This window comes from Streptomyces sp. NPDC053426 (genome assembly GCF_055585405.1).
Window position 1 is genome coordinate 1 of the sequence record NZ_JBVJKE010000001.1, and the last position, 230,686, is coordinate 230,686.

Annotated in this window: 169 protein-coding genes and 11 pseudogenes (1 of these 180 cut by a window edge); 79 read left to right on the plus strand and 101 right to left on the minus strand. The window is 71.0% G+C overall.

Features of this window, described 5'->3' with window-relative positions:
* Positions 1 to 378 precede the first annotated feature (378 nt).
* Both ACZ62B_RS00005 and ACZ62B_RS00010 read right to left on the minus strand, forming a co-directional pair.
* Positions 379 to 855 (minus strand): hemerythrin domain-containing protein, encoded by a 477-nt coding sequence (locus ACZ62B_RS00005; protein ID WP_469688910.1) that lies wholly within the window; start codon positions 853 to 855, stop codon positions 379 to 381.
* A 61-nt stretch (positions 856 to 916) separates the two neighbouring features.
* On the minus strand, positions 917 to 2,104 hold the full coding sequence (locus ACZ62B_RS00010) for an MFS transporter (protein WP_469688912.1): 1,188 nt from the start codon (positions 2,102 to 2,104) through the stop codon (positions 917 to 919).
* A 387-nt stretch (positions 2,105 to 2,491) separates the two neighbouring features.
* Here ACZ62B_RS00010 and ACZ62B_RS00015 point away from each other — a divergent pair, with 387 nt between their 5' ends.
* Positions 2,492 to 2,914: a pyridoxamine 5'-phosphate oxidase family protein gene (locus ACZ62B_RS00015; protein ID WP_469688914.1), complete on the plus strand. Its 423-nt coding sequence runs from the start codon at positions 2,492 to 2,494 to the stop codon at positions 2,912 to 2,914.
* A 533-nt stretch (positions 2,915 to 3,447) separates the two neighbouring features.
* On the opposite strand, the gene ACZ62B_RS00020 is transcribed toward ACZ62B_RS00015, so the two are convergent.
* The 5 genes from ACZ62B_RS00020 to ACZ62B_RS00040 form a co-directional block, all read right to left on the minus strand.
* Entirely contained in the window at positions 3,448 to 3,894 is a 447-nt protein-coding gene (locus ACZ62B_RS00020; protein ID WP_469688916.1) for a hypothetical protein, read from the minus strand.
* Positions 3,894 to 6,518, minus strand: a complete 2,625-nt coding sequence (locus ACZ62B_RS00025) for a multicopper oxidase domain-containing protein (RefSeq protein WP_469688918.1) — start codon at positions 6,516 to 6,518, stop codon at positions 3,894 to 3,896. Before ACZ62B_RS00025 ends, ACZ62B_RS00020 begins: the two co-directional genes overlap by 1 nt.
* Positions 6,515 to 7,450, minus strand: a complete 936-nt coding sequence (locus tag ACZ62B_RS00030) for a radical SAM protein (protein WP_468890882.1) — start codon at positions 7,448 to 7,450, stop codon at positions 6,515 to 6,517. Before ACZ62B_RS00030 ends, ACZ62B_RS00025 begins: the two co-directional genes overlap by 4 nt.
* 280 nt (positions 7,451 to 7,730) lie before the next feature.
* Positions 7,731 to 8,231 (minus strand): hypothetical protein, encoded by a 501-nt coding sequence (locus tag ACZ62B_RS00035; protein WP_344560245.1) that lies wholly within the window; start codon positions 8,229 to 8,231, stop codon positions 7,731 to 7,733.
* Between the two features lie 40 nt (positions 8,232 to 8,271).
* A complete protein-coding gene (locus ACZ62B_RS00040) occupies positions 8,272 to 9,096 on the minus strand; it encodes a DUF2249 domain-containing protein (protein ID WP_344560244.1) in 825 nt (274 codons plus the stop codon).
* A gap of 414 nt (positions 9,097 to 9,510) precedes the next feature.
* Between ACZ62B_RS00040 and ACZ62B_RS00045 the strand changes: the two genes are divergently transcribed.
* From ACZ62B_RS00045 to ACZ62B_RS00065, 5 genes are read left to right on the plus strand one after another with little or no spacing between them, the layout of a single operon-like run.
* A complete protein-coding gene (locus tag ACZ62B_RS00045; protein WP_469688921.1) occupies positions 9,511 to 13,212 on the plus strand; it encodes a nitrate reductase subunit alpha in 3,702 nt (1,233 codons plus the stop codon).
* Positions 13,213 to 13,214: 2 nt separating this feature from the next.
* Positions 13,215 to 14,759, plus strand: coding sequence for a nitrate reductase subunit beta (gene narH, locus ACZ62B_RS00050; RefSeq protein ID WP_469688923.1), 1,545 nt, complete (start codon positions 13,215 to 13,217; stop codon positions 14,757 to 14,759).
* 47 nt (positions 14,760 to 14,806) lie between these two features.
* On the plus strand, positions 14,807 to 15,502 hold the full coding sequence (narJ, locus tag ACZ62B_RS00055; RefSeq protein ID WP_469689211.1) for a nitrate reductase molybdenum cofactor assembly chaperone: 696 nt from the start codon (positions 14,807 to 14,809) through the stop codon (positions 15,500 to 15,502).
* On the plus strand, positions 15,499 to 16,248 hold the full coding sequence (gene narI, locus ACZ62B_RS00060) for a respiratory nitrate reductase subunit gamma (protein ID WP_469688925.1): 750 nt from the start codon (positions 15,499 to 15,501) through the stop codon (positions 16,246 to 16,248). The genes narJ and narI overlap by 4 nt, the downstream gene beginning before the upstream one ends.
* The gene (locus ACZ62B_RS00065; RefSeq protein ID WP_468890902.1) at positions 16,245 to 16,880 is read left to right on the plus strand and encodes a vitamin K epoxide reductase family protein; all 636 of its coding nucleotides are present in this window, start codon (positions 16,245 to 16,247) and stop codon (positions 16,878 to 16,880) included. The genes narI and ACZ62B_RS00065 overlap by 4 nt, the downstream gene beginning before the upstream one ends.
* Positions 16,881 to 16,899: 19 nt before the next feature.
* Here ACZ62B_RS00065 and ACZ62B_RS00070 read toward each other — a convergent pair whose 3' ends face one another.
* From ACZ62B_RS00070 to ACZ62B_RS00080, 3 genes are read right to left on the minus strand one after another with little or no spacing between them, the layout of a single operon-like run.
* Entirely contained in the window at positions 16,900 to 17,427 is a 528-nt protein-coding gene (locus ACZ62B_RS00070; RefSeq protein WP_344562324.1) for a NifU family protein, read from the minus strand.
* An 8-nt stretch (positions 17,428 to 17,435) separates the two neighbouring features.
* Entirely contained in the window at positions 17,436 to 19,385 is a 1,950-nt protein-coding gene (feoB, locus tag ACZ62B_RS00075) for a ferrous iron transporter B (RefSeq protein ID WP_344562322.1), read from the minus strand.
* Positions 19,382 to 19,690 (minus strand): FeoA family protein, encoded by a 309-nt coding sequence (locus ACZ62B_RS00080; protein ID WP_469688928.1) that lies wholly within the window; start codon positions 19,688 to 19,690, stop codon positions 19,382 to 19,384. The genes feoB and ACZ62B_RS00080 overlap by 4 nt, the downstream gene beginning before the upstream one ends.
* Positions 19,691 to 20,380: 690 nt before the next feature.
* Between ACZ62B_RS00080 and epsC the strand changes: the two genes are divergently transcribed.
* From epsC to ACZ62B_RS00100, 4 genes are all read left to right on the plus strand, one after another.
* Complete coding sequence (gene epsC, locus ACZ62B_RS00085) at positions 20,381 to 20,968, plus strand: serine O-acetyltransferase EpsC (protein WP_469688930.1); 588 nt, start codon at positions 20,381 to 20,383, stop codon at positions 20,966 to 20,968.
* Positions 20,965 to 21,927 carry a cysteine synthase A gene (gene cysK, locus ACZ62B_RS00090; RefSeq protein ID WP_468890912.1) on the plus strand — a complete coding sequence of 321 codons (963 nt, stop codon included), beginning with the start codon at positions 20,965 to 20,967 and terminating at the stop codon, positions 21,925 to 21,927. The genes epsC and cysK overlap by 4 nt, the downstream gene beginning before the upstream one ends.
* Before the next feature lie 117 nt (positions 21,928 to 22,044).
* Positions 22,045 to 22,890: a methyltransferase domain-containing protein gene (locus ACZ62B_RS00095; protein ID WP_468890914.1), complete on the plus strand. Its 846-nt coding sequence runs from the start codon at positions 22,045 to 22,047 to the stop codon at positions 22,888 to 22,890.
* Positions 22,891 to 22,902: 12 nt separating this feature from the next.
* Entirely contained in the window at positions 22,903 to 23,253 is a 351-nt protein-coding gene (locus ACZ62B_RS00100; protein ID WP_468890916.1) for a cupin domain-containing protein, read from the plus strand.
* Positions 23,254 to 23,434: 181 nt separating this feature from the next.
* Here ACZ62B_RS00100 and ACZ62B_RS00105 read toward each other — a convergent pair whose 3' ends face one another.
* On the minus strand, positions 23,435 to 24,127 hold the full coding sequence (locus ACZ62B_RS00105; protein ID WP_344562308.1) for a response regulator transcription factor: 693 nt from the start codon (positions 24,125 to 24,127) through the stop codon (positions 23,435 to 23,437).
* Positions 24,128 to 24,368: 241 nt separating this feature from the next.
* On the opposite strand from ACZ62B_RS00105, the gene adhP reads away from it, so the two are divergent.
* From adhP to adhE, 4 genes are all read left to right on the plus strand, one after another.
* Positions 24,369 to 25,379, plus strand: a complete 1,011-nt coding sequence (gene adhP, locus ACZ62B_RS00110) for an alcohol dehydrogenase AdhP (protein ID WP_468890817.1) — start codon at positions 24,369 to 24,371, stop codon at positions 25,377 to 25,379.
* Between the two features lie 31 nt (positions 25,380 to 25,410).
* Positions 25,411 to 28,095: a pyruvate, phosphate dikinase gene (ppdK, locus tag ACZ62B_RS00115; RefSeq protein WP_469688933.1), complete on the plus strand. Its 2,685-nt coding sequence runs from the start codon at positions 25,411 to 25,413 to the stop codon at positions 28,093 to 28,095.
* A 64-nt stretch (positions 28,096 to 28,159) separates the two neighbouring features.
* On the plus strand, positions 28,160 to 28,840 hold the full coding sequence (locus ACZ62B_RS00120; RefSeq protein ID WP_469688935.1) for a CBS domain-containing protein: 681 nt from the start codon (positions 28,160 to 28,162) through the stop codon (positions 28,838 to 28,840).
* 155 nt (positions 28,841 to 28,995) lie between these two features.
* Positions 28,996 to 31,641, plus strand: a complete 2,646-nt coding sequence (gene adhE / locus ACZ62B_RS00125; RefSeq protein ID WP_468890811.1) for a bifunctional acetaldehyde-CoA/alcohol dehydrogenase — start codon at positions 28,996 to 28,998, stop codon at positions 31,639 to 31,641.
* 43 nt (positions 31,642 to 31,684) lie between these two features.
* On the opposite strand, the gene ACZ62B_RS00130 is transcribed toward adhE, so the two are convergent.
* Positions 31,685 to 32,104, minus strand: coding sequence for a SpoIIE family protein phosphatase (locus ACZ62B_RS00130; protein ID WP_468890809.1), 420 nt, complete (start codon positions 32,102 to 32,104; stop codon positions 31,685 to 31,687).
* A gap of 21 nt (positions 32,105 to 32,125) precedes the next feature.
* Here ACZ62B_RS00130 and ACZ62B_RS00135 point away from each other — a divergent pair, with 21 nt between their 5' ends.
* Positions 32,126 to 32,875, plus strand: coding sequence for a transposase (locus ACZ62B_RS00135; RefSeq protein ID WP_468890807.1), 750 nt, complete (start codon positions 32,126 to 32,128; stop codon positions 32,873 to 32,875).
* Positions 32,812 to 33,621: a hypothetical protein gene (locus tag ACZ62B_RS00140; RefSeq protein WP_468890805.1), complete on the plus strand. Its 810-nt coding sequence runs from the start codon at positions 32,812 to 32,814 to the stop codon at positions 33,619 to 33,621. Before ACZ62B_RS00135 ends, ACZ62B_RS00140 begins: the two co-directional genes overlap by 64 nt.
* A 963-nt stretch (positions 33,622 to 34,584) precedes the next feature.
* Here ACZ62B_RS00140 and ACZ62B_RS00145 read toward each other — a convergent pair.
* The 6 genes and pseudogenes from ACZ62B_RS00145 to ACZ62B_RS00170 form a co-directional block, all read right to left on the minus strand.
* Positions 34,585 to 35,535: pseudogene (locus ACZ62B_RS00145) on the minus strand (PP2C family protein-serine/threonine phosphatase); the annotation flags it as partial.
* 222 nt (positions 35,536 to 35,757) lie between these two features.
* On the minus strand, positions 35,758 to 36,504 hold the full coding sequence (gene pflA / locus ACZ62B_RS00150; protein WP_468890801.1) for a pyruvate formate-lyase-activating protein: 747 nt from the start codon (positions 36,502 to 36,504) through the stop codon (positions 35,758 to 35,760).
* Positions 36,501 to 38,762: a formate C-acetyltransferase gene (pflB, locus tag ACZ62B_RS00155; RefSeq protein WP_468890799.1), complete on the minus strand. Its 2,262-nt coding sequence runs from the start codon at positions 38,760 to 38,762 to the stop codon at positions 36,501 to 36,503. Before pflB ends, pflA begins: the two co-directional genes overlap by 4 nt.
* A 243-nt stretch (positions 38,763 to 39,005) precedes the next feature.
* Positions 39,006 to 39,629: a hypothetical protein gene (locus ACZ62B_RS00160; RefSeq protein WP_468890797.1), complete on the minus strand. Its 624-nt coding sequence runs from the start codon at positions 39,627 to 39,629 to the stop codon at positions 39,006 to 39,008.
* 211 nt (positions 39,630 to 39,840) lie between these two features.
* Positions 39,841 to 40,281: a pyridoxamine 5'-phosphate oxidase family protein gene (locus tag ACZ62B_RS00165; RefSeq protein ID WP_344562285.1), complete on the minus strand. Its 441-nt coding sequence runs from the start codon at positions 40,279 to 40,281 to the stop codon at positions 39,841 to 39,843.
* Positions 40,282 to 40,395: 114 nt separating this feature from the next.
* Complete coding sequence (locus tag ACZ62B_RS00170) at positions 40,396 to 41,388, minus strand: Acg family FMN-binding oxidoreductase (RefSeq protein ID WP_469688939.1); 993 nt, start codon at positions 41,386 to 41,388, stop codon at positions 40,396 to 40,398.
* A 237-nt stretch (positions 41,389 to 41,625) separates the two neighbouring features.
* On the opposite strand from ACZ62B_RS00170, the gene ACZ62B_RS00175 reads away from it, so the two are divergent.
* Positions 41,626 to 42,210 carry an Rv1733c family protein gene (locus tag ACZ62B_RS00175; RefSeq protein ID WP_469688941.1) on the plus strand — a complete coding sequence of 195 codons (585 nt, stop codon included), beginning with the start codon at positions 41,626 to 41,628 and terminating at the stop codon, positions 42,208 to 42,210.
* A gap of 75 nt (positions 42,211 to 42,285) precedes the next feature.
* On the opposite strand, the gene ACZ62B_RS00180 is transcribed toward ACZ62B_RS00175, so the two are convergent.
* The 6 genes from ACZ62B_RS00180 to ACZ62B_RS00205 form a co-directional block, all read right to left on the minus strand.
* On the minus strand, positions 42,286 to 42,783 hold the full coding sequence (locus tag ACZ62B_RS00180; RefSeq protein WP_469688943.1) for a flavodoxin domain-containing protein: 498 nt from the start codon (positions 42,781 to 42,783) through the stop codon (positions 42,286 to 42,288).
* 15 nt (positions 42,784 to 42,798) lie between these two features.
* A complete protein-coding gene (locus tag ACZ62B_RS00185) occupies positions 42,799 to 43,536 on the minus strand; it encodes a CBS domain-containing protein (RefSeq protein ID WP_469688945.1) in 738 nt (245 codons plus the stop codon).
* Between the two features lie 20 nt (positions 43,537 to 43,556).
* A complete protein-coding gene (locus ACZ62B_RS00190) occupies positions 43,557 to 46,253 on the minus strand; it encodes a bifunctional acetate--CoA ligase family protein/GNAT family N-acetyltransferase (protein ID WP_469688947.1) in 2,697 nt (898 codons plus the stop codon).
* Positions 46,254 to 46,491: 238 nt separating this feature from the next.
* On the minus strand, positions 46,492 to 47,397 hold the full coding sequence (locus ACZ62B_RS00195) for a universal stress protein (protein WP_469688949.1): 906 nt from the start codon (positions 47,395 to 47,397) through the stop codon (positions 46,492 to 46,494).
* 24 nt (positions 47,398 to 47,421) lie between these two features.
* Positions 47,422 to 48,324 (minus strand): universal stress protein, encoded by a 903-nt coding sequence (locus ACZ62B_RS00200; protein ID WP_469688951.1) that lies wholly within the window; start codon positions 48,322 to 48,324, stop codon positions 47,422 to 47,424.
* Positions 48,325 to 48,489: 165 nt separating this feature from the next.
* Positions 48,490 to 48,648 carry a hypothetical protein gene (locus tag ACZ62B_RS00205; RefSeq protein ID WP_469688953.1) on the minus strand — a complete coding sequence of 53 codons (159 nt, stop codon included), beginning with the start codon at positions 48,646 to 48,648 and terminating at the stop codon, positions 48,490 to 48,492.
* Between the two features lie 234 nt (positions 48,649 to 48,882).
* Here ACZ62B_RS00205 and ACZ62B_RS00210 point away from each other — a divergent pair, with 234 nt between their 5' ends.
* Positions 48,883 to 49,863: an L-threonylcarbamoyladenylate synthase gene (locus ACZ62B_RS00210; protein ID WP_469688955.1), complete on the plus strand. Its 981-nt coding sequence runs from the start codon at positions 48,883 to 48,885 to the stop codon at positions 49,861 to 49,863.
* A 164-nt stretch (positions 49,864 to 50,027) separates the two neighbouring features.
* Here ACZ62B_RS00210 and ACZ62B_RS00215 read toward each other — a convergent pair whose 3' ends face one another.
* The gene (locus ACZ62B_RS00215; protein ID WP_468890780.1) at positions 50,028 to 50,672 is read right to left on the minus strand and encodes a carbonic anhydrase; all 645 of its coding nucleotides are present in this window, start codon (positions 50,670 to 50,672) and stop codon (positions 50,028 to 50,030) included.
* A gap of 176 nt (positions 50,673 to 50,848) precedes the next feature.
* Here ACZ62B_RS00215 and ACZ62B_RS00220 point away from each other — a divergent pair, with 176 nt between their 5' ends.
* Positions 50,849 to 51,109 (plus strand): hypothetical protein, encoded by a 261-nt coding sequence (locus tag ACZ62B_RS00220; protein ID WP_469688957.1) that lies wholly within the window; start codon positions 50,849 to 50,851, stop codon positions 51,107 to 51,109.
* Between the two features lie 178 nt (positions 51,110 to 51,287).
* Here the strand turns inward: ACZ62B_RS00220 and ACZ62B_RS00225 are convergent, their stop codons facing one another.
* Positions 51,288 to 51,890 carry a hypothetical protein gene (locus ACZ62B_RS00225; protein WP_469688959.1) on the minus strand — a complete coding sequence of 201 codons (603 nt, stop codon included), beginning with the start codon at positions 51,888 to 51,890 and terminating at the stop codon, positions 51,288 to 51,290.
* A gap of 773 nt (positions 51,891 to 52,663) precedes the next feature.
* On the opposite strand from ACZ62B_RS00225, the gene ACZ62B_RS00230 reads away from it, so the two are divergent.
* A complete protein-coding gene (locus tag ACZ62B_RS00230; RefSeq protein ID WP_344562259.1) occupies positions 52,664 to 52,810 on the plus strand; it encodes a hypothetical protein in 147 nt (48 codons plus the stop codon).
* 233 nt (positions 52,811 to 53,043) lie between these two features.
* Here ACZ62B_RS00230 and ACZ62B_RS00235 read toward each other — a convergent pair whose 3' ends face one another.
* The 5 genes and pseudogenes from ACZ62B_RS00235 to ACZ62B_RS00255 form a co-directional block, all read right to left on the minus strand.
* Positions 53,044 to 54,441 carry a UDP-N-acetylmuramoyl-tripeptide--D-alanyl-D-alanine ligase gene (locus tag ACZ62B_RS00235; RefSeq protein WP_469688961.1) on the minus strand — a complete coding sequence of 466 codons (1,398 nt, stop codon included), beginning with the start codon at positions 54,439 to 54,441 and terminating at the stop codon, positions 53,044 to 53,046.
* Between the two features lie 799 nt (positions 54,442 to 55,240).
* Positions 55,241 to 56,654, minus strand: a pseudogene (locus ACZ62B_RS00240) (IS701 family transposase).
* Positions 56,655 to 56,856: 202 nt separating this feature from the next.
* A protein-coding gene (locus ACZ62B_RS00245; protein ID WP_469688963.1) for an IS5 family transposase occupies positions 56,857 to 57,665 on the minus strand; the annotation gives its coding sequence in 2 pieces (ribosomal slippage) (positions 56,857 to 57,330 and positions 57,333 to 57,665; 807 coding nt in all).
* Positions 57,666 to 57,716: 51 nt separating this feature from the next.
* Positions 57,717 to 58,475 (minus strand): SMI1/KNR4 family protein, encoded by a 759-nt coding sequence (locus tag ACZ62B_RS00250; protein WP_403301273.1) that lies wholly within the window; start codon positions 58,473 to 58,475, stop codon positions 57,717 to 57,719.
* Between the two features lie 114 nt (positions 58,476 to 58,589).
* Positions 58,590 to 59,702 (minus strand): tyrosine-type recombinase/integrase, encoded by a 1,113-nt coding sequence (locus ACZ62B_RS00255; protein WP_469688965.1) that lies wholly within the window; start codon positions 59,700 to 59,702, stop codon positions 58,590 to 58,592.
* Between the two features lie 628 nt (positions 59,703 to 60,330).
* On the opposite strand from ACZ62B_RS00255, the gene ACZ62B_RS00260 reads away from it, so the two are divergent.
* The 3 genes and pseudogenes from ACZ62B_RS00260 to ACZ62B_RS00270 all read left to right on the plus strand — a co-directional run bounded on the left by ACZ62B_RS00260 (position 60,331) and on the right by ACZ62B_RS00270 (position 61,999).
* Complete coding sequence (locus ACZ62B_RS00260) at positions 60,331 to 60,546, plus strand: reverse transcriptase N-terminal domain-containing protein (RefSeq protein WP_344556810.1); 216 nt, start codon at positions 60,331 to 60,333, stop codon at positions 60,544 to 60,546.
* Positions 60,547 to 60,684: 138 nt separating this feature from the next.
* A pseudogene (locus ACZ62B_RS00265) lies at positions 60,685 to 60,849 on the plus strand (fic family toxin-antitoxin system, toxin component); the annotation flags it as partial.
* 58 nt (positions 60,850 to 60,907) lie between these two features.
* On the plus strand, positions 60,908 to 61,999 hold the full coding sequence (locus ACZ62B_RS00270; protein WP_344556808.1) for a hypothetical protein: 1,092 nt from the start codon (positions 60,908 to 60,910) through the stop codon (positions 61,997 to 61,999).
* A gap of 98 nt (positions 62,000 to 62,097) precedes the next feature.
* Here ACZ62B_RS00270 and ACZ62B_RS00275 read toward each other — a convergent pair whose 3' ends face one another.
* Positions 62,098 to 71,130, minus strand: coding sequence for a golvesin C-terminal-like domain-containing protein (locus ACZ62B_RS00275; RefSeq protein ID WP_469688968.1), 9,033 nt, complete (start codon positions 71,128 to 71,130; stop codon positions 62,098 to 62,100).
* A 369-nt stretch (positions 71,131 to 71,499) separates the two neighbouring features.
* On the opposite strand from ACZ62B_RS00275, the gene ACZ62B_RS00280 reads away from it, so the two are divergent.
* On the plus strand, positions 71,500 to 72,078 hold the full coding sequence (locus ACZ62B_RS00280; protein WP_469688970.1) for a hypothetical protein: 579 nt from the start codon (positions 71,500 to 71,502) through the stop codon (positions 72,076 to 72,078).
* A gap of 354 nt (positions 72,079 to 72,432) precedes the next feature.
* Here the strand turns inward: ACZ62B_RS00280 and ACZ62B_RS00285 are convergent, their stop codons facing one another.
* Positions 72,433 to 72,807 carry a transposase gene (locus ACZ62B_RS00285; protein WP_469688972.1) on the minus strand — a complete coding sequence of 125 codons (375 nt, stop codon included), beginning with the start codon at positions 72,805 to 72,807 and terminating at the stop codon, positions 72,433 to 72,435.
* 6 nt (positions 72,808 to 72,813) lie between these two features.
* Here ACZ62B_RS00285 and ACZ62B_RS00290 point away from each other — a divergent pair.
* Positions 72,814 to 73,348 (plus strand): annotated as a pseudogene (locus tag ACZ62B_RS00290) (transposase); the annotation flags it as partial.
* A gap of 87 nt (positions 73,349 to 73,435) precedes the next feature.
* On the opposite strand, the gene ACZ62B_RS00295 reads toward ACZ62B_RS00290, so the two are convergent.
* Together ACZ62B_RS00295 and ACZ62B_RS00300 are read right to left on the minus strand one after the other, a co-directional pair.
* Positions 73,436 to 74,161 carry a DUF4241 domain-containing protein gene (locus ACZ62B_RS00295; RefSeq protein WP_469688974.1) on the minus strand — a complete coding sequence of 242 codons (726 nt, stop codon included), beginning with the start codon at positions 74,159 to 74,161 and terminating at the stop codon, positions 73,436 to 73,438.
* A gap of 1,037 nt (positions 74,162 to 75,198) precedes the next feature.
* Positions 75,199 to 75,762: a glycoside hydrolase family 3 C-terminal domain-containing protein gene (locus ACZ62B_RS00300; RefSeq protein WP_469688976.1), complete on the minus strand. Its 564-nt coding sequence runs from the start codon at positions 75,760 to 75,762 to the stop codon at positions 75,199 to 75,201.
* Between ACZ62B_RS00300 and ACZ62B_RS00305 the strand changes: the two genes are divergently transcribed.
* Positions 75,740 to 76,888, plus strand: coding sequence for an MFS transporter (locus ACZ62B_RS00305; protein WP_469688978.1), 1,149 nt, complete (start codon positions 75,740 to 75,742; stop codon positions 76,886 to 76,888). The two genes, ACZ62B_RS00300 and ACZ62B_RS00305, sit on opposite strands and share 23 nt — an antisense overlap.
* 322 nt (positions 76,889 to 77,210) lie before the next feature.
* Here the strand turns inward: ACZ62B_RS00305 and ACZ62B_RS00310 are convergent, their stop codons facing one another.
* Positions 77,211 to 78,230, minus strand: a complete 1,020-nt coding sequence (locus ACZ62B_RS00310; protein ID WP_344556796.1) for a LacI family DNA-binding transcriptional regulator — start codon at positions 78,228 to 78,230, stop codon at positions 77,211 to 77,213.
* Between the two features lie 297 nt (positions 78,231 to 78,527).
* On the opposite strand from ACZ62B_RS00310, the gene ACZ62B_RS00315 reads away from it, so the two are divergent.
* The 6 genes from ACZ62B_RS00315 (at position 78,528) to ACZ62B_RS00340 (ending at position 86,989) form a co-directional block, all read left to right on the plus strand.
* Positions 78,528 to 80,504, plus strand: coding sequence for a glycoside hydrolase family 127 protein (locus tag ACZ62B_RS00315; protein ID WP_469688980.1), 1,977 nt, complete (start codon positions 78,528 to 78,530; stop codon positions 80,502 to 80,504).
* Positions 80,505 to 80,602: 98 nt separating this feature from the next.
* Positions 80,603 to 81,862, plus strand: a complete 1,260-nt coding sequence (locus ACZ62B_RS00320; RefSeq protein WP_469688982.1) for a sugar ABC transporter substrate-binding protein — start codon at positions 80,603 to 80,605, stop codon at positions 81,860 to 81,862.
* Positions 81,863 to 81,947: 85 nt separating this feature from the next.
* Complete coding sequence (locus tag ACZ62B_RS00325; RefSeq protein WP_469688984.1) at positions 81,948 to 82,925, plus strand: carbohydrate ABC transporter permease; 978 nt, start codon at positions 81,948 to 81,950, stop codon at positions 82,923 to 82,925.
* On the plus strand, positions 82,922 to 83,740 hold the full coding sequence (locus ACZ62B_RS00330) for a carbohydrate ABC transporter permease (protein WP_344556788.1): 819 nt from the start codon (positions 82,922 to 82,924) through the stop codon (positions 83,738 to 83,740). Before ACZ62B_RS00325 ends, ACZ62B_RS00330 begins: the two co-directional genes overlap by 4 nt.
* A 174-nt stretch (positions 83,741 to 83,914) precedes the next feature.
* A complete protein-coding gene (locus ACZ62B_RS00335; protein ID WP_344556787.1) occupies positions 83,915 to 84,940 on the plus strand; it encodes a LacI family DNA-binding transcriptional regulator in 1,026 nt (341 codons plus the stop codon).
* 255 nt (positions 84,941 to 85,195) lie between these two features.
* Positions 85,196 to 86,989, plus strand: a complete 1,794-nt coding sequence (locus ACZ62B_RS00340) for an RICIN domain-containing protein (RefSeq protein WP_469688986.1) — start codon at positions 85,196 to 85,198, stop codon at positions 86,987 to 86,989.
* A gap of 396 nt (positions 86,990 to 87,385) precedes the next feature.
* Here the strand turns inward: ACZ62B_RS00340 and ACZ62B_RS00345 are convergent, their stop codons facing one another.
* Both ACZ62B_RS00345 and ACZ62B_RS00350 read right to left on the minus strand, forming a co-directional pair.
* The gene (locus ACZ62B_RS00345) at positions 87,386 to 87,619 is read right to left on the minus strand and encodes a hypothetical protein (protein ID WP_469688988.1); all 234 of its coding nucleotides are present in this window, start codon (positions 87,617 to 87,619) and stop codon (positions 87,386 to 87,388) included.
* Positions 87,620 to 87,941: 322 nt separating this feature from the next.
* Positions 87,942 to 88,091, minus strand: coding sequence for a hypothetical protein (locus tag ACZ62B_RS00350; RefSeq protein ID WP_469688990.1), 150 nt, complete (start codon positions 88,089 to 88,091; stop codon positions 87,942 to 87,944).
* A 384-nt stretch (positions 88,092 to 88,475) separates the two neighbouring features.
* Between ACZ62B_RS00350 and ACZ62B_RS00355 the strand changes: the two genes are divergently transcribed.
* Positions 88,476 to 89,222 carry a phosphotransferase family protein gene (locus tag ACZ62B_RS00355; RefSeq protein WP_469688992.1) on the plus strand — a complete coding sequence of 249 codons (747 nt, stop codon included), beginning with the start codon at positions 88,476 to 88,478 and terminating at the stop codon, positions 89,220 to 89,222.
* Here the strand turns inward: ACZ62B_RS00355 and ACZ62B_RS00360 are convergent.
* The 4 genes and pseudogenes from ACZ62B_RS00360 to ACZ62B_RS00375 form a co-directional block, all read right to left on the minus strand.
* A pseudogene (locus tag ACZ62B_RS00360) lies at positions 89,221 to 89,409 on the minus strand (aldehyde dehydrogenase family protein); the annotation flags it as partial. The gene ACZ62B_RS00355 and the pseudogene ACZ62B_RS00360 overlap by 2 nt on opposite strands.
* Before the next feature lie 157 nt (positions 89,410 to 89,566).
* On the minus strand, positions 89,567 to 90,298 hold the full coding sequence (locus ACZ62B_RS00365) for a DJ-1/PfpI family protein (RefSeq protein WP_469688994.1): 732 nt from the start codon (positions 90,296 to 90,298) through the stop codon (positions 89,567 to 89,569).
* A 28-nt stretch (positions 90,299 to 90,326) separates the two neighbouring features.
* Positions 90,327 to 90,938 (minus strand): DJ-1/PfpI family protein, encoded by a 612-nt coding sequence (locus tag ACZ62B_RS00370; protein WP_469688996.1) that lies wholly within the window; start codon positions 90,936 to 90,938, stop codon positions 90,327 to 90,329.
* A 2-nt stretch (positions 90,939 to 90,940) separates the two neighbouring features.
* Positions 90,941 to 91,594 (minus strand): HD domain-containing protein, encoded by a 654-nt coding sequence (locus ACZ62B_RS00375; protein ID WP_469688998.1) that lies wholly within the window; start codon positions 91,592 to 91,594, stop codon positions 90,941 to 90,943.
* 53 nt (positions 91,595 to 91,647) lie between these two features.
* On the opposite strand from ACZ62B_RS00375, the gene ACZ62B_RS00380 reads away from it, so the two are divergent.
* The 4 genes from ACZ62B_RS00380 to ACZ62B_RS00395 all read left to right on the plus strand — a co-directional run bounded on the left by ACZ62B_RS00380 (position 91,648) and on the right by ACZ62B_RS00395 (position 95,733).
* Positions 91,648 to 92,784, plus strand: a complete 1,137-nt coding sequence (locus ACZ62B_RS00380; protein WP_468723716.1) for a GlxA family transcriptional regulator — start codon at positions 91,648 to 91,650, stop codon at positions 92,782 to 92,784.
* A 935-nt stretch (positions 92,785 to 93,719) separates the two neighbouring features.
* Positions 93,720 to 94,331, plus strand: coding sequence for a TetR/AcrR family transcriptional regulator (locus ACZ62B_RS00385; protein WP_344559905.1), 612 nt, complete (start codon positions 93,720 to 93,722; stop codon positions 94,329 to 94,331).
* A 54-nt stretch (positions 94,332 to 94,385) separates the two neighbouring features.
* Complete coding sequence (locus ACZ62B_RS00390; protein ID WP_344559906.1) at positions 94,386 to 95,057, plus strand: enoyl-CoA hydratase-related protein; 672 nt, start codon at positions 94,386 to 94,388, stop codon at positions 95,055 to 95,057.
* Positions 95,058 to 95,289: 232 nt separating this feature from the next.
* Positions 95,290 to 95,733 carry a PaaI family thioesterase gene (locus tag ACZ62B_RS00395; RefSeq protein WP_344559907.1) on the plus strand — a complete coding sequence of 148 codons (444 nt, stop codon included), beginning with the start codon at positions 95,290 to 95,292 and terminating at the stop codon, positions 95,731 to 95,733.
* Positions 95,734 to 95,763: 30 nt separating this feature from the next.
* Here the strand turns inward: ACZ62B_RS00395 and ACZ62B_RS00400 are convergent, their stop codons facing one another.
* The 3 genes from ACZ62B_RS00400 to ACZ62B_RS00410 form a co-directional block, all read right to left on the minus strand.
* Positions 95,764 to 96,042 (minus strand): hypothetical protein, encoded by a 279-nt coding sequence (locus tag ACZ62B_RS00400; RefSeq protein ID WP_344559908.1) that lies wholly within the window; start codon positions 96,040 to 96,042, stop codon positions 95,764 to 95,766.
* 494 nt (positions 96,043 to 96,536) lie between these two features.
* Positions 96,537 to 96,779 (minus strand): DUF5302 domain-containing protein, encoded by a 243-nt coding sequence (locus ACZ62B_RS00405; RefSeq protein WP_468723712.1) that lies wholly within the window; start codon positions 96,777 to 96,779, stop codon positions 96,537 to 96,539.
* Positions 96,780 to 97,734: 955 nt separating this feature from the next.
* Entirely contained in the window at positions 97,735 to 98,706 is a 972-nt protein-coding gene (locus ACZ62B_RS00410; RefSeq protein WP_469689001.1) for a fructosamine kinase family protein, read from the minus strand.
* A gap of 165 nt (positions 98,707 to 98,871) precedes the next feature.
* Here ACZ62B_RS00410 and ACZ62B_RS00415 point away from each other — a divergent pair, with 165 nt between their 5' ends.
* From ACZ62B_RS00415 to ACZ62B_RS00435, 5 genes are all read left to right on the plus strand, one after another.
* Entirely contained in the window at positions 98,872 to 100,158 is a 1,287-nt protein-coding gene (locus tag ACZ62B_RS00415) for an ABC transporter substrate-binding protein (protein WP_344559911.1), read from the plus strand.
* A gap of 10 nt (positions 100,159 to 100,168) precedes the next feature.
* The gene (locus ACZ62B_RS00420) at positions 100,169 to 101,191 is read left to right on the plus strand and encodes a carbohydrate ABC transporter permease (RefSeq protein ID WP_344559912.1); all 1,023 of its coding nucleotides are present in this window, start codon (positions 100,169 to 100,171) and stop codon (positions 101,189 to 101,191) included.
* Positions 101,191 to 102,084: a carbohydrate ABC transporter permease gene (locus tag ACZ62B_RS00425; protein WP_344559913.1), complete on the plus strand. Its 894-nt coding sequence runs from the start codon at positions 101,191 to 101,193 to the stop codon at positions 102,082 to 102,084. Before ACZ62B_RS00420 ends, ACZ62B_RS00425 begins: the two co-directional genes overlap by 1 nt.
* Before the next feature lie 129 nt (positions 102,085 to 102,213).
* Positions 102,214 to 103,713, plus strand: a complete 1,500-nt coding sequence (gene arfA, locus ACZ62B_RS00430) for an arabinosylfuranosidase ArfA (protein WP_468723706.1) — start codon at positions 102,214 to 102,216, stop codon at positions 103,711 to 103,713.
* Positions 103,710 to 105,467: a CocE/NonD family hydrolase gene (locus ACZ62B_RS00435; RefSeq protein ID WP_468882321.1), complete on the plus strand. Its 1,758-nt coding sequence runs from the start codon at positions 103,710 to 103,712 to the stop codon at positions 105,465 to 105,467. The genes arfA and ACZ62B_RS00435 overlap by 4 nt, the downstream gene beginning before the upstream one ends.
* Before the next feature lie 26 nt (positions 105,468 to 105,493).
* On the opposite strand, the gene ACZ62B_RS00440 is transcribed toward ACZ62B_RS00435, so the two are convergent.
* Positions 105,494 to 106,513, minus strand: a complete 1,020-nt coding sequence (locus ACZ62B_RS00440; RefSeq protein WP_469689005.1) for a LacI family DNA-binding transcriptional regulator — start codon at positions 106,511 to 106,513, stop codon at positions 105,494 to 105,496.
* A gap of 166 nt (positions 106,514 to 106,679) precedes the next feature.
* Positions 106,680 to 108,209, minus strand: a complete 1,530-nt coding sequence (locus ACZ62B_RS00445) for a glycoside hydrolase family 43 protein (RefSeq protein ID WP_344560069.1) — start codon at positions 108,207 to 108,209, stop codon at positions 106,680 to 106,682.
* A 97-nt stretch (positions 108,210 to 108,306) separates the two neighbouring features.
* Here ACZ62B_RS00445 and ACZ62B_RS00450 point away from each other — a divergent pair.
* The 3 genes and pseudogenes from ACZ62B_RS00450 to ACZ62B_RS00460 form a co-directional block, all read left to right on the plus strand.
* A pseudogene (locus tag ACZ62B_RS00450) lies at positions 108,307 to 108,540 on the plus strand (helix-turn-helix domain-containing protein); the annotation flags it as partial.
* Between the two features lie 422 nt (positions 108,541 to 108,962).
* Complete coding sequence (locus tag ACZ62B_RS00455) at positions 108,963 to 109,904, plus strand: oxygenase MpaB family protein (protein WP_468882315.1); 942 nt, start codon at positions 108,963 to 108,965, stop codon at positions 109,902 to 109,904.
* Positions 109,901 to 111,419: pseudogene (locus ACZ62B_RS00460) on the plus strand (aldehyde dehydrogenase family protein). Before ACZ62B_RS00455 ends, ACZ62B_RS00460 begins: the two are co-directional and overlap by 4 nt.
* 55 nt (positions 111,420 to 111,474) lie before the next feature.
* Here ACZ62B_RS00460 and ACZ62B_RS00465 read toward each other — a convergent pair.
* Positions 111,475 to 112,101 carry a TetR/AcrR family transcriptional regulator gene (locus ACZ62B_RS00465; protein ID WP_344559918.1) on the minus strand — a complete coding sequence of 209 codons (627 nt, stop codon included), beginning with the start codon at positions 112,099 to 112,101 and terminating at the stop codon, positions 111,475 to 111,477.
* A 128-nt stretch (positions 112,102 to 112,229) separates the two neighbouring features.
* On the opposite strand from ACZ62B_RS00465, the pseudogene ACZ62B_RS00470 reads away from it, so the two are divergent.
* Positions 112,230 to 112,460, plus strand: a pseudogene (locus tag ACZ62B_RS00470) (acyl-CoA dehydrogenase family protein); the annotation flags it as partial.
* On the opposite strand, the pseudogene ACZ62B_RS00475 reads toward ACZ62B_RS00470, so the two are convergent.
* Together ACZ62B_RS00475 and ACZ62B_RS00480 are read right to left on the minus strand one after the other, a co-directional pair.
* A pseudogene (locus ACZ62B_RS00475) lies at positions 112,461 to 113,224 on the minus strand (AMP-binding protein); the annotation flags it as partial.
* A pseudogene (locus tag ACZ62B_RS00480) lies at positions 113,212 to 113,611 on the minus strand (thiolase family protein); the annotation flags it as partial. The pseudogenes ACZ62B_RS00480 and ACZ62B_RS00475, both read right to left, overlap by 13 nt.
* Positions 113,612 to 113,838: 227 nt before the next feature.
* Between ACZ62B_RS00480 and ACZ62B_RS00485 the strand changes: the two are divergent.
* On the plus strand, positions 113,839 to 116,079 hold the full coding sequence (locus tag ACZ62B_RS00485; protein ID WP_344559919.1) for an MMPL family transporter: 2,241 nt from the start codon (positions 113,839 to 113,841) through the stop codon (positions 116,077 to 116,079).
* Between the two features lie 65 nt (positions 116,080 to 116,144).
* Positions 116,145 to 116,603, plus strand: coding sequence for a protein-tyrosine phosphatase family protein (locus ACZ62B_RS00490; RefSeq protein WP_344559920.1), 459 nt, complete (start codon positions 116,145 to 116,147; stop codon positions 116,601 to 116,603).
* Between the two features lie 125 nt (positions 116,604 to 116,728).
* Here the strand turns inward: ACZ62B_RS00490 and aztD are convergent, their stop codons facing one another.
* The 4 genes from aztD to aztB form a co-directional block, all read right to left on the minus strand.
* A complete protein-coding gene (aztD, locus tag ACZ62B_RS00495) occupies positions 116,729 to 117,934 on the minus strand; it encodes a zinc metallochaperone AztD (RefSeq protein WP_469689009.1) in 1,206 nt (401 codons plus the stop codon).
* Positions 117,935 to 118,042: 108 nt separating this feature from the next.
* Complete coding sequence (gene aztC / locus ACZ62B_RS00500) at positions 118,043 to 119,002, minus strand: zinc ABC transporter substrate-binding protein AztC (RefSeq protein ID WP_468882307.1); 960 nt, start codon at positions 119,000 to 119,002, stop codon at positions 118,043 to 118,045.
* A complete protein-coding gene (locus tag ACZ62B_RS00505; RefSeq protein ID WP_469689011.1) occupies positions 118,999 to 120,246 on the minus strand; it encodes a hypothetical protein in 1,248 nt (415 codons plus the stop codon). The genes aztC and ACZ62B_RS00505 overlap by 4 nt, the downstream gene beginning before the upstream one ends.
* Before the next feature lie 17 nt (positions 120,247 to 120,263).
* On the minus strand, positions 120,264 to 121,118 hold the full coding sequence (gene aztB, locus ACZ62B_RS00510; RefSeq protein WP_469689013.1) for a zinc ABC transporter permease AztB: 855 nt from the start codon (positions 121,116 to 121,118) through the stop codon (positions 120,264 to 120,266).
* 14 nt (positions 121,119 to 121,132) lie between these two features.
* Here aztB and aztA point away from each other — a divergent pair, with 14 nt between their 5' ends.
* A complete protein-coding gene (gene aztA, locus ACZ62B_RS00515; RefSeq protein ID WP_469689015.1) occupies positions 121,133 to 121,876 on the plus strand; it encodes a zinc ABC transporter ATP-binding protein AztA in 744 nt (247 codons plus the stop codon).
* Between the two features lie 202 nt (positions 121,877 to 122,078).
* Positions 122,079 to 122,573 carry a VOC family protein gene (locus tag ACZ62B_RS00520; RefSeq protein WP_469689017.1) on the plus strand — a complete coding sequence of 165 codons (495 nt, stop codon included), beginning with the start codon at positions 122,079 to 122,081 and terminating at the stop codon, positions 122,571 to 122,573.
* A 13-nt stretch (positions 122,574 to 122,586) separates the two neighbouring features.
* Here the strand turns inward: ACZ62B_RS00520 and ACZ62B_RS00525 are convergent, their stop codons facing one another.
* From ACZ62B_RS00525 to ACZ62B_RS00545, 5 genes are read right to left on the minus strand one after another with little or no spacing between them, the layout of a single operon-like run.
* Positions 122,587 to 123,486, minus strand: coding sequence for an alpha/beta hydrolase (locus ACZ62B_RS00525; RefSeq protein ID WP_344559927.1), 900 nt, complete (start codon positions 123,484 to 123,486; stop codon positions 122,587 to 122,589).
* 15 nt (positions 123,487 to 123,501) lie between these two features.
* On the minus strand, positions 123,502 to 124,467 hold the full coding sequence (locus ACZ62B_RS00530; protein WP_469689019.1) for an amidohydrolase family protein: 966 nt from the start codon (positions 124,465 to 124,467) through the stop codon (positions 123,502 to 123,504).
* Positions 124,457 to 124,726: a DUF1427 family protein gene (locus ACZ62B_RS00535; protein WP_344559929.1), complete on the minus strand. Its 270-nt coding sequence runs from the start codon at positions 124,724 to 124,726 to the stop codon at positions 124,457 to 124,459. The genes ACZ62B_RS00530 and ACZ62B_RS00535 overlap by 11 nt, the downstream gene beginning before the upstream one ends.
* Positions 124,723 to 124,869 (minus strand): DUF1427 family protein, encoded by a 147-nt coding sequence (locus ACZ62B_RS00540; RefSeq protein WP_073937942.1) that lies wholly within the window; start codon positions 124,867 to 124,869, stop codon positions 124,723 to 124,725. The genes ACZ62B_RS00535 and ACZ62B_RS00540 overlap by 4 nt, the downstream gene beginning before the upstream one ends.
* A gap of 7 nt (positions 124,870 to 124,876) precedes the next feature.
* Positions 124,877 to 125,437 (minus strand): quercetin 2,3-dioxygenase, encoded by a 561-nt coding sequence (locus ACZ62B_RS00545; protein WP_344559930.1) that lies wholly within the window; start codon positions 125,435 to 125,437, stop codon positions 124,877 to 124,879.
* Positions 125,438 to 125,591: 154 nt separating this feature from the next.
* Between ACZ62B_RS00545 and ACZ62B_RS00550 the strand changes: the two genes are divergently transcribed.
* A complete protein-coding gene (locus tag ACZ62B_RS00550; protein WP_468723683.1) occupies positions 125,592 to 126,497 on the plus strand; it encodes a helix-turn-helix domain-containing protein in 906 nt (301 codons plus the stop codon).
* A 10-nt stretch (positions 126,498 to 126,507) separates the two neighbouring features.
* On the opposite strand, the gene ACZ62B_RS00555 is transcribed toward ACZ62B_RS00550, so the two are convergent.
* Positions 126,508 to 127,974: an MFS transporter gene (locus ACZ62B_RS00555; RefSeq protein ID WP_344559932.1), complete on the minus strand. Its 1,467-nt coding sequence runs from the start codon at positions 127,972 to 127,974 to the stop codon at positions 126,508 to 126,510.
* A gap of 245 nt (positions 127,975 to 128,219) precedes the next feature.
* Between ACZ62B_RS00555 and ACZ62B_RS00560 the strand changes: the two genes are divergently transcribed.
* The 4 genes from ACZ62B_RS00560 to nhaA all read left to right on the plus strand — a co-directional run bounded on the left by ACZ62B_RS00560 (position 128,220) and on the right by nhaA (position 134,834).
* Entirely contained in the window at positions 128,220 to 128,843 is a 624-nt protein-coding gene (locus ACZ62B_RS00560; protein WP_073937938.1) for a TetR/AcrR family transcriptional regulator, read from the plus strand.
* A gap of 176 nt (positions 128,844 to 129,019) precedes the next feature.
* Positions 129,020 to 131,311 carry a family 78 glycoside hydrolase catalytic domain gene (locus ACZ62B_RS00565; RefSeq protein ID WP_469689023.1) on the plus strand — a complete coding sequence of 764 codons (2,292 nt, stop codon included), beginning with the start codon at positions 129,020 to 129,022 and terminating at the stop codon, positions 131,309 to 131,311.
* 51 nt (positions 131,312 to 131,362) lie between these two features.
* Entirely contained in the window at positions 131,363 to 132,622 is a 1,260-nt protein-coding gene (locus ACZ62B_RS00570; RefSeq protein ID WP_468882292.1) for a family 1 glycosylhydrolase, read from the plus strand.
* A 334-nt stretch (positions 132,623 to 132,956) separates the two neighbouring features.
* Positions 132,957 to 134,834, plus strand: coding sequence for a Na+/H+ antiporter NhaA (gene nhaA / locus ACZ62B_RS00575; protein WP_468723675.1), 1,878 nt, complete (start codon positions 132,957 to 132,959; stop codon positions 134,832 to 134,834).
* Positions 134,835 to 134,870: 36 nt separating this feature from the next.
* Here nhaA and ACZ62B_RS00580 read toward each other — a convergent pair whose 3' ends face one another.
* The 3 genes from ACZ62B_RS00580 to ACZ62B_RS00590 form a co-directional block, all read right to left on the minus strand.
* On the minus strand, positions 134,871 to 135,821 hold the full coding sequence (locus tag ACZ62B_RS00580; RefSeq protein WP_344559936.1) for an RNA polymerase sigma-70 factor: 951 nt from the start codon (positions 135,819 to 135,821) through the stop codon (positions 134,871 to 134,873).
* A gap of 144 nt (positions 135,822 to 135,965) precedes the next feature.
* The gene (locus ACZ62B_RS00585) at positions 135,966 to 137,135 is read right to left on the minus strand and encodes a cellulose-binding domain-containing protein (protein ID WP_469689026.1); all 1,170 of its coding nucleotides are present in this window, start codon (positions 137,133 to 137,135) and stop codon (positions 135,966 to 135,968) included.
* Between the two features lie 165 nt (positions 137,136 to 137,300).
* A complete protein-coding gene (locus tag ACZ62B_RS00590; RefSeq protein ID WP_469689028.1) occupies positions 137,301 to 138,671 on the minus strand; it encodes a cellulase family glycosylhydrolase in 1,371 nt (456 codons plus the stop codon).
* A 313-nt stretch (positions 138,672 to 138,984) separates the two neighbouring features.
* On the opposite strand from ACZ62B_RS00590, the gene ACZ62B_RS00595 reads away from it, so the two are divergent.
* Positions 138,985 to 139,473, plus strand: coding sequence for a carboxymuconolactone decarboxylase family protein (locus ACZ62B_RS00595; RefSeq protein ID WP_468723671.1), 489 nt, complete (start codon positions 138,985 to 138,987; stop codon positions 139,471 to 139,473).
* A gap of 132 nt (positions 139,474 to 139,605) precedes the next feature.
* Here ACZ62B_RS00595 and ACZ62B_RS00600 read toward each other — a convergent pair.
* The 3 genes and pseudogenes from ACZ62B_RS00600 to ACZ62B_RS00610 all read right to left on the minus strand — a co-directional run.
* Positions 139,606 to 139,776, minus strand: a pseudogene (locus ACZ62B_RS00600) (deoxyxylulose-5-phosphate synthase); the annotation flags it as partial.
* 67 nt (positions 139,777 to 139,843) lie between these two features.
* Positions 139,844 to 141,313, minus strand: a complete 1,470-nt coding sequence (locus ACZ62B_RS00605; protein ID WP_469689030.1) for an aldehyde dehydrogenase family protein — start codon at positions 141,311 to 141,313, stop codon at positions 139,844 to 139,846.
* Between the two features lie 29 nt (positions 141,314 to 141,342).
* Complete coding sequence (locus ACZ62B_RS00610; protein ID WP_344559942.1) at positions 141,343 to 142,089, minus strand: aquaporin; 747 nt, start codon at positions 142,087 to 142,089, stop codon at positions 141,343 to 141,345.
* Positions 142,090 to 142,301: 212 nt separating this feature from the next.
* Between ACZ62B_RS00610 and ACZ62B_RS00615 the strand changes: the two genes are divergently transcribed.
* The 3 genes from ACZ62B_RS00615 to ACZ62B_RS00625 all read left to right on the plus strand — a co-directional run bounded on the left by ACZ62B_RS00615 (position 142,302) and on the right by ACZ62B_RS00625 (position 145,193).
* Positions 142,302 to 143,996 (plus strand): IclR family transcriptional regulator domain-containing protein, encoded by a 1,695-nt coding sequence (locus ACZ62B_RS00615; protein ID WP_468882281.1) that lies wholly within the window; start codon positions 142,302 to 142,304, stop codon positions 143,994 to 143,996.
* 256 nt (positions 143,997 to 144,252) lie between these two features.
* Complete coding sequence (locus tag ACZ62B_RS00620; protein ID WP_468723663.1) at positions 144,253 to 144,831, plus strand: RNA polymerase sigma factor; 579 nt, start codon at positions 144,253 to 144,255, stop codon at positions 144,829 to 144,831.
* A complete protein-coding gene (locus ACZ62B_RS00625) occupies positions 144,828 to 145,193 on the plus strand; it encodes a hypothetical protein (protein ID WP_468882277.1) in 366 nt (121 codons plus the stop codon). Before ACZ62B_RS00620 ends, ACZ62B_RS00625 begins: the two co-directional genes overlap by 4 nt.
* 75 nt (positions 145,194 to 145,268) lie before the next feature.
* Here the strand turns inward: ACZ62B_RS00625 and drmC are convergent, their stop codons facing one another.
* The 3 genes from drmC to drmA are packed head-to-tail and all read right to left on the minus strand — an operon-like array spanning position 145,269 to position 151,749.
* Positions 145,269 to 146,033, minus strand: coding sequence for a DISARM system phospholipase D-like protein DrmC (gene drmC / locus ACZ62B_RS00630; protein WP_468882274.1), 765 nt, complete (start codon positions 146,031 to 146,033; stop codon positions 145,269 to 145,271).
* Complete coding sequence (gene drmB / locus ACZ62B_RS00635; protein ID WP_468723656.1) at positions 146,030 to 147,922, minus strand: DrmB family protein; 1,893 nt, start codon at positions 147,920 to 147,922, stop codon at positions 146,030 to 146,032. The genes drmC and drmB overlap by 4 nt, the downstream gene beginning before the upstream one ends.
* Positions 147,919 to 151,749: a DISARM system helicase DrmA gene (gene drmA, locus ACZ62B_RS00640; RefSeq protein ID WP_469689034.1), complete on the minus strand. Its 3,831-nt coding sequence runs from the start codon at positions 151,747 to 151,749 to the stop codon at positions 147,919 to 147,921. The genes drmB and drmA overlap by 4 nt, the downstream gene beginning before the upstream one ends.
* A 179-nt stretch (positions 151,750 to 151,928) precedes the next feature.
* Here drmA and ACZ62B_RS00645 point away from each other — a divergent pair, with 179 nt between their 5' ends.
* Positions 151,929 to 154,100, plus strand: coding sequence for a UvrD-helicase domain-containing protein (locus ACZ62B_RS00645; protein WP_469689036.1), 2,172 nt, complete (start codon positions 151,929 to 151,931; stop codon positions 154,098 to 154,100).
* 100 nt (positions 154,101 to 154,200) lie between these two features.
* On the opposite strand, the gene ACZ62B_RS00650 is transcribed toward ACZ62B_RS00645, so the two are convergent.
* Positions 154,201 to 160,023, minus strand: a complete 5,823-nt coding sequence (locus ACZ62B_RS00650; protein ID WP_469689038.1) for an AAA domain-containing protein — start codon at positions 160,021 to 160,023, stop codon at positions 154,201 to 154,203.
* Between the two features lie 285 nt (positions 160,024 to 160,308).
* Here ACZ62B_RS00650 and ACZ62B_RS00655 point away from each other — a divergent pair, with 285 nt between their 5' ends.
* Together ACZ62B_RS00655 and ACZ62B_RS00660 are read left to right on the plus strand one after the other, a co-directional pair.
* Complete coding sequence (locus ACZ62B_RS00655; RefSeq protein WP_468882268.1) at positions 160,309 to 161,157, plus strand: ParB N-terminal domain-containing protein; 849 nt, start codon at positions 160,309 to 160,311, stop codon at positions 161,155 to 161,157.
* A 119-nt stretch (positions 161,158 to 161,276) separates the two neighbouring features.
* Positions 161,277 to 163,826 carry a GmrSD restriction endonuclease domain-containing protein gene (locus tag ACZ62B_RS00660; RefSeq protein WP_469689040.1) on the plus strand — a complete coding sequence of 850 codons (2,550 nt, stop codon included), beginning with the start codon at positions 161,277 to 161,279 and terminating at the stop codon, positions 163,824 to 163,826.
* Positions 163,827 to 164,230: 404 nt separating this feature from the next.
* Here the strand turns inward: ACZ62B_RS00660 and ACZ62B_RS00665 are convergent, their stop codons facing one another.
* Positions 164,231 to 164,866: a VanZ family protein gene (locus ACZ62B_RS00665; protein WP_468725976.1), complete on the minus strand. Its 636-nt coding sequence runs from the start codon at positions 164,864 to 164,866 to the stop codon at positions 164,231 to 164,233.
* Positions 164,867 to 165,022: 156 nt separating this feature from the next.
* Between ACZ62B_RS00665 and ACZ62B_RS00670 the strand changes: the two genes are divergently transcribed.
* Both ACZ62B_RS00670 and ACZ62B_RS00675 read left to right on the plus strand, forming a co-directional pair.
* Positions 165,023 to 166,204 (plus strand): sensor histidine kinase, encoded by a 1,182-nt coding sequence (locus tag ACZ62B_RS00670; RefSeq protein ID WP_468725979.1) that lies wholly within the window; start codon positions 165,023 to 165,025, stop codon positions 166,202 to 166,204.
* Positions 166,201 to 166,851, plus strand: coding sequence for a response regulator (locus tag ACZ62B_RS00675; RefSeq protein ID WP_468725981.1), 651 nt, complete (start codon positions 166,201 to 166,203; stop codon positions 166,849 to 166,851). The genes ACZ62B_RS00670 and ACZ62B_RS00675 overlap by 4 nt, the downstream gene beginning before the upstream one ends.
* A gap of 118 nt (positions 166,852 to 166,969) precedes the next feature.
* Here the strand turns inward: ACZ62B_RS00675 and ACZ62B_RS00680 are convergent, their stop codons facing one another.
* The gene (locus ACZ62B_RS00680; RefSeq protein ID WP_469689043.1) at positions 166,970 to 167,245 is read right to left on the minus strand and encodes a hypothetical protein; all 276 of its coding nucleotides are present in this window, start codon (positions 167,243 to 167,245) and stop codon (positions 166,970 to 166,972) included.
* Between the two features lie 210 nt (positions 167,246 to 167,455).
* On the minus strand, positions 167,456 to 168,109 hold the full coding sequence (locus ACZ62B_RS00685; protein ID WP_469689045.1) for a PASTA domain-containing protein: 654 nt from the start codon (positions 168,107 to 168,109) through the stop codon (positions 167,456 to 167,458).
* A gap of 265 nt (positions 168,110 to 168,374) precedes the next feature.
* On the opposite strand from ACZ62B_RS00685, the gene ACZ62B_RS00690 reads away from it, so the two are divergent.
* Together ACZ62B_RS00690 and ACZ62B_RS00695 are read left to right on the plus strand one after the other, a co-directional pair.
* Complete coding sequence (locus ACZ62B_RS00690; RefSeq protein WP_468882261.1) at positions 168,375 to 168,743, plus strand: hypothetical protein; 369 nt, start codon at positions 168,375 to 168,377, stop codon at positions 168,741 to 168,743.
* Between the two features lie 56 nt (positions 168,744 to 168,799).
* On the plus strand, positions 168,800 to 170,818 hold the full coding sequence (locus tag ACZ62B_RS00695) for a serine/threonine-protein kinase (protein ID WP_468882259.1): 2,019 nt from the start codon (positions 168,800 to 168,802) through the stop codon (positions 170,816 to 170,818).
* 25 nt (positions 170,819 to 170,843) lie between these two features.
* Here the strand turns inward: ACZ62B_RS00695 and ACZ62B_RS00700 are convergent, their stop codons facing one another.
* Both ACZ62B_RS00700 and ACZ62B_RS00705 read right to left on the minus strand, forming a co-directional pair.
* Positions 170,844 to 171,713: an SMI1/KNR4 family protein gene (locus ACZ62B_RS00700; RefSeq protein WP_468882256.1), complete on the minus strand. Its 870-nt coding sequence runs from the start codon at positions 171,711 to 171,713 to the stop codon at positions 170,844 to 170,846.
* Positions 171,710 to 172,042, minus strand: coding sequence for a deoxyxylulose-5-phosphate synthase (locus tag ACZ62B_RS00705; RefSeq protein ID WP_469689047.1), 333 nt, complete (start codon positions 172,040 to 172,042; stop codon positions 171,710 to 171,712). The genes ACZ62B_RS00700 and ACZ62B_RS00705 overlap by 4 nt, the downstream gene beginning before the upstream one ends.
* Before the next feature lie 144 nt (positions 172,043 to 172,186).
* Between ACZ62B_RS00705 and ACZ62B_RS00710 the strand changes: the two genes are divergently transcribed.
* Positions 172,187 to 172,852, plus strand: coding sequence for a hypothetical protein (locus tag ACZ62B_RS00710; protein ID WP_468725998.1), 666 nt, complete (start codon positions 172,187 to 172,189; stop codon positions 172,850 to 172,852).
* 14 nt (positions 172,853 to 172,866) lie between these two features.
* Here ACZ62B_RS00710 and ACZ62B_RS00715 read toward each other — a convergent pair whose 3' ends face one another.
* Positions 172,867 to 175,269 carry a hypothetical protein gene (locus tag ACZ62B_RS00715; RefSeq protein ID WP_468726002.1) on the minus strand — a complete coding sequence of 801 codons (2,403 nt, stop codon included), beginning with the start codon at positions 175,267 to 175,269 and terminating at the stop codon, positions 172,867 to 172,869.
* 331 nt (positions 175,270 to 175,600) lie between these two features.
* Between ACZ62B_RS00715 and ACZ62B_RS00720 the strand changes: the two genes are divergently transcribed.
* Positions 175,601 to 178,906 (plus strand): type ISP restriction/modification enzyme, encoded by a 3,306-nt coding sequence (locus ACZ62B_RS00720; RefSeq protein WP_469689050.1) that lies wholly within the window; start codon positions 175,601 to 175,603, stop codon positions 178,904 to 178,906.
* Positions 178,907 to 178,912: 6 nt separating this feature from the next.
* On the opposite strand, the gene ACZ62B_RS00725 is transcribed toward ACZ62B_RS00720, so the two are convergent.
* Positions 178,913 to 179,320 carry a hypothetical protein gene (locus ACZ62B_RS00725; protein WP_468726006.1) on the minus strand — a complete coding sequence of 136 codons (408 nt, stop codon included), beginning with the start codon at positions 179,318 to 179,320 and terminating at the stop codon, positions 178,913 to 178,915.
* A gap of 102 nt (positions 179,321 to 179,422) precedes the next feature.
* Positions 179,423 to 179,875 carry an ATP-binding protein gene (locus tag ACZ62B_RS00730; protein ID WP_469689052.1) on the minus strand — a complete coding sequence of 151 codons (453 nt, stop codon included), beginning with the start codon at positions 179,873 to 179,875 and terminating at the stop codon, positions 179,423 to 179,425.
* A gap of 175 nt (positions 179,876 to 180,050) precedes the next feature.
* Between ACZ62B_RS00730 and ACZ62B_RS00735 the strand changes: the two genes are divergently transcribed.
* Together ACZ62B_RS00735 and ACZ62B_RS00740 are read left to right on the plus strand one after the other, a co-directional pair.
* On the plus strand, positions 180,051 to 180,908 hold the full coding sequence (locus ACZ62B_RS00735; protein WP_469689054.1) for a helix-turn-helix domain-containing protein: 858 nt from the start codon (positions 180,051 to 180,053) through the stop codon (positions 180,906 to 180,908).
* Positions 180,905 to 181,111: a DUF397 domain-containing protein gene (locus ACZ62B_RS00740; RefSeq protein ID WP_468726013.1), complete on the plus strand. Its 207-nt coding sequence runs from the start codon at positions 180,905 to 180,907 to the stop codon at positions 181,109 to 181,111. The genes ACZ62B_RS00735 and ACZ62B_RS00740 overlap by 4 nt, the downstream gene beginning before the upstream one ends.
* Before the next feature lie 19 nt (positions 181,112 to 181,130).
* Here ACZ62B_RS00740 and ACZ62B_RS00745 read toward each other — a convergent pair whose 3' ends face one another.
* Positions 181,131 to 182,081 (minus strand): hypothetical protein, encoded by a 951-nt coding sequence (locus ACZ62B_RS00745; RefSeq protein WP_468726015.1) that lies wholly within the window; start codon positions 182,079 to 182,081, stop codon positions 181,131 to 181,133.
* 157 nt (positions 182,082 to 182,238) lie between these two features.
* Here ACZ62B_RS00745 and ACZ62B_RS00750 point away from each other — a divergent pair, with 157 nt between their 5' ends.
* A complete protein-coding gene (locus ACZ62B_RS00750) occupies positions 182,239 to 183,072 on the plus strand; it encodes an SDR family oxidoreductase (protein ID WP_468726017.1) in 834 nt (277 codons plus the stop codon).
* Between the two features lie 38 nt (positions 183,073 to 183,110).
* Here ACZ62B_RS00750 and ACZ62B_RS00755 read toward each other — a convergent pair whose 3' ends face one another.
* Positions 183,111 to 183,431: a hypothetical protein gene (locus tag ACZ62B_RS00755; RefSeq protein ID WP_468726020.1), complete on the minus strand. Its 321-nt coding sequence runs from the start codon at positions 183,429 to 183,431 to the stop codon at positions 183,111 to 183,113.
* A gap of 109 nt (positions 183,432 to 183,540) precedes the next feature.
* On the opposite strand from ACZ62B_RS00755, the gene ACZ62B_RS00760 reads away from it, so the two are divergent.
* A complete protein-coding gene (locus ACZ62B_RS00760; RefSeq protein ID WP_469689055.1) occupies positions 183,541 to 184,209 on the plus strand; it encodes a hypothetical protein in 669 nt (222 codons plus the stop codon).
* A gap of 61 nt (positions 184,210 to 184,270) precedes the next feature.
* On the opposite strand, the gene ACZ62B_RS00765 is transcribed toward ACZ62B_RS00760, so the two are convergent.
* Complete coding sequence (locus ACZ62B_RS00765; RefSeq protein WP_469689056.1) at positions 184,271 to 185,800, minus strand: phosphodiester glycosidase family protein; 1,530 nt, start codon at positions 185,798 to 185,800, stop codon at positions 184,271 to 184,273.
* 654 nt (positions 185,801 to 186,454) lie between these two features.
* On the opposite strand from ACZ62B_RS00765, the gene ACZ62B_RS00770 reads away from it, so the two are divergent.
* A complete protein-coding gene (locus ACZ62B_RS00770) occupies positions 186,455 to 187,315 on the plus strand; it encodes a helix-turn-helix domain-containing protein (RefSeq protein WP_469689057.1) in 861 nt (286 codons plus the stop codon).
* Complete coding sequence (locus ACZ62B_RS00775; protein ID WP_469689058.1) at positions 187,312 to 187,518, plus strand: DUF397 domain-containing protein; 207 nt, start codon at positions 187,312 to 187,314, stop codon at positions 187,516 to 187,518. The genes ACZ62B_RS00770 and ACZ62B_RS00775 overlap by 4 nt, the downstream gene beginning before the upstream one ends.
* 85 nt (positions 187,519 to 187,603) lie before the next feature.
* Here ACZ62B_RS00775 and ACZ62B_RS00780 read toward each other — a convergent pair whose 3' ends face one another.
* The 4 genes from ACZ62B_RS00780 to ACZ62B_RS00795 form a co-directional block, all read right to left on the minus strand.
* Positions 187,604 to 191,929, minus strand: a complete 4,326-nt coding sequence (locus tag ACZ62B_RS00780) for an Eco57I restriction-modification methylase domain-containing protein (RefSeq protein ID WP_469689059.1) — start codon at positions 191,927 to 191,929, stop codon at positions 187,604 to 187,606.
* The gene (gene drmD / locus ACZ62B_RS00785) at positions 191,926 to 195,177 is read right to left on the minus strand and encodes a DISARM system SNF2-like helicase DrmD (protein WP_469689060.1); all 3,252 of its coding nucleotides are present in this window, start codon (positions 195,175 to 195,177) and stop codon (positions 191,926 to 191,928) included. The genes ACZ62B_RS00780 and drmD overlap by 4 nt, the downstream gene beginning before the upstream one ends.
* 136 nt (positions 195,178 to 195,313) lie before the next feature.
* Complete coding sequence (locus ACZ62B_RS00790; RefSeq protein ID WP_469689061.1) at positions 195,314 to 196,576, minus strand: serine/threonine-protein kinase; 1,263 nt, start codon at positions 196,574 to 196,576, stop codon at positions 195,314 to 195,316.
* Positions 196,577 to 196,680: 104 nt separating this feature from the next.
* Positions 196,681 to 197,622 carry a serine/threonine-protein kinase gene (locus ACZ62B_RS00795; protein ID WP_469689062.1) on the minus strand — a complete coding sequence of 314 codons (942 nt, stop codon included), beginning with the start codon at positions 197,620 to 197,622 and terminating at the stop codon, positions 196,681 to 196,683.
* Between the two features lie 151 nt (positions 197,623 to 197,773).
* Here ACZ62B_RS00795 and ACZ62B_RS00800 point away from each other — a divergent pair, with 151 nt between their 5' ends.
* Positions 197,774 to 199,771 carry an N-6 DNA methylase gene (locus tag ACZ62B_RS00800; RefSeq protein ID WP_468726050.1) on the plus strand — a complete coding sequence of 666 codons (1,998 nt, stop codon included), beginning with the start codon at positions 197,774 to 197,776 and terminating at the stop codon, positions 199,769 to 199,771.
* A gap of 2 nt (positions 199,772 to 199,773) precedes the next feature.
* On the opposite strand, the gene ACZ62B_RS00805 is transcribed toward ACZ62B_RS00800, so the two are convergent.
* From ACZ62B_RS00805 to ACZ62B_RS00830, 6 genes are all read right to left on the minus strand, one after another.
* Positions 199,774 to 201,069 carry a TIGR02679 family protein gene (locus ACZ62B_RS00805; protein WP_469689063.1) on the minus strand — a complete coding sequence of 432 codons (1,296 nt, stop codon included), beginning with the start codon at positions 201,067 to 201,069 and terminating at the stop codon, positions 199,774 to 199,776.
* Complete coding sequence (locus ACZ62B_RS00810) at positions 201,066 to 205,277, minus strand: TIGR02680 family protein (protein WP_344559952.1); 4,212 nt, start codon at positions 205,275 to 205,277, stop codon at positions 201,066 to 201,068. The genes ACZ62B_RS00805 and ACZ62B_RS00810 overlap by 4 nt, the downstream gene beginning before the upstream one ends.
* Positions 205,274 to 206,611 (minus strand): TIGR02678 family protein, encoded by a 1,338-nt coding sequence (locus ACZ62B_RS00815; RefSeq protein ID WP_344559953.1) that lies wholly within the window; start codon positions 206,609 to 206,611, stop codon positions 205,274 to 205,276. Before ACZ62B_RS00815 ends, ACZ62B_RS00810 begins: the two co-directional genes overlap by 4 nt.
* Complete coding sequence (locus ACZ62B_RS00820; protein ID WP_469689064.1) at positions 206,611 to 208,260, minus strand: TIGR02677 family protein; 1,650 nt, start codon at positions 208,258 to 208,260, stop codon at positions 206,611 to 206,613. The genes ACZ62B_RS00815 and ACZ62B_RS00820 overlap by 1 nt, the downstream gene beginning before the upstream one ends.
* A gap of 125 nt (positions 208,261 to 208,385) precedes the next feature.
* On the minus strand, positions 208,386 to 209,753 hold the full coding sequence (locus tag ACZ62B_RS00825; RefSeq protein ID WP_469689065.1) for an erythromycin esterase family protein: 1,368 nt from the start codon (positions 209,751 to 209,753) through the stop codon (positions 208,386 to 208,388).
* Positions 209,754 to 209,896: 143 nt separating this feature from the next.
* Positions 209,897 to 211,621, minus strand: a complete 1,725-nt coding sequence (locus tag ACZ62B_RS00830) for a carbohydrate-binding module family 20 domain-containing protein (RefSeq protein ID WP_469689066.1) — start codon at positions 211,619 to 211,621, stop codon at positions 209,897 to 209,899.
* Positions 211,622 to 212,012: 391 nt separating this feature from the next.
* Here ACZ62B_RS00830 and ACZ62B_RS00835 point away from each other — a divergent pair, with 391 nt between their 5' ends.
* Both ACZ62B_RS00835 and ACZ62B_RS00840 read left to right on the plus strand, forming a co-directional pair.
* Positions 212,013 to 215,006 carry a carbohydrate binding domain-containing protein gene (locus tag ACZ62B_RS00835; RefSeq protein ID WP_469689067.1) on the plus strand — a complete coding sequence of 998 codons (2,994 nt, stop codon included), beginning with the start codon at positions 212,013 to 212,015 and terminating at the stop codon, positions 215,004 to 215,006.
* A 41-nt stretch (positions 215,007 to 215,047) separates the two neighbouring features.
* Positions 215,048 to 215,785: a nitroreductase family protein gene (locus ACZ62B_RS00840; protein WP_468726082.1), complete on the plus strand. Its 738-nt coding sequence runs from the start codon at positions 215,048 to 215,050 to the stop codon at positions 215,783 to 215,785.
* Between the two features lie 104 nt (positions 215,786 to 215,889).
* On the opposite strand, the gene ACZ62B_RS00845 is transcribed toward ACZ62B_RS00840, so the two are convergent.
* The 8 genes from ACZ62B_RS00845 to ACZ62B_RS00880 form a co-directional block, all read right to left on the minus strand.
* Positions 215,890 to 216,930 carry an ABC transporter substrate-binding protein gene (locus ACZ62B_RS00845; protein WP_469689068.1) on the minus strand — a complete coding sequence of 347 codons (1,041 nt, stop codon included), beginning with the start codon at positions 216,928 to 216,930 and terminating at the stop codon, positions 215,890 to 215,892.
* 41 nt (positions 216,931 to 216,971) lie between these two features.
* Complete coding sequence (locus ACZ62B_RS00850; RefSeq protein WP_344559960.1) at positions 216,972 to 217,844, minus strand: ABC transporter ATP-binding protein; 873 nt, start codon at positions 217,842 to 217,844, stop codon at positions 216,972 to 216,974.
* Complete coding sequence (locus ACZ62B_RS00855) at positions 217,841 to 218,986, minus strand: FecCD family ABC transporter permease (protein WP_469689069.1); 1,146 nt, start codon at positions 218,984 to 218,986, stop codon at positions 217,841 to 217,843. Before ACZ62B_RS00855 ends, ACZ62B_RS00850 begins: the two co-directional genes overlap by 4 nt.
* Positions 218,983 to 219,987, minus strand: a complete 1,005-nt coding sequence (locus tag ACZ62B_RS00860) for a FecCD family ABC transporter permease (protein ID WP_469689070.1) — start codon at positions 219,985 to 219,987, stop codon at positions 218,983 to 218,985. The genes ACZ62B_RS00855 and ACZ62B_RS00860 overlap by 4 nt, the downstream gene beginning before the upstream one ends.
* Before the next feature lie 244 nt (positions 219,988 to 220,231).
* Positions 220,232 to 222,613 carry a beta-xylosidase/alpha-l-arabinosidase gene (locus tag ACZ62B_RS00865; RefSeq protein WP_469689071.1) on the minus strand — a complete coding sequence of 794 codons (2,382 nt, stop codon included), beginning with the start codon at positions 222,611 to 222,613 and terminating at the stop codon, positions 220,232 to 220,234.
* Positions 222,610 to 223,428: a carbohydrate ABC transporter permease gene (locus tag ACZ62B_RS00870; RefSeq protein ID WP_344559964.1), complete on the minus strand. Its 819-nt coding sequence runs from the start codon at positions 223,426 to 223,428 to the stop codon at positions 222,610 to 222,612. Before ACZ62B_RS00870 ends, ACZ62B_RS00865 begins: the two co-directional genes overlap by 4 nt.
* Positions 223,425 to 224,381, minus strand: coding sequence for a carbohydrate ABC transporter permease (locus ACZ62B_RS00875; RefSeq protein ID WP_344559965.1), 957 nt, complete (start codon positions 224,379 to 224,381; stop codon positions 223,425 to 223,427). Before ACZ62B_RS00875 ends, ACZ62B_RS00870 begins: the two co-directional genes overlap by 4 nt.
* A 10-nt stretch (positions 224,382 to 224,391) precedes the next feature.
* Positions 224,392 to 225,696, minus strand: coding sequence for an ABC transporter substrate-binding protein (locus tag ACZ62B_RS00880; RefSeq protein ID WP_344559966.1), 1,305 nt, complete (start codon positions 225,694 to 225,696; stop codon positions 224,392 to 224,394).
* 207 nt (positions 225,697 to 225,903) lie between these two features.
* Here ACZ62B_RS00880 and ACZ62B_RS00885 point away from each other — a divergent pair, with 207 nt between their 5' ends.
* A complete protein-coding gene (locus tag ACZ62B_RS00885) occupies positions 225,904 to 226,857 on the plus strand; it encodes a LacI family DNA-binding transcriptional regulator (RefSeq protein ID WP_382054077.1) in 954 nt (317 codons plus the stop codon).
* A gap of 242 nt (positions 226,858 to 227,099) precedes the next feature.
* Here ACZ62B_RS00885 and ACZ62B_RS00890 read toward each other — a convergent pair whose 3' ends face one another.
* Complete coding sequence (locus tag ACZ62B_RS00890) at positions 227,100 to 228,098, minus strand: AraC-like ligand-binding domain-containing protein (RefSeq protein WP_468882185.1); 999 nt, start codon at positions 228,096 to 228,098, stop codon at positions 227,100 to 227,102.
* A gap of 248 nt (positions 228,099 to 228,346) precedes the next feature.
* Between ACZ62B_RS00890 and ACZ62B_RS00895 the strand changes: the two genes are divergently transcribed.
* Positions 228,347 to 229,072: a hypothetical protein gene (locus ACZ62B_RS00895; protein ID WP_344559969.1), complete on the plus strand. Its 726-nt coding sequence runs from the start codon at positions 228,347 to 228,349 to the stop codon at positions 229,070 to 229,072.
* A 183-nt stretch (positions 229,073 to 229,255) separates the two neighbouring features.
* On the opposite strand, the gene ACZ62B_RS00900 is transcribed toward ACZ62B_RS00895, so the two are convergent.
* Positions 229,256 to 230,686, minus strand: the 3' portion of a protein-coding gene (locus tag ACZ62B_RS00900) for a GH1 family beta-glucosidase (protein WP_344559970.1). 6 nt of this gene lie beyond the right edge of the window; the window shows 1,431 of its 1,437 coding nt (coding positions 7-1,437); the start codon falls outside the window, past its right edge — the gene reads right to left on this strand; it ends in the stop codon at positions 229,256 to 229,258.

The following is a 230,686-nucleotide window of genomic DNA, read 5'->3' on the forward strand; positions in this document are numbered from 1 at the left end:
AGCGCAGGTCCTCGGAGACCTCGGCTCTGCTGAAGTAGCGGCGGCTGCGCACCAGCGCCTCCGCCAGTTCGCCGTCCATGCCCGCCTGGGGCCGTACTGCACCGGTCTCCGTGCTCACCGCGCCACTCCGCTCCGGGCAGCACCGCCCGTTCGAATCGTGATCGGTTATGGCCGCTGACGACTCTACGACTGCCGAGCCCCGCGGAGTCAACAGCCACACCACGAACAACGAGCGACATCGTAAAGATCGCCTGCGCGACAGGTCTGTTACCCCGGATCAACGTGGCCATGCCAACGTCTGCAAGGCCTGTGCCCCCGCTCGCGATGAGCGGGGGCACAGGCCTCCGGGAGCCCGGCCCTACAGGGCGGACGCCTCTTTCAGCCGGTCGGCCGGGACAGGGTGCCGCCCGCCTCGGCTCGCGCGGCCGCGACCGCTTCCCACTGCTCGGTCCCCAGCATCGCGAGCGCAGCCGGGAACACACCGTCCTGTTCCTTGAGGATGTGGTCGCGCAGCACCGCCATCGCCTCCATCAGCCGGCCCGGCCAGGTCGGGTCGGAGGGTGTCGTGCTGTCGGCGGCCTCGGCCAGCACCGACTCGATCCGGCGGTGCTCGGCCTCCAGGGCGGCGATCTGGTCGGGGAAGTCGCCGGTCAGAGCGGGGAACAGGCCGTGCTCCTCCACCTGGGTATGCGGGCCAAGCACCCTCGCTATCTCGCGGGCGACCTGCGCCAGCCGGGGCACATCCCCGTCGCCGTGAGCGGAGCGGAGGTGGCTGATCAGGCGGACGACCTCGTCATGCTCGCGGGTCAGCTCATCGATCGTCTCCAGGGACTGGCAGCCGCAGTACTCGCACACCGGTCTTCTCCTTGCCCTTCCTTGTGCCTGTTCCTGGTCGGTGGGTTCCGTTGACTCGCTGTCACACAGCGATCCGGACGGTGCGCGGCTTGCGGTCGCCGCCTTGGGTCGCAGCGCGAACACCGGTGAGGGTGTAGGCCAGCGTGGCAACAGCCACGACCGCGAGCAGGGCGAGGCCGGCCGCGTACGTGCCGTACTCGCCATACAGCACGCCCATGACCAGCGGCGGCAGGAAGCCGCCGAGCCCGCCCGCGGCGCCGACCACGCCGGTGACCGCGCCGACCTTGTTCGCCGGGGCCAGCAGTGCCACGAGGGCGAAGGTCGCCCCGCTGCCCGCTCCGAGAGCGGCAGCCATCGCCAGGAACGCGATGGTGCCCACCGGTGCCAGAGTCGGGGTGAACGCCTGCACGACCGCTCCGGCCACCACCACGGTCAGCGAGCCGGCCAGCACCCGCACAGGGCCCATACGGTCCGACAGCCAGCCGCCCACCGGGCGCATCGCCACCGCCAGCAGCACGAACCCGGCCATCCGGTTGGCGGCATCGGCCTGGGTGAGGCCGTAGCCGGTCTTGAGGTAGGTGGGCAGGTACACGGAGAAGGCGACGTAGCCGCCGAAGGCGACCGCGTACAACGCGGACGCCTGCCAGGTGATGGGCAGCCGGGCAGTGGCAGCCAGTCGACGGGCCAGCGGCTCGGTCGGCACGGTACGACCGGGGGCGTCCCTCAGCAGCAGCGCCGCGGCCACGGCGTACGCGGCCAGGCATCCGGCGGTGATCAGGAACGGGGTCGCCATGCCGTTCGCGTCGACCAGCTTCACCGTGGTCAGTGCACTGATCGCGGTACCGCCCATGCCGGCACCGAAGACACCGATGGCGAGTCCCCGCCGCTCGGGCGGGAACCATGCGCTGACCAGCGGCACGCCGACGGCGAACGCGGTGCCGCCGATACCCAGGAAGAAGCCGCCGACCAGCAGGGCGGCGAGGGAGGAGTGTCCGGCCAGCCCCAGGTAGAGCACCGGCACGATGGTGGCCGCCGACACGACCGGGAACATCACCCGCCCGCCGAAACGGTCGGTCAGCGCCCCGACCGGGATACGACCCAGGGAACCGACCACGACCGGCACCGCCACCAGCAGGGACTGCTCGAACGAGGAGAGATCGAGAGCGTCCTTGAACCGGGGACCCAGCGGGCTGAGCAGCGCCCACGCCCAGAAGTTCACGGCGAAACCGACCGTGGCCAGCGCCAGCATCAGCCACGCCCGACCAGGCGTGGCAGTCCTCGAAGGTGAACTGCTCCGCTCCGACTTCAACGGCTGGACCATGTCGTCCGTCCCTTTCGTCTGTGGTGGTACCGCGCCACCGGGATCGAACGCCGGCAGCAGGCCCCTTGCCTGCCGTGCGGCGTCCTGTCACCACCCTCCCCGTGGGGACTCCCCGCGGGCATGGACCATGAGTCCCTGCCGTCGGACGGACGGTCCCCCTGATCGGGCCCGGTCGTCCCTCTCCGCACGGCCCGCTGTACCGCGTTGCCCGAGCGACCCTCGCGAAACCAAGGCCGCGACGGCGGTCTGCGTCCGGCGAGCGAGTGGGGCCGGTCGGCCCTATCCCGTCGCTGCGGCCGCGAAGAGGATGGATGGATGTCCAAGAACGACGCGTTTCGCGCACTCGACCGACAGGAGTGCCTGCGCCTGCTCGCCAAGGTGCCGGTCGGCCGCGTGGTCTACACCCGGCAGGCGCTACCCGCGGTGCTGCCCATCAGCTTCTCCCTGGACACGGACGCCTCCGTCCTTCTGCGCACCTCACCGCACTCCGAGCTGGTGCGCACCATCGGCGGCGTCGTCGTCGCTTTCGAGGCGGACGAGTTCGACGTGGCGTCCCGGTCCGGCTGGAGCGTGATCGTCACCGGGACGGCCACGGTGGTGACTGATTCCGCTGAAGAGGAACGGCTGTCGGAGACCGGCCCCGCCCCCTGGATGCCCCTGCAGGACTCGGTGATCGTACGGATCGAGGCGGAGCTGGTCACCGGACGCGAACTCAGGCGAGCCTGCAGCACGGGATAAGGACTGCCGCAGCGAGCCCTCGGCCTCCTGGTTCCTGCCGCCCCGACCGTACACAGCTCACGGTAGGAAGTCAGTACGTCAGGCAGGATCTGCCGCCGCGCGGGGCGCGCGGCGGCCGTCGGAACCGTAACGGTGCAGGAGTGCCGGTGAACGGTATCCGGCTCGCGTGCCGTCGTGCGACGACCTCGTAGAGACCGGGGTCCGACGGCCGGCCGTACCGAGTGGGATCAGCCGCACCTCCCGTCGCCGGTCCAGGTGGACGGCGGCGAGCCGAAGGCTGAAGATCGTCGCCCCACGGACAGATACGGGTGCGGTGCACCGGATCGGCCGGCGGCAGGGTCCGCTCCGGCGCCGCGTGGACCTCCAGCACCCGGCTGCCAGGGTCGAAGCGGAAGCGCCAGGGCTGTGTGCTGTGTATCGACGGGGCCGCGACGGCGACTGTCACGAGTACTTCGGCAGTGGCTGCGTCCAGAGAGGCCCGGGGCGCGCATGATGCCACCTCCTTCCTCGTCCTTCATCGGCGTGGCCGCTGGTCAGGTGGCCGGCAGGGCGGTGGCGAGCAGGACCACGCCGAGGGAGCCGACGAGGGACACCACCGCCAGGGCACGAGCGAGTTCGGTACGGCCCTTGGCGTGGGCGATGCCATGTCCCGCCGCGGCCAGCATGACCACGACGAACAGGGCGAGTTTGGTCGCCAGGGTGCGGCCGTAACCGGGTTCGGTGAGGGAGGCCCAGGTGACGCCCTTGTGCCAGGCCATGGCCCAGCCGGTGGCCAACTGCACGGGCAGGAACACCGTACCGGTCAGCATCCCGAACCGGCGGCCCGCCGCCGCGGTGAAGCGATCCTTGGCCTCCGGTTGGAGCAGGTGACGGGCCAGCGGCAGAACGACGAGGGAGAGGGCCAGCTGGCCGCCCACCCACAGGGCCGCGCCGGCCACGTGCGCGAAGCGCACGAGGGACCACCAGCCGACCGTGTCCATCAGTCGCTCACCTCCACCATGCCGTGCGCTCCGGCCTCGGCATGGCGCATGTCGTGATCGACGAACGCGTAGTGGCCGGCCTCCGGGAACGTCGTCTCGACGAAACCGCCCTGCGCCGCGACCAGGTCCAGCACCTGTGCGCCGCCCGCCTGATCCGGTTTGAGCAGGTAGGCGCCCTCCTTGTACACGGTGTCGAAGACCGTGCCCACGATGTGGAAGGCGATGCCGTCGCTCGGCCCTGCGGCGACCACCCAGAAACGGGCTCGCTCGCCGGCCTTCAGCTTCAGGGGCCGCTTGGCGTACTGATTCGCGATCCCGTTGAAGGCCCAGGCATCCGGCGTGTTCTGACGCATCTTCTCCACCTGCGCCGTGCTGCCCGGCGTGCCGAGATAGAGCTGCGAGGAGACCAGGACGTACTCGTGGTCGACCTTCGCCAGTCCCGGCGGGTCGATGACGACCGCGCCGTACATGCCGTTGCCGATGTGCTGGAGCATCGGTGAGGTACTGCAGTGGTACAGCCACGCCCCGGCCTTCTCGGCGCGGAAGCGGTACACCAGGCGCTCACCGGACTGAATGGTGCGCATGGGGCGGTCGGGGGCCAGGGATCCGGCGTGGAAGTCGATGCCGTGGCCCATGCCCTCGTCGTCGTTGACGAGAGTGATCTCGAAGACGTCGCCGACCTTTCCGCGCAGAGTGGGCCCCGGTGCCGTGCCGCCGAAGGTCCACATCTGCTGCTTCACGCCCGGAGCGACCTCCACGGTCGTGTGGGCGGCGCGAAGTTCGGTCTTGTGGACCGTTCCGCCAGGTGCGGGGGCCAGGTCGGCGTCACGGGCCTGCCAGCCGGTGGAGAAGTCGGCGGCGAGGTCTAGGCCGTTGCGGTCGGTGGCGTTGCCTTCGGTGGCGGCCGAGGTGTGTCCTTCGTGTCCGCTGTGGTCGGTTGCCGAGCCGTCCTTCACGACGATGTCCATCGTCATCCCTGCCGCCCGGTGGCCCGGCAGGGTGCACCATGCCTCGCGGCTCCCGGTGACCGGGCCGAGGTCGAGGACGCGGGTGTCGCCCTTGGAGAGCATCGGGGTGGCGGGGCCGTCCTCGACCTTGAGGTCATGGCGCTGGGCATCGGTGTTGGTGACCTTCAGACGCAGCGTGGTGCCCGCCGCGACCTCGATGCGGGCCGGGCGGATGCGCATGTCGTCCAGGGTGACGGCGACGGTGCGTGTGGTGCCGGTACCCGCGCCCGTCGCGCCGGCGGCGGCGGTCCCGCCTCCGGTGTCACCGCCGCTGTTGGCCACGAGCACGGCCAGCACGGTCACGACGACGCCCGCTGCCGTGCCCCACGCGGCCGGGCGCCGTGACACCGCGGCGCTGTCCGGGGTCTTGAGCGGGCCCCGCCCGCTGCGGACGAGTACGGGCACCGCCAGAGCGAGGAACACGATCCCGGCCGCCACGGCCAGCAGCGTGCCGGCCGTCGCGGCCGGGCCGGGCAACGGGAGTGCCGCCAGGGACACACCGGTGTTGAGCACCACCAGCCTCGGCAGCCAGCCCCGTTCGAGCAACGCCCGTACGGTCGCGCGGTCCTTCGGTCCGGTGCTGAGGACGACCGGCAGCAGGTGGGTGAGCGCGCCGATCAGGATCTGGGCGACGAAGCCGACGAGCAGCACCGGGAGCAGGGCGTCGATCCCGCTCTGTGCCGCCGCGAGCGGCCGGGTGGCCAGCAGTGCGAGATCCGTGGCGACCGCGACCAGCAGCCAGCAGGTGGCTGCGGCGAGCATCCAGGCAGCCGCCGCGGAGACGGGCCGGTTGCCGCGTACGGTACGGACGAACAGGTCGACGGCGAGGGCTGCTCCCCCCGCGTAGAGGGCGAGGCCCGCCGCGGCCGGCCAACGCCACCCGAGTGCCAGAGCGGCGACGGCGACCAGCAGTCCGCTGCCGGTGAGCCACAGCACCCACCGGGACAGCTTCGTGGTGCGGTCCCTCATCCGTACGCCGAGCACGGTCGGCCACAGCATGAACAGCGTGCCCAGTACGGGCAGTCCGATCCAGCCGAGGAGAGTGACGTGCAGGTGGGCCAGCCGCAGCCCTGCGTACCGGTCGGGCCCGCCGGCACCGCCGGTGGTCAGCAGCCAGCCCAGGACGGCACCGGCGATCAGGGCCGCCGTGGCGGCCCGGTAGTAGGAGACGACCGGCTTGAGCCGTCCGCCGAGCGCGCCCCGGCCGAGACGGACCAGCGTCACGAGGTGCGCGGTGGCCGCGGCCACCAGCAGCGCGGCGGAGAGGGCGGTCAGTGCGGGAGTCGCGCTCCACACACCGATGAGCAGCCCGGCCACGGCGATGTTGGCCGTCGCGAGACGGGCGGTGCTCAGGCGCTCGTCGGGGATCTTCGCGTGCAGCAGGGCGACGGCGAAGTGCTCGCTCCAGATCAGGATGGCGGTGGTGACGGCGCCGAGCAGGAACATGTGGACAGCCAGCCATCGGGCCACCGGCAGTGTGTTCTGCGCCGCGACCGCCGTCATGGCCAGTGCGAGCCACCCCACCACCAAGATGTGTGCACGCAGGTGGCGGGCCTTGACCTCGGATGCCCCGAATACGCTCGGGTACCTGCCGGGTCCGCTGGCGATGCTGGTCATGCTGCTCCTTGCTGATCGATCGAGCGCTCGCGCCCGTGGCTCCGAGACGCGTCCTGCCGACGGACCGGCCCCTCCTCCGCGTCGCGAGGACCGGCGAGCAGGGCGGCCAGTTCCCGGGATCGGGGGAAGGAGCCGGGAACATAGCCGCACCAGGGCTCCTCGGCGTACGGGTCGCCGGTGGCGGCGAGGACCTGGCGTTGCAGGGCGACACGGCGGAAGCGGTGGGCCTCGGTGGTCTTGGCGGGGACGGCCGGGCCGACGTCGTGGACGAAGTTGAGAACGTCCTCCACCTCGCCCGTGGTGAGTGCGCCCAGGGTGCGGCCGCGGCCCGTCGGCACGAGGAAGAAGGCGCTCCACAGCATCGCCCCGTGCTCGGCGACCAGGCGGACGATGCCGGGCAGGTCGTGCGGGTTGTGCCGGGCGACCGTGGTGTTGACCCGGACCTTCATGTCCAGGGCCCGCGCCGTGTCCCAGGCGTCCAGGGTCCAGCGGAACACTCCGGGCACGCCGCGGAATGTGTCGTGGATGGCAGCGGTGGACCCGTCGAGGCCGAGTGAGAGGCCGACGGCGCCGGCTGCATGCAGCTCCCGCAGCCGTTCGGCGGTGAGGGCAGGGGTTCCCGACGGGGAGACTGCCACGCGGACACCGGCCTCACGACCGTACGCGACGAGTTCGTTGGGATCGGGGCGCTGGAAGGGGTCCCCGCCGGTGATCACGAACAGCGGAGCAGGCTGCCCGAACGCAGCCACCTGGTGCAGCAGGTCCTTCGCCGCGGTGGTGTCCGGCTCGCGGGGGTTCCGGCCGGGCACAGCCTCGGCGCGGCAGTGCGGACAGGCCGGCGGGCAGGCGCGGGTGGACTCCCGGATGACGATGAAGGGCCGCTCCCCCGCGTCGTGCCGCCGGCGGCGGATGGCCTGGGCAGCGGCGTTCATCGTGCGGCTCTCCCCAGCGCCCTGAGGCTGTGCCCGGCCACCCGGGAGTCAGGGCAGACGAGGCGGGCGACCGGACGGTGACCGGACCGGACCGTGCGCGTCACCGTCCGCGTGCGACAGCGGTGGCATCGGCCTCGAGGATGGTGGTCTGCGTGGTCGTGCACCGGGATACCTCCGGTTCGGTCGCCGTCGGCGTCCACCGGCGGCGGTGGTCGGCGCGGGGGTCGATGGTCTCCTCCGGCAGGGCCGACGGTCCCTGTGACGCCGCCGTGCCGGATGGTCAGGAGCGGGTCGTCGAGTGGGTGGCAAGAGCGTCCGCGGTGGCCACGAGTGCGGCCCCGAGGCCGGTCAGCGCGGCTCCCAGGCCCGTGACCAGGGTCGTGAGGTGCCATGCCTGGTAGGCGGACATCAGCGAGGCGCGCAGGGACTGGCCCATGAACGCGGTCTGGCGCAGCTTGGCGAGCTTCTCGTCGCCGCCGGCCGCGTGCAGCTCACCGGTGATCTCGGCATAGGTGCGGCCACCGGTGGCCAGGGCGAGATTGCCCTTGATGAACTCGGCGTAGGCGTGCGCGTCGGGGCCGGTCTCCACACTCCGGCCGGCGTAGGAGGCGAGCGCGGCGGGCAGCCCGTGCTCGGGGAAGGTGATCTTCTGGGCGGCCAGCTCGTTTCGGATCTCCTTCCTGCCGCTGCGGCCGCGCAGCATCATGACCGGTCCGGCGACCGCGAGGGCGGTGCCGACCGTTGCGAGGAGGGTGCTGGCCCTGCGGTGTGATCCGTCCATCACGTGGTGTCCTTCGTCGGTGGTGGGAGCGGGCTTCGGGTCAGCGGTGGCTGAGGCGCAGCCGCCAGGTCTCGGGGCCGCGTTCCAGGTACTCCACGGCGAAGCGCCCCGGGCTGCGCTGTTCGATCTGCGCGAGCAGCGGCAGCGGGTCGTGCGGGGCGATCAGCACCATCGCGCTGCCCGCGGGGACGGCGTCCAGGGCGCCGAAGACGGTGGCGTGGCGCAGGGCGTGCGGGACCTCCCGCACGTCCAGTTCGGGTTCGGCAGTCTCCTCCGCGCCGCCGCAGCCGCAGACTCCGCCGCAGCCACCGGTCTCCATGGTCTGCCCGTCTCGCATGTCTTGTCCTTCCTCACTGTTGTGGTCACTGCTGTCTTCCGTGTCCTGTGCGAGCCGTCGGTGCATGTCCGCGAGCAGTGCGGCCAGGGACACGTCCGGCGACATGGCGAGCAACGGCAGTACCAGGCCGTTCTCCTTGGCCACGTGTTCTTCGAAGAGCACCTGCACGGCCCGGGCGTCCGCCGCCGCGTCGGCCGGGCGGGGTGCGGCGCGCAGGGTGTCCACCAGCGCGGCGAGGCAGCGGTGTTCACCGATGAGACTCTCGATCAGCAGGCGGACCTCGGGCATGCCGTGGGCGGCGGGATAGAGCGTGGCTTCCACGGCGGCGGCGTGCGGCAGCAGGGCACGGTCACAGAAGGACACCAGCCCGGCGTGGATCCTGTCCGCGGCACTCGGGTCGCGGTTCACGGCCTCGAGCAGCATCGCCACCCGTGCGGCCAGCTCCCCGGCCAGGCGGGCGCGGTGCGCCTCGGCGCCTCTCAGGGCTTCGGCGTCCTCGGGGGTCGAGGCGAGGGTGAGCACGCTCATGGCGGTGTCTCCAGCAGGTCACGGCCGGCTCGACCGGCCGGTGCGGATGTGCAGGGCCTCCGGGGCGTCGGCACACCGGGGAGGGGTGAGACTGCGCCCGGCCGCGAGAGGCGGCCAGACGCACGACCGAACGGGGCGCCACGCGCCGTACGCACTGCACCCGTGGCAGCCGGTGTGACGGGGGAATGAGTCTCCCGGCCGAGACGGAATGCGATCGGTCGTACGGGTTGGGCATCTGCGGTTCGATTACTGCCCAGCTTGCAACCTCGGCCACATCCGGCCCCCCTGCCGACCGGACCCACCACCGGGACCATCGGGCCCTATTGCGGCCGGCCGGATGGGGCCGGTGGGTCGACCGGCCGGGACCGCCGGCCCCAGGTGCACCAAGCTGCACGCCACCTAGCGTTCCTGACCATGGAGAACGATCAGAAAGCACGAGGTCAGGCGCCGTCCGAAGGCTCCGGCTGGCCGCTGGCCGCGCGCAGACTGCTGAACCGCCGTGAGGTCTCGTCCGACGGGCGCGCGGTGTTCGGTGAGGGCGACCCGAAGTGGGAGGGGTTCTACCGGGACCGCTGGTCCCACGACAAGGTGGTGCGCTCCACCCATGGCGTCAACTGCACCGGTTCCTGTTCCTGGATGGTGTACGTCAAGGACGGCATCATCACCTGGGAGCACCAGGCCACCGACTACCCGTCGATCGGCACCGACTGCCCCGAGTACGAGCCGCGCGGCTGCCCGCGCGGGGCGTCGTTCTCCTGGTACACGTATTCGCCCAGCCGGGTCCGCTACCCGTATGTGCGCGGTGCGCTGCTGAAGCTGTGGCGCGAGGCCCGCAAGCGGCTCGGTGACCCGGTGGCGGCCTGGGCCGAGATCACGTCCGACCCGGCGAAGGCGCGAGCGTACAAGCGGGCGCGCGGCAAGGGCGGCCTGGTGCGGGCCGACTGGGACGAGGTGAGCGAGCTGGTCGCCGCCGCCCAGGTGCACACCGTCAAGGAGTACGGCCCCGACCGTGTCGCCGGTTTCTCGCCCATCCCGGCGATGTCGATGGCGTCGTTCGCGGCCGGTGCGCGGTTCCACTCGCTGATCGGCGGCACCCTGCTGTCGTTCTACGATTGGTACGCGGACCTGCCGGTCGCCTCCCCGCAGGTCTTCGGCGACCAGACGGACGTGCCGGAGGCGGCGGACTGGTGGAACGCCGGCTACCTCATCATGTGGGGTTCCAACATCCCGGTCACCCGCACGCCCGACGCGCACTTCCTCACCGAGTCCCGCTACAACGGCACCAAGGTCGTCGCGGTCAGCCCCGACTACGCCGACAACGTCAAGCACGCCGACGAGTGGATGTCCCCGCACCCCGGTACGGACGGGGCGCTGGCGATGGCCATGGGGCACGTGATTCTGCGCGAGTTCCTGGTCGACCGTGAAGTTCCCTACTTCCAGGACTACCTGCGCAAGTTCACCGACGCGCCGTTCCTGATCACTCTGCGCGAGCACGCGGACGGCGGTCTCGTCCCGGACGGGTTCCTGACCGCGGCCGACCTCGGTCACGAGGAGGAGAACGCCGGCGCCAAGACCGTCCTGATCGACGCGGCCACGGGCGAGCCGGTCGTGCCGAACGGCTCGCTCGGCTTCCGCTGGGCCAAGGGCGAGCAGGGCCGCTGGAACCTCGACCTGGGCGACGCCGTCCCTGAACTGAGTCTGCTGGAGCGGGCCGAGGAGAAGGTCGAGGTCGCGCTGCCCCGCTTCGACGAGGGCGCCACCGAGGGCGGTACGACCATGGTCCGCGGGGTGCCGGTCCGCACCGTCGGCGGGCGCCGGGTCACCACCGTCTTCGACCTGATGCTCGCCCAGTACGGGGTGCGGCGGCCGGGTCTGCCGGGCAGCTGGCCGTCGTCGTACGAGGACGCGAGCGAGCCGTACACGCCCGCCTGGCAGGAAACGGTCACCTCGGTGCCGGCGCAGCAGGCGACCCGGATCGCACGGGAGTTCGCCCGCAACGCCGAGCGCACGAACGGCCGTTCCATGATCGCGCTGGGCGCGGGCACGAACCACTGGTTCCACTCCGACACCATCTACCGGGCGTTCCTGGCGCTGACCACCATGACCGGCTGCCAGGGTGTCAACGGCGGCGGCTGGGCGCACTACGTCGGCCAGGAGAAGGTCCGCCCGGTCACCGGGCAGCAGCATCTTTCGTTCGCCTTCGACTGGCAGCGGCCGACCCGGCACATGGCGGGCACCTCGTACTGGTACCTCAACTCCGACCAGTGGCGGTACGAGGCGTTCGGCCCCGAGGAGCTGGCTTCCCCGCTCGGGGAGGGGCGGTTCGCGGGCAAGGGGTTCGCCGACTGCCTGGCGCAGGCCGTGCGGCTGGGCTGGACACCCGGTCACCCCGGCTTCAACCGCAATCCCCTCGACCTGACCGACGAAGCAGCCGCCGCGGGGCGGCCGGTCGCCGAGCACATCGTGGACGAACTGAAGTCGGGGCGGCTGCGGTTCGCCGTCGAGGACCCCGACGACCCGGCCAACTTCCCGCGCGTGCTGACCGTGTGGCGGGCGAACCTGCTGGGTTCCTCCGGCAAGGGCAACGAGTACTTCCTGCGCCATCTGCTGGGCACGGACGCGGACGTCCGCTCCGAGCAGACCCCGCCGGAAGGACGCCCGCGGGAGGTGGTCTGGCACGACGAGGCGCCCGAGGGCAAGCTCGACCTGCTGGTCACCATGGACTTCCGGATGACCTCCACCGGTCTGCTCTCCGACGTCGTCCTGCCGGCCGCGACCTGGTACGAGAAGGACGACCTGTCCAGCACGGACATGCACCCCTTCGTGCACGCCTTCACCCCGGCCATCGCCCCGCCCTGGCAGGCCCGTACCGACTACGACACCTTCCTCACCATCGCCGACCGGTTCAGCGAACTGGCCGCCGGGCACCTGGGGACGCGCACCGACGTCCTGGCGGTGCCGCTGACGCACGACACCCCCGACGAACTCGCCCAGCCCGGCGGGGTGGTGCGGGACTGGAGGGCCGGCGAGTGCGAGCCGGTTCCCGGGCGCACCATGCCCAAGCTGGTGGTCGTCGAGCGGGACTACGCGGCCGTCGCGCAGAAGATGCGCGCCATAGGCCCGCTCCTTGACACCCTGGGCACCACCACCAAGGGCGTCACCGTCCACCCCGACCGGGAGATCGAGGACCTGCGCCGGCGCTGCGGGACCGTCCGCGACGGTGTGGCCGCCGGCCGGCCGTCGCTGGCCACCGCCTCCGACATGTGCGAGGCGATCCTGGCCCTGTCCGGCACCACCAACGGCCGGCTGGCCACCGAGGGCTTCCGCGAGCTGGAGCGGCAGACCGGCAGCGAGGGCCTGGTGGAACTCGCCGCCGAACGCGAGGCGGAGCGGATCACCTTCGCCGACACCCGCACCCAGCCGCGCTCGGTGATGACCTCCTACGAGTGGTCGGGCTCGGAGACCGGCGGGCGCCGCTACTCCCCGTTCGTCATCAACACCGAGCACAAGAAGCCCTGGCACACCCTCACCGGCCGCCAGCACTTCTTCGTCCAGCACGACTGGATGACCGAACTCGGCGAACAACTACCGGTCTACCGCCCACCGTTGAACACACCTCGGCACTACGGCGATGAACACCTGGGCGAGGACGGCCGCGCGGAAGTCACGGTCCGCTATCTGACCCCGCACTCGAAGTGGTCCATCCACTCCAACTACCAGGACAACAAGTACATGCTCGACCTGTCCCGCGGCGGCCCGGTCATCTGGATGTCGCTGGAGGACGCCGAGAAGATCGGCGTCAAGGACAACGAGTGGATCGAGGCGTACAACCGCAACGGTGTCGTCGCCTGCCGGGCCGTGGTCACCCACCGGATGCCCGAAGGGACCGTGTACATGTACCACGCCCAGGACCGCAACATCAACGTGCCGAAGACGGAGATCAGCGGCAAGCGCGGCGGCATGCACAACTCGCTGACCCGCCTGCTGCTCAAGCCCACGCATCTCGCCGGCGGCTACGCGCAGTTCACCTACGCCTTCAACTACTACGGCCCGACCGGCAACCAGCGTGACGAGGTCACCGTCATCCGTCGCCGCAGCCAGCAAGTGGAGTACTGATCATGAGGGTCATGGCCCAGATCGCGATGGTGATGAACCTCGACAAGTGCATCGGGTGCCACACCTGCTCGGTCACCTGCAAGCAGACGTGGACCAACCGCACCGGTGTCGAGTACGCCTGGTTCAACAACGTCGAGACCAAGCCCGGTGTCGGCTACCCCCGCCGCTACGAGGACCAGGAGCAGTGGAAGGGCGGCTGGACGCTCGACAAGCGCGGGCGCCTGGTCCTGCGCTCCGGCGGCCGGGTCAAGCGGCTGCTGTCGCTGTTCTCCAACCCCGACCTGCCGTCCCTGGAGGACTACTACGAGCCGGTCACCTACGACTACGACAGCCTCATCAGCGCCCCCGCCGGGCCCGACATGCCCGTCGCCCGGCCCCGCTCGGTCCTCACCGGCAGGCCCACCGAGATCACCTGGGGCGCCAACTGGGAGGACGGCCTCGGCGGCGCACCGGAGAACGCCGGTGCCGACCCCAACCTGTCGGGCGAGTGGGCCGAGAAGGTCAAGTTCGAGTTCGAGCAGACCTTCCTCTTCCACCTCCCCCGGCTGTGCGAGCACTGCCTCAACCCGGCCTGCGTGTCGGCCTGTCCGTCCGGCGCGATGTACAAGCGGGTGGAGGACGGCATCGTCCTGGTCGACCAGGACAAGTGCCGCGGCTGGCGGATGTGCGTGACGGCGTGCCCGTACAAGAAGGTGTACGTCAACCACGCCACCGGCAAGGCGGAGAAGTGCACGTTCTGCTTCCCGCGCATCGAGGCCGGGCAGCCCACCGTCTGCTCCGAGACCTGCGTCGGCCGGCTGCGCTACCTCGGTCTGCTGCTGTACGACGCCGACCGGGTCGGCGAGGCGGCGGCCACGCCCGACGAGAAGGACCTGCTGGACGCCCAGCGGAACGTGTTCCTGGACCCCTTCGACCCCGAAGTCGTCGCCGCCGCACGGGAGTCGGGCATCCCCGAGGACTGGCTGGACGCCGCCCGCCGCTCCCCGGTGCACGCCCTGGTGTCGAAGTACAAGGTGGCGCTGCCGCTGCACCCGGAGTACCGCACACTGCCGATGGTCTGGTACGTGCCGCCGCTCTCCCCCGTCCTGGACGCCGTCGACGCGGCCGGCGGCAACCAGGACGACCCCGACCACGTGTTCGCCGCCGTCACCCGGCTGCGCATCCCGCTGGAGTACCTGGCGGAGCTGTTCACCGCCGGGGACACCGACGTCGTCGGCGGGGTCCTGATGAAGCTCACCGCGCTGCGCTCGTACATGCGCGAGCGCACCCTCGGCGAGGAGGGCGACGAGGCCGTGGTCAAGGCCGTCGGCCTCACCGGACAGGAGGCCGAGGACCTGCACCGGCTGCTCGCCGTCGCCAAGTACGAGGACCGCTACGTCGTCCCCGCCGCGCACAAGGAGGACGCGGCGGCGCTGACCGCGATGGAGAACCGCTGCCCCGTCGAGACCGCCGACGAGCCGGGGGCCGGCGACGGCCGCCGCGTGATGCTCGGCATCCCCACCCTGCGCCGCCGCACCACCGACACCCCCGCCGGAGGCCACCCGTGAGCCCGCTGAAAGCCCTGCTTCGTCCCTCCGCACGGCGCTCCGCGACGATGACACCGGAGGAGATCGAGCAACGCGCCCTGCTGCTGCGGCTGTGCTCGCTGATGCTGCAGTACCCGGACGCCGAACTCGCCGACGCCAAACCAGTGTTGACGGCCACCGTCCAGGCGCTGCCGCCCTCGCCGGCGGCCGGGCATCTGGCCGAGTTCACCAACTGGTTCACCGGCCAGGAGTCGGAGGCGCTCGAGCGGCACTACGTCGAGATGTTCGACCTGCGCCGCAGGAGCAGCCTCTATCTCACCTACTACCTGCACGGCGACACCCGCCGCCGCGGCATGGCCCTGCTCACCTTGGCGCAACGCTTCAAGGCCACCGGCTGGGACACCGACGGCGGCGAACTCCCCGATCACCTCCCCGTCGTCCTGGAGTTCGCCGCCCTGGTCGGGCCCGGCGCGGGCGAGGCACCGCTGCGCCAGCACCGCCGGGGCCTGGAGCTGATCCACCACGCGCTGACCGATGCCGATTCTCCTTACCGGCACGTACTGGCCGCGCTGCTGACCCTGCTGCCACCGGCTACCGAGGCCGACCTCAAGGCAGTGGCCGAGCTTGCCGCACAGGGCCCGCCCAACGAGGACGTCGGCCTCGATCCCTACGGCGAGGGCGCATTCGCCCCGCCCGGCACCTTCACCCCGCCTCCGCCGGCACCGCCCACCCACGCTCCGCCCCTTGGGGAAGGCTCAGCATGAACGCCTCCGCATCCGACCTGCTCCTGTGGGTCGCCGTTCCCTACATCTGCCTCGCGGTGTTCGTCGTCGGGCACGTCTGGCGCTACCGCCAGGACCAGTTCGGCTGGACCTCCCGCACGACCCAGCTTCTCGAACACCGCTGGCTGCGCTGGGGCAGCCCCTTGTTCCATCTGGGTGCGTTCATGGTGATCGCAGGGCATGTCGTGGGGCTGGCGATTCCGGACTCGTGGACCGAGGCCGTAGGGATCAGCGAGCACACATACCACACCACGGCCGTCTGGGCGGGGTCGGTGGCGGGCGTCGCCATGGTGGCCGGTCTGGGCATGCTGTGCGCCCGCCGGCTGCTGAGCCGCCGGATCCGGCTCCGCACCGACCGCAGTGACAAGCTCCTGTTCCCGCTGCTGTCGGCCACCGTCCTGCTGGGTATCACCGCGACCGCCGCGCACAACGTCTTCGGCGCCGGGTACGACTACCGCTCCACCGTTTCCGTCTGGTTCCGCGGCCTGTTCGTTCTCCAGCCCCAGCCCGAGGCCGTCGCCGGGGCGCCGCTGCTGTTCCAGCTGCATGCGCTGAGCGCCTTTCTGCTCTTCGCGGCCTGGCCGTTCACCCGGCTCGTCCATGTGTGGAGCGCGCCGATCGGATACCTCGTACGCCCGTACCTGGTCTACCGACAGCGCGCCGCCGCGGGCGCGACCTCAAGGGCCACGGACCGGTCCGCGCCGGCCCCCTCCCGGCGAGTCTCATGAGCCGGGAGCCCGCGCTCGCGCCGGACGCCACGGCCGGCCGGCGGCGGCCCACGAGCGGTGCGAGCCGGCGTACGGGATGGGTGATGGTCCTCACCGGGGTCGTCGGCTGGTTCGCCTCGTTCCAACTCACTGTGGACGACTGGCGGCTGCTGCGCGATCCCGCCTACCAGCCCTCCTGCAACATCAGCCCCGTCGTGAGTTGCGGCAGCGTCATGTCCAGCCCGCAGGGCAGCCTGTTCGGTTTCCCCAACATGCTGCTCGGACTGGCGGCCTTCGCCACCGTGACCACGCTGGGCGTCGCCGTGCTCTCCGGGGCGCGCCTGCACCGGCGGCTGTGGCTCGCTCTCGATGCCGGGGCACTGGTGGGGGTGGTGTTCGTGCACTGGCTGATGTGGCAGTCGCTCTACGAGCTGAACACGATCTGCCCGTACTGCGCGGTCGTCTGGGTCGCCACCATCGCGCTGTTCTGGTACGTGAGCCTGTACTGCATGGAACAGGACTTCTTCCCGGTTCCCCGAAGCGTGCTGACGGTGGTCCAGGACACGCACTGGATGCTGCTCGCCGCCTGGTACGGGGTGATCACGATGCTGGTCCTGACCCGCTTCTGGACGTACTGGAGCAGTCTCCTCTGAGTGACCGGCGAGAAGCCGTTCACGTGACGTTGCGGACTTCCCGCACACCGGGGTGGCGTCGGCGCAGGTGACGTTCCAGGCGCTGGTGGAGTGTGATCCAGGCGGCGGGGCAGCCGTGGCAGGCGCCGCCGAGGCGGACGGTGACGACGCCATCGCGTACATCGACGAGTTCGATGCTGCCGCCGTGGGACCGCGCGAAGTCGCCCACCACCCCGGCAAGGACGTCCCCCGCCACGGCGTGCAGCAGCGTGTCGTCGTGACCGTGGTCGGTGGTGGCCGGAATCCAACCCGGGGGGTCGTCGAGAGCGGCGTGGAGTGCCGTGCGGACCCGAGCGCCTTCCCGAGGCCATGTGCGATCCGCGCCGAGGCAGGTGACGACCGCCACGGGTTCCAGCACGATCTGCGTGAGGGTCCCGTCCGCCAGCAGTGCGGCCAGCGGGGCCGGTACCTCGGCGAGTGGACCGGTGCCGGTCAGGATTCCGGCGGGGATGACCCAGCGCAGCCGTTCGGGCCGGCCGCGGACCTCCTCCGGGTGCATGGGGATCATCCGTCGGCTCACCCGCCCGCCAGTACGATGACTGTTCGGGTCAAGTAGGCCATCAGCCAGGCCAGGACGGTCAGGTAGGTGAAGGCGATCGCCGGCCATCGCCAGGTGCCGGTCTCACGGCGCAGGACCGCCACCGTGGCCATGCATTGCAGCGCGTACACGAAGTAGACCAGCAGAGCGGCGATGGTGGGTGCCGTGAACACCCGCTCGCCTGCCCTCGGCCCGTCCGGGTAGGTCATGGCCGACAGCGCCCGCGCCGGCTGTTCGGGGTCCTCGGCGGCGGCCACCTGCCCGAGGGTCGCCACGAACGTCTCCCGGGCGGCCTGGGCGGACAGCACACCGACGTTGATGCGCCAGTCGAAGCCCAGCGGTTCGAAGACGGGCGCGACCAGGCGGCCCACGTCAGCGGCGTAGCTGTGGTCCACGATGTAGGCGGACACGGCGACGGAGTCGGTGGTGTCGACGCCGGCCGCGCGCAGTTGCGCGTCCGTGTGCAGGGGCAGGTTCAGCAACAGCCACAGCACGACGCTGGCGGCGACGATGATCGTGGAGCACTTGCGAAGGAAGGCCCGTGCGGAGAACCACATCGCCGCCAGCACGGCGCGCGGGGTGGGCAGCCGGTAGGGCGGCAGTTCCATGAAGAACGGCACCGGCCGGCCGCGGCGGTCACCGAGCTTCTTGAACACCCAGGCGGCCAGCATGGCCGAGACGGCGCCGAGGATGTACAGGCCGAACATGATCAGGCCCTGCGCACCGAACGGGCCGACGCCGGCGGACGAGTCGACCAGCAGGCCGATGAGCAGCACATACACCGGGAGCCGCGCGGAGCAGGTCATCAGCGGGGCGGCCATCATCGTGGCCAGGCGGTCCTTGGCCGAAGGCAGCGTGCGCGTGGCCATGATGCCGGGGATCGCGCAGGCGAACGAGGAAAGCAGCGCCACGAAGGCCCTGCCCTCGAGGCCGAAACGGGCCATCACCCGGTCCATCAGGAAGGCGGCCCGGGCCAGATATCCCACCCCCTCCAAGAGGGCCAGGAGCAGGAACAGCAGCACGATCTGCGGGATGAACACCAGCACGCCGCCGACACCGCCGATGAGGGCATCCCCCAGCAGCCCGGACATCCATGGATTGCGAATGTGGGCGTCGACCTGGCCCGAGAGCCATGCGAAGACCGCCTCCACGCCGTCCTGCAACGGGGCAGCCAGGGTGAAGACGGTCTGGAAGAACAGCACCATCACCGCGAAGAACACCGCCGTCCCCGCCACCGGATGGAGCAGCACCGCATCAACGCGCCGGGTGATCCGGTGGTGTTCCGGCGGCCGGTAGCCGGCGTAGGCAAGGACTGACTCCGTCCAGGCGTCCCGCTCCCCTGGCTCGGTGGGCGGTGCCACGGCAGGGGACGGCCAGGTGCGCCATGAGGTGAGCTGCTCGAGGAGTCGGGCCATGCCCAGACCCCGGTGGCCGACCACGGGCAGCACCGGAACACCCAGCGCTCGAGCAAGCGAGTCGAGGTCCAATCGGCCCTGACGACGGGCTAGTTCGTCGGTGAAGGTCACCACCACACACGTCGGCAGTCCCCGTGCCAGGACCTGAGCCACGAGCCCCAGAGAGCGCCGCAGGGTGGTGGCGTCCGCCACCACCAGCAGCGCGTCGGGCCGGTCGGTGCCGTCGAGCCGCCCGTCCAGCACGTCGACAGTGATCTGCTCGTCCGGGCTGATCGGCTCCAGGCTGTAGGTCCCCGGCAGGTCCTCGACCACGAACCGGTGACGACCCGTCCGTACGGTCCCGGCAAACCGGGACACGGTCACTCCGGGGTAGTTGCCGGTCTTGGCGCGCAGGCCCGTAAGGCCGTTGAAAACACTGGTCTTGCCCGAGTTGGGTGCGCCGACCAGGGCGATCCGAGGTGCGTCGGTCAGGGTCGCATCCGCGCCGGGGGCGCCGTGGCAGTCTGCGTTCACCGCTCCGCCCCGGTCACGTGCACGCACTCGGCCTGCGCCCGGCGCAGGCACACCTCGTAGTCCCTGACCCGGTAGAGAACCGGATCACGCAGCGGTGCCCGGCGCACCACCTCGACCACCGCTCCGGGGGTGAAGCCGAGGTCGTGCAGTCGGCGGACGAGGGCGGGCTCCTGCACGGCGACGACCCTGAGCACCGATGTACGGGCACCGGGCGTCAGGTCCGCCAGTGAGCGCGGCGGGGCGTCGACGACGGTGGCCGCCAAGCCGTCGTCTGCTTCCTTGAACACGCCGTCCGGACCAGTCATGTATGTCTCCACCCCATCGCACCGGGCAATCCAGCCGGCAAGAGATCACCAGCAAGGTGAAGTTAGCCTTGCCTAACCAAGCAGAACTTGGGGCTTGCGGCCCACAAAAACGGGCCCCTCGGCCCCTCGGCCGGACCACACGGCCCTCAGCGGCGCGCCGGCTTGGACAGCACTCGGCATCACCGCCGATCGTGGCAGGAACGAGTCCGGCCGCCTGTGACGATGACACAGGCGGCCGGATGGTGACCGAGGCGGGGAGGATGCCGCTTCCAGCAGCGGCCTTTGGATAGGAGAACGCACAGCCGGCCGATGGAGGCGGTGGTCCGGGGCCTCCTCCCGTTCGATCACAGCAAGCAGCATCACCGTACGGCAGCTGGGTGCGCTGGGGCCGGACAGCCCTTCCGGCGGGGGCTGTTGGTCCCCGCCCGCGTCGGCCGAGGCAGACCGACCGGCCCACCCGCACCGGGCGCTTCGGACGGGGTGCCGGACCGGGGGCGGGCCGTAACGTCCACTCCCATGGACAACGGCACGAGTGCGGTGGCTTCGCAGGCCCACGACGAGAGGGACCGTCGGCTCGTCGCGTGGCAGGGACCGGCGCGATGTCGGTCCTCCGAGTCAGCGGTCGACTACGACGGCCGTCCAGTCACAGCCCACTGACCGTCTCCGCGCCCTGCCCACAGAAAGACGCACATGATCTTCGAAGACCTCCGGACGGCCTGCCGCAAGGACCCCGCTCTACACGGCGTCCACGTGGTCGAGGTCCTGCTGTATCCCGGTCTGTGGGCGATCTGGTCCCACCGGATCGCCCACCTCCTGTACCGGCTCGGTGTACCGCTGCTGCCCCGGCTGCTGTCCCAGTTCGCCCGTGCGCTGACCGGCATAGAGATCCATCCTGGTGCGGTGATCGGCCGCAGCGTCTTCATCGACCACGGCATGGGCGTAGTCATCGGCGAGACAGCCGTCGTGGGAGACGACGTGATGCTCTATCACCGCGTCACCCTGGGCGGCACCGGCTGGTGGACCGACCCGAAGGGCACCAAGCGGCACCCCACCATCGGCGATCGGGTCGTCCTCGGCGTCGGCGCCACCGTGCTCGGCCCGGTTCACGTCGGCCACGACACGATGATCGGCGCGCACGCCCTCGTCCTGCACGACGTACCGGCGCACTCCCGCGTCCACGCCGCACCCGCGACCGCCACCACTCGGCCGCACCGCACCTCACCGGCCACTCCCGCCGGGATCCTCACCCCCGCAGACGAGAAAGAAGCACAGCCATGACAGCAACGCGCCCGCCGATCTCGCCCTCCCCCACCCCCTCGATCATGCCCTCGATCACGGCGTTGATAGGCCGCACCCCGCTGATCGCGCTGCGCCGATACGACGCGGACCTGCCCGTGCGCCTGGTCGCCAAGCTGGAGTCCGCCAATCCGGGCGGCAGCGTCAAGGACCGTATCGCTCTCGCAATGATCGAGGAGGCCGAGACGAGCGGCACTCTCCGGCCCGGCACGCACATCGTCGAACCGACCAGCGGCAACACCGGCATCGGCCTGGCGATGGTGGCCGCCGCCAAGGGCTACCCGGTCACCTTCACCATGCCCGAGAGCATGAGCACCGAGCGGCGTGCCCTGCTGCGCGCGTACGGCGCCGAACTGGTCCTCACCCCGGCCGCCGGGGGCATGACCGGTGCGGTCGCCCGGGCCGCCGAACTGGCCGAACAGCACGGCTGGTTCATGCCGCAGCAGTTCCGCAACCCGGCCAACCCCGAGGCCCACCGCCGTACCACCGCCCAGGAGATCTGGCAGGACACCGCCGGGGCGGTCGACATCCTGGTGGCCGGCGTCGGCACCGGCGGCACCATCACTGGCGTCGGGCAGGTCCTCAAAGAGAAGAACCCGGACATCAAGGTGGTGGCCGTGGAACCGGCGGAGTCGGCCGTCCTGTCCGGCGGCTCGCCCGGCCCGCACCGCATCCAGGGCCTCGGCGCCGGTTTCGTCCCCGACGTCCTCGACACCGAGACCTACGACACCGTCTGCCGCGTCGCCCTGGCCCAGGCACGGGCAGCCGCCCGCCGGCTCGCCCGCACCGAAGGCATCCTCGCCGGAGTCTCCGGCGGAGCGGCCCTCCATGCGGCGACCGACCTCGCCCGCCACCCCCGGCACGAGGGTGCCTTGATCGTCGTCGTCCTGCCCGACACCGGTGAGCGCTACCTCAGTACGGACCTGTTCCACGACGAGTAGGCGCACCTACGGGCCCACTGGGCCCGCAATCGGGACGTTCGGCCCCCGCACCCCGCCACCACCGCAAGTTAGGTTCACCTAAGTGGTACCCGCTCAGGCAGAGAGGGAGGTACGAACATGGCATCGACCGACCATCCGGCCCCTCGCACGAACACCCCCGTCCCCGGCGAGGGACTGGACGCCGCGCATATGCCCGGCCATTGGCTGTTGGCCCGCCTGGGCAAGCGGGTGCTGCGCCCCGGCGGTGTGGAGCTGACCCAGTGGATGCTGGACACGTTGGACGTGGATCCGCAGGACCGGGTGGTGGAGCTGGCCGCAGGCCTCGGAGCCACCGCTCGGCTGACCCTGGCCCGCCGCCCGGCCGCATACACCGCCGTCGACCGCGACGCCGCCGCCGTAGCGGCCCTCAGCATCCTCGCCGCCCCCGGCCGGACCGGCGTGCGGGCCGTGCGGTCGGACGCCGCGGACACCAGGTTGCCGGACGGCGACGCCACCGTGGTGTACGGCGAGGCGATGCTGACCATGCAGCCGCATCCCGCCAAGCGGCGCGTCGTACGGGAGGCACGCCGCCTCCTCGACGATTCGACCGGCAGATACGCCATCCACGAACTGTGCCTTCTGCCCGACGATCTGGATCCCGCTCTCGCCGACCGGATCGCCACGGACCTGCAGAAGGCCATCCACGTAGGCGCCCGCCCCCTGACCCCTACCGGCTGGCGCGAACTCCTCACCGATGAGGGCTTCACCGTCACAGCCCACAGGACCGCACCGATGGCGCTGCTCGAACCGCGTCGGCTCGCCGCGGACGAAGGGCTGCTCCCGGCTCTGCGCATCGCCGGCCGGGCACTACTGGACCCGGCCGCACGACGCCGCGTACTGCACATGCGCCGCGTCTTCCACCGTCACCGTGCCCACCTGGGCGCCATCGGCCTGATCGCCGTCCCCACCCGGTCCCAGCCCTGAGGAGGCACCATCATGCACGCCACCGTGATCACCGACCTGGCCACCGGACTGACCGTGCCCGAGGACGGAACTCTCAGCCGGGTCCTGTACCGCGACGACCGCCTGCGCGTGGTCGGCTTCGCCTTCGCCGCCGGCCAGGAACTCACCGAGCACACCTCCGCCCTGCCCGTCGTCATCCAGGTCGTCCAGGGCCGTCTCGACCTCATCCTCGGCGAGGAGAAGACCGAGGCGAAGCCCGGCAGCTGGATCCACCTCCCCGCACGACTGCCGCACACCGTCCACGCCACCGAGCCCAGCGTCATGCTGCTGACCATGCTGCCCGCTCCGGCGCCCTCCACGTCCGGGACATCCTCCACCGCATGATCAGCGGGGCCGTGTGACGGGCGTCAGGTGTTCTGTCGTGGTCGAGCCGTGTGCACAACCCATCCGGATACGTTGGACCGCGGCAGCGGCCGGCACGGCCGCTGCCGGGCTCCCACCCATGTGTCGTGCGGGGTGGGCGAGCCGGGGGACGTTCGGCCCCGGCTCGCCCACCCGGACGGCGTCAGTGGCCTTCGCGCTTCAGGCGGTCCTGGGCCTGGGTGGCGATGACGGCGGCCTGGATGCGGCGCTCCACGCCGAGCTTGGCCAGCAGCCGGGAGATGTGGTTCTTCACCGTCTTCTCGGCGAGGTAGAGCCGCTGGCCGATCTGGCGGTTGGTGAGACCCTCGCCGATGAGGGCCAGGATCTCCCGTTCCCGCTCGGTCAGGCCCGGCAGGGTCTCCGGCTCGGGTTGCGGCTGCTGCTCCTGGCGCAGCCGGGCCATCAGCCGGGTGGTGGCGCTCGGGTCGAGCAGCGACTGCCCGGAGGCCACCGTGCGTACGGCGGTCACCAGGTCGGAGCCGCGGATCTGCTTCAGCACGTACCCGGAGGCGCCGGCCATGATCGAGTCGAGCAGGGCCTCCTCGTCGTCGAACGAGGTCAGCATCAGACAGGCCAGGTCGGGCATGGCCGAGCGCAGCTCGCGGCACACGCTCACCCCGTCCCCGTCCGGCAGCCGTACGTCCAGGACCGCGACCTGGGGGCGCAGGGCGGGGACGCGGACCAGGGCCTGCTCGGCCGTGGCGGCCTCGCCGACGACCGTGATGTCCGGTTCGTCGTTCAGCAGGTCGTGCACCCCTCGCCGGACCACCTCGTGGTCGTCCAGCAGAAAGACCCGGATCGGGCTGTCGGGTCCGGGCTGCTCGCCGTCCGCCATCGAATGCTCCTCTTTTCTTTCCACACTGCCTGGATTCTCCAGTTGTCCATCGGAGATCCTGCGCCATCCCGGCCCGGAGGGCCAGAGCCGGTCGGCATCACTGCCCCGGCGCCGCATGTCCACAGGTTCTCCCTCTGGGGCCGAAAGGCCTCACCCGCGGGGACGTACAGCATCTGCCGCCCGGCCGTACCCGGTCCCACGCTGGTAACGCACCGTACCGACGGAGCGTAGGGAGCATTCCATGAAGGCAGCAGTCGTCCGGTCCTTCGGCGAGCCGCTGGTGATCGAGGACCGCCCGGACCCGGAGCCCGGACCCGGTCAGGTCCGTGTCCGCCTGGAGGCGTCCGGACTGTGCCACACCGACATCCACGCCGCGCACGGTGACTGGCCGGTCAGGCCCAGCCCGCCGTTCGTGCCCGGCCACGAGGGCGTCGGCATCGTCGAGGCGCTCGGGGACGGTGTGGTCCACCTGTCCGTCGGGCAGCGGGTGGCCGTGCCGTGGCTGGGGTGGGCCTGCGGGCGGTGCGAGCACTGTCTGTCGGGCTGGGAGACGTTGTGCGGGCAGCAGCAGAACACCGGCTACAGCGTGAATGGCGGGTACGCCGAGAAGATGCTCGCCTCCGCCGACTTCGCCGCACCGGTCCCCGACGGCATCGACCCGCGCGACGCGGCCCCGCTGACCTGCGCCGGCGTGACGACGTACAAGGCACTGAAGGTCGCCGACGTACGCCCGACCCAGCTGGTGGCGGTCTCCGGCGTCGGCGGTCTCGGTCATCTGGCCGTGCAGTACGCGAAGATCGCCGGAGCCACCGTCGCCGCGATCGACGTCACCGACGACAAGCTCGAACTCGCCCGTGAGCTGGGCGCGGACATCCTCATCGACGCGCGCGAGGAGGACCCCGCCGAGGTGCTCAAGCGGCACGGCGGTGCCCACGCGGCGATCGCGCTGGCCGTGAACGCGCAGGCGTTCGCCGCCGTCCACGGCGGTCTGCGGCGCGGCGGCAAGCTGGTCATGGTGGCCCTGCCCGCGGGTGGAACGATCCAGGTGCCGATCTTCGAGACCGTGCTGAACGGCACCAGCGTCATCGGTTCGATCGTGGGCACCCGCCAGGATCTGTACGAGGTGTTCCAGCTGCACGCCGCCGGGCGTACCAGGGTGATCTACGAGACCCGGCCCCTGGAGACCGTCAACGAGTCCATCACCGAGGTCCTGAACGGGCAGGTCAAGGCACGCATCGTCTTCGAGATGTGATCCGACCGCAGCCGGAAGGAAGAGCACCGCCATGGTCCGTTACGTGTACGCGTTCACCGAGGGCAGCCGCGACATGGCCGACCTGCTCGGCGGCAAGGGCGCCAACCTGGCGGAAATGACCCGCCTGGGCCTGCCGGTGCCGCCCGGCTTCACCGTCACCACCGAGGCCTGCCGCACGTTCCTCACCACCGGCGGCGAGCCGGCCGGCCTCGCCCGCGAGATCTCCGATCATCTGACCGTCCTGGAGCGGGCCGCCGGGCGGCGGCTGGGGCAGCCGGACGACCCGCTGCTGCTCTCGGTCCGCTCCGGGGCCCGCTTCTCCATGCCCGGCATGATGGAGACGATCCTCGACATCGGTCTCAACGACGACTCCGTGCTGGGCCTGGCGAAGTCCTCCGGCAGCGAGCGCTTCGCCTGGGACTCCTACCGCCGCCTCCTGCAGATGTTCGGCAGCACCGTCATGGGGGTCGACAGCGCCCTGTTCGAGAATGCCATGGCCCGCCTGAAGGAGGACTGCGGCGCGGTCGACGACCTGGGGCTGGACGCGGCCGACCTGGCCGGGCTGGTCGAGACGTACAAGGAGCTGATCCGCCAGGAGACGGGCGAGTCCTTCCCGCAGTCCCCGGCCAGGCAGCTGCAGCGAGCGGTGCTGGCCGTCTTCCAGTCGTGGAATGTCGAACGCGCCCGCCTGTACCGCCGGCGTGAGCACATTCCCGACGGTCTCGGTACCGCGGTCAACGTGCAGACCATGGTCTTCGGCAACCTCGGACCCGACTCCGGCAGCGGCGTCGCCTTCACCCGCGACCCGGCCACCGGCCGGGCGGGCGTGTACGGCGACTACCTGGCCAACGCGCAGGGCGAGGATGTCGTTGCCGGCATCCGCAACACCGTGCCGCTGGAGGAACTCGGCCGGCTGAACCCCGAGGCGTTCAGCCGGCTGTGCGGCCACATGGCGACGCTGGAGGCCCACTACCGCGACCTGTGCGACATCGAGTTCACCGTCGAGCGCGGCCGGCTGTGGATGCTGCAGACCCGGGTCGGCAAGCGCACCGCCGAGGCCGCCTTCACCATCGCCGCCGAGCTGACCGACGAGGGGCTCATCACCGCGGACGAAGGCCTGGTGCGGGTGAGCGGGGACGAGCTGGCCCGACTGACGTTCCCCCGGTTCGACACCTCCACTATTGGTGACCCGCTCGCACACGGCATCCCGGCCTCCCCCGGAGCCGCCGTGGGCGCTGCGGTGTTCGACTCGGCCGAGGCGGTCCGGCGGGCTGCCGCAGGCGAGAAGGTCGTCCTCGTACGTGAGGAGACCACTCCGGACGACCTGCCCGGCATGGTCGCCGCCCAAGCCGTGCTCACCAGCCGCGGCGGCAAGACCAGCCACGCGGCCGTGGTCGCCCGCGGCATGGGCAAGGTGTGCGTGTGCGGCGCCGAGAAGATCGGCGTCGACCCGCAGGGGCGGCGCTTCACCGTGGGCGACATCACCGTCGAAGAGGGCACGGTCCTCTCCGTGGACGGCTCCGAGGGCGCCGTGTATCCCGGCGCGGCTCCGCTGGTCGACTCCGCCGTCATGCGGTACTTCGAGACCGGCGAGCGCTCGGACGGGCTGGTGGACGCCGTGGCCCGCGCCATGCAGCACGCCGACGGTGTGCGCCGGCTGGGGGTCCGGGCGAACGCGGACACCCCCGAGGACGCCGCCCGAGCCCGCCGGTTCGGGGCCGAGGGCATCGGACTGTGCCGTACGGAGCACATGTTCCTCGGCGACCGGCGCCGGCTGGTCGAGGCGATGATCCTGGCCCGCACCGACACGGAGCGGGAACGCGCCCTGGACGCGCTGCTGCCGCTGCAACGGCAGGACTTCACCGGCATTCTGGAGGCCATGGACGGCCTGCCGGTCACCATTCGTCTCCTCGACCCGCCGCTGCACGAGTTCCTGCCCGACCGCACCGAACTCGCCGTGCGGCTCGCCGCCGCCGAAGCACACGGCAGCCCGCCCAGCGAGCACGACGCGGAACTGCTCGACGCCGTCAACCGCATGCACGAGGAGAACCCGATGCTGGGCCTGCGCGGTGTGCGCCTGGGCCTGGTGGCGCCGGGACTGGTCGCCATGCAGGTACGGGCGATCGCCGAGGCGACCGTCGAACGCAGGCGAGCGGGCGGGGATCCGCGGGCGGAGATCATGGTGCCGCTGATCGACACGGTCGAGGAGCTGCGCCTGGTGCGCGAGGAGGTCGAGCAGGTCCTGGCCGACGTCTCCGAGGAGTCCGGGGTCTCCGTCGTGTGTCCGGTCGGCACGATGATCGAGCTGCCGAGGGCGGCGCTCACCGCGGGACGCATCGCCGAGGAGGCGCAGTTCTTCTCCTTCGGCACCAACGATCTGACCCAGACCACGTGGGGCTTCTCCCGTGACGACGTCGAGGCGGCGTTCTTCTCCGCCTACCTCGACAAGGGCATCTTCAAGGTCTCCCCGTTCGAGACGATCGACCGCGACGGCGTGGGGCGCCTGATGGAGATCGCGGTCGCCGAGGGCCGTGCCGCCCGGCCCGGCCTGAAGATCGGCGTCTGCGGCGAACACGGCGGCGACCCGGAGTCGGTGCACTTCTTCCACGCCGCCGGACTCGACTACGTCTCCTGCTCCCCGTTCCGTGTGCCGGTCGCCCGCCTGGAGGCGGGCAGGGCCGCACTCTCCGGGACGGAGGCCGGCGACAGCAGGTGAGGGGAGGCCGGCCGTCGCGCTCTCCGATTGCGGGCGGTGGACACGGAAGGAGGGAGTAGGCGAGATGACCCGCACTGTCGGCGAGGTGATGACCAACGAGGTGGTCGAAGCCCGCCCGGACACCTCGTTCAAGGAGCTGGCCCGGCTGCTGGACCGGCACCGCGTCAGCGGCGTACCGGTGGTGGACCACGACGACAAGGTCGTGGGAGTGGTCTCCGAGACCGACCTGATACGCCACCAGGCAAACCGGTCCGGACACGCTCGGACAACAACGGTGGATGACCTGATGTCGGCGCCCGCTGTCACCGTCCATCCTGAACAACGCGTCGCCGACGCCGCTCGCATCATGGAACGCCACCGCGTCAACCGGCTTCCCGTCGTGGACGAGGAGGACCGGCTGATCGGCATCGCCACCCGGCGGGACCTGCTGCGGGTGTTCCTCCGAACGGACGAGGAGATCCGTCTGGACGTGATCGACGATGTCCTCACCCGCGCCATGCGCCTGTCGGCCGACGCGGCGGCCGTCTCGGTCCGGGACGGCATGGTCACCCTCGAGGGGCAGCTGGAGCGGCCCGGCGACATCCCCTTCGCCATCCGGCTGACCTGGCGGGTGGACGGAGTGGTCGGTGTTGTGAACAAACTGACCTTCCGTGCCGACGACGCTCACTCGCTCGAGCAGCACCCCCGGATGCGATGGCCCGCCCGTCCCAGCGACGTGCCAGAGGGCCTACCGGCCCGGGATTGAGGGCCGGTCAGGCCGGCGATCGGGTACCGGGCGGATCTGCTCGACACAGCGGTGCCGGCGAGACGCTTGCAGTGGAGCGGCGCCGGATCCCCTGCGGTGCCGCTCCACCACGGGCCGCCGGCCGTGCGGCCCACCTCTCGACACGGAGGCACACCATGGCCCGCCACAAGGACCGAACCGTGACCGCCGGCCCCGCCGAGGCGCCCTCGGACATCACCGTCGCCGTCGACCGGCTGGTCACCAACGGGCTCAAGGCACTGGCCGACTACGAGGCCCTCGACCAGGACCAGGTCGACCACATCGTGAAGAAGGCCTCGGTCGCCGCCCTGGACCGGCACACCGCACTGGCCCGGCTCGCGGTGGAGGAGACCGGGCGCGGCGTCTTCGAGGACAAGGCCGCCAAGAACATGTTCGCGTGCGAGCACGTCACGCACAGCATGGGCCACATGAAGACCGTCGGGGTCATCGCCCGCGACGACATCGAGGACATGGTCGAGATCGCGGAACCCGTGGGTGTGGTGTGCGCGATCACGCCCGTCACCAACCCGACGTCCACCACGGTCTTCAAGGCGCTGATGGCGCTGAAGACCCGCAACCCGGTGATCTTCGCCTTTCACCCCTCCGCGCAGCGCTGCAGCACCGAGGCGGCCCGGATCGTGCGGGACGCCGCCGTCGCGGCCGGAGCACCGGAACACTGCGTCCAGTGGATCGAGAGTCCTTCGGTCGAGGCGACCGGCACGCTGATGCGTCACCCGGGTGTCTCGCTGATCCTCGCCACTGGAGGCAACGCCATGGTCAAGGCCGCCTACTCGGCCGGCAAGCCCGCCCTGGGAGTCGGCGCCGGGAACGTTCCCGCGTACGTGCACAAGAGCGCCGAGCTGCGTCGGGCCGTCAACGACCTGGTGCTGTCCAAGTCCTTCGACAACGGCATGATCTGCGCCTCCGAGCAGGCCGTCATCCTGGACGACGAGATCTACGATGCCGCGCTGGCCGAGTTCCGCACGCTGCACGCCCATCTGGCGACCGCGGAGGAGAAGGCGAAGCTGGAGACCTTCCTGTTCCCGGTCGGCAAGGCGGCGGGCGGCGGCTGCGAGCCCAAGGTCAACTCGGCGGCCGTCGGACAGAGCCCGGAGTGGATCGCCGAGCAGGCCGGGTTCACCGTGCCGGCCGGCACCTCGCTCATCCTGGTCGAGGCCGAACGAGTCGGCCCCGACGAGCCGTTGACCCGCGAGAAGCTGTGCCCCGTGCTCGCCGTGCTGCGGGCCGGCTCCACGCAGCAGGGGTTCGACCTGGCCGCCGGCATGGTCGCCTTCCACGGCCAGGGCCACAGCGCCGTCATCCACACCGAGGACCGTGAGCTCGCCGAGGCGTACGGCCGGCGCATGAAGACGGTACGGATCATCGTCAACGCGCCGTCCTCGCAGGGGGCGATCGGCGGCGTCTACAACAACCTGCTGCCGTCGCTGACGCTGGGCTGCGGCTCGTGGGGCAGCACCTCGGTGTCCAACAACGTCTCCGCCGCCCAGCTGCTCAACGTCAAACGGGTGGGGACACGGCGCAACAACCTGCAGTGGTTCAAGATCCCGCCGAAGATCTACTTCGAACCGCAGGCCATCCGCTACCTGACGTCGATGCCGGACGTGCACCGGGTCACCGTCGTGACGGACGCGACGATGACCCGGCTCGGCTTCGTCGACCGTGTGTCGCGTGTCCTGCAGCGCCGTCGCGAGCCGGTCACCCTTCAGGTCATCGACAACGTGCAGCCCGAGCCGAGCATCGACTCCGTGCAGCGCGGCGCCGACCTGATGCGCGACTTCCGCCCGGACACGATCATCGCGCTCGGCGGCGGCTCCCCCATGGACGCGGCCAAGGTGATGTGGCTGCTGTACGAGCAGCCCGGCATCGACTTCGCGGACATGCGGCAGAAGTTCTCGGACATCCGCAAGCGGGCCTTCCGTTTCCCGGTGCCGGGCGCACGCGCCCGGCTGGTCTGCATCCCCACGACCTCCGGAACCGGAGCGGAGGTAACCCCGTTCGCGGTCATCTCGGACCCGGCGACGGGGAAGAAGTACCCGCTGGCCGACTACGCGCTCACCCCCAGTGTGGCGATCATCGATCCGCTTCTGACCACCGAGCTGCCCCCGGCACTGGCCGCCGACAGCGGCTTCGACGCCCTCACTCACGCCATCGAGGCGTACGTGTCCGTCTACGCCAACGACTTCACCGACGGGCCGGCGCTGCACGCGATCCGGCTGATCTTCGGGAACATCGAGGCGGCGGTGAACGAGCGCATGGGCTCGGCTCGGGCCCGCGAGAAGATGCACAACGCCGGCACCATCGCGGGCATGGCGTTCGGCAACGCCTTCCTCGGCATCGTCCACGCCATGTCGCACACGCTGGGCGCCACCTTCCACATCGCGCACGGCCGCACCAACGCGGTGCTGCTGCCGCACGTCATCCGCTACAACGGCACCGTCCCCACGAAGCTCACCGGCTGGCCCAAGTACGAGAACTACCGGGCCCCCGAACGCTTCCAGGACATCGCCCGCACTCTCGGTCTGCCGGCCTCCACCCCCGAGGAGGGCGTGGAGGCCCTCGCCGGGGCCGTGGAGCGCCTGCGGGACTCCGTGGGCATCGAGCCTTCGTTCCAGGCCCTCGGCGTCGACGAGCGCGCCTTCCTCGAGGCCCTGCCCCAACAGGCCCTCAACGCCTACGAGGACCAGTGCGCCCCCGCCAACCCGCGGATGCCGATGCTGGACGACATGCAGGAGATCATGCGGGCCGCCTACTTCGGGCGGTGAGCCGTAGGGCACGCCGAGAGCCCCGGCCGGATGGGCCCGGGGCTCAGTGCGGGGGCGGCGAGCGCACGGCGAGGTCGTCGTGCCCGTCGCCGGGGTGCCGGTCGGCCGGCAGGCGGCACAGGTCGTTGAGCGGCGGGGCGTTGTGGGCGGAGGCGAGGGCGGCGAGTTCGTCCGGGCATGCGTCCAGGGACCGCCGGAGAGGCTCGACCAGGCCGTCGGTGAACATCAGGAGCATGTCCCCGGCCGCCAGCGCACGGGTGTGGTCGGGGCGGAGCAGCGCCTCGTCCACGTGGAGGGGGAAGACCGGGTTCGGCTTCCCGGTAGCCTGCATGCCCGTCGGCCGTGACGACGACGGCTTCGGGGAACGATGAGCTTCTTCGAGGTGGCCACCGATCAGGTGACAGTCTGCGAGCTGAAACGAGCGAGGCCCCTGGGCTGTTGATCGAGATGTCTGACGTCTCAATCACGTTGCTCGGGGGCCTCGTTGGTCATCCATCCTGCCGCACTCGACCTGCCGCATGCGCTCGTCGAGTGGGTCACCTTGCTGATTGTCACCCGTGAAGGCGACCGGCGCTGCGAGCTCCGCCCGTCCCAACGCGCGGTGGTGGCACTGGTGTACCTGCGCGAACACACCACCCTGGCGAAGATCGCTGCCGGATTCGGGATCAGCGAGTCCACCGCCCACGCCTACACCAGCAAGGCCGTCTACCTGCTCGCCGAACGTGCACCGGGCCTGCTGAAGACGCTACGCGAGCATGATCCTGACTTCCTCCTCCTCGACGGGACTCTCGCCGAGTGCGACCGGGGCGGCGACGGCCGAGCCGACTACTCCCACAAACACCGACGCCACGGCGTGAACGTGCAGGTTGTCACCGATCCCGACGGCCGGCTGCTGTGGCTCTCGCCCGCCCTGCCGGGCCTCACCCACGACCTGACCGCTGCCCGCACCCACCGGATCATCCGCATCTGCGAGCGGCAGGGTGTTCCCATCGTCGCCGATCTCGCCTACCAGGGCGGCGGCCCCTGGCTGACCACGGGCATCAAACGCAGGCCCCTGCAGGAACTCAGCCTCACCGAGAAGACCCGCAACCGTGCCCTGGCCACGACACGGGCACCCCTCGAACGCGGCGTCGCCCGCCTGAAGTCCTGGCGGATCTTCCGTAGATCCCGATGCAGCCCCAACCGCATGACGTCAATCGCCAAGGCCATTCTCACCCTGGAGTTGCAACGCTGAAGAAGCTCAATGAGCGGAACACCACCCTCGCGTCATGCGGCCAGGTCGACATCGACGCATGGTTCGCCGAGAACGCCGAGCACGCCCGCACCCGTCCGAGAGGCTTCCTCAACTGGGCCGTGCAGGACCGGCACTGCCGGTGTTCCCTGGCCATCCCGGCGATGAAGATCTCCCGGCGGCCCGCACTGAGCGAAGACGAACGCCTCGCCGCCCTGGGCAGGCTTCTGACCAATACGGAGATACCGATGCGACTCCGCGTCGCCGGAGTCATCGTTCTCCTCTACGCACAACCGCTGGGCCGCATCGTCCGGCTCACCGTCGACGACGTCATCCGCGACGGCGACACCATGCTGCTACGACTCGGCGAGCCGCCCTCACCCGTTCCCGCGCCGGTCGCCACCCTGTTGCTGGAACACATCACGCACCGCGGCAACATGAATACCGCCACCAACCCGGCGTCCCGTCGGCTCTTCCCCGGCCGTCGGACCGGCCAGCCTCTCGGCCCCAACCATCTGTCCGCGCTCCTGAACCAGGTCGGAATCCCGACCGCCGCCGCCCGCGGCGCCGCCATCCGGCAGCAACTCCTCGAACTCCCCGTCCCCGTTGTCGCAGAAGCTCTCGGCTACCACGACAAGACCACCAGCCGCCTCCGCAACGAGACCGGCGGAACCTGGAGCCGATACGCCCCAGGAGATCACGCAAGGACACCAGCAGGCTGGACTCCCCAGGGAGCCAGCGACAGTTGAGTATGAGATTCCACCAGTAACTCCCTTGCCGGTTCGCGCCACCAACGAGGAGCGGACTGAGTTCCTCGGCCACTTCGGTGGCGCAACTACTCTTGGCGAACGAGGAGCCAACTCCAGTTTTTACCTGCCACCATAGACGTCTGCCTCGTGGTGATCTGCCAGCCCGACATCCATTTGCCGTTTCCGTGATGGAGTGCTTGGCATGAGCATGTACACAGGTGTCCTTTAGCGTCTCGGCAGGATGCTGTGCACCGTTCATCGTTGTTGTACTCGCGACCGACAGCCACGAACGGGAAACGCCCTAGGAGCTGGTTCGCCAGGCGAATTAGGCTCCGACTGGATACCGAGAAGTAACCCTAAGTCGGGTCCCATTCGACATATCCAGCTGACCGGGCATAGATCTCGACCATGGCCTTCTGCTGGCTGAATGCCTTGTCTGGAATCCAAATCCCCAACGGGCGCTTTGCAGGTAGCGCGAGAGTAGGCATCGTGCGGCCGTCCCAAGTCGGGAACCAGGTTGGTGTCGGCAGAGGTTCACGCATGCGGCTCCGGTTATTCTCCGAGATACCGCGAAGGATCAGGTTGCCATCGGCATCGAGGGCGCCAGGTTGAAAGATCCTCTCGCCTGATCTGCGGCAGATCATTTGCCCTCCCGGTACCTTATGGAGGACAGGGCTGCCCAGGAGCATGTCCACCTTGCAAGTCGCCCCACACGTTGTGCACTTCCACGTCTTCACTGTGCCCCCCTCTGTGACGGTGGAGCACACATTGTTCTCCGGCATCAAGCCGTACGCGTCGCGATCAGGAGAAAACCACCGCGCCCCGAGGCACCCCGAGTGGGAGAAGGCCGTCAAGCTCGCCTGCGAACCGCACACCTTCCAGTAACCACACACAGTCACCATCTGCCCCGGATCGTCCAAGAACTGGCGACAGTTGAATACGCGAGCCCACCAGTAAAGGCCGGACGAGGGGCGGCAGATGGCCGGCGGTCGACCAGAGCAGACGCCGGCCGTCCCTTCCCGTTCGAGGCGGGCCAGGCAAGCGGTGGTGACCGGGGGTCTCCGTGATGGTGTGTAGGGTGTGGTCGAGGCGGTGCAGGACCAGGCTCGGCGGGGTGCGACGGTCGTACAGCAGGGCGCGCAGCATGTTCCGGATCTGCGCCATGGCCGCCGCGGTCAGGCCGTGCCGACCACGTCGCCGATGATGGCCGCGCAGCAGTCGTCCGGCAGCAGCAGGGCGTCGTACCAGTCGCCCCCCGAGACGGTGGCCGGGGGCGGTGGCGGGCCGGTAGACGGCGGCGGCGCCGAACGGCGCCAGGCCGGGCAGGATGGGCAGCAGCAGGCGCTGGAAGTACTCGGCGGAGGAGCGGGTCCGCTCGAAGAGGCGGGCGTTCTCGATCGCGATGTCGGCCGCCCTGGCGAGCGCGGCCACCACGGCCTCGTCGTGGTCGTCGAACGGCTCGCCGTCGCTCCTGTCGCGCAGACAGAGGTTGCCGTGGATCCGCCCGCGGACGCTGATGGCCACCTCCAGCAGTCTGCGCATCGGAGGGTGGCCCGGCGGGAAGCCGACCGAGTCGGGGTGGTGCGGCAGGCTCCGCACGCGCAGGGGCTCGGGATGGTGGGTCAGATGCCTGAGCAGGCCCCGGCCGTGCGGGAACTCGGAGCCGGCCAGATCCTGGTACTCCTTCGCGCTCAGGCCGAGGTGGATGAACTCCTCGAGCGTGGAGCCGTCGTCGTTCAGTACGCCCAGAGCGCCGTAGCGGGCATCGACCAGTTCCATCGCCGTACTGACGATGTGCCGCAGCACGACAGGCAGTTCCAGTTCGCGGCTGACCGCCAGGGCCGCGTTGAGCAACCGCTCCATCCCCCGCTGTGCCCAGGCCGGGTCGTCGATCTGTCCGGTGACGCGACGCATCTCCCGGGCGCGGCTCGGGCGGGACGCTCCGTGGCCTGAGGACCGTCGTCCGGGTCCACCACGTCCCATCCTTCCTCTTCTGTTGTGCGGGCGGGCCCCTGCGCGGTATCGCACACTCGAAATGCGGTATCGCCCCCCGTCATGCCGTGGCCCGTCTGCCGTGGTTCCGCACGCCCGGCGGCGCCTGCACCGGTCCGGGCGCCGCTGGTGGCCCGTGCCGCCTCACAGGGCCCGCAGGCCGTGCTCCCGGAACTGCTCACGCACACGCTCGACCAGGTCCGGGACGGGGGTGGGGTTGTCGCGCAGAGGGAAGGGGATGCCCAGCGCGTCGTACTTGTGGGCGCCGAGCTTGTGGAACGGCAGGACGTCCACCCGGTCGACGTTGCCCAGCCCGGCGAGGAAGCCGCCGAGCCCGTCGACGGCGGCCGGATCGTCGGTCCAGCCGGGGATCAGGACGTAGCGGATCCACACCGGGACGCCGAGCCGGTCCAGGCGCGTGGCGAAGGAGAGGGTCGGGGCGAGGTCGCCGCCGGTCAGCCTGCGGTAGGTGCGGACGTCGAAGGACTTGATGTCCAGCAGCACCAGATCGGTGTCGGCGAGCAGGGCATCGCTCGCACGGGCGCCGAGGAAGCCGGAGGTGTCGAGGGCGGTGTGCAGCCCGAGCTCCTTGCAGCGGCGGAAGACCGCGGCCGTGAACGCCGGCTGGAGGAGGGCCTCGCCGCCGGTGAGGGTGACTCCTCCGCCGGCGGTGGAGATGAAGGCCCGGTACTTCTCGATCTCGGCCATCACCTCGTCGACGGTGGCCGGTTTCCCGTCCCGCATGTGCCAGGTGTCCGGGTTGGCGCAGTACAGGCAGCGCAGCGGGCAGCCGCTGAGGAACAGCACGAACCGGGTCCCGGGACCGTCCACTCCCGTGGACAGGTCCCAGGAGTGGACCCGGCCCGTCACCGGCTCGACGGTGGTGCTCACAGCGATCCGTGGAAGGTACGGCTGATCACGTCGAGCTGCTGCTCGCGTGTCAGCCGGACGAAGTTGACGGCGTATCCGGAGACCCGGACCGTCAGCTCGGGGTACTTCTCCGGGTGCGCCATGGCGTCCTCCAGGGTCGCCCGGTCCAGGACGTTGACGTTCATGTGGAAGCCGCCGGAGGCCATGTACGCGTCGAGGATGCCGACCAGGTGGCCGGCGCGCTCCTCGGGGGCGTGGCCGAGCCCCTCGGGGGTGATCGTCGTGGTCAGCGAGATCCCGTCCCGGGCCTGCTCGTACGGCAGCTTGGCCACCGAGAGGGCCGAGGCGGCCACCCCGTGCCGGTCGCGTCCGTTCATCGGGTTGGCTCCCGGTGCGAAGGGCTCTCCCGCCCGCCGGCCGTCGGGTGTGTTGCCGGTGTGCGCGCCGTACACCACGTTGGAGGTGATGGTGAGCACCGACTGCGTGTGCTCGGCGTCGCGGTAGGTGGGGTGCTTGCGCACCTTCGCCATGAACGACTCCACCAGGTCGACGGCGATCGAGTCGGCGCGGTCGTCGTTGTTGCCGTAGGCCGGGAACTCCCCCTCGGTGCGGAAGTCGACGGCGAGTCCGGTGTCGTCCCGGAAGACCTTCACGCGGGCGTGCCTGACGGCGGACAGGCTGTCCACGGCGACCGACAGTCCGGCGATGCCGCACGCCATGAACCGGTGCACCGGATAGTCGTGCAGGGCCATCTCGATGCGCTCGTAGGCGTACTTGTCGTGCATGTAGTGGATGACGTTCAGCGCCTCGACGTACGTCTGCGCCAGCCACTCCAGCACGCGGTCGTACGCCGCCGACAGCTCCTCGTAGTCGAGGTACTCCCCGGTCAGCGCCGGCGCCGGCGGTGCGACCTGCTCGCCCGTCATCTCGTCCCGGCCGCCGTTGACGGCGTACAGCAGCGCCTTGGCCAGGTTGACCCGCGCCCCGAAGAACTGCATCTGCTTGCCCACCGCCATCGCCGACACGCAGCAGGCGATCGCGGTGTCGTCGCCGGTGCGCGGACGCGTCAGCTCGTCGGACTCGTACTGGATGGCGCTGGTGTCGATGGAGACCCGTGCGCAGAACCGCTTGAAGCCCGCGGGCAGCCGCGGCGACCACAGGACGGTCAGGTTGGGCTCGGGGGCCGGGCCGAGGTTGTAGAGGGTCTGCAGGAAGCGGAAGGAGGTGCGGGTGACCAGCGTGCGGCCGTCGGTGCCGATGCCGCCGATGGACTCCGTGACCCAGGTGGGGTCACCGGAGAACAGGGTGTCGTACTCGGGGGTGCGCAGGAACCGTACGATCCGCAGCTTGATCACGAAGTCGTCGATGAGTTCCTGCGCCCGGGTCTCGTCGAGCACGCCCTCGTCCAGGTCGCGCTGGAGGTAGACGTCCAGGAAGGTGGAGGTGCGGCCCAGCGACATCGCGGCGCCGTTCTGCTCCTTCACCGCCGCCAGGAAGCCCAGGTAGAGCCACTGCACCGCCTCGTGGGCGGTGGCGGCGGGCCGGGTGACGTCGCAGCCGTACGTGGCCGCCATGCGGGCCAGTTCGCCCAGCGCCCGGGTCTGTTCGGCGAGCTCCTCGCGGTCCCGGATGACGTCCGGGATGGAGGGCCGCGCGTCCAGCAGGGCCCGCTCGGCACGCTTGGCCTCGATCAGCCGGTCCGTGCCGTACAGCGCGACCCGCCGGTAGTCGCCGATGATCCTGCCCCGGCCGTAGGCGTCCGGCAGCCCGGTGATGATCCCGACCTTGCGGGCGGCCCGCATCTCGGGCGTGTAGGCGTCGAAGACGCCGTCGTTGTGGGTCTTGCGGTAGGTCCCGAAGACGCGTGTGACGAAGGGGTCGGGCTTGTAGCCGTACGCCTTGAGCCCGTTCTCCACCATCCGCAGCCCGCCGTTCGGCATGATGGCCCGCCGCAGGGGTGCGTCGGTCTGCAGGCCGACGATCAGTTCGCGGTCGCGGTCGATGTAGCCCGGGCGGTGCGAGGTGATGGTGGACGGGTTGCCCGGGTCGACGTCGAGGACGCCCCGGCGCCGTTCCTCGGGGAAGAGGGCGCTGACCTTCTTCCACACCGCACGGGTGCGGTCCGTCGGCCCGGCCAGGAAGCGGGCGCCACCCTCGTACGGGGTGTAGTTGGCCTGGATGAAGTCGCGCACGTCGATGTGCTCGCGCCAGGTGGTCCCGGCGAAGCCGCGCCATGCCTCGGTCGGGGTCCGGGGTCCGGCTGTCGCTGTTGCCGTCATCGCCGGTCTCTCCTTCGCTGTGTGCATGGAACGTCCGCAGTCGGATCTGCGGCTGTCCATGACTTCCGCACTTCGATGGTCGCCGCCCGCGAGGCCGGCACGGAGGGCCTGTCGGCGTACGCCGGGGCCGCCATCGGTCCCCTCTCTCCGGGACGTTGGGACTGGTCAGGGCGTTGGTGCGACACGGACAAGGGGGCACCCCCTGATGAGCGGAGGTGCCCCGGTCCGACGGTCCTGGGACCGTCAGAGGAGCCAGCGGTTGCGGCTGACGAAGGGCAGCCGCGCCCAGGCCCTGCCGAGTCCCCAGGTGGCGCCGGCGCCGGCGGCGGCGAGGGCGATGAGGACGACGGCGTAGATCAGGTGGTAGTCGGCGAACGGGTTCGTCGACATGCTCGGTGAGCCGTCCGACAGGTGCTTGGCCGGCGGCCATTCCGCGATCCACATGAACGCCATCATGAGGGTGCCGGCGACCGCGGCGAGCCGCAGGCCGATACCCGCGAGGAGCGCGAGACCGATGCCGAGCAGGCCGAGCATGAACAGCCAGTCGGCCCAGGCGGCCCCGGCCCAGTCGTGGAAGGTGGACTCCATCGGTCCGACGGCGACGCCGCTGAGGAAGCCCCTGGTGGGCGAACCGCCGTCGATCCATCCCTTGCCGGAGGGGGTCGCGTAGCCGAAGCCGAACGTCTTGTCCAGGAACGCCCACAGGAAGACGAACCCGGTCAGGAGCCGAAGCCCGGCGAACACGTACGCGCGGGTCGCGGTGGCCGCCGCGGTCGTCGGCTCGGCGGACGCGGGAGCCGTCCCGGTCCGGTGGACGGACGGGAAGCGGAATCCCGGACGCCGGTGGGAGTGGTCGTGCACTGCCATGATGCTCATCCCTTCCAGGAGGGTGGCGCAGGATCTGGACGACTCTCGTTGCACCTTCAATGTCTCGCGTCACCGACGCCCGTCAGAGGGGCTGCAAGACCTGGACAGCGGACCGAACGTCCCCCGTCCGGGCCCGATCGGCGTCCGTGGGCGTGGCTCGGCCGCACCACCCCGAGTGCGACGTGGTTCCACGCCGCCCGGCGGGAGCTGTTCAGGCGGTGAGGTCCACCCCGTACATGGTGCGGCCACCGATGAGTTCACGCCCCGTGACCAGCTCTGGCTCGATGCGGACGAAGACTTCCTGGACCGAAGGCACCCAGGAGACAGGACCGGTGCGGGACAGACGCTCGTGTTCAGCGGGGTCGGTCACCACCGTGGCCGGGCCCGTGACGACGACGTTCCAGCCGGACTGCCGGGCGGCGTCGACGTCGTCGGCCTCGAAGGCGACCACCGCGCCGTCGATCGCGCGGACCAGTTCCGAGCCCGCGGCAGTACGCAGCAGGACGGCATCGTCGGCGTCCAGGCTGAAGTTGACCGGGAGCACCGCGGGCAGGGCCCGGCGGGTGTAGACGATACGGCCGAAGGGCACCTTGGCCAGCAGCCGCAGGCATTCCTGCCGCCGGAGTTCGCGAAAACCGTCATTGGGGTGCATCGGCCGGCCCGTCCTTCGCCTGGTACAGCGCTGTGCGTCCTTCCAGCCTGCGCCGGACGGGGGGCCGGGCATGAGGGCCATGAGTCCCGTTCATGCCGGGAGAACGACCCGGTGTCACACCAGCACACGACTCGGGGCGCGCCTGGGCCCCTCAGCGCCCTCGGGGCCGTATCCGAGACGGACGAGCATCTGTACGTGACCGGTCCGGCCCCGCGTCGGGCTGAGGGCACGGCGCAGGTCCGGCCACTCCAGCCCTTGATGCAGCAGCGAGGCGCGCAGACCGTGCGCCGTGGCGAGCAGCCACACGTGCTGGAGTGCCTCTCCGGCTCGCAGCCAGTCGGTGCGGCGGTCGTGATCGGTGATCAGCACGGCGATGTGGGGTGCTGCCTCGAACGGCCGCGCGGGCAGCCGCTCGGGGTGCCGCTGCGCCGTGAAGTCCCGCAGGGGGAGGCGTTCGCGGGCATCCTGGGGGCCGAGTACGGCACGTGACAGGCCCACATCACGGCCGTGTTCCAGGTCCCGGTGCACCCAGCGGATGCTCTCCGTGGCGCGGTCGATGTCGATGCGGTTGCGGTGCTCGCCCTCCGCGGTCAGGCGCAGCAGCGTCTCCGTCTCGACGGGATCGGGGAACCGGAGCCGCGCGCCCTCGGCACGGGCCGCTTCACCGAGTTCGCCGCGCAGGGACGGCGGCAGCGGCCGCCCTGAGAACGGGAGGCGGCTGCTGTGCCTGCGCCAGATCGCCTCGTACAGGTCGGCCCGGTGCCTCGTCGACCGCCGGCCTGCGGACCCGGCGAGGCGGACGACGGCGAGCAGGCCGGGGTCCTCCGAGGACGGCAGCAGGCGCCGGACCGGCGCCCGTCCGCTGTGCGCGAGCGCGATCCGCAGGTTGAACAGGCAGGCGCCCACCGACAGATGCAGGGCCCGGCCGGTCGGGTCCGTGTGCCGCAGACCGCGCTCCGGGGCCGCGCGTACCTGGAACGTGGCCGACGCGGGATCCAGGCGGAACGCCCACGGCTGGGTGTTGTGGATCGAGGGCGCGGCAACCGCGGCTGACATACAGCTCTCCGGAATCACGACATCCGGGGTGGTCAGGGCGGTGCTGTCCATGATGTCCTCCTCGCGCGCCCGCGCAGGACACGGTGCCGGTCCTCCGAGCATCGGGGACCTGACACGGCCGTGCGATGGGCCGTTGGTCCCGTTCCCGTCGAGTACGGTCCGAACGTCCCGCTGCGCCTTGCCCATTGACCTCCGAACGGCCCTCCCGTACTGCCTGGCCGACCCATGCCGAGGAACGCGCGCGACTGTCACCTTCGTGAACATGACGAAGACGAAGGGGGCGGACCCATGGACGGCAGCAGGCGTACGGCGAAGCGCTTCTGGCGGTGGCGGAAGAACCCGCTGCGACGGCGCGACGACATCATCGAGGCCTGGGTCGTGCTCGCCGTGTGGGCGGTCATCGCGGTGGGCGGCACGATCGTCGGGCTGCTGACGGCCCATGCGGCCGACGAGGTGTTCGCCCGACAGCGCGCCGAGCGCTGTTCCGTGCGTGCGGTACTCGTCACCGACGACGTTCCGGTGAACCCGTCAAGGGGCGGCACCGCCGACGGCACGATCACCGCGCGGGTCCGCTGGACGGACCCCGACGGCTCCGTCCACACCGACAAGACCTCGGTGGACACCGGGCTGACGGCTGGATCCGGCCTCACCGTCTGGACGAACGGCCGGGGCGAGGTCGTGGCCGAGCCTCCGACTCCCACGGAAGCGGCCGTCGAAGCCGGCCTTCTGGCCACTGCGGCCGCGCTCGCCTTCGCCGGTCTCGCTTTCGGCGCCGGAGCCCTGGCGCGGTGGCGGCTCGACCAGAAGCGCATGGCCGAGTGGGGCAAGGAGTGGAGCCTGGTCGGCCCGCAGTGGGGGCACAAGACCGGGTGAACGGCACCGGGTGAACGCCGTCGGAGACCCCGGTGCCCGGCACCGGGGTCTCCGACGGGTGGTCGTGCCCGCGCTTCAGATCTGCGTCAGCTCGTCGGCGACCCGCGCCGCCCATGTCTCTACCGCGGTGAAGTCGCGGAAGTCACCGCCCTTTCCGTCGCGGAGGATCACCCGGGCGACCCATCCCTTCGCGCCCTCCTCCAGGCAGCCGCCGAACGTGACGTGGTCCCGGACGTCGGGTGCGATCATGGCCTTCTTGACGCCGGGCACGGGTGGGATGTCCCGCTCCGAGGCCGAGGCGTCCAGCGGGCCGCTGCTGAACAGCCACAGGGGGCGTTCGGCCAGGGCTCGGCGATGCCGGCGCAGGAACCGGCGGGCATCCTTCTGCCAGCGTCCGGCGTACAGTCCGGCGCCGGCCACGACGGCGTCGTAGGGCGCCACGCTCTCGACGGACCGGGCCGGCAGGACCTCGACCGTCAGACCGTCCTCGCGCAGGACATCAGCGATGGTGCCGGCGATGTGTGCGGTGGATCCGTTCGTGCTTCCGTAGGTGACCAACACGGTGCCGGTCATGGCGGTACACCTCCTCTACAGCCGACGCAGCCAGTCGTCGGACACGCCGTGCAGCGCCTGCGGCTCGTTGCCGTACGGACGCACGTCGTCCAGTCGGTAGGTGAGGTGGTCGACGACGCCGACCACACCGTCGATCCGGCCGGTCACCGCCCGGACCATGTCCTTCTCGCTCTTGCGTTCCATGTGCCCGGTGAGCGTGACGACACCCTCCGTCACGGACACGTCGATACTGCGGGACGGCAGCCACAGGGTGCGCACCAGCACATCCTCGATCACCTCGGCGCGGATCTCCGCGTCGGACCGGAGGAGGACCTGAAGCAGGTCGCGGCGGGTGACCATGCCGACGAGCCGGTCCGCCTCGTCGAGCACCGGAAGCCGTTCCACCTGCTGCCGGACCATGGTGCGGGCGGCCTCGACGACGGTGTCGTCGGCGTGTGCGGTGACGGGCGGCCGGGTCATCAGCTGTCCGGCGGTACGGGCCCGCGCCTTCGCCGCCTGCCGTCGGGCACCGCGCGTCAGACGGGTGAGGAACGCGAGACGGCGTCGTGGTGCGTACGGTCCGGGGGTGGCCGCCTGGCGTTCCAACAGGTCCGTTTCGGAGATCACGCCGATGACCTTGTCGTCTTCGTCGACCACCGCCAGTCCGCTGACCACGTGCTCGGCGAGCAGCCTCACGACCTCCTTGAACGGAGTGCCGTACTCGGCGCGGACGACATCCGTGGTCATCACCGAGCCGACCTTGTGGTGCATCATGTCCGTTCCCTCCTCGGCCCTCAGCGGAGCCTGCGCAGATACGGGTCCTGGGGCCTGCACGGCACCAGGCGGATCCGCGCGTCGAGCACGGTGACGCCGTCCGGTGTCGCGAGAACCGGGTTGAAGTCGGCCTCGGCGAGCTGCGGCAGGTCCGCCGCCATGCGTGACAGCCGCAGCAGCAGTTGCTCCAGCCGGCCGAGGCCGACGGGTCCGCCACCGCGCGCACCGAACAACAGTGGGGCGCAGCGCGGAGAAGTGATCAGGTCGTGCACGTCGTGATCGGTGAGCGGGGCGAGGCGGGCGGCGTGGTCGGCGAGGACCTCGGTCGCCGTACCGCCGAGCCCGAAGAGGACGAGCGGGCCGAAGATCTGGTCCTGCACGACACCGGCGAACAGTTCGGTTCCGCGGGCCGCGAGGGGCTGCAACACGACGCCGGTCATCAGCCCGGCGAAGCGGGTCCGCAGGTCGCGGAACGCGGACCGGATCTGCTGATCGCCACGCAGGTCGAGGTGGACGGCCTGCTGATCGCTCTTGTGCACCAGTTCGGGCCAGTGGGCCTTCATGACCACCCGGCCGTCCGCGCCGCGCAGCCGGTCGGCGGCCATGACGGCCTGGTCCTCGGTCTCGGCCCAGGCCCACGGGATCTGCGGGATGCCGTAGCAGGTCAACAGATCGGCGCAGATGCGCGGATCGAGCCAGCCGCCGTCAGGGTGCGCGGCGAGGTGGTCTGCGACAAGGGTGCGCGCCCGGTCCGTCTCCACACCGTTCAGGTCGGGGACCGTCCCGGCGGGCCTGGCCAGCCAGGCCGCACGGTGCGCGGCGTGGGCCAGCGCCCGTGCGGCGGCCTGAGGTTCGGCGTACGACGGAATGCTGCCGCCTTCGGCGGCGGGCAGCAGCTCGACGGGCAGACCCTGTTCGAGCCGGATCACGGCCACCGGCTTCGCCCTCCGGCCGGCCGCGCCGGTGAGGGAGCGGACGAGGTCGTCGCCGGTCGCCGCGGCAACCGCCGTGGGCACCAGTGCCACGAGGACGGCGTCGATGCCGCCGTACCGCATGATCCGGTCCACGCACTCGCCGAGCTGCTGCTCCGTGACGGCGGCGGTGGCGTCGACGGGGTTGCCGGCGGCTGCCCCCTCGGGGAGTACGGCGAGCAGGTCACCGCTCAGTTCCAAGGTGGGCGCGGGGAGGGCCAGCCCGGCCTCGGCACAGGCATCGGCCGCGAGAACTCCGACTCCCCCCGCGTTGGTGACGATCGCGACGCGCGGGCCGGCGGGGAGGGGCTGGGCGTGCAACAGGGCGGCGGTCTCCAGGAGTTCGCCGGCCGAGCGGGTGGCGGTGATGCCGGCCTGCGTGAACAGCGCCCCGCGTGTCATGGTGCGGGTGGTGGCTGCGGCGGTGTGCGAGGCTGCGGCCTTTCGGCCCGCCTCGGTGCGGCCGGCGTCCACGGTCAGCACCGGCATACGGCGGGTCACGCGCCGGGCGGTACGGGAGAAGGCGCGCGGGTTGCCGAAGGACTCCAGATGGAGCAGGGCGAGACCGGTACGGCCGTCGCTCTCCCACCACTGCAACATGTCGTTGCCGCTGACGTCGTACTTGTCGCCGAGGGAGGCGAAGGAGGAGACGCCGATGCCGAGCCGGGACAGCCCGTCGAGCAGGGCGATGCCGACGCCGCCGGACTGTACGGCGACCCCCGCGGTGCCGGGGCACGGATGGCCGGCGGCGAAGGTGGCGTCGAGACTCAGGTCCGGCTCGGTGTTGGAGATGCCGAGGCAGTTGGGGCCGACGAGCCGCATGTCGTACGAGCGGCAGGCGGTCAGCAGGGCATGTCCCTGGTCGGCGTCCAGACCCGCGGTGACCACGACCAGTGCTCGTACGCCCGCCCGGCCGCACTCCTCGGCGGTCATGGGTACCGCGGCGGCGGGCACGGCGACGACCGCCAGGTCCGGGGTTCTGGGCAGGGCACCGACCGATGGATAGGACGGCACGCCGAGGATCGAGCGCGCGGCGGGGTTCACCGCGAACAGACGGCCGGAGTAGCCGCCCGCGTGCAGCTGATGCAGGATCGCCCGGCCCACCGAGCCCGCCCTGCGTCCGGCCCCGACGACCGCCACGGTCTTCGGCCGCAGCAACGGCTTCAGACTGACGACATCGGCGGTCCGGCCACGTTCCTCGACGGCCGTGAGGTAGGTGTCGCTCTGGTCGAGGGCGATGGTGCACCGTACCTCCGGGCCCTCGAAGCAGCGCTCCGTGCGCAGACCGAGGTCGGCGAACAGCTTCAGCACCTCGCGGTTCTCACTGAGCGCGTCGGCCGTAAGGGCCGTGATGCCGTCGGCGCGGGCCGCGGAGACCAAGTGTTCGACGAGCAAGGTCCCCACCCCGCGGTGGTGGAGGCCGTCGGCGACGGCGATGGCGACCTCGGCCGTGTCCTTGTCGTCCCCGGTCTCGTATTCGCCGAGGCCGATCACCCGGCCCTGTGCCTCGGCGAGCAGCGCCCGATAGCCGGGGCGGGCAGGAGCGCAGGCCCGGTCGGCGGACAGACGAGCCGAGCTGCGGCACGGGGAGAAGAACCTCAGGCGCAGGTTCTCCGGGGACATCTCCTCGTACAGCCCTTCGATCTGATCATGGTCGCCGGGCCGCACGGGACGGATGCGGACGGTGGTGCCGTCCGCGAGAAGGGCAAGGACGGGGGGCCGGTCGCTCAGGTCGTGCTGCGTCATCGCGGGACTCCTCAGAACCTGTTGTCATGTCGAGCATCCGACCGATGGGGCGGTGGTCCCATGGGCTGACCGGGGACAGGACAAGGGCCGGCCGCCCAAGGCCGCGCCGGTCGTCCCCGGCGCCCGGACGTGTGCGTACGTGCGTCGGCGCGTCCGTGCCGGCGTGCGTGCATGCGGCAGAGCGCCGCACGAGGACGACGACGTGCGGCGCTCGGTGCCGGTCGGCTGGGGCCCCCGGTCAGGCATCGCCCTCACGATGCGGCACCACGGCGACCGGGCAGGCGGAGTGATGCAGCAGCCCGTGGGCGACCCGGCCGAGCTGGAGCCCGAGGTGCCCCTCCTTGCGCCGGGCGCCGACGATCAGCAGGTCCGCCCGATGCGACGCGTCCAGGAGCACGCGACGGGCGTGGCCCTCGACGGTGCGTCGGCGCACCTCGATGTCCGCCGGGACGTCACGCAGCGCCGTTTCCAGTTCCTCGGCCGCCCGCTCCTCGTGCAGGCGGTCGGGCTCACCGACCAGCAGCGGATGGTCGGTGGTCTCGTGCGCCGGGCACCGCCAGGCCCGTACGGCCTCCAGGGTCACCCCGCGTCGTCGGGCCTCGTCGGCGGCGAAGCGCACGGCCGCCGGCTCCTTCGGATCCTCGCCGACGCCCACGACGATGCGCCCGTGCACCGGCGGCGTCGCCTGATTGTCGTGGCTGCCGCGCAGCACGATCACCGGGCAGTCGGCGTGGGCGGCGACGGCCAGGCTGACGGAGCCGAGCAGCAACTCGGCGAGGCCGCCGCGGCCGCGGGTGCCGACGACGAGCGCGGAGGCCTTGCGTCCCTCACGCACCAGGGCGTACTCCGGCTCCTCGAGCACCACGTCGGTGGTCACCCGCAGGTCGGGATGCCGGGCACGGGCCCGCTCAGCGGCGGCGTCGACAATGTCCTGGGGCAACGGAAGCGCTGTCGGCCGGCCGATGTCCCGGGCGACGGCGCCACCCTCGTACCGGTCCCACAGGCAGGCGTACACCACCCGCAGCGCCACCCCGCGCAACACGGCCTCGTCGGACGCCCAGTCGACGGCGCGCAGACTCGGCTCGGAACCGTCCACGCCCACGACGAGGGGCCCGGTGCCCCCTCGTTCGGCCCTCGCGTTCATGGTCTCCTCCCTCAGGTGGTGCGTTCAGTCGTGCGCGACAACAGCGACAGGGGCAGTGGCGTGGTGCAGCACCGCGTGCGTGACGGGCCCGATGCGGGCCCCGAACGGGCTGCGGCGGATCCGACGGCCGACGACGACCAGCGATGCCTCATGGGCGGCCTCGATGACACGGCTCGCGGCACTGCCGGAGCGGGACTCCTCGATCACCTCGATGTCCGGGTACTTCTCCCGCCAGGGGCGCAGGACCTTCGCCAGAGTGGCGGCTTCCTGCCGTCCCAGTTCACCACCGAGCTCGGGGGCGGACGGCAGGGCAGAGACGTAGTACGTCGGCAGGGTCCAGGCGTGGACGGCCTTCAACGCGGTGCCACGGCGGGCCGCCTCCTCGAAGGCGAACGCGATCACCGTGTCGTCGGGGTGGTCGGTGTCGAGGCCGAGCACGACGGGCCGGTACGCGGCGGCCGACGGTGTACCCGAGGACTCCCTTTCGTACTCGCCGGCGGCTTGCTCTCCGGAGCGTACGAGGACGACGGGGGTGTCCGTGTGGGCGATCACGGGCATGCCCACGGACCCGACGAGGAACCCCCCGAGCCCGCTCAGTCCGCGTGAGCCGAGGACCAGCAACTCGGTGTCCTTGGCCACCTCGGGCAGCACGTCCATCGGGCGTCCGGGAATGGGCTCCACGGTCACCTCCACACCCGGGTGGCGCGAGCGGATCTTCGCAGCCACCTCGCCCGGTATCCGCTCGCTCCAATGCCTCTGCTTCTCGGCGCTCAGATGCACGGATTCCGCCACGGGCTCGGGGACGGGTTCCCAGACGTGCACCAGCCGCAGCGGCAGACCGCGCAACTTCGCCTCCCGGGCCGCCCACTCGGCGGCAGCACGGCTCTCGAGCGAGCCGTCGAGGCCCACGGTGATGGTGCGGGACATGACGTCCACCTCCTGAGTCGGGTTTCCGATTTCAGGGTGATGGCGGGAGCACGTCACAATGCAGAGGTCTCAGGTCCTCGTCAGGGGACCGATGGGCCCCATCGGCCAAGTCATCCCCGGCGTTGCCCTGCCCGCTGTGACTGTCACGAGCAGAGATCCCCCGTGTCACCGCCTGTGTCCGGAGATGGCACTCCGCGGCGTGAAGCCGCCGGCGGACGGCGCACCCAGGGGGCAGACCTCGCCGACGGTGTCGTCGAGGTTCGTGAGGCGGCCGGCCTTGTCGTAGGTGTACTTCCGCGCGGACCAGCCCTGGTGACTGGTCACCTGGCCGTGAACGGATTCGGTGACGGTGCCGGTGTAAACGGTGGTGCCGTCGCTGTCGCGGGTGCAGGCGCGTGTGGTGGTGGCGCCGGTGGGGTCCTCGGTGACGTTGGTGTAGCCGCCGGGGGTTTTTCGCTGGTGAGAGACCCGTTGGCGTCGTAGGCGGCAAAGAAGTCACCGGGCGGCTGCCTTCCCTGAGTCCGATCATGACCCTCGCCGCTCCCCGGCCCACCTAGGATGGGAAGGGTGACCGCAAGCGACATCGACAAGGCGGCCGCTGTGCTGCGCGCCGGCGGGCTGGTGGCCCTGCCGACCGAGACTGTCTACGGACTGGGCGCCAACGCCGAGGACCCCGCCGCCGTCTCACGCATCTTCCAGGTCAAGGGGCGTCCGCCCACCCACCCGCTGATCGTCCACATCGCCGACGCGGAACACCTGGACACGTGGGTGAAGGATGTACCTGCGGCGGCCCGCCTGCTGGCCGAGCACTTCTGGCCGGGACCGCTCACGCTGGTCCTGCGGCGCGGTGCCCGCGTGCCACTGGAAGCGACCGGCGGCCTGGAGACGGTCGCTGTGCGTGTGCCGGACCACCCGATCGCCCTCGCGCTGCTGAAGGCGTTCGGCGGCGGCATCACGGCCCCATCCGCCAACCGCTTCGGCTCCGTCAGCCCCACCACCGCGAACGACGTCCGTGCCGAGCTCGGCGACGCAATCGACTTCGTACTGGACGGCGGCCGCTGTGAGGTCGGCGTCGAGTCCACCATCGTCGACGTCACCGGCGAAACCCCGGCCATCCTGCGGCCCGGCGGGGTGACCCGCGAGGACCTCGAAGCAGTGCTGGGATACCCGCTCACTGTGCCGGCAACCAGTCACGTCCGGGTGCCGGGCCAGCATCCGTCCCATTACGCACCGCGTGCGCGGGTCGTCCTCGTCGAGCCCGAGAAGGTCGTCGCAGAAGCGGAACTCGCTTCCGACCTGGGGCACCAGGTCGGAGTCTTCCTCCCCGCCTCCTTCACCGGGGCGGCGGTGAAGGCGCACGCCGTGGTCGAGGTCCCCGCCTCGATGGCGGCCTACGCGCACGGCTTGTACGGGTTCCTGCGCGAACTCGACCAGCAGGGATGCGACCTCATCGTCACGTCCTTGCCGGCGGAGAAAGGGCTGGGCCTGGCGATCGCCAACCGGCTCCGCCGCGCCGCTGGACCTCGTACCACCGTGTGACCACCACCGATCGCCCACGGCCTGTCAGGCGGGGTGCCGTGCGCATGCCGCTCCACGTCGCAGACGACCGTTCTAAGGCCCTGACCCTCGCGACAGCCCGCCGCCCCGCTAGGTTGGCGCGGGCTGCGGGCTGGATTCGCGATCGATCCGGGTGAGCGGGGCGGTCAGGACGCGGTGGGAACCGCGACGTCGAGGCCGCGGGCTGCGACGAGCTGGGCGCTGCCGTCGGCCAGGCGGTAGGACAGGCCCACCACACCTAGGCGGCCGTCAGCCGCTCGCTCGGCCAGGACGTGGGAGCGTTCCAGCAGCAGGTCCACGGTGTGCTCGATGTGCTCGGCCAGGATCTCCTCGGCGCTCTCGCGGCCGGCTGCGCGGGCCGCCAGCACGCTCGGGGTCACCCGTTCGACGACGTCCCGGACAAAGCCGCCCGGCGTCTGCCCGTCCTGGAGGGCGGAGCAGGCCGCGGCGACGGCGCCGCACGAGTCGTGGCCGAGGACGACGACCAGCGGCGCGTTGAGGACGGCCGCGCCGAACTCGATGGAGCCGAGCACCTCCGTCCCGGCGACGTGACCGGCGGTGCGGACCACGAACAGGTCGCCCAGGCCGCGGTCGAAGATGATCTCGGCGGCGAGCCGGGAGTCGGAGCACCCGAACAGCACGGCGAACGGCTTCTGGGACGGTGCGGTCTCGGTGCGGCGGACGGCGTCTTGGTTCGGGTGCTCGGGAGTGCCGGCAACGAAGCGCTGGTTGCCGGCCATGAGCAGCTCGAAGGCGTCGCGGGGCGTCGGCGTCTGGATCTTCTCGGTCATACCGGCAGACTACGAGGCGGCACCAGCGGTCGCACCGCCTGGTCTCGCTGGCCGCAGCAGGCCGGAGCGGGATCGGTCAGGCCTGCTGTGGCCAACCGGCCCGGGCGATGTGCGGGTGCGGCCGGCCTTCCGGCGGGGCGCCCACCGATCCGGCCGCTGCGCGGTCATGATGAGGCATGACGCACGACCATCAGGAGTGGTGCGAGACCGACGTGCCCGGGCTGCACCTGCTGACCGGTGACGGGATCTGCGGGATGCGGCTGCTCGGATGGGAGGGAGTGCTGCCGCTGTCCGTGGTACGGCTGACGCTCGCCTCCCTGCGGAAGATCAGCGACGGCGAGGCGTGTCATCCGCCCACTCCGGACGGGAGCGCGACGGCAATGGCGGGCGCTGACATTGGTACGGCACAGGAGAGAACGTGGTTCGGGGCACCGTGAAGTGGTTCAACCGGGACCTCAAACCGTCCAATGTGCTGCTGTCCCCGGTGGGCCCGCGGGTCATCGACTTCGGCATCGCCCGCGCCCTGTGTCCTCTGACATCGAACCTGGACCAATTGCCACCGAAGTTGGACCGACTGCTGTCCCTATGCGAACAACTGACGGGTGATGGGCCTGCTCATCCTCCTGCCCCGGGCCGATACCGGACCCATGGCCGGCGTGCCCGAGGGGCGGGTGCGGGAACCGGCGCCGGGACGGCACCCTCTTGGAGCACCTCCCGCGCGATGGCCACGAGGGCCACGACCCGTTCCCAGAAAGGGGCGTAGCACTCGTTGAACCGCTGGATCGCGTCCGCTTCGCCCCCGATCATGTCCTCCAGCGCCTGGTAGTTGTCAGACGTCGAGCGCCGCAGCCGGTCGGCGGCCGCCGCGGCCTCCTGAGGCCCTTCCAGCTCCACCACTCGTACGAGGTGGCGCAGCGTCGCGTACGCGTCGCGCAACCGTAGCCGCAGGTCTTTGAGCGTGGCCGTGCGCGACTCGGGATCCGGGTCTGCGTGGGCGTCGTTGACCTTCCAGTACAGGTCGCCCATCTTCTGCGCCTGTTCGATGACGTCGGCGTAGGCGGTGCGCCGCGCGGTGCGCCGCTGATCCGCCCGCTGGACCGCCGCCGTCGTCTCAGCCTGAATCCTGGCGGCACGCGCCGTACCCTGGCTGGTCACCCAGCTCGCCACCACCGCGGTGCCCGCGGTCAGTACGCCCACCCACAGTGTGTTGTCGGCCATAGCGCCCATTCTCGGGCCGGGCCCGGATTTCGCGAAGGGCGCGACGGGGTCGGCAAGATCCGAAAGGGACGACCTGGACCGGCTCGCGTGACAACCCGGCACTCCGGCTGTTCGGTCCCGCTGGTGAGCAGTGCCATGGCCGTCGGCCCGGTCCGACTTCGTTGGCAATCAGTCCGACTTCGCTGTCAGAGGACACCCTGGACGGGCTGAGCGCTTCCGTGCAGCCCACGCAGATCACCGGCGCCCCCGGCTACATGGCGCCGGAAGTCCTGCGGGGCGAGGCGGTCACGCCTGCCACGGACGTGTTCGCCTGGGGTGCGTCATGGCCTACGCCGCTGTCGGGGCCCCGCCGTTCTCGGGCGAGGACGTCTTCGCCATCCGCCACCGGGTGCTGACCTAGCCCTCGCGGCTCGACGGGCTGGACGGGACGCTCGGGCAGATGGTCGAGTGGGCGCTGGACAAGGACCCCGGCCGTCGCGGCTCCGCTGCCGAACTGCTGGCGCAGCTCGTGGGTGAGGAGGCTGCTGATGCCGGGCGGGCCACCGAGGTGCTGCAGCGGGTATGGCAGGCCCCGCCCCTGGTGACGGCCGGCGCCGCCGCACAGCAGCAGTGGTGGCCGCCGCCATTGCGGTGTGCGCCACGCTCGCCAGAACCCTGCTGTGGCCCGAAGGCGACGATGGCCACGGGCCGGACAAGGATCCGACCAAGGTGCGCAGCGGACCGGCGAACCTCCACAGCGCCTACACAGCTTCGAGCTCGATACGGCCCCGCCCGTGGGAGCCGCACGCTGGATCGACGCCCGGGACGCCACCGCCGACCTGCGCCTGCTGAGCCGAGACGGCGGCGCCCTCGACCTCATGCCGGGCAAACCCAAGGTCCTGGCCCGCTGGTCCTCCGACAGGGAACCCACCGAGCAGTAGTGCCTGGAGGGTCTCACCCGCGAACCACTCGCGCGCGCCGAGAAGGTCGCTCGTGGCGACCTGTTCTGTCTGCAGACCAGCGACGGCCGCACTGCCCACATCCGCATCGCCAGCGTCCCCATGGGCGACGGAGAAATCCGTCTCAAAGCAACCGTGTGGGAAATGCCCGACTAGCCCGCGTCGAAGGTGAGTAGCTCCGGCTGCTGGCGCCCGCGAACCGGCCCTGGCCGCCGTCAACGATCGTCGTCCAGGGGGTCGGGCTGGGCCAGGCGCTCCGCCGTGTGCTCCAGCCCGACACTGTGGGAGCCCTTGACCAGGACGATGTCCCCGGGCTGGATCAGCTCGCCTGCCAGGGTGAGGGCGTGATCGCGATCGGGGGCGCGCATGACCTTCAGCTGTGGGTTGTCTTGCTGAGCGGCGTCGGCCATCGTCTGCGCGTCGTCGCCGCCGACCGCGATCAGCATGTGGATCCCAGCGGCGGCGGCGAGACGGCCGAGCTGGCGGTGCTCCTCGCCGCCGTCCGCGCCGAGTTCCTTCATCTCGCCCAGGACGGCGATGGTCCGGCGGCCGTCCGCCATGGACTGGAGGGCCGTGAAGGCCGCCTTCATCGAGTCGGGGTTCGCGTTGAACGCGTCGTTGATGATCCGCACGCCGTCGGGCCGGTCGGTGACCTCCATGCGTCCCGACGCCACCAGGACCGCGCGGGACAGCGCGGCCGCCGTCGTCTCCACGCCTGCGCCCAGCCCGATCGCGACGGCTGCCGCGGCGAGCGCGTTCGACACCTGGTGCGCCCCGTGAAGGGACAGCTCGACCCGCGCCTTGGTGCCGGCGGCGGCGAGGGTGAACGAGGCCCGGCCGGCGTCGACGGCGACATCCAGGGCTCGTACGCCGGCGTCGTTGTCGGCGCCGAAGGTCAGCACCTGGGCAGAGGTACGCGAGGCCATGGCGGCGACCAGCGGATCGTCGGCGTTGAGGACCGCCAGGCCGTCCGCCGGGAGAGCCTCAACGAGCTCGCCCTTGGCCTGGGCGATCTGATCGCGTCCGCCGAACGCGCCGATATGGGCAGTACCCACGTTGAGGACCAGGCCGACCGAAGGCGGGGCGATACGGGTGAGGTGGGTGATGTGGCCGATGCCGCGGGCGCCCATCTCCAGCACGAGGTAGCGCACGCCCTCATCCAGGTGGGTCACCGCCAGCGGCATGCCGATCTCGCCGTTGAACGACTTCACCGTCGCGATCGTCGGCCCGAGCTCGGGGAGGACCTGGGCGAGCAGGTCCTTGGTGCTGGTCTTGCCCGCCGAGCCGGTCAGCCCGATCACCATCGCCTCCGGCACGGCGGCCAGCACGGTGCGGGCCAGTGTGGCGAGCGCGTTCAGCACGTCCTCGACGAGCACGGCCGGGACGCCAACGGGACGGGTGGCGAGAACCGCCACCGCGCCGGCTTTCACCGCGTCCGCCGCGAAGGCGTGCCCGTCGGTGTGCTCACCGGGCAACGCAGCGAACAGACCACCGGGCTGGACCGTGCGTGAGTCGACCACTGCGGGCGCGGTCACCAGCACGGACGCATCCGGCACGTCGCACAGTCGGCCGCTGACGGCGGCAGCGACGGCTTCGAGCGAAAGAGGGATCACGACACGCACTTCCCAGCAGCAGAGCCCGCCCGGCACGGCGAAGCGCCCACCGGCTCGGTCCACCTGACCATAACGCCTCCAGGAGCCGGTACACATGAGGGCTCGCGGCAACCACCAGCAGCGATGAAGGAAAACGCGAGCAAGCGCTTCACCCGCACGGCCGCGTGACTTCATGGCTCAGGGCGGCGTTGGGACCTCTGACGCGTGCACCGGTGTGAGTCTTCACGCCCCTGCGCAGTCCGCGGCCCCGATTCCGCGCCCGGCATCGGGGCCGCGTCAGCTACCCATGGGCGGAGCACCCGATCTTCCCCGAGCGGTCGGGGCCCTCGCGCTGCCGGGCGCCGTTGCGTGCACACGTGGACAGTTGATGAACTGGTGGGGCTGCCGGACCGGTGGGCCCAACCACGGTGTGCCGGTCCGGCAGCCCGGGAGCGCAGGTGCCGTACGGCGTCGGCGGGCTCCTTGCGGGTGTGGTACGGGTGCCGGTGGGGACCGTGCCCGCACCGCGCGGTCAGCGTACGGGCCAGGGAAGTGGCGGGCGAGGACCGCCCACTCTTCGTCCGTCCGGCCCGGTACGGCCCGCGCTCTACCAGCGTGCGGCGAGTTCGGTGTGGATCGGCTCCAGTTCGGGGCGGGGAGCTGTTTCGCTGCCGCCACTGGTCGGCGCGAGTGGCATCATCGTCATGGCCATGCTGGTTCAACGCGGATGCGGCCATGCGGGTTACTCGCTGACGCGGTCGAGGTGACGGAGTTGTGGTTGAGCGTTCTACCGGTAGTTCGTTAAATCCAGAGGTAGAGGTCAATGCCGTATCCGGTGGTGACCGCGTCGATCAGTGCCTGGAGTTCGGAGGGCGGGTCGGTGTCCGTCCAGGCTCGCCACCATCGGTTGAGGGTGACGGCGGGGGTGAACCAGGAACGGACGGCCCGTAACGCCCTCGGCCAGCAGGGCTGTTGGGGCTGGTGGGGTATGGCTGGGCCCCCTCTCTGACCCCTCGTCGGGGCACGGGTCCGGCGCAGTGGCGTCCAGGGGTCCGGGTGGGGCGAACCACTGGTTCCAGCAGAAGGAGAAGGCGCAGTTGACCAGGGTCTGGTGGCGGCGGATGGTGCGGTCGGAGCGGACTTGGAAGTCGGTTCGGCCGAGTTCGCGTCCTTGATCTGTTTGTAGTTCTGCTCGATCCACGGCCGCAGGCCGTGGAGGCGGACGATCTCGGCGAGGCCGGCTGGCGGGTGCGGGCTGCTGGTGGCGTGGGGCGCGTCGGGGTGGGGAAGGTTGGTGGCCAGGTACCAGGTGGCCTTCTCCGGCAGGCCGGCCGGGTCGGTGGTGGCCACGACCAGCCGGCAGGGTGAGTCGGGGCCGTAGCCGCCCAGGCGGGCATCGGCGGCCCACCAGGTCTCGGTGTGCCCGTTGCGGAAGTGACGCTTAACGGGTGTCCAGTCGTCTGGATGTCTGGCATCGTGCCAGGCCAGGGCGTGGGCGGCTTCGATGGGGGTGTGCGGCTGGTCGGCCGGAGCCCAGGTGCCGCGGTGCGGTTTGAGGGCGACCACGTAGGCCAGGCCGGCCTCGCGCAGTGCGAGGTACCAGTCGTCGCTGACTCAAGTAGGCGCAGTCGGCGACCACCGCCCGGCAGCCGAAGCCCGCCTCCTTCCCGTGGGCCACGAGGGCTGCGGGAAGCTGCGGTTTCGTACGGAAGACCGGGTCGGAGCGGCCGCGGGCGAAGTGGTGGGCGGGGGGTGCAGGGAGCCGCGTGCAGCGGGTAGTACACGCGGCCGTCGGTCCACACCGTGGTCACCGTGACGATGCCGTTGTCGGTCTTACCCACCCGGCCCAGCCACTGCCGGCCCACGTGCGCGGTCGCCGTGCCGTCCTTGCGGTCCCCGGAATCGTCGATCACGATGACCCCGCCATCGTGCGGAGCTGTCGCCGGCTGCTCTAACAGCAGCTCAAGCCGCCGGTCGTTGATCAGCTCGGCCTCCCAGGGCGACTCGGACAGGAAGAACTGCAGCCGCTGCACCCCCGGCATCCCCGCACCCGCCACCGGCTCCGCCCCTGCCAGACAGGTGATCGTCTTGTTCCGCTCCCGCGGCGCCGGCAGCCCGGTCAGGTACTCACGAAAGCCCCGCCGCTGGGCCAGGCTGAAGAAAAGGTCGTCGAACCGGGCCGCGTACTCCTCCAACAGCCCCGGCGCGGGCGGACACGGGCGGCGAGCGGTCATCATCAGCCCTCAGCACAGCAGTTGACTTCTTCTCACCGACCTACGACCAACCCCACCTGCAGTCAACCCACACCATCACCGGATTTAACGAACTACCGGTAGTCAGCTCTCAACGTCTCGATCTCAGCGAGCGGCAACTGACTCTGCGGGTGTAACGGCCATCAAGCGGCAGGACGGGAGTTCCATAGAGCTCGCAACACGATCATGATCCGGCCTTCTTGAGGCGCCTCCAGCAAATGAGGCTGCAGCCCAACGAGACGAACGCATCGTGGAGTTCGAGGCGTCGTTCCCATCGGACGGCGAGGCGTTTGAACTGGTGGAGCAGGGCGAAGGTCTGCTCGACGACGTAGCGGAGTTTTCCCAGGCCCTTGATGTTCGGGGCACCCTTGTGGGAGATCACCGGCAGGATCCTGCGGTGCCGTAGCTGTCGGCGTACGGCCTTGGAGTCGTACGCCTTGTCGCCCAGGACGGCCTGGGGTCGCCGCCTGGGTCGGCCGGGCCGTCCCGCGATGGGCGGGATGCCGTCGACCAGGTCGAGGGTCTGGGTGATGTCGTTGACATTGGCGGCGGTCGTGATGACGTGCAGCGGGGTGCCCTTGCCGTCGCAGATCAAGTGGTGCTTGCTGCCCGTCTTCCGTCGGTCGACCGGCGACGGGCCGGTCGCAGCTCCCCCTTTTTCGCGCGGATGTGAGAGCCGTCCACGCACGCCCGGGACCAGTCGAGTTTGCTGGCCGCGTTCAGCTCGGCGAGCAGGAGGCGGTGCAGTTTCTCGAAGACACCAGCCTGCTGCCAACGATCCAGGCGCCGCCAGCAGGTCTGTCCGGAGCCGAAGCCCAGCTCCAGCGGCAGGAGTTGCCAGGCTATGTCGTTGTATAGGACATAGAGGATGCCCTGCAGACAGAGCCTGTCGGCCACTGGTCGCGGCCCCGGCGACCGCGTGGGCCAGGGCGGCAGCAGCGGTTCGATCAGCGTCCACAGTGCGTCGTCCACGATCCACGGCCGAGTACTCACACCACCACGAACGGCCGAACCGCCAGACCCGTCACGCCCGACCAGTACATTTCAGAAGGGCAGAGGCTCAGCGCTCATTGGGTCGGTGTATCCCAGGGACCACCGTCCGGGAATGGTCGCGCAGATCGCATCCAAGTCGGCACGGGTGCGGCCCCGGGCATGGAGCCAGCTGTGGGCACCCAGGCCGTCTTGCCGCAGCAGCTTGCCCGGTGCGGAGAACCAACGCACGGGAGAGTCCTCCGGTCCCGTCCACATCGGGTAGTCCGGCAGTGGGACGTGCTGAAAATACTCCGGCACCTTTCTGAGCAGGTCAGCAGGCAGTTCGCACGCGTTATACAGACGTCCCTCATCGCCGAACAGTGCCTCGCTCAGTACGAGTTCGACGCAGGCCAGGGACACTCGGTCCATGAACGGCACCCAGCCGTGCTGTGCCTGAACGAGCACCGGCGGATCTTCCTGGTCAAGGTCGGCAAGGCGCACGCCCCACAAGGCACACCCCTGGTTCTCACTGCGGAACACGAGAACACCACCGCACTCGTCGTGCACAAACATCTCGTGCGGCAGCAGCAGAGGGTCCTGGTTGCTGACCAAGTCGGGTCGGGCCCCTACGAGCGCATAGAACTCACGCAGCGAGGCCGGCAGCGAACAACCGAACGTCGCCTCGGCCCGCGCCAGCTCCGCCGTAAGAGAGTCGACGTCGACCAACGGCTCACCCCAACCGGCAGCAAAGCTGCGGATGAACGCCCAGGCCCGGTCCCGTTTGCAGACCCCGCCGTCCAGAGACTGCGCCACGTCGAAGCTGCCACTCATGCCACGAACATACCGGAGGCTCATGCCGCAACATCAAGATGCCCTGAGGCTGTCGACCAAGATCGTGTTACGAGCTCAAACCGGAGGGCAGCCCCGACAGGCTTTGCTGCGGCCTCAGGCCGCGTCCCACAGGCCAGCGTCCAGGATGCGGGCGGCCTTGGTGATGCTCCCCGGCATCAGATGCCGGTAGGTGCGATACGTCTCCTCGATCGACTTGTGGCCCATCCATTCCGCCACGTCGGTGATCGGTATCCCGTTCCCGAGCGCGTTCGAGGCGAAGTAGTGTCGGAAGCCGTACATGCCGACACCGTCCTTTGCAGGCAGGTCCTTGAAGAGCTTCTGCACACGGCGGCGTTCCATCGGCTCCGTGTAGTAGCCGCTCGGACCGCGCAGCAGATAGCCCTCCTTCGTGGTGCCGCGCTGCTCCTCGTACCGCTCCATCGCCTCCCGCACCGAGCGCGGCAGAGGAACCTCCCGGAACTCCCCCGCCCTGCGATGCTTCAGCTTCGCCGGCCTGTGCGTGTTGGAATGGATCTGCTCATGCACCCGGTAGACGTCATCCGCCACAACGTTGTTGACGTTCACTGCCCGGGCTTCCCCGTTCCGCAAGCCGCAGCCCACCATCATGACGATCTCAAGCGCGAGATCTTCGTCAGCGGCTGCCAGGGCCTTCTTCACGTAGGCGAGAGACGGGATGACCACCTTTTCGCGGACGTATTCCGGTTCCTGGACTCCCCTCACAGGGTCGTCCGCCATAGCACCCTTGCCATACGCGTCCCGGAGGATCGCCTTGAGGACGCGGAAGATGTTCACCTGGTTTCCGCGCCCCACCCCGTCCGTCTCCAATTCGTCCAGGAAGCGCTCGACCACGATGGGCGTAACCGAGTTCAGTTTCCGCGACCCGAGACGAGGGATGATGTGCACGTTGATGGAGCTGTCCACGTGCCATCCCGTCGAGTACTCCGTCATCTTGCGCTGCCGAGGCCGCCACTGCTTCGCGTATTCCATGATCGTCTGCTGACCGAGTTCTCGGCGAACCTCGGCGACGGATGGTGCCGTGGTCTTCTTCTCCGCGTAGATCTGAGTAAGACGCTCGATCGCGTCGTCTTGCGTGTCGTAGCCGGCTTCTTCACGTTGCTTGCCGAGAGCGTCCCGGAACCGAATCGTGTACGGGTGCGGGCAGCGGGTCGGCCTGGAACAACCGCACTCCTTGAAGAACGACCCCATCCCACGAGCAAGCTGTCGAGCCACGCATCAAGCCTTCCGAGCAGAGCGATGAGCGGCGCAGGAGGCCCCTGCCGTAGGCGCAGGTCAGCATGCCGGACACCGTCCGGCCTAATGCTGACCGTTTGCTGACCTGGAGGCGGCAACCAGGGCTCTGACCTGCGGAAACACCCAAACGCTAGATCTTGGACTTGAACAGAGTACGCAGCACTTTGGACTCCTGGAAGACGGCTCCCTGCCTGCTTTGTGCAGGTCAAGGGCGGCATTCACTCTACACGGGCACGCGTCGGAGTCGAGGGTCGTGAGGCACATCGTTTCACTTTGGGGAGAAGGCTCCCCGCCTGCACTTCCGCGCGAACCAGGCTGTTGTGACGCGGCCGACCAGGCGTCTGCCCGGACAGCCGTCCAGGAACATGCAGGGACTGATACTGATCAGATGCCGACATACCTGACGCCGCATCAGGTCAAGTGATCGCCAAAACGGTCGACGGGTGGCAACTCATCCGCCGTCTCTGGACCGGCACGGCATCGACCGGGCCACCTGCGAGGAGAACGTACGGCGGCTGAGGCAGAGGACCTTCACGGCACGCAGGACGGGGACCTCAAGAAGGTCCGCAACTTACAGAAGCTCATGCTGCGAAGCCGCAGCAACACGCTGATCGGCGTGAAGCGGGTGACGCAGCAGAGCAGTGGCCGCATGACCGCCGGCATCGACGGGGAACGGGCCCTCACGCCGAAGGAGAGAGGGCTGTTGGCGACTGAGATCCATCGGTCGTCGAAGCCGTGGAAGGCCAGGCCGGTCAAGCGAGTGTTCATCCCGAAGAGCAATGAGCCCGCGCCGTCCTGAAAATTGCAGGTCATAGGCTCTGGCGTGGGCAGTAGCTGGTGGGCTCGGGCTGGTCGAAGCCGAGATCGTCAGCACGTGATCGTCCGGCACGGGCGAGGTCGGGCGTTGATGGACCCGCACATCGACGTCCCCTGGATCCTGCAGGTCGCCGCCGCCACCGGCGTGATGTACCTCGAGGCCGCCGGGATCACCGTCAAACCCGCCCGCGAGGACGCCCTCGCCCTCAAGGACCTGCTCCTGGACCCGGCCCGCACCGCCGGGAAGATCGCCGCCCTGCTGCGCAGTTGGCCCGCCGCCACCTGACGCGGCTCTCCCCGCGGCGGCACGCTACCTGCCACTCGGGTGTGGAAGCATGCCATCCATGTCCACCGATCCCATAGACGCGGCCGCTGTGGCACACACGGCCCGCCTCGTTGCCACGGTCCCCGCCCCCCTCGGTGCCGTAGACGCCGACGCTCCGCGCATCCAGTACGGGCCCGGTCACAGGCTGCTCGTCCAGCGCGGGGACGACGAGCTCGCCATGGTCGGGCTCGGCCCGACAGGTCAGGAGCACGGCGCCGAGTTCCGCTTCCCCGCCCCCTGGCCTCGGCCCTTCGGCGATGTCACCGTCTCTCCCACGGGCGGCCTCGCCGTGTTCAGCGGCGTGCACGCCGTACGGGCCGTGGACCGGACGGGCAAGGTTCACTGGGAGCTCCCGCACGGGTGCTGGTCCGCCGCCAAGTGCACGGCGGCCCATGCCTCGTTCGAGGAGTACGCGGACGACCCGCGGCATCGGCACGCAGACCGCGGTTCCGCCGCGTTCAGCCCGGACGGCAAGCTGGTGTGGGCCCATGTGCGGCACGCACAGGACTGGCCGCACGAGGAGTGGCTGGTCCTTGACGCCGCCGACGGGTCGGTGCTCGGCCGGACCAGAACCTCGACCGTGGGTTCGGCGTCCGCGCACTTCCCGCATCCCGACGGCTCGTACATGGGACTGACCGTCGGTGAGGGGCATGAGGACTCCCCTTCCCTGTGGGGGCATTGGGACGGTACGGACCTGAGCTTCGAACGCATCGAAGGGGTACTGCTGCAGGACGTCAGCCCGTCCGGTGGCCACTTCCTGTGCACGGATCCCGGCCAGTGGGCGCTGTATCTGCACGAGTCCCCCGGCGCGCAGGAGACCGGACGCCTCAACGCCAGGGATGTCGTGCCACCCGCGCCGGGTGAGGACATGGCGCGCTGGGATTACGAGGGCGCCTACCCCTACGAGGACGGTGCCGTCGTCAGCACCGATGGGCACACCACCGAGCCCCGTCACTGGCTCGTGGACCCGGGCACACTCGCCCTGCGCGGACGGATCGTCTACTCCCTGCCGGTCCCGGGCAGCCCGTTGCCGGCCGGGCCCGGCCTGTGGGCCACCCTCGCCGAGGACCGCACGGCCGTGCACCTGTGGAGTCTGACCGACGCGAGCTGAGCGCGTCCCGCGACGCGAACGCCCGGCCGGGGAAGCTCCCCGGCCGGGCGTCCTGCTTGCGTGTCCGGCGGCGCCACTGGAGGTGGCGCCGGTGTCTCCTAGCGCCTCAAGCGCCAGAACGTCCGGAAGTCGGTCTTGTCGGACGCTCCGCCGAACACCTCACCGTCGAGCTTCATCTTGCTCTGTTCGACGAGCGGTGCGCAGATGTCGGAGCACACGTTCTTCGACGTGCCGCCGTACAGCACCTCGTAGTCCGGGTTCTCCTCGAGCCACCTGAACACCGATTCCTCAGCGTGCTCGTAGGCGGGATTGCCCTTCTTGGTCACACGTCCGGGCACCAGGTTGCCGGGCACGAACGACTGGCCGTCGGAGAGGTTCAGAAGGTCGCCCTTCTGACCGGAGCTCATGCCCACCTTCTCGACGATGTCCTTGGTGCCCTTCTTCCGGACCCCGATGACCGCGACGGTCACCATGGACTCCTTGAAGAAGTGGAGCTGACCGGCGAGTTCCTGGGCGCGCTGCTGCGCCCTGACCGCCTCGTCCTTGTAGCCACAGTTGTGGACCAGGACCGCGGCGGTACCCGACCCCACGTAGTACGTGTGGACGCCCTCGACCGACAGGTTGTAGACCCTGGCCGAGCGGTGGGCGGTGTCGACCGCACTGATCTGGACCCAGGTACCGGCCGAGGTCTGCAGCCACATACCGGACTTGAGGTCCTTGGCCGGGACCCACGTGCCGAAGTCCGGCAGCCAGTACAGGTGCGCGGCCGTCGAGGTCAGCTTGAGCGCCTTGCCCTTGCCGCCGGAGTCGACGGTCAGGGTGACGAGCTCCTTGGCGCCCTCGTGATCACGCGTCTCGGTGACCTCCCGGGCCCGGGTGTCCCCGGTCTCCGGGTCGGTGGCCACGACCAGGTCGCCGACCTCCAGCTTCTCGATGGCCCGGGTGGTGCCGTCCGCGAGGACGACCTGGGTGCCCGGCAGGAAGCTGTTCACCTTGCAGGCGGGTGCCTGCGGACTGTCCGGCGACTTCGTCGTCGGGGCGTCCACGCCGTCCGCCTTGCGGGCGTCGCTCGCGGCGTTCGCCGCGTCACCGGCGTTGTCCACCGCCTTGCGCGCGTCGTTGGCGGAGTCCACCGCCTCGACGCCCTTCTCGACGTAGCGGCCGGCCTTGACGGCGGTGGCCGCGTACCCCGCGAGCGGGATCGCCGAGGTCAACGACAGCGCGGCGTCGACATAGTTGCCCTCGGCCGCGTACCAGATGCCGTTGGCGACGTCGGCGACCTCGCCGACGACGGGGACCAGGCCGACCACGTCGAGCGTGGCATGGCCGATGTCCGAGAGCGACAGACCGAACAGGTGCCCGTCGAGCTCGACGAAGCTGATCGGGTTGCCGCCGGCGAACGCGTACCGGTTGCCGGTGAACGGGTCGGTGGCCAGGGACATGTCGGCCAGGGCGCCGCTGTACGAGTCCCGGGTGAGGAAGCGGTTCAGCCCCGGGTCGTAGTTGCGGAAGCCCATGTCGTACGTGCCCGAGGCACCGTCCCAGCGCGAGGAGTTGAAGCGGAACGAGTTGTAGTCGCTCTTGCCCTCGGTGCCACTGCCCGGCTTGTCCGCACCGGTCATCTGGGACGAGTCGTCCGAACCGTAGGCCGTGTAGCCGTACGTGGAGCGGGTCTTGCCGTCCTCCTTCGTGATCGCCTCGACGTCGCCGCGCGGACTCGTGACGTACTGCGAGACCTCCTTGCTGCCGTCGTCCTTGTGCTTGATCTGCGTGGCGCGCTGACCACCGGCTATGTATTGGTAGTCCTTGTCCGCCTTGCCGTCGACCGTCTCGCGCACGAGCGTCTTGTCCATGGCGAGGTAGGTGAACGCCGTGGTCTTGCCCTGGTCGCCCGAGGTGGTCTGGGAGACCGTCCGGTCGAACGGGTCGTAGACGTACGAGGTGGTCACCGCGGTGGCGCCCACGCCCTGCCGGACCTTCGCCTCACGGTCGAAGCCGTCGTAGTAGTGCTTCTCGACGGTCTGACCGCCGGTGCTGACGGTGTCGAGCCGGCCCAGCGGGTCGTAGTTGTAGGTGGACGTGACCCCGCCCGAACTCGCCGACAACAGGCGGTTGCGGTCGTAGCGCTGGGTGGTGGTGACGTTGTCCACCGTCTGCTCGATGATGTTGCTGTTGCGGTCGTAGCGGTAGGACTCGGTGGACGCGTCGTCGCCGCTCTTGGTGACCTTGGTGATGCGGTCCTGCGGGTCGTAGTCGAAGGTGTACGTGTTGTTGATGTAGGCCGAGTTGTCATCGGCGTTCATCAGCTTCAGGACGTCCTTGGAGCGGTGCCCGTTGGGCGAGTACTCCAGGTCGTGCTGCGACACCACGGTGCCGCCCGAGGTCTTCTCGAGCGACTGCTCCACCGACCCGTCGGGGTAGTAGCGCATGTCGAGCGTGTTGCCGTTGGGCTTGGTCTGCTTCAGGAGCTGGCCGCGCCCGGTGTAGGTCATCGTGGTGATCTGCTGATCGCCCGCGGTGGGCGAATCGGCGTTGGTCACCTTCTTGACCATGTCGCGCTCGTCGTACTCGATCTTCGTCCAGGTCAGATCGTGCGTGGACGTGACGGGGTTGCCGTTCTCGTCGTAGGTCAGCGAGGTGGTGTTCTTCACCGTGCCGCCCGCGAGCTCCTCCACCTTGGTGATGTGGTTGAGGCCGTCGTACGAGATCTTGTACGTGTCGATCTTCGCGCCCGGCGAGAGGTCACGGACCTCGGCCATGTTGCCGTTCGCGTTGTAGCTGTAGGTGAAGTCCTTCTTCTCGTCGTCCGTCTCACCGGAGTTCGAGCGGACCAGCTTCACCGCGTCCGCGAGCACCGTGCCATTGGCGGCGTCGGTCAGCGTGACCTTCTGCGGACCGTCCTCCACGAAGGCGTAGGACCCGAGCGAGACCCACGCGCCGGTGTTCGCGGTCTGGTCGACGGTTCTTGTGGTGCTGCCGCCGTCGTGGTCGACCTTGAACTTGGCGTCCGAGGCGGCACCCGTCATTTTCGGGTAGCGGACGAACACCTCGTAGGTGCCGTTCCGCGGGATGTTCAACTGCCAGGACAGCGACGAGGTGCCGGTGCCCGCGGGGTGCGAGTACGTGTCGTAGCCGTACTGCTGTTCGGCCTGCGTCCGCGACCAGTTGCCCTGGGTCGCGGTGTTGTTGAAGTCCGAGCTGTCCACCAGGACGACCTGGTTGCCGACCGGCACACCGTCGTCCGAGTGGGCCTTCTTGTTGCCCGACGGGTAGTAGTCCCAGGTCATGGTGCGCTGCTGGGAGCCGCCCGCCGAGGTCAGCGTGTTCTTCGTCTGCTGGCCGAGCTTGTTGTACTCGTAGGCCGTGGTGATGTCCCACGGGTCCTTGGCCGTACGTGTCCAGCCGTTGTCGAAGTACGTGTAATCGGTGACGTTGCGAACCGTCTGGCCCTCCGACGGGGGAGCCGAGACCGACCGCAGGTTGCCGACGGAGTCGTACTCGTAGAACACCGAGTCCGGTGAGGAGTAGAGCACTTCGTCCTTGTCGTAGGGCGAGCGCTCCTCCTTGACCCGGTTCAGCTCGTCGTAGACCGTCTCCGACATGAAGTCCGCGTCGTCGTCACCGGTGGCGACACCGCGCGGGGTGATGGTCTTCGTACGGTTGCCGACCTGGTCGTACGCGTACTTGGTCGTGCGGTAGGTGATGTTGCCGGAGGCGTCCTCCTTGACCGGCACCTTGGACTCCACGAGCGCGCCGCGTTCGTCGTACGTCGCGAGCGACTCGTTGCCCTCCGCGTCGGTCTGCGCGATCTGGAGGCCGTCCTTGTCGTAGCGGACCGAGGTGGCCCACTCCAGGGCGTCGACCGTGCGCTTGACCCGGTGGTTCAGGTCGTATTCGTAGCGCGTGGTGTAGTCGTCGGCGTTCGCGGTGGCGTTCTTGCGCGCGTCCACGACCTTGACGACGTTGCCGACGTTGTCGTACTCCACCGTCGCCCTGTTGCCCTCGGCGTCCACCATCTCGATCGGCTGGTAGATCGCGTCGAACGTGGTGGTGGCGGTGTAGTCGCCCTCGGTCGCCGTCAGGTTGCCCTGTGCGCCGGTACCGGAGACGAGGTTGCCGACCTTGTCGTAGACGGAGGTGGACTTGCGCACCGGACCGCCGGGCTCGTCGGACGGCTTGACCGACTCGATCCGCTGGTCCGCCTTGTCGAACACCGCCGTGGTCTCCGTCCCGTTGGGGGCGAAGGCCTTGGTGATGTTGTCGTTGGCGTCATAGACCGGCTCCGGCGTGACGATGAACTCGCCTGCCTTCTGGTCCTTGGGCTCGCGCTTCTCCAGCGGCCTGCCGAACACGTCATAGGTCTGGGTGACCTCGGCGCCCTGGGCGTTGGTCACCTTGGTGACGTTGCCTCGCACGTCGTAGACGAAGTGCGAGGGGTGACCGGCCGCGTCCGTGATGGTCTTCGGGTAGCCGGCCGGCGCGAACTCGCCGTACTGCGTGGCGTGCCCGTTGGCGTCGGTCTCCTTGATGACCTGGCCCAGCGCGTCGTACTCCGTGCGCGAGGTGTAGTCGCCCTCGGCGGCGGATGCGACGCCCTTGGGGTCGGTGACCGAGGTCAGGTTGCCCTTGGTGTCATAGCCGAACCGGTAGGTGCGGCCCTCCGGGGACTTCTTCTCGAAGAGGTCCGCGATATGGCCGTCGAGCCCGTAGGAGTACGTGAGGGTCTGCGCCGCGGTGCCGTTCTTGTTGGCCTCGGCGTCCTTCATCTCCAGCGGATAGCCGGTGGTGGTGTCGTACTTCCACGTGGTGACCGCGCCGTTGGCCTCCTCCAGGCGCGTCACATTGTTGTCGGCGTCCCAGGCCGTCTTGGTGGTCTCGGACTTCGCGTTGGTCATCTGGGTGGCGCGGCCGTACCCGTCGAGCACGTACTGCGTGTCGTGGTTCTCGGCGTCCGTCACCTTGGTGTTGACGACCGAGCCCGCCGTGCCGTCCGGATCGGTGTACACATAGCCGGTGGTCCCGCCCAGGCGGTCCGTCAGCGTCTGCGTGTTCCAGTGGAACTTCGGGTCATCGCCCTCGCTCGGGTAGTAGTAGTCCAGCGAGGTGGAGTTGCCGCGCGGGTCGGTGACCTTGACCAGCTTGGCGTTCTTGTTGCCCTGCTCCATGTCGTAGGTGAAGCGGAACACCTTGGGCTGCGCGCTGCCCGTACCGTCGGTGAGGGTGGTGAGCAGGCCCTGGTCGGAGTACTCGAAGGTGACCTTCCGGCCCGAGATGTCGGTCATCGACTTGACGTGGTCGATGATCTTCGGGCTGTTGGTGTCGGCCTTCGTGTAGTACTCGACCGTGAGCGACTGACGCGCGGCCGGGTCCTCGATGTAGGTGAGGAACTTGACCGGCTTGTTGTTCGACTTGCGCTCGGCGTACGTGTACGTCTGCGTGTTGCCGTTCTTGTCGACGATCGACGTCAGGTAGCCATCGCAGTCGAAGAAGAACTGGGTGCGGTCCGGTCGGGTCAGCGACCAGGCCTTCGGGTCGCCGTCCTTGTCCGGGGTGCAGTCCACGCCGGTGCCCTGCCGCAGCAGGTAGTGCACGCCCGCCGGTGCCAGCCACGTCCCGTCCGCCTGCTTGCGGAAGACGTGGGCGGTGCCGTCACCGTCGGGGAGGGTGACCTCGGTCGGGTTCGGGTTGGGGTGGAAGTCCAGCGCGGCGCCCAGGCGCAGCGGCATCGCGGCCTGGGCCGACCAGCCGTGGCCGAGGACCGTGTCGGAGGTGTCCTGGGAGTTGTACGCGAACCGGGCAAAGGTGGTGACGCCGCGGCCCGGGTTGGAGAACGCGTTGTACTGCCAGACGCTGTTGCCCGCGTACAGGTTCGTCATCAGCGACGAGCCCGCGCCGGTGTTCTTGCCCGCGTAGGAGTAGAACTTCTCCAGGCCGAGCTGGTTGGAGGTCGGGTCCTCGGTGCGGACGTTCTGCGCCAGCGGGGCGATGCCGTCGCTGTCGGACAGCCAGGTGCCGGTCGTGGTGTTCTTCAGGCCCCACTTCAGCACGTAGTCCAGGCGCTTGTTGCCGGAGTCCGAGTTGATCGGGGCCTTCAGCTTGGCCGGCACGGTGACCGAGTCGCCGGGCAGGACCTCGTCCGGCAGCGTTGTCTGAAGCTGGTTGCCGCCGGTGGTGGCGTCGGTGCCGTCCGGGAGCGACCAGGTGTAGGAGAGCGCGTGGTCGCCCGCCGCCCAGATGCCGGTGGTGGTGTTGGTGAGGGTGACGTCGACGGTGTACTCGTCACCCGGGATCATCCGGGACGGCGTGTACGGGGCGTGGTACGTCGCCTCCGTCGACTTCGTCAGGTACGTGACGACCAGCTGCGGGCGCAGCTGGGGTTCCTCGGCCTCGGAGGAGAGGAACAGCGTCCGCTCGCGCGGGCCGGCCGTCGACTCGTCGCGCAGCCTGACCGCCACGCCGTGGTTGCCGGCGGGGTCCGAGATCCAGCTCTGTGCCAGCGAGGTGATGTACCACGACTGCTGTGCCGGGTCGTTGGTGACCGTGCCGACCGTGTCGGAGACGGCGGCGTCCATGTCACCACCGGCCGTCGTCCACGACGTGGTGGCGTCCGCCTTCGTCCAGGACGCGGTCGCCTCGTCGAAGTCACGGGTCAGGGCGCGAGCTTCGTAGACCGCGCCGTTCGAGTCGGTCGTGGTCTGGAAGCCCCACATGTTCAGCTGCGCCTCGAGGACCCGGGCGTTGCTCGGGATCTCGCTGACGCCGGGGAACTTCAGCGCGGCACGGGTGGTGCCGTACGTGGCCGAGTTGTTGCCCACCGACAGCCACGGATGGACGACCCCCGCGTCGGTGAGCGTGTCGTGACCGGTGGACGGCTCCGCCGAGGAGAGCGTGGTGTCGCTCTGCCCGGACTGCAGCACCACCGTGGTGCGGCCGGCCTTCGGCAGACGCACCAGCTCCGTGGCGGACGGGAGGACCTGCCCGTTCGCGGTCTTCACCGCGACCATGTAGTAGTACGCGTCGCCGAACTCCTCGGCGGAGTCGGCCGGGGTGGGCCGGGCCGAGGTGTCCGTGTACGCGCGCGTGTCCCTGGCGACGGGGGAGACCAGGGTCTGCGAGGACGGCTTGAAGTGCTGGAAGACGCTGCGGTGGACCTGGTACTCGACGATGTCGTCGCTCGGCGAGGTCGACGGGTCGGTGTACGCGGGCCAGTTCAGCTCGGCACCGGTGGAGTGGATGACCTTCGGCGGGTTGACGTCGACGCCCTGGTTGCCCCAGGTGAGGACCAGCTTCGGGTAGTTGGCGACCTCGCCCTTGTAGGCGTACTCGGCGGCCTCGTAGCGCGGGCCGCCCTTGGGGGCGTTCGCGGACTCGTCGGCGGCCTTCACCACGAAGCCGTGGTTGTCGTACGTGCCGTCGAGCCACTGCTGGACGGTCCTGGTCACCGGGAAGGAGTGCCAGGTGTTGACCGCCTGCGGCTGCTTGGTGACGACACCGCCCTTGGTGAAGCGCACGGCGTCCGCGAGGACGGCCGTGGAGGTCGAGGCGGGGCCGTCGCCGAGCACGACCCGGCCGGTGGTGCCGGCCGTGAACGGGTGCTTGCCCAGCGGCTTCCAGACGCCCTCGGTGCCCGCCCGCTGGTCGACCCGGTACGTCTTGCTGCCGCCGTCGTACGCCACCGTGTAGGGCGCGTCGGCGGCGCGGTCGGAGGCCGGGACGTAGTGCACGTCGACCTGGTACTCGCCGTCCTCCGGGAGGCTCGGCTGCCAGGTGTACGTGTCACCCGCCGTGGCGTCCTTGTTGTACCGGTAGTCCTGCCCGATCGCGTACTGGGTGTACGCGGTGTTCCCCGAGGTGGGCCAGGCGCCCTGGGCGGCTGTGGTGCCGGAGTCGCCGTCGTCGACGAGGACCGACGTGCCGGACAGCTCCCCGGTGATGTCCTTGGCGCTGTTCCAGGTCGCGCCCGTCTCGGTCCAGGCCGTGGTGGCCCGGTGCGCCTCCAGCTGGACCTCGGTGGCGCCGGTGGTGTGCGTCTGGTCGTAGTACAGCTTCAGTTCGGCCGAATCCAGCTGCGTGCCGACGGGTATGCCGGACAGCCCGAACCTCAGCAGCGCACGTGACGTGCCGGTGCTGGTGTTGCCGACCGAAAGGCGCCAGAGGTCCGCGTAGTTGGCGCTGGGGTCGTCCGAGGAGATCATCGCGTCCGCGGACTGCGTCGGAGTCGGCGCGATCGTGACGGTCGGGTCGACCGTCACCGGGTACTGGCGCTCCGGCGCCGCCAGCCACTCGGCGTCCGGCTTCAGGCTGATGCCGTACGAGCCCTCCTTGCCGGACAGCACCTGGCGGACGGCGTCGGTGCCGGTGGTGCCGTACGCGGAGCCGGCGTCCTTCTTCGCGTCCGTCATGAACGGCGCGGGAATCACCAGCGCGGGAGCGCCGACGGGGGAGTTCTCGCCGTACAGCGAGATGGTGCCGTTCTTCTCCGACTTCGCGGTCAGGCCGCCCGTGGTGAGCGTGAACTCGAAGGAGGGGGTGCCCTTCGGACGCTCGTTGAGGACGATGTCCTCCTTCACGCTGCCGTTGCCGACCGTGTAGGAGAGATCGATCCCCTGGCCCAGGGCGTCCTGGTAGGTGACCTTGTTGCCGTCGACCGCCGGGGTCAGCTTCGCGGCACCCGCGTCCTTGAGGCCGATGGCGACCCAGTGGCCCTCGTCGAGCTCGAAACGGACCAGCTCACCGGGGCGCGAGCCGAAGTAGGTGCGGGCGAGGTTGGTGGTGTTCGCCTTCTCGAAGCCCTTGCGGTCGGTGCCGGTGACCGCGGTGTCGATCGGCTTCCACTCGGAGTCCTCGCCCTTGCCCGTCTCGTAGGCGGTGGCCATGGCCGAGACCTCGGACTGGACCCGCCCGTCCGACATGCGCCAGTGACGGGAGTACGGCGTCCGCCGGTCCGTCAGCTCCTTGACGCGCTTGGCCTTTGGCGTGTCCTTCGCCTTGGCGAGCTTGTCACTGGCCGGGACATCGGTGTCGGGGAGCTCCGGCGGATCAGCGGGTTCGGTGTCCCCGTCGGCGAAGAGACCGCGGAGGCTGTCGGCGAGTCGTCCCGTGTCGGGTGGTGCCGCGAATGCCGGTGTCACCGGTGCGACGGTCGCGAGGACCGCCAGCGCCGCACTCGAGGCCAAGAGCCTTACGGCCCGTGGTCTGTGCATCGGTTTCCCTTCGAAGGAACCAAGGACCATCTGCCGGATGGCAGTTGGCAGCCGAGAGTCCTAACAAAGAACACCCTGTCCATGTCAAGCGCACAGACGATCTACGCAACTCGCCTAAAAGCTATGACAGTTGCCGTCTGAACTGCTGCTTTCCCTCTTCTTCACGGGACCTTCCCGCGCGTGACGCGTTGAGATCAGGCCAACCCTGACCGGGGACCAGGATCGGTTGACAGGGGCCTCCTCACCCCTTTTGGATCGGGCGGGGCCCGTCCGGGCCTGCGGCCGAGGGGAGTTTGGATGAGCAGCGAGACGCGCGAGGCTGGGCCCTCCACGTCCACCGTCGAGCACGCGGGGGCGGACGCGGACGCTCCCGGAGCGACCGGGACGGCCGACGCCGGGAGCGACGGACAGGGCGGGACTCCCCCGGTCGACACCGAGGACGGCGGACACAAGACCCGCTCCAACCGCCCCGTGCTGATCGCGGCCGTCGGCTTCCTCGTACTCTGTCTCGGCGTCGCGCTGTTCGGTGTGGTGCGTGGCGGCGACGAGGACAAGGCCGAGCCCGGGATCCCCACCGCGCCGGTGACGTACGAGGTGACCGGCGAGGGGACCGTCGACCTCAGCTACCAGGGCGGGAGCGAGCAGGGCACGGCGGAGACCGTCTCCGGCGCCCGACTGCCCTGGAGGAAGACGGTCGAGGTGCCTCTCGGTCAGAACCCTGTCATCAGCATCACTCTGGGCGAGCAGGGCGGTCAGGTCCGCTGCGCGGTCGCCGTGCGCGGGCGGCACATGCAGAGCGCCACGGCCAGCGGTGGGTTCGGCCGGGCGACCTGCTCGACGCCCCTGCCCGCGCCGGAGCCCGAGGCGTCCAACTGACCTCTTGCCACTCCTGCAGGCATATACGCAGGTCAAAGCGCCAGTCCCCGACCCTGGGCGAAGGGTCTGACGGCTCGGCCGGGGCTGGAGTTGGCAGCGGCGAAGATCGATTGGTCGGCCGCGCGGCGAGGTGCCCGCCATGAAGGCGAGTTCCTTTCCGCACCGCCTCCCGCCGAACCGGACATGACGGTTTCCCGATCATCCGGCTCTCCGGTGACTACCGCGTGAGTGACCTGGCAGGTCGTTCTGAGCGGATGCGGTCCTCGACGCCCCCGTATCGCGGGGGTGCGGGAATCCGTTCTGACCGCGTTGAAGGTCTCGCGGACTGCGTATCGCTTGAGGCATCGGGTGATCTCACGGTGGGCCTTGCCCTCCTGGGTGCGGCGTTCGCAGTACGCCTGGGCACGCGGGTCGTGGCGTAGGCGGATGAACATGATGCCGTGCGGGGCCCCGTTCGCCTGCCGGTCGCCGCCGTGGTTGAAGCCGGCGCGTGCTCCGCCGGCCCGACGAATGCTCGATGGGGCTGACTCCGCACAGGGCGGTGAAGGACGCCTCGGAGTTCAGCCGTTCCGGATTGTCTCCCATGGTGATCAGGAGAGTGACGGCGCTGTCAGGACCGATGCCCACCGGTTCGAGCAGCTGTGGGGCATGACACTCGACAAGCCGGGTCGGGTGTCGGTTCAGCTCGTTGGTCTGCGCGGTGAGCTGTTCGATGCGCTCGGCGATCATGCGCGACCTACCGAGAGTTCGCGACTGTCGCCAAGCCGGCTGCGTTCCGCACTCAAGCGCGCCGGCCGTGTCCGCGGCATTGAGGAGGAGGCTGACCGCCTGCGCGGTGTCCTGCGCGCCGAGTACGCTCACCAGCCCGCGGCTCGAGGACGCCCTCGGCAAGCAGCTTCTCGCTTTGCTGAAGCAGTTGATGCCGGCCTTCGCGAGCATCCGGATGCCGAGATACCCCTGAGCTTCCCGGGCCTCGGCGTCCAGCTCGCGGCACGTGTTCTCGCCGAGACCGGCGACGACCGCAACCGCTTCGCCGACGCCCGCGGCCTGAAGGCCTGAGCCGGATCCGCACCGATCCCCCGGGGCGCAGGCCCACTACCGCCACCGGCGGGAGATCGGCGACTGGCACGCACAAGCTCAGCGGCACCTGTTCGACCGCCTGCTCGGACAGCCGTTCCATCGCCTCCGGAGGCGAGTCCTCTTCGAGGGAGAACGTGCCTTCACTCCGCCCGCGCCCTCATCATCGGCAGTTGCTTCCGGGGGTTCTTGAAACGACCGGGAATACTCCTCTCCCCGCTTGATCAAATCCTCGAGCGCATTGGGAGGTTCGGCGACCGGCAGACCCGGTGGCGCCGCGTCAGGCCTTGGCAGCAGGCATGCCGCTGGTTACGACGATCACGGCCACGTCGCCGGTCTTGGTGCGGCCTAGCCAGACGACGCCGCCCGACTCTGCCGTGAACGTGACCAGATCGGCTTGGTGCGACTCGTCGGTGATCCGCTCGCACCAGCCGGGCAGCTGTTCGGAGTTGCGCGGCACGGGCTCGCCGTCCACATACGTGCGAAACGGCGCGGTCAAGGCCGTCCACGCGTCGGCGTCGGCGAAGCAGCCCACATTGGCGTCGGAGTAAAAGCGGATCTGCTCGCCCGGCTGAAGCCGGTCGATGTCGTCGTCGACACCCAGGCCCATCTCCCACCCGGCCACGGGGTCGTCACTGATGCACAAGCGGGTCGCGGCGCACTCAACGCCGTCGAAGTGCTCCCCGAAGAATTCGTACGGCCCCGCCGTCCACGCGATCTCCACCCGGTAGGTGCCCGGGGGAATCCGCACCGCCAGCTCCCGTGGGGGCTTCGTCGGCAGTCCTCGCTTGTACTCCCAGACTTCGTCGTCATGCCACGGCGCGTCCACGACGAGACGGCCGCTGGGTACGCGAATGGTGGTCACCTCTTCAATCCCCGTGACCACGATGGGCGTTGTCGGGTCGTCGTACACCGTCCCCAGGTGCTCCCCGGGCGTGAACGCCGTCTCCAGGTACCAGGTGGCCTCCGGCCCGGCCACCAGCCGGGCGTCCCCGATCCACTCCATGTCTCATCCCTCCGTCGCCACCCCGCCGGGCGGTCAACCGAAAAGGTACGTGAGCCCGGTGACATCGGCAGTTCGCCCATCGGACCACGGAAGGTGACCGTGATCAGGTCAGCTCGCCGTGGTGCCGCCACTGCGTCCGATGCCGCCTGGCAGGTGGCGGAGGTAGGCAGCCGGACCGCAGGTCAGCGCGGGCCGGCCCGGGGAATCAAGCTGAGCGACTCTGCGGTCCGAGCAGAGGGTGGGGAGATTCGAACGTGCTCCGACCACAGCCGGATGACTTCGTCCGAACCGGCGCCCGACCTGACCTGGACGGGCTGACATGGAGTCGGCTTCTCGCCCACTCGTGACCGGCGTTGAGAGACAGCCCGTGGTGCGCCTCACCAGCAGTCCTTCGATGGCCGTCGCGCGAACGGCCGCGAAGCCGTCGTGCTCGGCGCCACGGGAGTCAACTCTTGCGTACGTGCGGGGACTGCTTACTCCGTTCAAGCACAAGAGCGGCTGGGCACTGGTCGAGGAGGCCAGGCATGGTGGCCCGGACCGTTTCATCGGAAGCTGGACCGGAATGAGTGGGCCCCGGCGGAGTCCTGGACGATGTCCGCGCCCCAGTCCGGGAAAGACGCACTTCTCATACCTGCTTCGGGTTCGTTCCCGATAGGCCCTGTCGAGAGCGGCCAAGGCCGCTTCGATGTCCGTGGTACCGGCGAAGAGAGCTTCGACCTGGGCGAAATGCGTCTGCTGGACGGCGGAGTCCGGCCAGCGCTGGTCCATGAAAGGAATGGTGGTGCCGGCCTTCTGCCGCTCCGCGACCTCCCCGATCGCGGGGTCGACGGTGAAGGAGGCGTTCGGGAGGGCGGGCAGGGTGGAGCCGGAGCGGTTGTACAGGTTCTGTCCGCGAGCGGATCCCAGGAAGTCGATGAAAGCGAGGGCCTCCTTGCGATGCGGGGTGTCGGGGTTGAGGCCATGGGCGGCCGAGACGGCACCCGGCATCCGCGTGTCGCCGGGGTCGTCGTTGGCGGGCAGTGCGGTCATGCGCGGTGTCAGGTCGGGGCAGCGGCGCGTAGTTCGGACAGCGCGCTCGCGACCCGGACGGCCCCCACCGCCCGGCCCGTGGCCACCTGGTCGAGAGTCTCCTCGTACGTCGTGTCCAGTGGGTCGGCGTCGAAACAGCCGCGGTCGTCCATCTCCATGTACTTGCGCAGGGCGGTTCTCCAGCCGGAGCCGGCGAAGGTTTCCTTGCCGAGTTCCATGTTCTGGTCGAAGTCCGGTTCGTCGGCGTAGACGGTGGTCGCGACCAGGGCGTAGGTGATGAGCTGGGTGACCCAGGGGGTGGCGTCGCCCGAGGCGAGGAGGACCTTGTCGTGGTCGACGGTGCCGTTCGTGCCCGGGTAGGTGGCGGGGGTGGTGCCGGAGCCCTGGGTGGCGTCGGTGGGGAAGGTCACCGGGAGGCGGCCGGCCGGGTCGCTGTCGCCGAAGAGGACGACGGCAATCGCGGTACCTGCACCCCGGCCCGCGTACCACGCCTGCACCACGGCCTCCACGTCGTTCAGCCATGAGGTGGCTACGGGGCCGTCGGTCGGCATGGCGTCGGGCGCCCTGCTCATCGCCCCCTGGGCCGACCGGATCGGCCGACGGCCGGTCATCCCGGCCGGTCCGACCGTCGCCGCCGCGGACATGTCGCTGTCCTCGGCCAGTCAGAACTGGCAGCAGCCGGGGGCACTCCGCCTTCTCACAGGCGTCGGTATCGGCGCCGTCCTCGCCTGCGGCAACGTCATCGCCGGTGAGTTCGCCTCCCGCCGCCGGCGCGGTCCGGCCGTCAGTCTCGACTCCACCGGGTACGCCGTGGGCGCGACGATCGGCGGCATCTCCTCGGTCGCCCTCATCGACCGCTACGGGTGGCGCTCGGTGTTCCTGGCCGGCGGACTCGCCACCCTGGCCGTCGTCCCCCTCGCCTTCCGTCTCCTGCCGGAATCACTCGGCTTCCTCCTCAGCAGGAGACCCGCCGACGCCCTGAGCCGTGTCAACGAACTGGCACGCCGCATGGGACAGCCGGACCTGCCCGCGCTCCCGGACGGGGAACCGGCGATGCTCACCTCCACGGGCGGATTCCGCCGCCTCCTGGCACCGGACCCGCGCAGCCCCACCCTGGTGCTGTGGGGCGCCTTCTTCCTCGTCATGGCGGCCTTCTGCTTCGTCACGAGCTGGACGCCGACCCTGCTGGTGCAGGCCGGTACGTCCGCGACGCAGAGCCTGACCGGCGGGACACTGCTCAACCTGGGCGGCGTCTTCGGCACCGTGCTCCTGGGCGCACTGGCCGCACGGTACGCGCTCGGCAGTGTCCCGCGTACGTATCTTTTCGTGTCCGCGGCACTCGTCGTGGCCTTCGCGTCGTCCACCGGCACACTCGTCCTGGCCTTCTGCATCGGCGCCGTCATCGGAGTCGCGGTCAACGGCTGCGTCGCCGGCCTCCACGCCCTGACGCCGGGCGTCTACCCGGCGCCGCTGCGGGCCACGGGTGTGGGAGCGGCGATCAGTGCCGGCCGCGTGGGTGCCATCATCGCGCCCACCGCGGCGGGCCGGCTGCTGGACGCGGGCTGGACACCGCTGGTCCTGTACGTCACGACGGGTGCGGTGTTCTGCGCGGCCGGCTTGCTTCTGCTGGCCGTGCGTGGGAAACAGCCGACGGTGAAGGCCGCGCGCGGCACCGAGCCGACACCGACACCCCTATGACGCGGAGGTGAGGGAAACCAGCCTGACCTGGTGGAAGACCAGCGGGCGGCATACCACTCGAGGCTTCGGACGCTCTCGCGTCGGGTCCCGCCCTCCTGGGCGCGGCGTTCGTGGTACGCCCGGAGGTGCGGGGCGTGGTGCTCGACGAGCCGGGTCAGGCGTTGGTTCAGCTCGTCGAGCTGTTCGATGCGCTCGGCGAACATGCGCAACGTCATGTGAGTGGTCCGGGCCACCGCGCGTGCATGCCGTGGCCCGCCCCTCGGTCCGCAGCCCCGTCGCCGCGGCGGTGCCCGGCACGAGGCGCTGCGATGCCTTGGGCCTCTCAGGTCGAATCGCGGACCACGAGCCGGCACGGGACCGTGTGCACGCCGGACTTCGGCTCGGAGTCGATGGCGTCCAGCAGCCTCAGGGCTGCCTGCCTGCCGATCTCGGCGAGATCGGTGTCGATCGTGGTGAGGGGCGGCCTGCTGGCCAGGGCCATGGTGTCCCAGTTGTCGTAACCGACGACGGCGACCTGGCGGGGGACATCCACTCCGGTCTCGCGCAAGGTGTCCGTCACGCCCCGGGCGATCTGGTCGTTGCCGCAGAAGAAGGCGTCCGTGTCGGGCGCGGTGCGCAGGACCGCCTCGACGGCGCGCCGCCCCCACGCCTCGCTCCACTCGCCGAAGTGCACCCGGCCCGTGGACAGTTCGAGACCGGCCGCCTCCAGCAGTTCACCGGTGTGCCGGGCCCGGTTCTGTGCGGCGGCGTGATGGGCCGGCCCTGTGATGTGCGCGATGCGGGTACGGCCGGTCGCCAGCAGGTGCTCGACGGCCAGGGTCACTCCGCTGAGTTCGTCGGAGACGACGGAGATGTCCTCCGGGTCGGTGGAGGGCGACAGGGCGTAGACGGTCGGGATGGGCTCCACGCCCTTCAGCGGCGGGCGGGGGTCGGTGCGCCGACCGGTCACGATGATGCCGTCGACCCGGCGGTCCACGAGGTTGCGCAGGTGGTGCTGTTCACGGATGCCGTCACCGCGGGTGTCGCACAGCAGCACGGAGATCTTGCCCGCGCCGAGGGCGTCCTCCGCCCCCAGCAGCACCGGTGTGCTGAACCTGCCGATGCCGTCCGTGGTCATCAGGCCGACCGTCCAGCTGCGGCCCGTGTGCAGGCTCTGCGCCTGCGGGTTGGGCCGGAAGCCGAGCGCCACGACGGCGTCCAGGACCCGCTGGCGGGTCTCGGGCCGCATCCGGCCGCTGCCGCTCAGGGCCTTCGACGCCGTCCCGACGCTTACGCCCGCGAGCTTGGCGACGTCCGCGAGCCGTGCCCTCCCGGCCGGTGGGGAATCTGCTTCAGCGGACACGCGCAAACCTTTTCCTTTCTGATGTGTGGCACAGCATCCTGACACGGGCATGCCTCCCTGGCCAGTCCCCCGTGAATCTCCACGATACTCGCCGCACGCCCCTTGACTCTGCCGCAAGGGCTTCCTAGGTTGCCGCTAGGAAAACGATTGCTCAATTTTGCCCGGGACAGGTCGAGACGGTCGCCGGGCACTGCCGACTCAGCCCGCGACAGCCCGTCAGCCCCTCAGCCCGTCTCCGGGACGCCGTGCACCCCGAGCATGCCGGAGATCCTTTCCTCACTACTTTTCCGGAGAGCCATGCCCAGCCCTGGTCGTGCCGCACCCCCGTCCCGCCCTTCCGAACGGGCCGCAGTCCCCGCCGGCCCGGTCCGTCCCGGTCCGGGCGCCAGGGCCCTGCTCACCCCCGCCGCCGTCCAGGTCCGCGCAGGTTTCTGGCACACCCGCCGTCAGGTGAACGCCGGCACCTCGATCCCGCAAGGTCCTGCCCTGCTGGAGTCGGCGGGCAACCTGAGCAACCTCCGGATCGTGGCGGGCCTGGCGGACGGTGAGTTCCGGGGCGCCTACCCGTTCGTGGACTCGGACGTCTACAAGTGGCTGGAGGCCGCTTCCTGGCAGCTCGCCCGGCCCGGCCCCGCGGACGACGGCCGGCTCGCGGACGGCGTGGAGCGCATCGTCTCCCTCGTCGCCGAGGCCCAGCAGCCCGACGGCTACCTGAACACCTGGTTCCAGCTGCTCAAAGGCGGCGAGCGCTACAAGGACCTGCGCTGGGGCCACGAGCTGTACTGCGCCGGACACCTGATCCAGGCGGCCGTGGCCCACCACCGGAGCACCGGACGTCCCGAACTCCTGGATGTGGCCGTGAAGTTCGCGGACCACATCGACTCCGTCTTCGGTCCGCCCGGCAGCGGCAGACCCATCGACGGCGTCGACGGCCACCCCGAGATCGAGACCGCCCTGGTCGAGCTGTACCGCGAGACCGGCGAACGCCGTTACCTCGACCTCGCCGGATACTTCGTCGACCGCTTCGGCCACGGCCTGCTCGGTGGTGAGGCGTACTGCCAGGACCGCGTCCCGGTCCGTGAGGCCACCGACGTGGAAGGCCACGCCGTGCGCCAGCTCTACCTGCTGGCCGCCGTCACCGACCTGGCGACGGAAACAGGCGACGAGGAACTGCGCGCCGCCGCGCAGCGGCTGTGGGACGCCATGACCCGCACCAAGACCCATCTCACCGGCGGACTGGGCGCCCACCACGACGAGGAGGACTTCGGCGATCCCTACGAGCTGCCGAACGAGCGCGCCTACTGCGAGACCTGCGCCGCCATCGCCTCCGTCCAGTGGAGCTGGCGGATGGCCCTGCTCACGGGTGAGGCCCGCTACTCCGACCTCGTCGAGCGCACTCTCTACAACGGCTTCCTGGCCGGTGTCTCGCTGGACGGCGAGCGCTGGCTGTACGTCAACCCGCTCCAGGTCCGCGACGGCCACACCGACACCGGCGGGGACCAGTCCGCCCGCCGCACGCGATGGTTCCGCTGCGCCTGCTGCCCGCCGAACGTGATGCGGCTGCTCGCCTCCCTGGAGCACTACCTCGCCTCCAGCGACGACCGCGGCCTGCAGATCCACCAGTACGTCACCGGAAGCTACGCCGGCGAGGTCCAGGGCGCCCCGGTCCTGGTGCGCGCCGAGACCGACTATCCGTGGCAGGACACGATCGCCCTCACCGTCGAACAGACGCCGACCGACCGGCCCTGGACCCTTTCACTGCGCATCCCGCAGTGGTGCACCGAGTACCGCGTGCGCTGCGGGAACGTGGTCCGCGACGCGACCGACGCACCCGCCGCCGACGGCTGGCTGCGTCTGGAACGCACGTGGTCCCCCGGTGACCGAGTGGTCCTCGAACTCGCCCTGGAAGCCCGTCTGACGGTGGCCGACCCGCGCGTGGACGCCGTCCGGGGCTGCGCCGCGATCGAGCGCGGACCTCTCGTGTACTGCCTGGAAGGAGTCGACCACCCCGGTGGCGGTCTGGACGACATCGTCCTCGACACCACCCGGCCCCTCGCCGTCAAACACCGCCCCGACCTGCTCGGCGGCGTCACCACGGTCGTGGCCGCGGGCCGGCGCCGGACCATCGGCGACCCGGGCTGGTGGCCGTACGCGAACGCCGGCGGTGCCGACCCCGGCTACAGCGACGAACCGGTCGAACTCACCGCCGTTCCCTACTACGCGTGGGCCAACCGTCAGGACAGCTCCATGCGCGTGTGGATCCCCACGCTCTGAACCACCTGCGGTTCCCACCTGACGCTTCCGCGTCTCCGGACTCAGCACGTCGCGCCTTCGCCATCTGCCAGTTCCGCCTCCAAGACAACGAGGTCACCGTGAGAAACCCCCGCCGCCTTCCGATCACCGCCGTCGCCGTCGCCGTCGTCGCGGCGCTCGGCACCGTCGCCGCCTGCGGAGGCGGCGCCGGCTCCTCCGACGCCGAATCCGGCGGCGCCGGGAAGACCTACACGTTCTGGGACCCGTATCCCCAGTTCGATGCCTCCTCCCAGTGGGGGAAGCTCGTCGAGCAGTGCGGTACCGAGGCCGGCGTCGAGGTCAAGCGCACCGCGTACGACACCACGGACCTCGGCAACAAGGCCCTGCTCGCCGCGCAGCAGGGCAACGCCCCGGACGTCATGCTGGTGGACAACCCGGTCGTGTCGACGCTGGTGGAGGCGGGGATCCTCAACAAGGTCACCGACGTCGGCCTGGAGACCGGGGCGGTCCAGGAGAACATCCTGGGCGCCGGCACCATCGGCGGAGCCGCCTACGGCACTCCGATCGGCGCCAACACCCTCGCGCTCTACTACAACAAGGAGGTCCTGGACGCGGCCGGTGTCGACCCGGCCTCCGTCAAGGACTGGGACTCGCTGACCACGGCGCTGAAGAAGGTCAAGGACAAGGGCAGGAAGGGCATCACCTTCTCCGCCATCAACACCGAGGAGGGCAGCTTCCAGTTCCTGCCGTGGTTCTGGGGCGCCGGCGGCGACCTGACCGAGCTGGACTCCCCGGAGGGTGAGGCCGCACTGTCCCTGTGGGAGCAGTGGGTCGACAGCGGGTACGCGCCGAAGAGCGTCCTGCAGAACACCCAGACCACCAGCTGGCAGGAGTTCGCCACCGGTGACTACGCGTTCGCCGAGAACGGCACCTGGCAGCTCGGCAACGCGGAGAAGGCCGGCTTCGAGTACGGCGTCATCAGCATCCCGGGCCGGGACGGCGGCTCGGCGCCCGTGCCGACCGGCGGCGAGTTCGTCACCGTCCCCGTGCAGGAGGACACGGCGCGCTACGAGACCAGCAGCAAGATCGTCACCTGTCTGACCAGCTCCGACAACCTGCTGAAGACGGACACCACCCTGTCGTACGTCGCGCCGACCGAGGAGGTGCAGAAGCAGCAGGTCGAGGCCGACGCCGAGCTGGAGCCGTGGGTCACCGCGGTGGCCGCGGCCCGCGGCCGCACCAGTGACGGACTCGGCACCAAGTACCCGGTCATCTCCGAACCGATGTGGATGGCCGTGCAGAGCGCCCTCTCCGGCGGCCAGAGCCCGAAGGACGCACTGTCGGAGGCGCAGGAGGCCGCGGGCAAGGGCCAGCGCTGACACCGACAGGCCGCACGGCAACGCCTCCGGGGCACCGTCTCACGTGACCACGGTGCCCCGGCCGGCCCCGTACCCAGGAGACCGCATGACCATCACCCGCGCCGACCGCCCCCACCGCTGGCCCAGAACCGGGACGCCCACCCCCGGCCACGTGACGACCGGTTCGGCACAACAGCGGCGGCAGCGCCGCACGAGCCGGCTCACCGCACTGGCCTTCCTCGCACCGCTGGCGCTCTACCTCGCCGCGTTCTACCTGTATCCCCTGTACCGCAACCTCGACCTGAGCCTGCGCGACTACACCGTCAGGTCGTTCGTCTCCGGTGACGCCCCGTTCTCCGGACTGGACAACTTCCGTACCATCCTGGACGACCCGACCTTCGGGCCGGCGCTCACGCACACCATGGTCTTCACCCTCGCGTCGATCGCCTGCCAGTACACGGCGGGCCTCGCCCTCGCGGTCTTCTTCAACCGCGGGTTCCGGCTGTCCGGCACCCTGCGGGCGCTGTTCCTGATCCCGTGGCTGCTGCCGCTGATCGTGTCGGCGTCGACCTGGTCCTGGATGTTCAACAGCGAGTCGGGCGTGATCAACTACGCGCTGAGCCTGGTGGGTGTCGGTCCGGTCGACTGGCTCGCCTCTCCGGACTGGTCGCTGGCCTCGGTCATCATCGCCAACATCTGGATCGGCATCCCGTTCAACCTGGTCATCCTCTACAGCGGCCTGCAGAACATCCCCGCCGAGCTGTACGAGGCCGCCGCCCTCGACGGGGCGAGCGCCTGGCAGCAGTTCCGGCGCATCACCTTCCCCCTGCTGCGTCCGGTCTCGGCGATCACCCTGCTGCTGGGACTCGTCTACACCCTCAAGGTGTTCGACCTGATCTGGATCATGACCAAGGGAGGTCCGGGCGACTCCTCGTCCACCCTGGCCACCTGGTCGTACCAGCTCGGATTCGGCACCCTGATGCCGAAGTTCGGTGCCGGCGCGGCGGTGGGCAACATCCTCATCCTGATCGCCCTCGTCTTCGGCCTGCTCTACATCCGCGTCCAGAGGAAGCAGGAAGCATGACCGCCCGCCGCTCCCGCCCGCGCACCGTCATCGGCCTCCTGCTCACCGCCGTGATGCTCTTCCCGGTGTACTGGATGGTCAACGTCTCCCTCACCCCGCAGCGCGACATGCGCAAGTCACCGCCCGACCTGCTGCCGCTGCACCCCACCTTCGAGGGCTATCGCGCCGTCCTCGACGACCAGCTGCCCTACCTCGGCACCAGCCTGCTCATCGGTCTCGGCACGGTCGCGCTCACCCTCGTCCTGGCCGCCCCGGCCGGCTTCGCGCTGGCCAAGCTGCGCCCCCCGGGCGGCGGGGTGCTCGGCCTCGCCCTGCTGATCGCGCAGATGATCCCCGGCATCGTCATGGCGATGGGCTTCTACGGCGTCTTCCTCGACCTCGGGCTGCTCAACTCGTGGTGGGGGCTGATCATCGCCGACTCGACCATCGCCGTCCCGTTCGGCGTGATGATCTTCACCGCGTTCATGTCGGGCCTGCCCGGTGAGCTCCTCGCCGCCGCCCGCGTCGACGGAGCCGGCACCTGGCGCACCTTCCGGTCGGTCGTGCTGCCCGTCAGCCGCAACGCCGTCGTCACGGTCTCGCTCTTCAGCTTCCTGTGGGCCTGGTCCGACTTCGTCTTCGCGAGCACGCTCGACGGCGGCGGTGAGATGCGCCCGATCACCCTCGGCATCTACCAGTACATCGGCAACAACAACCAGGAGTGGAACGCCATCATGGCCACCGCGGTCGTCGCGTCCGTGCCCGCCGCGGTCCTGCTCGTCCTGGCGCAGCGCTATGTGGCGGCGGGCGTGACCGCGGGGGCGGTCAAGGACTGATACCCGTACTGTCGCCCGCTGCGCCGCTCACGCGGGCCATCTCCCGGGTCCGCCCCCCGTGACCGGCCGCGGGGCCGCTTGACGACGGACCGGCGACGTCCCACGCCGGGTGACCGCGCGGCCCCGCGGTCACCCGGCAGACCGATGTGCCCGGACGGCTGCCAGAATCAGCGCATGCAGTCTGGGCGTTCGACGACTCTGTCCGAAGTGGCTCGCCGCGCCGGGGTGTCACTGACGACGGCCTCCAAAGCGATCAACGGCCAGGCCCGCGTCTCCGACGAGGCACGTGCCCGGGTGCTCAAGGCCGCCCGCGAACTCGCGTACACGCCCAACCGGATCGCGCGCAGCCTGATGAGCGGACGTACCGGCACGGTCGGGCTGGTCGTGGCGGACAGCGACGCGCAGCGCTTCGTGCTGCCCATCCTGCTGGGCGCGGAGGAGGCGCTCAGCGAGATCGACCTGAGCATGATCGTCAGCGATGCGCGGGGCGACCGGGCCAGACTGCGGCGGATCGTCGAGCGCTTCGCGGAGCGGCAGGTCGACGGCGTCCTCGTCGTCGGCGACAACAACACCCCGACCACGAGGGTCGGACGGCTCCTGGAGCAGCCGGTGGTCTACGTCTACGGGGAGACCGACGGCGCCGCGGACGTCGTCCACGTCCCGGACGACCAGGGCGGGGCCCGTGAGATCACCGAGCACGTCCTGGCCGGCGGCCGGCGCCGGATCGCCGTCATCACCGGTCCCGACCAGGCGCGGGCGGTCCGGGAACGCGGCCGGGGCATCGCGGCCGCCCTGCGTGCGGCCGGGCTGACCCTCGCGCACGAGGTGCTGCACGGGCAGTGGTCCCAGCGGTCCGGCAGGGTGCTCGCCGAACGGCTGCTCGCGCAGAGTCCCGGTGTGGACGCGATCGTCTGCGGTTCCGACCAGATCGCCACGGGTGTCGCCGAGGCACTGCGCGGCGCCGGCCTGCGGGTTCCGCAGGACGTCGCGATCACGGGCTTCGACAACTGGCCCATCTTCGCCCTGGAGAGCGACCCGCCGCTCACCACGGTCGACATGAACCTGCACACCCTGGGAGCCGCGGCTGTCCGCGACCTCTTCGACATGATCGACGGCAGGCCGGTCGGCGGCGGCGTCCGGCTGCACCGGTGTGCGGTCCTGGTCAGGGACTCCACCGCGACCGCGTCGGCCGGGTCCTGATCGACCGATTGAGGAAGCGCTTCCTCAACTCCCGAAAAATTTTTGGCAATTCACCTCACCCGACCTGTTGACGCGACTCGGACGCCGGGTGAAGCATCGGCGCAACACAGCGCTTCCGCAACGCGACTTCCAGCATGCTCCTCCGTGAGCCCGCGTCATGCACAGCTGCGTCCCACACCCCTTTCCCCTCCGGGGTGGGACGCGCCCTGGTGAGGAAGCGCTTCCTCACATCGGCCCCCACCCGAAAGGCCCGCCATGTTCTGGCCACGCCGCCGGACGTCGTCCGGCACCTCCCACGAGTCCGCTCCGACCACCGGCAGATCCTCCCGTCTGCGCCGCGCCGTCGCCCACGCCACCGTCGGGATCGCCGTCATCGCCGCCGGCAGCGTGGTGGCAGCCCCCGCCCACGCGGCCGGCAACACCCTCACCGTGAACGTGGGCACGACCGTCCGCCCGGTCACCCACGTCGCCGCGGGCGGCCTCTACGGCGTCGACGACGGAGCCACCGCACCCTCACTGAGCCGGCTCTACCCCCTGCGCCTGAACACCCTCACGCAGCCCCCGCCCGGCAACCAGCAGCTCGGCAACGGCGCCACCACCCCGTGCTGCGACGGACTCGACGTCGCGGACAAGGTCACCTCCGCCGGCGGTCAGCAGTACCTGCGGCTCTCCGACATCTTCAGTGCCTTCCCCTACAACTGGGTCAGCTGGGCGGACTGGGAGTCCAAACTCACCACCATGATCCAGGAGCGGATGGCGGCCACCACGACCACCAACATCGCCGGCTACGAGATCTGGAACGAGCCGGACTGGACCTGGGAGGGCAGGCTCGACGACACCGAGGGCTCCTTCCACGACATGTGGACCCGCAGCTACGAGATCATCCGCGCCATCGACACCAAGACGCCCATCGCGGGTCCCGGCACCGCCGGGTACGACCACGACTGGATGTACGCCTTCATGAGGCACGCCAGGGACACCGGCACCCTGCCCGACGTCATGGTGTGGCACCAGCTCGGCACCAACAGCGGCTGGCAGACCGTCCAGGCCAACGTCGACGACTTCCGGGCCGTCGAGACCTCCCTCGGCCTGTCGCACCGCCCCGTCTCCATCAACGAGTACGGCTCGCCCAGCCAGGTCGACCAGCCCAGCGTGGCCGTGCACTACATGGCCGAGTTCGAGCGCGCGGGCGTGCACGACGCCGAGCGGGCCTACTGGTACGAGGCCGGCACGATGAACGGCCTGCTCCACAACGACCGGCCCACGGCGTCCTACTGGGCCTACAAGTGGTACGGCGACCAGTCCGGCAACATCGTCGAGACCGTGCCGCAGTCCTGGCTCGACGGCGTGGCCTCCTACGACGCCGGCCGCAAGCAGGTCAACGTCGTCTTCGGCGGCGACAGCGGCAACAACACGGTGAAGATCAACGGCGTCGGCGCACTCGGCTCCCAGGTGAACGTGACGCTGTCCCGGACCAACGACACCGGCCGCCACACCAACCAGTCCGCACCGGTCACCGTCTCCACCCAGACGTACACCGTGGCCTCCGACGGCAGCATCACCGTCCCCGTCAACGGCATGAACGCGGTCATGGCGTACCAGTTGCTGGTCACCCCCACCTCCGGCACGCCCACCTGGCAGCAGACGTACGAGGCGGAGAACGCCACCGTCGTCAACGCCAACACCCACAGCTCCAGCTCCGCGTCGAACGGCGGCTACGTCGGGCAGATCGACAACTCCGCCGACATGCGCGACCAGAGCTTCGTCGACTTCCTCGTGTACGTGCCGAGCGCGCGCACCTACTCGATGGGCATCAAGTACGCCAACGCCACCGGCGCCAACGCCACACACGGACTCGCGTACAACGGCGGCGCCTGGTCCACCGTCACCTACCCGCCGACGAGCTCCGGCTGGGGCAAGCCCACCGGGACCGCCACCGTGAACGTCAACCTGCGCGCGGGCTACAACATGATCCGGCTGGCCAAGGGATCCCCGGGCTTCGCGGGCGGCACCGGTTACGCCGAACTGGACAGCATCACCCTCCAGTGACCCCGGCCGCCCGGCCACGTCCGTGAAGCGCCTCCCCACCGGTCACGAACCGGCGGGGAGGCGCTTCCCGCGCCTTCCCGCCGGCAATCACAGGGATGACTCAGGTCACACAAGGGGGTCCCGAGGTTTCTGACATCCGACGCCGCGCCCCGGGTCCCCCGTACAAGGGCGCGCCCGCGCCCCCGGAACGCGACGGCTCTCCCCCGAGGGCGGTCACGTTCCACCGGCAACGAAGGAATCGAACAACATGAGCCATCGCGCACGCCGGTCACCGAAGAGGAGGACGGTCATCACCGTCTCGTCCTTGGCTGTCGTCGGCGGGGTCACGGCCGCGCAGGACCGTTCCCCGCAGCACCGTTCCGAAGCCCGGCACCACGCGGACGAGAAGGACGACTCTCAGCACGACCGCGGGCCGAAGCGGCACCGCCCCTCCGCCTCGCCCTCGGTGAGCGCTTCCGCGTCCGCCGGGTCGAGCGCGGCGCCCTCCGCGCCGGCGAGCACACCGGCGGCCACCGCCTCCTCCGCCCCGGCGGCCGCGCCGAGCCCGAAGAAGTGCGGCACCGGCACTTTCGCGACGGAGGCCGTGAAGGACGGTTCGGCCTGGACCGCCCGGCGCGGCGACACCGTCACCTACACCGGTGACGACATGGCCGCGGCCATCACCTCGGCCATGGCGAGCCTCGGCGCTCGACCACTCACCACGCGTCAGCTGCCCGGCGGCCTCCATCCACCACAGCGACAGCACCTCCCGGTCCTCGTCCTCCAGCCACCGGCCGGCCTCCACCGCCTCACGGCGCTGCCCGCTGAGATCCAGCCGCAGGATCGTGACGTCCGCGAAGTCCGCCTGCGGGTCGTACTCCTGGGTCAGTTCCTCGGGCAGTACCGGGCTGGGCCGGTTCCGTCCCGTCCGCCACCACATACGGGCCTGCCGTACGGCGATGGCGACCAGCCATCACCGGAACCGCTCCGGCTCCCGCAGTTCCCCCAGGCCGCCCACCGCTCGCACCATCGTGTCCTGGACGACGTTGTAGACGAGCGGGAGACTGGCGGCCACCAGCGCCGGATCAGCCAGAACGGTCCGGTCGTTCGGGGGTTGCGCCATGTGCCCTGTCCCGATGTGCCGCCATGGATGCCGGTGAGAGCAGCCAGTATGCCGTCCGAGCCTGTTGACGGAGGTGGCGGTTGTCCCTCGGGGGCGATGGGAGGGCATGGCGGCTGTGGGCGGCGCGGCGGTCGGCTGAGAAGCGGGGCGCCGGTGGGCGCCGGGCTGTGTTCGAAGACGCGGCGGGCCGCAGGGGCTTCTCATCACTCCGGACAAGCCATGAGCCGTGGTGTGGAGGTTCGTTGCCGCACGAGGAAACCGGATGGTGGGGACTTGAGACTCCTGCCGTGCACGAGGCCGCCGGGCAGCGGGACGCGGTCAGCCGCGTAATCGCACGCGATTGACCCGCGACGTCGGCGGTCGGCTCCGGGATACTGATCGCCCATGGATGAGGTCGAAGTCGTCGTCGCCCATGCCGAGCGCGCGACTCTGCGCGTCGGTGACGTGTTCCTGAAGGTGGACGCCGACCAGGCGCGCATCGACGTCGAGGTCGAGGCGATGTCGCTGGCGCCGGTCCCGACCCCGGAGGTCCTGTGGCGCAAGCCGCCCGTGCTCGCGGTCGCCGCACTCCCGGGCACGACGCTGGGGCGCCTCGGCGGGCCGTCGACCGGGTCGCCGGCGGCGTGGGCCGCGGCGGGCGCCGCCATCCGGAAACTGCACGAAGCGCCCCTGCCGCCCCGGCCGGGCCGGGCCGGCCGGAGCATCGTCGCGCTGGCGGCGGAACTCGACGACGAGTGCGAGTTGCTCGTGGCGAACGGTGTCCTGCCCGCCGACCTGGTCACCCGCAACCGCCGGGTCGCCGAGGCCGCGCTCCGGCCGTGGACTGCGGCGTTCACACACGGCGACCTGCAGATCGCACACGTTTTCGTCGACGGCGACGAGGTCACCGGCATCATCGACTGGTCCGAGGCGGGCCAGGGTGATGCCCTGTACGACCTCGCCACCTTCACGCTCGGACACGAGGAGCACCTCGACGACGTCATCGCCGGCTATGGCAGCGACATCGACCTCGACGTGATCCACGCGTGGTGGTCGTTGCGAAGCCTGCTGGCAGTTCGCTGGCTGATCGAGCACGGCTTCGACCCCTTCGCGCCGGGCTGCGAGGTCGACGTGCTGAGATCCCGGATGTGAGGCTGCGCGGGATCGACATGCAGATCTGGCCCTGGTTCAGGAAGTTGCCCCAGGTGGCGAGGTTGACCGCTTGGCCGACGTCGGCGTCGTGGCGCACGATGAACGCCGAGTTCCCGCCCAGTTCCAGGTGGGCGCGCTTGAGGTGGCGGCCGGCCGCCTCGCCCACGGACCGGCCGGCGCGGGAAGCACACCCCGCGCGCCCGAGGGGGCGGCGTCTCGCGGTCCTGCGGAAGGCCGGGTCCGTGCTCCGTGTTCGGAGACGGCGTGTCCCGGCAGGTCCGCAGGCGGTCGCGGACGCCGTCCACGGTGACGGACAGGCCGGGACGGCGACCGGCGATGTCCGTTCACCGGCTGCTTCGCGCGGTCCACACCGTGCCACGGGCCTCGTACTCGAGCATCTCCTCCAGGCCGACCGCGGCGTCCGCGCCGAGTTCCCGGCGCACCAGCCACAGGGCGAGGTCCAGTCCGGAGGTGACCCCGCCGGCGGTGACCAGGTCGCCGTCGTCGACCACGCGGGCGTTCTTCAGCACGCCGCCCTGCCGCTCCAGGTCGGCCCGCGCCCGGTGGTGGGTGGTGCAGGGGCGTCCCGAGGTCAGCCCGGCGGCGGAGAGCAGCATCACGCCCGTGCACAGCGCGCTGACGGTCAGTCCCGGGCGGGCCGCGGCGGCCAGGGCCCGGGGCAGGGCTCCCCGCCCGATCTCGGCCCACACTCCGGGGTCCTCGCGGCGCGCGTACCCGCCGCCGGGGACGACGAGGAGGTCCGCCTCCTCGGGGGCCCACCCGTGGTCGACGCGCAGGCGGGTGCCGTAGGCGGCCTCGACGGTACGAGGGCCGTCGAGCGTGACGTAACGGACCTCCACCTCCCGGGCGGCGAAGTAGCCAGAAGCGGAGAACACCTCGTACGGGGCGGTGAAATCGAGTTCTTCCACGCCGTCGAACATGACGACGTGTACGCGTAAAGGTCGGTCTCGCCCGGGAGTTCGGGAGGATGCCGCGTCGGCCCGGGTGGCGGCGCCGGCCGTCAGCGTCGCGGCCCCGAGCGCGGTGGTGGCGTGCAGGAGGGTACGGCGGTTCATCTCGGTCGGTACTCCGTTTCCCGGTCGGTCATGGGCAGGGTGCGGGCTCGTCCGCGAGGTACGGAGGTGCCGGGTCGTACTGGAGGGCACGGCGCACGGCGCGGGCGTGCTCGCGCCCGTGCAGGTGGCCGACGAGCCACAGGGTGCTGTCGATGCCGGCGGAGACGCCCTGGCTGGTGAGCAGGTTGCCGTCGACGACGTAGCGGGCGTCGCGTACGACGGTGACGTCGCCGCGTTCTTCGAGCGCCTCCTCGTACTGCCAGTGGGTGGCGACCCGGCGGGACCGGGCCGGGCCGGCGGCGTGCAGCAGGAAGGTCCCGGTGCAGACGCCGACCACCCAGGTGGCGTGCGCGGCGGTGCCGGTGAGCCAGCCGGTGATCCGCTCGTTGCGGGTCTCGGCCTCCCGGGCGCCGTGACCGCCCGGTACGAGGACGACGTCCAGGGGCGGGTGGTCGCCGAGTGTGCGGTCCGGCAGTACCCGCATGCCCTGGGAGCACCGGACGGGCTCGGCGCGTTCGGCGAGGAGCAGGACGTCGTCCGCGCCGTCGCGCAGTCCTGAGGAGGTGGTGAACACCTCCCACGGGCCGGTGAAGTCGAGTTCCTGCGCCGAGTCGAACAGCAGGATTCCGTACGTGGTCACGGTCAGTTGCCCCAGCGCGCGGCGTCGGCCATGGTCTCCATCCGGGTCCTGTGCGGCGGCACGGACCGCTCCCGCAGCAGTTCGGACGCGATGGAGAAGAGCGGGGCCTTCTCCGGGCGGTGCCGTGCCTGGGCGACGATCTCGTCGGTGAGGGTGGTGGCCATGGACAGCCGCGGATAGGCGGCGTGGATCGCGGCCCCGGTGGCGTCGTCGACGCAGTCCGTGTCCCAGCCGAAGTCCATGCCGGTCCCCTGGTGCACCAGGGCGCACAGGGTGCCGCGGCGCTCGGCGACGCCCGGCGTCGTGTGCAGGGCGACGGCCTCCCAGACGGCGTCGACGTCGGCGGCGGGCAGGCCCTGCTCGGTGAGGAACTCCGCGGCCGTGTCGGCGCCGTCCACCTCGAACCGCTGGTGGCGATCGCCCGCCCGGGTCAGGCCGATGTCGTGCAGGACGCAGGCCAGGAACAGCAGCTCCGGATCGTAGTCGTGCCCCGGCCTCGCGCCCTGGTGGTCGGCGCGGAGGCGGGCGAACAGCGCGCTGCGGACGCTGTGGTTGGCGGTCGCGGTGGACTCCGTCTCACGCACCAGGGCCAGCGCCCGGCGGGCGAGGGGGGTGTCGGGGAGCGGCGGGACGGCGGTGGTCATCACGTCGTTCATGGCATCGATGGTCGTCTGCGTCAACTGCCCGTGGAAGTGGCAGACTTGCCTTCATGCGAGAGGAAGCTGCCACCCCCGCCGCACCGCATCGAGTGGCGGTACTGGTCCTGGACGACGTACTGCCCCTGGACCTGGGCATTCCGGCCCAGGTCTTCATCGCCGTGCCCGGCGGTCCCTACCGACTGACCCTGTGCGGACGGACCGCGCGCCCGGTCACGACCGCCGCGGGCTTCGCGGTCACGGTGGCGGCCGGGCTGGAGGCCGTACGCGAGGCGGACACCGTCATCGTCCCGGGGTACGCACCACACCAGCGAGAGCTCCCGGAGGACGTGCTCGCCGCACTGGCCGGGGCCCACGCCCGGGGCAGGCGGCTGGTGTCCATCTGCACCGGCGCCTTCGCACTGGCGGCAGCCGGGGTCCTGGACGGCCGCAAGGCCACCACCCACTGGAAGTACGCCGACGAACTGGCCGCGCGGTACCCGACGGTGTCGGTGGACCCGCACGTGCTCTACGTGGACGAGGGACAGGTGCTGACCTCGGCGGGCGTCGCCGCCGGCATCGACCTGTGCCTGCACCTGGTGCGACGTGACCTGGGCGCACGGACGGCGAACGAGGTCGCGCGCACCCTGGTCTCGGCGCCCCACCGCGACGGCGGGCAGGCGCAGTACATCAAACGTCCGCTGGCCCCCGAAGAACCCGGCGTCACCCTCGCGGCCACCCGGGCGTGGGCCCTGGCCCGCCTGCACGAACCGCTGACGGTCCCGCGGCTCGCCTCGCACGCGCACATGGCGCCGCGGACCTTCGCCCGGCGGTTCGTCACCGAGACCGGCACGACACCCCTGCGGTGGCTGCTCGCCGCCCGACTCGACCGTGCCCGGGAACTGCTGGAGAGCACCGGACTCGCCGTCGACCACATCGCCGACCGCTGCGGCCTGGGCAGCCCCTCCAACCTCCGGCTGCACTTCCGGCGCACCCTCGGGACGACACCCACCGCCTATCGCGCGGCGTTCGCCCCGACGGCACGGCCGAACCCCGCTCAGGCGCACACCCCGACGACGGCCACCGGCCCGCCGGCCGCCTCGCCGTCCCGGACGGGAGGGACACACCGGGACCCCGACGGCGACCTCGCGACAGCCCTCCCCGCAGCGGGCGTCGGACAACCTGCGGTCCGTCCACGTCGCTCCCGGTGAGCGTGACGGCTGCCCGGCCGGCCCGCGTCGTGGTGAACCGTCCGGCGGCCCGGAGTCCGCGCTCGCGCTGTGGGGCTTGGGACTCCCCGGCGAGCGGGCCGCGTGAGGCCTGCCGGGTGTCCGCGCCGGAGCCGGCGTGCCGCTGGGTCTCCTGGGGGGCCGTGCCAGTCCAGGCACATCACGGTGGCGTCGTCCTCGAGCCCGCCTCCGGCGGCGTCCCGTACCGCGGACGTCAGCGTCGGCGCGGCCTCCCGCGGGTGCGGGTCCCGGGTGCGCTCCAGCAGGTCGGTGCCTCCCGCTCGCCACGGAACCGGTGGTGGACAGCCGCGCCGCCACCCTTCCTGTCAGGTCCACGATGAGGAAAGGAGACGTTCGTGGCGCGCCGTCAGCAGCCGGGGAAGCGCGCTCTGCCCACCGCTCACGGCCACGGCCCCTTCGCCGGTCTCCCGCACCAGCCCGGGAACCGCCGTGGTGAACGTCGATTCGTGACCGGTCACAGTGAGTGAAGGCGGTCATCGTGCGTTCACAGAAGGAGTGGGTCCCGACGGGTGCCTGCGGGTGCGGCGTCACGGCCGCCACGGCCGCGAAGCTCCACGAGGATCCTGCCGTACCCGCCCCGCCTCCGGGCGGACAGAGCCGAGCCGCCCACAGGCCCCACCCTCTCGACGGGCCCGTGCTCGTACGACACGGCGCAGTCCGGAGGAGGACTGGTTCCGGTCCCCGGTCTCCGACGACTCCTCCGTCAGGTTCAGCGTGTCGAGCGGGGCGCGCCCGGGGGCGTTGTCACAGCCGGCGCGCCTCGACCGGGCGGCGCCTGCCGGTACGGATCAAACGACCGCCGCAGCCCCTCTTGCATGTTCTATGGCATACCCCATAAGTTACCGACAGGTAGCCCGTTCGGTGGGCCGTACCGTCATGGGGAAGGTGGTGGGCGGGTGAGCCCGCGCAGGAGTGACAGCCGTGACCGGATGATCCTCAGCGCCGCTGCCCTGCTGCGTGAGTACGGGGCGAGCGCGACCAGCATCGACCGGGTCCTCGCCCACAGCGGAGCCCCTCGGGGCTCGGTGTATCACCACTTCCCCGGCGGGCGGACGCAGCTCATCGACGAGGCGGTGGCACTGGCAGGGGACTTCATCGCGGGCCTGATCGACGCCGCCGTGCAGGCGGACGATCCGGTGGCGGCCGTCGACGCGTTCTTCGTGCTGTGGCGCGACCGGCTCGTGGAGAGCGGCTTCAGGGCCGGCTGCCCGATCGTGGCAGTGGCCGTGGAGACCAACGACGACGCACCCCGGCTGGCCCGTTCCGCCGCCGCCGTGTTCGCCCGCTGGCAGGAGGCCCTCGCGGCGCTCCTCCTACGGCACGGCCTGCCCGAGGAACGCAGCCGCCGGCTCGGCGCCTTCATCATCGCCGCGGTCGAAGGCGCGGTGATCATGTGCCGGGCCGAGCGGAGCACCGCCCCGATCGAGGCGGCCGCAGCCGAGATCCACGACCTGCTCCTCCACGCCCTGCGCGACCGTCCCGGTGCCGGTCCCGGGCCCCGGCCGTAGTCCGCAGCCTGCGACCGCCCGGCCACTTCACCCACACAGCTCGAAGGAGTCGCCATGCCCTCGCTCGACCGCCACGACAACGTCTTCGTCCTCGACCTCGGAGACGGCGAGAACCGCTTCCACCCCGACTGGCTCACCGCCGTCGGTGCCGCGCTCGACGAGGTGGAGAAGGCGGAAGGCCCCCGCGCCCTGGTCACCGTCGCCACCGGCAAGTTCTACTCCAACGGGCTCGACCTGGACTGGCTGTTCGCCCACGCCGACCAGCACCGGGACTACGTCGTCTCGGTCCATGGGCTGTTCGCGCGGATGCTGTCGCTGCCGGTCGTCACGGTGGCCGCGCTGCAGGGGCACACCTTCGCCGCCGGCGCGATGTTCTCCCTCGCCCACGACTTCCGCGTCATGCGCGCCGACCGCGGCTACTGGTGCCTGCCCGAAGCGGACATCAACATCCCCTTCACCCCCGGCATGGCCGCACTCGTCCAGTCCCGGCTGGCCCCGCAGACCGCCCACGAGGCCATGCTCACCGCCCGCCGCTACGGCGGCACCGACGCCGCAGCCGCCGGCATCGTCGACCGGGCGGTCGGCGAGGACGCCGTGCGCTCCACCGCGATCGACATCGCCCGGGCACAGGTGAACAAGGCCGGCGACACCCTCGGCACCATCAAGGCCCGCATGTACGCCCCGACCCTGACCACCCTGCGCGACACCGCCGACCCTCTCGGCTGACCAGCCCCCACCGACCGCCGTCCGCGCCCCGGGCTCCCCCGGGGATGCTGACTGCCCCAGCCGTCCACCGCATGAGGAGACAGGGCCGATGACAGCCGGCACCGCCTGGCGCGACCCCATCGCCGGCACCCCCTGGCACAAGCACGTCCCTGCCCGCGTCGAGCCCCTTCCCGCCTGACGGGCACCCGCCTCTTACGGCGGCACCACCAGCACCACGCAAGGAGAACGACCCGTGACCACCACCGACTTCGCCGCCATGACCGGCCTGGAACTGATGCGCTGGGTGCAGGCCGAACGCCCCACCGACATACCCTCCATCGGCCGCCTGCTCGGCATGCGCTTCGACGAGGTCGAACACGGCCGCGTCGTCGTCTCCCTCGACACCCGCCCCGACTTCGCCAACCCCCTCGGCACCGTCCACGGCGGTATCGCCGCCACCCTCCTCGACTCCGCCATGGGCTGCGCCGTCCACACCACCCTCCCCGCCGGCACCGGCTACACCACCCTCGAACTCAAGGTGAACTACATCCGCGCCGCCCGCACCGACGGTCAGAGCCTCACCGCGGAGGGCACCGTCATCCATGCCGGCCGCCGCACTGCCACCGCCGAAGGAAAGGTGCTGGACGACCAGGGCAAACTGATCGCCCACGCCACCACCACCTGCATGATCCTTTAGGTCGCCCGGCCGGGACGCCGGCTCCCACCGTCACGATGGCGGCGTCGAGGCATTGCGGACGGGCGGCAAGGGGCCGGGCACCGTCGAGGCGACGGACGACGAGGTGGAGGCGATCCTGCCCGCGCCGCGCGCCACCATGGCGCGCGGCAGCGGCTTGACCGGCCGGACTGCCGCGGTGATGTCCGGATCGATGACGGCCCGGTCGCCGGCGGGGTCGGCGTCCACGAAGGCACCGCCCCGGCCGGCCCCCGCGTCGAGGGCGGCGAGGTCGGCCGTCAGCCCGCCGACCGCGGCGAGCAGCCCTCCCACACCCTCGCGGGTCCGGAGACCGGCGCGTACGGGACGTGACCCGCGCGTCCGTCTCCCGCAGGCGGCGCACGGCGGACTCCAGCCGTGCTCGGCGGACTGCCGGGGCAGTTCATGTCCGATCCCGCCAAAAGCGCCGGTGAGCAGGGCGAGAGGCCGTGTGCCGGTCCTGTCGGCCGGGTGACCCGCACGCGAATCGCCGACCGGTCGTCCGGCCGGGAACCGGCCCGGGGCGAGGCCGTCGCCGTCGTCACCGACGACGGCGCGCGGGAGATCCTGCGCACGACTACCGCGCACAAGGTGCGGGGCCTGCTGGTGATCGACGGTCACGGCACGGCTGCCCTCGGGCCGGTCGGGCCCGGAGTCGTCCGAGTTCGTCCACGCCTCGCCCGCAACGCGCACAGGGGTATGCGCACGTCGCGGGCCACTGCACGGGATGCGCGAGTGGGTGGCGCTCGGAGCGCCGGTGAAGCGGACGGGTCCCGGGACTGATCGACTCAGCCGCCGCTCTTGCGCCTGAACGACCGCTGGCTCGCAGCCGGGCCGTGCGCCGCACGCACCTTCGACGCATCCGGGTTGGCGGCGACACCGGCGGCGTCCGCCTGCGCACCGCGCTTGCGCGCCAGGGCTTCGCGGAACTTGCGCTTGAGGTCGTAGTTGCCGTCGCCGTCCGGCGCCAGAGGTGACGCCTCGGGGTCAGCCGGCTCCGAACCTTCCGTCGACACGGGCTCTGCGGTCATGGTGACCTCCTGGGTTCGGGGGGTGGGCAAGCACAGCTTGTCATGCCGGGCGCGGTGCGGGACGCCGATGACGTCATCCTGCTCCGTTTCGGCGGGTGTCCCTCTCGTGGTCGGGGGCGTTCGCTTGACGGGTGAGGCGCACAGGACGGCTTCGGGCCGGGCCGAGGGGCGCCGATCCCGTGGCCAGGACGTTCACTTCCCGGACAGCGCCCCTCGGTTGTCGCGACGCGCGAGGGCGGCCTTGCGGGCCTCGCCGGCCCTCCGGGACCTGCCGCCGGCGCCGCGAGGTCTCCTTGCCGGCGCATCCCGGGACGTCGCGTCCCCGAAGGCATCGGGCGGTGTGACGGCCTGGATCGGGAAGGGTTCGCGCGCCCCGGGTCCGCTCAGTGTCCGCAGCACCTCCACCGGCAGTTCCGGACCACCGGCCGGTGGACGTCGTCCGCCATGGCGTCTTCGCCGTAGGCGTCCCGTGGGATGGCCTCGAGGGCGCGGAAAAGACGGAGCCGTCCGCGTGCCGGCCCGTGGAGTGCTCCGTCATCCGGCGTTGTCGGGGCCGCCACCGCCTCGCGTGTTCCGCGCCCGTCCGCTGACCGAGCTTTTGGTGGGGCGGCAACGGACCGCTCCGTCCATTTGCTGACCCGGAGGCGGCAATCAGGGCTCTGACCTGCGGAAACGATCGAACGCTAGATCCTGGGCCTGAACATGGCACGAGGCATGAAGAAACTCCCGATCGGTCTGCCCCCTGCCCGCTCCTGCAGGTCAAGGGCGTTGCCAGGAGAGTACGTCGACGGGCATGCCCGGTCAGTTGTCGCCGGGTGCTCCAGGGCTCACACCGACCCGTTGCCGGCCTTCTGCCGTGCTCCGGCGCCGGCAACCCCGCGGCTGTCGCGAACATCCTCACCCCACCCGGACGAAACGGGACCGCGCCATCGTCGCGTGACAGGAACGTGAGGGCTCAGGGCCGCTGCCGGAAGGGGGCGAGCGTGGCGCGCACGAGATCCGCGGCGCCCCAGTCGGGGTCGAACTGGGCGATCACGGCCAGGTGTTGACGTAGCTGGAGGATCGGCATCCGTTCGCGCCAGTCGCGGTCGAGTCCGGTCAGCTCGGCGTACAGCTCGAAGAACACGTGCGCCTCGGGCGGCGGCGCCGTCGTCCACAGGTGGGCCAGGTCGACCTCGGCCCAGGTGTACGACACGGCAGGATCGATCAGCGCGGGCCGCCCGTCGGGGGTGGCCATCACGTTCAGTGCCCACAGATCGCCGTGCGTCAGGCACGCGGGCCTGGCCGGCAGCAGCTCGGGCAGCCGGTCGCACAGCCGCTCCAGCGCCGCCCGGTCCGCGGCGTCGAGCGCCTCCCGGACACGTCGCTCGTCGAGCCAGCGCAGCAGACGGTGCCGGGCGAAGAACTCGAACCCGTCGTCGGCCCAGGTGTTGACCTGCCGGCGACGGCCCAGCCAGTTGTCCCGGTGCCAACCGAATCGGGGGTACCGGGTGGTGGTGTGCAAGTGGGCGAGCGCATGGGCCAGTTGCTCCCAGAATGCCTCGGTCTCCCGCCGGGGCTGCAGCACGGACAGCACGAGCAGGTCGCGGTCCGTGCGGATGATCTCGGGCGTGACGATGCCGCCCGCCTCGCGCAGCACGGTGAGGCCTTCGGCCTCCGCGGCGAAGACGTCGTCCGACGGTGGCTCGCCGAACGCCTTGACGAACACCGACGTGCCGTCGCCGCGGTGCGCGAGCCCCGCGGTCGCGGCGAGGCCTCCGGCGGCCGGCTCGATCGCGACGACGTCGGTCAGGCCGGCCGCGTGGAGGCGTCCGAGCAGGAAGGACGTCGCCTCGGTCACGGTGTGCTCCTCACTGCGTTCGGGCTGGAACGCCGCGTCGAACGGGCCCTGGCCGCGGGCGGCCTCACCGCACTCGTTCGTGATCACGAACAACTGCCGCCATCTCGGTAACGATTGTACAACTTGCGAAAACTTTTGATTGCTCTGCTTTCATTCTCGGCGATAAACCTTGCTCCTACTTCGCGGAGAGCTCATTAGTTTGCGCAAAATTTCAGCAGTTGGATCACTGACGACAGATCAGGGAGTTCCACGATGACGAGGAAGACCCGCAGCGCGACGGCTGCCGCGATCGGCTTGTGCGTCGCGCTCGCCACCGCCGGCTGTGCCGGGGGCGACGACGGCGGTTCGTCCGGTGGCCAGGGCACGGTGACCCTCTGGACGAACGCGATGGAAGGGCGCGGTGTGGAGTTCTGGAAGGACGCCGCGAAGGAGTACCACGCGCTGCATCCGGACGTCACGATCAAGATCCAGTCGGTCCAGAACGAGGACCTCGACGGCAAGCTGCAGAACGCGCTCAACTCGAACTCCGCGCCCGACATCTTCCTCCAGCGCGGTGGCGGCAAGATGCAGGCCATGGTCGACGCCGGCCAGATCCAGGCACTGGAACTGACCGACACCGACAGGGCGAACGTGGGCGAGGCGGCCCTCGAAGGCGTCTCGATCGACGGCAAGGTCTACGCGATGCCGCTCGACACGCAGCCCGAGGGCATCTACTACAGCAAGGACCTGTTCGAGAAGGCCGGCATCACGGCGCCGCCGACGTCGATGGACGAACTCAAGGACGCCGTCGCGAAGCTGAAGGCGATCAAGGTCGCGCCGATCGCGGTCGGCGCCAAGGACGCCTGGCCGGCCGCGCACTGGTACTACAACTTCGCCCTGCGCGAGTGCAGCCAGGAGACCATGCAGGAGGCCGCCAAGTCGCTCACGTTCGACGACCCGTGCTGGACCGAGGCCGGTGAGGACCTCGCCGAACTCCTGGAGACCGAGCCCTTCCAGAAGGGTTTCCTGACGGCGACGTCGCAGCAGGGCGCCGGGTCCTCGGCGGGCATGATCGCCAACCACAAGGCGGCCATGGAGCTCATGGGCAACTGGAATCCCGGTGTGATCGCCGATCTGACCCCGGACAAGAAGCCGCTCCCCGACCTGGGCTGGTTCCCCTTCCCCGCCGTGCCCGGCGGCAAGGGCGACCCTTCCGCCATCATGGGCGGCGCCGGCGGGTACTCGCTCTCCAAGAACGCGCCGAACGAGGCCCTGGGCTTCCTCCAGTTCGTCGTGACCAAGGAGCAGCAGGAGGCCTACGCCGAGGCCTTCGACACCATCCCGGTGAACAAGGAAGCCCAGGGGGTCGTCACCGAGCCCTACAACATCTCGGCACTGCAGGCCTTCAACAAGGCCGCCTACTCGATGCAGTTCCTCGACACCGTGTACGGCCAGAACGTCGGCAACGCCATGAACATCGCCGTCGTGAACCTGATGGCCGGCAAGGGATCCGCCGCCGACATCGTCAAGGACGTCAAGTCTGCCGCCGAGAAGGGCTGAGTAAGCAGACATGAGCGACACCCTGGGCACCGACACGGCCGACGGCCGCCGGCCGCAGGGCACGCCCGGAGCCGGGGACGCGGCCACGTCCGTGCCCCCGGCTCCGCCGCGAGCGGCTGCGCACCGCCGAGGCCGTGCCAGGATGCGACTGGAGATCGCGGTCCTGTCCGCACCGGCGGTCATCACGTTCCTGGCGTTCGTGATCTTCCCGGTCGCGCTCGCCGCGTACTACGGCTTCTACCAGTGGAAAGGCTACGGAGAGCCCACCGACTGGGTCGGCCTGAACAACTACGAGCTGATCCTCACCGACCCCGCCTTCCACGACGTCCTGTGGCACAACGGCCTGATCCTGGTGCTCTCACTGGTCATCCAGGGTCCGCTGGCGATCGTCCTCGCGCTTCTGCTCAACCAGAAGATCCGCGGCCGCTCGGCCATCCGCGTCCTGATCTTCGTGCCCTACATCATCTCCGAGATCATCGTCGGCACCGGCTGGAGCCTGATGCTCCAGAGCAACGGAGCCGTCAACGACCTGCTGCACCAAATCGGCCTGGGCTCCCTGGAAGCCGACTGGATCGCCGACCCGGACCTGGCCGTCTGGACGCTGATGGCCATCATCACGTGGAAGTACATCGGCTTCGCGGTGATCCTGATGCTCGCCGGCCTGCAGTCCATCCCGGACGAGATCTTCGAGGCCGCGCAGATCGACGGCGCCTCCTACTGGCAGATCCAGCGCCGCATCACACTGCCGCTGCTGGGACCGACGATCCGCATCTGGGCCTTCCTGTCGATCATCGGCTCGCTGCAGTTGTTCGACCTCGTCTACATCATCTGGGGCCAGTACGTCTCGGGCACCGCGGGCACCTCGACCATGGCGATCTACATGCTCGCCCAGGGCCGCAACGCGGGCAACTACGGCTACGGCAGCGCCGTCGCGGTCGTGATGTTCGTGATCTCGCTCGTCGTCGCGCTGATCTACCAGCGCTTCGTCCTGCGCCGCGACCTCAGGGGCGCCGTCACCGAAGGGACCGTGTGATGAGCGCGACGACCACCACCTCCCGAAGGGCCTTCGCGCCCGAGCCGAAGGCACCCGTCGGCCGCCGCGACAAGCCGCAGAAGTGGGGCAGCCCCGTCACCTACTTCATCGCGCTGCTCTTCGTCGGCGTCTGCGTCGCACCGGTGCTCTACATCGTGCTCGGCGGATTCCGCACCAACGCGCAGATCACCACGGAACCGGCCGCCCTGCCGCGCCCCTGGGTGGTCGGCAACTACATCGACATCCTGAAGTCGACGGTGTTCTGGGGCGAGTTCGCCAACTCCCTCATCGTCGCGATCACCAGCACCGTCGGCATCGTCGCCCTCGGTCTGATGGTGAGCTTCGTGATCGCACGCTACGACTTCAAGCTCAAGGGCGCGATGTACTCCCTGTTCGCCGCGGGCCTGATGTTCCCGATGGTCATCGCGATCACCCCGCTGTACCTCGTCATCAAGGACCTCGGCCTCGTCGACAACCTGCTCGGCGTGATCATCCCGCAGATCGCCTTCGGTCTGCCGACGACCGTCATCATCCTCGTGCCGTTCCTCAGAGCCATCCCGAACGAGATCGAGGAGGCCGCCGCGATCGACGGCATGAGCCGGCTCGGATTCTTCTTCCGCATGGTGGTCCCGCTGTCGCTGCCCGGTGTGGTCACCGTCGGCATCCTCGGATTCGTCGGCAGCTGGAACAACTACCTCCTGCCCCTGTACGTCCTCAACTCGCAGGCGAACTACACCCTGCCGCTCGGCGTCCAGGTGTTCTCCTCGCAGTACTCCACGGACACCGCGAAGGTCCTCGCCTTCACCTCACTCGCCATGCTGCCCGCACTGGTCTTCTTCTCGGTCTTCGAGAAGCGCATCGTCGGCGGCCTCACCGGTGCCGTGAAGGGCTGACACCGCTACCAGGACCCGGACCGTCCCACGCCTGCCCCTGCCGTGCCATCCGGCAGGGGCAGGCCGCTGACCGACGGCACCACCCGGTCCGCGACACTCCCGCGCCATCTCCCGGAAAGGACCGCCGCATTGCCCCGCGTCCACATCGAACTCGACAGACAGGCCGTCATCGCCCCTGTCCGGCGCCGCACCTTCGGCTCGTTCGTCGAGCACCTCGGCCGCTGCGTGTACACCGGGCTCTACGAGCCCGGACACCCGAGCGCGAACGACGACGGGTTCCGCATGGACGTCGTCGCACTCGTCAGGGAACTCGGCAGCACGACCATCCGCTACCCGGGCGGCAACTTCGTCTCCGGGTTCCGCTGGGAGGACTCCGTCGGCCCACGCGAAGAACGCCCGGTACGCCGCGACCTCGCCTGGCGCTCGCTCGAGTCGAACCGGGTCGGCCTCGACGAGTTCGCCAGATGGCTCAAGCTCACCGACTCCGAGCTGATGCTGGCGGTCAACGTGGCCACACGAGGCATCCTGCCCGCCCTGGACCTGCTCGAGTACGCCAACCACCCGTCCGGCACGGCGCTGTCGGACCTGCGCGTCGCCAACGGCACACCGGAACCGCACAACGTGCGCATGTGGTGCCTCGGCAACGAGATGGACGGCCCCTGGCAGACCGGATTCATGACGGCGGACGACTACGGCAAGCTGGCCGCCCGCACCGCGGCCGCGATGAAGCGGGCCGACAAGGACCTCGAACTCGTCGTCTGCGGCTCCTCCGGATCCACCATGCCGACCTTCGGCGACTGGGAACGCACCGTACTCGAGCACAGCTACGACCACGTCGACTACGTCTCGTGCCACGCGTACTACCAGGAGCACGACGGCGACCTCGGCTCCTTCCTCGCCTCGGCGGTCGACATGGACCACTTCATCGACGCCGTCGTCGCGACCGCCGACCACGTGGGGTACAAGAAGCGCTCCAACAAGAAGATCGACATCTCCTTCGACGAGTGGAACGTCTGGTACCTCAAGGAGCACCTGGAGTCCGAGGAGATCCACGGCGAGTGGCGCCACGCCCCCCGGCTCCTGGAGGACACCTACACGGTGGCGGACGCCGTCGTCGTCGGCAGTCTGCTGATGACGCTCCTGCGCCGCAGCGACCGCGTCACCTCGGCGTCCCTCGCACAGCTCGTCAACGTGATCGCTCCGATCATGACCGAGCCCGGCGGCCCGGCCTGGCGCCAGACGACCTTCCACCCGTTCTCGATCACGAGCCGGCTCGCCTCCGGCGAGGTGATCCGGCCCCTGATCGAGACGCCCGCGTACGAAACGGCGCGCTACGGAGAGGTGGCCGTCGTCGACGCCGTCGCGACCGTCGACGACGACCGGGCCGCGGTCTTCCTCGTCAACCGCGACCTGGCGGAAGCCGCTCAGGTCACGATCGATGTGCGCGGCCTCGGCTCCTCGCGCGTCACCGAGGCGGTCACGCTCGCCGACTCCGACGTGTACGCGAAGAACACGCTCGCCCGGCAGGACCGGGTGACCCCGGCCGCGAACACCGGCGCGGCGCTCGCCGACGGGCTGCTCACCATCGAACTGCCGCCGACGTCGTGGACGGCGGTCGCCCTCCGGTGAGCGACGACACGAGCTTCGTCCAGGAGCCGGGCCCGGTCGCCGAGCGCCGCGAGGTGACCTGTGCGTTGCGCGACGGAACACGGCTTCGGACCCTCCTGCTGGTTCCGCACGGGACCGGGCCGTGGCCGGCCCTGCTGACCCGCCATCCCTATGACGTGACCCGTGAGGAACACGACGGGATGCTCGACGTCGGGCGCCTCGTCGCCGCCGGTTACCTCGTCGCGCTCCAGGACGTACGGGGCCGCTTCGGCTCCGAAGGCGTCTTCGACCCCTGTGCGCAGGAGGTGGCCGACGGCGCCGACGCCGTGGCCTGGCTCGCGGCACGCCCCGAATGCACCGGCACCGTCGGAATGTGGGGCGCGTCCTACGCCTCGGACACCCAGTTCAGCGCCCTTCTGGGAGGCGCCCCGGCGCTGCGGGCGATCGCTCCCGCCATGACGCCGGCGATGTCGGCGCTCGACGGTTTCCGCTTCCGCGGTGGGGTGCCGGAGATCGGAAGCACCCTCGCGTGGACGCACTACGCGATCGCCCCGGACATGATCACGCGCATCGGCTCCGCCCGCGAACGGGAGGCCGAGCGGGAGCGGTGGGAAGCGACCGAGCGAGCGATCGCGACCCGCGACGCGTTCCGGGCCGGAATCCCGCACGCCGCATGGGACGCCGAGGCGATCGTCGGGTGGGGTCTGGACCGGTTGCGGGAACCGCTCGGGTCGGCGCGTCACCGCGAGGGGAAGATCGTCGACCGGATCGACGCGATCGACGTCCCGGTCTTCCTGATCGGCGGGTGGTTCGACGTCTTCCTCGGATCGACCCTGGAGGTCTACCGGCGGCTGCTGCGCCGCGCGAGAGACACCGGCGGGCCGGTGCCTCGTCTTCTGGTCGGTCCCTGGTCGCATGACGACCTGTCGGGCCGGACGGCCGGTGCGGACTTCGGGCCGGGCGCGTCCGCCGACGATCTCGGCGGCGGCGGAGACCTCACCGCGCGGCACGTGCGGTGGTTCGACACCGTCCTGCGCGCGGGCGCGGCGGACATGCCGCCGGTGCGTGTGTTCCTGATGGGCTCGAACCGGTGGATCGAACTGGACGAGTTCCCCCCGCGCGACACGCGGACGCTCGAGCTGTACCTGAACGCCGGGGAAGCGCTCGCGACCGAGCCGGCCGAGAGCGGTGAACGGCGGCTGATCAGCGATCCGGCGTCCCCGGTGCCGACGTGTGGCGGTGCGGTGCTCCTCTTCGCGCCGTTCGCGGCGGGGGCCGCCGACCAGGCGGCGATCGAGGCGCGGCAGGACGTGGTCTCGTGGCGCACCGTGCCGCTCGTCGAGGAACTCACGGTGATGGGCGCGGTCCGTGCCGTCGTCCACCTCACGACCACGGGAACGGACGCGGACGTGGTCGTGCGGCTGTGCGACGAGCACCCGGACGGCAGCAGCCTCGTCGTCACCGACGGCGTGCAGCGGGGGTCGGCGCGGTCCGTCGACCCGGTCACGGGGCTGGGCGACAGACGGCCGGTCGAGCCGGGTCAGGAGCAGGAGTTCGTCGTGGACCTCTGGTCGACGGCGCACACGTTCCTGCCGGGCCACCGGGTGCGCGTCGACATCGCACCGAGTTCGTCACCCCGCTGGGACGTCGGACGCAACGCCTTCGGTCCGGCCGGGGCGGCCACGGAGCCCACCGCGGCGGAGTACACGATCCGTCATGGCACCGCCCGTCCGAGCCGCCTCGTCCTCCAGGTCGTGACGACAGCACCGCGATGAGACCGACCGGAACACGCCGGCCCGCGTCATCGGCGTGGCGCCGCGGCTGCCGGGGCGGCGGGTCCGGTGGAGGCACGGACGACCAGCTCGGTGGCCAGCTTCATGCGGGCGGGGGGCCGTGCGCCGCCGTCCTCGCCCCGGGAGAGGTCGATCAGGAGCTTGACCGCCGCGGCGCCCAACTCGGTGCTGGGCTGTCTCACGGTCGTCAGCCCGGGGGTGATGTACTGCGCCTCGGGCAGGTCGTCGAAGCCGACGACACTGATGTCCTCGGGAACCCGCAGGCCCCGGGCGGCCAGTGCGTCGTAGACGCCGAGTGCCATGGAGTCCGCGCAGGCGAAGATCCCCGTGATCCCCGGGTCGCCGTCGAGCAGGGTGTGGGTGGCGGTCGTCGCCTTGGCACGGTTCCATCCGCCGTGGGCCACCGACACCGCGGCACCGCCGACGGTCGCCGTGTCGGCCGCCCCTCGGAAACCGTCGACGCGGGCCCGGCTGAAGAGATGGCGGGCGTGGCCGGCGACGACCCCCATCCGCACATGGCCGAGGGACAGAAGGTGCTCGGCGGCCATACGGCCGCCTTCCCAGTTCGCCACGCCGACGCTCGCCACGCCTGACGGCGGTGCGCTCATCGGGTCGATCAGCACCACGGGGACGCCCGCGGCGAAGAGTGCGCCGAACTGCGCCGAGGCAGGGTCGACCAGCGTCCCGATCACGCCGAGGGTGCGCCTTCTCAGAACCCGCGACACCCAGTCGCCGTGCGGCTCGGCGAGCGTCAGTACGACATCGAGCCCCGCTGCTGCCGCTTCTCGCCCGACCCCGGCTATCAGCAGGTTCGCCCATGACCCCTCGAAGTGGGTGACCACGAGGTCGAGCACGTTGGACAAGCCGTTCTCGTCCCGCACGCTCTCGCCCTTGGCCCCGGTCCGGCGGGTGTAACCGACGGCTTGCACGGCTTCCATGACCTTCGCGCGCGTCTCCGCCGAGACGTCGGTTCCGCCTCGCAGCACCTTGGACACGGTGGGCACGCTCGTACCGGCGGTCTTGGCCACCAAGGACAGTGTGGGGCGCGATCCGGCTGGTCGGGGGGGCATGGGGACAGGTTAGCCCAACCGGCGAGGAGGCCGTCCGGGGACCGGGGGGCATGTCGGCCGGGGTCCGGCCGGGCCGCGGGCGGGTGCCCCTCGGGGCGCGGCACCCGCCCGCGCACACCGGACGTCACACGGACGGCCCCGGGGCCGGGACGTACTCGAACCAGTCGAAGGCGACCGCGCCCTCGGTGGCGTACATGCCGATCACGCGGCCGGTGAAGCCGCAGGCGACCTCGGTGGACAGGTAGCGTCCGTCCAGTTCGGCGAGCGGCCGGGCGTCCGGGGCGTCGGGGTCGCCGAGCCAGAAGGCGATGGTGTCGGGGCCCGTGGTCCCGCCGTCGGTGAGTTCGGGCGACGCGGGCACGAGGCCGGCCGTCCGGATCGTCACGGTGAGGGGCAGCGGCCCGGCCGGAACCGGCCGGCGGGCCACGGTCTGGCGCAGCGGCCCGATGCGGGCGACGACGCCGATCTCCCCGTTCCCGACCTCCAGTTCGTAGTGGTGGGCCTCGTCCAGACGCACGCAGAGACCACCGCGTCCCCCATCCGGGTCGATCATGGCGGTGACGCGGCAGTCGTGGTGCTGCTGGCGGCGGCCGACGAAGGTGTACCCGGGGCGGTCGAGGGTGGGGCCGGTGGCGTCGAGGACCAGCCGGCCGGGGCGCTCGGTGAGCGACCAGGAGCCCTCCGGGCGGGCGAACGGCGAGATCCAGTGCGGCGCGAGGGCGGGCCCGTCGAAGTCGTCGCGGGCGGGCGGGGCCGGAACGGGATGCCAGGCACCGGCCGGGGCCGCGTGGCTCTCGGGAACGGGCGCGACGACGGGCCAGCCGTCCTCGTCCCACTCCACGGGGGTCAGGAACGTCTCGCGGCCGAGCACGTGCACGTCGGGCGTGAAGCCGCGGGGGCGGACGCCGAGCAGCACCATCCACCAGCTGCCGTCGGGAGCCTCCACCAGGTCGGCGTGGCCGGTGTTCTGGATGGAGCGGGCGGTACCGCTGTGGGACAGCAGGGGGTTGGCGGGTGCGCCCTCCCAGGGGCCGCGCGGCGAGCGGCTGCGGGCCACGGACACGCTGTGGCCGCGTTCCGTGCCGCCTTCCGCGATCAGCAGGTACCACCAGTCGCCGATGCGGTAGAGGTGCGGCGCCTCGGGGAACTTCAGGCCGCTGCCCGACCACGTGGCGAAAGGCCCCTCCAGCACCTCGCCCTTGACCGGGTCGATCCTGGCCATGTTGATGCCCCCTTCGGGGCCGGAGAAGGCGCACCAGCAGGTGCCGTCCTCCTCCCACGCCAAGTCGGGGTCGATCCCGGAGAGTTCGATCCACACCGGGTCGCTCCACGGCCCCTCGGGCCGCTCGGCGGAGACGACGAAGTTGCCGCCACCGTCGATGTTGGTGTTGATGACCCAGTAACGGCCGTCGTGGTGGCGGATCGTGGGGGCGTAGAGGCCTCCGGACGCCTTGGCGCCGGGGAGGGGCAGCGGCAGTTGTCCGGGCCGGTCCAGCACGTTGCCGATCTGCTCCCAGTGCACGAGGTCCTTGCTGTGGAAGAGCGGCAGCCCGGGGAAGTACTCGAAGCTGGAGCACACCAGGTAGTAGTCGTCACCGACCCGGCACACGCTCGGATCGGGGTGGAACCCGCTGATCACAGGGTTGTCGTACATATGCACGTGAACGTCTTCCCTTCGAGCCGCCGGGCGCCGTGGAAGCGAGTCTAAAGGGCTGTTCCCTGACCGCTGGTCACAGGTCGGAGATCTCGCCGTGGCTGGTGTGCTCACGGCGTCGGTGCCCTCCTGGACAGCCTCGTTCACCGGGCCGAGCCCGCGCCGGTTCGGCAGGCCGGTCACTGCGCTCCGGCGTGAGGGCGCGCGTCCGGTGCGCCGGGGCCGGCCCCGGAGTCCGCCGCCGGAGGACCGCGTGCTCCTGGTCGTCGCGTACTGGCGGACGAGCCTGACCCCGCGCCAACCGGCCCCACCGTTCGGGGTGTCCGAGTCGGCACCCCGGCACCCGGCTCGTCGTCGCGGTCGGCCGGCCAGGCGCGGGCCGACGACGTCCTGTGGTTCATCGACGATGCGTCGTGGGCGGTTTCGGGAGGAGGGCGGGACGCGCTCGCGCAGGAGTGCGGAGCGGGCCTCCCTGTCACCGGCAGGGGTTCGGAGCGGCAGTCCGGCCGGGTGTCCGCGTCTCCGTCGGGTCCGGGGTATTGACGCCTCGTGAAACAAGTCAATAGTTTCAGTATCTTCGACTCACAGCCCACGACCCGCACGGCACCGCGCAGCCACGTCATCCGGTTCACCGGCGGCATCGTCGTCCCCACCCGTACGGCGGGGCCGGTCGACGCGGAGACCGTCCGCTTCTCCGATCCGACCGCTCGTGCCGCGAGCCGGTGGCCGCGATTCCGACAGGAGGGATCACCCATGGGCCGCCACAGCCGGCTCCGCCGCATCCAGCAGATGGATCCGCAGCGGGACTTCGAGCAGATCTACCGGTGGATCGTCCACTACGAGTTCCCCCGCGACTATCTCCACGGGACGTCGATCGCGTTCCTGCGCGACTTCGGCGTCCCGCGCGTCTCCCGGCTCCTGGACCGCACCCAGGAGTTCGAACGTGCCGGCCAGAAGCGGTACGACGACACGGTGCTGATCACGTACGAGATGGTCCGCGAGGGGATGGACTCGGAGCACGGCCGGGCGGCCGCCCGTCACCTGAACCGCATCCACGGCCGTTACCGGATCCCCGACGAGGACTTCCTCTACGTCCTCGCCACCACGGTGGTGGGGCCGAAGCGGTGGATCGACCGGTTCGGCTGGCGGCGCCTGTCCGAGCAGGAGACCGAGAGCCTGGCGCTGGTGGGCCGGCGGATGGGCGAGATGATGGGCATCCCCGGCGTGCCCGACACCTACGCCGCGTTCGAGCGGCTCCACGACGACTACGAGCGGGAGATGTACGCCTACGACCCCGCCAACCGCAGGGTCGCCGCGGCCACCCTGCGGATTCTGGCCTCCTGGTACCCGGCCCCGTTACGGCGGCCGGCGTCCCGGATCGTCCTCGCCGTCCTGGACGAACCGCTGCTGACGGCGCTCGGCTTCCGCCCGCAGCCGCGCTGGGTGCGGGCCGCCGTCCACCGCGGCTTCCGCGTACGGGCCGCGCTGATCCGCCTGCTGCCCGGACGGCCGGAGTGGTTCCCGCGCAAGCCCAAGGCGCGCACCTACCCCTTCGGCTGGACCCTGGACGACCTGGGTCCGCACTGGGCGCACTCCCGCCCGACCGTCCCGCTCCAGGACGAGACACCGCCGGAAGGGGACCCCGTTCCGGTGCGGCCGTCCGCCTCCCGTGCTCCCCGTCAGAAAACCCGATGACCGACACCACCCCGGCCACAGCACCACGCGCCGCGACCTTCACCACGCACTCCCCCGCGACCGGCGAGCCGATCGCCGATCACCCGGTGGACGGGCCTCAGGAGGTCTCCCGCGCCGTGGCCCGGGCCCGGACCGCCCAGGCCGGCTGGGCCGCGCTGCCCGCGTCCCGGCGCCGTGACCACCTGCTGCGCTGGAAGAAGGCGCTCGCCACCGGCCTGGACGCCGTGGCCCGCACCATCGCCGAGGAGACCGGCAAGCCGGCCGGTGACGCCGCGCTGGAGGTCGTCCTCACGCTGGAGCCTCTGGGCTGGGCCGCCCGCAACGCCGGACGCGTGCTGCGCCGGCGGAAGGTGGGCACGGGACTGTTCACCGTCCACCAGCGGGCCTCGCTGGTGCACCGGCCGCTGGGCGTGGTCGGCGTGATCGGCCCCTGGAACCACCCCCTGTACACGCCGATGGGCTCCATCGGTCACGCCCTGGCCGCGGGGAACGCCGTGGTCTTCAAGCCGTCCGAACTGACCCCGGGCACCGGGGTCCTGCTGGCCGGGCTCTTCGACTCCGCCGTACCCGGGCATGCCGGGCTGCTCACCACCGTCACCGGCGCGGCGCCCACCGGGGACGCCCTGGCCCGGTCCGGGGTCGACAAGCTGGCGTTCACCGGTTCGCCGGGGACGGCCCGCAAGGTGATGGCGGTGTGCGCCGAGACGCTGACGCCGTTCCTCGCCGAGTGCGGCGGGAAGGACGCGGTGATCGTCACCGCGGACGCGGACCTGGACGCGGCGGCCGACGCGATCGTGTGGGGCGCGCTGAGCAACGCGGGGCAGACCTGCGCGGGGGTGGAACGCGTCTACGCGGTGCGTGAGATCCACGCGGCACTGTGCGAACGGGTGGTCGAGCGGGCCGGGGCGCTGCGTCCGGGTACCGGGGCGGACGCCTCCTACGGCCCGATGACGCTTCCGGGCCAGGTCGCGGTCGTCGAGCGGCATGTGACCGGTGCGGTCGCGGCGGGTGCGCGGGCCCTGCTGGGCGGGCCCGAGTCGGTGCGCGCTCCGTACGTCGCGCCGGTGGTGCTGACCGGCGTTCCGGAGGACGCGGCGGTGATGGCGGAGGAGACCTTCGGGCCGGTCGTGGCGATCAATCCGGTGGCCGACGTGGACGAGGCGGTGGAGCGGGCCAACGCCTCGCGTTACGCCCTGGGGGCCGCGGTGTTCTGCCGCGGTGTTCTGCCGCGGCGGGCGCGCCGGTGCGGCGATCGCGGCGCGGCTGCGCGCGGGGGCGGTGTCGGTGAACTCGGTGCTGGGCTTCGCGGCGGTGCCTGCGCTGCCGTTCGGCGGTTCGCGGGACTCCGGCTTCGGGCGGATCCACGGGGAGGAAGGGCTGCGCGCCCTCACCTCCGTGCAGTCGACGACGGTGCAGCGGTTCACCCCGCCGATCGCGCTGACCTCCTTCGGGGTTCCGGCCGCCACGCGGGAGCGCGCGGTGCGGCTGGCGCGGGCACTGCACCGGCGCCGCTGAACGGCCGGGCGGCGTCCCGCCGGCCGGGACCGCCCGAGCGGACGGTCCCGGCCGGTCAGGCATCCAGCAGCGGGGCCAGGTAGCGGCGGGCGAAGGCCCGGGCCTGGTCCTCGTCCTCCATCTCGATGCAGCTCGCGGGGTTGAGCAGGAAGGACACGGCCACCCGCACCATCAGCTCGGCGACCGGACGCGGGTCGTCGTCGGGACGGCCCTCGGCCTGCTGCGCGCGGCGCAGATGGACCGTCAGGTACTCGACGGTGGCGGAGAGCGAGGAGCTGCCCTGCACGGTCAGGTAGGGCAGCACCACCTCGGGTTCGAGGCGCAGCAGGCCGCCGAAGAGCGGATGGGCGCGGGTGTGGCGCAGGGCGACCACGAACCCCTCGACGACCCGCTCCTTCATGGTCGGCAGCGCCGCCACCGCCGCGTCCAGCCGCTGGAAGAAACGGCTGAGTTCGCGCAGCAGGGTGTCCTCGACCAGCTTGTCCTTGGTCTGGAAGCGCCGGTAGACGGTGACCCGGGAGACCCCGGCCCGCTTGGCGACGTCGTCCACGGAGGAGCGGCGCAGCCCCAGCAGGGTGAACTGCTCCAGCGCCGCGTCGAGGATCCGCAGTGCCATGCGGTCCTCCGGCTCCGGCCGGTCGAGGGCCCGGGCGAGCCACGAGTCGTTCGTGTCAGTTCTCATGGTGCTCCTCACGATACCGGCGAACACTCCCCCGGGATACGAGGAAACATCTATCGTATCTCTGTAACCCACTTGTCTGCCCGACCCTGACCGAGCCGCCGACCGGCGCCCGGATCCCGGAGGACCTGATGGGCAGTCGACTCACCGAGGAACAGGCCGCTTTCGCCGCGGCCGTGCGCGATTTCGCCAAGCGCGAGTGCGGTACCTGAGAGCAGCGCGAGGCGTCGGCGGGGGACGGCCGCGAGGCCCACCACCCCGAGTTGTACGGAAGGCTCGCCGAGCTGGGCTGGCTCGGGGTGTGCCTGCCCGAGGAGTACGGCGGCTCCGGCGGCGGACTGGCCGACGCCTGCCTCTTCCTGCTCGTCGGTCCGGCCGATGTCGCCGGTGGCCAGCCGGCCGTCGGCGTCCAGGGCGGACCGCACCGGGCCGTCCGGCCGGAGGTAGCCGGAGAACACGGACGAGCCCCGCACCAGGATCTCGCCGTCCTCGGCGACACGGATCTCCACGGACTCCACCGGGCGTCCCACCGAGCCGAGCCAAAAGCCGGTCCTCGGGCTGTTGCTGGTGGCCACACCGGTGGTCTCGGTCAGTCCCCAGGGGTCCATGATGACGATGCCGAACCCGGCCCAGAACCTCACCACGTCGACCGACATCGGCGCCGACGCGCTGGCCGCCCAGGTCACCCGGTCCAGACCGCCCGCGGCCAGCAGCGGTACCCGACGTGCTCACGGGCGGCCTCGAACGCCCGGTCGATGACCGTCCGTTGCTCGGCCGGCATCAGCGAGAGGACGGCCCGTACGGCGGCGGGCAGTTTCTCCCAGATCCTCGGCACGCCGAAGAACTGCGCGGGGCGCACCTTGCGCACCGCCTCGCCGACGCGCGTCGGACCGGCGCAGAGGTGGACGTGCGAGGCACGGTGGCAGGGCGGGCAGATGCCCGGCATCCGCTCGGCGATGTGGGCGAACGGCAGGTAGCAGATGTGCTCGACGTGCGGGGGAAGCTCCACCACGGCGTCCAGCGCCAGGGCGTTGGACATCACCTCGCGGTGGGTGAGGACGACGCCCTTGGGCTCGCCGGTGGTGCCGGAGGTGTAGACGACGGTCAGCGGGTCCTCGGGGCGGGCGGCGGCCCGGTGAGCATGATGGTGGGGTCGGCCCCGGAGACCGCGGCGGAGACGACCCGGGCCCGCGGGGCCGGGTCGTGACGCCCGTCGGCCTCCTCGCTGCCGATGGCGACGAGCGCGGCGCCGTCGACGATGCCGGAGGAGTTGCCCGCGTGGTGGACGTGGTCGATTCGCTCCACCCAGTGGTACTTCTGCAGGGCCACCCGCGTCGAAGCCGCCCAGCTCGCCGGTGTCCGCGAAGGACGGCTTCAGCTTGGCCAGCGAGTCGGCCGTCGTGCCGGGCCGCAGGTGCTCGTCCCGGTCGAGGACCAGCCGCCCGTTGCGGTCCCGCACCGGGACGACGGACCGCTCGAAGCGTCCTTCCTTCCAGGCCGCGGCGGCCCGCTGATGTCCGGGGCCGGACGGAACAACCGACGTCCCGGTGCCGGGTTCTCGGGGGTCACACCAGTCGCGGCCTCCCTCCCCCTGTGGTTTTCCGCAGGGTCGGTACTGCGGAAAACCGCAGAAGGTACGGCGGTTTCCCTCGTACTCACGGCATGGCGACCGGCCTAGCGTTTTTTCCGCCGGGCCAGCCGGCATCCAGGAACCGACCCGCACGAGCGGAAGGACGCACCATGCGAAGGAAACCGGCGACGGTACGGATCGCGCGATGGAGCGCCACACATCCGTGGTCCGCCATCGGCCTGTGGGCCGTGTTCGTCGCCGCATGCCTCTTCCTGGGCGGGGCGGCCGGCACGAACGCGCTCAGCGACGAGGAGTCGGGGGTCCGGGAGTCCGGCCTCGCCGGCCGGATCGTGCACTCCGGCGACTTCCCAGAGAAGGCCGAGGAGAACGTGCTGATCACCGCCGCGGACGGCGGAGCCCTCGACCCCGCGGCGGCCCAGGACGCGGCCGCCGACGTCACCCGGCGGATGAAGGCCCTCACCGGGGTGGAGAGCGTGGGCCGGCCCGTCACCTCGCCGAACGGCAGGGCGCTGCTGGTCCCGGTCACGATGAAGGGCGACACCGAGAACGCCGACCGGCGGGTCCAGCCGCTGCTCGACGCCGGCGCGGCGACCGAGGACGCCCACGAGGGCCTGCGGGTGGAGCAGGTCGGCACGGGCTCGACGGCGAAAGGGCTGTCGGACACGCTCGGCGAGGACTTCGAGCGGGCCGAGCTGATCAGCCTGCCGCTGACCTTGCTGATCCTGCTGGTCGTCTTCGGGGCGGTCATCGCGGCCGGCGTGCCCGTGGTGCTCGCGCTCTCGTGCGTCGGCGCGGCCATCGGACTGTCCACGCTCGCCTCCCACGTGCTGCCGGAGACCAGCGCGGTGAGCAATGTCATCCTCCTCATGGGCATGGCCGTGGGCGTGGACTACTCGCTCTTCTACCTCAAGCGCGAACGCGAGGAACGGCGCACCGGGAAGTCCCACGTCGACGCGATCGAGATCGCCGCCAAGACCTCGGGGCACACCGTCGTCGTGTCCGGAACCACGGTGATCGTGTCGATGTCCGGTCTCTACCTGGCCGACGAGGCGACCTTCGCGTCCCTGGCCACCGGCTCCATCATCGTCGTGGCGGTCGCCGTGCTGGCGTCGCTCACCGTACTCCCCGCCCTGCTCGCCAAGCTGGGCCGCTGGGTCGACAAGCCGCGGGTGCCCTTCCTGTGGCGCCTGACCATGCGCTCCGGCGAGTCGCGGGTGTGGCCCGCGCTGCTGCGCCCCGCGCTGTCCAAGCCGGCCGTCACGCTGGTGACGTCGGTGGGCGCGCTGCTCCTGCTGGCCGTGCCAGCCCTCGAGATGAACCTCAAGCAACCCGGCTCCGACGACCTGTCCCGGGACATCCCCGTCGTGCGGGCGATGGACCGGCTGACCGAGGCCTTCCCCAGCAAGGGCACGGTCCACAAGGTCGCCGTCCGGGCGCCCGCCGCACGGGCCGGCGAAGTGCGGAGTGCCCTGCGGAGCCTGCTCGAACGCACCGCGGACCACGAACTGTTCGCGCACGACACCACGCCGCAGATCAAGGAGTCGGCCGACCACCGGGTGCACACGGTCGACGTGGGCACGCCGCACCAGCCCAAGAGCGCCGGTGCCCGTGACTCCCTGGACCTGCTGCGCGACTGGCTGCCGCGGGCCATGGCCGATGTGCCCGACGCCGAAAGCGCGGTGGGCGGCAAGGTGGCGCAGGGTGCCGACTTCACCGCGCACCTCAAGGAGCGGATGCCCTACGTGGTGGGCTTCGTCCTGCTGCTCACCTTCGCCACCATGGTGCTGATCTTCCGGTCGGTGGCCGTGGCGCTGTCCGCCATCGTGCTCAATCTGCTGTCCGCGGCAGCCTCGTTCGGTGTGCTGGTCGTGGTCTTCCAGCACACCTGGGCGGAGGGGCTCCTCGACTTCCACAGCTCGGGCGCGGTGGTCTCGTGGCTGCCGCTCTTCCTCTTCGTGGTGCTGTTCGGGCTGTCGATGGACTACCACGTGTTCGTGGTCAGCCGGATCCGCGAGGTCGCGTCCACCGGTGCCTCGACCAAGGAAGCGGTCCGTCAGGGCATCACGCGCTCGGCCGGCGTGGTCACCAGTGCGGCGGTCGTCATGGTCGGAGTGTTCGCGATCTTCGGCACGCTGAGCATGGTCGAGTTCAAACAGCTCGGCGTGGGACTCGCGGCGGCCATCCTGCTGGACGCCGTGGTCATCCGGATCTACGTGCTGCCGGCGCTGATGACGGTGCTCGGCAAGTGGAACTGGTGGCCCGCGGGCATACCGGGCGGCGGCCACGGGCCGTCGGACCGCGTCCGGCACCGGGCGGGGCGGGCGGCGACCGCCGCTCACCGCGCCGGGGAAGGGAACGAGTACGCGTCCTCGCACCGCCGGCGGCGTTGAGTCATCCGGACACGTACGGGATCACGCACGGAAATCGAGGACGGAAATCGAGGACGGAACACACCATGACAGAGCAGTGGAACGACAGAACCCCCGGAGTCGTCCGGCTCCCGTCAGGACGACTCGTCCGCGGACGGGGGCTGAGGAACGGACTTCCGGAGGGCCAGGTACCGACGCTGGCCGTATACCTGACGGATCACCGGCCCGCGGCGCAGCCGTGGGAGAGCCGGTGGATCCGGTGGCGGGACTTCTGGCTGCCCTCCGACCCCGACGACGCGTTGCGCACGCTCCGGCTCGTCCATGAGCGCGGGCTCGGCGAGCGGGTCGAGGTCGCCTGCGGCGGCGGTGTCGGACGCACCGGAACGGCACTGGCCGCGATGTGCGTGATGGAGGGCATGGAACCCGGTCAAGCGGTCAAGTGGGTCCGGCAGCACTATCGTTCACGGGCCGTCGAGGTGCCCTGGCAGCGGCGGTTCGTCCGCCGGGCCCACGCATCCGGCGCCTTTGGACCCCGAGAGCCGTAGCCGGGTCCGTGGGTCAGGGCCCGGTACGGCGGGCCGTGGTGAACGGCGGCGCGAGACGGAGGTGCGCGCGGCGCCCCGGCCCCGACGGGTCGGGCCGGGGCACCGCTGCCTTGCCGAACGGGCCGTCAGTGGCCGGCGGTGACGCCGGAGAGTTCGTTCGTGCTCTTCGGCAGGGTCACCGACGCCAGTTTCTCGCCGGTCTCGATGTCGACGGCGTGGAGCCTCCGCTCGCCCGGTTCGGAGACGTACGCGGTGTGGTCGCGGACGAAGAGGGTGGGCCGGGGCTGCTGCCAGTCCAGTGGTTCCTGCCACGCGTCGACGACGGGGATCTCCTTCTCCACCTTGCCGGTCTCGGGGTCGATGACGTGGAGGGTGCCGTTCGTGCCGAGGACGAGTGCCTCGCCGTGCGGCCCGCGTCCGAGTGAGCGGAAGGAGTAGCTGGTGCCGAGGTCGACCAGGCGCAGCTTCGCGGTCCTGGTGTCGATGAGGGAGATACGGGTCGGCCGCTCCAGCTCGGCGTCCGGGTCGGTCTTGTAGTCGCCCAGGAGGACCGGTGACGCGTCGCTGCCCGCCTGGTTGCCGATGCGGCCGTAGTCGTCGGGGGCGTCGACCTTGGTGAACTCGCCGTCCTTGTAGATCAGGACGCCGTCCTCGCAGCCGACGGCGACGGCCTCGCCCTGGGCCGCGGCCTCGCCGTGGACGCCGGGGCAGTTCTCGCTGCGCGCGATCTCCTTGTCGTTCTTGTCGAGGACGAGGGCGCCGGTGCGCTTCTCCTCGGTGCCGAGGGTGGTGAGGAGTTCGCCGTCGCTCAGTTCGATGGCGACGCCGTGGTGCGCCTCGGCGGAGGTGTAGGTGCGTCCTTCCGGCTTCTTGCCGCCGGCGAGGTCGGCGGGGTCGAAGACGTTGACCTCTCCGGTGCCGTCGGTGAAGAGCACCGTCTTGCCGGCGTGCCGCACGACGTGTCCGGGCTTGGCCCCCTCGTAGGTGATGCCGGTGAGGGTCTGCCCGGCGGCGTCGAGGACGCGGAAGCCCGCGTCGGTGGAGACGATGACGTGGTCGTCGTCTCCGGCGGGGTTGACCCGGTTGAAGCCGGGCAGCTCGATGGTCCCGGTGAGTTCGAGGCTCTCGCCGTCCAGGATGTACAGGCCCCCGTCGAAGGTGGCGACCAGCGGGTCCTTGACGTCGCCGGCGGGTGTGGTGCCGGGCGTCGCCTTCGCCGCCTTCGTGTCGGACGAGGCACCGTCCCCTCCCCCGCAGGCGGTCAGGACCGCGGACACCGCGAGGGCGAGAGCCGTACCGGAGACGATTCTGCCTCGTGTCTTCCTGTTCACTGTGTGTGTTCCCTTCCGGCCGCGCGGGCGCGGCGTCGGTGTGGTGGTGGGTGGTGGGTGGTGAGTGGTGTCGGCCGGTCGTGCCGGCCCCGGCACGGTGGCGCGGGTTCAGCCGGTGGTCAGGCCGTCGGTCACGGCCTCGGTGTTGGCGCGCATCATCCGCAGGTAGGTGTCGGCGCCCCCGCCCTCGCCGGTCAGCGACTCGGAGTAGAGCTCGACGACGCGTACCTCGCCGCCGAGTTCCGTGCGCAGGACCTCGGCCAGGCGGGTGGGCCGGGAGGAGTCGGCGAAGACGGTGCGCACGCCCGCTTCGCGCATGGCCTCGGTGAGTGAGCGCAGGTCGGAGGAGCTGGGCGAGGCCAGGGTGGTGCCGCTGGGAACGACCGCGCCGATCACCCGGAAGCCGAAGCGGTCGGCGAGGTAGCCGAAGACGTGGTGGTTGGTCACCAGGGCGCGCCGGTCCTCGGGTATGCCGTCGAAGGACTTCTCCATCCAGGTGGTGAGGTCGGCGAGTTGTGCGTCGTAGCGGGCGGCGTTGTCCCGGACCGCCTCCTCGTCCACGCCGTCCACGTTCTCGATCACCTGGTCGGCGATCAGACCCGCGGCCCTGCGCACGCGGTCGGGGTCGGTCCAGAAGTGCGGGTCGGGCTGCCCTGCCTCCTCCTCGGGGCCTCCGTCGGCCTGCTTCCGGAAGGTGAGGGGGTCCACCGCCCTGCCGGTCTCGAAGGTGGTGACCCCTGACTCGTGGGCGGCCTCCACGTGCCGCAGTACGTTCTCCTCCAGGCCCAGGCCGTTGTAGACCACCAGGTCGGCGTGTTCCAGTTCGGCGGCCTGCACGGCCGACAGGCCGAAGGAGTGCGGGTCGGCGTTGGGCTTCATCAGTACGGTGACGTCGGCCTCGTCGCCGACGACCTCGCGGGTGATGTCGCCGAGGATGTTGGTCGTCACCACGACTTGGGGCCGCTCGTCGCCGCTCGTGCAGGCGGTGGCCGTGCTCGCGCAGACGAGGGCGATCAGGGCCGCCGGCAGGCGGCGCAGCCGCAGAACGGTTCGCCTCGGTGTCGTCATCGTCCGGTCTCCACCATCAGCGCCGGCTTCATGTCCAGGTCGAAGGTGCGGGCGACGCGCAGGCTGTCGTTGTAGTCGATCTCGTACACGCGGCTGCCTTCCGGGTCGTTGAGGTAGGCACGGCTGCGGTCGACCTCGATCACGGGTCCGTGTCCGTCGGTGCCCGCCCGCAGGTCTCCGGTGAGGAGCCGCTCGGTCCGGGCGACCGGCTCGCCGGTGGCGATGTCGTAGCCGTGCAGCGCCCCGTCGGTCTCCAGGACGAGCAGCGGGGAGCCCTCTCCGGCGGTGTTGGCGGCGACGACCGGACCGGTCTCCACGCGGGTCCACGCGCGTTCGGTGACGTCCAGCACCCACACCGCCCGGTCCCCGGCCGGCGCGGTGAGGGTGTCGCTGCCCGCGCGGTGGCGGAAGGACGACGCCCGTTCCCCCGCGGGCAGGTCGCGGTCGTACGGGATCCTCTCGGCCGTGAAGGCTCCGTCGTCCTCGTGGATCAGCAGGGCGCCGTCGGCGCAGCCGAAGACGACACCGCGCCGGGTGACGGCGTCGCCCGCCGGGTCCTCGCAGGTGGCGTCCGGGGACGCCGCGCGCCCGCCCTCACGGTCGTACACCGCGACCTTCGGCGTGCTGTTCCCGTCGCCGGTGAGGGTCAGCAGGTGCTCCGCGTACGGCACCACGGCCCCGGCGTGGGTTCCGGGGAGCGTGCGGGGGGAGCCGGCGCGGCCCTCCTCCAGGTCGGCCCGGCGGTGGATCGTGGCCCGGCCGTCCTCACCGGTCACCGCGGTCACGGCCGCGTCGCCGCGCACCCGCGCGCCCGAGCCCGCCGGGAACCTGCCGGCGTCGCGTATCGCGGCGCGGTAGTAGTGCACGTGGTCGCCGTGGTCCACCGTCCAGGTGCCGGCGTCGAGGACGCGGGTGCCGTCCGGGGTGTGGAAGTAGCCGAACCTGCCGTCCGTGGTGAGTTCCGTGGTGCCCGTCGTCCGGGGCTCCTCGTGTGTCCTGCCGGTGATCAGGTCCAGTACCCGGGTGTCTCCGGTGCCAGGGTCGTTGAGCACCAGTCGTGACTGCTGCTCGGCTGCCTCCTGTGCCCCTTCGACGTACCCGTGCGGGGTGGCGGAGGCCGTGGAACTCGCTTTCGGGGAGGACGTGTTGTCGTCCTGCCCCGCGCAGCCCGCGGTGAGCAGCGCGAGGGCCACGAGCGCGGCCGGCGCCCCGGCAGTGACGTTTTTTCGGACGAACAAGAACATCGCCTCTCAGGTCTTTCTCAGTCGGTCGCCGGCGGACGGATGCCGGCCGGGCGTGTGCGGCGGTGGCGGATGCCGGATGCCAGGTGGGAGAGGAAGAACAGGCTCACGGCCAGGGCGGAGACGGTTGCGCCGGCGGCGGTGCCCAGGTGCCAGGACAGCAGCAGGCCGAAGAAGGTGGCGGCCACGCCGAGCAGCGCCGCGAGGGCCATCACGCCCCGCACGCCGCGCGCCCAGGGCAGCGCGGCCGCCGGCGGGGCGATGAGCAGGCCCAGCACCAGCAGCGTCCCCACGATGTGGAAGGAGGCGACGATGGCCAGCGCCAGCAGGCCGAGCAGTACGGCATGGGCCAGGCGCGGACGCAGCCCGAGCGTCCGGGCCTTGCGCGGGTCGAACGCCAGGGCCAGGAAGGCACGGTGGCCGAGGGCCGAGACGGCCAGGGCCAGTACGAGGGCCGCGCCCAGCAGCGCCAGGTCCTGTTCGCGCACGGCGAGGACGTCACCGAAGAGGAAGCCGGTCAGGTCCACCGCGAAGGACTGCGACCGCGACACGATGATGACGCCGAGCGACAGCATCCCCACGAACAGCAGCCCGATACCGGTGTCCTGGGACAGCCGCGGGGTGCGGCCGAGGGCGGTGACACCGGCCGTCATGACCGCCGCGCTCAGCAGCGCCCCCACCATCGGGTTGCCGCCCAGCAGCGCGGCGAGTGCCACCCCGGGCAGCAGCCCGTGCGACATGGCGTCGCCGAGGAAGGCCATCCCCCTCAGCACCACCCACGTGCCCGCCAGGGCGCAGATCGCCGACACCAGGATTCCGCCCCACAAGGCGCGTTGTACGAAGGTCGCCTCGAAAGGGGCTGTCAACCACTCCATGCGAGCACACTACAATGAAAATCATGTTCAAAGAATCCGGCCTCCCCTCCGCCGCCCCCGAGGACACGACGTTCCGCATCCGCTTCACCGAGCTGTCCGCGGGCTACACCGGCCACCCGGTGCTCCATCAACTCAGCGCCGCGATATCGGCGTTGGCCACCACCGCACTCGTCGGTCCGAACGGCAGCGGGAAGTCCACCCTGCTCGGCGTCCTGGCCGGAGTGATCCGGCCCACAGCGGGCGAGCTGCACCACACCGGCAGCCGGCCACCGGCGTTCGTCCCCCAGCGCGGCGCGGTCGGTGACGCACTGCCGTTGACGGTCCGGCAGACCGTGGAGATGGGACGCTGGGGCGAACGCGGCCCGTGGCGCCGGCTGACCCGGCGGGACCGCGCCACCGTGGACGCGGTCATGGACCGCATGGGCATCGCCGACCTGGCCGCCCGTCAGCTCGGCGACCTGTCCGGCGGACAGAGGCAGCGCGCCCTCATCGCCCAGGGGCTCGCCCAGGAGTCGGACCTGCTCCTGCTCGACGAACCGACCACCGGACTCGACCCCGAGGCCAGGGAGCGCATCGCGACGCTGCTGACGGAACTGGTCGCCGACGGCGTGACCGTCGTCCACGCCACGCACGACCTGGACGCCGCCCGCGCGGCCGACGCCTGCCTCCTGCTGCGCGAGGGGCGCCTGGCGGGGCAGGGACGTCCCGGCCAGGTCCTCACCCCTTCGACGCTCACCCGGTTCTGGCAACCGGCCTGAGACGTCGGCGGGCCCGGGGGCTTCCGGCGCCGCCGTGGTGGGCGCGGACCTGCCGCGCCGTACGGCCCGCTTCGGTCGTCATCCGGAGACCTCCGGCAGACGCCCCCGGCGAGAACCGCGCTTGACCTGAACCGGACTTGAGCTTCTACGTTCGTTCGCAGCCGCGGGAACCGGCCGGCGGTGTCTTTTGAGGAGGTCCGTCATGACCGAGCGCGCAGCCGGCACAGCCGGCATCGAGATCCCCGACCGTTACCGCCATGCCGTGGTCCCGCACATCATGGTCGACGACGCCGCCGCGGCGATCGACTTCTACCGGCGGGCGTTCGGCGCCCACGAGGACTTCAGGATCGACGCTCCCGGCGGCGGGATCCTGCACGCCGAGATCACCGTCGGGCGGTCGGTGCTGATGCTGGGCGACGCGAGCGTGGACGAGGCGGAGGCCGGGTCCTTCGCCGCGCCGGCCGCGCTCGGCGGGGGCACCTCCGTCACGCTGCACGTCTTCGTGCCGGACGTCGACAGCCTGGCGGAGCGCGCGGAGGCGGCCGGCGCCGAGATCCTCCAGCCGCCGACCGACATGTTCCACGGTGACCGCACCGTCATCCTCAAGGACCCCTCGGGCCACATGTGGGTCTTCCTGACTCACCTGGAGGACGTCTCGGAGGAGGAGCTGCGGCGACGCCTGGCCGCCGCCGGGTGACCGCTCCCCCGGCTCAGGTCCGGTCGTCTCCCGTGCGGCGGCGGACGAAGTCCACGGTGCGGGTGAAGCAGTCCTCGACGTCCGTGTCGGTCAGGCCCACCCAGAGGTGGTCGCCGCCGTCGAGGAGCCGCAGGCCGGGGTCGTGGCCCGCCGCCCGCAGGGCTTCGGCGAGGCGGACGGACTGCCGGGCGGGGACCAGGGCGTCGTCGGTGCCGTGCAGGATCAGGAAGGGCGGCGCCTGGGGGCCGACGTGGGTGACCGGGCTGGCGTCGCGGGCCGCGTCGGTCCGCTCCGCCGGGGCGCCGCCGAGCAGCAGTGCCTCGAAGCCGGCCGGGTCGTGGGGGTCGTAGGCCCCCTCGGGGTGGTCCTCGGCGAGTGCGGGCAGGTCGGTGGGGGCGTACCAGGTGACGCAGCCGACGACGGTGCCGGCGGACCGGGTGAGGGCGGTCAGGGCGGCGAGGTGTCCGCCGGCCGACTCGCCCCACAGGACGGTCCGCGCGGTGTCCAGGCCGAGGTCGGCGGCGCGGGTGCGCAGCCAGGTGAGGCAGGCGGCCAGGTCGTCGGTCTGGGCGGGGTGGGGGGCCTCACCGCTGAGGCGGTAGTCGGGGCAGGCGACGGCGAACCCGGCCCGGACGAGCCGGGCGAAGGGGCCGGGGTTCCAGTGGCGGAAGCGGGGGCCGAGGTCGTCGCGCAGGCCCGTGCGCCAGGCGCCGCCGTGGACGAAGACCACGACCGGGAGGGGTCCTGCGGCATCCTGCGGCAGCCACAGGTCGACGGTCAGCGGGCGGCTGCCCTCGGGGACCGCGTAGACGGCGCCGCGCAGCAGCCGTACACCGTCGGCGGGGTGCGCGGGGTGCGGCAGGGGCAACGCGGCCGGGTCGGGCGGGGCGAGCAGGTGGAGGGGGAACGTCACGGTGGATGCCTTACGTCAGCGGGCCGTACGGGGCAGGATGCGGCGGGCGTTGGCGGTGGTGAGCGCGCGCCAGCCGGTCGTGCCGTCGGGTGCCGGGGCGGCATCCAGGCCGGCGACATGGGCCTCCACCCCGGCGGCGGGGGTCCAGCAGTGGTCGCTGCCGTACAGGAGGCGGTCGCTGCCGACGAGGTTCAGCAGGGCGGGGAGCTGGCGGGGCAGCGCGGGTCCCGCGAGGTCGTAGTGGAGGCGGCCGAGCTGTTCGACGGCGCCGGGGGCCTCGGTGCCCTCGGGCATGAACATCCTCATGAAGCCGTCGATGCGGTCGGCCAGCACCGGCAGGGCGCCACCGCAGTGCGGCACGATCACCGTGAGGTCGCGGTGGCGGTCCAGCGTCCCGGCCATGAGCAGGTCAGTGACGGTGCGGGCGGTGTCGAAGACGAACTCGATCATCGGGCGGGGGCGTCCGAGGGCGGACCGCTCCCAGCACACCGGGGACGTGGGGTGCAGGAAGACGACGGCGCGGCGCCGGCCGAGCTCGGCCCATACGGGCTCCAGGTCCGGGTCGCCGAGGTAGGTGCCGTGGGTGTTGGTCTCCAGGATCACCCCGTCGGCGTCCAGGGTGTCGTAGGCGTACGCGATCTCCTCCAGGGCGCCGTCGACGTCCGGGAGGGGCAGCGAGGCGAACAGGCCGAAGCGGCCGGGGTGGTCGCGTACGGCCTGGGCGCCGGCCTCGTTGACCTCGCGGGCCAGGTGGCGGGCGGCGGTGTCGTCGCCGAAGTGGACGCCCGGCGAGGAGATCGAGAGCATCGAGGTCTCGATGGAGCAGCGGTCCATCAGCTCCAGGTGCGCGGCCGCCGACCAGGCGGGCCAGGCGGGGACCCCGTCGGGGAGTTCGTGTCCGGCCTCGCGGGCCCGGCGGACGTAGGAGTCGGTGAGGAAGTGGGCGTGGACGTCGAGGTATCCGGGGGTGTCAGGGGACACGGGGGGTTCCTTCTTCTGCGGCGGACGGATCTTCTGCGGCGGACGGAGGAGGGGCGGGACGGCGCCGGGTCGGGCGGTGGCGTACGGCGGTGGCGGCGCGTTCGCCGAGCACGATGCCGGCCAGCCCGGTCAGGCCGAGGAGCGGCGGGGCGGGTGAGGTGAGGTCCAGCGCCCAGTACAGCGCGCCCATGAGCAGACCGGCGGCGAAGGAGAGGCCGGCCTTGCGGAGGAAGCCGCGCGTGGCACCGGCGGCGCTCACAGGGTCTCCAGCACTGCCTGGCCCAGCAGCATGCCCAGCAGTCCGGCCAGCGCGACGGGGGGCGGTGCGGGCGACTCGACCCGCACCAGCACGTAGGCCACGCCGACCAGTGCTCCGGCGAGCAGTGCCTTCAGGTACGGCATGGGGCGCTCAGCTTCCGGTGCGCCACTTGTGGCCGGGCAGGAAGTTCACGTCGTACCGCTGCGGCACGGTGCCGAACTTGTGCGGCTCGGGGACGAACGGCCGCTGGGGCAGGCCGAGTTCGTCGGTGGGGGTGCCGAGGTTCTCGAAGAACCGCTCGAAGGTGCCGCCGGGGCCCGCGGCCACGCCGACGATCCGGCTGTGGTGGCGTTCGATGCGGTAGGCGTGCGGGCAGTTCTTGGGCACGAACCCGAAGTCGCCCGCGGTGAGCAGTTTCTCGTGCTGCTCGCCCTCGAGGTCCTCGACGAACAGCCGTACCGCGCCGTCGGTGATGTAGAAGACCTCGTAGGTGTCCGGGTGGGAGTGGGCGGGGATGATGTCGCCCTTGGGGCCCTCGCAGGTGAAGAAGTTGAAGGTGTTCTCGGTCTGCTCGCCGCCGGCGTAGACGGTGAACAGGTCGGTGAACAGGTGGGCGCGGTCGCCCTTGCCCTTCTCGACGAAGTACGGCTTGCCCGGCTCGGGCGGGATGTGGGAGCGCTCGCGGTAGCGGGTGGCGAACTCGATGGTCATGGTGATCCTTCCCGTTGAAGAAGAAGTCGATGAAAGAAGAAGGAGGAGGAGGGACCCGGCCGGGGCGTCGGCGGCTCGCCCCGCGCCCGTCGCGGCCCGTGCTCCTCAAGCTAGACCGGCCGGGAGGGACGGCCTACGTACACTCGGGCACGCGATGAAGGAAAACGGACAGTTCCCCGCGGGCCGTGGTGCGGCCGGCGTCCCGGCCGTGTCGTACCGGCCGACGCCCGGCAGGCCACCGGGTCTGGAGGTCCTCGACCTGCCGGGACTCGCCGCCCGCGCCGTCGAGCGGGGGCTGCCCCTCACGGTGCCCGGACGTCCGGCGTTCCACGTGGTCGTCGCGGTCCGCGGCGGGCGGCTCGCGTGCTCGGTGGACTTCACCTCGTACCCGCTCGCGCCGGGTGACTGGCTGTGGGTGTGGCCCGGGCAGGTGCTCCAGTTCCCCGACGGGCACCGGGGCTGCGACGCCACCGTCCTGGTCTTCCCCACCGGCTTCCCCAGCGCCGCGACGGACGCGCTGATCCGGGACGGCGCGCACGTCCCGTACCGCCTCGTCACGCCGGACGGGCCGCGGCAGGCGGCCCTGCTGCGGTTCCTGGACGCCCTGGTCGAGGAGCACGCCGCACTGTCCGACCTGCCGCTGGAGGCGTACATCGAGACGGTGCGGAACCTGCTGTCGGTGATCCTGATCCGGCTCGTCCATCTCGCCGACCCGCGACGGCAGGGGCGTTCCGGCGGCGGCGAGCCGTTCCGGCTGTTCCGTGAGGCCGTCGAGGAGGACTTCCGCCGGACCCACCGGGTCGAGGACTACGCCGCCCGGCTCGGTTACAGTCCGCGCACCCTCACCCGGGCCACCCGGGCGGCACTCGGCTGCGGCGCCAAGCGCTACATCGACGACCGGGTGCTGCTGGAGGCCAAACGTCTGCTGATCCACAGCTCGCTGCCGCCCGCCTCCATCAGCGAACAGATCGGGTTCACCTACCCGACGGTCTTCAGCGCCTTCTTCCGCCAGCACACCGGCATGACGCCGACCGAGTTCCGGTCGCTGACGAAGCCCTGAAGGCGCGGGGTCAGCCGCCGGCGGGGCTCTCCTCGGGGTCGCGCAGCCGCGGGATGAAGACGGAGAGCACCAGGGCCACGACCGTGACCGCGGCGCCGAGCCAGAAGATCCCGGAGTAACCGGCGTCGAGGTAGAAGGCGGTGCCGTCGACGGTGGTGCTGCTCGCGCCGAGGACGGCGTAGGCGCCTGCGGTCACGACGGCGCCGAACAGGCTGATGAGCATGTTGAGCATGCCGCTGCCCAGCCCCTGCTCGTCGCGCGAGACCACGCCGATCACCAGGACCGGCGCCACCGAGACGACGACGCCGGCGCCGACGTTGGCGACGCAGGAGGTGACGATGAGCTGGAGTTCGTCGCCGTGGTGGAAGCCCACGAGGGTGTAGCCGAGGGCCATGACCGCAAGGCCCACGCACCACACCCGGCGCGCGTCGAAGCGGCGCAGGTACCGGCTGACCAGCATGCCGGTGCCGAACATCACCAGGTTCCAGCTCACGCTGACGACGGCATTGTGGTGGGCCGTCCAGCCGAGCCCGTCCGACACGCCCGGGATGGCGGGGTACAGGGCGAGCAGGATGGCGAGGCCCGGCATGGTGAAGGCGACCGTCTGGCCGAGCCCGCCGGCCGTCAGCGCCAGGGCGACCGGGCGGCGGCGCAGGACCCTCAGGTCCAGGATGGGGTGCGGGCTGGAGCGCTCGACGAACAGGAAGGCGATCAGCGCGGCCGCTCCCGCTCCGAGCCAGCCCAGGGTCCGTACGTCCGCCCAGCCCCAGCTCTGTCCCTGGCCGAGGGCGTAGACCACGGCCGTCAGACCGCCGCCGAGGATCAGACCGCCCGGCCAGTCGAGGCGGGACCCGAAGGCGTGCCGGGGAGTCTCCGGGACCAGCAGCGCGATCAGCGCGAAGGCGACCGCGGTGGCGGCGGCGAGGAACCACAGGACCCCGCGGTACCCCCAGGTGTCGATCAGCCATCCCGCGAGGAACGGGGAGCCGAGGGCCACCAGACCGACGCTGCTGCCCATGATGCCGCTCGCCTGCTTCACCAGCCGGGCCGGGAAGACGTCCCGTACGGCGGCGAACGACAGGGCGCCGAAGGGCCCGTAGCACCCGGCGACCGCCCGGCCCGCGAGAACGAGCCAGAAGCTGCCGGCCAGCGCCGCCAGCAGCTCGCCGAGGGCGCCCAGGGCCGTCATCGCGAGCATGACGCGCCGCTTGCCGTACAGGTCTCCCAGCTTGATCACGAAGGGGGTGAGCAGGGTCGACACCAGGGTGAGGGTCAGGCCGAACCACACCACCTGGGTGGTGTGGAACGCCTGGGCGACGCCCGCGATGGCGTTGGCGCCGAGGATGCCGCCCGCGGCGAGCAACTGGGTCGGCCAGGCGAGCGCGATGAGGATCAGGACCAGGCGGGGTGTCCACCGCCCGTCCGCGGGGTCGCGGGGCGCGTGGTCGACCGTGGGGCTTGATGACGGCGTCGTCATGCCAGCCCTCCTTTCACGGAGGTGCCGAGGGAAGAGGGAGCATGTGGGGGAAGGACGGAGAACGGGCTGCCGTGGCGCGGCGCTCACGGGAAGGTGACGGCGCGGCGACCCGTCGTCGCGTGACGTCGATGATGACCCGAACACCTAGTGACCGCTAGGTTTCGAGAGTGTGGCCCACCTCACACAGCACGGCCACAGCGGGCACGGCCGGCCGTCGCCCCGCACCCCGCCGGTACTGTTCTGGCATGGCGACACCCAGGGGACCTCGCGGCCACTACACGGCGGGCCGGGCACGGCGTACGCAGATCCTGGAGGCCGCCCTGCTGCGTTTCGGCAGGGACGGCTACCGCAAGACCTCCCTCGCCCGCGTCGCGCGGGACGCCGAGATCACCGACGCCGGGCTGCTGCACCACTTCCGCGACAAGCAGCAACTGCTGCTCGCGGTCGTCGAGTACTGGCACGAACGCATGGACGTGCGGTGGGAGCGCGTCTCCGACTCGGTGCGGGACGCCTTCCGCTGCCACCTGGAGGACACGGCCGAGACGCTCGGCATGCCCGGCATGGTGGAGCTGGCGGTCGTCCTGACCGCCGAGGCCACCGCGCCCGACCATCCGGCCCACGACCACTTCACCACCTGGCAGGAGAAGGGCGTCGCGGAGCTCGCCGACCGACTGCGGGCCGGCAGCCGCAGCGGGGAGCTGCTTCCCGGACTGGACCACGAAGGCATCGCCCGCGAGTGCGTCGCCGTGGACGCGGGCCTGCAGCAGCAGTGGCTGGCCTCGGGACGCTCCTTCGACCTGGTCGCGGTCATGCGCGCCCACCTCGACCGCCTGCTGCGGGGCATCTCCACGGACGGGCAGGGACTGTAGGCACCCCCTGCGGAGCCACAGGGGTTCCGACGACCTTCTTTTATTGTCATGAGCATGCCCTCCCTGACCGGGCGACCTTCGCCTGTGCCGCACGTCACACACGCCAAAACCTAGTAATCACTAGGTGTTGGTTGCATGATCGTGCCTGCTCGCCGCCGCTGCTGAGGAAGGGCGCCATGAATCACCACTGGACCGCACGTGTGGTCGGCCCGCCCATGTCCGAACCCGCCGAGGGGGCCCGCCCGGCCGCGCTGCTGCGCAGCGAGTTCGCCGCACGGGCCGCCGTGCGGTCGGCCCGGCTCCGGGTCACCGCCCTCGGCGTCTACGAACTGGAGCTCAACGGCACCACGGTGGGCGACCACGTACTGGCCCCCGGCTGGACGAGCTACCGCCACCGGCACCGCTACCAGTCCTTCGACGTCACCTCCCTGGTCCGTGCGGGCCGCAACGCCTGGGGCGCCCATCTGGCCGACGGCTGGTACCGGGGCCTGCTCGGGTTCAACGGCGGCACCCGGGACATCTACGGCGAGCGCACCGGGCTCCTCGCCGAACTGCGCCTGGAGTACGCCGACGGCACCACCGAGACCGTCACCACCGGGGACGGCTGGCGCTGGAGCGCCGGGCCCGTCCTCGCCACCGGTCTGTACGAGGGCGAGGAGCACGACGCCCGACGGGAGCGGGCGGGCTTCAGCGAAGCCGGCTTCGACGACTCGGCGTGGCAGCCGGCCGACGTCATCGACTTCGACACCACCGTCCTCTTCCCGGCCGACAGCCCGCCCGTGCGCCGCGTCGAACACCTCGCGCCCGTCGCGGTCACCACCTCGCCCACCGGGCGTACGGTCCTCGACTTCGGCCAGAACCTCGTCGGGCGGCTGCGCATCCGGGTCCGCGGCGAGGCCGGCCACACGGTGACCCTCCGCCACGCGGAGGTCCTGGAGGACGGCGAACTCTGCACGCGTCCGCTGCGGCACGCGCTCGCCACCGACCGCTACGTCCTGCGCGGCGACCCGGCGGGCGAGGAGTGGGAGCCCCGCTTCACCGTCCACGGCTTCCGCTACGCCGACGTCGAGGGCTGGCCCGGCGACCTCGACCCGGCCGACGTCACGGCCGTGGTCGTCCACAGCGACCTGCGCCGCACGGGCTGGTTCTCCTGCTCGGACGCCTCCCTGAACCGGTTGCACGAGAACGTGGTGTGGGGGATGCGCGGCAACTTCGTCGACGTGCCCACCGACTGCCCGCAGCGCGACGAGCGGCTCGGCTGGACCGGAGACGTCCAGGTCTTCGCCCCCACCGCCGCCTTCCTCCACGACGTCCGTGACTTCCTGCGCTCCTGGCTGCGCGACCTCGCCGCCGACCAGGGCGACGACGAGCGCGGGGTGCCGCCGGTGTTCAGCCCCGACATCCCGGTGATCACCCCGGTGCCCCTGCCGGCGGGCAACCCGCCCATGGCCGGCTGGTGCGACGCGGCCGTCGTCGTGCCCTGGGTGCTGTACGAGCGCTACGGCGACACGAAGGTGCTGCGCGCCCAGTACCCGTCGATGCGCGCCTGGGTCGACGCCGTCGACCGCCTGGCCGGACCCGACCGGATCTGGGGCGAAGGGTTCCAGTTCGGCGACTGGCTGGACCCGACCGCCCCGGCGGACGACCCCGGCCGCGCGATGACGTCGTCCGCCCTGGTCGCCACGGCGTACTTCGCACGCTCCGCGCGGCTGCTGGCACGGACCGCGGAGGTCCTGGACGACCACGACGACGCAGTCCGTTACCACGCCCTGGCCGACGCGGTCCGTGACGCCTTCCTCGCCCGCTTCCACGCAGGCGGCGGACGCCTGACGGAGGAGACGCAGACCGCCTACGCCCTCGCCCTGTGCTTCCGGCTGCTCGAGGACGACGCCGAACGCGCCGAGGCCGGACGCCGGCTGGCCTCCCTGGTGGCCGGGCGCGGCCACCGCGTCGGCACCGGTTTCCTCGGCACTCCCCTGGTGTGCGACGCGCTGGCCGGCACCGGACACGTGGACACCGCCTACCGGCTGCTGACCCAGCGGGCGTGCCCGTCCTGGCTGTACCAGGTCGACATGGGCGCCACCACCGTGTGGGAACGCTGGGACAGCATGCTTCCCGACGGCAGCGTCAATCCCGGCGAGATGACCTCGTTCAACCACTACGCGCTCGGCGCGGTCGCCGACTGGATGCACCGCACCGTGGCCGGTCTGGCCCCCGCCGAGCCGGGCTACCGGCGGCTGCTGATCCGTCCCCGTCCCGGCGGCGGCCTGACCTGGGCGCGGGCCGAGCACGAGACGCCGTACGGCCGGGCCGGGGCCGGGTGGCGCCGGGAGGGCGACAGGCTGCGCGTCGACGTCGTCGTACCGCCCGACGTCACCGCGCTGGTCGAGCTGCCGGGCGCGGAGCCCGTGGAGGCAGGACCCGGCCGGCACACCTTCTGCGCGCCGTTCCCCGCGACCGCGCGGTGACGCCCGTACGCCCCGCCCACCACCGTCCCTGAACCAGTGCGAGGAACACACATGACCCACACCAGCCTGCCCGACACCTTCCTGTGGGGCGTCGCCACCGCGGGACACCAGAACGAGGGCGACAACAGCGCCAGTGACACCTGGTTCCTGGAGCACACGACGCCCACGCTGTTCCGCGAACCGAGCGGTCCGGCGTGCCGCGGTTACCAGCGGTGGGAGACGGACCTCGACCTGGCCGCCGGACTCGGGCTCAACGCCTTCCGGTTCTCCGTCGAGTGGGCCCGCGTCGAACCCGAGCGCGGAGTCGTCTCCGCCGAGGCCCTCGACCACTACGAGCGCAAGGTCGACGGCTGCCTCGAACGCGGTCTCGCCCCCGTCGTGACGTTCAGCCACTTCACCGCCCCGCACTGGTTCGCCGCGGCCGGTTCCTGGACCGCCGCCGACGCCCCCGCCCGCTTCGCCGAGCAGTGCGACCGCGTCATGGCGCGCTTCGGCGACCGTGTCTCCCACGCCGTCACCCTGAACGAACCCAACCTGGAACAGCTCCTCCAGGCGGGCGCGAAGCTCCCGGCCGAGGCCGAGACGCTCAAGACGCGGATGCTCGAAGCCGCCGCACACGCCGCCGGGAGCGCCGCCTACGCCAGTGCGAACGTCATCCCCGCCCACCGGCAGGACGAGTTCCAGGCCGCGTTCACCCGGGCGCACCGGGCCGCCCGCGACGCGGTCAAGGCCCGCCGTGGCGACCTGCCCGTCGGTGTCTCCATCGCCATCGCCGACGAAGTGGCCCTCCCCGGCGGTGAGGAACGCCGGGACGCCAAGCGCGCCGCCGTCTACGACCACTGGCTGCGCGAGGCACGCCACGACGACTTCATCGGCGTGCAGAACTACGAGCGGATCGTCCACGGCCCCGACGGCGAGGTGACGCCCGACGGCGAACGCAACGGGATGGGCACCGTCATCGAGCCGGCATCCCTCGCGGGCGCCGTGCGCTACGCCCACGAGGTGTCCGGGGTACCGGTCCTCGTCACCGAACACGGCATCCAGACCCCGGACGACGCACAGCGCGCCGCCTTCGTCCCCGCCGCCGTCGAACACCTCGCGGCCGAGGTGCGCGCGGGGACGCCCGTCCTCGGGTACTGCCACTGGACGCTCATGGACAACTTCGAGTGGATCTTCGGGTACGGTGCCAGGCTCGGGCTCCACGAGGTCGACCGCGACACCTTCGAGCGCCGCCCGAAGCCGAGCGCGAAGGCGTACGCGGAGGTGGTGCGACGCCATCGGGGGCCGCGCGGCGGCTGCGCCCCGAGCTGAGCCGATCCGGAGCGCTACGCCGAGGCCGCGAGGAACGGGACCGTCGCCGAGGACCGTCCCGGCGCCTGGGCCGCCTCCGGCCTCCCTTCGTGATCCGAACGGCGCAACAGTCGGCCACCCCAGGTGCCCAGGGGCCGGCGGAACGCGACGATCAAGTGAGGAGAGACAGGAAGGACACCCATGCACCACGCACCGCGCGGGTCCCTGGCCGCTGTGATCGCCCCGGTCCCCGGCGCGTCGCTTCCCGCCGACGCCGCCCGGCCCGCCTCCGGCGCGTCCCGCCGCTGAGAAGCCCCGGTCCGGGCGGAGCGGGCGGCCAGGAAGGGGGACACCTGTGACACGCGCGGAGAACGCCCCGCCCTCCCAGACCAGGGCCCGGCGGCGTTCGCTGGCGGCCCAGCTCGCCGATCCGGTACGCACCTACCTGACCACCGAAGCGGGCAGCGCCGGGTTGCTCCTGGCGGCTGTCGTGGTGGCCCTGGGGTGGGCCAACTCACCCTGGTCCGGGGGGTACGAGTCGCTCTGGGCGACCGAGGCGTCCGTGTCGCTCGGCGACGCCGGACTCTCCATGGACCTGGGGCACTGGGTGAGCGACGGCCTGATGGCCCTCTTCTTCTTCGTCGTCGGCCTGGAGGTCCGCTACGAGTCCTCGGTCGGCTCGCTGGCCGGCCGCCGCCGCGTGCTGCTCCCGGCCGCGGCCGGTATCGGTGGCATGGTCGTTCCGGTGCTGGTCTACCTGGCGATCGCTCCCTGGGGCGAGGCCGGCGGCGGCTGGGGCACGGTCATCGGCACCGACACGGCCTTCATGCTCGGGGCGCTCGCCGTGGTGGGGCCCCGGTTCGTCACCCAACTGCGGGTCTTCCTGCTGGCCGTCACCGTCATCGACGACATCGTGGCGGTCAGTGTGATCGGCCTGGTCTACTCGGACACGGTCCGCCCACTGCCCCTGCTGGTGGCACTCGCCCTCTGCGCGGTCCTCGCCGCGCTGACCCCGCTGGGTGCCTGGCGCGCGGCACCGTACCTCCTCGTCGTTCTCGTGCTGTGGCTCGCCACCCTCGCATCCGGTCTCCACGCCTCCATCGCCGGCATGCTCGGCGGTCTCCTCATCCCCGCCCACGCCCCCGCGCCCGAGGCCGTGGACCGCGCCACCCGGCTCGCCCGCGCCTTCCGCCAGTCGCCCCGCGCCGATGTGGGGCTGTCGGCACGCGTGGGGCTGCAACGGGCGGTCTCGGTCAACGAGCGGCTGCAGCTGATGCTGCACCCCTGGGCGAGCTATGTGGTCGTCCCGCTGTTCGCCCTGGCCAACGCCGGTATCGACCTGCGCGGGGGCGTCCTGGGAAGTGCCCTGTCCTCCCGGCTCACCTGGGCCGTCGTCGCCGGCCTCGTGGCCGGAAAACTCCTGGGCGTGTGGGGCGGAACCCGGCTCGGCACCCGCCTCCGCCTCGGGAAGCTCCCCCAGGGGGTGGGCCCGGGACACGTCGTGGGCGGTGCCGTGCTGTCCGGGATCGGCTTCACCGTCTCCCTGCTGATCGCCGGTCTCGCCTTCGACGACCCGGTCCTGCGCGACCAGGCGGTCGTCGGTGTCCTGCTGGCCGCCGTGCTCGCCACCGCCCTGGGGTGGCTCGCGTTCCACCTCGCCGCCGTCCTGCGCGGCGAGACGGACGCCGACCTGCCCCGTACCCTCGCCCGCCCGGTCGACCCGGCCACGGACCACATCACCGGCCCCGCGGACGCGCCCCTCACCCTGGTGGAGTACGGCGACTTCGAATGTCCCTACTGTGCCCGCGCCACCGGCGTCACCAAGGAACTGCGGGAGCGCTTCGGCGACCGGTTCCGTTACGTCTTCCGGCATCTGCCGCTCCCCGACGTCCACCCGCACGCCGTGCTCGCCGCACGGGCGGCCGTCGCCGCCGGCGCGCAGGGGTGCTTCTGGCAGATGCACGACCTGCTGTACGAGCACCAGGACCGGCTGGAGTTCGAGGACATCGCCGCGTACGCCATCGAGATCGGACTCGACGTGGAGCGCTTCCTCGAGGACATCGACGCCGAGGAGACCGCCGAGCGGGTACGGGCCGACGCGGCCGGCGCCGAGGCCAGTGGTGCCCGCGGCACACCGACCTTCTTCGTCGGCGACCGGCGGCACACCGGGCCGTACGACGCGGAGACGCTCGCCGGCGAGCTCGAGAGATCCGCGTCCCACGACGCGTCCTGAACCCGCCGTCACCGGCCCGTCCCGGTGCCCGCGCGCTCAGCGGCGCAGGGCGGTCTCGCTCTCCATGTGCGACAGCTTCTCGGGGTTGCGGACGGCGTAGAGGCCGGTGATGCGGCCGTCGTCGACGCGCACCGCGAGGACGGTGTCGAGCACGCCGTCGAGCCCGACGATCAGCGCGGGGCGGCCGTTGACCTCCGCCGGCCGCAGCGACACCTCGGCGGTGAGCCTGCCCAGTCCGGCCTGGAGCAGGCGGGCCACCTTGTCGGCCCCCACGACGGGCTTGAGGACGGCCTGCTTGACGCCGCCGCCGTCGCCCAGGAGGACGACATCCGGCGCGAGGACGTCGAGCAGGCCCTGCAGATCGCCCGTCTCGACCGCCCGCCGGAAGGCGTCGAGGGCGTCCCGCGTCTCGGCCGGTGACACGGCCCCGCGCGGCCGGCGTGCCGCGACGTGCGCCCGTGCCCGGTGCGCGATCTGGCGCACCGCGGCCGGGCTCTTGTCGACGGCTTCGGCGATCTCGTCGTACTCGAGGCCGAACACCTCGCGCAGCACGAACACCGCCCGCTCGGTGGGGGCGAGCGTCTCCAGCACCAGCAGCATCGCCATCGAGACGCTGTCGGCGAGCTCGACGTCCTCGGCCACATCGGGTGCGGTGAGCAGCGGTTCGGGGAGCCAGGAGCCGACGTAGGACTCCTTGCGGCGGCCGAGCGTGCGCAGTCTGCTCAGCGCCTGCCGGGTGGTGATCCGTACGAGGTACGCCCGCCGGTCCCGCACCGCGGCGAGGTCGACGCCCGCCCAGCGCAGCCAGGTCTCCTGCAGCACGTCCTCCGCGTCGGCGGCCGAGCCGAGCATCTCGTAGGCGACGGTGAACAGCAGGTTGCGGTGGGCGACGAACGCCTCGGTCGCGGCGTCCACGTCCTCTGTCCGCTCCTCTGCCCGCGCGCTCTTCACCGGCTGCTCCCGCCTGCTCGTCCTCCACGATCCCATGCACACAGGACGCCGGCCGCCGCGGTTCTGTGACATGCGCGGGAAGGGCTCGCCCGGAACACGGCCGTCCGCCCCGGTGTCCGGCCGTGTTCCCACCGGGACGCCGGGGCGGAGGCCGGCCGGGAGCTCCCGGCCGAGGGGCTGTCAGCAGCCGATGGGGGCGGAGCCGACGGCCACGTCGTCGAACCACAGCGTGTCGTCACCCGTCCCGTAGCTCTCCCAGCCCAGTCGCAGGGCGGTGGGACGGGGCGGGGTGGTACGGGCGAGCCATTGCCGGTCGATGTCCTGCGTCGGCACGCCGTCGGCGTGCAGGCCCGGAATCTGCTCGTCGCCGAGCCAGGTGTCGAGTCCGGGGGCCGTCGTGTCGATCGCGAAACGCAGGCACTGCCAGCTTCCCGTCGGCAGCGGCCTGCTCAGCGCCACGCCGGCCGGGCTCTGCGCCGGCAGGGTGGCGTCGTCGCTCTCCCGGTTCCACTGCAGGGCGCCGTTCTGGCCGCCGACGCGCAGGCTCCGCCCGTTCTGGGAGGAGTCGGGCAGGGACACGAAGGTGACGTGGGCGGAGGGGAGCGCGGTGGTGTGCCTCACCCACATGCGTACGTGCATCACCGGACCGACCGAGGACAGGTCCGCGGTGGCGGCGACGAAGGCGTGGTTGCAGTAGCCGGCCCGGCCGTCGACCCGCAGCGACCGGCTGCCGCTGTGCGCGACGGCGGTGTCCACGGCGGCCGTCCCGGTGCCCTGGCAGTCGGGTGCGGTGAAGCGCCAGTCGCCGGACGGGGCGGAACCGGTCTGGTCCTCGAAGTCCGAGCAGATCACCGCGCTGCCGCAGTCGGCGCTCGGTGGCGGGGTCGTGGGCGGTGGGGTGGTGGGGGGCGTGGTCGGCGGCGTGGTGCCGTCACCTCCGCACGGCACGCCGTTGAGGGCAAAGTCGCTCGGTGCGGGGTCGGCCGAACGCCAGGTCCCCTGCAGGCCGAACTCGGCGGCGCCTCCCGTGGGCAGCGCGCCGTTCCAGCTCGTACTGGTGGCGACGACGGACCCGCCGGTCTGGGTGACGGTCGCGTTCCACGCCGAGGTCACCTGCTGGTCGCCGGTGTAGGTCCAGCTCAGCCGCCAGCCGTCGAGCGCCGGACCGAGGTTGGTGACCTTGATCTGTGCGGTGTAGCCGTCGGCCCACTTGTTCACGGTGTAGTCGACCTGGCAGCCGGTCTCCGCACCGTTCGCGGGCAGCACCGTGAGGGCGGACGCCGACAGCACGGCCGCGGTGAGGACCGCGGTCCAGGGCCGACGCGGTAATCGGGCGAGAAGGGAGCGCACTTGTGCCTCCGGGGTAGGGGGTGGGGGTTGGGGGTGGGGGTGTGACGTACGAGGTGCGAAAGCGCGATGGGAGCGCTCCCAATCGACGGGACGGGGGTCCTGATCGACAGGACGGGGGTCCGGCCGGCCGGCCGGGGGCCCGACCGGCCGGACCCCCGTCGAAGGTCAGCTCGTGGGGAAGGCGTCAGGGGTGCTGATCCGGCTCTTGAGCAGCGCACCGGACTCGGTCAGCACGCCGCTGCCGCTGTAGTCGGTGCCGTCACAGGTGCCGGGCCTGAACGCCGCACTGCCCTCGTCGGCGTCGGAGTAGGTCCAGTTCGCGTAGCTGATCTTCAACTGGTCGAGCAGGTCCAGCCAGGCCGTGCTGCTCGCCCGGTCCACCGCTCCACCGCCGGTGGCGCTCACCGTGCCGAACTCGGAGACGAACAAGGGCAGTCGGGAGGCCGCCCGGCTCACCGTGGCGCGGTAGTTGTCCTTGTGGCTCGCGGCGTAGAAGTGGAACGCGTACATGATGTTGGTGGCGTTGACGGGGTTGTCGACGACCTCGCTCTCGTCGGAGCCGTCCGAGACTCCCAGCGAGGACCAGCCGCGGGTGCCGACGATGACGACGGCGTCCGGGTCGGCGGCCCGGATCACCGGGATGACCTGCTCGGCGTAGCTCTTGATGCCGGCCCAGCTCACGCCGTTGGGCTCATTGGCGATCTCGTAGATCACGTTGTTCTTGTCGGCGTTGCGGGCGGCGACGGAGGCGAAGAACGTCTTCGCGCGGTCGAGGTTGAAGTTCGGGTCGCCCGGCGTGAGGGTGTGGAAGTCGATCACGGCGTACATGCCACGGGCCTCGGCCATGTCGACGAGGCCGTTCACGCGGGCGGTGAAGCCCGCGGGGTCGGTCTCGTAACCGTCCTCCTGCACGTACATGGAGATGCGCAGCAGGTCCGACCGCCAGTCCCGCGCGAGCGCGTCCAGGGACGCGGTGTTGTAGCACTGGCTGAACCACTGGATGCCGTGGGTGCTCATGCCGCGCAGCTGGATGGGGCGGTCGTACTGATTGCACAGGTTCACTCCGCAGACGTGCAGCTGTCCGTTGATGTCCACGGGGGTGCCGTCGTCCGGGGTGGGCGGGGGTTCTTCGACGGAGCCCGTGCAGGCCACGCCGTTGAGCGTGAACGCCGTGGGCTTCGGGTTGGCGCCGGTGAAGGAGCCGGTGAATCCCAGGTCGACGGTCGCGCCGGTGGCCAGTGTGCGGTTCCAGTCGACAGCGGTGGCGGTGACCGTGGAGCCGGACTGCGACCAGGTGGCGTTCCAGCCCTGGACGACCTCCTGCCCGGCGTCCGGCATGGTGAACCCGAGCGTCCACCCGGAGACGGGGTCGCCCAGGTTGGTGATCTTCACTCCGGCCTGGAAGCCGCCCTGCCACTGACTGGCCACCGTGTAGTCGACCCTGCAGCCGGTGGCGGCCACCGCCTGCGGACCGGACAGCGCCGTGAGGCCCAGGACCGTCGCGCAGGTCGCCAGTAAGGCCAAAAAGCGTCTCAAAGCGTTCCTCCTCGTGCGATGCGAACTCGTGCGATGACTCGCGTCATGCGAGCACAGCGTGGTGCAGCGCGATGGGAGCGCTCCCAAAGCCCATCGGCCCGAGACCGTACACCGACACGCCGACGCGCGATAGCCATGTGACGGCCGAAGAATGCCGCGCCGCGGGTGACCGCTGCTCATGCGGAGGCATCCGGGCCGCCGACGCGAACGGTGGCACACGTCACACTTCCCTCCTGTCACAGGGAGCGGACGGCCGGCATCTCGTGTTCAGCCCAGCTCAACACCGCGAACAGACACGAGTGAGGACGAAGCCATGGATACCCGGTTCAACCTGTTCGAGAACGAGCTCGCCGCCAGGTTCGCCAAGCGGTTCGCCGGCGCGGCCCTGGTGATCCACGACTCGCCGCTGCCGAAGTCCACCCAGGAGCTGGTGTCGCTGCGCGCCAGCCAGATCAACGGCTGCGGCCACTGCGTCGACATGCACGTCAAGGAGGCCGCGGCCGCCGGTGAGAGCGCGGTCCGGCTCCACCTGGTCGCCGCCTGGCGCGAGTCCACCGTGTTCACCGAGGCCGAACAGGCGGCCCTGGCCCTCGCCGAGGAGGGCACCCGTCTCGCCGACGCCTCCGAGGGAGTCTCCGACGAGACCTGGGCCCGGGTGCGCAAGCACTACGACGACGACCAGACCGCCGCGCTGGTCACGCTGGTCGCCCTGATCAACGCGGCCAACCGGCTCGCGGTGATCACCCACCAGAAGGGCGGCTCGTACGAGGCGGGCATGTTCGCGGCGGCGGTCAAGGACTGACCGGAGGACGCCTCGAACCGGTCCGGGACCGTGTGACCCGGACCGGTCGCCCGATCGGCACGCCGCAGGACGCGCGACGCCTGTCCGTCCTCGTCGGCGGCCGCACGAACCGCGCCCCGTGCGGATCTCCCGTCACGGCATCTCGTGACGTACGAGCGCCTCGGCGAAGGGCTCACCGGTACGGCGGGCGTACGTCATCCGCTCGCGCACCTCCCGCAGCGTGCGCGGACGGTACCCGGGCCCGCCGCAGCAGCCCTTGTGGAAGCGGACCCCCACGTGCAGCAGGACGGACAGCACCCGCCACGTCACGGCGTACGCGCCCGGCCGGCTGGTGATCCGCTGTCCGGCCGGCCGGCCGGGCGCCCGTCCGTCAGATCGGGAAGTGCGCGTGTCCCCTGACCTGCGCCGTGACCCAGCGGGTGTCGGTGAAGGCCTCGGCGCCGGCCTGGCCGCCGAAGCGGCCGTAGCCGGAGCTCTTCACGCCGCCGAAGGGGGCCTGCGGTTCGTCGGCGATGGACTGGTCGTTGACGTGGACGATGCCGGTGCGCAGCCGGCCGGCGACCTCCAGTCCCTCGGCCAGGTCCTCGGTGATGACGCCCGCGGTGAGCCCGTACGGGGTGTCGTTGGCGAGCGCGACGGCCTCGTCGGTGCCGTCGACGACGTGGACGACGGTCGCCGGACCGAAGATCTCGTCGTAGTAGATCTTCATGTCCTTGGTGACCCCGGTGAGGACGACCGGACGGATCAGTGTGCCCGGTTCCTCGATCTCGCCGGTGCCCGCGGCCAGTCCGGCCCCCCGGGAGACCGCGTCCGCGACGAGTGAGGCGACCCGGCGGGCGGCGGCCTCGTTCACGACCGGGCCGACCGCCGTGCCCGGGTCGCTCGGGTCGCCGCAGGGCAGTGCCCGGACGCGGGCGGCGAACTTGGCGGTGAACTCGTCGGCGACCGAGCGGTGGACGATGACCCGGTCCACGCACATGCAGATCTGGCCCGCGTTCATGAAGGAGCCGAAGACCGCGGCGTCCACCGCGTAGTCGACGTCCGCGTCCTCCAGTACCAGCAGGGGGTTCTTGCCGCCGAGTTCGAGGACGGCGGGCTTGAGGTGCCGGGCGGCCTGGACGCCGATGGTGCGGCCGACCTCCGTGGAGCCGGTGAAGTTGACCATCCGCACCCGGGGGTCGGCGATCAGCGCGGAGACCACCTCGGCGGCGTCGGCGCGGTCGTTGGTGACGACGTTGAGCACGCCCGCCGGCAGTCCCGCCTCGTGCAGGACGTCGGAGATCAGCAGGCCGCAGGCGATCGGCGCGTCCTCGCTGGGCTTCATCACCACGGTGTTGCCCATCGCGATCGGCAACGCCACCGCGCGGACACCGAGGATGACCGGCGCGTTCCACGGCGAGATCGCGGCGATCACCCCCTTGGGCACCCGCACCTGCGTGGAGTGGACGCCGTCGGCGTCGGTGGCGAGGATCTCGCCGGTCGGGCGGCTGACCTCGGCCGCCGCCTCCAGCAGGATGTCGGCGGCCAGGTGGGCGTTGAAGCCCGCCCAGGGGGCGGCGCCGCCGACCTCCGTGGCCATCAGCCGTACGACCTCCTCGGTGCGCTCGGCCATCAGCTGCGCGGCGCGCAGGAAGATCCGGCGGCGTTCGGCCGGCTTGGTCGCGGCCCACGCCTCGAACGCGGCGTCGGCGGCGTCCACGGCACGGCGTACGTCGTCCGGGGTGCCCGCGGCGACCTCGGCGCAGACGGCGCCGGTCCAGGGGTTGGTGTCGGTCGCGGTGCGGCCGGAGGAGGCGGGGACCTCCTGGCCGTTGATGATCAGTCCTCGGGAGATGGACACGGGGTGCTCCTGACAGTGGATGTGAGGGCTCAGGCCTCGGCGGGCGTGGGTGCGGGGGCGGCGGCCCGGCGGGTGCGCAGGGCCCGGTGGGCGAGGCCGACGAGGGCCGGGGCGGCCACCGGCGCGATCATGTAGTTCCAGAAGTGTTCGTACGTACCGGAGAGCAGGGCCGGGCCGAAGGCGCGCGCCGGGTTGATGCTCGCGCCGGTCACGGTGCCCAGGGTCGCGACGACCACGCCCACGCCGACGCCGATGGCCGCCGGGATCAGCGCCCCCAGGGCGGGCCTGGCCATCACCAGCGCCACCGCGGTGAACACCGCGGCGAGCGCGGCGCCCTCGACGAGGAACAGTTCGACCGTACCCGTCCCGGGTGCGGGGTGCACGGCCCCGTGTCCGACCTGGCGCACGGCCCCGCCCCACACCAGCCCGGCCAGCGCGGTGCCGGCCGCGGATCCGGCGAGCTGAGCGGTGACGTACGGGAGGACGGCGCGGGCCGGGAAGAGGCCGCTGGACCACAGGAAGACGGTGACGCCGGGGTGCATGTGGCCCCCGGATCTGCGGCCGGGCGGCGAGTACATCAGGCCCGCGATGAGCGCGGCGACCGCGACCCCCGCGACGGCGAAGAGGACCTGGGGGTCGCCGATCGCCAGCGGCGACCCGGGATGGGCCAGCCAGCGGATCAGGCTCACCACGGCGAAGAGAAGCACCGTGGTCAGCGCGAACTCGTACGCGCTGTGCCGGACGAGATCCGCGCGGCTCCGGGCGGAAGTGCTCATGGGAGTCCTCATCAGGGGAAGGGGCGGCCCGGCGGGATGCGTCCCGCAGCACACCGGGCCACCATTTTTTCGCTGAGTGAACTTACTTTCATTGTCCGAGTGCGCTGAGTGTGTGTGATCGCCGAGACGGCTGTCAATGGCCGGTAGCGTTCTCCTGGAGACGGGTACGGCCGCATGCGCCGGGAAGCCGACATACAGCAGGAGGAAGTGCCATGGCGCCGGGCGTTTCGAGGGCGGCCGCGCCGGTGGCGGCCGCGCCGGCCGACTCCCCCGCGGAAGCCGCCGGCCCGCTGGAGCGCGGGCTGGCCGTGCTGCGGATCGTGGCCGACGCCCCCCACTCCGTGCGTCCGGGCGACCTCACGCGCGCGACCGGCCTGGCGCGCTCGACCGTCGACCGGATCGCCGCGACCCTGACCCATCTCGGCCATCTGCGCACCGTGGGACGCGACCTCGTGCCCGCCCCGCGCCTGATGGAGTTCGGCAACGCCTACCTGCGCGCGAGCGGCATGTCCCGCGCGCTGCGGCCGAGCCTCGACCGGCTGGCCCGCGCCCTCGACGAGTCGGTCTCGGCGATCGTCCTCGACGGCTGCGACGCACGCATCGTCGGCAAGGCCGTCCCGCCCGGCCGGGTGATCCCCCTGGGTTTCCGCGTCGGCGACCTGCTGCCCGCCGAGCGCTGCGCGGCCGGTGCCGTACTCGCCACCGGATGGGGACCCGACACGTACGAGGCGTGGCGGGCCCGCCGTGCCGCCGACCCCCTGGACGAGACCTTCCCGGCCGTCCCCGCACGCCTCGCCGCTCCCGCCCCCGAGCGGACGGAGGCCGACTTCGCCGCCTGGACCGCGGCGGCCGACGCGCAGGGCTGGGCGCTGGACGACCAGTTGGTCGCCCCGGGCCTGGTCGCCCTGGCGGTCCCGGTGCGCGACCCCGACGGCCGGCCCGTCTGCGCGATCAGCGTGCTGGCGCACACCAGCCGCCACAGCGGCGAGGAACTGCGCGAGCACGCGCTGGCCACGATGGAGGAGGAGGCCCGGCGCACGGCGGACGAGCTGTACGACACCTCGAAGACGACCGCTGCGCCACCCGCCGCCGCCCCCGCCTACGCCGACGCCAAGCCGGAACTGGGGCCGTCCTTCCTCCAGGCACTGGCCAGGGGCCTCGCCGTCCTGACCGCGCTCGGCCGGCGGCGCGGCGGCCTCACCCTCGCCGAGGCCGCCGAGGCCGCCGGACTCTCGTACCCCAGCACCCGCCGCAACCTGCTGACGCTCCGTCAACTGGGTTACGTGGAACAACTCGACCGCCGCTTCCTGCCGTCCCCCCGCGTCCTGGAGCTCGGTTACGCACGGCTGTCCACCCTCACCCTCGCCGACATCGCCCAGCCCCATCTGACCGAACTGGCCGGACGGGTACGGGAGTCGGCCTCACTGGCGGTCCTCGACGGCACCGAGGTCCACTATGTGGCCCGCGCCGCCGCCCAGCAGATCACCAGCGCCCGGATCATGCCCGGCACACGACTGCCCGCGTACGCCACCTCCATGGGCCGGGTCCTCCTCGCGGACCTGCCCGAGGCGGACCGGCGGGAACGGATCGACGCCTCGCGCCCCCGGGCCCTGACCCCGCACACACTCACCTCGCCCGACGCGCTCGCCGCCGTGCTGGACCGGGTCGCCCGTGAGGGACACGCCCTGGTCGAACAGGAGTTGGAGGCGGGACTGCGCTCCCTGGCCGTACCGGTCCGGGACCGGGACGGACGGGCCGTCGGAGCCGTGAACATCGCCCTGCACGCCGGCCCCGAGCCGCCCGGACACACCAGGGACACCCTCCTCCCCGCACTGCGCGCCTGCGCGGCCCGCATCGAGTCGGACCTGGCGGTCGCCTTCGCCGACGGCCCCGTACAGACGGGCTGACCGCTCCGTGCGGTCCGTCCTCACGTCGGCCGCAGCGGCGCTGAATCCTTTTCCGCCCCCGCCGCCTCTTGTCCGTGAACCGGCCGAGCGGGCCGGCGAACACCAGGAGGAACGAAGCATGACGATCGCGATCATCGCCGTGGCCGGTGTACTGCTGGTCTGCATGTGCAGCGTGACGTTGCTCAAGCGGAGGAACCGGAGCCGTGGTTGATCCGCGCCGGTCACGACGGCGGATCGACGGACACGAGCAGGACGCATGAGCCGGAACTCCCCCTGGCCCGACGAACGGCTGGTCAAAGCCGCCCAGGACGGCAACATCAGCTCGCTGACCGCGGTGATCGTGGAGTCGCAGCCCCATGTGCGCAGGTTCGCGCTGTCGCTGTGCGCCACACCGCAGGACGCCGAGGACGCGGCTCAGGAAGCACTGATCATCCTCTACCGGAAGATCGGCACGCTCCGCGCATCCGGCGCCCTGGCCTCCTGGATGTTCCGCATCGTGCGCAACGAATGCCTGCGGCACCTACGGCTGCTCGCCTCCGCATCCGCCTCCGCATCCGTCGCCGAAGAGGCCGGCGGCGAGCCGGCGCCCTCCGCGGAGACCTCGGTGCTGCGGCGGCTGGACGCCGAGCGGATCGCCCTCGCGGTCAGCGGTCTCCCCCGCGACCAGCGGCAGGTACTGATCATGAGAGACGTCCAGGGGTATCCGGGCCGTCTCGTCGCGCAGTCGCTCGGCCTGAGCAACGCGGCCATGAAATCGAGGCTCCACCGGGCCCGGGCCGCTCTGCGGCAAGCCCTGGCGACCGATGAAGCAGCCGAAGGAGAGGCACTACCGTGAAGACCACCGAAACCGGCAGGCCCGTCCGCGCGGAGGCGGACTTCGCCGGCTCCTCCGTCCCCCGGCACCTGCTGCGCGGTGTTCTGGGCTTCGGCCTGATCATCGGCTCGATCGCCCTGGTGCCCTTCGCCGGCCCCGCCACCCTGCCGGCCGCGCCCCTGGGCCTGGTCGCCCTCCGCGGCTGCCCGGCCTGCTGGGTGATCGGCCTGGCGCAGACCGTCTCCCGCGGCCGTCTGGAACGCGACTGCGCGGACGGCGTCTGCACCCTGACGAAGGCGGACGGCGCTGCCCCGACACCGGTCCCGAATCCCGGCCTCTTCGCAACCCCGTCAGCTGGTGAGGGGAGCGTTCGTCCGAACTGAAGGGCGCACAAGGCGAGGTGAGCGGGCTGACCGATTGAAGAGGCGGGAGCGGGCGTGCCCCGTGCCCCGGCCCGCTCACGGCCGAAGCGGCCTCAGCGCGCCCAGCCGTTGCAACTCCGCGATGTGCTCCGCCGCCCGTCGCGGCGCTTCGCCACCGCTCACCAGCACTCCCGCCTCGATGTTGCGGTGGACCGCGGACTCGGTCAGGTTGGCGCTGCCCAGGAACAGCGTGCGGCGGTCGGCCACCGCGAGCTTGGCGTGCTGTCGCGAGTGGGGGTGGCCGTCCGGGTCGCGGGCCCAGTGCCACAGGATCACCCCGGGAACGGAGGCGAACGCCTCGGCCGGCTCCCGTCCCTTGAGGAGTCCTCTCGCGCCGGCCAGCGTCTCGACCACGACGTGGATCCTCACACCCCGCTCGGCGGCCGCCGTGAGAGCCCGGGTCAGAGCCGGATACGGGCGGGCCGCGTAGGTCATGGCCAGCAGTTCGTCCCGGGCCTCGTCGATGACGTCGACCAGCACCTGGGCGGTCGCCCGCACCGGCACACCGGGCGTCGCAGGGCCGCTCCACACGGTGCGGACCCGCACTCCGTCCCGGGCGCGCAGCATGGCCGCGACATACCCCCGCACGTAGGCGGCCGCCTCGGCGAGCGGGACCGCGTCCTCCTCCATCGCGTCGTACAGGTCCGCGACGACCGTGTCCGCCCCCGGTGTGGTCAGTTCGGCCAGGGCCCGCTCCTTGGTTCCCCGCCGCGCCAGCAGGCCGACGAGGTCCTTGCTCCGGGACAGGCCGAGGACCGCCACGGCGGACTCCGCGGCGGCCTCGAACGCGCGCCGGCTCACGGCAACAGGCCGGCCGGCGTCAGTACCTGCCCCTTGTCCCCGGACAGCGGGACGAGGAAGCGGCGGTCGAGGAACCGGTTGGCGCGCTCGCACGTGGTCTCGGAGACGAAGAGGCAGACGTGACAGGCCGCCCCGTGGAGGTAGTCGCCCGGATCGTGGGGCAGGCGCTCCGAGCAGAGCGGATCGGCCGAGCAGTGCCCGGCGTCGGCCAGGGCCCGGCGGACGATCCGGCCGAACTCGCGCTCCTCGGCCAGGGAGACCAGGCCACCGAGGGTGCCCTCCGAGTCCGGGACGGCGGTGTAGATCAGGATCCCCGTCCTCGGGTTCTGTTCGTCTCCGGCGTAGATCCGCTCGGCCAGGGAGGCCGAGCTGTAACCGCATTCGAGGGCGATGGTGCGGATCAGCAGGTGGGAAAGGGTATGCAGGGCGATGTAGCGGGCGCCGGGCCAGCCGTGGAGGGGGTCGAAGTCACTCGTCTTGCGGTCCGACTTCCGGTTGGTGCGGAACCGGCCGTAGGCCTCCCGGTGTGCCTCCATCTGCGGCGATTTCTCCATGCGTGCCACCCATTCCGCCATGAGGTCGTCCCGCACCCGCAGGAAGATCCCCTCTCCGCGGACCTCGCTGGCCGGTACCCAGTTCTGCGTGCCCCGCGACAGGTCCACGCGGGTGGCGATCTCCGGGGACTCGAGGTCGGGGGCGTCGAGCCGGGTGAAGCCGATCAGAGCGCGCGCCTCACGCAGCCGCTCGACCTGGCGGACGTCCGAGAAGAGTTCGTCCAGCGGGGCCGGGACGGGGACCGGCCGGAGGGCGAAGTCGTCACTGGGCGGGGGGACCGGGCCGGACAGGGCGTCCCATTCGGGGTGGAAGAGGTCGGCCTGGACGTCGGGGGCGGAAGGGGCCGGTCCGTCGAGCCCCTGCTTGCGGGCCGTGATGGCCGCGAAGACGGCGTCGGCGTCGAACTCCTTGAGGAACCCGAACTGGGGCAGCCGCGCCATGAAGGCGAGTTCGCTGCGATCCTCCACCTTCTCCAGTTCCGGCCAGTGGTCGTCGAGCAGCTTGTCGATGTCGCCGCCCTGTCCCTTGGGCAGCGCGAGCGCGCTGAGGGTGAGGGGGAACCACTGGTTGGAGGCGCCCGCGACCATCAGCACCGCGTCGCGGTCGCAGCCGTTCGGCTCATAGGTGCCCAGGTGGGGATGGCGACCCCGGCAGCGGGGCAGGTGACGGCGCCCGCGTTCGCCCATGGCCTCGCGGATGTTGCGCTTCGCGCCGCAGGCGACGCATTCGATGGTGACGTTGGCGGCCTGGTTGCCGCCGTGGTCCTTCATGCGCAGCTTGGGCCGCGGAATCCTTCCGCAGGCCTGCCCGTGGTGGACGAACGGGGTGTAGGGGAACTCGTCGAGGTGGCCTGCCGTGCACACGAGGGTGAAGCGGGCGGCCACGGCGAGCGGCTTGCCCCGCTTGCAGTCGTGGACGAACTTCGCCTCGTGCGGTGTGCGCGGATTGGTGTTGAGGAAGGCGAACTCGCCGGAGTCGACGGCGGCGAGGACGTTGCAGGCGGTGCAGCGCAGCCACTGCGGGAACGGGGCGACGGGCACGCCGACTCCCTGCGCCGCCCACCCCTTGGGGTCCGTGTCCGCGCCCTCCAGCCAGGGGGCCGCGCGCAACTGCTCGATCTGTCCGCGCCCGTAGCGCTGGAGCGAGCGGTTGACGGCGGCGCGCAGCCGGGGCTCGTCGATGTCGTAGCCGGTGATGCCGGAGTGGCTCCAGGCGTCGAGTCCCCTGACCAGGACGGAAAAGTTCGGCAGGTCGACGAGCGACCCGACGCCGGCGGTGAACATGAGGTGGCTGGGGCGGACCGCTCCGACCCTGCGGTTGCTCCACGTGGTCATCGCTGTGCCCTCCTGAGGGTGTCCGCGCCGGTGGTTCCGTACTCGTCGCTGTCCACGGTGGCCGCCAGGTCGTGGTCGGTCTCGGCGTCCGTGCCGACCGCTCCGAAGTTCCAATCCGGGCCGCCGCCCGAGGAGTCCTCGAGGAAGGCCCCACCCCCGGGCAGCAGGAGGTTGATCTCGTTCTCCGTCTCGCGCATCGACATGCCGACGGTCAGCTCGGTCCAGCGGGACCCGTCCGCCCGTCGGAGCAGCCCGTTCACGACGGTGGTCTTGTGTTTCTCCTTGCGGTAGCCGAGGGCCGCGCTGTTCTCGTCCCGCTTGCGGCGCCACTCGTCCTTCAACCGGTCCAGCCGTTCGCTCAGGTACTGGCGGGAGAGGTCGTTCCCCACCCGTTCCGCGCGTTCCAGCAGCCGGCGTTCGACGTCCCGGGCGAGAGGGCCGTCCAGGTCCACCTGGTGGGCGTCCAGGTTGCGTGAGGTGTCGTGGGCCGCGTGACGCAGCGCCGCCACGTAGGTGGCGGCGACGCCCCGGTCGAGGGCGCGGCGGGTGAACGGGGTGACGGAGAGGGCCTCGACCTGGCGGTAGAAGGTGGCGTGGTAGTGCTCGAAGTCCTCGTAGTGGGCGAGGTCCCGGGGGCGCGACCAGTTGTAGAGGGTCACGACGAGACCGGGGCGCGAGGCGTCACGGCCGACGCGCGAGGACGCCTGGATGTACTCGGCGGTGTTCTTGGGCTGGCCGACGACCAGCATCAGACCGAACCGGGAGACGTCGACGCCCACCTGAAGCATGGAGGTGGCCAGGACGACATCCACCGCCTGCCGGGAGATCGGTGTCATGGCGGCGCGGGGCTCCCGCTTCTCCTTCACGGCGGCCGCGTACTCCCGCAGGAAGGCGCGGCGCCGCACGGAGGTGTCCCGCTCGGGGTCGAACCCGGTCTCCAGGCGCTTGAGGGCGGCGCCGATGTCGGAGGAGGAGATGCGCGAGGTCAGCTCCTGGATGCCGAGCATGCCGGTCCGGCTCACGATGCGGTCGGCCAGCGTGTCCTGGCCCCGGCGGCTGCCGTTGGAGCGCACCCGGGTCGTGATGTCGTCGTCCATGTACCGCCGCATGCCCGCGAGTTCACGCGTCGCGTTGAAGTAACCGACCAGGGTCATGTACGGGTCGGCCGGCTTGCCGTAGTCGTCGAAGAGCTGCTGTGCGGCCAGGAGCAGGATCTCGGCGACCCGGATCTCGGCAGCCTTGAGGCGGGTGCCGTGCGCGCACACGCCCAGGTAGCGCCGGCCGGGGTCGGTGCGGCTCAGCTCGACCTGGCGGGAGAAGAACGTGTCCCCGACGTCGAGTACCTGCGGCGGGAAGACGGCGACCTTTCGTCCGAAGACGCCCAGCACCTGTTCGGCGGCCCGTTTGGTCGTCGCCGTCGAGGCGACGATCTTGGGTCCGGTCTCGTGGCGCTGCCCCTGGGCGTCGGTGACGCCCCAGGTGCACAACTGGTCCACGGCGGATTCGAAGAGGCCGACGGTGGTGCCGAGGGCCCCGGAGATCAGGTGCAGCTCGTCCTGGATGATCAGGTCCGGGGGCCGCAGGCGCGTCACCGGCTGCGCGGTGACGCCGGGCAGGTCTCCCCGGGCGTTGTGGCGGCTCCCGCAGCCGGTCTTGGCGTCGAGGTCGTCGTGACGGTAGCCGTGGCGCGGGCACAGCTCGGTGACCCTGCCGAACAGCAGACCGGCGTAACCGTTCCAGGGCAGCTGGGCGAACTTGTCCACGGTGGCGATCAGCAGGGAGGGCGCGAGCCGGTAGATCTCCTCGTCGACCGTGAGCACCGGGACGCCCTCGCCGGGCGACTCGCGCCGGGAGAAGGGACAGCGGTCCTCGCCCTCGCCGCGCGGGCAGTACAGCAGGACACGGCGGCGCCCCTCGTCGTACTCCATGTGGGAGCGGGCCGTCAGTCCGCTTCCGCACCACGGGCAGGTGAGGACCTGGAGGACGCGGGCGTGCTTGTCGCTCGCGCTCTCCTTGGCCTCGGCGATCTGTTCCTTGGCCTCGTCGAACCAGTTGGGCGAGACGGAGGTTCCCACCCACAGTCCGATGCGGAACGGGGTGGCGCCCCAGCGGGCGTCCCGTGCGAACTCCTCGCGGCGCAGTACCTCGCAGGCGCTGACCAGGGCGGCGGCGCGCTGGAACTGCTGGGCGGTCAGTAGGCGCAGGGTGTAGCGCATGAGGACGCCGACGCCCGCCTCGCCGCTGCGCGCCTGTGTGCCCGAGCCGATCGTGCCCTGCAGGCGGCGCAGCGCGAAGGTGTAGGCGGCGAGGCCGAGGTAGGCCTCCGTCTTGCCGCCACCGGTCGGGAAGAACAGCAGGTCGACGAGTGCCTCGCGGCCGGTGCCGCGGTGGGGGTGTCCGGGCCGGCTGAGGGAGTCGAGGTTCAGCAGGACGAAGGCGAGCTGGAAGGGGCGCCAGCTCGCGGCCGCCTTGCCCTTCGCGTGGATCTCGTCGTACGCCTCCCGGTAGGAGGCGCGGTCGTCCTCTCGGCCGGCGCGGGCCGCGGCGATCGCGGTGTTGCGGCGCTGGAGCGCCATGGCCCGGTTGGCGAACCGGAAGGCCTCCAGGGCGGTGTCGTCGGCCACGAGCCGGTCGATGCCCAGGGTTATCCGGTCGCAGATGTCCAGTGCCTGGTCGATGGCGGCGTCGGCCGACGCGCGCAGGTCGTCGGGGAGCGAGCGGGCCTCGCGGCGCTGCTGGTCGAGCCAGGTGCCGTAGCCGTCGGCGAGCGGGGCCAGCGCGGCGCTGAGTTCGGTCCGGCGGGCGGGCACCGCGAGGGCCGCGAGTTCGTCCATGCCGAGTTCGAGGCCGCGGAGCAGTTCCTGCTCCTCCACGGTCGGTGCGGTGGTGGCCCGGACGTCGTACTCCGGCAGCCAGGTGGTGGTGAGGCGGTGCGCGTTGCGTTCACCGTCCCGCACCTGGGCGTGCACGGCGACGTTGCGGCCCTTGGCGTGGCTGAGGCTGTCCCGGTAGAGGAGCCGGAGTCTGCGCTCCTCGGCGTCCTCGGCTCCGTTGCCGCGGTTGGCGGGGTCGAGCGGGTCGTCGACCGGGAGGAAGACCGCGGCCTGGTCGTCCGGGAAGGCGGTGACGTCGATCTCCGTCTGGAAGAGCCAGTGGGCGTCGCGCGCCTCGCGGCTGTCCTGCTGCCGGTTCACCAGGGCCAGCTCGACGACACGGAGGTCCTCGGTGCCGGCCCGGCCGGTGTGCCGACGCACCTGCACGTCGAGGACGGCCGCTCCCCCTTCGAGTTCGACGATCCGGTCCGCCAGGTCCGTCACATCGATGTCCACCGGGTGCTCGACGGGCTCGCGCGACCAGACCCTGCGGGTCGTGCCGCGCTCGGTGGCCTCCTCCGACTGCGTGTAGCGTCCCCAGCGGACGGTGACGCTGAGCGTGCCGACCGAGGCCGGAACGGTGAAGGACAGTCCCATGGAGGAGGCCCAGATGTGGCCGGCGGCCTGCGGGGTCAGCCGGTCCTGCAGCTCGGTGTCGTCCCCCTCCTGCTCGTCGCCCGACTCCCCGTCCGCGCTCTGGGCGGCCACGAGCGCGATCCGGTCGGCGGTGACGTCCTGGGGTCGGGGACCGAGCATGCCCACGAGGTACCGGTCGCGCGGCCCGGACGAGGCGCTCGGCAGGGTCTCGGTCTCTCCGTCCCAGGGCCCCAGCAGATCGCGGCGTATGTAGGTCACGAGTCCGTCCCGCACCTCGTAGGAGTCCCCGACACGGAACGTCTGGGGCACTTCGTCGAGCGGGTGCGGGACAGCGGCCTGGGCGGGCTGGGCCGGCATGCGGTGGGTCCTTCCGGACGGATCCGACGGAGCACGAACGGGGACCGAACGTGCGGCAGCACGTGAAGGATAGACCGTTGACACAGTTCACACAATGAGTATCGGATGCTCCGTCGCTCCGACTCGCCGGGGTCTCTAGGCTGGTCCCGACCGCCGCCCGCCCGTCACCGAGGACGCCGATGCCCCGACTCGCTCTCTCCGACGACTTCGTCGCGGACCTCATCTCGCTGCAGCGACCGGTCCAGAAGGAAGTCAGCGACGCGATCCAGATGTTCCGCAGCATGACCGTCCCCCAGCTCCACGCGAGCAAGGGCATGCACCTGGAGAAGCTCGAGCGGGCACGCGACCCCCGGATCCGCACCATACGCATCACCAGGTTCTACCGGGGCGTCCTCCTGGCCCCCGACGACGGCAGCGAGCTGTTCATGCTGCTGCGGGTCGCCCCGCACGACGAGGCGATCAACTGGGCCTGCAAGCGCGCCTACTCCGTCAACAGCGCCACCCGCGGCGTGGAGGTGCGCAACGTCGAGGCCCTCGAGCAGATGGAGACCTACTTCGAGACCAAGGCGGACACCACTCCCACCCGCCTCTTCGAGGAGCACTCCGACACCGTTCTGCGCGACCTCGGCGTCGACGACCAGGTGCTGAAGCTGGCCCGCGTCTGCGTCACGGCCGACGACCTGACCGTCATGGCACCGCCGATGATGCCCGCCGACCAGTACGAGGTGCTGTGGTTCCTGGCGCAGGGCGAGTCCCCCGAGGACGTCTGGGAACAGCTGATCGCGCCGCGCGGACAGACCGTCCGCACGGCGGAGGAACGGCCCGCGGTCACCCTCGCCGAGGCGATCCTCAACACGTCCGACCGCATCGTGGAGGTGACGGGCCCCGGCGAGCTGGAACGCATCCTCAGCGAGGACTTCACCCGCTGGCGGATCTTCCTGCACCCCGCCCAGCGCCGGTACGCCCAGCACCCCGGTTTCAACGGCCCCGCCCAGGTCACCGGTGGTCCCGGCACCGGCAAGACGGTGGTCGCCCTGCACCGCGTACGGCACCTGCTGCGCACCGGCCGGGAGGACGAGCGGATCCTGCTGACCACGTTCACCAACGCCATGGCGGCCACCCTGCGGGACAGCCTCGCGCTGCTGCTCGGCGACGCCGACGCCCACCTGCTGGAGCGCGTCGACGTCACGACGGTCGACTCCCTCGCCGCCCGAGTCGTCCGGGAGGCGCGGGGCAGTTCCCCGAAGCCCCTGTCGGCCGCCGCCGAGAAGAGCGCCTGGACCCGCGCCATGGCACGCGAGGAACTGCCCTGGACGGAGCAGTTCCTGTCCCAGGAGTTCCGCAACGTCGTCCTCGCCCAGGGGCTGCGCACGCCGGAGGAGTACCTGCGCTGTGTACGGCGCGGACGCGGCACCCAGGTCGGCCGGGTGCAACGGGCTCGGCTGTGGCGGGTGATGGAGCGGTTCACGGCGGACCTCGCCTCGCGCGACTCGGCGACGTACACGCAGCTGTGCGACCAGGCGGCGCGCACCCTCGCCGAAGGCGCACCGCGCTACCGCCATGTCGTCGTGGACGAGGCGCAGGACCTTCATCCGGCCCAGTGGCGGGTGCTGCGCGCCTGTGTCGCCTCCCAGGCCGACGACATGTTCCTGGTCGGCGACCCGCATCAGCGCATCTACGACTCCCGCGTCTCGTTGCGCTCGTTGGGGATCAACGTCCGGGGACGCACCTCCCGGCTCCGCCTCAACTACCGCAGCACGGAGGAGATCCTGCGCTGGTCGGCGTCGCTCCTCGACGGTCAGCCGGTGGGCCGGCTCGGCGAGGACGACGACGAGGACGGCGGCCGGGACTCCCTGCGCGGCTACCGGTCCCAGCTGCACGGCCGCGTCCCGGCGGCGCGCGGGCACGGCAGCCAGGACGAGGAGCTGCGGGCGCTGGTCGAGCAGGTGCGCACCTGGATCGAGCGGGACGGGGTGAAGCCGTCCGAGGTGGCGGTGTGCGCCCGGTTCAACACCCTGGTCGACGCCGTGATCGCCCGCCTGCGGCGGGAGCGCGTCCCGGCGGTGGCCGTCAAGGACAACCCGGGACCGGACGTCTCCGGCGTCCGCGTGGCCACCATGCACGCGATGAAGGGACTGGAGTTCCGGTGCGTGGCCGTGGTGGGCGTGACGTCGAACGTGCTGCCGTTCGCCCCGCAGGTGACGCCGGCCGAGGTCGATCCTGTCCAGCACCAGTCGGACCTGCTGGCCGAGCACTGCCTGCTGTTCGTGGCCTGCACACGGGCGCGCGACGCGCTGGCGATCTCGTGGAGCGGTGAGCGCAGCCGCATGCTGGACCCGGTGGCCGGCTGAGACGTGCGGGGCCCCGGTGCCCCGGACCCTGCTTCGGGTCCGGGGCACCGGGGCCGTCGCTGCGGAAGGCTCTGTCCCTCCTGTCAGCGCCCCGTGGGCGTCAGGCCCGGATCTCCCGGACGACGACCTCGTGGCTCTTTCCCCGGGAGGCGTCGTACGAGATCGTCCGCCCCGTCGGCTGCCACATCAACGCGTGGCCCAGCGGTGACGACGGGGAGATGATCTCCGCGTCACCGGTGGGCAGTTCGGCGACGGTGTACAGGGTCGCGTCGTCGATCCGCCCGTCGAACTCGAGGACGAGCAGCGCACCGGGGTGCACCACCCTCGGCGTCCCCTCCTCCTGGCCGACCCGCACGGCGTCGAGGAAGGTCCGCAGGAAGCCGAGCCGCTTCGTGCGGCGCTCGCGCTGGTCGGCCTGCGTCTTCCTGAGGAAGACGAGGTTCGCCGGATCCGCGTCCACGGGTGTCTCGTCCGGGGCGTCGATGGCGGCCTGCAGCCCCTGCATCTCGCGCACCAGCCGCTGGAAGGCGGCGGCGGGGATCTCCCGAACCGGCAGGGCGCCCTGCTCGGTGGAGGGCGCCGGACGGGGAGCGGGCTCCGCGACCGCCTCCCCGGTGGGGTCCGGCCAGGGCATGCGCGGATCCTCGGGTGCGACGGCGGAGAGCTCCGTCACCTCCGGCGCCGCGTCGGGCGCGGGACCCGGGTCGTGCGAGCGCTCGTCCTCCCGCGCCTCCTCCGTTCCGTCGTCCTCGTCCCGGCCGTCGGCCGATGGCACCTGGGGATCCGCCGCCGCCTCGGGAGAGCCGCTCCCTTCCGGTTCCGCGGGAGGCGGCTCGATCCCCAGCCGTTCCAGCTCCGCCCAGAGCGGGGCGAGCGCCTGCTCGCGGTCGAGGTGGAAACGGCTGCCGCGGATCCGGACGAAGGTCCAGTCGACGCGTTCCAGGTCGCGCTGGCGGGCGGCGGCGGTGGACGCGTCCTCGCCCTCGGCGAAGGCGTCGCCGTCGCAGGCGACCGCGAGCCTGCGGGTGCCGCCCTCGACGACCAGGTCGATGGTGTGGCGGCCCACCCGGTAGCCGGGCCGCACCCGGTGACCCCGGGCCGTCAGCTCCAGGTACACCTTCTGCTGGAACAGACTGTCGAACGCCTCGTGGCGTACGTCGGGCCGCACCTCGCCCTCGACCGCGACGGTGTCCTCCTCCGCGGGCCGGGTGAGGTGGTCGAGCCACCGCCGGCGCAGGTCGTTCTCGTGGAACTGCTCGGGCCGGGCGCTGTGGAACACCCACACCTGGTCCTGGGCGCGGGAGGCGGCCACGTTGAGCCGCTGCTCGTACGTCTTGCCGTTGAAGCCGCCCGGTACGGTCCCCGCGGCGGTGGTGGCCGAGTTGACGCAGGAGACGAACAGGACGTGTCGCTCGTCACCCTGGAAGTCCTCGGCGTCGCCGACCCGGATCCGCCGCTCCTCGCGCTGCTCGTAGTCGAGGCGTTCGGCGAGCAGGTTCTCCAGCTCCGTCAGATGGCCCTTGGCCCCGCGGAGGCTGATGACGCCCATGGTCTTCCCCTCGTACGCCGGGTCGGCGCAGCAGCGCACGACCGCGTCGACGAGGGCCTCGGCCTCGGCGGTGTTGACCAGCCGGTCGTTGCCGCCGACGGCCGCTCCGCCCTCGACGTGCACGGTGCGGACCGGGGGCAGCCGGTCGGCGCCGTACTGCCGCAGCGGCTGGAGCCGGCCGTTGTAGCAGAGGTCGTTGGAGAAGGAGATGATCTCCGGCATGCACCGGAAGTGCTCCTTGAGCATGAGCGTGCCGCGGCCGGCGGAGAGCGCCTCGGTGAGGTCGAAGAAGCTGGAGTCGGGGCCGAAGAGGCTGCGGACGTCCGGCTCGAGCGCGGTGAGGAGCCGGTCCCGCAGGTGGAAGTACTCGTCCTGCTTGAGGCCGACGTTGGAAGGGCTGACCTGCTTGCTGTCGCCGACGATCACCATCCGGTCGGCGAGCCAGCTCAGCAGCATGGCCTCGAGACCCGACTGGCTGGCCTCGTCGACGATGACGACGTCGAACAGGCCGGGCCGGTCCATCGGCACGGTCTCCGCCACCTGGTGCAATGGCATGATCCAGGCGGGCACCGCCGTCTGCGCCTTGCGCAGCGCGGCCTGGGCGTCGCGCCGGTAGCGGTGCTGGTACTTGCCCTTGATGCGGCGGGCGGCCTGCTGGTACGCGCTGAGGGCGCGGGACTGGTCGCCGGTGAGCAGCCCGAGGCAGCGGTGCCAGGCGCGGGCGGCGGCGAGCCGGCCGAGCGTGATGCGTGCCTCGTCGTCGGCCTCCGTCAGCCGCTTGCGCAGGGTCCGCTCGGCCTCCGGGTCGGTGAGCCGTTCCATGCGGTCGCGCCACGCGGACCAGGCCCAGGCCTCGGCGAGCAGCGGCAGCCGGTCGTCCCACGCGGTGTCCTCCGCGGAGCCGGTGACGCGCTCGGCGAGCGAGGGGAACGCCTCCCGCACACGGGTGAGCGCGGCGTGCTGCTCGGCCCGCAGCCGGGCGGCCTCCCGCACCTCGGCCATCTCGTCGCCGAACTCCCGGTAGCCCTGCGGGTCCCGGGCGCGCACGGCGTCGAGGGCGCGGTCGACGGCGGGTGCCACGCCGGGCCGGTCGTTCCAGGAGCGCAGGAGTTCCTCGGTGTCCGCGATCACCTTGCGGGACCGCTCGGCGGCACGCAGCGTGGTCGCCGCACGCAGCAGGGCGCGTACGGCGTTCTCGACCGAAGGATCGTGCCAGGTGGCGACGGCGAGTTCGGGCGAGGTGGCGGCGGCGGTGAGCACGTCGGTGCGGGCGGCGGCGACGGCGAGCAGGGCCTCCAGCACGTCGGCGTCCTGCCGCAGACGTGCCAGGCGCGGACCGTGGCCCTGCCACGCGCCGGCGGGGGCGCCCCACTCGGTCTCCACCTGGGCCAGGCGCAGTTCGAGCTGGACGCGGGCGACGACGACCGCCGCGGTGGCGACGTCCTCGGGGGACCGTCCGTCGACCCGCACGGACTGCACGAACCCGCCGACGGCCTTGGCGAGTTTCGAGCGGGTGCCGAGCGGGCCGCGCAGTTTCTGTCCCTGGGCGAGGCCGTCGTGCAGGGCGGTGGCCTGACCGAGCGCGGTGGCCGGGTCGTACTGCTCCAGGCCGCTGACCATCGCGGTCCCCAGCGTGGCGAGCGAGGCGTCGAGCGCCGCGAGGGCGTCGGTGACGGCGGCGTGCCGGCTGCGTGTCTGCCAGTCCTGTCCCGCGGTCACCTCCTCCACGAGCGCCCCGGCCCACCCGCCGGCGGCGGCAGCGAGGGACGCGGCCCTGGCGCGGGCGGCGGAGAACGCGTCCAGGGCAGCCGTCAGACGCCGCTGTCCGGTCTCGTTCAGGCCCCGCACGGCGGTGTCGTACCGCAGGCTCAGCGGGTCCTGTCGTACCGCCTCGTGCGCCTCCTCGGCGGAGCGCACCACCCGCACGGCCTCCTCGAAGTCACCGGACGCGGGCAGTTCGGAGGGGCCGGGCACCTCGGCCGCGAGGGCGCGGTGGTGCGGTGTGAAGGCACGTGTGGTGTGCAGCAGCCTCAGTGTGTCGTCGGCGGTCAGGGAGGGCTGCTCCTGAGGAACCCGCCCGAGCCAGTCGTACCGCTCCGTCTCGGCGGTGAGGCGCTCGGCGATCTCCTGGAGGCTGCCGGTGTAGTCGCCGATCTCCGCCTCGAAGCGGTGGGTCTCCTGCTCGCGCAGCACGGCGAGGTCGCGCAGCATGGTCTGCTGGGCCGACCGGGCCGCGGCGAGCCGTGCCTGGAGCGTACGGATGTCCTTCTGCGAGGCCTTGGGATCGTAACCGGCGTACTCGCTGAGGATCCTCTGCACGGACGCCTCGAGCTCCCGCTGGGCGGCCGCGCCGTCCTCGGTGCGGCTCACGCACAGGTCGCGGATGTTCTCGGGCAGCTTGTCCCGCAGGACGCGCAGGGCGCGCGGGGTGTGGCTGGTGATGAGGACCCGCTTGCCCTGGGCGAGCAGATCCGTGACCAGGTTGGCGATGGTGTGCGTCTTGCCGGTGCCGGGCGGTCCCTGCACCACGACGAGCCGGTTGGCGCGCAGGCGTTCGGCGATGGTGCGCTGCTCCTCGTTGGCGGGCAGCGCGAAGTACATCTCGTCGGTTCCGGCCTCGGCGCCGTCGTCCTCGGCCGCCGCGAGGTCGGCGGCGGTCAGCGCCCCGTCGCGGCCCGCGATGTAGCCGAGCAGCTCGGTGGGAGACGTGCCGGCGTCGATGTGGCGGGCGATGGCCTTGAGGGCGTCAAGTGTCGAACGGCGGTTGCGCTCCCGCAGAACGAGCGCGGGGGTGAGTCCCACCTGGGGCACGTCGAGCGTGCGCGGCCGGGCGCGTTCCACGGTCGGCGAGTAGCCGCCGGCGCTGTGCGCCGCGTTGGTCCAGCTGCGCAGGGCGGTGTGTACGGCGTCGAGGTGTGCCGGGTCGGTGACGTCGGAGGCACCGTCCAGCGTGTCGACGATCTGCTCCCGCACCGCGCCGGGCACGTGCTGGGCGCCTTCCAGCATGCCCTCTTCCAGTTCCAGGCCCACACCGGTCGGGTCGGGGGCGGCGGTGAGGGTGCCGGTGACCGGGTCGAGGTGGAGGGTGGCGCGGTGGGTGACGAGGTGGCGTTCCACGCGCTGGCCGGTGGTCGTCTGCCAGGTGAGCCGGCCGAGCCCGAGGACGAGTTCGTAGGCCTCGCCGAGGTTGGCGGCGTCCTCGTGCATCTTGTGCAGGCGGTCGTACAGCCTCACGACGGGATCGATGGCCCGCCGCCGCTCCGCCCAGGCCAGCCACTCCTGTTCCCAGGCGGCGTACAGCTTCTCGATCTTCTCCCGCTTCGGGTGGTCGTCGAGCTCGTGGTACGTCTTGTCGAGGGGAATGCCCTGGGACCAGTCCGGGAACTCCGGCTCGATCCGGCGGCGCAGGTGCGGGGCGCGGGTCTGCTTGAAGTCCCGGATGCGGGTCTCGTCGATCCAGGGCGCGAGCAGGGGCTCGGGGTGCGGGGCGTCCTCACGGTCGGGGCGTTCGAGGGTCAGCCAGGCCGGTTCCTCGGAGTCGAGGGCACCGTCGAGCATCACGGCGACCTCGGGGGCGTCCGGCAGTTCCTCGAACCAGACGGTGCCGGCGGCGCCGTCGAGCGTGCGGACGGGGCGGGTCTTCGACTCCTCGGCCTCGGCGAGGAAACGGAAGATCTGGCGGACGCGGGTCGCGTCGAGCTCGTCGGGGGACGGGTCCTGGGCGCGGGGGACGGACCCGGTCGGCGGCGTCACGAGGGGCGTGGCCGGACGGGGGCCCGGCCCGGTGGGCTGTGACGGTACGGCTCCCAGCACGGTACGGGCCGTTCCGTGGCCCTCGTCCCCGGCGTCGGTGAACAGGGACGGCTGCCGCTCGCCGAACAGCGGCGCCTGGTCCGGCAGCCGTCCCGCCCGTGCGGGCGCGGGCGCCGTGGCCCTCGCCGTGGTGAAGGTGACGCTCTCGCGCTTGTGGTCGTACGGGAACCGGACCTCGATGTCCAGCTCCGCGGCGGTTCCCGCCGGGATGCTGTACGCCCAGGTCACTGACGCGCGACGGCCCTTGCGGAGGGTGCCTTCGAGCCCGTCGTCGAGCAGCTCGGTCCGGTGGTCCCGTACCTGCCGTGCCGTCTTGCCGTAGGGCCCGCCGCGCACGAGCAGGGTGATGCCGTCGACGTCGATGGGGTGGGCCGTGCCGTTGCTCAGGTACAGCGTGCACCGGACCAGGTCGTCGCCCTGGCGGTACCCGTCGGAGGCCTCGGGATCGACCAGTTCGTACGGCTCCACGTCGTCCACGCGCACGTGCAACCCGTCGTCGTACCGGTAGACCGATCCGACCGGCTGCATCTCGTCACCCACGCCGTACTCACGCTGGCTCACGCGCCACCCCACTGCTGTCCGGAGCCACATGCGTGGCCGCTTGGTGTCATCCCGCCCCGGCCCACCCGAGTACGTATCCGCCCCCAGCGCATCGTCTCAAGTGTGAACTGAGCACACGGGCTGAGGGTAGCAGCAGACCTTCGAGCTCCACTGCGCCCCATGGAACCGCACGGAAATCATCGACACAAGCCTTATTGCATGTTGACTCTGTTCACAACCCTAGGTCAATATGACTCGGGATCACTCGCACAGCTCCAGGCAGACGCCACAGAAAGGCCATGCGCCATGCAGATGGAAGTCCTCCATGTCAGTCCGGAGCTCGCGACGGAGTGGCTCACCCGCAACACCAGCAACCGACCGCTCAGCAAGGCCGCGGTACAGCAACTGGCAGGCCGTATCCAGCGCGGCGAGTGGCAGTTGACGCACCAGGGCATCGCCTTCGACGAGGACGGTGTACTCATCGACGGCCAGCACCGCCTCGCGGCGATCGCCAAGGCGGGGATCACCGTCCCCCTGACCGTCACCCACGGCGTCCCGCGCACCGCGTTCACGGTGATGGACACGGGACGCAAGCGCACCGGCCGGGACGCGCTCGCCCTCGCCGGCGAGGCCAACGCCACGCACCTGGCAGCGGCCCTGCGCGGCCTGCACCTCTACCTGAACGCGCCCAACTCCTCCTGGAGCGGCGGATCGTCGGTGACCAGCAACGACCAGCTTCTGACCATGCTCGACAAGCACCCTGGCATCCGTGACGCCCTCCAGCACGGCGTGGCGCTCAACCGCGCGTGCCGCATCACCGTCACGGCGGCGACCATCGGCTGGTACGTGACCTGCGAGGCGCGGCCCGACATCGATCAAAGCGCCTGGAAGGAGGGCATCGTGACGGGCGCGCGTCTGGAGCCGGGTGACCCCCGCCTCACCCTGCGCAACACGATGCTCAACCTCGCCACGGGCACCTCGCACCGTCGCCGCGACGACTCACGCGAGCACCTGCTCTACTACCTCAAGGCCTGGAACGCGTGGGCCGAGGGCCGGTCGATCAAGCTGTTGCGCCGGTCCCCCAACGAGACGATGCCCCGGATCTCCAAGCAGGCGGCGGCAGTTCTCACGCACGAGGTGCCCCGGCAACCGTAAAAGCCACAATCCCACCACCATTGACTCAGTTCACTGTAGATTGAGCGACCGTCGTCGCGGTGGTCTGGATCACCGGACAAGCCGTCAGGCTGCGCCCAGCCGGCAGGGAAAGGAAGCGCATGCGCGCGCAGGAGATCACCTTCCTCAAGCTCGTCCAGGGGGACAAGCAGTTTCAAGTCCCCTTGTACCAGCGGACGTACAGCTGGGGCAGGGAGCAGCTGAAGCGACTCTGGGAGGACGTCGGCGAGCTCGTCGACCAGCACCTGTCGGGTGAGACCAGTGCCCCGCACTTTCTGGGCTCCGTGGTGCTCGCTCCCGGCCAGATCCAGGCCGGCGGCGTACAACGGTGGTTGGTCGTGGACGGTCAGCAGCGGCTGACGACACTGATGCTGGCGTTCACCGCGCTGCGCGACCACCTCAAGGGAACGGGTGATTCGCGCGGTGTGGACAGGGTGCACCGGCAGATACTGGTGAACGAGTTCCATGAGGGCCTCGATCATTACCGGCTGCTCCCGACGCAGGCCGACCGCGAGGCATACACGGCTTGCGTCCAGTCCCGGGCAGATGCCGGCGGAAGCGACAACATCGGTGCCGCTTACCGATTCTTCCTCGGTGCGCTCACCGAGGGGCAGGAGGCCGCCGGCGACGACCGGTGGATCGCGACGGTGGAGACCGTCCTCAAGGACCTGCTGTCCATCGTGGAGATCACCGCGGAGCCGGGTGACAACGTCTACCGGATCTTCGAATCGATCAACAACACGGGCGTCGGGCTGAGCCAGAGCGACCTGCTGCGCAACTACGTGTTCATGCTGCTGCCCAAGCGGGGCGAACGGGTCTACCAGGAGCTGTGGCTGCCCATGCAGCAGAGCCTCGGCCCCAAGAACCTCGAACTCCTCGTCTGGCTGGACCTGGTCGTCCGGGGCCACCACAAGACCAAGCAGAGCGAGATCTACCGGGAGCAGCAGAAGCGGCTGCAGCCGATGGCCGGTGACGAAGAGGCGTTGCAGCGCGAGATCGCACAACTAGCCGAACGCGCAGGTCGATTGCTGCGCATCATCCAACCGCACCGTGAGAGTTCACCTGCGCTCCGCGCCGTGCTGGAGCGCCTGGCAGCCTGGGGAGGCCAAACTCACTACCCCCTGGCGCTGCACTTGTTGGACCTGGTGGACACACAGGCCACGACACCCGATGACGCTGCAGAGGCTCTTCTCTGCGTCGAGTCCTACCTGGTGCGTCGCGTGATCTGCCAGACACCGACCAACAACCTGAACCGCATCTTCATGGACGCGCCGAAGGAGCTGGAGACCGACCGTCCCTCCGCCGAGGCGGTCCGGCGGTTCCTGTCCGGCGGGCGCCGCCGGTGGCCGAGCGACGAGGAGCTGCGCGAGGCGATCCGCAGCAAGCCGTTCTACTGGAGCGGCCGGCCTCCGCAGCGGAGTTACATCCTGCGCCGGTTGGAGGAGAGTTACGGTTCGAGCGAGCCGGTCGACTTCGTGAAGGCGTCCCTCAGCGTGGAGCACGTCCTTCCGCAGCGTCCGACCTCGGCCTGGTTCGATCTGCTCGCCGACGAGACCGAGCCGGACCAGACTCCGCAGGAGCTGCACGACCTGCTGGTCCACACGCTCGGCAATCTCACCCTCACCGGGGACAACACCAAGTTGTCCAACAGCCCGTTCGAGCGCAAGCAGCAGATCCTCGACTCCAGCGCCCTGTACATGAACCAGGAGATCGCTGCGGAGAAGCGCTGGGGCAAGGCCGAGATCCTGGCCCGTGCCGACCGTCTGACGGAGCGGGCGGTGGAGTTGTGGCCCGGCCCGATCGGCGGGGTCAGGCCGACGGGCGAGGAGTGGCCTGGCTGGGCCGAGCTGCGGGCCGCCCTGGTGGCGATGCCGAGCGGTACGTGGACGACGTACGGAGATGTCGCCGAACTGATCGGCAGCCACCCGGTCCCCGTCGGCGCCCATCTGAGCTCCAACCCGACGGTGATGGGGGCGTACCGGGTTCTCACTGCGGACGGGAAGATCTCCCCGGCGTTCCGCTGGGCGGACGGCAGTGACCGGCCGTCGCCGCAGGAACTGCTGACGGGCGAAGGGGTGAAGTTCGACCCGTCGGGCCGTGCCGACGCGTCGCAGCGCCTGACCGCCGCGGAGCTGGCCACCCTGCTCGGCAAGGACGTCACACAACCCGCCGCGCACGACCCGCTCCCCGATGGAGAGGACGCGGCGGCGGCCGAGCGTTTCCGGGCACAGTTGCAGGAGCACTGGCCGGAGGCGTCCGCCGGGGTCCTGGGCGCACTCGACTTCTGGCGCCTCCAGGGCGGTCATGTCACCTACGGCCGCCACGACGAGACGAGTTGCTTCCCGATGCTCGACGCCGGCACCACGCGCCGTCCCCATCTGATCTGGCCCATGGCGGTCTACCCGGTGAGCGGAACGGTCGAGGTCGTCTTCCAGTACCTCAAGGACCGCCGTCCCTTCGACGACACGGAGCAGCGCCGCGAACTGCTGAACCGCCTCAACAAGATCGACGGCATCGACCTGCCCGAGGCGAAGCTGGAGCTGCGTCCGTCCTTCCCGGTCCGGGTGTTCGCGGAGCACGGGGAGGAGATCTGCGGGGTGCTGGACTGGTTCGTGCACACGGCGGCACTGGATCTGGCACAACGGGACTGAGCTGAGCGGCCCTCATCCATGAGGGAGACATCCGCGCCGTGCTGAGCGAGTGCGAGAGGAGGCGTGGTGTCGGGCAGGACGTGCCGGGGGGCCGTCCACTCGACGGTCACACGTTCTGCTCCATGGGTCGCGTGCTCGTCGACGGCGAGTGGACGGTCAGGTCGCACTGTGCACGACTGGCCGAGGGTCGCGGTGCGGTGACCAGGAGCGGCTTCTCACGCCGCCCCGGCCGTCGGCGTACGGCTCTCACGTGGACACCTGGCTTCCTGGACGTCCGGGGAGGGGACGCGTGCGTGGAACGACGCGTCACGCGATCCCGGCGTGCCCGAGGCGGCGGTTCACGCCCCTGTGGTCGCGAGCCGCCGTTCCCCGCGTGAACCAGGGTGGTGCGGGAGCGGGCGGGGTCAAGAGCGGGCGACGGGGCCCGCGGCCGGGACCTCCCGGGTGCCGTCGGCGGTCGCCGTCCGCCGACGGTCGGCCTGCGACGCCGCGGAGCGGGGCAGCGCGGACGCCAGGAGGGGCCCGCGCAGGGCCGGCGCGCGCAGGGCGAGGGTCACCAGGGCGTAGCCCACGAGTCCGCCGAGCGTGTTGGCGAAGAGGTCGTTGACGTCCACGGAACGACCGTTGTTCAGGACGATGTACGACAGCATCTGGGCGACTTCCACGGACAGGCTGGCCGCCGCCGTCATCAGGGTCGCCCACGACGCCGAGGTGGCGTTCCGGAACAGCAGGGGCAGCAGGAAGCCGGCCGGCACCGTCATGATGACGTTGGGGACCATGGTGATGTCCGCGGTGAGCAGCGGGACGAAGTTGATCTGACCGATCCAGGGAGCCTGGTTGGCGTACTCGCCCCACGTCACGCTCAGCGGGAAGACCGTCAGGGACAGCACGGCGGCGACGTAGACGGCGGCGGCCAGCCGCAGCAGACCCTGGCGCCTGTCCCACACCCCGCGCCTCACCTGGATGACGGTGCCGGCCGCGAACAGGACGAGCGCGGGGCCGAGAACGGGTGCGGAGTCCACCTGGAAGCGTATGTCCATGAGGGCTGATCCTTCGGTCGGGTCGAGCGGTGCTGACTGCTTCAGCTTCCTTCCGGGGCCGGGCCGGGCGGATCTCCCGAAGGACCCATTCCCCGGTGGACGGCTACGACTTTCGGCAGAGGGGGACCGGTGCCGCGCGCGGCTAGGGTTCTCACCATGCTCAGACCACTGCGCGCGCCGGCCGCCGTCCGGTTCGCCGTCAGCGCCCTGCTGCTCTGCCTCCTCGGAGCGGCCCTGCTGATCGACCTCGACACCGGCACCCTCGAAAGCCAGGGCACCGGGATCACACTGTTCCTGTCGACGGCCGCGGCGGCGGCCGTCGCCTTCCCGGCCGTGGGGATCAAGTCGTCCCCCGCGGTGCTGGCGTGGGCGGCGTGCGGCGCGGCCCTGGTGTCACTGGCCTGCTCGGCCGGACTGCGCGTGGCGGCGAGCGGCGGTTCGGTCCTGGACCAGGCCTCCGACGCCTACACCCTGTTCGAGCCGATCGCCCTGATGGTGCTGCTGCACATGACGGCGCGGCGGGGCTCCCCGGCCGGCACCGCCGTCGCCCTGCCGCTGCTGATGGCCGCCGTCGTCCTGCGTCCGCTGGTGATCGAGGTGGACGAGGGCAGCAGCATCGTCGCGCTCGTCCTGACGCTGGTGGCCGGCGGCGCCCTGGCCTCCGGCCTCACCGTCCGCCTGGTCGTCGCCTCCCGCCGGCAGCACGAGGAGCGGATCAGACTCGAACAGCGCCTGGGGTTCGCCCGCGACCTGCATGACTTCGTCGCCCATCACATATCGGGCATCGTGCTCCAGGCACAGGGCGCCCGTGCCGTCGCGGCCAGGAAGCCCCAGGCGGTGGGCGACGCCCTGGAACTGATCGAGACCACCGGGGCGGAGGCGCTGACCGCCATGCGCAGGATGGTCGGCGCCCTGCGCGAGGACACCGTCCCGGACACCCGGACACCGGGCACGGACGCCGTCCGCGCCCTCGTCGCCGGCTGCCGGCTCCCCGGGGCCCGGGTCGGCCTCACCGAGACCGGCCCGGTCGACGGCCTCCCCGCGGACGCCGCCCACATCGTGGAACGCGTGGTCATGGAGGCGCTGACGAACATCCGCAAGCACGCCCACGGCTGCACCGCCGCACATGTGCGCTTGGACGTCTCCCGCCGCCGGGTGACCGCGCGGATCACCGACGACGGACACCAGTGTCCGTCCGACGGCACCGGCTACGGGCTGCACGGCCTGCGCGAGGTCACCGTCGCCGCCGGAGGCACGCTGACCGCGGGTCCCGGCCCCGAGGCCGGCTGGCACGTCGTACTCGAACTCCCTCTCCCGGTGCGGCAGGTGCTCCGATGAGCATCCGCGTCCTTCTCGCGGACGACCAGGCGATCGTCCGCACCGGCATGGCCATGATCCTGTCGGCCGAGGACGACATCGAGGTCGTCGCCCAGGCCGCCGACGGGGTTGCCGCGATCCAGCAGGCCGAACTGCACCGTCCCGACGTCGTCCTCATGGACATCCGCATGCCGCGGCTGAACGGCATCGAGGCGCTGCGGCACCTGCACCGTCCCGGGGCCGCGCACACCCCGAAGGTCGTCATGGTGACGACCTTCGACGACGACGAGTACGTCCACCAGGCCCTGCACCACGGTGCCTGCGGCTTCCTCCTCAAGGACGCGGGGCCCCGCCTGCTGGCCGAGGCCGTCCGCTCCGCCGCCTCCGGTGAAGCCCTCATCAGCCCCTCCATCACCGTCCGCCTGCTCCGGCGGTTCACCCGCCCCGCCGCCGCTGCCGCCCCGGCCCGCCCCTCGCCCCTGTCCGAGCGCGAGACCGAGGTCACCGCCCTCGTCTCCCGCGGGCACACCAACGCGGAGATCGCCGCCGCCCTGCACATCAGCGCGGGCACGGTGAAGACCCACCTCACCAACATCCAGGGCAAACTCGGCGCCCGCAACCGGGTCGAGATAGCGGCCTGGGCCTGGGAGTCCGGGCTCGCCCGCTGACCGGACCGTGCGCGGCGCCCCCGCGACCAGGACGGGCCGAACGGAAGTGTCTTCGCCACGGGTCGTCAGCGACCGGGCCGCGCGGACGACCCGTGTCCGAGGTATCCGCGCGCCCGTGTCACCCGGTGTTCTTCTCAGCCCAGCCGGCGAGGCCGACCATGCCCCCACCGTCCGCTGCCGCCAGTCCTTCTCGGGCACGCTCGATCGCCTTGGCGAACGCGTCCAGGTGCTCCGCCGAGAACATCATGATGACCGTCGAGTCCTCGAACGTGTCCTCGTCCTCGTAGTGTGCCGTCACGACGGCCCGGTTACCGAATCTGGGGTCGCTGAAGATGCTCAGCTCGGCGGTGGCGCCGAGCTGCGCCTCGACCGTCTCCAGATTGATCGTGAACATGAAGGTGGTATCCGTTCGGTGTCGGCGGGGCGGTCCCCGCACTGTTGTGTTCCGTCACGGGGGTGTTCGTGAAGCGAAGGGCGTGGGAGGCAACGCCCACCACGGCGAGGAACAGACCCCGGGCTGTGCCGAATCCTGGCTCAGGGTTCAGGATTCGGGGGGGCGGGAGCCGCAGACGCCTGGTGCGCCTGCGAAGGAGCCGACACGCGGTCAGCAGCTCTCGCCGAACTTGACGGCCCCGATCGTCACCGGCTGTCCGTCGAGCTCCGCGCCGGCCGCCGGGTCGGTCGAGCAGACCTGCCAGTTCGACTCGACGAGCACCATCCGGTCCTGGCCGGACACGTCGTCGACCGTGATACTGGTGGAGCTGTCCAGTGCCTGGCGGGCGACCTTGACGGACTTCCCCGTGAAGTCCGGCATGGTGGAGCCCGCCTTCTCGGGTTCGCCCCGGTCACCGCCCGCGGGGCAGGTCTCCTCGAGCTTGACGGTGCCGAAGTCGACCTTCGTGTCCGTCGCGTGCGCGCCGGGTGCCGGGGTCTGGGAGCAGACCTTCCAGCCCCGATCGAGGATCTGGTTGCGGCCCCGGCCGAGCGCGTCGTGCGACGTGAGGTGGTAGAAGCCGGCGGCCTGCGCCTCGTCCTGGGCGCTCTGCAGGCCCTTGCCGGCCATGTCCGGCAGCGTCGCGGAGGACTCGGCGCCGGCCGAGGGTTCCTGGGCCGCCTCACCGGTATCGGCGGCCGGCGTCTCGGGAACCGACGGGGCGATGGACGTGGAGCCGTCCGTGCCGGTGTCGGCGGTCGGACCGCAGGCGCTGAGCGCGGCGAGCAGCAGCGCCGCGGCTGCGGAGACGCGGATGATGCGCATGGTGAACCCCAAGGGTGTCGCAGAGGAGAGTGGCCCGTCGTGCGGACGCGAGCGGGGCACGTCGCCCCGCCGGTCGAGCCCGGCAAAGTGCTCCACCGGTGCGCGTCGGACTTGGTTCGGCAGCACCGGCCGGCTCAGTATGCAGTCCGTGCACTCAGTTCACAACTCTGTGCTAGAAATTCGACGTGCACCTCTGCCCTTCGGCGCGCGGGGCGCTTAGGCTCTGAGCCGGTTCGGAGCCGAACACCGGGGTGGGGAGAGGGCGATGAAGAAGGACACGCTGGAGTACGAGCGGGCGCTGGACGCCGTGGTCGACATCCTGCGGGAGCGGGCACGCGCGGGCGCGGCACCGCTGACGTACGGCGATCTCAGCACGGAGTTGGCTCGGCGGGGCCACCACGTCCCCGCCTTCGAGGGCCCCATGCCCTACCTGCTCGAGGACGCCTCCGTCCGGGAGAGCCCGGACGGGGCACCGCCCCTGCTCTCGGCGCTCGTGGTTCTGCGGGAGACCGGCCGGCCGTCCGGCGGCTTCTTCAAACTGGCCCGGCGTGCACCGTACAAGCGGCCCGGCGACGACATGGAGCTGTGGGTCAGGGAGATCAACCGGCTCGCGAGTCACTTCTCCGCTCGCTGAAGGTTTGTCGACAGGGGCGGGACGGACCGCCGCAGTCCCGTACGAAGGAACAATCTGTGAGTGAGAACGGCTCCGGCGGAAGAGTCCAGCCGGCCCGTCCCGGCGACCCTTCCCGCATAGGCCCGTACCGGATCGTCGGCCGTCTCGGGGCGGGAGGCATGGGGACCGTCCACGCCGGGGTCGGTTCCGACGGAACGCGCGTCGCGGTGAAGGTGGTTCATCCGGAGCAGGCCCAGGAGCCGGAGTTCAGGGCCCGCTTCAGGCGTGAGGTGGAGCTGTCCTCCCGCGTCACCGGCCCGTACCTGGTCCCGCTCCTCACCGCCGCCCCGGACGCGGAGACACCGTGGCTGGCCACCGCGTACGTCCCCGGCCTGACGCTGCACCAGCACCTGCTCGCCCACGGACCGCTCACCGGTGGCAGCCTGTACGCGCTCGCGACGGCCACCGCGCAGGCGCTGGCGGCCGTCCACGCCGCGGGCGTGGTGCACCGCGACGTGAAGCCGCAGAACGTCATCCTCACGCCCGGCGGCCCGCGCGTTCTGGACTTCGGGATCGCCCACGCCGCCGACGGAACCAGCGTCACCCGCACCGGTGTCATGACCGGCACCCCCGGCTGGATCAGCCCCGAGCACTACCGCACGGGGACCACCGGTCCCGAGAGCGACGTGTTCGCCTGGGGAGCTCTCCTGGCCTACGCGGCCACCGGAAGGCCGCCCTTCGGCACCGGCGCACCGGACGTGGTCGCGTTCCGTGTGATGTCCGGGGAGCCGGACCTGGACGGAGTCCCCGCACCGCTGCGCCGGGTCGTGGAGAAAGCGCTGGCCAAGGAGCCGGACGAACGCCCGTCGGCGGCCGAGGCCGCCCGGACGTGCACGGAACTGCTGGCCTCCCAGGTCACCCAGGTGCTGCCTGCCGGCGCGGTGCCGGAGACGGCCGTGGACATGGTCACGGCCCTCTGGGACGTGCCGGCCGAGGCCGATCCGACATGGCACGTGCCCCCGGAGCGGCATCGGTCGAAGCGACGGCTGGTGGGCGCCGTGGTCCTCACCGCCGCCGTCGTCGGAGGCCTGGCCGGAGGGGCGGCCGCGCTGATGTCAGGTGACGCCGACAACCGCGAACGGGCCTCCTCCGCCGCCACTCCCCCGGCGTCACCCCTCTCCTCGGCCGGGTCCGCACGGCCGTCCGCGGACACCGCGAAGGACGACACGGTGGGAGGGGAACAGCAGGCCGCGGGCGACGACTTGGCGGATACGGGGAGCTGGGAGCAGGCGCGTACGGCCCGGGGCGAGGGCGAGCACGACGTGGCGCGCGCGGTCCTGCACGACCAGGAAGTCACCGCGCGGGACCTGAGCCCGACCGAACTGATCCCGGGAACCGTGAGGTTCCACGAAACACGTGGAGAGGTCTACTTCTCGTACCGGCTGGACGCCGCGGACGAACACGGGATCGTGTCCGCGGAGACGGAGGTCGCCAGATCCATGTGCGCGACGCTGAGAGACCTCGTGCTCCGCCTTCATCCGGATCTGCCCTACCGCACGTATGTCACGGTGAGGGAAGAGAAGGGCCGTGATCCGCAGGTGACGTGGCAGGAGGACTTCGTAGCCGACACCCAGTGCCGGTCGGCCCTCGAGGACGGCACCGACGCGGTCTACGACACCGGACAGGACTGGGAGCCGGACGAGAACGGACTCGGGGAGGCGATGGTCCCCAGCACCGACAGCACCGAGATCCGGGTCGCGGACCGCGCCGCCACGGAGATCATCGAGCGGACCAACGCGATGCGCGAAACGCTCGGCACCGACCAGGTGCTCGGCCACGACGAGATCAAGGTGGGCTTCGACCCGGCGAATTCGGCCATGTACGTCTGGTCGGACTACCTGATGTGGAACCAGGGACAGATCGAGACCTGGGCGGACATGGCCGCGGGTGAGGCGTGCCGGGCTCTGGAGAGCCAGAGGCAGACCTCGGGCGCCGGCTGGCCGTACACCCGCTACGCCGTGGCGGAGATCGGCGCGTCGGGCTACCTGATGGTCCGCTGGGGCACGATCACCTCGCAGGCCGGCTGTCCCGCCTGAGCCACACCCTCGGGGCATGCGCCGCCTACGCCTGCGTGTCCTCGTCGGCCACCGTGTCCCAGGCCGGTAGCGGCACGCCGTCGGACGCGCTGATCCGGGTCACCTCGCACCGCATCCTCCGGACGGCGGCGAAGAGGCGTCGCCGGGCCGCCGGACCGTCCTCCGGCGGGAACGAGATCCGGATCTGGTGCGGGTGCGACATGTCGTAGGTGAGCAGCCAGTCGGTGCCGACGGTGGCGAAGTGGTCCTGGCCCGAATCACCCTGTTCGGAGCGCCAGGTGCCCCGATCCACGGTCGGGGCCAGGGCTTTCCGGAGGATCGCCAGGCGCCGGTCGTGGGTGAGCGGCCCCTCCGTGAGGCGCAGGCAGCGGTGGTTGCGGGGCCGGAACGCGTTGAACCACGGGGCCGGCCCCGGCTCCATGTCCGCGAGCAGCCGGGAGTCGATGCGTCCCCTGGTCCACGCCTCGACGAACCCGGCGGCGCCCACGGGATGGTGCTCGTACCGGCCTTCACTGCTCCACACCACGACGGGCCAGTTCTCGGCCGTACCCGTGGTGAGCCAGCAGAGCCGGTCGGCGTCGATGGTGGTGCCCCAGATCAGCAGTCCGCCCGGAGCCGGATGGAGAGGGTACGGGTAGCGCTCCCGGTCCCTCTCCGCCGTGCCGGACGGTCTGCCGCTCTGCCACGCGAGGCCGTTGTGCCTGCTCGTGCCGAACGGGGTGTGGAGATTGAGGTAGTCGCAGAACTCGCCCCACCCGTACGTCTCGACGAGGTGCTTGTAGTCCTCGGGCAGCCGCGTCCCGAGCGCGGCCTCCACTGCCGGCCAGCTTCCGCGGGCGTCGACGGGGACCGGGGGCGGCGTCACGAACCGTGCCGGTCCCACGTTCTCCGTCACGGCACGTCGTGGCGTACGAGCGCCTCGGCGAAGGGCTCACCGGTACGGCGGGCGTACGCCATCCGCTCGCGCACCTCCCGCAGCGTGCGCGGACGGTACCCGGGCCCGCCGCAGCAGCCCTTGTGGAAGCGGACCCCCGCGTGCAGCAGGACGGACAGCACCCGCCAGGCCTCGGCGTCCCGGCGCGGCGGCGCCGCGAAGGCCGATCCCACGTGGATCAGCGGCTCCGCACAGCGGGGACAGACCCGGTGCGGCCTGCCCCCGTCGTAGGGCTGCTTGTACGAGGCCCGACAGGGCAAGCAGACGTAGGAGGTCTTCGCGTGGCCCATGCGGCAAGGGTAGGCGGCACCGGTGCGGGGCTCGACGCATTTTAGGAGTCGGGGCGCTCCCTGGAGGTCTTCGGGGATCCTCACGACGGTGGCCGTCGCACTGTGGCCGTGCGGAACGGGGACGACGTGCCGCACACTCTCCGGGTGATCGTGTTGCAGCCCGTCCTCGAAGTCTCCGCTCCCGTCGGCTTCACGCTCTGGCCGGTCGCCGGGATCGAGCCGTACGGCTTCCTGCCGCTCAGTGGCGCGCTCGCTCCCCGCGAGGTCGGCACGGCGGTCATGAGCATCGCCGCCCACAACGACGTCGTACCGGCGGCCGACGAGTACCCACCGCGGCCCGCGGACCCGCTCGGCTCCTTCCTGCACGGGCTGCTCACCATGGACGACCTCTTCGCGTCCGGCGGCCTGCGGGTCACGGACACCGCCTCCGGCGTCACCTTGCTGCCGGGCTGCTGCAACGGCCTCGAGGAACGCGGCGACTGGTTCGACGTCCTCGACGGGGACGGCCGGGCCTCCTTCGGCCACGACCCGTCCCCGCTGGCCGAACGCCACGGCGACGCCGTCCGCCTGACCGTGGACGCCGACCGGGACGACAGTCCCGTGATCGAGCTCGCCGCCGACGACCTGCGACACCTGCTCACCGCAGCGGAGCGCGACCTGACCGGGTTCCTGGCCCTGGCGGCCGCGTGGACCGCCCGGCAACTGCCGGATCACGCCGCTCAGGTGACCGCCACCCTCGGCCGCGCCCTGCTCCTCCCCGCACAAGGCCCGCCGTCCGCATCACCCCGACGGCCGGGGGCCGTCGGCTGACGCACACCCCCGTCTCACCGCCCGGTCTCGTCCTTCGGCGCCGAGGCCCGCGGGACGAGGCGAGGAGGCAGTGGACGGGGCGGACGGGCGTAAGCAGCGTGGGCGCGTTCCTGCTCCCGCCGCCAGATCGCCAGCAGGGCTTCCTCCGTCCGCGGCACGGCGAGTCCTGCGGCCCCGAGAACGTCCCGGAAGAAGACCACCGGACCACCGTGGGCGTCTACGACCAGCGCGGAGAGCAGAGGGGAACTGTCGGCCCCCGCTCGCCGGTCCAGCGTCACCAGCCAGTGCCGGGGCCCCAGCCCGGACTCGCCGGTGTCCAGGTCGCCGAGCGCGACGGTGCCGCCTTGCGCGGCGACTCCGACGAGCTGCCTTCTGAGTCGGTCCACCGGGTCCTCGGCGGGCGTGGAGCGCCTGGACGGCTCCCTTGACCGCGCGAGCCTGGCCTTGCTCTGGGCCGCCTCCATCCTCGCCAGCCGTTTCGCCTCCTTGTCGGTACGCCGATTCGCCGCTTTCAGACCGTCGTTCACGGCCTTCAACTCGTCCTCGACGAGACGGACGTAATATCCGGAGCTCCTGTCGGCCACCTTGGCCCGTTGGGCTGCCGGCAGGAGTGCGCCGTCGTGGTGCGCGAGCCACGTCTGCGCCTCACTGATGACCTTTCGCGCCCGTTTCCGCGTCGGCTTGTCGACAAGGCTCAGGAGACCGGTGAGCTCTTGGAGCAGGGAGCGCAGACGCTTCACCATGGATGTGTCGGCGACTGTCCTGCCCATCGGCCTCGCCACGTTCACCTGACGGTCGGCGGGGCGCCGCACCTTGACCTCGGGGGTCAGGCCTCCGCCCTTCCTCACGAACTGCCGCACCAGCGGCTGTTCGGGCTTCAGGGAGAAGCGCGGCGGCATCGTGCGCGGGGGCGTCCCGTACGCCGCGAACGCCCGTTCGGTCTCCACCGCGGTCCAACGCTTGATCCTGGACGACGTGCCGGCGTAGGCCACGCCGAGCTGCGAGAGGATGTTGGACAGGTATGGGAGCGGTGCGTCCCCCTCCCGGATGAGCGCTGACAGGACCGGCGCGTGGTCGCGCAGCGGACTGTCCATCTCGACGAGCAGGTACCGCCGGTCGGTGTGGGAGTACCTCGCCAGTTCGGGGTTCACCGTGCGGGCGAGGATCTCCCACGTGGTCGTGGTGTGCAGGCGGGCGTGATGCGACAAGGCGTCGCGCAGGGCCGTCACCAGCTCGGCGCGGGTCATCGGCGCGGATGCCACTGGCGTGCCGCTCACCGACGGTGGCTCGGTCACCGCGGTGCGTGTCGCCGTCACGGTCGGCGTCGTCGGTGGCGGGGCCACCTGCGCCGCCCGGCGTACGGGCTCCGGAACGAACGGGGGTTCCGGAGTGGCGGGCGGGACCCACAGACCGGTGCGCTGAGCCTCGTGCGCGTTGAGGCGTACATAGCGGTTCGCCTCGACCGCCCAGCCCGCGGTGCCCTCGGTGATCAGCAAGCGGGCGCCGTCGGCGACGCGGTAGACGTGCTCGGCCGGCGGCACCTCGGTGTCCCCCGGGAGGGACACCAGCGCCCGGACGATCGGACTGTCCACGGGCTTCACGTCGGCCACGAGCAGGTGCCGGTCCTCCGCCGCGAACGGGGAGTCGGCCGGCACCTCGGCCTCGGGATCGAGTGCGAAGACGAGACCGCCCTGGAGCGGGAACACGGTCGGCCGAGGCCGGGGGCGGACCAGACGGATCTTCTCGGTGTCCGGTGTGACGATGCCGGACGGTGTCACCGCGCAGTCCTCCAGCGGGGTCCAGGACACCGTGCGGTCCCGTGCCTCGGCTCCGATGTGGACGCGGCGCTCGCCGCCCACCGTTTCGCAGCGGACCCGGAGACAGTAGCCGTGACGGCCGACGAACTGCTGGGTGATCGGCCCTTCCGAGGAGAAGACCCAGTCGATGCCGTCGGCGTCCGCGGCAAGTTCATCGTCGGCCCGGCGCCAGGTCCGGTAGTCGACGGTGTTGAGCTGGAAGCGCAGCCGGCGACGGCTGTCGGGCAGATACACGTCCACCGCGTCGCCCGGACCGGTGCCGAGGTCGCGCGTCTCGACCTGCCCCTTCACCTTCCGCTTGCCGAGCAGCCTCTGCATTCCGCGTTTGATGAAGAGGTGGTCGGCGCTGGACTCGCCGTTGTTCTTCCGGTGACAGACCGGAGCCGTCGGATGGTGGGCGAAGTGGCACACCTTGGTGGTGTAACGACGGTCGCTCAGCTCCCCGCCACAGCCGCCGAGCTGCAACCCGCACCAGTAACTGTAGGCGGGGTGCGCCTTGCGCCAGCGGTCCAGTTCCCACGCGTCCATCGGCAGGATGACCGGATGGTCGGAGTTCTTGTGACCGATCACGGCTGTCTGCACGAGACGGTGGTCGAGCATGAGACCTCGCAGTGGGACGTCAGAGGAATGTCCGCCCGAACGGCGGGAGTGACACAACCCACTTAAGTATGCTTTTGATGCACTGAGTTCACAAGAGATCTGCGAGATTACACGTACACTCTTGCTCTTCTGATGCAGGTGCCACACACTCACGACACGTACACACCAGCGGCGAGGACGGGACCTCCGGCCATGGACGGCCGTACGAGCACGTGAACAGAGCGCGCCAACTGATGTACGCGCCCTGCCGTTTGGTCAGAAACTGCCCCATACTGCGCATCAGGAGGGGTCGGCTCCGTGTCATGTCCGGGGCCCGAGGTCTGGGGGGACCATGGCTGACGCACGCCTGCAGTGGTTACAGGACGCCGTCTCCGCGTTCGGCGCGGAGTGCAAACGCGGTCTGGCGGGGCCGGGTGATCGCGAGGCGGCGATCCGGGGCCCGCTGGAGCAGTTGTTCCGCGCCCTGGGGAAGCACCACGCCCTGCGCGAGATCGGCTGGCATCCGGAGACCCGCATACCGCACCTCGGCGTCCGGCCCGACTACGCCGTACGCGTCGGCACCCGGATCACCGGCTACATCGAGGTGAAGCGGCCCGGCAAGAGCATCGACCCCGACACCTTCACCGGTCACGACAGACGGCAGTGGCAGCGCCTGCGCGACCTGCCGAACCTGCTCTACACCAACGGCACCCACTGGCGCGTCTTCCAGTACGGCACGCAGGTCGGCGAGGAGGTCGTGCTGTCCGGGTCGCTGAAGAGCGCCGGGGCGAAACTCACCGCCACCGATCCGGCCGCCTTCGACGCACTCACGCGAACGGTGCTCCTCTGGAAGCCGCAGGAGATCCGGCGGGTCTCGGCGCTCGTCCAGCACATCGCCCCGCTGTGCCGCCTCCTGCGCGAGGCCGTGCGGGAACAACTGCGCGCGGAGAGCGGGACGGACGCCGACGACCCCACCGTCGAGCGCCCCTTCACCGGTCTGAGGAGCGACTGGCGCCGCCTGCTCTTCCCCACCGCCGACGACGCGACCTTCGCCGACGGATACGCCCAGACCGTCACCTTCGCCCTGCTCCTCGCCCGCACGGAGGGCATCCCCGTCACCGGCACGAGCTTCCACGAGATCGGCCGGCGGCTCCACGCCGGTCACGCCCTGATGGGCAAGGCCCTCCAACTCCTCACCGACAACGTCAACGAGCGGTTCGAGGTGACCCTGGACCTCCTCGCCCGCACCGTCGCATCCGTCGAGTGGGAGACCATCCGGCAGGGCAACCGGGACGCCTACCTCCACCTCTACGAGTCCTTCCTCTCCGTCTACGACGACGACCTGCGCCGGCGCAGCGGCTCCTACTACACCCCGCACCAGGTGGTCGAGGAGATGGTCCGCCTCACCGAGGAGGTCCTGCGCACCCGCCTGGGCAAGGCCCGCGGCTACGGCGACGACGGCGTCCACATCGTCGACCCCGCGATGGGCACCGGAACCTACCTGCACACGATCATCGAGCGGGTGGCGCGGCAGGCCGCCGCCCGCTCCGGCGAGGCCATGGCACGGGACGCGATCGGCCGCCTCGCCGGGCGCCTGTACGGTTTCGAGCTGCAGATGGGCCCGTTCGCGGTCGCCGAACTCCGTGCCGCTGACCTGCTCAAGAAGCACGGCGCCGAGCTCCCGCCCGGCGGACTCAACCTCCACGTCACGGACACGCTCGACGACCCGTACGTCCAGGAGGAGCAGCTCGCCTCCACCTACGCGGCCCTGTCGGTCTCCCGTGCCCGCGCCAACCACATGAAGGCCAACGTGCCCGTCACCGTGGTCATCTCCAACCCGCCCTACGACGACAAGGCCGAGAACCGCGGCGGCTGGATCGAGAAGCGCGTCAAGGGTCAGGGACGCCCGCCCCTGGACGACTTCCGCCACCCCGGGAACGGCCGCTACGAGCACGCGCTGAAGAACCTGTACGTCTACTTCTGGCGCTGGGCCACCTGGAAGGTCTTCGACGCCCACGCGGACGACCGGCACGGCGTCGTCTGCTTCATCACCCCGTCCGCCTTCGCCACCGGCCCCGCGGGGCGGGGCATGCGCGCCTACCTGCGCCGGACGTGCGACGAGGGATGGATCATCAACCTGTCGCCGGAGGGGCAGCGTTCGGACGTGGCCACCCGTGTCTTCCCGCACGTCGCCCAGCCGCTGTCCATCTGCCTCTTCGTACGGCACGCGGACCACGACGCCACCCGCCCCGCCCGCATCCACTACCGGGCCCTGCACGGCAAGCGTGCGGAGAAGTTCGCACATCTGCGATCGGTGGGCCTGGACGACGACGGCTGGCGGGAGGCGCATACGCAGGGGATACGACCCTTCACTCCTGCGGCGTTGTCCGGCTGGGAGGAGTACCCGGCGCTGGACGCGCTGTTCCCCTGGGGCAGTCCAGGCTGCAAGACCAATCGGTCCTGGGTCACTTCACCGCACCCGTCGGTCCTCCAGCGCCGCTGGGCCCGTCTCGTTGGTGAGGAGGACCCCGAGGCCAAGGCCGTCCTCTTCAAGGAGACGCGGGATCGCCGACTCGACACACGTCCCGCGTGCCTGCCGGGCTTCCCGCATCCCGACCGGACCGTCGACAAGGAATCCCGCGCCCGCCCACCGCTTCTGCGCATCGCCCTGCGCAGTTTCGACCGGCAGTGGCTCATCGCCGACCACCGGGTACTCGACTTCGCCCGGCCCGACCTGTGGGAGTCGCTCCAGCCCGAGCAGGTGTTCCTCAACCAGCAGAACAGCCACGAGATCGACAGTGGCCCCGCGCTGGTGGCGACTGCGCTGCTCCCGGACACGCACCACTTCAACGGCCGGGGCGGAAGGGTGCACCCGATCCTCCACCCGGACGGCAGTGCCAACGTGCCCACGGGCCTGCTCCGGTACCTGTCCGGTGTCCTCGGTCTGCACGGGGTGACCGTGCACGACCTCGCCGCCTATGCCGTGACCGTCGCCGGGCACAGTGCCTTCACCGAGCAGTTCGCCGAGGAACTGCTCACCCCGGGCGTCCGGTTGCCTCTCACCCGCGACCCGGAGCTCTGGAGCGAGGCGGTCCGGGTCGGCCGTGCGATCCTGTGGGCGGCCACCTACGGCGAGCGGGGCGATCCGCCCAACGCGCCGACGTCCGGTCAGGAGGAGGTCGACTTCCCTCCGGGGGACCCGCGCCAGGTGCGGTACGTGACGGCGATCGGCTCCGCCGTGCCCGACACGCTGACGTACGACGAGGAGAGCGGCGCCCTCCACGTCGGGCCGGGCACCTTCACGGGGGTCCCGCCCGAGGTCTGGAACTACGAAGTCGGCGGCATGCGGATCGTGAGGAAGTGGTTCGGCTACCGGAAGGCCTCCCCCACCAGCCGGAGGACCAGCCCCCTGGACGACCTCCACGCCACGACGTGGCCGCGCGAGTGGTCCACGGAGCTGGTCGACCTGTTGTCCGTCCTGCGTCGTCTGGTCGACCTCGCTCCGGCACAGCGGGCCCTCACCACAAGGATCGTGAACTCCCCGGTCGTCACCGTCACCGACCTCACGTCGGCGAGCGTCCTCCCGCCGCAGCCCAGAGCCGACCGTGCCCGTCGACGCGTCGTGCTGGACTTCGACCGACCGGCGGACGAACCGTGACCGCGGCTACGCACCCTCGCCGGCTGTGACGTGGGCCTCGGCCTGCTCCAGGTCCCACGTCCCCTCCGCGAGCAGTCTCAGGGCGTGTCCGGCGGAGCGGGGCGCCGCACCGCGCGCCACAGTGTCGGCGAAGGACGACACCGCGCTCAACCGTGCCGCCAGTTCGTCGCACTCCGCCGTGCGCAGAGCTGCCACTCCGGCGGCGGTGAGGCGGAGCGTGCCCCGGTCCCCGTCCCGCTGCTCGACCAGCCCGGCCCACAGCAGGGTGGGCAGGGCGTCCCGGACCGCGTCCGTGTCGAGGTCCCGGGCCGCGTAGGACTCCGGTCCGGCTTCCGGTGCCGGGAGGTCGCAGAGGTCCAGCTCCCGCAACAGGTGGTGCTGGAGCGGCGACAGCTGTCCGAGGGGATCGAGCATGGCCCCAGTATGGCCCGCGCCGTGCGGCGCGCGAGCTCACGTCACGCACGTGCGGCTCCGGTGACCAGGACGATCCCGTCCGACTGCCTGCGCGACGGGGAGTCAGGTGGGCCACGGCACCTCCGCCCAGACGGTTTTCGTGTACGCGTCCCGCACCTCGCAGCCCCATCGTTCGGCGTACTCGGCCACGAGCAGCAGTCCACGTCCCGATGGAGCGTCGGTTGGAGTCGGCCCGGCCACCGGGTCGCGGGGCAGGCGTTCCGGGCGGGTGTCCGTCACCTCGACCCGGAGGGTGGCGTGCTCGGGCAAGAAGAGCAGCGTCAGTCGGAAGTCCCGCCCGGGAGTGCGGCCGTGAGTGACGGCGTTGGCCGCCAGCTCGGCCGTCACGAGGGCGACGGCCTGGGCCGTCTCGGAGTCGTACGGGATCCCCCGGGCCGCGAGCTGCTGCACGGCGAGTCGGCGCGCGAGGCGGGCGCCGCGTGCGGTGCTACTGAGGCGGATGGTGAACTGCGGGACGCGGGTGGGTGGTTCGACGCCCACTTCAGGTGACTTCATGGAGTAACCGTCCCGTCACGCATATAGCCTGACGAGGTCAGACTCTCGTACCCGGCCGCGTGGTACGACCGCTGTACGGATCGGTACGGCAGGTGTACGGGGCCGCGCTCGTGGCCGGAACGGCGGGTCGGTCGTTGCCGGTCACAACGGGACACCGCACAGAACAGGGGGCGCGATGGGCAGGACGACCCAGCGGGAATGCGGGACCACCGGCCGACGCGGACCGGACAAGGAACGCCCGGCGGCGTGGAGCGCCTACGGCAAGCTCGTCCGCCTCTTCCTCGAACGGGCCGGCCTCACCCAGCAGGCCCTCGCCGAGGCGATCGACTACTCGCTGGAGCAGGTCGCCTCCGTCGAACAGATGCGGAGACCGGCGAAGGCGACCTTCACGGAGGCCGCGGAGCGGGTGTTGGAGGCGGGCGGAGCGCTGCGGGTGCTCCAGGAGGACGTGGACCGAGCCAAACTTCCCGTCTTCTTCCAGGACTTCGCCCTCCTGGAAGCCGAGGCGGTGAGCAGGTTCTCGTACGACCCCCTTCTGATTCCTGGGTTGTTGCAGACCGAGGCATACGCACAGGCGCTACTCGAAGCACATTTCCCTCCGTTGCCTGATGACATCGTCGAGCAGAGGGTGGCGGCTCGTCTTGCGCGCCAGGCGCTGTTGAGCCGCAAGAGTCCGCCCATGGTCTTCGTGTTCATCGTGGAGGAGGCAGCGATCCGGCGCGTGGTGCGGAACACCACTGTCATGCGCGGGCAGTTGGAGCATCTATTGGCGTGCTCGAAGACACGCAATGTCGAGTTGCAGATCATGCCCACGGCCCGGGGTGCACACAGCGGGCTCAACGGGCCGATGGTGCTGATCGAGTCGACCGACCGCAAGCAGTTCGTCTACATCGAGGCACAGGACGTGGTGAGCGTCAGGTCCGACCGGAACGAGGTCAGCGAGTTCTTCCTGCGGTATGGGATGCTGCGCACGCAGGCCCTCAACACGGAGGAGTCCTCCCGTCTCGTCGAGCGCACGACAGGGGAACTATGAGCACCGGTCAGGACATTGAGCAGTCCGACGGGCTCGCCTGGTTCAAAAGCAGCTACAGCGGAACGAGCGGCGGCGACTGCGTCGAGGTGGCCGCCGGCGCGGGTGCCGTGTACGTACGGGACTCCAAGGCCGCGGGCGACGGCCCCGTGCTGCGGGTCGGCCGGGACGAGTGGGCCGCGTTCGTGCCGCACGCGGCCAGGTAGTCCCGGCGCGTTCAGCCCTTCACGCCTCGATGCGCAGCCAGGTGTCGCCCGTGCGGAGCCAGAGGGTGCCGTCGCGGCCCTGGCCGCAGCGCCCGACGACCCGGCCGGGTACACGCAGTGTGCGGCGGTCGGTCGCCGTCCAGGTGGTGCCGTCGAACTCGGCGCGGGTGAGTTCGACGGTCCGTCGGTTGTGGTCGCGGCGGGTCAGCACGGCCCGGTTGCCGCGCACGGCGAAGCCGTCCGGATCGTGAACGGGGCTGGGATGGCTGGTCACTTCACCGGTGGACGGGGTGACGCGGGTCAGGAAGGTGCCCGACCGACTGTGGGTGTACCAGACCAGCCACACCTGATCACCCTCGGTCGCGGCGGTGCAGCCTTCCAGTGGGTGGGCGGGCAGCCTGTCCCCCGGAGTCCACGTCGCGCGGCCTTCGGTGTTCCATCCGGCGAGACCGCCCCCGGACTCGGGGTGACCGCCGTAGATGCCTTCGTCCCCGTAGGCCGTCCAGATCCCTCCGTGGCGGTCGGTGATCAGGGCGGGTATGTCGTCACCGACGCAGAACTCGTTCTCGGGTGTCCCCGAAGGGGAGAACACCACGGCGTTGGGCGCCCAGGGGCCGTCGGTCTCACGGTGAGGCGTACGGCTGTTCACCAGCAGGAAGCGGGAGTCGGGCAACAGGGCCAGGTGGCTCGGCCAGATCCGGACGTTCTCCACCGTGGTACGCCGCTCCCCCCGCGCGGTGACGGTGACCAGTTCGCCCGTGAACGGGTCCTTCGGCCGCCAGGCGAGCCATCCCTTGCCGTAGCGGCTGCGCTCCAGGTACCGCCGGTGGACGAGCATGACCGCGAGTTCCCCGGCCGGCCCGGCACTCCACCACAGGGCTCGATGTCCTCGGAAGGTGTCGGCGGCGGGCAGGCTCCACGCCTCGTGCACTGCGGTGTCGGAGTCATCACTCGTCCACTGACGGCTCATCAAGATGTGTCACCTCTGGGACTCCGGTGGCCTACGCCGACCGAAGATCCCGACCTTACCGGCCTCGGACGCCTCCCCGTCTGTTTGACCTGAATCTCGGTTGAGGTTCTAGCGTGCGGCAGACGTGATCACCGGCCGACGGCAGGAGAAGACAACGATGATCCTCGTGACGGGTGCCACCGGAAACATCGGAAGCGCTCTGGTACGGCAGTTGCACGGGTCCGGCGCCTCACCCGTGCGGGGCCTGACCCGTGACGCCGCACGGGCCTCGTTCCCCGACGGGGTCGAAGCCGTCGAGGGTGACCTCGCCCGGCCCGCCTCGCTGAAGTCGGCACTGGACGGAGTGCGTTCTGTGTTCCTCGTACCGGGCATGGGTGCGGACGCGGACGTTCTCACGGCCGCCCGGCAGGCGGGTGTGGAGCACGTGGTGCTCGTGTCCTCCATCACGGTGCGGACCCACCCGCACCTGCCCGCCGCCGCCGAAAACCTGGCCGTCGAGCAGTTGCTCCGGGACAGCGGGATGAGCTGGACGATCCTGCGTCCGACACAGTTCACGTCGAACGCCCTGTGGTGGGCGGAATCGATCCGGGAGCACCGGTCGATCCGGGTGCCCTATGCGGACATCGGGCTTCCCGCCGTGCACCCCGCCGACATCGCGGCGGTGGCCCGGACGGCACTGACCGGGCCGGGTCACCGCGGGCGGACGTACGCACTGACCGGACCGGAACGCATCACGCCCCGGCAGCAGGCCCGCGCGATCGGGGCGGCCCTGGGGCACGAGGTGTCCGTCGAGGAGATCAGCCGGGAAGAGGCACACCGGCAGATGGCCCCCTTCCTGGGAGAGCAGACCGCGCACGCGGTGCTCGACCTGATGGGTGGGGACGTCAACGACGAACTGCTCAAGGTGCACGACACGGTTCCGTCTGTCACCGGCTCCCCTGCCAGGCCCTTCCGGCAGTGGGCTACGGAGAACGTCGCCATGTTCCGCTGACAGCCCCGGCGGGACCGTTCCGCGGCGGGGCACGGACATCAGGGCTTCAGAGGGTGCATGGGCGCCCGGTTCAGTATCTCGATGTACATGATCCGGCCGTACACGACATCGAGGATCAACATGCCCTTCGAAGGCAACAGCGGTACGCATCGGTGGCCCTCGCCGTACGGCTCGCCCTTCTGGTGCGCCGCTGTGTGGATGCTCTGGCAGAAGTCGTCACCGCAGTCGCACATGGCGACCAGACGGACATCCCACACGCAGATAGCCAACTCACGCTCTCCCTCGTCTTCCAAGAGGGTGGTCAGCTCGGCGATAAGGTCGGGGAAGACATCACGGACGAGGGGATGGTCCTGCTCCATGCAGGGAGGGTAGCCGGAGCGGCAGATGGACGGTTCGGCCAGGAACGTGGAGCGGATGCTGAACACAACGGCACGCCCTCTGTGGACACGCGCTCTCACCCGGGAGTCCGTGAGAGCCCGGCAGCTCCTCGCCGCGGGCGAGTGGCGCCTTTCCTCGGCGGACGCCGAGGCGGTAAGGGCTGTCCTCGCCCGCCTCACCGCCCCGCTCCCCACCCGGCGGGGCACAGCAGCACGGATCAGGGCGACGGACCGGGACAGACGGCTTCAACGCATACTCCGGACCACCGTCCATCACCTCGACGCCGGTGCCGTCAGTCCGCCTGCCGCCGCTCTCCTGGCCGCCGTCGCCCGCGCCCTGCTGCCCTGGCACGCGGTCCCGAATCCGCCCCTCGCGGCTGCGGCTCCGAGATACGGCACCGTGCCGGAGGCGATGGAACGCGCGGCACCGCCGACCGAAGCAGGCGAGTCCCTGCTCCCCGGCCTGGCCGCACTGCTCACCGCCCTCGCCGCGACGAACGCACCCGGCGCCGTCCCCCTCACCCCGCCGGTCGAGCCCTGGCAGGCCCGCTACATGGGCCGATTCCGTCACTACACCAGACCCGCGTCGGATGTATGGGCGGCCGAAACCGTCGGCTGCCCCGAGTGCGGAGGCAAGGACGGCCCCTGGGCAGTGACCTGTGACTGGCACCGGGCCACGTTGGGCTGCCCCTGCGGGGCGGTGATACGTGAGCACGGCCTCGCCTTCTCCGAGGTCTGGCTCGTACTGTCGGAGACCTGACCGAGTCTCCGATCACTTGGGCGCAGGAGGAACGGCACAGCTCACGGGGTTCCGTCAGCTCTTACTGTGCGATGACTGCGACGGTGCTACCGACCTCGCGTTCGGTGTGCGTGGCTCCCCAGGTGTCTGTCGGGCGGTTGTACAGCGTGTTGTTGATGATCAAGGTGGAGTCGCCTCCTGAGCCGAGGCCGACGGCATCTTCCGCACCGAGCCATTGCATGATGCCGGCGGCTTCGTGCCAGGTCGCCCCTACGCTGACGCCCGCCTGACGGCCGTCGACAGTCACCAGGAGAAGCTCGCCCGCAGATGTGATGCCGGCGAGGGTGCGCGGGTGACGCTGCACGACGGAAAGGTTGGGTCGGCCCTGGAAGTTCGTCATCCCGTTGGCGGCGGTGTTGATCAGTGTGTGCCCGTCACGGAGGAGGGCGGGGCCACCACCCGCAACCGCGGACAGCGTGGGGCTGGTGACCGATCGCCCCGTGGAATCCACCACGCCGGCACCGGGTTTGAAGGCTGCTCCGACGACGGCGTGTTCCTGGAGCCATGTGGCGCCGTCGCCTATGCCCTGCATGACGCGACCGCCGGGAGGGATCGTCCCACCGGCAGGGCTCCTGATCTCCTGGACGACCCAGTTTCCGTTCATCACCACCTCGGTGCTGTCGGTGACTCCGTTGCCAGGGCTCGGCGTTGTGTCACCCCATTCGGGTCGGAAGACGACGACTTCGTTGTCGTCGACGCACAGCGTGTTGCGCCAGGGGGCCAGAGTGGGGGCCTGGTCGTCCTTGCGGATGTCGCCGCCGACCCCGCCGCAGCCGAAGTTGCGTCCGGGAACCCGGTTGATGCCGTCAATGCTCCTGAGGTCACCGTTCGGGGCGGTGACCTGGATCTTCGAGGTGACTTCGGCGATGCGCGCCCGGGCTCCGGCACCTTCGAGCAGCAGCGCTGTACGCCCGTTGTTGGCTTCGCTGAGTATGGCGTTGTCCTTCATGTACAGCCCTTCGGGGTCGCCATCGAACCCTGAGAAGTCCGGGCCGGTCGAGATGTCGTACTCGGCGCCGTTCAGCGCGACGAGGGCGTTGTTGAGTTTCGCCATCTCGCGCACTGTCTGCGCTGAGCGAAGTTCCCTGCCGTTGACGGCCTGTACCTTCACAGCGGCATCGGGGGCGATCTTGACGACTCGTACTTCCCAGGGGCCGGAACTGGGTTCGCCGTCTTCTGCCGTGTAGGTGACCCTCCCGCTGTAGCCCGCTTGCGTCAGTTGGTCCAGCAGCTCTTGTGCGTCCGTCCGGCGCGAGGTGTCGAACTGGCCGACGCGTACCGTGTATCCCACGGTACCGGCAGGGGTATCCGATGTCGCGGGAGCATCAAAAGTGTCGACGCGGGCGGGGAATCCCTTCTGCGTGAGTTCAGCGGCAAGCTGGTCGGCGTAGAGACGATTTCCCACGAGCCATCCGGAGTTCACGGGGTTCTTGAGCCAGACCGACCACACGTCGGAGGGCTCCCCCTGGGTGAACTTCTGATAGGTGACGCCCGGTGCCAGGGTCTGGACCGCACCGACCCTGACTTGCAACGAGGAGGGGCCGAGAGGCATACGGGCCGGATCGTTCTCGGCTGTCGCGGGGGCGGCGGCAAGCGTGAGTGAAGTCAGTACTCCGAGGGCGGCAACCAGTACTGGTATACTGGCGGTGGCGTGGCAATGGACATTCTCCTACAGAGAGACAGCGGCCGGCCATGTCGGCGTTCATGCAGGGTAGCCATAAGGCGTCCAAGGCTGAGCGGCACGGGCTGGCTCGTCACCGGGAACGCGCGAGCCGCGTGCGGTCTTGCCGTCCACCGCCACATGCCCGGCGCCGACCGGGAAACGACCCGGCTAGATCGTCGAGGTGGCCGGGGCCCACTGGCCTGCGGCCGCGTACGAGCGGGCCCCGGCCAGGACCGCGCAGCACGCCGTGAACAGCGTGGTGGAAAGCGCCGCTGTCGCCGTACGGCAAACAGCGGCCGTGGTGATGAGGGCGGGGGCATGTCACACCGGTTGACCGCCCAGCGGCCGGGTCGAGTGAGCGGTTTTCAACTCGCCTGATCTACAAGTCGGGTTGGCGGTGCGAACACTTCACATATTGCGTTGTACGGGGCCGTGCCGTGTCCCGGTTCTCGCGCATCTCGTTGGACAAGTCCCGATGGCGCAGTTGTCCGTCGCCACCGGGCGGGTGGGCGGGGTGCGGTGCGGGACGGAAGGGCGTGAGGCATGAGCACGGTGCGGGAGACGCGGGGCGGTCGGGCGGCGAAGGCGAAGGAGGAGGGCGGGGGTGACCTGCCGGGGGCGTGGGCGGCGTACGGGAGGCTGCTCCAGCATCTACGGAAGCGGGCCGGGTTGAACCAGCAGCAGCTCGGGGAGGCCATCGACTACTCGCTGGAGCAGGTCGCCTCCGTCGAGCAGGGGCGGCGGCCGGCGAAGGCAGCGTTCACACGGGCGGCGGACCGGGTGTTGGAGGCGGGGGGCGTTCTGGAGGTACTCCAGAACGAGGTGGACCGGGCGAAACTGCCGCGCTTCTTCCGCAACTTCGCGGTCATCGAGGCGGAGGTGGTGAGCCGCTTCTCGTACGATCCGCTGCTGGTGCCGGGGCTGTTGCAGACGGAGGGGTACGCGCGGGCGGTGTTCGCCGGTCACTGTCCGCCGCTGAGCGAGGAGATCATCGACCAGCACACGGAGGCGCGGTTGAGTCGGCAGAAGTTGCTGACGCGGGTGCCGCTGGCGGAGCTGTCGTTCATCGTGAGTGAGGAGGCGTTGCGCGATCCGGTGGGCGGCTCTGAGGTCATGCGCGAGCAGTGGCGACGCCTACTGGAGGTCAGCGCATTGCGGAACGTGGAGGTTCAGGTCATGCCCGCCGGGCGGGGGTTCCATCCGGGCAAGAACGGTCCGTTCGTGGTGGTGGAGTCACACGAACACAGGCTCCTCGGGTACTTCGAGTCCCAAGGGGTCGGGTGCGTTGTCACGGATCCCGCCGAGGTCAGCGCGTTCTCGTTGCGATATGGCAAGCTGCGATCGCAGGCCCTGAACGTCGAGGAGTCTGCACGACTCATCGAGCGGATGGTGGGAGAGACGTGAGCGTGGAGCAGGTGACCGAGAACGTGGACGGGCTGCACTGGTTCAAGAGCAGCTACAGCGGATCGGATGGCGGCGACTGCGTGGAGGTGGCTGCCGGTCTCGACGCCGTGTACGTGCGGGACTCCAAAGTCGCGGACGGTGGGCCGGTGCTGCGGGTTGGCCGGGGCGAGTGGGCAGCGTTCGTGGCGCTCACGGCGGGATAGCTCCGACCAGGACTTCCGAACGGAACAACGGGCTGGTTCCAGTCACTTGAGATGATGCGAACCAGCCCGTTGTCATGCCACCGGCTCAGAAGAGGGCGCCCTCGGCGCCCTCACCGAAATCCGACCCACCTCGCGCAGCCATCTGCTCCTTGCGCTTCCGGACGGCCTCGGGGGAGGGCGGGGGCAGGTCGGGGTGCTTCTCCCTGGCCTTCTTCTCCGTCACTCCCTTGTGCAGACCGAGGTGAACCTCGTCGGCGTACGCCTGGTGGTTCAACTGGCGCAGCCGGTCTATGATCTCGGTCCGGGCAAGGAGGCCGATGGTGTAGCGGATACCCTGCTCAGTCTCGTGGAAGCCATGATCCAGTGAAAACGTCTCGTGGGACGGGTCTACAGGAAGCGTCTGCCCAGAATCGTCCAGGAGATCATCCCAACCGTAGGCCTCAATAGTGGCCCTGTCGATGTCCTCGTGAATTTGACGCAGCCCGACGATATCCGCATCTTCACAATCCGGATCATGAAGCATGTTGTAGGTATCAGTAAGTCCAGCTTTACGACGAAGCATCACTTCCTTCCGATAGGAATGTAGGCGATAACCCGATGCTCGCAATCGCTCAGTGAATACGGGCTGCACCAGAGGCCTGGCCGCATCAGACGGCGTATATCGTAGATCAGACTTCAGACTGGAACACCTATCCGTCGTCCACCAGTACTGCACCGCACTACATCGAAATCCGAGCTGCGCGAAGTCTTCGCTTGGGACAACGACCACCATGTGCGAAAAAACAGACCCGGTTGGAACCATGACGGGCATTTGCGTAGCGCTGCTGAACGTGATCGCGATACAGCGGCTCAGTGGACTAATAGCGGAACGCAGACCAGGCGCCAACTTCTCATACTGCCACCATTTTTCACGCGTAGCACGCTTATCGTCACCCAGCCTGTCCCGCTGCGGTTTCACCAACTCACGCACGCGAGCAAGTGCCAATGGATAGCGTTCAGCCTCACTGAGCGAACGATCCCCAAAATCAATAATCATCCGACTCGCCGACAAATCCGGACTCCCGTTGAGATCCTGGCCATTGAGGTAGTTGAAGAGTACTTCTCGGGAATGTGGTTCTCTCAGCATCAAGTCCTTCGCTTCCTCGGGACTCAGCACGAAACCGATACCATTGACGAAGTTACCGATGTACGCAACGCCCGTGTTGCGTACGATCCCCTCCACCCATGATGATACGCGCGATCGGAGATTAAGCGATGAGGTGATCCCATTCGGCGCCAAAGTACCGCCGAGATACCGGACTGCACCCGCAGACAGAGGCTGTCTACTAGTCCAGACCGCACAATATTCGAGCACCGCTGACTTAGATGGCCAGGGGGCGCTCTTGATGGCTCGCCGAATCTCCACAGAATTACTGAGGATTTGGTCCAACCCAACCTCTCGGGTATCCCCCTGAGCCAGAGTGTTGGTTGCAACCAGCCCCGTCTGCCCAGCCTCACCTAGGAGTCTGTGCGCTCGGAGCTCGAAGTACGCCACAAGGTCCGCGTTGCCCCGCTTACCCCCTGCAAGGTAGTCGACCATGTATTCCCGATAGGCTTGTCCGAACGGTCCCGTCAACTTCTTGCCACCCAAAAACGGGGGGTTGCCCACAATGGCATCAAATCCACCCTTGAGTGAATAGACCTCCGGAAAGACCAACGGCCAATGCACCGGCCGCCGTTCCAACGCCCCCTCCGGCAGCTCCGCCCCCAGCCACTCCTCCGCCGTAACCCGCGCCTCGCGCACCACGTCAGAGTCGTCCTCAACGCCGTCCGCGACGATCTGCTGGACGATCCACACAGCCCGCGGAAACAGATCACGGACCCGCTCCCCACCCTCCTCCTCATACCAAGGCACCCGTCCCGAAGCACAAGTAGCCAGCGCCGCCCCCGCGATCAGGTCGCCCACCAGCCGCAGCCGTCGCGAGTGCCGGTTGACCTCCTCCAGCCGCTCCCGCTTCTTCTGGAGTGCCGGCAGGTCGACGCCCTTGATGGCGGTGATCGCCAGGCGTTCGCGCGTCAGCTGGTCCACCAGGTCCCGTGCCTGCTCGGCCAGGACGTCGGTCTGCCCCTGCGGCTTCATGTGGACGGACTGGAGCTGCTCCATGCTGTGCACGCCCAGCAGCGAGTCGCCACACACCAACCTGTCGTCCAGGAACGTGAAGGGCCGCTCCGGGTCCATCGACACCAGCCACAGCGACAGCTTGGCCATCTCCACAGCCATCGGGTTGATGTCCACCCCGTACAGGCAGTGCTCGATGATCTGGCGGCGCGCCTCGACCACCACCGGGTCCTGTTCTGCGTCGGCCGCCGTCACGGCGTCCACAGCCCGACCCGCCCGGTAGACCATCGCGTCCGTGCGGCCCTCGTTCTCCCAGGCCTCGATGAGGCGGTCGCCCAGGTAGCGGCACGCCGCCACCAGGAACGCCGCCGAGCCCATCGCGATGTCCGCGACCTTCAGGTCCAGGATCTGGTCGGCCGACTTCAGCCGCCACTCCCCCGTGTCCGCCGTCTGGAGCGGGCCCGGCTCGTACACCAGGGGCTCCAGCGCGTGCAGGACGACTTCCTCCGCGAGGAAGCGGGGCGTGTAGTGCGTGCCCGTGTTCTTCCGGAGGGAGGACTCGGTGACGTACAGGGTGCCGTTGGGGATGACCGTCGGCAGGCCGCGCAGGTCGTCGCGGAGGATGCCGACGAACGGGAGCAGGCGCTCCGTCAGTGCCGGGTCCTTCGTCACCGCGTTCAGGCGGCGACGGGCCTCCGCCGACTCCTCCGTCCCCAGCGGGGCGAGCTTCTTCTCCAACTGGCCCGCCGTCGCCGGGGGCTTGGGGTCCTTCCACTTCTCGTGGATGGACTTCGCCAGCGTCTTCAGCGAGCCGCCCGCCTTCGCCGCCAGGGACTCCAGCTCCCGCAGCGGGACCTCGTGTTCCAGGCCCTCCGGGCCGATGAGGCCCACCATGTGCTCGGTCGCCCGACGCCCGTCGTACGACAGCAGGCCCTCGTACACGTAGCCGATCTGCTCGACGTCCAGCGCACGGAAGCTGAGCGTGCGGACCTCGCGGTCCTTGCCTTTGCCGACGCGGACCTCCTGCACGGCCTGGAGCATGTGCAGGACCGTACGGTCGTCGATCGGGAGGAGCGGGGTGGTGCGCTCCAGCCACGGGTACTTGTCCGGGTCGAAGATCGAGCCGTCGTAGGCGGGGAGTCGGAAACCGGAGCCCGGGTGGTCCACACCCCCGTGCACGGCGTGGAAGAGGGCGATCAGGCGGTGCCAGGCCGACGTCGTGTGTTCGAGGGACGTCTCGCCCTCCTCGTCCGCCCGTGCCTTCAGCTCGTCGCGCAGGAAGCGGGCGGAGTACGAGCGTGCGTACACCTCGTTGTCGGCCGGCAGCAGGCCGCGCTCCTCGGCGAAGAGGAGGAAGACGACGCGCATCATCACCGCGACCGCGCCGCGGTAGATCTCGCTCGCCGGTACCCCCGACGCGTGCAGGCCGAGTGCGCCGTTCTCGGCGGCGCGCACGTCCGCGCGCCCAATCGCGTCGACGAGGAGTTCGACCGCCTGCCGGACCTGGACGCCCAACGCCTCGGTGACGTCCTCGCCCGCCGCCAGGCTGGCCTTGAGCAGGCCGACCAGGGTTTCCGGCTCGTCGTACTCGAAGAAGCGGCGGCGGCTCAGCAGTGACGCGAACGCGCGAACCACGTTGCGCTCCGCCGCCTCGTTCCAACCGATGGAGTCGAAGACGGCCGTGGTCGTCACGCCACCCAGCGGGGCCCAGACCAGGCACCACCAGCGGCCGTCCGTGACCAGGCCCAGCGGCACCCCGTGGTGGCGCAACAGACGCGCCAGACGGTCGGCCGGAGCGGCAGCCCAGTCACCGCCACCGCCCGCCCGCGCGGTGGGCGCCGTGCCTGCGGGGACGGTGACGCCGAGGAGCCGTACGCGCTTGGCGGCGGAGTCCACGTCGGGCTCGGCGGCGAGGTCGGCGCCCGGTTCCACCAACGCGAAGTCGGGGCGGACCTCGGTGTTGTGCTCGGCGACGCGCAGGGTGAGGCGGTCCAGGCCGTGGTGCTCGGACTCGCCCTCGCGGAAGGTCAGGGCGTCGTCCCAGCCCAGCAGGCGGCGCAGGACGTACGCCACCCACGCGTCGCGCCCGGCGACGGTGTCGGTCTGCCAGTCGGCGTGGTGGGCGCGCAGACGGGCGCGCTCGTCCTTCTCCAAGGCGTCGAGCTGGGGCCAGGCGCGCAGCAGGACGGGCATCGTCAGGAAGGGGCCGGAGACCTCGGTGAGGTCCAGCCACTCCTGGTGCTGCCGACGGCCGTCGGCGGCCTGGGCCTTGGCGGCGGCTACTCCACGGCTCATGGGGCGGCGGGGGCTCATCGGCGGGCTTCCTTTGCGGGGACGACGAAGACGACGGCGGCGGGGAAGAGGTGCGAGCGGGGCTCGCGGTAGCGGGCGGCGATGGCGGCCAGCTCGCGCTCGCGCTCGGCGGGGAGGCCTTCGAGGCGGTGCTGCCAGCGCTGGCGGTCCTCCTCGAACTGGCGGCGCTCGTGGCCGGTCAGTTCGTGGGTGGTGAGCAGGGCGAGCTGTTCGCCTTCGCCCTCGCCCTCCTCCTTGAGCTTCGCGCGCAGGGTGGCCTCGAAGCGGTCGAGGGTGGCCGTGATGCGGCGCTCCTCCTCCGTCCGTCGGTCGGCGAGGCGGCTCTCCAACTGGCGGCCGAGTTCGGCGGCGCGGGCCTCCAAGGAGCGGTAAAGAGGGTCGCGGAGCTTGGGCCAGGCCTCCGTGAGTTCCCTGCGCAGGTGCGGGGCGGCCTCGGTGCCCCGGGTGAGGGCCTGGGACAGGACCCGGCCCTGCTCGCCCACCGACTCCCAGCGGCGGAAGCGTCCCGTATCGCCGAACCAGCCGCCCGCGTACAGGACTTCCTCGTGCAGACGGGTGCCGTCCGTGCCGACGAGGACGTAACGGGCGTACGCCGAGACGAGCGTCGTCGTGACGGCCGGGTCGTCGGTGACGACGGCGGTGACGCGGCTCAGGCCGACCGAGTCGGCGTTCCAGACGGCCGCCGTGAGCAGGCGCGTCGAGAGCGCGACGAGCGGGTGCTTGAGGTGGGCGAGGACCACGTCGTCCCTGCCCTGCGCCGCCACCGCCGGGGAGAAGGTGAGCGGGCGCTGCTCGCCCTCGCGGAGCTTGTGGGCGAGACCGCGGGTGGCCCGTTCCCAACTGCCGGACAGGGGCTGTACGTCGAAGAGGTCGCCCGGTTCGAAGTCCTCGGCGCGGACCGTGGACGGCAGGAGCGGCGGCTGGTGGTCGAGAGCCAATGCCGTGTCGACGACGCGCTTGACGTTGACCGGCGTCAGGCCCAGCGTGCCGACCGTCTCCTCGTACTGGTCGGCGAGCCGCTTCGTCTGTGCCGTGACGTTCTGCTCGGGGGCGACGTCACCGCCCGTGCGGCGACCCTTGATGGGCTTCGGCTTGGCGTTCTCGATGTCGACCGGCGCGGTGTCGCCGGTCATGCGGCGCTGTACGGCGTCGGCGAGGACGGCGTTGACGGAGCCGAGGTCGTGCTCCATGCGCGCGACCTTCTTGGCGACGCGGGAGAGGAACTCCAGGTCGGCCTCGTAGGAGCCGGCCTGGGCCTGCTGCCAGCCGGAGCCGATGAAGTGGGTGATCTCGGGGTCCTTCTTCTGGCCCCAGCGGTCGATGCGGCCGATGCGCTGTTCGAGCTTGTTGGGGTTGAAGGGGATGTCGTAGTTGATCAGGCGGTGGCAGTGGTTCTGGAGGTCGATGCCCTCGCCGGCGGCGTCGGTGGCGAGGAGGATGCGGACCTTGCCCTCGGCGCGGGACGGCTCGGTCTGGAAGCCGAGGCGGATGCGCTCGCGCTCCTCTGCCGAGAGGCCGCCGTGGAGGCGCTCGACGCGGCCGCCGTCGGTGAGTTCCTCCGCCTGGAGGAGGTCGTGGAGCCACTCCTGGGTGTCGCGGTACTCGGTGAAGATCACGACCCGTTCGTTGGTCCACTTCTTGCCGTCCGGGCGGCAGATCGCCTTGATCTCGTTGATCAGCGCCTCCGCCTTGGAGTCGGGCGCGGCCTCGTGGGTCAGCGCCCAGCGCTCCATCTCCTGGAGCAGGTCGAGTTCCTGGCCGTCCTCGGCCGGGGTGAGGGAGGTGGAGCGGGTCAGGGCGTCGTCCTCGGCGTCGACCAGGCCGGTGTCGTCGAGGTCGGCCACCATGTCCGCGAACTCCTCCAGCCACTCGGGGACCTCGGCGGCGGCCGAGCGTCCTCGCGCGGGGCCACCGGTGTCCTCCAGGTGGGAGAGGTAGACCTGGACGGTGTGCAGGAAGGCCGCCGGGGAGGAGAACAGGCGCTTCTTCAGCAGCAGGGTCACCAGGTCGGCGGCGCGGCGGCCGCCCCGTGCCTTCGGGGTGAGCTTCTTGCGGCGCAGTTCGGCGAACGAGCCGAGCAGTTCGTGGATCGCCCGCTCCTGCTGCGTGTAGTCGACGGAGAGTTCGCGCGTGACGCGGGTGCGGAAGCGGGGCGTGCCGTCGGCGTTGGTGACCGTCGACTTCAGGCGGCGTACGACGGTGTCCTTCAGCGCCTCCTTGTCGGGGTCGACGCCGCGCGCGAAACGCTGGTCGTCGATGAGCTCGAGGAGGGCCGTGTACGACTCGGGGTAGCCGTTGTGCGGGGTGGCGGAGAGGAAGAGGCGGTGCTCGAAGTGCGGGACGAGACGCCGGATCAGCTTCGTCTGCTGGGAGTCGACGGCGTAGACCTGCTTGGGCGCGGCGGGGGCGACGTGGTGGGCCTCGTCGAGGACGAGCAGGTCGAAGAAGCGCTTGTGCTCGCCGTCGGGGCTCTCCTCGGGGGCGCCGATGACCTCGTCGAGGAGGCGCTGGGCCTTCTGGCCGCGCAGCCAGGGCAGGGAGACGATGGTGAGCGGGTGGACGCGGAAGGGGTTCGCCGCCGTGCCGTGGGTGCGGCGCAGGCGGGCGCAGTGTTCGGAGTCGACGATGGTGAACTCCAGGCCGAACTTCTCGGCCATCTCGTCGCGCCACTTCAGGGTGAGGCCGGCCGGGCAGACGACCATGGTGCGGCGGGCCCGGCCGCGCAGCAGCAGTTCCTGGACGACGAGTCCGGCCTCGATGGTCTTGCCGAGGCCGACGTCGTCGGCGAGGAGGAGGTTGACGCGGGGCGCGCCGACGGCGCGGGAGACCGGCTCCAGCTGGTACGGCTCGACGGCGACGCCGGAGCGGAACGGGGCCTGGAGGGTCTTGGCGTCGGCGGAGGCGACGGCGGACCAGCGGACGGCGTCGAGGAAGGCGGCGAGGCGGTTCGGGGAGTCGTAGGCGCCGGCGGAGGCGTCGGGGAGGGAGCCGGCGGGCAGGACGCGGCGGCCGGGCTCGACCTCCCAGATGACGGAGAGGGTGTCGCCGAAGCGGCCGTCGGCGACGGACTGGAGGTGGACGAGGGTGGCGGGCCTGCGCTCCCCGCCGCCGTCGGAAGCGCCGGGGGCCGGGGACGGCTCGACGCGGGCGACCACCCAGGACTGGCCGCGCACCTCGACGAGGTTGCCCTCCTCGGGGAGCTGTTCGGCCCCCGTCCGCTCGGTCTCGCGCTGAGCTGCTGGCGTCATGGGCGCTGTTCCCCTCGGGTGTCTCCTGCGGCCGTCCGTAGACAGTGTCCCGTCTCCCCTCCGGGCGGCGCGGTCGCAGCGTAACACGCAGCATTGACTGTGAACATAGATTACGAAAAGGCGGGTGCTCGGCCGGTCACGCGATGCGCCCGAGCCGGTCCAGCAGGGTGCGGGCGCGTCCGTGCCGGGGTTCGGGGACGGGGAGGATCCGGTCCTCGTCGTCGGCCAGCCGCTTCAGCAGTTCCCTGGCCGCGTGGCGCTCGCCCGTGCGGGCCAGCAGCACGGCGATCTCGTACCGGGTGTCCAGGACGCTGGGGTCGTCCGGGCCGAGGAGGCTGCGCTGCTCGGCGAGGACCGACTTCAGTTCGTCCAGTGCCTCACGGGTGCGGCCGAGGCCGCCCACGCACAGGGCGTGCCCGACGCGGGCGGCGAGGACGTCGGCCCTGCCAAGACCGGGGGCGGCCAGGAGGTCGCCGTACTCCTCCAGGGCGCGGGCGGGCCGGCCCGCCCGGCGGACGCGGTCGATCTCGGCCAGCCGGGGGTGCGGGATCACCGGCTTCGCGGGGCTCACCGGGGTGGACGCCCAGGCGGCCGCCCGTGCGGCCACCTCGGTCGCGGAGGCGGGGCGGTCCTCGGGCTTCTTCTCCAGCAGCGCCTCCACCAGTTCCCGCAGTCCGGCCGGGACGCCGGGGCGGCGCTCGTCGAGCGGCGGTACGGGGTCGTGCGCGTGCCGGTGGTAGAGGAGGAACTGGCTGCCGGTGGCGAAGGGCGGGGTGCCGGTGAGCAGCTCGTAGAGGACGCAGCCCAGGGAGTAGAGGTCGCTTGCGGGCACCGTCTCCCCCACGGCCTGCTCGGGGGCCATGTACATCACCGTGCCGGGCGTGCCGTTCGCCGCGGTGAAGCGGGTCTCGCCGGGCTGCGGGTCGAGGGCGGCGGCGACGCCGAAGTCGAGGACCTTCAGCTCGCCGTCGGGGGTGAGCATCAGGTTCGACGGTTTGAGGTCGCGGTGCACGACGCTCTCGGCGTGGGCGTGGGCGAGCACCTCGGCCGTGCGCCGGGTGACGTCCGCGGCGTGCTCGACGGACAGCGGGCCGTCGCTCTCGAGGACGGCGTCGAGGGGCCGGCCGGGGACGAGGTCCATGACCAGGTAGAGCCGGCCCTCGTGGCTGCCGTGGTCGTGGACGGCGGGGATGCCCGGGTGGCGCAGCCGGGCGGTGAGGCGCGCCTCGCGGAGGAAGCGGCGCTCCAGGGAGGTGAAGTCCGAGGCGCCCTGGCGGGGCTGGAGGAGTTTCACGGCGACCTCACCGCCGCGCCGCGGGTCGTACGCCGCCCACACGACCCCCATGCCGCCCCGGCCCAGCTCCCGGGTGAGCTCGTACCGTCCCAGGCTTCGCCGCATCGCGCTCGTCCCCAGTCCCAGTCCCGGCGCCCGTGGCGCCCTTCACTCCCCTGCGTCCGGGAGCGAGCCCGCGCACCCGGTCGACGGGGTCATCTTCGCACCGTTCACACGGGGCTCGGTCCCTGCGGGACCAGGAAGGGGCGGCGGGGGTCCTCCGGTGCGGCGGGCCGGACGGCCAGCCGGGGGCTGGGGGCCGGCAGATAGGGGGCGAGGGCCGCGTACACCTCGGTCGCGGAGGACGGGCGGTCGTCCGGTCGCTTGGCGAGCAGGGCGGTGACCAGTTCCCCCAAGCCGCGCGGGACATCGACACCCGCGTCCTCGATCGCGGGCGGCGGTGAGGTCAGGTGGTGGGTCGCCAGCAGGGCCGGCTGGTCCGTGGCGAAGAGGGTCTCGCCGGTGAGCATGTGGTGCAGCAGGCAGCCCACGGCGTAGAGGTCGCTGCGTCCGTCGAGCCGGTCCTGCCCGGAGAGCAGTTCGGGCGAGGCGCACACGATGTTGCCGATGCTCTCGCCGGTCATGGTCAGGCGCGGGTCCGTGTCGGTCAGGACCTTCACCAGCCCGAAGTCCAGGATCTTCACCACGCCGTCCCCTCGGACCATGACGTTCTGGGTCTTGAGGTCACGGTGGACGAGGCCGGCCGCGTGGGCGGCCGACAGGCCTGCGCACAGCTGGGCCGCGACGGCGGCGGCCGTGGGCACGTCGAACCGGCCGTCGTCCTGCTGGTCGAAGAGGAATTCGAGGGTGGTGCCCTCGATCAGTTCCATGACCAGGCAGCAGGTGCCGTCCGTGATCGACGCGTCGAAGACGGTGGTCGTGTTGGGGTGGTGGAGGCGTGCCGCGGCCTTGGCCTCGCGCTGGAAGCGCCGCAACGCCTCTTCCCGGCTCCGGGGGACGGCGAGCAGGTCCGCTGCGACCGTCTTGACGGCCACGGGTCGCTCCAGGCGCAGGTCACGCCCCTGCCAGACATGGCCCATCGCACCGCGACCGAGGACCGATGTGAGCTGGTAACGGTCCAGGAGCACCGTTCCCGGCGTGAATTCCTGCATTTCTCCCGTCCTCCACACTTCCCGCACAGCGATCCGGACATTTGCACTGTGAACAAAGTCAATGAGCGTAGTAGCCTCTCATACATATCCCTCCAGAGACCCGTCCACCGCCGGCCCGCACACCAGCGCCCCAGCACCTCGGAGACCGCCGATGAGTACAACCGACTCCGTACCCGTCAGCCTCGCCGAGATCGCCCGGATCGCCGGCGTGGGGCGTGCCGCGGTGAGCAACTGGCGGCGGCGCCACGACTCCTTCCCCACCCGCATCGGCGGCACGGACGTCAGCCCCCAGTTCTCCCTGGCCGAGGTCGAGCAGTGGCTGAGGGACAACGGCAAACTCGACTCCATCGGGGGGCGCGAGCTTCTGTGGCCCCGGTTCGAGGCGCTGGGCAGCAGGGACGAGTCGGGCCTGGCCATCGCCGAGGCGGCCCGCCGCATGCACTCCCCTCGGGCACGCGGCTCGCGCACGGAACTCACGGCGGAGGCCGAGGAGTTGGCGGCCGAGGCGGCGAAGCTGGGGCGGGACGAGGGGGCGCGCGAGACGTTCGAGTTCCTGCTGCAAAGATGGCTCGAGACGCATGTACGTCAGCTCAGTACGACACCTCCGCCGCTCGCCGCGCTGATGGCGCGGATCGCGCTCGGCGTCCGCGTCGGCGGGAGCGGCGAGGAAGCCGGCGAGAAGCTCACCGTTCTCGATCCGGCCTGCGGAACGGGGCACTTGGCGGCCGCGGCCGTACAGGAGGGCGTGGGCTCGGGCCTGTCGGTGCTGGCGTGCGAGCGGGATCCCGCCCTCGCCGCGCTGGCGTCGGCGCGGCTGGCGTTCCTCACGGACGACCACGACGTCCGTACGGAGATCGTCACGGCGGACGCTCTGCGCGAGGACCCGTTCACCGGAGCGCGGGTGGACATCGCACTCTGCAACCCGCCGTTCAACGAACGTGACTGGGGCTACGCGGAACTCGCCACCGATCAGCGCTGGACGCACGGTCTCCCGCCACGGACCGAGCCGGAACTGGCTTGGGTGCAGCACCTGTTCGCCCACCTCAAGCCGGGCGGGGCGGCCGTCGTCGTCCTGCCTCCGGCGGTCGCCTCGCGCAAGGCGGGCCGACGTATCCGGGGCTCCCTGCTGCGGACCGGCGCGCTCCGCGCCGTGGTGGCCCTCCCGCCGGGCAGTGCCCAGCCGCACAGCGTCTCGCTCCAACTGTGGATCCTCAGAGCGGCACCGGACGGCACGGCCGCGGTGCCGCCCGGACAGGACGTTCTCCTGGTCGACGCGACACGGTTCGCCAGGACCGGCACGCGTGAATCCGGTCCCCACTGGGAGCCGCTGCGGGCCTTCGCCCTCTCCGCGTTGGAGGCCCTCGACCGCCCGGACGCCGGCCTGCCGGACGGAGCCGTCCGCGTTCCCCTCATCGAACTCCTGGACGACGAGGTGGACGTCACCCCCGGACGCTACGCGTCGGTGACCGCCGAACCGTCCGGCCTCGAACTCGCGGCGGCCTGGCGGGAAGCGGGGACGGCGCTGACCGACCTGGCCCGTCGAGCCGAACGGCTGTCGGAACTGAGGTTCTCGACCGACCTGCCGCAGACCACGACCAGCGTGGGCGACCTCGTCAAAGCCGGTGCCCTGTCGCTGCGTTCCGGACAGCAGACGCTGGACGGCACGACGGCACCCGGCAGAGACTCCGTGCCTCTCCTCACTGTTGCCGACCTGCTGACGGACGGCACTCCCAGCGGGCTCGTCACCGCCGGATCGGCGCCCGTGATCGTCGAGGAGGGCGACGTCGTGGTCGCCGGTGTCGTCCGTGCGTACCGGGCATGGGTGCACGAGGGGCCCCCGACGGCCCTGGGACCGCAGCTGTACGCCCTGCGGGTGGACTCGGCCAAACTGAACGCGCATTTCCTCGCCGGCTGTCTGCGCGCGCCCTCCAACGGACGTCAGGCGGGCACCCACGCCTCCAGCTCGTCACGGGTCGACATCCGACGCCTGCAGGTGCTCCACCTCCCACTGCGGGAGCAGGAAGCGTACGCCGAGGTCTTCCAGGGCCTCCGGGACTTCGAGGCACGACTCGGTACCGCCGAAGGCCTGGGCAGGAGACTGGTGAGCGACGTCTCCGACCTGCTCGCCGCGGGCGGGCTCGGTGTCTGACCTCAGCCGAGGTCCTCAAGGAGCAGGTCCAGCGCCGCCTCCTCGTGCAGGGAGATGCCCGACGCCTCCATGGTGGGCGCCAGTTCCGGGTCCCACGCGGCCTCCACCGGTGGGCCGGTGAGGGGGAGGTGCGGGGTGCCGGACAGTCGGGTGCGGGTCGCCAGGTGCTCATAATCGGAGGCGCGCATGCGCCACGGGTCGGCCGCGTAGCGCTGGATGATGCGGTTGGCGAGTGCGATGCCGGGCCAGTCGAAGTCGCCGTGGTAGGCGAAGGTGCAGCCGGACGCCGCCAGGGCGTCGAGGAGGGTGAGGACGACCGTCGTCGCGCTGCCCGAGGTGCAGACCAGGGGTGCGGTGCGGGCGGTGTCGGCGGCGGCCTCGACCACGCGGGGGTTCTCGCAGACGTGGACCCGGGTGCCAGGCGGCAGCCGCAGGGGCAGGGTGCGTAGTTCGCGCAGGGTCAGGTGGGTTTCCCTGTGGTGGTCGGCGCGGTCGCGCAGGGCCGTCTCCTGCCAGGTGGTGCCGGTGGGGCGCAGGCCGTAGGTGAGGACCGTGCTGGAGACCTCGTCCGGGGTGACCGAGGCCGTGCGCCACAGGGCCCGGCGGGCGGGGGCGTCGGTGGGGAAGTCGGTGTCGTGCGCCAGGGCTATGCCGCGTAGGACCAGCCTGGACAGCAGGGCGCCGTCGTCCAGGCCGTGGGCGGAGCCGGTGGTGCGGGTGGCCAGTTCGCCGCGGCCCCAGGAGGCCGGGGTGGGATGCGTCTCGTCGTCCGGGAAGAGGGTGGCCAGGGTGCGGATGGCCTGGGTGACGACCGTGGTCGCGGTGTGCGGGTCCTGGCGGGTGAGGGTGCCGCCGCGGCGTAGGTCCTCCAGCCACCGCTCCGCCCAGGGGTGGGACGACAGGGAGGTGGACTCCAGCTCCGTCCGGGCCGTCGACCAGACGCGGGCCCGTTCGGACGCCGCCGCGTCGCGGAGCGCCCTGCGGTCCGTCAGGGGCGGGCCCAGTTCCTCCAGGGTCGCGGCCAGGCCCCGGCCGACCGCGCTGGCGCGCAGGCGGGCGTCCAGGTCGGGGAGGCCGATCGTGGCGGTGGGGCCGGTGACGGGTCTGGCCAGGAGGAGGGAGAGGGCCTCGCGTTCCGGTGCGTCCAGGTGCTGGAGTCTCATGGTCCCGGTGGGCTGGAGGCCGTTGCGTTCGAGGCGGGCGCGGGCCGCCGTCCAGAGGCGGGTGAGGCCCGGACGGGTGAGGAAGGCGAGGGGCTCGGCGTCCAGGGAGCCCTCGGCGGGTCCGGGGCGGCTCATACCGGCATCAGCCTGCGCTGCCGTCCGTTCCACGTGTAGTGGAGCGTCGCCACGCCCCGTACGTGCGGGTCGCGCAGGCACTCGTAGATGTGCAGGGACGGCACGTCGGGCCAGTTGCCGATCAGGCGTTCGCTGGTGAGGACGAAGTCGAGGTCCAGGTCGACCAGGATGCGGCCGAGGCGGGCGTGCGTGGGCTCGTCGACCTTGGCGAAGGCGTCGTCGAGGAGGATGAGGCGGGGGGTGTGCGGGGCGGCGTCGGCGAGGCCGGTGAAGTGCGCCGCCGCCGCGGCGAAGAGGACCAGGTAGGACAGGACCCGCTGTTCGCCCTGGCTCAGGCCGGTGCGGCCGGAGAGTTTGCGGCGGCTGCCCGGTGCCGCGTCGTCCACCACCCAGGGGGTGAAGGTGAACCAGTCCCGGTAGTCCAGGGCGGTGCGCAGGTGCGCCGCGTATCCGGCGGCCGGGTCGGCGCGGCGGGCGTCCTCGATACGGCGCTGGAGGACCTCGCGGAGCTGCTCGGACTGCTCGCGGGTGCGCAGGCCCGAAGGGCTGCGCAGGAGGTCGACGGCCGCCTTGACGTCCGCCTCCACGCCGTCGGCCAGTTTCCAGTCGAGGGTGACGCCCAGGCCGTGTGACGTGCGGACCGTGGCGAGGGTGGTGTTGAGGGCGGCGACCAGGGCTCCCGCGGCCAGGACCTGTGCGGACAGGTGGTCGCCCAGCTCCCCGGTCAGGAAGCGCTGGAAGACCTCGCGTTCGCGCTCCGTCAGACGGTCGCGCGCCTCGGCGGCCTCGGCCGCGATGCGCTCGCCGACCTCGGCGATGTCCCGCGGGCCCTGGTCGTCGACGAGCCGGCACAGCTTGATGCCGTCGTTCTCCTCGATGGTCGCGTCGTAGCCGCCGGAGAGCTGGTCGCGCAGTTCGGTGTGGCGGTTGAGGAGGGTGGTGTCGGAGATGTCGTGGCGTTCGGCGTCCAGGCCGCGGCGCACGGCGTCGGTCAGCAGGCCCAGTGCCGTGACGCGCTCCCGCACGCCCTGATGGACGGGGTCCGGGGACTTCAGGGCCGCTCCCCCGTCCGCGTCGGTGTCGAGGCCCGCTCCCTTCAGTACGCCCGGCAGCGCGAGGGCCGCGCGCAGTCTCCTGCCGCGGGCCAGCACCTCGGTCTCCTGCGCGGCGAGTGCCTCGTGCCGCTTCCGCTCGTCCTCCTCGGCCCGTACGCACAGGTCGTGCACGTCGCTCCGGTCCCTCCGCGCGGGCGGCAGTTGGCGTCCCACCGCGTCCAGGCGACGCTTCGCGTCGGCCTCCCGGGCGAGGATCTCCTGCTCCGTGGCGCCGAGGGCCTCCTCCAGGGCCCGGACGGTGCGGCGGGCGGCCTCCAGGCGGCCGAGGGGCTCGGCGTAGTCCGCCTCGGCCTCCCGGCGGGCCGAGGCGGCGCGCTCGTAGGCGGTGCGGCTGCCGCGGTGGTTCTCGGCCGTGGACAGGACCGCGCGGATCCGCCGCCGCAGTTGCCGCGTGCCCTGCCCGAGGCGGTCGAGGGCCAGGCGGACCGTTTCGAGTGCGACCGGGTCCGTCGGGAGGCCCTGGGCGTTCGCCGTCGCCTCGGTCTCGCGCCGGGCGACGACCGCGCGGGCACGCGCCCGGTGCGCCTCGCGGGCGGCCGTGGACGCCTGTGCGGCGAGGGATTCGGCGGCGCGTTCGGCCTCGGTGGTACGGGCCCACGCGTCCGTCAGTCCACGGGCCGAGGGCGGTCGGCGCAGGGTGTGGTCCACCTGGTCGCGGTGGTCGGTGAGGATACGCAGGGCGTGGCGGCGCTCCTCCAGCTCGCCCTCCACGTCGCTCAGCCTGCGGTCGATGTCCGCCAGGGCGCGGCGGCGGGTCTCCGCGCGCACCTCCGCGCCCACGTACTCGGCGGTCCGCTTGGCGTGGCGGCCTCGGGCGACGCCGAGCCGCCAGGAGCCGTCGGTGCCGATCGCGGTGTGCGGTCCGGTCTCCGCGTCGGCGGCCGTGTCGGTACCGGTGACGGGGACTCCGGCCTCGGCGAGGGCCACCGTCTCCAGCAGGCGTCGTACCTGCTCCGCCGTCACCCCGCTGTCCGGTGCGGCGACGGGCCGCAGCACCTGGGTGAGTGTCGGCCCGGGCGCGGGTGTTCCGGGGGCCAGGAGGGTGTCCCGCGTGGCCGGGTCGAGGACCGTGCCGTCGGCGCGTACCCAGGCGTCGAGCAGACCGCTCGCCTCCAGCGCGGCTTCCAGCCCCGCTCGCGCGTCCGGTTCCAGGTCGGGGGCGAAGTCCACCAGGCGGTACAGGGGTGCTCCGGTGCCGGGCGTGCGGGGCGCCGTGCGGTGGGAGGGGGGTGAGGGTTCGGGGTCGGTGCGGCGCTCCCATTCCTCGCGCCGGTGCCGCAGGTCGCCGCGCTCCGTCTCCCGTGCGCGGACGGTCAGGGCGAGGGCGTCGCGTTCCTCGGCCAGGTCCGCCAGCCAGGGGTCGACGGCGGACCTGGCGGTGTCGGCCACCTCGTCGGGGGCGTGGGCGGGCAGCGGGCCGCCGGCCGGGTCGTGGGCGAGGAGGGCGAGCACCTCGTCCAGGGGCAGCCCGGTGAGTTCGCGCAGGCGCCCGGTCCACGTCCCGGCCGCGCCCGCGTACGTCTCCGACGCGCGCACGGTTTCCTGCCGGCGCTCTCCGGTCCGGGTGCGCGCGTGCTCCACCTGTTCTTCCAGGCGCTCCCGGGTGGCGTCGGCCTCGTCCGCCTCCCGGTGGGCCGCGTCCGACCGTTCGATGAGGGCGTCCAGTTCGGTGACGAAGCGGACGCGGTTCCTGATCAGCGGCTGTGCGGCGTCGAGCCGGGTGTCCCAGGCGTGCAGCGCGGCCGTGCAGAGTTCGGTGTCGACCGCCAGCACTTCGCTGTGCCGGACCAGGTGGAAGTCGCCTCCCGGGGCTGTCAGTTCCGCCGTGGTGGCGGGTGCGACCGGTGCGACAGGGGTCGCCATGGGCTCCCCCAGGTGGGCGGGGTCCACTCCGGACCGCTCGGCCTCCCGTACCGACTCGGCGTGTACGGTGCTCAGTTCCACCAGCTCCTCACCGAGCCGCCCGGCCTCGCCGGTGAGACGCCTGCCTGCCTCCTCCTCGCCCAGGTGCGCCTGGCGGACGGCCTTGAAGGCGGTGTCGGCCGCGCTGTGCAGGGCGGTGACGGTGTCGCGTTTCTCTCCGAGTTCCCGCAGGCCGCGGTATCCGGCACTGGCGTGCAGCGCGGCCAGGTCCGTCCCGGCCGCGGCCGACTCGGCTTCGAGGGTCTCGATGCGGGCGTCGAGTTCCCGCTCGCGCGCGCGGAGTTCCGCCGCCTCGCGCACCGCGTCGGCGGCGGACCCGCGGTACTCCGTCAGCCGCTCCAGGTCACCGCTCACCTGGTCGGCGCGGCGACGCAGGGAGCCGTGCAGGTAGCCGCGGTAGCCGGTGAGGAAGGTGCTCAGTGCCTGGTCGGTGCGTTCGAGGCGTCCGAGGTAGGCCCGGACGGAGTCGAGGTCGTCCAGGCTGCGGGCCACCTTCTCCACGACCTCGTCGTCGAGGGCGGGCAGGGTCTCGGCGAGGACCTGGACCAGTCCGCCGGAGTCGATGCGGTCGCCGATGGTGGGACGGCGCAGCCGGTGCAGCAGGTGGAGCAGGTTGCGGTAGCGCGCCGGGTCGGTGAGGCCGAACAGGTCGCGGGCGACCCTGGCCCGGTGTTCGACGGCGCGGTCGGTGACGTTCTCCGGGCCGACCAGTGTCTTCAGCCGGTCGACGGGGAGGGGGTGGCCGGCGGGGGCGAGGTCGAGGTCCTCGCCGACGCGCAGGAGTGTGGTGAAGAAGAAGGGCTTCGCCGTCCTGGTCGACCGGGACGCCCGGATGGCGGCGCCGACGGTCAGGTGCTGGTCGTTCCCCTCCTCGTCCGTCCGCGCGAATTCCAGCCAGAGGTAGCCCAGCCGGTTGGTCTGGGTGAAGCCGTCGAGCATCAGCCAGGTCAGGGTGGTGCGCCCGGTTCCCGTGGCGTCCAGCGCGCGGGCGTCGCCGTCGAGGAGGTAGGGCAGCAGCATCTCCAGGGCCTTGGACTTGCCCGCGCCGTTCTTGCCGCGCAGCAGCATGCGGCCCTCGCCGAAGGTGAACTCCTGGTGGTCGTACTGCCAGACGTTCCGGATGCCCGCGCGGTGCAGTCGGTAGCGGTGCGGGGACGGCGGGCGGTTCATCGGGGCGGCTCCTCGGCAGGGTCGTCCGTCGACGACTGGGCGGTACGTGGTCCGACGGCCACCGTGGTGGCGTAGCGGGCGGCCGCGGCGAGCAGGATCCAGCCGCCGGCGGCGCGGTCCTGGCCGCGTGCGCCCGAGACGTCGGTGACGGAGCGGCCGTCGGCCGCCGTCTCTTCGTATCCCTCGGGCACACCGTGGCCGTCCGCGCGGACGGGTCCTGCGGGCGCCATCAGGCGCATCCGGACGAGGCGGTCGAGCACGGCGGCGAGGAATCCGTCCCGGTCCTCCAGGTGGCCGCGCTGCCAGGCGCCGCGCCTGCCGTACTCCTCGATCAGTTCGTCGAGCAGACCGGGCAGCAGCCCGTCCGGGACGGGTACGCCGATGACCAGCCGTCCGCCGACCGCCGGATGGCCGGGGTCCTCGGGGCGCAGCCGGTCGACCAGCCGTTCCACGAGGAGCAGCGCGGCCTGGGCGACCGTGCCGGTGCCCGGGAGGTGGAGGTCGGTGAGGTCGTCGTCCGTGTCGATCAGGGCGATGCCCTCGGCGCGGATCTCGGCTTCCAGACCGAGCAGTTCGGAGAAGGCCTGTGCCTCGCGCCGCTGCCGGGTGCGCAGCCACTCGCGCTCGGCGTCGGTGAGGTCGTCGAGGTGGACGACGGGGGTTTCGACGAGGCGCCGGCGGACGTACGTACGGGGTCCTCCGAAGCCGGGGTCGGCTGCCCGGCGGACGAGGTCCGCGCCGTCGCGGCTCTGGGCGAGCGGGCCGGCGACGACGGCTCGCGCGATGTCGCGGTCCACGGTGAGCAGCGCCTCCCCCGCCCGTTCCTCGGCGACGGCCGTCACCTGGCCCTCGGTCTCCACCAGGACGCCCCAGTCGACGAGTTGCCGCAGGGCTGCCGCGAGGGTGCGCCGCTCGGCCTGCCGACCGGTGTCGGTGATCTCGATTCCGGCGTCGACGGCCGCGGCGCGCAGGTCGGCGACGAGCTGGGAGAGCAGGAGCTGTTCCGGGGCGGTGACGAGGACGGACAGGGCGAGGGCCAGGTAGGCGTACGTCCGTGGGGTGAACGGCGTACCGGTCGACGGCCGTTCCAGACGGTGCCCCGACCCCGGGCCGAGGCCCGCCTTGAACAGCCGGGCGTAGGAGGCCTCGACCAGGAGGCGGTAGCCGAACACCTGCTGGAAGCGCTGGGCGAGCCAGTCGGCGTGGCGGCGGATCAGGGGGAACGTGTCGCTGTGCGGTCCGGTGCTGGTGACCAGGGGGTGGGCCAGCAGGAGCCGGGCGGCGGTGCGGCGCTCGGCCGCGAGGGCGACGTCGTGGGCGGAGGGCAGGGGCATCAGGCGCTCGCCTCCCTGACCTCGGGCATCGGTGCCTTCAGCGCGGACACCGACTCCTCCGCCGCGGACATCTCCCCCGCCGCTGGTGTGGAGGTGCTCTCGACGGCCACGGTGAGGTCGTCCGCGGTCAGGTCGCCGTCCACGGACCGCAGGACCGTGGACCGGCCGGGTGTGCGCCAGGCGGTCAGCCGGATGCCGAGGTCCGCGTCGTCCGCCCGTGCGCCGTCGAGCAGGAAATCGCCGCTTTCCCGGTGCAGCCGGGCGTTGCCGAGTGCGGTGGTGAGCAGCTCCAGCAGCAGTCGCATCGCGGGGGTGCCGAGCCGCACCTGGTCGAACTGGCCGGACGCGCTGCGCAGTTCGTCGGCCGCCGTCCGCCGGGCCTCGGCCTGCTGCCGGGCCTGCTCCATGAGGCGGCGCTTCTGCTCACTGTGGTCCTCGGCCGCCGCCGCGCGTCCGCGCGGTGATCTGCTGCCGCGCTCGCGCAGCGCCACTGGGACGTCCACCACGGGCCCGGTCCACCAGCTCACATAGGCCGGTACGGACCGGTCGGGGTCGGGCGCGACCCCCAGGTGCCGTGCGCCGTAGAGCCCGAAGGCGGCGACCGCCAGGTCGTGGGCCTCCTCCGGTTCCGCGGCGTCGAACCAGGCCGCGAGCCGCAGCAGGTCCTTGCGGCGGGACATCTCGCCGGAGGCCGAGCGCAGCATCCGCTTGGCGTTGGCCAGGAGCGACTGCAGGGCACGCAGGGTGGCGTCCCGCAGCTGGTCCACCTGGCTGGAGTGCGCTCCGGTGGTGGTGAACCACTCCCGCATGCCCTCCCAGTCCGCCAGGTCCCGTCCGCGGCTGCGCTGTACCCGTGTCTCGGGCAGTCCGTCGGCGGGTGCCGTGATGCCCGCCGTGTGCGCGTCGATGCGGGCGAGCAGCGCCGGCAGGTGCGGCCGGACGGCGTCCAGGTGGGCCGCGATGCGCGGGCCCCGGAAGGAGACGTCCTCGGTGATGGCCTCCACGTAGTCGAGCAGCAGTTCCTTGAAGCCCTGGTACTCGGCGGAGTCGAGGTCGTAGCGTGCCAGCACCTGGCCGAGGTAGGCGTAGAAGTCCCGGACGGACTCCGCGAAGCCGGTGAACTGCACGAAGAGCGTGCTGATCCGCTCCAGTGCCTGCTGCGGGTCCGCGCCGCCCGGCGCCGCGGCCATGGCGGCGAGCTCGCGCAGACCTCGGTCGACCAGCGCCAGCAGTTCGCTGCTCACCTCACGGGCCGCGTCCGCCCCGGCCAGCACCTCGTCCGCGTCGCGCTGTACGCGCTCCCCCAGCTTGGAGAGCTGGTAGCGGGAGCGGGAGCGCTGGTACTCGGAGATGCTCGTCGCCCTGACGGTGTGGGTGCTGCGCAGCAGATTGCCCCAGCGCACGAGCTCCTCGAGCCTGCGGGTGAGCGTCTCCGCGTCCAGCCCCGCCCCCGGGCCGCCGCGCTCGGCCAGCTTGGTGAGCAGGTCGGGCACGGACAGGTCCGCCAGCAGCGTGCCGCAGAACACGCGCATCACCGCGACGTACTCCAGGCGCTCGGGCGCGCTGAGGTACGCGTACGCGCTCAGCCGCTGCCAGGCCTCCGCGTCCGTTTCCTGCCCCTGCGGTGCGTTTCTCTCTTTCCCCTCCACACCGTCGAGACTACGGACCGCCACTGACAGCGCACAGCGGGGTGGGGAAGGACCGGCCGATCAGGCATCCCGTTCGATCACGTAGGAACATGATCGGTTGTTTTTGTATCGGGTCCGGTCGGGAATCACGGGTTGCCCAGGTACGTGGTCGCCTCGACCTCGTTCAAACGGATGAGGACGTCGTGGGCCTCGCCGAGGGCGATCCTGTATTCCATGGGATCGGGCCAGCCGGCGCCTATGTTCCAGGTGAGGCGTGGTCGCGCCAGCCAGGTGCGCACGACGTGCGGGGCGGTGCGCATGTCCAGCATGTAGTCGCGTGGGTGGGCCCGGTCCAGGGTGTGTTCGTTGGAGCCCGGCTTCGCGGCGTTCACGCGGTAGGTGCGGATCACGTCGTCGTCGGTGCCGAACGCCTTGAAGGCGCCGCTGTGGAAGCTGAAGCCGATGCTGACGTAGTCCCCGCCCAACGAGTCGCGCAGGAAGGCGCCTTGGGTCTTCGGGTAGCGCGGGTCGAAGGCGTCGTAGGAGACGTGGGTGTTGTGGGCGGACAGCAGGATCCGGTCGCCGGTGTGCCTGTGCCACCAGGCCACGTTCTCGGCCATCACCCGGTCGCGGTACTTCATCATCTCCGTGACCTGGGACTCGTCGGTGATGTCGTAGGAATAGCCCTTGGCCATCTGGTGGATGGCCCTCGCGTGCTGGACCGTCCAGATGTGTTCCCGCCGGCTCGGACCGGGGGCCGTGTGCTGGTCACGGAGCAGTTCGTACGCCTCCAGGGTGCGCTCAGCGCGCTTCTTGCGTTCCGTCAGGGGGAGTGCGAGGTACCGCTCCATGTAGGTGGCGGCGTCGGTGGTCGGTGCCAGGCCGTCGTAGAGGGCGGTGACGCGGGCCTTCAGGTGCGGGTGGGTACGGGTCACGTGGTCGGTCACCCGGTCGTACAGCTCCGGTCCGGCGTAGCCCATGTCGTTGCCCGCGAAGCGCACCGGGTCGGTGGGGTGGTGGCGGTTGTAGGCGCGCATCCACTCGATGAGGTCCAGGTAGTCCTGGTTGTTCCAGATGCGGTAGGAGCCCTGGAACTCCTCGCGTGCCGTGCGGGCGAGGTCGCCCTTGCCGTGCAGTACGTACTCGTTGACGCGGACGCCGCTGCTCCAGGGCAGTTCCAGGGAGAAGGTCCGGAAGCCCTTCCGTTCGACCAGGTAGCGCAGGACCCGGTGTTTCATCCGGAAGAAGTCCCGGGAGCCGTGGGTGGCCTCGCCCAGGCCCACCACCTCGGCGTCCTTCACCATGCGGCCCAGCACGTTCAAGTCCCGCAGGCTGCCTTCGGGGTCGGTGCTCCTCAGTGTGTGGGCGCTGCGCCCGATCGCGTCGACCACGCTCGTCACGGTCGGGACGGAGGAGTGCTTCGGCGTGTCGGCGGTGGCCGGGGTGGCAACCGCTACGGGACCCAGGGAGAGGAGGAACGCCGAGGAGAGTACTGCTGTCTTGCGTGCTGTCATGACAGTAGGTTTTCGTGCGCGCGGAGGCGTGTGCCAACCCATGGGCTGCCCGCTTCCGGGTACCGCAGGCACTACTTGGCGAGGGGGGCCGCCCCCTCGGAAGAAGGGGGGCGGCCGGACAGCGGGCGGGGAGACGGGGAACGTCAGTCGCGCCAGGTGTCGTTGAGGGTGGTCCGGGTCGAAGTGACGGTCGCGGTGCGGTTGGCGCCGCTCTCCCAGGTCACGTTCCCCGACTCGTCCTTGCGGATGTACTTGTACTCGAAGGACGTGCCTTCGGGGAGTTCCACGTCCAGCTTCCACACCGGGTAGGCGGCCGGGTCGAGCTTGAGGGCGCTGCCCGGGTTCCAGGCGCCGAGTTCCGGACGGTTGCCGGTCACGTAGATGCTCTGGCCCCAGCTGGTGGTGGCGTCGACGGAGAAGGACACGCCGGAGGTCACCGGGTCGGGGTCGGGGGTGGTGCCCCCGTCGCAGTTCCGGGCGCCCGCGTGCAGGGCCACGGCCGTGTTGGCGCCGAGGGTGGCGGTGAACCGGCCGGATCCGTCGACGGTGACGCCCTTGCCGGACTGGACGTCGCAGTAGTCGCCGGCGGGCAGCGAGGTCTGGAACGTACGGGTCAGCGAGGAGCCCTCGTGGTTGATGGCGACGTACGCCTTGGAGCCGCGTCCGAAGGCGATCTGGTCGCCGCCGTTGTCCCACCAGTCGGTCACGGCCTGGCCTCGGGCGGCGTTGCGGAAGCCGACCATGGAGGAGATCTCGCGCCAGGCGTGCTGGCACTTCCAGCCGTCGCTGTGACAGGCGTTCACCTGGCCGCCGTTCGGCGGTCCCGCGTCGTGGTCGGTGAACTCGTAGCCGGAGTGGACGTCGGGGCTGCCGTAGGGCCAGGCCAGCATGAAGACGTGGGCCAGGGTGTAGTCGGCGCCGTTCTTGTAGTTGAGGGTGTCGCCGTTGCGCTCGGTGTCGTGGTTGGCGACGAAGACGCCGGACTTGTCCGAGGCCATGTAGCCCCAGCTCTCGCCGAAGTTCTTCAGGTACGCGAGGTTCTCGCCGGTGAAGATCCGCTTGAGGTCGCGTGCGTAGCGGAACTCCTGGACGTCGCCGCTGCCGAGGTACTCGGACGGGGAGACGGCCTCGCCCGCGCCGTGGATGGCCTCGTGCTTCCAGTACACGTTCGGGTCGCTGAGCCGGGACTTGATGTTCGCCAGGTCGGCAGCGGCCATGTGCTTGGCCGCGTCGATCCGGAAGCCGTCGACGCCCAGGGACAGCAGGTCGTTGAGGTAACCGGCGATCTTCCCCCGTACGTAGTCCTCGCCGGTGTCCAGGTCGGCGAGGCCGACCAGCTCGCACTCCTGGACGTTGAAGCGGTCGCCGTAGTTGTTGCCGATCTGCGAGGTGCAGTTGTCGAAGTCCGGCGCGGAGTAGATGCCCGGATAGTCGTACTTGGTGTACGACGAGCCGCCGGTCCCGGTGCCGTTGCCGGCCGACATGTGGTTGATGACCGAGTCCGCGATGACCTTCACGCCCGCCGCGTGACACGTGTCGACCATGCTCTTGAACTGTGCGCGGTCACCGAGACGGCCCGCGATCCTGTAGCTCACCGGCTGGTAGGAGGTCCACCACTGGCCGCCCTGGATGTGCTCCTGCGGCGGGGAGACCTGGACGAAGCCGTAGCCGGCCGGGCCGAGGGTGTCGGTGCACGCCTTGGCCACCGAGTCGAACTTCCACTCGAACATCACCGCGGTGACGTCCTTGTCGCCGGGCGGAGCCGCCTGCGCCGGTGCCGCGGCGGCGAGGAGGCTGCCGGCCACGCCGGCGGTGAGGGCGAGCGCCGCGGCGGTGGTTCTGCGTGCTCTGCTGGTACTCCGGTGCATGGAGTCTCCCGTGTGAGGATGCGGGTGTCCCGGGTGCCGGCCGACGGATGACTGGGGAGTCGGCCCACCATTGCAATGCCTTGCAGAAAAACGACTGCAAGATGTTGCGGTCGTGACCGTAAGGGCAACGTTCAACTACGGTCAACCCCTTCGACGTCCCGCCCGTCCGCGGTCCATGACGCGACGCCAGCCGACCCGCGAGGCGAGCACATTCAGGGGCGGCGCGGCGGAAAGTTGAAGCGAGACCCCTTTACGGCGCTGTTCCGCGCCGGTAACTTGCCGCTGCTGTAAGCGATTTCTGCAATTTTCCGTTCGGACTTTCACCGTCCGGGCACCCGGACCCGCCTGTATCCCCTCTCCTCCCCTCCCCACGCCTCCTCCGGAGACACACATGAGACGCATCCGCACGCGGCTGCCCGGACGACCACTGGCGACAGCCGTGGCCGTCGGCGCCGTCCTGGGGCTGGTTTCCGTCCCCACGGCCGCCCCCTCCCCCGCCACCGCCCCCGTCGCCGCCACGGCCGACAACACCGCGACCGTCTTCTACTACACGAAGACGAAGAACTGGGACCGGTACAACCTGCACTACGCGCCCGACGGCGGTTCCTGGACCGCGGTCCCCGGTGTGGCGATGGAGACCGCCTGCACCGACTGGGTGAAGAAGACGGTCACCCTGGGTACCGCGGCGGGCCTGCAGGCCACCTTCAACAACGGCTCGGGCACCTGGGACAACAACTCCGGCAAGAACTACGCCCTCGGCACGGGGAACATCACGGTCAAGGACGGCGTGATCGCCCACTCCGACCCCTGCGCCGGCGGCGAGGACCCGGACCCGGCGCCGGGGGACGGCAACCAGGCCACCGTCTACTACTCCACCCGGACCCTCGGCTGGACCACCGCCAACATCCACTACCAGCCGGCGGGCGGTTCGTGGACCACCGTGCCGGGGGTCGGCATGCAGGCCGCGTGCGCGGGCTGGTGGAAGAAGGACGTCGACCTCGGCACAGCCACCTCGATGAAGGCCGCGTTCAACAACGGCAACGGCGTGTGGGACAACAACAAGGGCGCCGACTACACCCTGCCCACCGGTGTCACCACCGTCTCCGGCAACACGGTCACCGAGGACGCCGACGACCCGTGCGCCGACGAGGTGCCCGACACGCAGGCGCCGATCGCCCCGGCCGGGGTGACCGCCCGGGCGGACGGCGTGTCCGTCGTGCTGACCTGGGAGCCGTCCACCGACGACACCGGCGTCACCACGTACCAGGTCACCCGCACCGGCGGAACCAAGGGCGATGTCGTGACCGACGTCGGCTCGACCGTCTTCTCCGACACGAACCTGGAGGAGAAGACCGCCTACACCTACACCGTCCGGGCCGTGGACGCCGCCGGCAACGTCTCCGCGGCCTCGGCCGCCGCGACGGCGACCACCGGCACGAAGCCGCCGACGCCCGCCGCCGGCAAGCCGCTCGCCACCGACCCGCGCAAGGACCCGATCTACTTCGTCCTGACCGCCCGCTTCAACGACGGCGACGGCTCCAACAACCGCGGCGGCAGCCAGCACGAGAAGTCCGGCAACGCGGCGAACGACGACCCCATGTTCCGGGGCGACTTCAAGGGCCTGGTCGACAAGCTCGACTACATCAAGGGCCTCGGCTTCTCGGCCGTGTGGATCACCCCGGTGGTCCTCAACCGCTCGGACTACGACTACCACGGTTACCACGGCTGGGACTTCTACAAGGTGGACCCGCGCCTGGAGTCCGCCGGCGCCTCCTACCAGGACCTCATCGACGCGGCCCACGCCAAGGGCATGAAGATCTACCAGGACGTCGTCTACAACCACTCCTCCCGCTGGGGCGCCAAGGGCCTGTTCACCCCGACCGTCTACGGTGTGCGCGACTCCCAGTGGAGCTGGTACTACGACGAGGAGCAGGCCGGGTTCGAGTACGACGGCCTGACCGTCGACCCCAAGAGCGGCAAGTCCTACTACAACGGCGACCTGTGGTCCACCGCCGAGCCGTCCGGCAACACCTGCGTCAACTGGGGCACGCCCACCGGCGCCAAGAGCCCCGAGGGCTACACCCTCTACAACTGCCAGTGGCCCAGCCCGACGTCCGGCATGTTCCCCAAGGCGCTCTACCACAACTGCTGGATCGGCAACTGGGAGGGCGAGGACTCCCGTTCCTGCTGGCTGCACGAGGACCTCGCCGACTTCAACACCGAGAACGCGCAGGTGCAGAACCATCTGATCGGCGCCTACAACAAGTACATCGACATGGGCGTCGACGGCTTCCGCGTCGACACGGCCGTGCACATCCCGCGCACCACCTGGAACCGCCGTTTCCTGCCCGCGATCCAGGAGCGCGTCACCCAGCAGCACGGCGCCGAGGCCGCGAAGAACTTCTTCGTCTTCGGTGAGGTCGCCGCCTTCGTCAACGACAAGTGGAACCGGGGCTCGGTCAACCACTCCGCGCAGTTCTACACGTGGAAGGAGCGCAAGGAGTACAGCGCCGACGACGAGAAGGCGGCGCTGGAGATGTACGAGTACGAGCAGCAGCAGGGGACGGGGAACCAGCCCACGTCCGCCAACGCCTTCCTCGACGGCAACACGTACCGCACCCCGGACCACAGCCGCTTCTCCGGCATGAACGTCATCGACATGCGCATGCACATGAACTTCGGTGACGCGAGCAACGCCTTCCACAACGGCAAGGACTCCGACGACAGTTACAACGACGCCACGTACAACGTCGTCTACGTCGACAGCCACGACTACGGGCCCAACAAGAGCAGCGAACGCTACACGGGCGGCACCGACGCCTGGGCCGAGAACATGTCGCTGATGTGGACGTTCCGCGGCATCCCCACCCTCTACTACGGCTCGGAGATCGAGTTCCAGAAGGGCAAGAAGATCGACTGCGGCCCGAGCTGCCCGCTGGCCACGACCGGCCGGGCGTACTACGGCGACCATGTCGCCGGCGAGGTGAGGGCCTCCGACTTCTCCGAGGTCGACTCGGCCACCGGCGCCGTCGTCACGACGCTGGAACAGCCGCTCGTCAAGCACGTACAGCGGCTGAACCAGATCCGCCGGGCGGTCCCCGCACTGCAGATGGGCCAGTACTCCACGGACGGCATCAGCGGCGACATGGCCTTCAAGCGGCGCTACACCAGCGGCGGCACGGACAGTTTCGCCCTCGTGACCGTCTCGGGCGGCGCCACCTTCACCGGCGTGCCGAACGGCACGTACACCGACGCGGTCACCGGCGACACCCGCACCGTCACCAACGGCAGCCTCACCGTGGCCGCACCGGGGAAGGGCAACCTGCGGGTGTACGTGCTGAACGGCGGCGGGAAGATCGGGGCCGACGGTCCCTATCTCAAGTAGGAGCGGGGCAGGGGGTGTTCACAGTGCCTACACTCACGATCATGACCACTGAGACCCCCCTCTCCGGGGCGCCGGCGGGCGACGCCGCCGACCCGGGACTCTTCGCGACCATGTCCACCATGAGGGCCATGCGGCGCCTGCGGCCCGACCCGGTGCCCGACGACCTTCTGAACCGGCTGATACAGGCGGCCGTCTGGGCCCCCAGCGGCGGCAACATGCAGCGCTTCGAGTACGTCGTCGTCACCGACCCCGCGGTCATGGCCGAGCTCGCTCCGCTGTGGAAGCGGTGTGTGGACGCGTACCTGGCCACGACCGGCAAGTACGCCCCCGCCGGCATGGACGAGGCGGCGTACGCGCGCATGGTCGCCGCCATCGAGTACCAGCGCGACCACTTCGCCGAGACCCCGGCGCTGATCGTCCCCTGCTATCAGTTCCCGGAACCGAGGATCGAGGAGGAGGGACTGCGCCTGTACGCCGAGGCGCTCGGCGCGGAGGCGACGGAGCGCATGGGGCGGATCCAGGAGCGCTTCTCCGCCCTCGCGGAGGGTTCCTGCGTCTACCCGGGCGTGCAGAACCTGCTGCTCGCCGCTCGGGCCCTGGGGCTGGCCGCCAACATCACCCTCTGGCACCTGTTCCTGGAGGACGAGTGGAAGGCGGCGCTGGGCATCCCCGACGCCATGAGCACCTTCGCCGCCGTCCCGGTGGGGTGGCCGCGCGGCAGGTTCGGTCCGGTGAGCCGCCGCCCGGTCGAGGAGGTCGTGCACCGCGACCGCTGGTAGACGGCGCCTGCCGCCGGGGTGGGCGGCAGGCGTGCGGGGCGTCTCGGGCGGGACCGGATCCGGCCGGCCCGCCCGAGGACCCGCCGCTCATGGCCCGCAAGGGGTTACTTGGTGAGGTGGCGCTCCAGGTCGGCGAGGACCTCGTCGGCGGCGGTCACGCCGAGGCCGAGGTACCAGGTCTCGTCCGGCACGTCGTAGGCGTGGCCGGCCTTCACCGCGTTCAGGTTCTTCCACAGCGGGTTGCCCTGGGCCTTGGACTTGTCGGTGGCCTTCGGGTCGCCGTAGACGCCGGTGAAGATGTAGTCGGCGTCGGCCTGGTCGATGTTCTCGGCGCTGACCTCCGCGGCGAGGTCGTCGATGTCCTGGTTCTTCGGGCGCGGGATGCCCGCGTCCTTGAGGATCGTGCCGATGAACGAGGCGTTGGCGTAGAGGCGGATGACGCCGTCCGGCAGGTAGCGCACCATCGAGACGGTGGGCTTGTCGGCACCGAGCTTCTTCCCCAGCGCCTCCGCCTTCTCGTCGTACTCGGCGAGTTCGGCCTCGGCCTCGGCGGTCTTGTCCAGCGCCGCGGCGTTGAGGAGGTAGTTCTCCTTCCACGTGAAGCCCGGGCGGATGGAGAAGACCGTCGGCGCGATCTGCGACAGCTCGTCGTACTTGTCGGCGGCACGCAGCTGGCTGCCGAGGATCAGGTCGGGCTTGAGCGCGGCGATGGCCTCGAGGTTGAGGTTGTTGATGGTGCCGACGTTCTTCGGGTTGCCGGCGTCCTTCTTCAGATAGGACGGCAGTTCGGGAGAGCCCTCGGTGGGGGCGAGGCCGACCGGCTCGATGCCGAGCGACACGACGTTGTCGAGCTCGCCGACGTCGAGGACGACCACGCGCTCGGGCCGGGCCTTCAACTCGGTCTCGCCCATGGCGTGCTTGACGGTGCGGGGCCACTCACCGGGCTTGGCGTCCGTGCCCATCGCGGCCGTCTCCTTCGCCGCGTCCGAGAAGTCCTCGCCGCCCTGCGCGACCGCCTTCTTGTCCTTCGTCCCGGCGCCCGGGGAGGCGCTCCCGCCCTCGTCGGCGGAGCCGCCGCACGCCGTCAGGGAGAGCGCGGCGGCGAGGACGAGGGAGACGGCGGCGGTGCGCGTTCTGGCAGACATCGATAACTCCAGACCTGGGTGCTGCTTAGGCAAGCCTGACCTTATGCGATATCCGTGCTCCGACCATGACCGGACTGTGTGGTTCCGGTCACTTCGGCGGTGCTTTCCGGCCATCGGGCGCCCGCGGACCACGGCGGACCGGGCACGACCAGCGGGTCACCGGTCACCGGGTCGGGTACGACGACCGAGGCGAGGCCGAAGACCCGTTCGACCAGATCCGCGGTGACGACATCGGCGGGTGGGCCCTGCGCCACGATCCGTCCCGACCGCATGGCGATCAGGTGATCGGCGTAGCGGGCCGCCTGGTTGAGGTCGTGGAGCACCGCCACCACCGTGCGGCCCCGCTCCCGGTTGAGCTGTCGCACCAGGTCGAGGACCTCCACCTGGTGGGCGATGTCCAGATACGTCGTCGGTTCGTCCAGCAGCAGGACGTCGGTGTCCTGGGCGAGGGCCATGGCGATCCACACCCGCTGGCGCTGGCCGCCCGAGAGCTCGTCCACGGGACGGCCTGCGAGATCGGCGGTGCCGGTGCGCTCCATCGCCTCGGCGACGGCCGTCTCGTCCGCCTCCGACCACTGCTGCCACCACTTCTGGTGGGGCTGGCGCCCGCGCGAGACCAGGTCCGCGACCGTGATGCCCTCCGGCGGCACGGGGGTCTGCGGCAGCAGTCCGACCGCCTGCGCGATCCGCCGGGACGGGATGCGGGACAGCTCGGTGCCGTCCAGCAGCACGGCGCCGCCGCGCGGCTTCAGCAGCCGGCCCAGCGCCCGCAGCAGGGTGGACTTGCCGCAGGCGTTGGGACCGACGATGACGGTCACCTTGCCGTCGGGGACCTCCAGGTCCAGGTCCTCGACGACCGTGCGGTCCTCGTAGGCGAGTGTGAGCCCCTGGGCGGTGAGGCGGTTGCCGGTCACGCGGTTCCTCCGGAACGGCTGCTACGGGTGCTGACGATCAGCCACATCAGATAGGGGGCGCCCACCAGGGCGGTGAACACGCCGACCGGCAGCTCCAGCGGGGACAGGAGCCTGCGGGCCGACAGGTCGGCGACGACCACGATCAGCGCGCCGGTCAGCGCCGAGCACACCAGCGGGATGTGTGTCGTACGGGTGAGCCGTCGCGCGATCTGGGGGGCGAGCAGCGCCACGAAGTCGACCGGGCCTGCGGCGCCGGTGGCCACCGACGCCAGCACGACGCCCAGGGCGGTCAGTCCGAGCCGGGTGCGGCCGAGCCGGGTGCCGAGGGCGGTCGCCGTGTCGTCGTCGAACGCCGCGGTGCGCTGCGCTCGGGCCGCCCACAGCAGGAACGGCACGAGCAGCACGAGCACGGTGGCGAGGGGCGCGGCCTGGTCGTAGCCGCGACCGTTGAGCGAACCGGTCAGCCACACCTTGGCCTGCTGGGCGACGAGGTAGTCGCCCTTCGTCACGAACAGCCGGGTCAGCGAACCGAGGGCGACGGAGATGCCGATGCCGATGAGTACGAACCGGGAGGCGTGCAGCCCGCCGCGCCACGCCAGCACGTAGACCAGCAGCGCGGCGGCCAGTCCGCCGACGACGGACACGTACGGCAGGACGGCGTACGAGGTGACGCCGAACGTCATCGCCGCGACCGTCGCCGCGCCGGCGCCGTGGGTCACCCCGATGACGTCGGGGCTGGCGAGCGGGTTGCGGGCCACCGTCTGGACGAGCGCGCCGGACACTCCGAACGCGGCGCCGACCAGGAGGCCGGTCACCAGCCGCGGCAGCCGGAGTGTGCCGACGACGAGTTCGTCCGGACTCGGGCGGCCCAGCAGGACGTTGACGACCTCCGAGGGCGGGACGAACGACTCCCCGACGCACAGGGAGGCGACCACCGCCGCCGACAGCAGCACCGCGAGCACGGCGGCCACCAGCGCGGCCCTGCGGTGCAGCAGGAGACTGCCGCGCCCTGCCCGGAGCACCGCGTATCCGTCGGGGCGTGCGGACCGTGCGGGGCGCGGCCCGTCCGCGCCGAGGGCCAGGGCGGCCTCGCGCAGCGGTTCCGTACCGGGTCCCGAGGACGTTCCACGGAGGCCGGTCATGCCGCGACCACCGCCTTCCTGCGCACCAGGGCGATGAGGAACGGCACTCCGGCCAGCGCCGTCATGACGGCCACGGGCACCTCCGCGGGCGGGACGACGACACGGCCGAGGACGTCCGCGAGGAGCAGCATCACCGGGCCGAGCAGCGCGGCCATCGGCAGCAGCCAGCGGTGGGCCGGGCCGACGAGCGCCCGGGCGATGTGCGGTACCGCGAGCCCCGTGAAGGCGATGGGCCCGGCGGCGGCGACCGCGACGCCGGTCAGGACGGTGGCGCCCAGCGCGCCGGTCACCCGCAGCAGCGCCACGTTGCGGCCCAGGCCCCGGGCGACGTCCTCGCCGAGGGCGAGCGCGTCCAGGCCGCGGGCCATGGCCAGGACCAGCAGGAGTCCCACGAGGAGGAAGGGCCAGACCTGGCCGGCGATCGTGGCGTCCCGGCCGCTGAGCGAACCGACGTCCCAGAACCGGAACTCGTCCAGCGCCCGCGCGTTGGTGGTGAGGATCCCCGAGACCACCGAGGCGAGGAACGCGTTCATGGCGGCGCCCGCCAGGGCCAGCTTCACCGGGGACGCGCCGCCGCGACCGCTGCTGGCGACGGCGTAGATGGCGACGGCCGCGATCCCCGCCCCGGCGAACGCGTACCAGACGTATCCGGTGAGTGTGTGCACGCCGAGGAAGGCGATCGCGCAGACGACGCCCAGTGAGGCGCCCTGGCTGATGCCGAGGATGCCGGGCTCGGCGATCGGGTTGCGCGTGATGCCCTGCAGAACCGTTCCGGCAACAGCGAGCGCGGCGCCCACCATGACACCGATGACGGTCCTCGGCACCCGCAGCGCCCGGACGACCTGTGCGTCGGCGCTCGTACCGCCGTGCAGCAGGGCGTCCCAGACCGCGCCCGGGGCGATCGGCCGGCTGCCGACGGCGAGGCTCAGCAGCACGGCCGAGAGCAACAGGAGAAGGGCGACGGCCAACCAGCCGACGCGCCTGCGTATGACGCCTGACATGCACCCTTCCCCAGCACTCGGTAAAGCCCGCCCCAGCGTACGCGCCGCCGCGACGGCACGGACGGGGTGCCCCGGGGCCGGTGTCGGAGATCCCGCCCGGCCGGTGTTCTCGGGTCGGGCGTCGGGGCGCGCCCGCAGGATCGGTCACGGTGAGCGTGCGGCAGGAGGGCCGGGGTGGACGAAACCCGGACGGCCCGGACCGCGTGTGCGGTCCGGGCCGTCCGGGTCCGGGGGCGGTTCCGGGTCACGCCTCCGGAGCCGGCTCCTGGGTGAAGGCCGCGTGGAAGCGGCGGGTGTGGTCCACCTGGCGTTCGGGGCCGGTCAGGGTGACCGTCGCCGTCAGGCGCGCGTCGGTGCTCGACGCGGCGAGGCGGAGTTCCAGGTCACCGGGTTCGACGACCCGGCGGCCGTCGCGGCCGGTGAAGGACGCCACGTCGGCCGGGACCGTGACGCGGACGCGGCGGGACTCGCCCGGCTCCAGCTCCACCCGGGTGTAGCCGACGAGCCGCTGCACCGGCTGGACGACGGAGGCGACCGGGTCGTGCAGATAGAGCTGGACGACCTCGGTGCCGGAACGGTCGCCGGTGTTGCGGACGGTGAGGGCGAGGCCGAACTCGCCGTCCGTACCCGCCTCTCGCGCGTCCACCGCGAGGTCGCTCCAGGCGAAACTCGTGTACGTCAGACCGTGCCCGAAGCCGAACGCCGGGGTCGGGTCGATGTTGGACACCTCGCTGACCTGGGCGAGCCGTGCGCCGAGGTAGGTGGTCGGCTGGGAGCCCGGGCCGCGCGGCACGCTGACCGGAAGCCGTCCGGAGGGGCCGGTACGGCCGCTGAGCACGCCGGCGATGGCGTGGGTGCCCGCGACTCCGGGGAAGAAGGACTGCACGATCGCCGCGGACTCGGCGACGGCCCGGCCGAGCGCGTAGGGCCGGCCGGCGAGCAGGACGGTCACCACCGGCCTGCCGGAGTCGAGCAGCGCGTCGAGCAGGTGCTGCTGGGCGCCGGGCAGGGCGAGCGACTCCGCGTCGCAGCCCTCGCCGCTGGTGCCGCGGCCGAACAGGCCCGCGCGGTCGCCCAGTACGGCGATGACGATGTCCGCGTCCCTGGCCGCGTCCACCGCCTCACCGATGCCGGAGAGGTCCCCGTCGTCGACGCCGGTGCCGCGTACGGCCGTGATCTCCGCGTCGGGGAACTCGGCGGCCAGGGTGTCGCGCAGGGTGGGCAGGTCGATGCCGACCGGCACGTCCGGGTGCTGCACGCCCACGTGCTGGGGGAAGGAGTAGCAGCCCAGTACGGCGGTGGCCTCGGCCGCGTTGGGGCCGACCAGGGCGATGCGGCGGGGCGCGGCGAGCGGCAGGGTGCCGTCGTTGGTGAGCAGGACGACCGCCTTCTCGGCGATCTCGCGGGCCAGTTCCCGGTTCTCGGGCCGGTCCAGGTCGATCTTGCCGCGCAGGGCGTCCGGGTCGTCCAGGTCCACGCCGTCGAGCGCGGGCGGCACCGGGCTCCAGTCCGGGTCGAGCAGGCCGAGCATCGCCTTCTGGCCGAGGACGCGGCGCAGGGCGCGGTCGATGAGCGCCTCGGGGACGCGGCCGGCGGTGACGGCCTCGGCGAGCGGTGCGCCGAACGTCTTGACGGTGGGCAGTTCGATGTCGACGCCGGCCTTCAGCGCGGCGCCCGCGGCGTCGGCCCAGTCTCCGGCGATGCCGTGCAGGGTCTTGAGGAAGGCGATGCCGAAGTAGTCGGCGACGACGGTGCCGTCGAAGCCCCAGGTGTCGCGGAGCAGTCCGGTCAGCAGGCTCTCGTCGGCCGCGGCGGGGACGCCGTCGGTGTCGGTGTAGGAGTGCATCACGGAGCGGGCGCCGCCCTCGCGGATCGCCATCTCGAACGGCGGCAGCAGGACGTCGGCCCGTTCGCGGGCGCCCATGGGGGCGGGGGCGAGGTTGCGTCCGGCGCGGGAGGCCGAGTAGCCGACGAAGTGCTTGAGGGTGGCGACGATCCCGGCGGACTCCAGGCCCTGGACGTACGCGGTGCCGATGGTGCCGACGAGGTACGGGTCCTCGCCGATGGTCTCCTCCACCCGGCCCCAGCGGGCGTCGCGCACCACGTCCAGGACGGGGGCGAGACCCTGGTGGACGCCGACGGACCGCATGTCACGGCCGATGGCGGCGGCCATCCGGCGCACCACGTCCGGGTCGAAGGAGGCGCCCCAGGACAGCGGGACGGGATAGGCGGTGGCGCCCCAGGCGGCGAAGCCGGCCAGGCACTCCTCGTGCGCGAGAGCGGGGATGCCGAAGCGGTTCGCCGAGGTGATGCGGGACTGGGTGCGCAGCAGGGAGAGCGCGCCGAGCGCCGGGTCGACGGGCGCGGTGCCGAAGGGGCGGGTGAGCTGGCCCAGTCCGTCGGGCAGGAGCGCGTCGAGGTCGACGGCCTCCTCCATGTCGTGCTGGTGGGGGGCCACTTCGCCGCCGTTGGCGGACGCGCCGACCCACACGCCGTACAGCTGGGCGATCTTCTCCTGGAGGGTCATCGCGCCGATCAGCGCGTCGACTCTGGCGGCGACGGGGTGGGCCGGGTCGTTCCAGAGGGGGATTTCGGGGGTGGTCTCTACGGCCACGTCGGCAGTCACTTTCCTCCGACGCCCATCAGACCCTGGACCAGGGCGCGACGGGCGAACAGGTAGACGAGCAGGATGGGCACCATGGACAGCACCACGGCTCCCAGCAGACCGGGGATGTCGATGCCGTGCGCGGTCTGGAAGTTGTACAGGCCCAGGGTGACCACCTTGGTGGAGTCGGACTGGGTCAGGACGAGCGGGAACAGGAAGCCGTTCCATGCCTGGAGCGCGGAGAAGACCACGATCGTGGACAGTCCGCCCCTCGACAGCGGCAGGACGAGCTGGAAGAACATGCGCCGCGGGGTGGCGCCGTCCATGGCCATGGCCTCGTACAGCTCCGGGGAGATGTCGCGCATCGCGCCGCTGAGGATCAGCGCCGACATCGGCAGGCAGAACGCGGCCGTGGGCAGGATGACGCCCAGCAGGTTGTCGTACAGCCCGGCTTCGCTGATCAGGTAGAACATCGGCACGATGACGGCCTGGGCCGGGATGGCGAGGCCGAGCAGGAACAGCCGGAAGATCGCCGAGGTGGCCCGGCCGCGGCTGCGGACGATCGCGTAGGCGAGCGGCGGGACCAGCAGCAGCACGATGCCGATCACACAGGCGGTGACGACGAGCGTGTTGAAGAAGTACTGGCCGAAGCCCGCGTCGAAGGCACCCGTGTAGTTGTCCAGCGTGAAGCTGTCCGGGAAGGAGACCGGACCGTTCTCGGCGTAGTCCTGGCGGGTGCGCAGGGTCGCGGCGAGCATCACGTACAACGGCAGGCCGACCAGGAAGAGCCAGAAGAGCGAGCCGACGCCGGCCAGGTAGTTCGGTCGGCGCCTCATGACACACCCTCCATGGAGCTGCGCATCTTGTCGTAGCCGGAGACCCGGACGACGATCAGCGAGATGATCGTGGACGCGACGACCAGGGCCAGGGCGATCGCGGAGCCGGTGCCGTAGTCGAAGCTCTTGAACGCCTTGTCGTACATGTAGTAGGCGCTGATGGTGGTGTCGGTGCCGGGGCCGCCCTGGGTCAGGATGAGGACCGTCTCGAAGGTGGTCAGGCCGCCGACGATCATCAGGATCATCGAGGTGATCATCGAGTTGCGCAGCTGCGGCAGCGTGATGTGGAAGAACTGCCGGTAGCGGCCCGCTCCGTCGATCTCCGCGGCCTGGTAGAGCACTTGGGGGATCGCGCGGGCGGCGCCCTGGTAGATCAGCGTGTGGAACGGGGTGAACTGCCAGGTGCTGACGAACGCCAGCACGCCGATGGCGGTGGCCTGTTCACCGAAGAGGTTGCCGTCGCCGAAGAGCCAGCCGGCCTCGGCCGGGATGCCGAAGTTCGGGTCGAGCAGCGCCCGCCACAGCACGGAGACGGCCGTCGCGGACAGCAGCAGCGGGATGAAGTAGATGACGGACAGTACGGCGCGGTTGCGCTGGTGGCCGGCGGCCCAGACGCCGAGCAGGATGCTCAGCGGGGTCTGGAGGACCACGCCGAGCACGGTCAGCAGCAGGGTCAGCCAGATGCTCTTGAGCATCACCGGGTCGTCCATCAGGCGCGACCAGTTGTCCATGCCGACGAACTCGGGCGAGCTGAGCCCGTCCCAGGTCATGAAGGACAGCACCGCCACCATGATCAGCGGGACGATCGCGAAGAGGGTGAAGAACACTGCGGCGGGCAGCGCCCAGGTGAAGCCGGGGCGGCCCACCTTCGTTGCGGATGAGGCGGGCGGCCGCCGCCGGGACCCCTTGCGGGGTCCGGCGGCGGGCCGGGCGCTCGTGATCTTTGTGGTCATGAGCCGTTCGTCACTCGGTCGGGAGGGCCTGCATGGCCTTGATGAAGCCGTCCGTGTCGAGCTGTCCGTTGAAGAACTGCTGGATGGCCTTGTGCATGTCCGAGCTGGCCTTCTGCGGGTACGCCTGGTCCCAGGAGAGCTGGAACGACGGGGCGTCCGCGACCAGGTCGTACTGGAAGCGCGAGTACTCGGGGGAGCCCGCGGTCTCGATGAACTTGTCGGTGTTGGTCGTGGTCGGCAGGTTGCCGATCTCCAGATGCGCCTTGACGAAGTCGTCGGAGTACATGAGCTTCAGGAACTCGGCGACGGCCTCGGGGTGCTTGGTCTTCTTCATGACCGAGTAGTAGTTGTTGGTGTTGCCGGCGACGTTCTTCGGGTCGCCCTTGCCGCCCTCGACGGCCGGGAAGGCGGTGTAGCCGAGGTCCTTCTCGGCGAACTCCTTGTGGTCCGTGAGCTGCTGGGAGTAGTACCAGGAGCCCATCAGCTCGAAGCCGGCCTTGCCCGCGGCCACGAGCTGGACCGAGCCGCCGTTGGTGTACTTGACGGAGTCGTAGTTCTTGCCGAAGGCGCCGGCGTCGACGAGCTCCCTGATCATGTTCAGGGCCTTCTTGCTGTCCGCGCTCTCCCAGGCGCTCTTGTCGCCCCCGACGGCCTTCGCGAACAGCTCCGGTCCGGCGATGCGGTCGTAGAGGTACTGGAACCACATCTGCGTCGGCCAGACGTCGCCGCCGCCGAGCGCGATCGGGGTGACGCCCTCGTCCTTGAGCTTCTTCACCGCGTCGAGCAGCTCGTCCCAGGTCTTCGGCGGCTTGACGCCCGCCTCGTCGAGGACCGCCTTGTTGTGGAAGAGCAGGACCGGCTGGGTGCCGCGCATCGGGATGCCGTACGGCTTGCCGTCGACGACGGCGTTGTTGAAGACGGACGGCAGGAACTTGTTCTCCAGGTCCGGGTTCTTCTTGATGAAGTCGTCGAGCGGCATCAGCAGATCGGCCTTGACGAACGGCTTGATGCTGCCGCCGCCCCAGTTGAAGAAGACGTCCGGGGCCTGGGGGGTGCTGATGATCGTCTGCAGCTTCTGCTGGTAGTCCGCACCGGGGATGGTGTCGAGGACGACCTTGACGTCGGACGTCTTGTTGAACTTCTCGACGAGCTGCTTCTCGACCTTGTTGCTGGCGTCCCCGTAGACCAGGACATGGATCTTGCCGTCGTCCGCCGACGCCCCGCCGTTCCCGTCACCGCAGGCCGAGAGGCTCAGTGCGAGGGTGAGCGTCGCACCGCAGGCGACCAGTCTGGGCAAGCGCGCACGTGTCTTCATCGTTCGCCTTTCGAAAGTTTCGGCATCATCACCGAAAGTCCATGCCGCTGGACAGTAGGTCAGACCGGTGTTTCGGTCAACGGTCGATTCAGTACTCGCCCAAACCGTTATCGACGCGTGGTGCCGTATCCTGCGCCTATGCACGATGACGACGAGACGAACGGTAGAGTCACCCTGGCCACGGTAGCGAAAGAGGCCGGCGTTTCGATGCCGACAGTTTCGAAGGTCCTCAACGGCCGATCGGATGTCTCTCGCGCCACCCGGGCCAAGGTGGAACGGCTGCTGGACGCCCACGGCTACCGCCGTCGCACCCAGTCGGCGTCCCGCTCACCGCTCATCGAGATCGTCTTCCACGAGCTGGAGAGCATCTGGGCGATGGAGCTGATCCGGGGCGTGGAGAACGTCGCCAAGGAGAACCGCGCGACGGTCGTCCTCACCGAGAGCGGCACCCGGCACACCCCCGCGCCGGAGTGGCTCCCGGGCGTGCTGCAACGCAAGCCGCTGGGCGTCGTGCTGGTCTTCTCCACCCTCCCGGAGGACATCAAGCGCCAACTCAGGGCGGCGGCCATCCCCTTCGTCGTCATCGACCCGGCGGGCGACCCCGACCCGGACGTCCCCTCGGTCGGCTCCGCGAACTGGGCCGGCGGTCTCGCCGCCACCCGCCACCTCACCGACCAGGGACACCGGCGGGTCGCGATCATCACCGGGCCCGAGGACATGCTGTGCTCACTGGCGCGCCTCGACGGCTACCGCTCGGCCATGGCGATGGCGGGTCTGGAGGCCGACCCGCGGCTGATGCGCTTCGGCGACTTCCACGTGCAGGGCGGCTTCGAGCACGCCATGGACCTGCTGGAGGGTCCCGACCGGCCCACGGCGATCTTCGCGGGCAGCGACCTCCAGGCGCTCGGCGTGCTGGAGGCGGCCCGGGTCAAGGACCTGCGCGTGCCGGAGGAGCTGTCGGTGGTCGGCTACGACGACGTACCGCTGGCGCAGTGGTCGAGCCCGCCGCTCACCACGGTCCACCAGCCGCTGCGGCACATGGCCGAGGAGGCCGCCCGGATGCTGCTCCGCCCGGACGACCCCGGCACGGCCGCCCAGCGCATAGAGCTGGCGACACACCTGGTGGTACGGCAGAGCACCGCTCCGCCCAAGGAGGCGTGAGAGGCGCCGGCCCGGCCACGGGACGGCCGGCCCGGCGTGCGGCGCCACGTCGGCGCGAGGCCCGGCGGGGGACGCGACGCCCGTGCGTACCGCCCACCACCTCGCGCGGCCGGTGGGTACGGCTCCGCCCGAGGAGGCGTGAGGGGCGCCGGACCGGGTCCGAATGTTTCGGAGGCCTCCGAAGTGCCGCTTCGCTTGAATGACTTGGCTGTTCTTCACACCGCCGATGGCGAAACTTTCGCTCAGGCCGTGTGCCGGAAGTCGCTGGGGGAGATTCCGTAGGCGCGACGGAAGGCGCGGCTGAAGTCGGCGGGGTGGCGGAAGCCCCAGCGGAGGGCGATCTCGCCGATCGTCCGGTGCCGCAGTCGCGGGTCGGCGAGGTCGGTGCAGGTGCGTTCCAGCCGGCGGCGGCGGATCGTGGCGCCGACCGTCTCGGGTTCCTCCTCGAACAGGGCGTGCAGGAGGCGTACGGAGATGTGGTGGTGCGCGGCTATCGTCGCCGGACTCAGCTCCGGGTCGGACAGGTTGTGCGTGATGAAGGCGTCGATCCGGGCCAGCAGCACCTGCTGCCTGCTCTCGACCGGCAGCGACGGGGAGAGGTCGAGACGGGCGGCGAGGAAGGTGGCGGCCACTTCGAGCGCCATGGCGCCGAGGCGTCGCAGCTCCGTCGTGTTGAACTGCCCGGCGTTCGCCCGCAGACCGGTCAGGAAGGAGGCGAGCAGCACGCCCGAACCGGCCTGTGCGGGCAGGCGGGTGGCCACCAGCCCGTCGGTTCTGTCACCGGGCAGCGGTACGGCGGCTCTGGGCAGCCGTAACAGGGACACCCGGGTGGGACGGCCGTGGTCCTGGAAATCGCAGAACAGGGGCTGCGAGGTGTCGAAGATCGCCATCTCCCCCGCGGTGAGCAGGACGTCGTTGCGGCGCTGCTCCAGGACGATCGGACTGCCGTGGACCAGGCAGAGGTAGTAGTTCTCCGGGTCCGACCTCCGGATGTGGGCGGGTGTACGCCACGCCGACATCGGTGAGAAGGAGAAGGCGGACGCCTCGGTGCGCGCGAGTTCCAGTGTGGTCGCCTCGCCCCTGAAGTGGTCGGCGTGTTCACTGGCCATCGTCACCGGCATGACCGCCTTGCCGACCATCTCGCCCCACCGGTCGAATCCGTCCGGTCCGCTGACGCTGTCGCTGGAGACGGACACCGGGCCCGCCGGCCCGCTCTTCCCCACCGCGTCCTCGCGCTCCATGGCCCTCCGCCCCCGCCGCAGGTGATCCCCTGCCGCATTCTCCACCGCGGGTGGGCGTCCCGGGGAGCACGGTGCCGGTCAGTTCGCGGCGGCGGTGCACGGAGGGTCAAGGAAGTCTGCGCGCCCGGCGGAGGACGGAACCGGCCGCGTACCGCACAGTGGTGCCCCTGGCCGTGAACGGAAGAGATGCGGGGGGACAGTTGAGCGGTTCGGGCGGAGGAGCCTCACCGGGTCGGCGGTGGGGTGAAGTGGCGGCCGTGGTCTCGGCGATCACCGCGGTCGCCGGTCTGCTGCTGGCGCTCTTCGGGGTCCCGCTGATCGGCGGCTCCGCCGCCAACCGGAGCGTCGCGGACGACGTCGGGGCCGCTGCCGTACCGGCCTCCACCACGTCGGCCCCCACCACGCCGCCGGGCACCCGGGCAGCCGGGGATGACGAACCCGGACCCTCCGGACCGCCGAGCACCCGGGCCGGAAGCGACGGCCCCGGCCCCTCCGCCCCGCCCCCGCCCGAGGGCTGGCACCGGGTCGACGAACCCGGCCTGACCGTCTCCTTCGCACTGCCGGACGGCTGGGTCCGGCAGCCGGCCAGTGAGATCCAGAGCACCTGGCGCTCCCCCGACGGCACGTACGACCTGAGCGTCAAGCGGGACACCTCGTACGGGCCGACCGCCCGGGCCGCCTCGGCCGGGCAGCTCGACTGGTACCGCATCGCCTCCGAGTCGTCGATGGACGGCCTCGAGGTCGTCCACCACACCACGCGGCAGAACGGCCGGGACGCGATCTGGCTGGAGATGGACTACCACTACGTGGGACGGAGCGAACCCCGCAAGCGCCTGGAGGTGTTCGTCGCGGGCAAGGCGGGCCAGGTGTACCAGCTCCTGGTCGACACGACGGCGACCCGCCGGCATCTCGCCGAACAGCGGCGGTTGTTCGGCACCGCCCGCTCCCACCTCCTGATCGACACGGCCGCCTGAGGAACCGGCCCGCCCCGGAGGGACCGGTGCGTGGACCGGTCCCTCCGTTCCGGCGGCGCCACCGGATTCCCCCCATCGCCGGGGTGCCGCCCGCCCGCCCACTGTGCCGCACCGGAGGCCACTCGGTCCTCGGCACACAGCGCAGTGGTCATAGGCGTGGCGTGCACCACCGCGCCCGTCCGGTCAGGCGCCGGGCAGGACTCCGGTGCGGGCCACCTCGGAGTACCAGCGGGCGCTGGCCTTGGGGATGCGGGTGCCGGTCGGGTAGTCCACGTAGACGGCGCCGAACCGCTTGCCGTAGCCGTGGGCCCACTCGAAGTTGTCCAGCAGCGACCAGAGGAAGTAGCCGCGCACGTCCGAGCCGTCGAGGATGGCCCGGTGCACGGCGGCCAGGTGGCCGCGCACGTAGTCGATCCGGGCGGGGTCGTTGACGTTCCCGGAGGGGTCGGCGTAGTCGTCGAAGGCCGCGCCGTTCTCGGTGATGACCAGGGGCAGCTTCGGGAAGTCGGACGACAGGCGGCGCAGCAGGTCGTACAGGCCGGTGGGGTCGACGGCCCAGCCCATGGCGGTGGTGTCGCCGGGCGGCTGGTGGAAGGCGACCTTGTCGGCGCCCGGCCAGGGGCTGTGGGCGCTGTTGCCGTGGCCGTCGGAGTTGTGGGTGCCGGTGCCGTCGGCCTCGGAGACGACGGTGGGCGAGTAGTAGTTGACGCCGAGGAAGTCCAGCGGCTGGTGGATCTGTTCGAGGTCGCCGTCGCGGACGAAGGACCAGTCGGTCAGTGCCGCGGTGTCCTTGAGGAGGTCCTCCGGGTAGGCGCCCTGCAGCATCGGGCCGGTGAAGACCCGGTTGGCGAGCGCGTCGATCCGGCGGACCGCGTCGGCGTCGGCGTCGCTGCCGGTGAGCGGGCGGACGTGGTGGATGTTGAGGGTGACCGAGCACCGGGCGGCGGCGGGAAGGCGGTCGCGCAGCGCCTGGACGGCCAGACCGTGGCCCAGGTTGAGGTGGTGGGCGGCGCGCAGCGCGGCGACCGGGTCGGTGCGGCCGGGGGCGTGCACGCCGGAACCGTAACCGAGGAAGGAGCTGCACCAGGGCTCGTTGAGCGTCGTCCAGGTCTTCACCCGGTCGCCGAGGGCGTCCGCGGCGAGGGCGGCGTACTCGGCGAACCGCTCGGCCGTGGCGCGCTCCGGCCAGCCGCCGGCGTCCTCCAGCTCCTGGGGGAGGTCCCAGTGGTAGAGGGTGGCGACGGGCTGGATGCCCTTGTCCAGCAGGTCGTCGACGAGGCGCCGGTAGAAGTCCAGGCCCTTCTGCACGGCGGGGCCGCGCCCTGTGGGCTGGATGCGGGGCCAGGCCAGGGAGAACCGGTAGGCGCCCAGGCCGAGTTCGGCCATGAGGGCGACGTCCTCGCGCCAGCGGTGGTAGTGGTCGGTGGCGATGTCACCGGTGTCGCCGTTGCGGACCCGGCCCGGGGTGCGGGCGTAGGTGTCCCAGATGGACGGCGTACGGCCGTCCTCGGCGGCGGCCCCCTCGATCTGGTAGGAGGCGGTGGCGGAGCCCCAGAGGAAGCCCTTGGGGAAGGTGCGGGCGGCGTCCGGGGCGGACGCGGTCTGCTGTGCGGT

Coding starts and splice junctions, on each gene's coding strand:
- ACZ62B_RS00570 (WP_468882292.1), top strand. CDS start 131,363: ATGACCCACACCAGCCTGCCCGACACCTTCCTGTGGGGCGTCGCCACC.
- aztB (WP_469689013.1), bottom strand. CDS start 121,118: ATGGAGTGGTTGACAGCCCCTTTCGAGGCGACCTTCGTACAACGCGCC.
- ACZ62B_RS00840 (WP_468726082.1), top strand. CDS start 215,048: ATGACCACTGAGACCCCCCTCTCCGGGGCGCCGGCGGGCGACGCCGCC.
- ACZ62B_RS00035 (WP_344560245.1), bottom strand. CDS start 8,231: ATGGACGGATCACACCGCAGGGCCAGCACCCTCCTCGCAACGGTCGGC.
- ACZ62B_RS00325 (WP_469688984.1), top strand. CDS start 81,948: ATGACCATCACCCGCGCCGACCGCCCCCACCGCTGGCCCAGAACCGGG.
- ACZ62B_RS00620 (WP_468723663.1), top strand. CDS start 144,253: ATGAGCCGGAACTCCCCCTGGCCCGACGAACGGCTGGTCAAAGCCGCC.
- ACZ62B_RS00770 (WP_469689057.1), top strand. CDS start 186,455: ATGAGCACGGTGCGGGAGACGCGGGGCGGTCGGGCGGCGAAGGCGAAG.
- adhP (WP_468890817.1), top strand. CDS start 24,369: ATGAAGGCAGCAGTCGTCCGGTCCTTCGGCGAGCCGCTGGTGATCGAG.
- ACZ62B_RS00485 (WP_344559919.1), top strand. CDS start 113,839: ATGCGAAGGAAACCGGCGACGGTACGGATCGCGCGATGGAGCGCCACA.
- ACZ62B_RS00555 (WP_344559932.1), bottom strand. CDS start 127,974: ATGACGACGCCGTCATCAAGCCCCACGGTCGACCACGCGCCCCGCGAC.
- ACZ62B_RS00835 (WP_469689067.1), top strand. CDS start 212,013: ATGAGACGCATCCGCACGCGGCTGCCCGGACGACCACTGGCGACAGCC.
- aztC (WP_468882307.1), bottom strand. CDS start 119,002: ATGACGACACCGAGGCGAACCGTTCTGCGGCTGCGCCGCCTGCCGGCG.
- ACZ62B_RS00020 (WP_469688916.1), bottom strand. CDS start 3,894: ATGGACACGGTCGGCTGGTGGTCCCTCGTGCGCTTCGCGCACGTGGCC.
- ACZ62B_RS00340 (WP_469688986.1), top strand. CDS start 85,196: ATGTTCTGGCCACGCCGCCGGACGTCGTCCGGCACCTCCCACGAGTCC.
- ACZ62B_RS00100 (WP_468890916.1), top strand. CDS start 22,903: ATGCACGCCACCGTGATCACCGACCTGGCCACCGGACTGACCGTGCCC.
- ACZ62B_RS00215 (WP_468890780.1), bottom strand. CDS start 50,672: ATGACCGAGAAGATCCAGACGCCGACGCCCCGCGACGCCTTCGAGCTG.
- ACZ62B_RS00295 (WP_469688974.1), bottom strand. CDS start 74,161: ATGGAGTGGATCGGGGACGCCCGGCTGGTGGCCGGGCCGGAGGCCACC.
- ACZ62B_RS00825 (WP_469689065.1), bottom strand. CDS start 209,753: ATGACAGCACGCAAGACAGCAGTACTCTCCTCGGCGTTCCTCCTCTCC.
- ACZ62B_RS00655 (WP_468882268.1), top strand. CDS start 160,309: ATGCAGATGGAAGTCCTCCATGTCAGTCCGGAGCTCGCGACGGAGTGG.
- drmD (WP_469689060.1), bottom strand. CDS start 195,177: ATGACGCCAGCAGCTCAGCGCGAGACCGAGCGGACGGGGGCCGAACAG.
- ACZ62B_RS00610 (WP_344559942.1), bottom strand. CDS start 142,089: ATGAGCACTTCCGCCCGGAGCCGCGCGGATCTCGTCCGGCACAGCGCG.
- ACZ62B_RS00445 (WP_344560069.1), bottom strand. CDS start 108,209: ATGTACGACAACCCTGTGATCAGCGGGTTCCACCCCGATCCGAGCGTG.
- ACZ62B_RS00780 (WP_469689059.1), bottom strand. CDS start 191,929: ATGAGCCCCCGCCGCCCCATGAGCCGTGGAGTAGCCGCCGCCAAGGCC.
- ACZ62B_RS00800 (WP_468726050.1), top strand. CDS start 197,774: ATGAGTACAACCGACTCCGTACCCGTCAGCCTCGCCGAGATCGCCCGG.
- ACZ62B_RS00520 (WP_469689017.1), top strand. CDS start 122,079: ATGACCGAGCGCGCAGCCGGCACAGCCGGCATCGAGATCCCCGACCGT.
- ACZ62B_RS00795 (WP_469689062.1), bottom strand. CDS start 197,622: ATGCAGGAATTCACGCCGGGAACGGTGCTCCTGGACCGTTACCAGCTC.
- ACZ62B_RS00595 (WP_468723671.1), top strand. CDS start 138,985: ATGGATACCCGGTTCAACCTGTTCGAGAACGAGCTCGCCGCCAGGTTC.
- ACZ62B_RS00730 (WP_469689052.1), bottom strand. CDS start 179,875: ATGAAGTCACCTGAAGTGGGCGTCGAACCACCCACCCGCGTCCCGCAG.
- ACZ62B_RS00680 (WP_469689043.1), bottom strand. CDS start 167,245: ATGTTCACGATCAATCTGGAGACGGTCGAGGCGCAGCTCGGCGCCACC.
- ACZ62B_RS00735 (WP_469689054.1), top strand. CDS start 180,051: ATGGGCAGGACGACCCAGCGGGAATGCGGGACCACCGGCCGACGCGGA.
- ACZ62B_RS00615 (WP_468882281.1), top strand. CDS start 142,302: ATGGCGCCGGGCGTTTCGAGGGCGGCCGCGCCGGTGGCGGCCGCGCCG.
- ACZ62B_RS00420 (WP_344559912.1), top strand. CDS start 100,169: ATGAGCGACACCCTGGGCACCGACACGGCCGACGGCCGCCGGCCGCAG.
- ACZ62B_RS00305 (WP_469688978.1), top strand. CDS start 75,740: ATGGCGTCGGGCGCCCTGCTCATCGCCCCCTGGGCCGACCGGATCGGC.
- ACZ62B_RS00550 (WP_468723683.1), top strand. CDS start 125,592: ATGAAGGAAAACGGACAGTTCCCCGCGGGCCGTGGTGCGGCCGGCGTC.
- ACZ62B_RS00715 (WP_468726002.1), bottom strand. CDS start 175,269: ATGCTCGACCACCGTCTCGTGCAGACAGCCGTGATCGGTCACAAGAAC.
- ACZ62B_RS00170 (WP_469688939.1), bottom strand. CDS start 41,388: ATGGACAGCACCGCCCTGACCACCCCGGATGTCGTGATTCCGGAGAGC.
- ACZ62B_RS00845 (WP_469689068.1), bottom strand. CDS start 216,930: ATGTCTGCCAGAACGCGCACCGCCGCCGTCTCCCTCGTCCTCGCCGCC.
- ACZ62B_RS00565 (WP_469689023.1), top strand. CDS start 129,020: ATGAATCACCACTGGACCGCACGTGTGGTCGGCCCGCCCATGTCCGAA.
- ACZ62B_RS00505 (WP_469689011.1), bottom strand. CDS start 120,246: ATGTTCTTGTTCGTCCGAAAAAACGTCACTGCCGGGGCGCCGGCCGCG.
- ACZ62B_RS00750 (WP_468726017.1), top strand. CDS start 182,239: ATGATCCTCGTGACGGGTGCCACCGGAAACATCGGAAGCGCTCTGGTA.
- drmA (WP_469689034.1), bottom strand. CDS start 151,749: ATGCCGGCCCAGCCCGCCCAGGCCGCTGTCCCGCACCCGCTCGACGAA.
- ACZ62B_RS00465 (WP_344559918.1), bottom strand. CDS start 112,101: ATGAGAACTGACACGAACGACTCGTGGCTCGCCCGGGCCCTCGACCGG.
- ACZ62B_RS00540 (WP_073937942.1), bottom strand. CDS start 124,869: ATGCCGTACCTGAAGGCACTGCTCGCCGGAGCACTGGTCGGCGTGGCC.
- ACZ62B_RS00880 (WP_344559966.1), bottom strand. CDS start 225,696: ATGAAGACACGTGCGCGCTTGCCCAGACTGGTCGCCTGCGGTGCGACG.
- ACZ62B_RS00015 (WP_469688914.1), top strand. CDS start 2,492: ATGTCCAAGAACGACGCGTTTCGCGCACTCGACCGACAGGAGTGCCTG.
- ACZ62B_RS00200 (WP_469688951.1), bottom strand. CDS start 48,324: ATGTCCCGCACCATCACCGTGGGCCTCGACGGCTCGCTCGAGAGCCGT.
- ACZ62B_RS00165 (WP_344562285.1), bottom strand. CDS start 40,281: ATGCACCCCAATGACGGTTTTCGCGAACTCCGGCGGCAGGAATGCCTG.
- ACZ62B_RS00070 (WP_344562324.1), bottom strand. CDS start 17,427: ATGATCCCCATGCACCCGGAGGAGGTCCGCGGCCGGCCCGAACGGCTG.
- ACZ62B_RS00260 (WP_344556810.1), top strand. CDS start 60,331: ATGCTGCGAAGCCGCAGCAACACGCTGATCGGCGTGAAGCGGGTGACG.
- ACZ62B_RS00315 (WP_469688980.1), top strand. CDS start 78,528: ATGCCCAGCCCTGGTCGTGCCGCACCCCCGTCCCGCCCTTCCGAACGG.
- ACZ62B_RS00670 (WP_468725979.1), top strand. CDS start 165,023: ATGCTCAGACCACTGCGCGCGCCGGCCGCCGTCCGGTTCGCCGTCAGC.
- ACZ62B_RS00855 (WP_469689069.1), bottom strand. CDS start 218,986: ATGACCGGCCTCCGTGGAACGTCCTCGGGACCCGGTACGGAACCGCTG.
- ACZ62B_RS00025 (WP_469688918.1), bottom strand. CDS start 6,518: ATGACCAGCATCGCCAGCGGACCCGGCAGGTACCCGAGCGTATTCGGG.
- ACZ62B_RS00560 (WP_073937938.1), top strand. CDS start 128,220: ATGGCGACACCCAGGGGACCTCGCGGCCACTACACGGCGGGCCGGGCA.
- ACZ62B_RS00380 (WP_468723716.1), top strand. CDS start 91,648: ATGCGAGAGGAAGCTGCCACCCCCGCCGCACCGCATCGAGTGGCGGTA.
- ACZ62B_RS00040 (WP_344560244.1), bottom strand. CDS start 9,096: ATGAGCGTGCTCACCCTCGCCTCGACCCCCGAGGACGCCGAAGCCCTG.
- ACZ62B_RS00765 (WP_469689056.1), bottom strand. CDS start 185,800: ATGCCTCTCGGCCCCTCCTCGTTGCAAGTCAGGGTCGGTGCGGTCCAG.
- ACZ62B_RS00120 (WP_469688935.1), top strand. CDS start 28,160: ATGACCCGCACTGTCGGCGAGGTGATGACCAACGAGGTGGTCGAAGCC.
- ACZ62B_RS00645 (WP_469689036.1), top strand. CDS start 151,929: ATGCCCCGACTCGCTCTCTCCGACGACTTCGTCGCGGACCTCATCTCG.
- ACZ62B_RS00285 (WP_469688972.1), bottom strand. CDS start 72,807: ATGATCGCCGAGCGCATCGAACAGCTCACCGCGCAGACCAACGAGCTG.
- ACZ62B_RS00355 (WP_469688992.1), top strand. CDS start 88,476: ATGGATGAGGTCGAAGTCGTCGTCGCCCATGCCGAGCGCGCGACTCTG.
- ACZ62B_RS00350 (WP_469688990.1), bottom strand. CDS start 88,091: ATGGCGCAACCCCCGAACGACCGGACCGTTCTGGCTGATCCGGCGCTG.
- ACZ62B_RS00425 (WP_344559913.1), top strand. CDS start 101,191: ATGAGCGCGACGACCACCACCTCCCGAAGGGCCTTCGCGCCCGAGCCG.
- ppdK (WP_469688933.1), top strand. CDS start 25,411: ATGGTCCGTTACGTGTACGCGTTCACCGAGGGCAGCCGCGACATGGCC.
- ACZ62B_RS00375 (WP_469688998.1), bottom strand. CDS start 91,594: ATGAACGACGTGATGACCACCGCCGTCCCGCCGCTCCCCGACACCCCC.
- ACZ62B_RS00875 (WP_344559965.1), bottom strand. CDS start 224,381: ATGACCACAAAGATCACGAGCGCCCGGCCCGCCGCCGGACCCCGCAAG.
- ACZ62B_RS00790 (WP_469689061.1), bottom strand. CDS start 196,576: ATGCGGCGAAGCCTGGGACGGTACGAGCTCACCCGGGAGCTGGGCCGG.
- ACZ62B_RS00890 (WP_468882185.1), bottom strand. CDS start 228,098: ATGGAGCGCGAGGACGCGGTGGGGAAGAGCGGGCCGGCGGGCCCGGTG.
- ACZ62B_RS00045 (WP_469688921.1), top strand. CDS start 9,511: ATGGAGAACGATCAGAAAGCACGAGGTCAGGCGCCGTCCGAAGGCTCC.
- ACZ62B_RS00300 (WP_469688976.1), bottom strand. CDS start 75,762: ATGAGCAGGGCGCCCGACGCCATGCCGACCGACGGCCCCGTAGCCACC.
- ACZ62B_RS00665 (WP_468725976.1), bottom strand. CDS start 164,866: ATGGACATACGCTTCCAGGTGGACTCCGCACCCGTTCTCGGCCCCGCG.
- ACZ62B_RS00740 (WP_468726013.1), top strand. CDS start 180,905: ATGAGCACCGGTCAGGACATTGAGCAGTCCGACGGGCTCGCCTGGTTC.
- ACZ62B_RS00690 (WP_468882261.1), top strand. CDS start 168,375: ATGAAGAAGGACACGCTGGAGTACGAGCGGGCGCTGGACGCCGTGGTC.
- ACZ62B_RS00660 (WP_469689040.1), top strand. CDS start 161,277: ATGCGCGCGCAGGAGATCACCTTCCTCAAGCTCGTCCAGGGGGACAAG.
- ACZ62B_RS00270 (WP_344556808.1), top strand. CDS start 60,908: ATGTCCACCGATCCCATAGACGCGGCCGCTGTGGCACACACGGCCCGC.
- adhE (WP_468890811.1), top strand. CDS start 28,996: ATGGCCCGCCACAAGGACCGAACCGTGACCGCCGGCCCCGCCGAGGCG.
- ACZ62B_RS00065 (WP_468890902.1), top strand. CDS start 16,245: ATGAGCCGGGAGCCCGCGCTCGCGCCGGACGCCACGGCCGGCCGGCGG.
- ACZ62B_RS00250 (WP_403301273.1), bottom strand. CDS start 58,475: ATGAGTGGCAGCTTCGACGTGGCGCAGTCTCTGGACGGCGGGGTCTGC.
- ACZ62B_RS00870 (WP_344559964.1), bottom strand. CDS start 223,428: ATGAGGCGCCGACCGAACTACCTGGCCGGCGTCGGCTCGCTCTTCTGG.
- ACZ62B_RS00805 (WP_469689063.1), bottom strand. CDS start 201,069: ATGAGCCGCCCCGGACCCGCCGAGGGCTCCCTGGACGCCGAGCCCCTC.
- ACZ62B_RS00335 (WP_344556787.1), top strand. CDS start 83,915: ATGCAGTCTGGGCGTTCGACGACTCTGTCCGAAGTGGCTCGCCGCGCC.
- ACZ62B_RS00545 (WP_344559930.1), bottom strand. CDS start 125,437: ATGACCATCGAGTTCGCCACCCGCTACCGCGAGCGCTCCCACATCCCG.
- pflB (WP_468890799.1), bottom strand. CDS start 38,762: ATGACGGCAACAGCGACAGCCGGACCCCGGACCCCGACCGAGGCATGG.
- ACZ62B_RS00860 (WP_469689070.1), bottom strand. CDS start 219,987: ATGTCAGGCGTCATACGCAGGCGCGTCGGCTGGTTGGCCGTCGCCCTT.
- ACZ62B_RS00815 (WP_344559953.1), bottom strand. CDS start 206,611: ATGCCCCTGCCCTCCGCCCACGACGTCGCCCTCGCGGCCGAGCGCCGC.
- aztA (WP_469689015.1), top strand. CDS start 121,133: ATGAAAATCATGTTCAAAGAATCCGGCCTCCCCTCCGCCGCCCCCGAG.
- narH (WP_469688923.1), top strand. CDS start 13,215: ATGAGGGTCATGGCCCAGATCGCGATGGTGATGAACCTCGACAAGTGC.
- ACZ62B_RS00225 (WP_469688959.1), bottom strand. CDS start 51,890: ATGGCCGACAACACACTGTGGGTGGGCGTACTGACCGCGGGCACCGCG.
- ACZ62B_RS00745 (WP_468726015.1), bottom strand. CDS start 182,081: ATGAGCCGTCAGTGGACGAGTGATGACTCCGACACCGCAGTGCACGAG.
- ACZ62B_RS00080 (WP_469688928.1), bottom strand. CDS start 19,690: ATGACTGGTCCGGACGGCGTGTTCAAGGAAGCAGACGACGGCTTGGCG.
- drmB (WP_468723656.1), bottom strand. CDS start 147,922: ATGACCACGTGGAGCAACCGCAGGGTCGGAGCGGTCCGCCCCAGCCAC.
- ACZ62B_RS00755 (WP_468726020.1), bottom strand. CDS start 183,431: ATGGAGCAGGACCATCCCCTCGTCCGTGATGTCTTCCCCGACCTTATC.
- ACZ62B_RS00390 (WP_344559906.1), top strand. CDS start 94,386: ATGCCCTCGCTCGACCGCCACGACAACGTCTTCGTCCTCGACCTCGGA.
- ACZ62B_RS00185 (WP_469688945.1), bottom strand. CDS start 43,536: ATGATGCACCACAAGGTCGGCTCGGTGATGACCACGGATGTCGTCCGC.
- ACZ62B_RS00190 (WP_469688947.1), bottom strand. CDS start 46,253: ATGACGCAGCACGACCTGAGCGACCGGCCCCCCGTCCTTGCCCTTCTC.
- epsC (WP_469688930.1), top strand. CDS start 20,381: ATGATCTTCGAAGACCTCCGGACGGCCTGCCGCAAGGACCCCGCTCTA.
- ACZ62B_RS00160 (WP_468890797.1), bottom strand. CDS start 39,629: ATGGCAGTGCACGACCACTCCCACCGGCGTCCGGGATTCCGCTTCCCG.
- ACZ62B_RS00140 (WP_468890805.1), top strand. CDS start 32,812: ATGCAGCCCCAACCGCATGACGTCAATCGCCAAGGCCATTCTCACCCT.
- ACZ62B_RS00095 (WP_468890914.1), top strand. CDS start 22,045: ATGGCATCGACCGACCATCCGGCCCCTCGCACGAACACCCCCGTCCCC.
- ACZ62B_RS00180 (WP_469688943.1), bottom strand. CDS start 42,783: ATGACCGGCACCGTGTTGGTCACCTACGGAAGCACGAACGGATCCACC.
- ACZ62B_RS00725 (WP_468726006.1), bottom strand. CDS start 179,320: ATGCTCGATCCCCTCGGACAGCTGTCGCCGCTCCAGCACCACCTGTTG.
- ACZ62B_RS00010 (WP_469688912.1), bottom strand. CDS start 2,104: ATGCTGGCGCTGGCCACGGTCGGTTTCGCCGTGAACTTCTGGGCGTGG.
- ACZ62B_RS00030 (WP_468890882.1), bottom strand. CDS start 7,450: ATGAACGCCGCTGCCCAGGCCATCCGCCGCCGGCGGCACGACGCGGGG.
- ACZ62B_RS00580 (WP_344559936.1), bottom strand. CDS start 135,821: ATGGGATCGTGGAGGACGAGCAGGCGGGAGCAGCCGGTGAAGAGCGCG.
- ACZ62B_RS00415 (WP_344559911.1), top strand. CDS start 98,872: ATGACGAGGAAGACCCGCAGCGCGACGGCTGCCGCGATCGGCTTGTGC.
- ACZ62B_RS00885 (WP_382054077.1), top strand. CDS start 225,904: ATGCCGACAGTTTCGAAGGTCCTCAACGGCCGATCGGATGTCTCTCGC.
- narJ (WP_469689211.1), top strand. CDS start 14,807: ATGACACCGGAGGAGATCGAGCAACGCGCCCTGCTGCTGCGGCTGTGC.
- ACZ62B_RS00405 (WP_468723712.1), bottom strand. CDS start 96,779: ATGACCGCAGAGCCCGTGTCGACGGAAGGTTCGGAGCCGGCTGACCCC.
- ACZ62B_RS00720 (WP_469689050.1), top strand. CDS start 175,601: ATGGCTGACGCACGCCTGCAGTGGTTACAGGACGCCGTCTCCGCGTTC.
- ACZ62B_RS00255 (WP_469688965.1), bottom strand. CDS start 59,702: ATGGGGTCGTTCTTCAAGGAGTGCGGTTGTTCCAGGCCGACCCGCTGC.
- cysK (WP_468890912.1), top strand. CDS start 20,965: ATGACAGCAACGCGCCCGCCGATCTCGCCCTCCCCCACCCCCTCGATC.
- ACZ62B_RS00105 (WP_344562308.1), bottom strand. CDS start 24,127: ATGGCGGACGGCGAGCAGCCCGGACCCGACAGCCCGATCCGGGTCTTT.
- ACZ62B_RS00490 (WP_344559920.1), top strand. CDS start 116,145: ATGACAGAGCAGTGGAACGACAGAACCCCCGGAGTCGTCCGGCTCCCG.
- ACZ62B_RS00280 (WP_469688970.1), top strand. CDS start 71,500: ATGAGCAGCGAGACGCGCGAGGCTGGGCCCTCCACGTCCACCGTCGAG.
- ACZ62B_RS00675 (WP_468725981.1), top strand. CDS start 166,201: ATGAGCATCCGCGTCCTTCTCGCGGACGACCAGGCGATCGTCCGCACC.
- ACZ62B_RS00195 (WP_469688949.1), bottom strand. CDS start 47,397: ATGAACGCGAGGGCCGAACGAGGGGGCACCGGGCCCCTCGTCGTGGGC.
- ACZ62B_RS00365 (WP_469688994.1), bottom strand. CDS start 90,298: ATGAACCGCCGTACCCTCCTGCACGCCACCACCGCGCTCGGGGCCGCG.
- ACZ62B_RS00810 (WP_344559952.1), bottom strand. CDS start 205,277: ATGAACCGCCCGCCGTCCCCGCACCGCTACCGACTGCACCGCGCGGGC.
- ACZ62B_RS00685 (WP_469689045.1), bottom strand. CDS start 168,109: ATGCGCATCATCCGCGTCTCCGCAGCCGCGGCGCTGCTGCTCGCCGCG.
- ACZ62B_RS00210 (WP_469688955.1), top strand. CDS start 48,883: ATGGGAAGGGTGACCGCAAGCGACATCGACAAGGCGGCCGCTGTGCTG.
- ACZ62B_RS00830 (WP_469689066.1), bottom strand. CDS start 211,621: ATGCACCGGAGTACCAGCAGAGCACGCAGAACCACCGCCGCGGCGCTC.
- ACZ62B_RS00175 (WP_469688941.1), top strand. CDS start 41,626: ATGGACGGCAGCAGGCGTACGGCGAAGCGCTTCTGGCGGTGGCGGAAG.
- ACZ62B_RS00705 (WP_469689047.1), bottom strand. CDS start 172,042: ATGGGCCACGCGAAGACCTCCTACGTCTGCTTGCCCTGTCGGGCCTCG.
- ACZ62B_RS00220 (WP_469688957.1), top strand. CDS start 50,849: ATGACGCACGACCATCAGGAGTGGTGCGAGACCGACGTGCCCGGGCTG.
- narI (WP_469688925.1), top strand. CDS start 15,499: ATGAACGCCTCCGCATCCGACCTGCTCCTGTGGGTCGCCGTTCCCTAC.
- ACZ62B_RS00455 (WP_468882315.1), top strand. CDS start 108,963: ATGGGCCGCCACAGCCGGCTCCGCCGCATCCAGCAGATGGATCCGCAG.
- ACZ62B_RS00330 (WP_344556788.1), top strand. CDS start 82,922: ATGACCGCCCGCCGCTCCCGCCCGCGCACCGTCATCGGCCTCCTGCTC.